This is a genomic window from Pseudomonas sp. TNT2022 ID1044 (assembly GCF_028656895.1).
Classification (GTDB): domain Bacteria; phylum Pseudomonadota; class Gammaproteobacteria; order Pseudomonadales; family Pseudomonadaceae; genus Aquipseudomonas; species Aquipseudomonas reinekei.
This window is the reverse complement of the sequence record NZ_JAMDHB010000025.1, coordinates 56586-286122: the sequence shown is the minus strand read 5'-3', so window position 1 is coordinate 286122 and position 229537 is coordinate 56586. Positions and strand designations below refer to the sequence as shown.

Here is a 229537-nt window from a genome sequence, read left to right as displayed (position 1 = left end):
GGTCGACACCGCCCAGGCACAGCAGGTTTTCCGTATCCAGCAAGGCAGCTGGGGCCTCGTTGCGATCCAGCAGTGCAACCCGGGCGCCACGCGCCAGTAGAAATTTGCCAAGTGCGCTGCCGAGGGCACCAAACCCGCCGGTGACGACTACCCTCTTGTCCAATAGTGATTGGGACATCGCGAAATCCTCTTGTTGTTGTTTTACGGCGAGAACGGTCGATTCGCGCCTTTGTCGGGATGAATATATGACACTTTTAGAAAATATGTACAAATGATACCGTATGACTTCAAGTCAAACACTCACCTGCGGACCGCTGATGCCTAGAAAACTGCCTGCACTCAACGCCGACAACCGCGCCTTCTGGCAAGGCGGTCAACAGGGCGAACTGCTCGTTCATCGCTGCGCGGCCTGCAACCGGTATTTCCACCCGCCCGCCCCGCTTTGTCCGCATTGCGCAAGCTTTGACGTGGCGCCGCAAGCGGTGTCCGGCAAGGGCAAAGTGCTGAGTTACACCATCAACTTCCAACCGTGGCCCCCCGACTTGGAGGTGCCCTATGTGGTGGCAATCATCGAGCTGGTCGAACAACCCGGCTTGCAGTTCGTGAGCAACGTGGTGGGCATGCCGGTCACGGATGTGCAGATCGACATGCCGGTACGGGTCAGCTTCCTCAATGTCGAGGATGTGTGGTTGCCTCTGTTCGAGAAGGATCAGTGATGTTCGATCATCGTTATGAGAAAGACGTAGCCATCACCGGCATCGGCCAATCGGAAGTCGGGCGACCCTCTCACAAGTCAGCGATGCGCCTGACCCTGGATGCCTGCCTAGAAGCCATTGCGGACGCCGGCCTGCAACGCAGCGACATTGACGGCGTGGCCTGCTGGCCGGGCGACAACAACAATGGCGACCCGTTTTCACCGGTCGGCCCCAGTGCGCTGAAGAGCGCCCTTGGGCTCAACGTCAACTGGTTCGGTGGCGGTTATGAAGGGCCCGGCCCGCTCACCGGTGTGATCAACGGGGCCATGGCGATTGCGGCGGGCCTGTGCAAGCACGTACTGGTGTTCCGCACCATCACCGAAGCGTCGGCGCGCATGGTCAACAAACAGGCCGGCGCACTGACCAACAAAACCCAGGGTCGCGACAGCAGCTACGCCTGGCAGTGGTTTACCCCGTTCAATGTGCAATCGGGCATCAATCTGATGGCGTTGTACGCTCAGCGTCACTTCCATGAGTACGGCACCCGACCGGAGCAACTGGCGCAAATAGCCCTTACTTGTCGCCAGAACGCCATGCGCAATCCCAAGGCGCTGTACCGCACGCCGATGAGCATGGACGACTACATGGCATCGCGGATGATTTCAACGCCTCTGCGCATGTTCGACTGCGACGTGCATTGCGATGCGTCCACCGCCATCATCCTGTCCCGTCGCGATATCGCCCAGGACCTGCCGAACAAACCGATCCGCATCGAGGCCATGGGCGCAGCGTTGAACCAGCCCTGGTCGTGGGATCAGATCTCCCTGACCAAAATGGCCGCCTTCGATGTCGGAGAGATGATGTGGGCACGCACCGACTACACCCCGCAGGATGTTGAATCTGCGCAGTTGTATGACGGATTTTCGATCTTGACCCTGATCTGGCTTGAAGCCCTGGGCCTGTGCCCCACCGGGGAAAGTGGTGCGTTCGTCGAGGGTGGCACGCGCATCGCACTGGAGGGCAGCTTGCCCATCAATACCAATGGCGGGCAGCTGTCTGGCGGACGCACCCACGGCCTGGGTTACGTGCATGAAGCCTGCCTGCAACTGTGGGGCCGTGCCGAAGGCCGGCAAACCCGCGAACACCGCGTCAGTACGGTGGCAGCCGGCGGCGGCCCGCTGGGGGGCAGCCTGCTACTGGTTCGCGAGTAACGGCGCGTCTCAGTAGAGTACGCCGGCCACTTCGCTACAGAACTCGATCAGCGCCTTGCCCAGTTCGGCAAGGCCCTCTTCGTCCCGTTGCCCACGGAACATCACCGCTGATACGGTAAAATCGATGCTGTTGGTCGGCGAGAAGACCGGCGCCGCAATGGCCAGAATCCCCCCCGAAAAATGTCCGTCGTCCATTGCCCAACCGCGCTCGGCGGCTTCTCTCACTTCTTCGCGATAGACCTCCAGCGACAGCGGCTGTGCCCAGCGAATCGTCTCGAAACTGCTCTGTACTTCCGGATCGTCGAGGTCGATCTGCGTAGCGAACAACCGGCCGCTGGCGCCCATCAGAATCGGCAGGCGCTGACCCTCGGCCATGTCGATGCGCACATCGGTCGGGCTGGCAGCGGAGCTGACAATGACGATGCGGTCAGGGCTCATTTTTCGCCACAGGGTGATGGTCACCCGCTGGCGCGCAGCCAGGTTCTGCAACAGCGGTTTGGCCATCTGTACGCGATGACCCTGGGTAACCAATTGTTCGACCAGACGCGCCAGGCCCAGGCCCACGGTGTAACGCTTGGAAAGAGCACTGAAATCGACCACCTCCTCTTGCACCAGCGTGCGCAGGATGTTGAAGCAGGTGCTGGGGTTGATTTTCAGTTGCCGGGCGATGTCCACTGAACGTTCCGGCGTACCCACCTGACTGAGATAGCGCAAGATGCGTATGGCGTTGGAAACAGGCTTGACGAGGGTTGCGCCGGCTGATTTGCTGCTGTCGTTGACGTCAGTGAGTTCCATGCCCGATCCAGTAACTTTAGAGTGGCGCCATTCTAGCCTGAGAATGATTGGCGCCGTAAAAGTTTTATCTGGGAATTACTTGATCACTTCAGCCAGTTAGTTTCACTGGCGGTTGGTAGATCAAACGGCGGGTTTGCAGATCTTCGCGACGATAACGCTCGATGAGACGCTCTTGGGCATGGTCAGCCTGGGTCACGCGAACCTGTTGGCGCAAGTATTCCAGCCAGGACTCGACAATAAATCGCTCGCTATAGAGTTGCGGGTCCGCCATGTCGCGGTACAAACGCCAGTTTTGCGCGCCGTTGCGCCGTCGCGCCTTGCCCACCGCGTATACGGCGGCCACAAATTCATCGCGGTCTGGCGCCGCCACCTGATACACAATCTCCACGGATACCGGTCCATCGGAATGGGACACCGAACTGGCCAGCTGGAGTGTGTCGGTCAACTGAACCTCGGCAAAGTCTGCTTCCTGGCCCAGCTCCACATGGCCATTGCGGGTCAGCGCGATACCGACCAGCAACAACAGTGTCGAGAGCAGCAAGCTCTGGGTCAACCCCAGGTATTCGGCCAATGCCCCCCATATCGCACCTCCGGCTGCCATCGCGCCCATCAGGATCAACACATAGACCGAAGCGACCCGTGCGCGCACCCAGTTGGCGGCATAGGTTTGCACCACCGTTGAAATGGTCGCGTTGACCGCCATCCAGCCGAACCCGGCCAGCAGCATCATCGCGCAGACCGCATAGCGGTTGTTGGATAGCGCGGCAGTGAGAGTGGCGAGGGCAAAGGAGATGGCGCCGCAAACCAGCAGATGACGCATGCCCAATACGCGATACAGCCGCGGCAAGCTGAGCGCAGCCAACACTGCACCGGCGCCAAGAAATGCCATGAGCAAGCCATAACCACCGGCGTCCATTCCCAATTCCTGCTTGGCCACAAGTGGCATCAAGGCCCACAAAGCGCTGGCACTCATGGTGAACACCAGAACCTGCTTCATGGCGCTGAACAGGACCGCTGAATGCCGGATGTAGCGCAGGCCACTGCGCATGCCGCCGGTCATGGTTTCCGGTGGCAAGCCCACGGTGGGCGGGTTGGGCGCGATACGAAAGAGGAAGAGCAGGACCGCGAACATACACAGCGCGATTAACAGAAATACCGAGGTCGTGTTCCAGTACGCAATCAGTGCACCCGCCAGCGCGGGGCCCAAAGCGCGGGTGGCATTGATGGAAATTCCGTTCAAGGACACTGCGGCCGGCACTTGGTCGCGGGGCAGTACACCGACCATGGTCACCATCCACGCCGACATGCCCAGCGCACTGCCGGTACCGAGCACAAAGGTAAACGCCAGCAAGCCCCAGGTTTCCAGGTGCGCGCTGTACGCCAGCCCACACAACACCAGTGCGGCGAACAGCATCATGCACTGGGTAATGATCAGCCAACTGCGACGGTCCACCCGATCGGCAATCACCCCACCGGGAAAGGCAAACAGGAACACCGGCAGAGTCACGGCGGTTTGCACCAGAGAGACCATGGCTGCCGAGGTCGTCAATGTGGTCATGATCCACGCCGCGGCTACCGTCTGCATCCAGATAGCCATGTTGACCACTGCGGCTGCCAGCCATAAGCCGCGGAACGCTTCGTTGCGAAACGGCGCCCACGCCGACCCCTCGCTCATCATCACTCCTCAGCGGCTACGCCAGTCAAAATCAGGGAATTATTTGTCCAGCGGCTGACCCAGTCGCCCCATCGCCCGCGAAGGGCTGAGCTGCCGCGGCTGAGCGATAGAATTGCGCAGTTGGCCGATGCCTTCGATTTCAGCCTCGACCCGATCACCCGGCTGCAGGAAACGCCCGCTTTCCAGCCCTACACCGTGGGTTGAGCCAGTGAACACCAGATCGCCAGGACGCAGACTGATGCGTGCATCCAGATAATTGAGCAACTCGTCCAGGGGAAAAATCATCTGCCGCGTATTGTCCTGCTGGCGCACTTCGTCGTTTACGCTCAGGCGCATATCCAGTGTCGGTTGCCCCGTAATGCCCAGCTCGTCGGCGGTGACAATCCAAGGCCCCACTGGCGTGGTGCGGTCCATGGCTTTCTGGGTCAACAGGTCAAGACGACCTATCTGCTTGCCGGCATCCCGCGCGCTGATGTCATTGCCCACGGTGTACCCCAGCAGGCAAGCGCTGGCATGGGGTTCATCCAGCAAAGGGCGGCCCACCACGGCGACCAGTTCCACCTCGTAATCAAGCTGGGTGGTCAGCGGCGAATAATCGATCGGGTCATAGGCACCGATCAGCGCGGACTCAGGTTTCATGTAGGCCAGCGGGTGCGCCGGCGCCTCACTGCCCAGACGCTTGAGGTGGCTGAGGTAATTGAGGCCCACACCAAAAACCCGACTGCCCGGTTCCAGCGGCGCAAGCAAGCGCGCAGCCGAAAACGGCAACCATTCGCCACTCAGGTCCAGGGCGTCTGGCGCAAGATCCGCCCCAAGCCCGGCCCAGTGGGTGAACGGCGCATCAATACGCCGCAGGCGGTCAGTTTGCGCATCCAGCAACGCCCAGAACGACTGCCCGGCCACCTCGACCCGTGCCAGGCGCATATCAGCGCTTGGCCAGGTACGTCGGCAGGTACTCGGCGTCGAGCACTTCTTCCGGTGTCTTGACGCTGGCACCGAGAATTGGCCCGACCATTTCGTGGCCCCACAGGCTGAGCTTTTCCGGATTCAGCTCGTAGGGATCGCCTTGCCATGGCTCGATTTCAGCAATGGTCTCGAAGGCGAACCCGGACGGATTGAAATGGTAGAACGACAAGTGTGGGTCCTGTGCGTGTTGGCCGAGGGTCATCATCATCGGCAGTTCACGCTGACGCACGATGTCGTAGGTCTCACCGACATCACGCACGTTGCGCACAAACAGCCCGACATGTTGCACGCCCATGCGGCCTGGCCCGTGGCCATACGCGATGTCATGACTGGTGTGATGGTTGAGTTTGGAGCGGAAGAAACCGGTTCGCCCTTTGCCGGCACCGGCGCCATACCAGCTGAAACCCATGACGTTAAGCAGGAAGTCTTCCAGTTCCGGCGTGTAGTCCGGGGTGATCAGCACCACATGACCGGCGCCTCGTTCGTCGGCAAGGAAACCACTGTGCGGACGTCCCGGCTGGAACGAGCGCGGCAGCCATTTTTGCCCGTAAAACAATTCGTGCTGATACCCCACCGGGTCACGAAAACGCACTAATTCACGCACGCCACGCTTTTCGCACAGTTGCGCATCACCGCGGGTGAAGTCGACATTGGCGGCCGCGAGCTTTTTGATACCGTCCTCGAACGCCATGCGCCCCACCGCTTCCCACCCGATGTAGACAATGCGGTCCACCTTGCCTGGATGAAAAGCGAAGCGGTGGCGGCGATCGTCGATCTTGAAGTACAGCGAATCGGGGTCACTCTCGGGGTTCTTGCCGATGCCAAAACCCATCACCTGCGGGCCATACTCACGCCACGCTTCGAGATTGGGGGTCTCAAAGCCCATGTAACCGATACCGATGATGTCCACGTTATTCACCTTGTTATTGTTCGAGATGAAAGGATGCCGGTAGCCCCTGCCGGGGCGCCGCGCGTGCTAGATCGCGAGTAACCCGCCATCGATGACGAAGTCCGAACCGGTAATGAATGAAGCTTCATCCGAGGCGACAAAGACCGCCATCGCCACCACTTCCTCGGGTTCACCGGGGCGATCCATCAATACGCCATCCAGCAACATGGCACGCATCTTGGGGTCTTCCAGAAACGGCCGAGTGCCAGGCGTCGCGACAAATCCCGGGCTCAAACTGACCGCACGGATACCGAACGGCGCTCCTTCTACCGCCAACTGGCGAGTGAAGGACACTACAGCGCCCTTGGCGGCTGAATGCGCGGAAATCCCGGCAACTTTCGAGCCACCCCAGGCGGCGGTGGACGATACGTTGATGATCACCCCGCGCTGTTCGGCCAAGTGGTGCCAGGCATATTTGGTCGTATAGAACAGCAGGTCGATTTCATTGCGCATGGTGTACTGCCAATCTTCGATCGACAGTTCGCTGACCAGCCCGAAACGTGCGGCGGAAGCGTTGTTGTAGAGAATGTCGATGCGCCCGTGTTCAGCCACGGCAGCATCGATCCAGGCCTTGGCCTGTTCGTGATCGCCCAAGTCCACGGGTGCCGAGCCGTACAGGGTAAAGCCCTCGGCCTGCATCAACGCTGCAGTCTCCTCGTGACCTTCGGCGTTGAAATCGCAACCCACCACAATTGCCCCTTCGCGGGCAAAACGCAGCGCTGCAGCCCTGCCCTGGCCGCCGCCTGTTCCGGTTATCAGCGCGACTTTGTTTGGTAATCGACCCATTAGCACATCCTCACCTCAGTGGTAATCACGTTGCGTCTGACGCTCACGCCATCAAACAGCGTCGTCATCCGGGGTGATGGGCTCAAGCCAGATGGCCTCCGCGGGGCAGGCGGCCGCACCCTCACGAGCCTCCTCCTCCAACTCCGGCGGCACACGGGCGTCGTCGAGGTACACCATGCCATCGGCATCAAGCTTGTACAGGCTGGGGCAAATCGCAGCACACAAACCATAACCACAGCAGCGGCTTCGGTCGGCCACCGCTTTGAATTGCGCTTTTTCTGAACTCATTTTTTTCTCCTTTATCAGGTTCAGCTTCTGTAAATTATGAACACTTATTTATTTTATGTGCAATTAATTTTTAACGCGGATATGCTGAGACTCATCCGCTGTCGCTAGTCACTGCCTTGGCATCAAAACGGGTGAATCGCAGCAGGATGTTGAACACGGCTGGCTTCAGAGTGATTCAACAGTGGGTGCAACGTATGAAAATCGTTTGTCCGTTAGTCAGATAGCTACGCTGGACAAAGCCGAATTTCTGATTTTATTCTGATTAAAAAACCAGATTCTGTTCAAAGAATCTGCTGGCGGTGGTCCACATCACCACTTGTAGCAGTGCTTGGCTCAACAAAACCTATAAGGAAGCCAACTTCATGCACCCGTCTAGAAACGAAGCGGCAATCGATCTACGCGAATTCCGCCAAAGCTGGAAAATCCTGATTTTGTCGGTCGCCGGAGTGGCGATCAGCATCAACGCTGCCCTGCTCTATGGCTTCGGCACACTGGTGGTGCCACTCGGCGATGCCTTTGGCTGGAGCAAAAGTGAACTGCAAGCCTGCATTACCTTTTTGTTTGGCGGCGCGGTGGTGTCATTGCAGTTGGTGGGCTGGTTTAACCTGCGCTACGGCATGAAGCGCGTGACGGTTATTTCCCTACTGCTGTTGTCACTCGGCTACCTGGCGACCACGCAACTGACCCAATCGATCTGGTCGATGTACATCGCCTTTGCCTTGCTGCCCATCGTTGGCATGGGCGCGCTGGCGGTGACCTGGACCCAACTGATAAGCCTTTGGTTCGACAGCAATCGCGGCCTGGCGCTGGCCATTGGTTTGTCGGGGACCGGCGTCACCGCGGCCACCATTCCTCGCCTGATGGCGTGGGGTATTGAGCAATGGGACTGGCGCGCGGCCTTCGTGATTCTCGCGCTGCTCAACCTGTTGGTGCTGCTGCCGCTCATTCTGCTGTGGTTCAAGCTACCCACTGTTGCAGGTCAGCGTGACGACTGTCATGCGCTGGAGCAATTGCCCGGCATGTCTTTTCGTGAAGGTATGGGCTCGCTGAAATTCTGGACCTGCAACCTGGCGCTCAGCTTGGTGATTTCTTCGATTGTCGGCATGGTCACCAGCACCGTGCCCATGCTGCAAGCCCGAGGTCTGTCCGCCGGGGACGCGGCCACCATCTTCAGCTGCTTTGGTATTTCGCTGATCTTCGGCCGCATGCTTATCGGCTATCTGCTCGATCGTCTGTGGCCGCCGATTGTGTCTGCGATCAGCTTGGTGCTGCCTGCCGTCGGTTGTTTCATCTACCTGAGCCCGACCACCGAATTTGCCCCGCTGATGCTGGCGGCGGTGCTGGTTGGTTTCGGCGCCGGGGCGGAGTTCGATATTGCCGCGTTCCTGATTGCCCGCTACTTCGGCTTGCGCGAATACGGCCGCCTGTTCGGCGTGCATCAAGGCCTGAATACCGTGGCCTCGGCGCTGGCGCCGCTGCTCTTCGCGTACATGCTGGCGCGCACTGGTTCGTATAACGCGATGCTGGTTTACAGCGCCGCCTGCTGCATCATCGGTCCGCTGTTGCTACTGACCCTGGGCCGCGTGCCGCGCTTCAATGCGCAAACCATTCCCAGCCAATCCTGAGCCCCCCAACAAGAATCGGAGCAGAACATGCCCACATTGACGTTTATTGAACACAACGGCACCGCCCATCAGGTCAAAGGCGACATCGGCCAATCGGTGATGCAAGCCGCGACCTTCGCCTCGGTGCCGGGTATTTCTGCCGACTGCGGTGGTGCCTGCAGTTGCGCCACCTGCCACACCTATGTCGACGAGGCCTGGCTGGGCAAGGTGCAAGCGGCGGAAGGCATGGAGAACGACATGCTCGAGTACGCTTTCGAACGCCGTGACAGCAGTCGCTTGAGCTGCCAAATGATCATCAGCGAAGACATGGACGGGATGGTTCTGCACCTGCCGTCATCGCAATTCTGAATGCGCTTGAAGGAGCTCCCATGACCCTCGCCTCAGTCGTTATCGTCGGTGCTGGCCAGGCCGGATTTCAGGTCGCTGCCTCTCTGCGTCAGGAAGGCTATGACGGGCGCATCACCCTGATCGGCGATGAGCCAGGCCTGCCCTACCAGCGCCCGCCATTGTCCAAGGCCTATCTGCTTGGCAAGATCCAGGCGACCAATCTGCTGTTTCGTCCTGCTGATTTCTACACCACCCAGCGCATTGAACTACTGCATGACCAGGCGACCGCGATCGACCGCTTGAACCGACGCGTGGTGTTGGCCTCGGGTGCTGCCGTCAGTTACGACCACTTGGTGCTGGCGACGGGAGCCCACAACCGCCCCCTGCCGGTTCCCGGCGCAGAGCTGCCGCAAGTGTTCGGTATCAAAACCAAAGCCGATGCCGACTCGCTGGCGCCGCTGGCTAAAGAAGCGCGCAACGTGGTGGTGATTGGTGCCGGGTTTATCGGCCTCGAGTTCGCGGCAGTGGCCGCTGCCCTAGGGGCTAACGTGCACGTAGTGGAGCTGGGCGAGCGTCCCATGGCCCGCGCCGTTTCGCGGGAGATGTCCGAGCTGTTTCGCCAGGCACATGAAGCCTGGGGTGTGCATTTTGACTTTCGCCAAGGCTTGAGCCGCATCGACGGCGACAACGGCAATGTGTGCGCGGTGCAAACAGGTGATGGACGTGCGCTCCCAGCTGACCTGGTGGTGTTTGGTATCGGTGTGATCCCCAATGCACAACTGGCGACTGAAGCCGGTCTGGACATCGAGAACGGCATCAAGGTGGATGCCAGTCTTCTGACCTCTGACCCACAAATTTCCGCAGTGGGGGATGTCGCCAGCTTCCCGTGCCTCCAAAACAATGAGTTGCACACCCGCCTCGAGTCGGTGCAGAACGCCGTCGACCAGGCCCGCGCCGTGGCCGCACGATTGATGGGCAAACCGGCGCCCTATAGCGCCCTCCCCTGGTTCTGGACTGATCAAGGCAACTTGAAGCTGCAGATTGCCGGTCTCTCCCATGGCTATGACAGTACCGTCGTGCTCGGTTCAGTCGAAGAACATCAAGCGTCAGTGCTGTGCTTTCGCGATGACCGTCTGGTGGCCGTGGAATCCTGCAATCGCATGGGCGATCACATGGCGGCGCGCAAGATTCTCGCCCGCGCCCCCAAGCTGACGGCGGTCGAGGCCGCCGCTGACGGATTCGACCTGAAAGCCTGGGAAGCGGCCAACCGCGACTGAGCGCCGCGCTGATCTTTCACGCACGCTGCCGCGCCCGCCTCAGAGCTGACGCGGCATTTTTTTGCACAACGACTGGAGCGATGCAATGAACAAAGTCTGGTTTATTACCGGTGCGGCCCGAGGTTTGGGTGCCGCTATTGCCAAGGCAGCATTGGCAGACGGTGACCGCGTGGTGGTCAGCGCCCGGCGTATCGAAGCGCTGGAAACTGTCTTCGCCGAGTACGGCGAACATGTGCTGGCCGTGGCCCTGGATGTGACCAACGAAGCCCAGGCACTGGCTGCCGTAGAAACAGCCGTTGCGCGTTTCGGCCACATCGATGTTCTGGTCAACAACGCCGGTTATGGACAACTGGCGCCGTTTGAAGACAATTTCGCCAGCGACGCCGACCAGCAATTCGCGACCAACGTGTTTGGTGTGTTCAACGTCTGCCGCGCTGTGCTGCCCGTCATGCGCCAGCAACGCAACGGCCGGGTATTCAACGTGTCTTCAATGGGTGGCGTGGTCGGGATGGGCGGTGCGGCGCTGTACTGCGCGTCTAAATTTGCTGTGGAAGGTTTCTCCGAATCCCTGGCCCAGGAAGTGGCGCAGTTCGGGATCAAAGTCACGCTGGTGGAGCCCGGGGTTTTCCGTACGGACTTCCTCGATTCCAGCTCAGCAGTCTTCGGTACACGCGGGTTGGAGGATTACGCTGCATTCACCGCCAAGGTCAAAGGCGCTTCGGCCACCTACAACCATCAGCAAACCGGCAACCCGGCGAAACTGGGCGATGCGCTGGTGCACCTGGCCAACAGCGAACATCCACCGTTGCGTTACCTGGCGGGCTCCGACGCTTATCAGCAGGTCAGCGACAAGCTCAACAGGATGCTCGCGGAAATCGAGCAATGGCAGCAGCTGTCCTGCTCCACCGACGGCGTTTAGTCCTGGGTGCGCACAACCTTGCTGACAAGGCTGTGCACAACGATTACTGGTTGATGAAGTAACGCACGGACAACTTTCCATCTTCGAACCGATACAACTCGATCGTTTCGATGCCACCGTCCTGCTCGCGAAAGGCGTTCAGGTGATGGCACGCCGCTTCATTGCCATTGACGATGCACTGGCGCACTTCGACGCGAATCTTCGGTTGCTGCTGCGCCCACATGCCTTCCAGCACCTGCCATGCATCAGCCTGCGGCTTGCCGACGTATTCGATACTCAAGCCGTTGGGCGAGACGCTGCGGTAGTGAGCGAAAAAGCCGTCTTTATCGCCTCGGTTCCAGCAGTTGATCTGCCCGTGCAGAAAGTGCTTGATGGTGTGTTTGTCCATGCTCATTTCACGTTCATCCTCAAGTGGGTTCAGACATGTGGTCGTAGCTGGAGGTTTTGCTGACGGGCGAGGAATTTTGGCTCCATCCTCAACCATAGCAGAATGGTCGGGCCGATAATGGCGCAGCAGAAACAGCACACCAGCACAGCGGAATAGCTGCCGTACAGGTCATAGAGATGGCCGAACAGCATGGGTACCAGACCGGAGACAATGGTGATCAGGCACAGGTGCAGACCAAATATCCGCGCGTAGTCCTTCAAGCCGAAATAGCGCGCCATCAGGAATGCCGCCAGATCGAACTCAGCTCCGGCACTGGCGCCGATGCACAGGGTCGCCAGCACCAGCAGCGGTGTGTTCTGCGCACCGCCAAAAAGAAAGATCGCGCAGCCCAATGCGGGTAGCGCCAGGCTCACGGCGGCCACCACCGAAGGTGAATAGCGGTCCAACAGATAACCCACCAACAAACGCCCGCCGATGATGGAAATACCAAAGGTGCTGAAGATCTGGCTGGCTTGCTGCGCACTCAGGCCCTTGCTTTGCAGCATCGGCACCATGTTGGTGACCATGCCGACGGTCAACGACACCGACAATATCAACGCGACGTTAAAGCCCCAGTACATCCCTGAGCGCAATGCTTGTTTGAAGGACATGCCGGACAGCTCCGGAAGTTCCTTTTGCGTCGTCGTGTCAGGACCGGCGAGTAGTGCCGGCATACGCAGCCACATCAATGACAAGGGCAGCGTAAACAGCAACGGCATCGCCCCCAATGCAATAAACCCGGCTTGCCAACCGTAGGCGGCAATCAGCCGCGACAACAAGGGTGGCAGAATCATCGCCATCAGCCCGGTGCCACAGAGAATCACGGCCAGCGCCAGTCCACGGTTACGCTCGAACCAAAAGTTGACCAGTTGCGTCCACGTGATCGCAATGGTCCCGGCACAGATAATCGGCATGCTGAAAAACGCCAGGTACAACCAGCCGATTGAACCCTGAATCCGCGTGATCGCAAAGTAACCGACGATCTGCAGCACAATCGAAACAATCGCCACCCGGCGCAGGCCGAAACGACGGTACAGCCATCCGACCAGTTGCGTGGAAATCGCCACCCCGGCGAATAGAAAGGTAATGGAGGCCTGCAAGTCGCCACGGCTCCAGCCGAACGCCTGCTCCAGCGGAATCACCAGTGTGCCGAAGGCGTACAGCAACGCAGCGGTAATGCTGGTGCAGATGCCAAACAGGCCTAGGACAACCACGCGCCAGCCGCGCTTGAACTCGGAAAAATCACTGCCAGCGTTTGCTGTGGTGCTGCTACTGCGTGTATCCGATGTCATGACCTGACTCCCATCGCGCACGTGCGACTTGATTAATGGCCCTTGAGGATTTCTTCGACTTTGGGCAGCGCGATCATGGTGGCACCGCCATCCACCAGCAGCGAAGTGCCGGTGATATAGGAAGCCTCGTTGGAGGTCAGAAACAGCACGGCGTTGGCAATGTCGGCCGACTCGCCCAAACGCCCTACCGGGAAATGTGCAGCGAGTTTATGCGGCAGTTCATTGCCAAGGGTTTCGAGCATGTGGTCAGTACCGATCAGTCCAGGCTCGACGACGTTGACCAGTATGTTCATGGCGCCGAATTCCACCGCCAGGCCACGGGCGAAGGCATTCATGAAGGCTTTGCTGGAACCATAGGCAATCAGTCGAGGGGTGTATTTACGGTTGGCTTCGCCGGACGAGATGAAAATCAGCCGGCCTTTGTCGACCGCTTTGGACAGGTATGGCGCGCTGTCCTTGGCCAGCCAGAACAGCGACTGAATATTGCTGCGAACGATGTGATCAAAGGTGTCATCGGCCATTTCGGCGATCAGCCCGTGGCTGGTGTCGGCGGCGCAATGCACCACGATATCCAGGCCACCAAAATGCTCTAAACCACCTTGCACCATTGACTTGATCGCCTCGCGGTCGGCGATGTCGCCACCGACCAGACAGGCTTGCGCGCCCAGGGCCTTGATCTGTGCGATCGTTTCTTCACCGTATCGAGCGGTGCGTGCCGACACCACCACCTTGGCGCCCTCTCGGGCATAGGCCAGGGCAATGGCGCGACCCATGCCTCGACCGGCACCGGTGACCAGCACGACTTTGTCACGGAATTTCATGGTGATTCCTTATTGTTGTTATTAGTGGAGGCCCATTGTGGGAGCGAGCCTGCTCGCGATGTTCGTGAACGATAACGCGCCAAGTCTGAAGCCCCGCGGTGAGTTCAGGTTTTTTCGCGAGCAGGCTCGCTCCCAAAGGGGTTTACAGGTCCTTGCCTGGAACGTTCCGGGCCGAGCCGTTACGCCGGTCCGATTCGCCCCAGCCCAGCCAGTGAGACGGCTCGCGGGTATCGCCCACCCGGCGCCAACGGCCTTCCTGCTGCGCTGTGATCGGGAAGCCGCCGACGAAGTCGATCATCTCGCCCTTCTCGTCCGGCAGGAACTCCCACGCTTCCTCGCCTTCAAGCACAATTTTCGCGGACTTGAGGAAGTAGCTGCCGTCCTTGTGCTCGGTGTGTCCTTCGATATCGGTGGTCACCCGCACTTCGCCTTTTTCATTGTTGAAAATGGCGTAACCCAAGTGGTCGTGACCGACCATGAAAGAACCGGTATCCCAGGTGCCGTCTTTATAAACGGTGACGAAGGACCACCAGATCACATGCTTGTTGTTGTTCACCACCAGGTCTTTCTTGAAGTGAATGGCGCCGCCTTCGGCCATGTAGAACTGGTCCAGCGCCATGGCGCCTTTCACCGGAAGCCCCTCGCAGACACCGGCGATGTCCCACAACTGAGAAACATAGAAGGTGCCCCATTCCACGCCTGGCAGGTACCACTGCAAACCTGGGCCAAGCAGTCGGCCTTCGAGGTGAAACAGGCCTTCTTCCTTCCAGGTCAGGCGTTCGCTGCTGGCCGTTATTTCCCAAGCGTTACCGGCTTCACCCGGTTGGCTGGCCCAACGTGCGACATCGCCTTCCAGGCTGTGCACCGGCAGCGGTGTCAGTGCCTGACGGGCCATTTTTTCTTGATCCATGCGCAGGTTGACGTTATCGACATGGTTGTTCAGGTAGAAGAACTTGGTCGGATTCGGCGTGCCATTGGGCGCCATCAGCGAGCGGACGAAGGAATAGATATTGCCTTGCTCATCGCGCACAGATCCGAACGGCGAACTTTTGCTCAGGTGCAGGCCGAAGAAGCCGCGTTCGGCTGACATCGAAGCCCCGGTGACCTTGTGCGGCCCAACCAGTTGTTGAAAGCCGAAATCACCGCGTTCTGGAATGGTTTTAAACGTTCTCATAATGCCCTCTGTTGTTTTTGTTGAGGCAGGGAAACGGGATTGCTGCGTGGCTCAGTCCCAGATCACCGGGAGCGTGGACACGCCACGCAACTGCGCGCCGCCGATTTGCGGGACGGGTTGGCTCGGGTCGAGGCGCAAGTTAGGGAGGAGGTCGAGGATTGCGTTGACCGCGCAGTTGATCTCCACTTTGGCGACGAACTGACCGATGCACATGTGCGGGCCGAAGCCAAAACCAAAGGAGGGTTTTGGCTTGCGATCAATGTCGAATACCTCAGGGTTTTCAAACGCATCTTCGTCACGGTTGGCGGACACCACCATGCACTGGACGAACGACCCCTTGGGAATTGTCACACCGTGAAATTCCACTTCCCGGGCGGTTTCGCGCACCTTGAAAGTGGCCACTGGTTCAAAGCGCGTGGTTTCGTCCATCAGCTTGCCGATCAATGAGCGGTCGGCCTTGACGCGTTCCAGCAAGCCGGGCGTGGTCAGGAGCAAAGTCATTACCGAGCCAAACATGCGCGTAGTGGTTTCGCCCGCGGCTGGCAACAGCGAGCGAGTGAAGGTGATCACCTCGTGGTCATCCAGCGTGCGCCCTTCGTATTCCGCGCGCAGCAAACGCCCGACCACATCATCCCCCTGGCTGCCCTCGGCACGACGTTGCACGACAACTTCGGCCAGTGCGTCGTACAGCCCTTTTACGGCGATGCCGGCCTGACGTCGCGCTTCAACCATCTTGCTCGGGTCAATCTGGTTGCCGCCGACAATGGCCAAGGCCCACGCAGCGTATTGCTTGTACTTGGAGGGCTCATCCGAGGGGAAGCCCATCAGGGCGTACATGACGCGAATCGGCAGCTCGAGGCCGAACTTCATCAAGTCGGCCTTCTTCGCCGGCAACATCGGCCGGATGTAATCCTCACGGATGACCTGGTCGATCTGTGGGCGCCACTTGTTCACGGTCTCCGGCATGAACGCCGGTTGCAACAAGGCACGCACTTTGCGGTGCTCGTCACCGTCCATGGCAAGAATGATCAAACCATCGAAAAACGCTCCAAGACCTTCGGCAATAAAACCGCTGGTATAGGTCGCACCGTCGCGCAGAACAGTCATTACATCCTGGTATTTGAACAAGGCGAAGGTCGGGCGAGTGCCCTGCTGGGTGCCGGCATTGGTCGGCACGCCAAACTGGGTGATGAAGTCGCCTTCATAGATGGGCGATTTCAACCGTTGCTCGCGGCACACCGCGTGAATATCCAGGTCGGTGCCGCGATACATTTCCGACACGGCGGAGTATGCGGTTGCCAGGTCCAGTGCTGCGCTTTCGTTGCTCATCAGGAGCTCCTGTCTTGTTTTTATTCTTCTTGCACACCAAGATTGTCCGGCTGCCGACCCATGGTATGTGGTTGTGTCTGCGCCGGTAGTCCGATTCGTTTGACTCGGGGTCAAACGAAGGCCCCCGGGGAAATGCTTCAAGGTGTGAATAACCTGGCCAAAACTGGCATGAGGAGGACGAGGTGGCGGTAAAGGCAGGCGAAGGTGGCGAACAGGGCAAACGCAATACGATGAATCGCCTGCTCGCGGCAGCGCGCGTGGAGTTCGCCAGAAAAGGCCTGGCCGGTGCGCGCGTGGAAGAAATTGCCCGGGAAGCCGGCGTCACCAAGCAGCTGGTCTACCACTACTACAACTCCAAGGAAGGTCTGTTTGTAGCAGTACTGGATGAGTCTTCGGACAACATCATGTCCGAGCTGGTCAACCTCAATGTCGAAGAACTTTCACCGCCAGTGGCGATGCGCGCCGTGCTCAACCATTTTTTTGACCAGTACCGTCTGGACCCCTTCCTCGGCAGCCTGGCGCTGGAAGGCATTCGCTACCATGACACCCACGAAACACCTCGCAACCATTTTCTGGAAATGGCGCCGAAGCTGATCGCCAAGCTCGACGCGATTCTGTTGCGGGGGGCGGCCAGTGGTGATTTTCGCGCAGGCATCAATCCGCGCCTGTTGTTGGCCAGCGCTTCGCTGGTGACTACTGGCTGGTTCACCAACCGCTATTCGATGTCGGCGCTTGCCGGACTGGATACGGACTCGGAGCAAGGCATGGCGACTTGGCGGCAGTATTCGGCGGATTTTGTGCTGGCGAGTATTTCGCTGGGTGCAGAAAAACACGTCGACGGCGTTTAAGCACCGTTCACACACTCTCGCCCAATGAGCTTTCCCTGTGGTAGCGAGCCTGCTCGCGAAGGCGGAGGGTCTGCCCACATTTATGTCGACTGACACTCCCTCTTCGCGAGCAGGCTCGCTCCCACAGTGGGTTCTCTGTGGGGCTTGGAATCAGCGACCCGCTTTAGTCAGCCTTTTTACGCAAATACTTGCTCACCCGCTTGGCCGCCAACCGCCCGGCCATGCCGTTTACCCCACCGCCCGGATGAATGCCGGCACTCCCTAAATACAGTCCCGCCACCGGCAAGGTATCGCCGCCCAATCCATACGCCGGGCGCATGGTGCTCGAGCGCATCGAGGTGGTGTCGATATGCACCACGCAGCCATTCACCGTGTTCAAGCGCGCAGTAAAATCCGGAGCCGCCTCGATGTGTCGACCAATCACCTGCCCCTCGATCCCATCGATGTAGTCATACAGCTGTTCCTGCACCTGGTCGGCCACCCGCTCACGCAGCGCGTCCCAACCTTCATTGGGATTGACCGGCATTACCGGCGGATAGATGTACAACACATCTTGCCCGGCTGGCGCTTGTGACGGGTCGGCCGCACTCGGCGCGGCCACGGTGATATAGGGCAACTTCGGTACCTCACCACGGGCGCAGGCGGCGAAGTTTTCCAGCACGGCTTCTTCGGTGCCGATCAGCATGACGGTTTTACGCAAATCCACGCCGTCGCCGCGAATGGCAGCAAAACGCGGCAAAGAAATCTGCCCACGCAGGGCAACATCCACCTTCAATGGTCCCGACCCCTTGCCGTTAGCAGGTGCCATGGCGATACGGGTCAGCAGGTGTTGAGGGATTTCACCACGAGTAACCATGTCCAACGCCGGCTTGGGGTGGCAGCCGGCAATGACCGCACGTGCGGTGAACTGACGACCATCAACCAGTTTCACGCCTTTGACCAGACCGTCCCTGGCAACGATTTCACTGACGCTGGCCGACACCAGCACTTGCCCGCCCAGCTCTTCCAGTCGAGTCTGCATGGCATTGCTCAACTGCTGCATGCCACCCAATACCCGGCCCACGCCAAAACGATGGAGGAAACCGAGCAAGGCGTAATAGATGCCACCGCCATCGGCGCTGATGTCCCCCGCCAGGCCAGTGAGTGCGCACATTGCGGAAATGGTCACCGGATGCTCGAAGCGCTCACGTGCCGCCTGCAACGCGGAGCCTGTCATCAGCGCCATCAGCTCGGGTTTCAGCGCTTTGTGTTTGATGGCGGTGCCAAGCATTTTCAGTTTCACGCCGAGGTTTGTTTTGGCCGGGTCGACACGCATCATCGGCAGCGCGATATCGAGGAACATGTCGATGACTTTCATGAACTGCAGAAACGCCTCGGCATCCTTGCTGCTGAACCGGCGGATCTCGGCGGCGGTTTTTTCGCGATCGCGCCAGAAGATCAGAGATTGGCCATCCGGATGCAGGTACACATACCCCGGCGCAAGCTCTATCGATTTGAAACCGTGTCGATCAAGTCCCAGCTCCGCTGGCACATGGGAATGCACGCGCATCGACATCATGTCCAGGGCGCAGGGATGAACCAGATGCTGCGGCGCTTCAGGTATCAAGTAACCCGAGGAGGCCATCCCGCCGACCTTATCCAATGCCTCCAGAACCAGCACCTTCTTGCCTTCCAGGCCCAGGTAGCAGCCGGCCGAAAGGCCATTGGTGCCACCGCCGACGATGATCACATCAAAATCCGTAGTGCTCGCATTTTGGTTCTGGTTCATCAATTAATTCCAAGTCGAGTTCAACCACAGCGGCGCGCGGCGGCTATGGCGGCAAAGATCAGCCGCGGCGCACCGCACGGGATGCGCCGGGCAAGGGTTACATGCCGGTGCGGCCCATCTGCGCAAACAGCGCGCGCATCGCCACCAGGGAGGGGGTGTGGCTGCTGAAACCACCATCAGCGACCAGCGTGGTGCCCGTGACAAATGAGGATTCGTCACTGGCCAGGAACGCCACCACATCGGCAATCTGCCGGGGCGTGCCCAGCTCGGCGGTGCAGTGGTTGTCGCGCAGGATGTCGAGCAAGGGTTCAGGCATGGCGTGTTCCGAAGGTGCCAGGCCGATCTGCACGGCGTTGCCGCGAATGCCTTGTTTGCCGTATTGCGAGGCGACCATGCGCGGCAACATCATCAGCCCCGCCTTGGAGGTGGCGTAGCCGGTCAGGGACATATCGCCCTGCATGCCCAGACCCGAGGTGGCAAAGATAATCGAGCCCTTGCCGTTCTCCAGCATGACCGGAATCACATGCTTGGTGCACAGCACCGCGCCACGCAGGTTGACGGCGATGGCGCGGTCCCAGGCCTGCATGTCGAGGTTGACGAAATCGCGGTCTAGCTGACGTTGCTCGGCGTTCAGGATCGCCGCGTTGTTGTGCAGAATGTCGATACGGCCAAAATGCTGTTTAACCTGAGCAACCATCGCCCGCACGGAGTCTTCCGAGGACACGTCGGTGGCGATCGCCAAGGCTTGATGCCCCTCGGCGAGGAGTGATTGGGCCACAGCTGTGGCCCCCTCGAAATTGATATCGACCACCGCAATACTTGCACCATGCGACGCCAGCACCCGTGCGCACTCAGCGCCCAGGCCACCACCGGAGCCGGTAATAATGGCCACTCGTCCCGCCAGTTTTCCTGTGCTCATGCTCTGTTCCTTATTGTTTTGGGTCGCGCTTTACTCGCCGGTAAACCGCGGTTCGCGCCGTTCACTGAACGCCTGGGCCGCCTCGCGGGCATCCTTGGTCGGGGCCAGCAAGGCAAACAGATCAAGCTCCAGGTCCAGGCCACGTTTGAGGTCCATGTCGAGCGCTGCCCGGGCCGCCTGTTTGACAAACGCCGATGCGGTGGGTGGTTTGCTGGCGATGCGCTGAGCAAAGGCCCGTACTTCGTCCAGCAGGCTGGCGTTGTCGCTGGCCAGGCGGCTGACCAGACCAATGCGCTGCGCTTGTTCGGCGCCCAACCGGTCTCCAGTAAGCAACATGTCCAACGCCTGGCCCGGTGCAACCACTCGGGAAAGCCGTTGCGTACCACCGCCGCCGGGAATCAGCCCCAGGCCGGTTTCCGGCAGGGCGAACACGGCATCGGGCGCGGCGAAGCGGATGTCACACGCCAGCACCAGTTCCAACCCACCGCCCATGCAATAACCATGAATAGCAGCGATCACCGGTTTGCTGATGCCGTCCAGGGCTTCGATCCAGCGCACCTGTTCCATGCGCTGCCGAACTTGCAGGCTCGATTCCGGGCCACGGCGCTCCTTGATATCAGCACCCGCACAAAAGCCTCGCTCACCTTCCCCGCGAATCACGATCACGCGAATGTCCGGGTCTTGCTGCAACAGCGCCAGTGCTTGCGGAACGCCCTGACGAATATCGTCGTTGATGGCGTTGATCTGCCGGGGCCGGGTCAGTATCACCCAACCCACCATGGCATCACGCTCAAGGCGCACCGCATCGTTGATCAGCATGGGAGGCTGCGGTTTTTGCGCTGTGCTCATACAGGGCACTCCTCGAACTCGAAGACCTGGCCATTGAGTTCTTGTGGGTCGATCTTGATCAACGCACGGCCGCCGACGGCCTCTGAGGATTCGATCCACTGGAACCGCGTGCCGCGTGACCGCAGATCCTCAGCCTTGGCAGCCAGATCGTTGACACCGATGCGGATGTAGTACGGACCCGGCCCCCAGTTATTGACGTAGTGGCCGGCGTCGGTGTTCCAGTAGGTCGCCTCGAGGACATCGAGGGTGGCACTATTCGGCACGGTGAAACCCATACGCGCACGGCGGTAACCTTCGCTGCCGATGCTCTCGACCGGCCCGCTCGGTTCCCAGTCGAGGTTGGTCGAGACCTTACGCAGGGTTTCATCGAGGTCGCGTACCAGGAAGCCACGGGCGGTGACGCGGACCATGTCGCCGGGCTTGAGATCGCGCGGCTGCATCGGTGGCAACTGATAGGTTTCCGGCGGCATCTGCAAAGGCTCGGTCGGCATGATCTCAATGCACAAACCGCCATCCACCGTGGGTTGGTAATACGGTTGCTCGGGAGTAGCACCCAGCCATAAACGATCGAAGGGCATTTCCGGGGTGCGCTGCGCCATGCGAAACGGCAAGCGACGACGCATCAGTTTGTCGACCAGCGCGTCGAACTTGTCCCCGTGCAGGGCCAGCACGATGGAGTGCGTGAGCATCGGCCGATGATGCCCCTGGAAATCCTTCAGGCTTTCCAGAAAGTCATGGAACAACGGATCACCGGGGTTCGGCCGGTCCAGGTGCCATTGGGGTTCGATGCGAGTGGGCGACACCGCCAGGGATTTGTGCACCCGCAGGAAATGCGCAATGTACGGGTGATTATCGAACGCCTGGCGCCAGCGTTCGTGTTTGTAGATGCCGAGCTTGTCGACCAACATTTCCGTCATGCCGTCCGGGTCCGGAACCATCATGTCGGCACTCATCAATAACTCGAACATTGTTCTCTCCTTGCAGTTGCCAGCCAGGTCTGTGCCCGGCTATTAGTCAGCGGACGCGCCGGGGTAAGGCGAGCTCAGTCAATTGGGGTGCAGGTGCGCCGGCCGCGGGTTTGCGCGGCTCCTGCTGGGCGCGCGCGTCCTCCAGATCGAGGGTCACGCCGGCCTTGGAGTTGCCTTTTGGGTTGAGCAGGTAATGCGAGAGGGCCGGGATCAGCACCAGCGCACCGAGCATGTTCCACAGGAACATGAAGGTCAGCAGGATGCCCATGTCCGCCTGAAACTTGATCGGCGACCAGGCCCAGGTAATCACTCCGGCGGCCATGGTCAGGCCAACGAGTGCAACGACACGACCGGTGAAGTCCAGCGAGCGGCGATACGCAACCGCCAAGCTGCCACCGCGCTCCTGTACCGCCAGTTGCACACTGAGCAGATACAACGCGTAGTCGACACCCACACCTACCCCCACGGCGATGACCGGCAAGGTCGCCACTTTCAGGCCGATGCCCAACCAGACCATCAGCGCCTTGCAGATGATCGTGGTCATCAGCAAAGGAATCAGCGCCACCAACGTTGCGCGCCAACTACGGAAGGTCAACAGGCAGAGCAAGGCCGTAGCGCCATACACCGCCAGGTACATGGTGATGATGCCCTTCTCTACCTCGATGTTGGTGGCGGCTTCGATGCCGGCATTACCTGCGGCCAAGAGGAATTCCACGGGCTGTTCAGCGCCAGCGGGACTGTTGTTTTCCTTGGCGAATTCTTCAGAGACCTTCAATACCCGGCTCAGGGTGTCCGCTTTGTGATCGGCCAGGTAGGCGATCAATGGCGTGACCGAGCACTGCTGGTTGGTGATCCCCGGTGCCGATATCATCGCTGCATCCACCGCCGAATTGGTGATCGCCTGGTCACGGCTGATGCTCAGCCATTTCGGGCTGCCTTCAGCCATGCCGGAGCTGATCATGCGCACGGTTTCGGCCAGCGACTGGGTCGTCTGTACGCCTGGCGTCTGGCGCAGGCGCCAGGCCAGTTTGTCCATGCTTTGCAGCGACTGGTACAGACGGCAGCTGTCTTCGTTGGTCTTCATGATGACCACGAACTGGTCACTGGAAAGTCCGTAGTGGCTGGTAATGTAGGCGTTATCGCGGTTATAGCGCGAATCCGCACGCAACTCCGGTGCACCGGGATCCAGATCACCGACCTTGAGGTGCATCATCACAACGCTGCCAATCAGCGTCACCACCAACGATACGGCAATCACCGCCGTGGCCATCGGCCGTTCGGTGAAGCGATCCAGACCGCTCCACAGACGCCCGAGAAAACCCCGGTTTTCTGCGCCGGCCTGATCTTTGGCGATGGCGATACGCGCGGCTTTCTTACTGACGCCCAGGTACGACAACGCCACCGGAATCAGCAGCAGCTTGGTGAAAATCAGCACGGCGACGCCAATGCTGGTGGTCAGTGCCAGGTCGCGAATCACCGGAATATCAATGATCACCAGCACGGCAAAACCAACGATATTGGTCAGGAGCGCAGTCAAGCCAGTGAGAAACAAGCGGCGGAAGGTATAGCGCGCAGCGATGTATTTATGGGTGCCACGGCCAATGTCCTGAAGAATGCCGTTCATTTTTTGCGTGCCATGGGAGATCCCGATGGCAAAAATCAGGAACGGCACCAGGATGGAGTAAGGGTCCAGCTCGTAGCCGAGGAGTTGCATCAAACCCAGCAACCACACCACCCCCGCCACTGCCACGCTCACCAGCAGCAACGTACTGCGCAGGCAGCGGGTATAGAAATAGACGAACAACCCGGCGATCAGTACCGATGCGCCAAAGAACAGCATGACCGAATACAGGCCGTCGATCAGGTCTCCCACCAGCTTGCTGAAACCCACAATGTGGATGCCCACCTTGTCACTTTCCAGCGAGCGAATCTGCGCTTCTAGTTGCTTGGAAAAATCACCGTAATCCAGGGGTTGTCCGGTCTGCGGATTGGTATCGAGCAGCGGCGCGACAATCATGCTCGACTGGCCGTCGTTCGCCACCAGGTTGCCAATGATCCCGGAGCGCATAATGTTGCGGCGCAAGGCCGTGATCGACTTGTCACTGCCGTCGTAATCCGATGGCATGACCGCACCGCCATCAATGCCCTCCTCTGTCACTTCTTTCCAGCGAACGATGGGCATCCACAGCGATTTCATCCAGGAGCGGTCGATTCCCGGAATCAGGTACAGGGTGTCGTTGACCTTTTGCAGCGCCAGCAGATAGTCGGCGTCGTAGATATCACCGGATTTGTTTTCAACCACTACGCGAATGCTGTTACCCAGGCCCGGTAGCTGGTTTTTATAGGCCAGGTAATTCTTGATGTACGGGCTGGAGCTGGGAATCATTTTCTCGAAACTGGCATTCACCTGAAGCCGTGTAGCAAAGAAGCCCAACACCACAGTGGCGAGCAAGCAGGCAACGACGACCACCATGCGATGACGGAAAATGACCCGTTCAAACCAGCCACCGGAGTTTTTGTCAAAGTCCTCCAGGTTGGCAATCACTGGCATCCCGCTGTTGAATTTTTGCTCGACCATTTTTTCTTTCTCGTAGGGGAATCGTGCCGGGGGCTTTAGTTGGCCTGGGCGATATCGATGACCTTGGCGCCAATGAAGCGCGTGACAAGCAGGCTCCCAGCCTGTTTGGTGGCACTGGCTGCATACACCTCGCCTACCCGCCCGTCTGCCAGCGGGGTGACCTGCAAACTCTGCCGGTCAACACTGACCAGTTGCCCACCCTGGCTCACGACGATCAATGCATCACCCTGCTCGACAATGCTGACCAAGCTGCTATTGAGATTGGTTGCCACAGGCTGCCATTGCTGGCCGTCATCACGGCTGGCAAACAGGTTGCCGCGCAGCCCGTACGCCAGCAGCAGCCCGTCGAAGGCGCGGACGCCGAAGTAAGTGCCGGTGTAGGGCGTATCGATTTTCACGAAACGTTGTTGCTGACCATCCAGACGCAGCAGCAAACCCTGCTCGCCGCCGATGTAAAAAGTGCCCGCATGTTCCGCCAGGCCATACAGGTGCATGCGCCGATCATTGTCACTACGCTCGATCCATGGCTGCCAGTTCTGGCCGTCATCCGTGCTGTGCAACAACATGCCAAACGCACCCACGGCAAATCCGTTGCCGTGCTCATCGAACATCACATCGAGAAGGGGTGCGGCCAACACGTCCGGCGTCGCCGAGGTACTGGCGGCCATCGCCACTTCCTTAAGCATCTGGGCGGCGACTTCATCGTCTTGTTCAGCGCGAGGGCCGTAGTAAGCGTTAAGCAAGGTCAACAGGCGACGCCCGTCGAGTTGCACTTGCCAGCTTTGACCGCCATCGGTGGTGTGCATGACCACCGCATCGTGCCCGACGATCCAGCCATTACGCTCGTCGCGAAACCGCACTTGCACAAGATCGCTGGACACCGGGCTATCGACCTGTTGCCAGGTGCGGCCCTCATCGATGGAGCGCTGGATCAAACCGTGAAGGCCGACGCCAATCATCGCGTCGCCCGCTGTGGCGACCGACAACAAGGGTGCGGGCAGGTGTTCATCGACCCGCTGCGCCGGCACGTCGAGCGAGTCTGCCGACGACGCGACGGCGCTGTAGGCAGGCGTTGTCAGCAATGAGCTCGCGCCGACCGTCAACGCGACAGCCAGAAGCAGGCGCGAAGTGCAGAGAAGAAAAGAAGCAGGGCAAGGGCTAGTCATTATTTTTATTCCTTAACCATCCCGCGTGGCAAATACACCTGTTCTGCCTGCCCGGCTTGATGCGCAAACCGGCAGGCAGGACAGGTGAAATCACATCAGCGCTGGGTGACCCGAGCCACAATGGCTTCAGGATTCATGTCACGCTCGGAGAGTGGTTTGTCGATGAACTTGTAGCCGCCTTTCAAACCATCGTTGAGCAACGCGTACATGCCTTTGTTGAAGTCATACACGACGTTTTTCACGTTGTAGGGAATGTTTTTGTCGTAGAGCTGGACGCCGCTGAGGAAGATCGAGCGATACAGCGCGCCGCTCTTGTCCCACGCGTCATACAGGCCGACGCCGAAGGTATCTTCATCCAGGTAGTAAGTGCGTTTGCTGTAGACGTGTCGCATACCCGGTTTCAACGTCGCTTCCACGACCCACACCCGATGCAGCTCCCAACGCTCATTCGCCGGGTTGGCGTGATGCGGCATGAACTGGTCTTCCTGCTTGCCGACGCCGAAGTAGAATTTGTAGGCGTTGTACGGGATGTACATTTCCTTGCGACCGACCAGCTTGTAGTCAAAACGGTCCTGGCTCCCGGAGAACATTTGCAGTTCGTCGAACAGCGTCACGCCACCCTGGCTGGCAACGGGTGTATCAAAGGCAAATTCCGGTGCCAGTTTCACCCGGCGCTGACCTGGGGAATAACTGAACGAACGACGGGCCTTTGCCAATGGATCGAGGAAGTCAGTGAGCACCACCACTTCACCGGAGCGCCGCGCCGGATAGTCATTGCGCGAGAACACTCTTGCGTACATCAGCGGATCGCGATCCGCTTGAGTCACCTGGTAGTACGGGGTTTCTTCGAATGTCGCCTGTTCGGCGGTCTTGGTGATCGAGCCGTTTGCGTCGACTACCCAGCTATTGGACGAAGACGTGGTCGAGTAACCGGTGCCGATCTTGTAGCGCACCTGCTGGTTCCACATCACTTCGTTGCCGGTCTTCGGAATCGGGAACGGCAGGCCGCCACGGCAAGATGGATCAACGGCCAGACCGTCTTTCTGGATCGCGCAGCTGCTGGCGTTACGCACGGTGGCATCGAGTACCGCTTTGGGATAGGCAGTCGTGCGATGGCTTGGGTAAATGTCGATGTAGTAAGTGGGGTATTTCTTGATCAGGGTTTTCTGCCCCTCACTGAGCTTGTCCGCATACTTGTCGACGTTTTTGGCGTCAATGCGAAACAGTGGCTTTTCATCTTTGAACGGATCAACCCAAAATCCGCTGTCGGGCTTGAAACCCGCTGGAGCAGTGGTAAGGCCGCCCTCGTAAGCGGGGATCGTGCCATCGGCGTTACCGGCCTGAATCGCTCCAAACTGCGTCAGGCTCTTACCCAGGTCCGAGGCGTCGCCAGCAGCGGCGGCTGTGAGGCTACAGGTCGCAAAACTCATCAGGACGGCAGTTAATGCAAGTGGACGTTTCATGAACACGTTCTCCGATTCTTGTTTGATTTATCAGAAGGAGGTCTTGAAGGTAAAAGCCAGCCAGCCGCGGTCTTCACCGCCTACGTTACCGTTACCGGCGACGGTGCCATTGGCCAGGTTCTTCGGTTGGGCCGCTGTGTCGGCATAACGCAGGCCGAATTCATACAGCTGGGCATAAGTGAGTTTGACGCCGACGGAGTAAGCCAGCGCGCCTTCGCTGCCGCCACCGGCTGTTGGTGCGTTGCCATGCAGGCCGTAGTTGACGGTGAGAGGCACATCCATGTCCCAGGATGGGAAGATCGAAATGTACTGCGGAGTGTAGTTGACCGCGACTGCATAATAATCTTTCGAGGAGCAGCCATCCGACTCGCTGCCGGACCCGGCGATACCTGGCGTTCTGGCATTGGTACAAGCGGCTTTTCCGACACCTTTATAGAGCTCTTCGTGTTCAGTCACGCGATCCAGGTGGCTGTAGGCAAACTCACCAACGAGGGTCGCGTTGTTCGAAATGAAGTTACGCGGCACGCCGTAAACAGCGTTGGCAATAAAGTGAATGGTGTCGCCGCGCGGGCCTTCGTCGTCCAGCGCGCTGACGCCGGTGGCATTCAAGGCACCGTTCATGCGGTAGGACAGTTCAGAGCCGACCGCAACCGTGTTGAAAACCCGGGCAAAACTGACGCCTGCCAGCTTCACGCCACGCGGGTAAACAACCCGGTACGAACCCAGCGCTGCCTTGACCTGCGGGGCCAGCCAAGGCTGGTAGTCGTCGAACTGGCGATAGTAGGCGCCGAATGTCGATTCGACTTCTTCAACATTGAGTTTGGCCATCACGCCCCAGTTTTTGCCATCGCGACCGAAGCGCGAATCCTGACGCTGAAACGTCGCTCCGTTAGGCGCTACCGGCAGTTGGTCCGGCCCTTCGAACAATGGGTCGGCCGCGCCGAAATAAGTACCACCATAAGGAATGCGCGTGGGCTCCCATTCGTAGAAGTATTGACCGGCAACCGATAGGTGATCAGTGACCTGGGCCTTGGCCGAAATCTGCCCCACCGGCAGGAACACTTCCTTGGTTTCAATACCCGGGCTGGTCGAGGCTTTCACACCATCGCTGGGTGCCTGGGAGTAGGACACGGCGTGCGCCCCGAACAACAGGCTTTCACCCCAATAGTTGGTATGACGACCGACTTTCACGTTGACCGGTGTATCGCCTATGTTGAAGTTGCGCCAGACGAAGGCATCGAGAATCTCTCCCGACGGGCCGTTCATGTAGCGCTTCACTTCATCGCTGTAACGATTGTTGTGATAGCTGGTGGCGTAGCCGGGTACGTTACTTTTCACATCGTGATCGTTATAGGCCTGGTCGAACCAGCCTGCACCACTGAGGCGTCCACCCCACTCGTTGAGGTAGGAAAAATCGAGTTCGCTCAACACATCGAGACGATTTGTAACAATGTCACCTTTATCGAACTTGCCGTCGGACTCGTCGAAGTTCGGCGTGTTCATGATGCGACTGTCCTGACTGTCAGTCCGCATGCCCAGGTTGTAGCGGACCGTGTTGTCCCAACGCAGGCGATAATCAGGGTTCGGCAGATCGAAAGAGAGCGCCATGACGCCTTGAGAGCCGCCAACCATCATCAGCGTAAGCGCACCTTGAGCCAGTACCAGCCGACTCTGCTTGGTCTTATGATTCATACACACTACCTTTTATTGTTATTTTCAGTCGCTATGTGCGTTCAAACGGTCGCTTCAGCGATATGCGCTACCCCACAATATCGTTGAATGTCTCGCCTGGACAGTCCGCTGAAGAGGTCTGGCACGCTTCCAGAAACACTTTCCTCCTCAGTTGAAAGTCACCGTAACGGATCACAAAATAAAATTCCACATAAAGATTTCGATTCTATATATAGAATTTTACACCCGCTAAGGTGAAGAATCGTTTCAACAAAGGCGTTCCGCCGGTAAATACTGCACACAAAACAGATAAACGTTCAAATAAACTTTGACGCTTTTGTGCTTTGGGCTTTCAATAGCCCCTGCCACTCCCACAGAACGCCTGACGTCGCGCAGGTAAAATGGCAGTGAACCGGCAGAAGAAAAACAAGAGGAGCCACCATGAATATTGATTTGAGGGCCAAGCGCGTGATCATCACAGGCGCTTCCCGAGGCATTGGTCTGGCCATCGCCCGGGCATTCGCAGCTGAAGGGGCACGGGTAGCGATATGCGCACGCAGCGAGGCAGACGTCCGCGAAGTCGGCACGCAACTCGCGGAACATGCCCAGGCGGTGATTGCCCGGGCTGTCGACGTGACGGACAGTGAGGGGGTCAAGGCGTTTGTTGCTGAAGTTGCACACGCGTGGGGCGGGATCGATGTATTGGTGAACAACGCCGGTCAAGGCCGTGGCGGCAACCTCGACACCCTAACCCCGGAAGTCATCCTCGAACATGCCAACATTCTGCAAATGGGGCATTTCCGCTTCGTCCAGGCGGTGGTGCCGTTCATGCGTGAACAGCGCTGGGGGCGGATCATCGAAATCAACGCCCTGGCCGGGGTGATTCCAACGCCCGACGGCATCCCTTCGGTGATTAACCGCGCATCTTGCATCGCCCTCTCCCGCTCGCTGGGCATGTCGCTGCCCAAGGACAATATCCTGGTCAACAGCCTGAACATGGGTTGGATCGATACCGGCCAGTGGGACCGTCATTACAAGGAAATGGGACCTGGCGTCAGTCGCGAGGAGTTCGACGCCATGGTGATGAAAGTGGTACCGCTCGGGCGTTATGGCAAACCAGAAGACGTTGCCGGTATGGCACTGTTTCTCGCCAGCGAATATGCCAGCTTCATCAGCGCCGCCTCGATCGACATTGCCGGTGGCATGGGTGGGCAGATTGCCTACTTCCCAACCCTTAAGCGCGATTTTGCCGCGACGATCGCCGCACGTAACGCTGCCAGCGAATAACGCGATTACACATCGACAACCGCTCCGGTGCGCACTGCGCACCCTCAACGTTGGCGCACCCGTGATGAACTTGCTGTTCCCTGTTCTTGCCACACTGATCTGGGCCGCCAGTACCGTGGTCAATCGCCTGTCGGTTGGGGTGATTGACCCCGCCGCCATTTCCTTTTACCGCTGGCTGGTCGCGTTGCTGGTGTTGTCACCGGTGTTGTTGCCCAGGGTCTGGCGTTTGCGGCAGCAGATTCGGCCGCACCTGTCCAAGCTGTGGTTGCTGGGCTTGCTCGGCATGTCGCTGTACCAGTCGCTGGCGTATTTCGCTGCGCACACTGTCAGCGCCACTTCCATGGGCCTGATCCTGGCGACCATGCCCCTGCTCACGGTGCTGCTCGCCTTTCCCCTGCTCAATACCCGACCGACCGTGACGTTATTGATCGGCGCTCTGGTGTCGTTTGCCGGGCTGACGTGGTTGCTGGCCGCAGGCGACCTGCCCTCGCTCTGGGCACACGGGGTTGGCCGAGGAGAATTGATGATGTTGCTAGCCTCGCTGTCGTACGCGTTGTACTGCGTGCTGGTCAAGCGCTGGCAGATTCCCCTGCCGACCTGGGAAAGCCTTTACGTGCAAATAATCTGCGGCACCCTGCTGTTGCTGCCGCCTTTTTTGCTAGCCCCTTCGATAGCCCTGACAACCGCTAATGTCCCGCTGGTATTGTTCGCGGGTCTGTTTGCCTCGGCGCTGGCGCCCGGCTTATGGATGAGAGGCCTGCAAACTCTGGGGCCGGAAAAAACCGCCGTGCTGATGAACCTGGTCCCGTTATTTACCGCGGTGTTGGCGATTGTGTTGCTGGGGGAAACATTGCACCTGTACCACGCGGTCGGCGGCGGATTGATCTTGCTGGGGATTGGATTGGCGCAATGGAAACCTGCGCGGGCCATGACCGAAGTCGTGACCTAGGCGACCAGCAAGGTATCTCGCAATCGCTGCAAACGCTCGGTGCTCAAACCACTGAAGCGTTGCAGATAGCAATCCACCCCACCGTACTCGGCCTCGATCACCGCATAAGCAGCATTCAAGTACTCGGGCCGGGCATCCAATACAGCGTCGATCGCTGATTCGCTTACCGGCTGGCCCACCATGCGACTCACCGTATTACTCATCGCCTCCTGACGTTCTGCATCCAGCTGGCTGAAACGTCGTGCCGAACGCAAGTAGTCAGCCATGATGTGTTCAGGCGCCACGCCTAGGGCGTGCAACAGCAGCATGACCGCCACGCCGGTGCGGTCCTTGCCTGCCGCGCAGTGAATCAGCACCGAAGCATTCTCTCCAGACAACCGCTCAAACAATGCTGACAGCCGGGGCGCCAACATTCCCGGTAGTTGCCGGTAAACCTCCAGCACCATGCACCGTGCCCCCTCCTCTGCCGGATTGTCGGCCAGCATCGCGGCAATCTGTGGATCGGCACGCAGATCGCCGATGACCTCCAGATGCAATAGGTGCATACCCGAATCAGGCAGACGGCTCGGGTAGTGCCCACGCTCGCCCGCGCTGCGTAAGTCGCAGACGGTCTTTAGCTTAATACGCTGTAACGTCTGCCAGTCTTCAGCGGTCAGGCGATGCAATTGGTCTGCCCGTAACAGAGTATGGCCGCCAATGCGGCGACCACACCGGGTGGGCATGCCTTTCAAACTGCGAAAGTTATCCGCGCCTTGCAGCAGCAAGTGTTCCGGGTTACTCATGCTCAATTCTCCAACAAGTGCTGATAGGCCTCTGTCAATGGCCGCGCGCCCTGCCCCAGTATCGGCGTCCGGCGTGGCTTACGACCGTGAGTCAGCAAGTGCAGGGTATCGAAATCTTCAGCAGCGGCGAAAAAACGTTCCACCATCGGCAGCCCTGCCTGCCCCCATTCATCCATATTCGACATCCAGGTCTGCATCCCCCAAACCGGCCAACGCCGCAATTGTTCCCACGCCGCGTTCTGGTCGAGCACGCCTTCGGCACCGAGGCTGGTCAGTTTTTCGCGGTACACGCAGAGTAACCGCTGCGCATCGGCGCGGCGCTCTGCCACGGTCAATGCTCCCAGCATGAAGTAGGCGACATCGCGCCATGGCCGGCCATACCGGGCGAGTTGCCAATCCAGCCAGATACGTTGACCGTCACTGCGTAAAAAACTGTTGCCCTGGTGCGAGTCGCCATGGATCAGACAACTGGGAGAACTCTGCTCCCCTTCGAAGGCAGCCAATTCGTCGAAGGCATGGCTGAACAACTCCGGTGTCTCGTACATCCATTTCGGCAACAGACGCTGATATTCCGGTTTGCGCAGATTGACCTTGATGTAGTTGTACATGCGCAGCAGGCCGTCGCTGTCCACCGGGTTGGCCATCGACACCGGCAGCCAGCCCTGGCCCCGTAGCTGCGGACTGTTCCAGGTGGCAGCATGCAACGTCGCCAGTGATTCCAGCCCCCCTGCGACGCCGTCCACGCCCAGGTGATCGGTGCTATGGCCAAATTTCCCGGCAGCCAGGCCAAGGTCTTCCATCATCACCACGCCTCGACCGCCGCCATCGGCGTCCCAGTCGGTGAGATAGGTGTCTGGCAGTGGCGCATCGGACCAGCCGTGCGCTAAATGATAAAAGCGCGCTTCCAGCTCACAGATATCGCCGCTCTCGAAACCCTCGGACCAATTCGACTTCAGGCACACGTGCGCAGGAATCCCCGCGCGCTGACCGACCTCATTCAACTCAAGCCTGACGCGGAATTTGGTGGTGTGACCGTTTCGAACTTCCACTGCCGTCAACGCCAGCACCTCGACGCCCGGATAACGCGGCTGCAATAGCTGAGTTAGCCAGGATGCGGTGATTTCACTCAGGTGCCGTGGCAACCGTCCGCTGCGCTGCGGGTAAGGCTTCCCCAGCGAGCTGTCCGTCACGGTGTCAGCACCCGACCAGCGTTGGCCGGCACCTTCAGCTTGAGCAGTTCAATCGCGTTACCGCTGCGAATCCTCTCGCGGTCTTCAGCAGACAAGCCGATGCCTTCGGTCAGATCGCCATGGTCATAGGCGCCACCAAAGTTGGTGCCGTACAACAGACGCTCTGCACCGACCACCTCGGCGACACCGCGGCGCAAGCCCGGCGCATGAACGTCAAGGTCGAAGTAAAAGTTCTGCAGGTAATCCATCAACGGTCGCTGATTGCGCGAGTCCGGTGCCATGGCCCGGTTCAATTCGCTCAGGCGCCCCAACTGGAAAACCGCCATGCCACCGGCATGGGTGATGTAGGTTTTCAAGGTCGGGAAAACATCCAGCGCGCCACCGCAGATCAGGTACCAGAAGAACAGTGTTTCATCGACGCAGTCACCGACGATGGACGTGGTTTCGAACTTGTCGTCCGTGTGTTTTTCACCCCAGTAAATCGATTGGTTGAAGCCGTGCACCATGATCGGTACATCCAGCTGGGTGAGCTTTTCCCAGACGGGGAACAGGCGTTCGTCGTGAGCCTCCAGCCCATTGAAGTTGGCCCCGCCGACGCACACACCCTTGGCGCCCAACTGAGTCACCGCGCGTTCAATTTCCTTGGCCGCATTCAGCGGATCCGCGAGGTTGGCGTGGCACCAGAAATCGAAGTGGTCGGGATCAGCCCGACAAAATGCCGACAACTCGTCGTTGCAGATGCGCGCGTATTCGTTAGCAAAATCACCCGCCCAATACATAAAGCAGTGAGACGGCGTCGACATCACCAGTTTGTCGACACCCCGCTCGGCCATCAGCTTGCGACGGCTGGCGTGGCTCATGCGCGCGAGGATATTGGCCTGCGCTTCGGCATCCGTCGCAGCTTTGGCCGGTTGCTTGGTACCGAGGGAAAAATGCCCCACGGTCAGCCCCTGCACTTTCATGAATGGCCCCCAGAACTCGTGGCGGTTCAGCATGCCCTCAGTCAGCAAGTGGGCGTGGACATCAATCAGCATGGCGTTCTCCTTGTTGTAATTAGCCAGCAGACCGAACGACCCGCTCGCAGGGCATTCGGATCAATTTAAGGGATAACTGCACCTCCAATAATATAAACACATTTCTAATATGTGTTCATTTAAATATGAGTCCCAGGGCTACCTTTTTATAAAATCCGCACAAACAAAAGCAGCCCTCTCAGGCCGCAAATGCGTGTCCAACCGATGAAATCAGCGTTGGGTTTCCTGGGAAACAATCGATTCAGGCTTCATGTCACGCTCCGATAACGGTGTGTCGTGCACCCGATATCCGCCCTTGAGGCCATCGTTGAGCAAAGACCACATGCCTTTGTTGAAGTCATAGCTGACGTTTTTTACCGTGTACGGCAGGTTTTTGTCGTACAGCTGCACGCCACTCTGGAACAGCGCGCGATACAGCACCCCGCCCTGGTCCCAGGCGTCATACAGGCCGGCACCAAAAGTGTCTTCGTCGAGGTAGTAGGTGCGCTTGCTGTAGACGTGGCGTTTGCCCGATTTCAGAGTCGCTTCCACCACCCACACCCGGTGCAGTTCCCAGCGCTCGCAAGCCGGGTTGGCATGATGCGGCTTGAACTGTTCTTCCTGGCCGCAACTGAAGTAGAACTTGTAGGCGTTATACGGAATGTACATCTCCTTGCGGCCCACCAGTTTGTAATCGAAACGGTCCTGGCTACCGGAGAACATCTGCAATTCGTCGAACAGGTTCACACCGCCCTGGTTGGGCACCGGCGTGTCGTAGGCGAACTCCGGCGCCAACTTGATGCGGCGCATGCCTGGGGTGTAGCTCCAGGCACGCCGTGGCTGGCTTTGCGGGTCGAGGTAGTCAGCGAGGATGATCAGTTGCCCGGCGCTGCGGGCCGGATAACTGTCCAGTGCCCAGGCGCGGTAGTACAACTGCGGATCGCGATCGGCCTGTTGAGTCTGGTAGTACGGCGCCTCCTCCATGGTCGCGGACTCGGCGGTCTTGGTCACCGAACCCTGAGAATCCACTACCCAACTGTTGGACGAAGCCGTGGTGGTGTAACCCGTACCCTTGTAGCGCAGTTGTTGATTCCAGATGACTTCATTGCCGTTTTGCGGCAGCGGGAACGGCAGCCCGCCTCGGCATGCCGGATCGACCGCGAGGTTGTCCTTGGTCGTGCGGCAGTTACTGGCGTTGCGCACAGAGGCATCGAGCAACGCTTGCGGGTACGCCGCGGTGCGGTGGGTGGGGTAAATATCCAGGTAGTAGTCGGGGAACTTACTCAGCAGCATTTTTTGCCCGCCGCTCAAGCGGTCGGCGTACTGCTCCATGTTTTTCGAGTTGATCCGCAGCAGCGGTTTTTCATCCTTGAAGGGGTCGGCCCAGAATCCGCTGTCCGGCTTGAAGCCTGGCGGGCTCTGCGTCAGGCCGCCGGTATAGGGAGGAATGCTGCCATCGGCATTGCCCGCGATAATCGCGCCGAACGGCGTCAGGGTTTTACCGATTTGCGCAACCTGGTCGGCCGGTGCCGCGCCCAGGCTGCAGGTGGCGATGCTCAACAGCGCCACTGCCAATGCAAATTGTCCTTTCATAAACAGGTACTCCGCTTCTTGGCTTTTTTAGATGGAGGTTTTAAAGGTGAAGGCCAGCCAGCCACGGTCGGTTCCGCCCACGGCGCCGTTGCCACCGACGGTGTCACCGGGAATGTTCTTCGATTGGGCGTCGGTGTCGGAGTAACGCAAGCCAAATTCGTAACGCTGGGCATACGTCAGCTGCACGCCGGCAGACCAGGTCAGCGCGCCTTCGTTACCACCGCCGGCGCTGGCGGCGTTGCCCGACAGGCCATAATTGACGGTCAGCGGCACGGTCATGTCCCAAGACGGAAATACCGACAGGTATTGCGGTGTGTAATTGACCGCGATGGCCGCGTAATCTCGGGTCGAACAGCCGTCGCGTTTGTCCCCTGAACCGGGCGTGCCGACTCGTGGGTCGACACAGTTGCTGCTGTTCTCACCCAGGTAAAGTTCTTCGTGCTCGGTTACTTTGCGCAGGTGGCTGTAGGCGAACTCGCCGATCAGCGTGGCGTTGTTGGCGATAAAGTTACGCGGCACTCCATACACGGCGTTGGCGACGAAGTGGAACGTATCGCCACGCGGACCTTCGTTGTCGGAAGGATCGACGCCGACCGCGTTCAACGCACCGCCCTTGCGATACGAAATCTCGCTTCCGATCGACACCGTGTCGAGCACAGTCGACAAACTCAAGCCGACCAGTTTGACGCTGCGTGGGTACACCAGACGGTAGCTGCCGGTAGCGGCCGAGACTTCTGGCGCCAGCCAGGGTTGGTAGTCATCGAACTGGCGGTAATACGCGCCCAACGTCGATTGAATTGCTTCAACGTCGTACTTGGCCATCAGACCCCAGTTGGCGGAGTCGCGACCGTATTTCGATTTCTCCCGGTTAAAGGAAAAACCCGGGGCTACCGGCAAGCGGTCCGGGCCTTCGAAAAACGGGTCCGCCGCGCCGAAGTAGGTGCCGCCGTACGGGATACGGGTGTAATCCCATTCGTAGAAATACTGCGCGGCCAGGGTCAGGTTGTCGGTGGCCTGGGCCTTGACGGAAATCTGCCCGATGGGCAAGAACACTTCCTTGGTTTCGATACCGGGACTGGTCACCGCCTTGGCCCCATCAAGTGGCGCTTGCGAATAGGAAATCGCATGGGCGCCGAATAGCAATCCCTCGCCCCAGTAATTGGTATGGCGGCCGATCTTGACGTTCACCGAAGCATCGCCCAGGCGCAGGTTCTTCCAGACAAAGGCATCGAGAATTTCCCCCGAGGGGCCTTCGACGTAGCGCTTCACTTCAGAACTGTAATGATCGTTGTCGTAGCTGGTCTGGAACCCGGCGACATGACTGCGCACATCGTTGTCGTGGTACGCCTGGTCATACCAGCCGGCAGCGCTGAGCCGTGCCCCCCAGTCCTTTCGGTAGGCAAAGTCGAGTTCGGTGAGCAAGTCTATACGGTTGGTAACGATGTCGCCCTTGTCGAATTTTCCATCGGATTCATCGTAGTTGGGGTTGTTCATGATGCGCCGGTCCTGGTCCTCCATGCGCATCCCCAGGTTGTAGCGCAGGGTGTTGTCCCAACGCAGGTGAAAGTCCGGGTTGGACAGTTCGATCGGCGCCGCCAAAACAGCACCACCGTAACCCAACGCCATTTCCCCGACCGCCAGCAGTACCATCGCCCGCTGGGCTCGCATGCACCCCTGTTTACTCATCTTTTTCATGCAGACCACCTTTTGTTTTTATTGTCAGTCGTTTTGGCCGAGCCCCGGTCGCAGGGCGTCATGGCTAGCGCCCGATGGGGTAGATGATGGATTTTTCCTGGGTGAACTCTTTGAGCCAGTTCGGCCCGAATTCGCGGCCCAGACCTGAACGTTTGAAGCCGCCGATAGGTGCATACGGCAGGCTGCCGCTGCCGCCGTTGAGGTATACGCTGCCCGCACGGATGCGTCTGGCCAGGGCGTAGGCGGTGGCGGCATCGGCCGAGGCCACGGCAGCGTTGAGGCCAAAGCGCGAATCGTTGGCGATGGACACGGCTTCGTCATCACTGCCGAAACCGATCACCACCCCCACCGGCCCAAAGATTTCCTCCTGGGCGATGAGCATGTGGTTGCGCACGTCATCGAACAAGGTGAGTTCGCTGAAAAAGCCTTGCCGCAGGTGCGCAGGTCGCCCACCGCCACACACCAGCGTGGCCCCCGCATCGCGGCCACTGGCAATAAAGTGCTCGACCTTGGCGCGCTGCGACTCCCGAATCAGCGGGCCCATCATCACGCTGGGATCTGCCGGGTTACCGACTTTCCACTGCCCGGCAATGGTTTTGGCGCACTGCACGAATTGCTCGCGTACCGAGTGGTGCACCACGAAGCGCGTGAGCAACGCACAGCCCTGCCCTGCGTTGACCGCCAGCCCGGCGACAGCCCCCAGCGCTGTGGCCTGAATATCGGCATCGGCCCGTACGATCAACGCCGATTTGCCGCCCAATTCCAGATGCACGTGCTTCAGGGTCGGCGCCGCTTGACTCATGATGCTCACGCCCACCGCTTCCGAACCGGTGAACGAGACCATGTCCACCCGTGGGTCGCTGCTCAACAGGCTGCCCACCTCAATGCCACCGGTGACGATGTTGAGCACGCCCCTGGGCAAACCGATCTCTTCAGCGATCTGACCGAATAACAACGCCGAGTACGGGGTAAATGGCGAAGGCTTGAGCACCAGGGTGTTGCCGACCAGCAAGGCCGGAAACACCTTGGCCAGGTTCAGCAAAAACGGAAAGTTGTAGCCGGTGATGCCGGCTACCACGCCGATGGCCTCACGCTCCACCGTGCCGCTACCGAGAATCATCGGCCCGGTTGGGTTGAACGGATTGGGATTGGCCTGCACCGGAATCTGCAGGCTGTCGCTGTGCAGAGACTGCTCGATCGCGGTCAGCACATGGCCCAGCGGCATATCCACCTGCATGGCGAAAGTCACGCCTTGGGAACAGCCGACTTCAGCGATAATCAGCGCGGCAATCTGCTCCCGTTTGGCCACCAAAGCGGCGTGCATCCGCCGCATGTACCCGGCCCGTTCGGCCATGCTCAACCACGGCCAAGGGCCGTTATCAAATGCGTTGCGTGCGGCGGCAATGGCCGCATCGGCGCTATGCAGATCACCGGTCGGTGCATGACCGATGACCGCTTCGGTGGCCGGATTGAGCACCGGTTCGCGCGGACCGTCGACCCCCACCCACGCACCATCGATGTACAGCTTGTCCAGCCGGGTAAAGGGAACACTCATGGTGTTGGATCTCCTGAGACTTTGCCGGTGATAATTTCTGCAGCGCGCATGGCAATGGCCATGGCTGGGGCGTTGGTGTTGCCAGAAACCAGACACGGCATCACCGAGGTGTCGACCACACGCAGGCCCTCGACGCCACGCACTCGCAGTTCGGGGTCAAGCACCGACGCGCTGTCGGCACCCATGCGACAGGTCCCGGAAACGTGGTAGGCGGTCTGGCCGAAGCGGCGGAACGCGGCAAGAATTTGCGCGTCGCTTTCTACCTTCGGCCCCGGTGTCAGCTCGCCAACAATGAAAGGCTTGAGCACCGGCTGCGCAGCCAGTCGGCGGAACCAGCGAAACAAGGCAATTGCGGAGGTGCGATCGATCTCTGCGCTCAAATAATTGGCGTTGATCCGGGGTGGAACCGTGGCGTCCGCCGATTGAATGCGCACCTCACCCTGGCTCTGCGGACGCAGGAAATAGCCACCGATGGTCAGGCCGGGCTGCTTGTCGATTTCGACCTTGTTGCCGTCGCCGTCCATGGAATAGAGGCTGACGCCGATTTGCGCGTCCGGACGATCCAGCTCCGGACGCGTCTTGATGAAACCACCGGCCTCGTGGGCGGCATGGGTCATCGGTCCCTTTTTGCGCAAAAAGTATTGGGCCACTGCACCGAGTAACCCAATCCCATGGAAGCAGTGATTGAAGCTGCCACGGGTGACCCGGTACTGCATGGCCATGTACACGTGCTCACGCAGGTTGCGCCCGACCTCGGGGGCGTCGTGCAGCACACTGATACCCAGCGAGTTCAACAATTTGGCCGGGCCGATGCCAGACAGTTGCAAGAGCTTCGGCGATTCAATGGCACCGGCGCACAACAACACCTCGCGCCGCACGTCGAAGCGTCCCTTGCCGGCATTGTTGTTGACCAGCACGGCACAGGCACGGTGATTGCTGAACTCGATGCGTTGCACATCCGTGCCGGTCATAACCGTCAAGTTCGGGCGTGTACGCACCGGGTCGAGAAAGGCTTTAGCTGCGCTGAATCGCTGGCCTTTCCAAGTGGTTTGCGGCTGATAGCCAAAGCCACCCTGGGTGACCGAGTCGATATGATTAGTGTCTTCAGTACGCGCCACACCCAGCTCACCGGCCGCGCTGATGACGGCATCGCACAGGGCGTGGCCCGACGGGTGCACGGTAACTTTGAGCGGGCCACCGACTCCGCGCCATTGGCTCTTGCCCAACTGGTGGTCTTCGAGGGCGACAAACTGCCGGCCCATGTCTTTCCAGCCCCAGCCGGCGCAGCCTTGCGCTTCCCAATGATCATAATCAGCGGGTGCTCCGCGCACATAGACCATGCCGTTGACAGAACTGGAGCCGCCAATTGTTTTGCCCTTGAGCCATTGCTCGTCGGTCATACCCTCGCCGCGTGCGGCCTTGTAGCTCCACACATGCGGATTGCCGGGGCTGAGCAGTTTGCCAATGCCACGGGGCATGGCGATCAACGGGCTGGTGTGATCCGGTCCGCTCTCGATCAGCAGCACCGAAATGGTCGAGTCGGCAGACAAGCGATTGGCCAGGACGCAGCCGGATGACCCCGCACCGATAATGATGTAGTCATAGGTTTTGCTCATTGTGGTTCTTCTTTCGCTGGTTGCTGTAAGCCTTCCATCTCCAGGGCGGCACTCACCGGTGTTCGTCGGATGTATCGCGAACCTCGATGACCCGATCCGGGCAGGCACGGGCACCGCGTTTTGCCAGCCGCTCTTGCCCAATCGGCACACTGAAGCCGCTGCTGGCGATGTAGCCGTTGTCATCGAGTGGATAGAGCGCGGGCGCGACGTTGTTGCAGCGGGCATGACCTACGCAGCAGGATTGGTTGATAGGCGTTTTCGCCGTGGGCGGTGAGCTCTGCCCATAGATCGAAATCGCGGACAAGGTGCTTGGGAATGTGCGCAGGAACAGGTGCAGGCGTTTCAGGAGCGTTATTCATTATTGTTCTCCAGGTCTCTATCGGACTGGAGAAACGGTAAGGCCGCAGGCGCAAAGCCACAACGAACAGAAGCGCAAATCTGTACGGCACAGACGGAATTCATTAACACTTTCGCAGAATATGTTCTAAAACTAAACCTGCTGGTGCAAAACATCCTCTGTCATTGTGTTCTGATCACCGCCGGGAAGCTCTTGTACCCGCCGTCATGAAACCAATAAAAAGCGCTGCCGAGGTTCAGAATGTCTCACCTAGCTTCCGTGCAAACAGCCGATAAAAATCACGCCAGTCAACGCCACGTCTTGCGTTCCCAACGCACCCGGGAATTGCTGCTGGACCACATGTATCGCCTGGCGCTGGAAAAGGGCTACGAAGGAATTACGGTCCAGCAATTACTGGACAGTACAGGGGTCGCGCGCTCCACCTTCTACGCGCACTTTCGCGACAAGGAGGACCTGATCGTCGCCGGGTACGAAGCCATTGGCGTTCCCTCGACCAAGGTCACCGAAGTCGATGGCGACCGCCGTGTCCTGCTGGATGTTTCGGCCTGGCTGTTCAGCGCCACCGAACGTCATGCGGCACTGACGACGGCGTTCTTCAGCGGCCCGGGACAGAACGTGATTCTCGCGCACCTGGAAAATATCTTGATCATCCAGGTCCGGGAACACTACCGGAAACAGGGCCTGTACCAAATCGATCAACTGCGTGGCGAGGCCGCCGTGCGCTGTTTCGTCGGTGCCTTGGTGGGGCTGTGGTTGTGGTGGGTGCGCCACGACTATCCGAACCCGGCGCGGGAAATGACCGAAACCTTCGACAGCTTGATGAACAACGGCACCTGGCCGCCTGACAACAGCGTGCGCCCGTAGCGGGATCAAGAGGTGCAGGCCATGATCAGAAACTGCCGGAATGCCTGGGCCGGCGCCGACAAACAGTTATCCGACAGCCAGATCAGCCCCAGTTCCATGGGTGGAATCACGTCCACCAACGGGCGGATTTCAATCTTTTTGCCTTCCAGGGACCAGGCCCGGTAGAGCATGTCCGAGAGAATGGTCACACCGAAACCATGCCCCACCAGCCCGCGCAACGCCTCCATGGAAGAGGTGCGAAAAGCCACCTTGGGTGCCAGTCCGCGGGATTCCCAATAGCGCATGGTGGAGGTCTCCCCCTCATCGACCGTGGCCAGGATGTAGGCATGCTCGGCGACGTCTTCGAGATTGATCGATGTGGCAGACATCAATGGGTGCTGACTTGCCAGCCAGAGTTGGCGGCGCGAACGAATCAGCACATGGTGAGCAAAACCGTGCAAGTTCGGCGTGTTGGAGACAATCGCCAAGCCCAAGTCGAGGTCGCCATTGCTCAGGGCTGCTTCAATGCTCTGGCGGTCCATGTCGATCAGGTCGATCTCTACCTGAGGGTAGCTACGTTTGAAGCGTGCCAGCAGCGCTGGCAGAAAGTAGCCGAGCACCGTGTAGGAGGCACCCACACGCACGGTTCCTTGCATGGCGTGGCCGAGAAACAGCGGTTCACTGAGAGCGTCCTGCAGCGTGTCGAGAATGTGCCGCGCATGCTGGGAAAACTTGTTGCCTTCAGCGGTCAGCGCCACGCCATGGGGCAAGCGGTCGAACAGGCTAACGCCCATGGACTGTTCCAGATGCAACACCGCTGCAGTAATCGCCGACTGCGATACATGCGCCTTCAGCGCCGCCTGGGAAAACTGGCCGGCGTCGGCGGCGGCAACGAAATAGCGCAATTGGCGCATCGAAATATCTTTGCCTTTTGTCATCTGATTTTCTGATACCTGCCGCCTGAATATATGAAACAGCTCGGTCCACGTGCTGGTTACACTCGAGACCGGGTAGCTGCCCTGACGTATCGTTATCCTTCGAATTTCAGCGCCAATAATAAAAATGGCTGAAGGTTGAAAAATGAACGCGATCCACTACAGCGAGTACGACTGTGAAGCGTCGGGCAATTTCCTGACTGAAGCTTCATTGGCCAGGCAAGGCTTCGACATCCGGGTTGAACATGCGCAATGGTCCAACACCGGCACAGCCTTGATCGAAACCGGCGACAGTTGCCTGTTACGCCTGATGCTGCCTGCCAGTTCGCAGATCAAGCCTAACTGCGGCGGTTTTTCCAGCCACGGCGTGCCTCAATTCCAACCCCTGGGCAAGCTGTTGTTCATTCCCCATGGCACCGAATTCCACCTGCGCCACGATGCCGGAGAGCAAAAGGCCCTGGTGTGTCTGTTCGACCCCTGCTCACTAGGCGTCCTGGGCAGCTATCGCTGGAACTGGCAGGACAACGTCAGCGCAGCCATGCTCAACCTGCAAAGCGGTTACCTGCACGCCTCGTTGCAACGGCTGGCCGAAGAAGTCGCCAACCCCGGCTTTGCCAGCGAACTGCACACCGAGTGCCTGCTCACCAGCATTGCCCTGGACCTGCGCCGCGAATTTATCGATACGCCCGACGAGGCAATCAGTGCCTCACTCAACGCTGAAAAACTCAGCCCTCGTCAACTCAACATCCTGCGTGAACTGCTCGACAGCGTCAGTGACGAAGGCCGCTCTCTGGGCCACTTGGCGCGGGCCTGCGAGCTGCCATTGCGGACCCTGTCCAGTCGCTGCAAAAACACCACCGGCATGACCTTGCGCCAGTACGCCGCGCATACCCGACTGCAAAAAGCCGTGGCGCTGTTGGCTGACCCACGGTTGCTGATCAAACAGGTGGCCTACCAGGCCGGCTTCAACAACGCCGCCGCTTTCAGTGCGGCCTTCCGTAAAGAACTCGGCGTTACACCCGAGGAATTTCGCCATCAGCGCCAGCGTTAGAAGGCACCCTGACAGGGGCGCCTTCTAACGCTCGCGGCTTCAACGACGAATCGTGGCGGTGATTTTGGCGTGTGGCCCATTGACCTGCGCGGCCCAGGCTTCAGCCGCCTGATCAAGGGTAAAATCCAGGTAATCCACCTGAATCTGCTGCTCTTTGGCGATTTTCAGCAGACGCAGCCAGATCTGTTCACGGTCTGCGGGCGGGCGCTGGCCAGTGCCGATGCACGACAGATTGCGAAACAACAGATCGGCAATATCCAGATTGAGCTGACGCCCAGCCCCCGTGCCAATAGTCATGATCCGCGCTCCCCAATTGGTGGCTTTCAGGGACGTCAACATCGGTTGACCGCACACGAGGTCGAGCACCACATCAAATCCGCCATCGGCCGCATCCTTGAGCGCACCGACATCATCGCTGCCACCCAAAGTCACCACTTCATCGGCAAGCCCTCGCGATTTCAACCGGCCCAGTGCTTCAGCGGACCGGGCAGCACCGACCACCTTGCCCGCACCGAGACCGCGCGCCAGTTGCAGGGCGATCTGGCCGAGAGTGCCGGTGGCGCCCAGGATCAGCACCTTTTCACCCTTCTGAATCGCGGCTTTTTCCAGGGGCACGATGGCGCCGGTCGCAGCGATGCCCATGCTGATCGCGGTTTTATCGTCCACGTCGTCCGGCACATTCCATACTTCGGCTTGCGGCACCAGGGTGCGCTCTGCCCAGGCACCAAACGGCAACACCGAGCGCTCGCCGAAATACACCCGACGGCCATCCGGCGCACGGCCGACGCCTTCGCCGCGAATGACACAGGGATATTCAACACCCAGACGGTAGGCGCCGAGTACATCCCAGCCCCCAAGGCCAGCGGTATCGACATCGATCAGCACCGAGCCGTCTTGCGGCTGCGGATCACGAAACTCGCCCACTACCGGCGGCGCATTGCGCTCGGAAATGATTGCTGCACGCATGGCATTCTCCTTGTCTGTTTTATTGTCAGGCTGCACTTTAGGCAATAATTGAACATTATTCTGTTATTTGTCTATATTTACTTCGGTAGCTTCTCTAACTGGCCACTGATGGCTCGGACTGATATCGCGGGTACCCACCCAACGTCAGGAGTAGCAAGGGGCCGACGACAAAGCAGATAAAACTGAACAGCAGCATGGCCGAGTAGCCACCGGTGAGCTTGAACAACCCGGCGAACAGTAACGGAGAAATCGCCGCACCTGCGGTAATCAAGCCCAGGTGAGCGCCAAACAAGCGGCCGTAGTCGCGCATGCCGAAGTAACGGGCAATCAGGAAGGCCGCGATATCGAACTCGGCACCGGCACCCACGCCGACCAGCAACGTGGCGAGGGTGTACATCGCAATACTGGAATCCCCATAGGCAAAAATGCCGCAGGCAAATGCCGGCATCAGCAGCGCCACAGAGGCAACACCGGGCGCCCACAACCGGTCAATCAGGTAGCCCACCAATAGTCGGCCAAGGATCAGCGACACGCCGAAGCTGGCGAAAATCTGACTGGCCTGCAGGGCGCTGAGGCCACGGTCCTGCAGCAACGGCACAATGTTGGTGACCATGCCCACCACGCACGACACCACCAACGTCATCGACAGGTTGCACACCCAGAACCGCCATGAGCGCAGCGCCTCGCGCAGCAGTAGCCCGCCGGTTTGTTCACTAGTGGCGTGGAGTTGCGTCGAGTTTTGGCTGACATCGGTGGTAGGCAACAACCAGCGTAAAGCCAAGGGCAACGCCAGCAGTACCGGCAATACGCCCAGCGCGAGGAAACCCGCCTGCCAATTCCAGCGGCTGATCGCCCAGGCGGTGATCAACGGCAGCATGATGGCAGCCAGTCCGGAGCCACTGAGAATGATCGCCAAGGCCAGGCCACGGTTTTCCTCGAACCACAAGTTCACCAGGTGCGACCAGGTCACCTGCAACGTCCCCAACCCGGCCAACGGCACCAGGAAAAATCCGAGGTAAAGCGTCCATATCGAGCCATTGATACAGGTCAGGGTGAAAACGCTCAGGGACAACGCCAGCAGTGACAGCAATGTGACCCGGCGTAAGCCGTAGCGCGAGTTGAGCCAGCCGGCCAATTGCGACGCGACGATGGTGCCCAGCGACAATGCGGTGATCGCCGCCTGCAACTCCGCCCTGCCCCAGCCCATGGCCTGCTCCAGCGGAATCACCATAGAACTGAAGCTGTACAGCAGCAACGAACTGGAACTGGTGGCAACGCCGACCAACGCCAGAATCAGCACTCGCCAGCCGCGTTTGAATTCCGCGTTATCAAAGCCTTTCATGGTGGGTGACCTCAGTCATTGCCGATAAACAAAGCCGCTTCCGCGCTCTTGCTCAGCACCTGGGCACGGCGTACCGGGCCAGGTGCGTTCACGACCTCGACAAGGGTGTCTTCGGGGTGAATCAGCGTCGGACCATTACCCAGTTGTTCAAGCGCCAGAAGCGCCAAGTCCTCTGCTTTGGGCAAGGTCATGGTCAGGGCGTCGGCAATGTTCATTTTGACCATGGCAGCGCGCATGGTGGGTGTATCGACAGTGCCGATGAGCAGGTTGAGCACATCGACGCCACGGTCTTTCCACTCGGCCCATAGCGATTCACCGAGGTTCAGGGCAAAGCCCTTGGTCGCGGTGTACATCGCCAGTTTGCGTATGCCCCCCAACGCTGCCTGTGAACCCACCAACAGCAAGCCGCCCTGCCCGCGCTCCAGCATCGCGGCACCAAAGGCATGGCTGCATTGCATCACGGTCAAGCAATTGAGGCGCAGCAAGGCGCCCCAGTCCTCGGTCGAGGTATCGAGAAAGCGCGTGATGTAAGGGTCGCCGCCCGCGTTGTAGATAAACAGACCGATTTGGCGTTCACCGACAGATGCGAGCAAGCGCTCACAGGCATCGGGCTGAGAAAGATCCTGGATCACCACCAGCACCTCGATGGCGTAACGTTGCTCCAATTCGCTTTTCAGTTGCGCCAGGGCGTCCTCACGGCGCGCCACCAGCACGCAGTTGAGGCCACGCTCGGCGAGGGCGTGGGCAAACGCCGCGCCCACGCCATGGGAGGCTCCGGCAATCACCGACCACGGGCCATACCGATGCTGGAACGCATTATCAGGAACAAACATAAACACTCCGAAAACGAAGGCCCGGTGACCAGCCACCGGGCGAGAAAGGTTTCACCCTGTCAGGCGACGGGTGGCAGGTCGATGTGGCTGGCGGAGGCGCCAATGGCGGTGCTGCCGTAAACCAGGACGCGCCGCTCGATGTGCGCCATGAACAGGCGCAGCAAGGGTTCGTCGTATTCGGGCCCGGCGCTTTTTACGAAGGCTTCCAGCGCTGCGTCAATCTCGCTGTAGTCACTGAAGGTGCGGTCCAGCAGGACTTGCGCCTCCTGCTGCTCCAACTCACGCAAGTGCAATTCCATGGCATCGCCACGGCCCAGGTACTCCACCAGTTTGCTCACGGCGCGCAGCTTGGTTTTCTGGAAGTCACTGCCGACCTCCACCTGCGCCAAGGCATCGGCGAGCATGGTCAGCAACTGTGCATTCGGGCCGCCGCTGACTATCTCCAGTGTTGGCGTTTGCAGCGGCACCCCCATGGCTTCGGCCAGCGCGTGCACCACCACCCGGCGCAGGGCGATGTCGAACTCGGTGTAGGTGTCGTGGGGGTCGCCCGGTTGTGGCGTGGCCACCGATGCCGAGAACTGCATGGTGCTGACGGTGGCAAACAGCGCGGTGTGGTAACGCACGACATCGGGGTCCGCCGGCTCGCCGGTCACTTGCTGATAGTAGCGATACAGGTCCGCGAAACTGTCTCCGAGCGGCTCGTAATTGTCGCGCATCCGCGCCGACGCCAGGTCAGCCAACGGATCACCAATCATGGCGAATTCAAAATCGTAGAGGCCCTTCACCTGTCCGTTCTCGAACAGGTATTGCCCAGAATCGTACTGCACGAAAGCAGGCCGGGTACGGTGCTGCGGCACATTGCGGCGCAACCAGCCGAGGGCGAATTCGGCCAGCGGCTGAGGCCTGGTTTTATTGCGCGCATACAGCGGGTAATAAGCTTCCAGACCTGCAAGGGTAATGCCCTCGGCACTGGTCGGCAGATGAATGCCCTGTTCAATGAAGGGTTGCAACGGCAGTTGGTGCATGCGCGCCATGGCGTCGACCCACTGACGTGCGACGGCATGGCGCTCGGTATCAGTGTTCGCCGTGCTGACATCACGACTCCCCGGCACCAACTCCATCAAGATGGCTTGCGGGTCTTCGCAGAAGCCGTAGATACGCGGCACCGGTACGCCCTGCTGACCAAGCAAGGTGAGAATATCCGCCTCCCGACGCAGCTCCGGGAATGGGCTGACATCACCACCTCGCTCGCCACGAATATGCAATTGGAGGGTTTCGCCATCGCGTTGCAGTTCAAGGTTCCACGCCGGACGCCAGCGCAGCAGACGTTGCATCGCCGTGATGTTCCCACCCAGCAGCCCCTCGACAAAGTTGCGCAGCTTTTCTTCGACCGGATCAACAGTCGCATTTATTGTTGTTGGCATACGGGGTCTTCCTGAGGCGCTGATGTCCAGCGCCGCTCTCAATGGGTGCTGGTGCTACCAGCGTTCGGCCCGCCTACCTGCTCCAGCGGCACGCCCTTTTTCTTCGCCAGATCGGCAGTGTCCAGGTACTCGCGCCACGCACAGATCAGGCCGTGTTCGTCCAGCTCATACACCGCCACCATTGAGTGCGGCATGGGTACGCCATTGCTGACGCAGTAATCGTCGCGTTCGGTCATCACCACGCGCTCCGAAGAGACGATGTGACGCGTGGTACAGCGGTTGTGCGTGACATAACTCATCTGCCGCTCGATTTCGCGGCGTAACGCATCTCGCCCACGGATCACCGGGCCACCGGGCACCCACAGTTGCCAGACGGCGTCGTCTGCGAAGGTGGCCATGATGCGTTCGAGGTCCGGCCGGCTGCCATCGCCGCCGTCGCCCCAGGCGGCGAGCATGTCGAGGATGAAGCGTTCCTGTTCGAGTGCCATAAAACGGGCTCCAGTGCAGTGAATGGATGGGGATCAGATCGAGGCCTGGGGCAACAGGAAATTGCGCACCACCGGCACCATCGGCGTGCCGCAACTCATGCCGCCGTCCACGCGCATCAGCGTGCCGTTGACGTAGGCGGCGTCATCGCTGGCGAGGAAAGCGGCCATGGCCGCGATGTCCTCCGGCTCGCCCAGTTGCGGCACGTTTTGCAGGTCGAGAAAGGCCGCCTTCATCGCTTCGTTGGCCCAGCTTTCCATGGCCGGCGTGCGAATCACCCCCGGCAAAATCCCGTTACAGCGAATGCCGCGTTTACCAAAGGTGGCGGCAATGCTTTGCACGTACCAGTTGAGTGCGGCCTTGGAGGCGCCGTAGCTGAACTGAGAAATTTCGCCGGCAATCGAGCTGGTGGACGAGGTGAACAGAATCGAACCGCTGCCCTGGGCGAGCATGTGCGGCAATGCGTACTTGCACGCCAACACACCGCCCAGCACATTGACCCGCATGCAGTTGTGGAACAGCTCGGTGTTGAAGTTGATGAAGTCGATATCGCGGGTGGTGGCCGGGTTTCTGTACACGGCGTTATTGAACAACACATCGATACGCCCGAAGGTCTCGACGGTCTGCTCAACCATCTGCCGCAGAGCGTTTTCATCGCCGACATCCACTTGCATGGCCAGTGCCCTGGTGCCGATTTCAGTCGCCACGGCCTCCGCCGATTCGGCGAAAAGGTCGGTGACCACCACCGTGGCGCCCTCCCGGGCAAAACGCAGGGCCGAGGCGCGGCCGATGCCACTGCCGGCGCCGGTGATCACGCAGACCTTACCGTCTAAACGTTGCACAATCTCGCTCATAAAAGGGTCTCGGGACGGATAAAAAAATCGGCGCCTGTGACAAGCGCCGAAAAGGAGCATGCGGTCAGCGGGTCTGGCCACCGGCGATGGTCTGCGGATTCGCTTCACGCTCAGCGCCCGGTTCCTGCCGGTAGCGCGTCGGGCCGTTGCCGAACATGCCGTATTGGTCACGGGTGAAGTCGTACAACGAGTAGGAATCCTGTTGCGGATTATTGGGAATGCCGTACGCCTCGATGTTGTATTGCGAGCCGGTACGGAACAGCGCGCCGCTGTCGTCCCAGGCGTCGTAGACCGCAGCGCCGAAGGTGTCTTCGTCGATGTAGTAGCGACGTTTTTTCTGCGCATGGCGTACGCCGTCCTTGCGCGTCGCTTCCACCACCCAGACACGGTGCAGCTCCCAGCGCTCACACGCGGGGTTGATGTGTTTTGGCATGAGTTTCTTGTCCATGTCGCAACCCCATTTCAGCGTGTAGTTGCTGTAGGGGATGAACATTTCCTTCTTGCCCACCAGCTTCCAGTCAAAGCGGTCCATCTTTCCGGAAAACAGGAAGATTTCGTCGTAGAACGCCACCCCGCCGAACGCCGAGTTGGGGGTGTCGTAGTTGAATTCCGGGGCCTTGCGGACGCGGCGCTGGCCGGTGCTGTAGCTCCAGGCGTAGCGGGAGTCGGCGACCGGGTCGAGATAATCCCAATACCCGGATGCCTGCCCGGCCGTACGGGCCGGCGCGACGATGCGCGACCAGATGCGCTGGGCGATTTTTGGATCACGCCCAGGAACATCCATCTGGTAGAAAGGTTTTTCGCCGGTGGACCGGTTGGTGTTGGTCAGCGTCGCGTGGCCCTCGTTGACCACATAGGCACTGTGGTTCCAGTCCCAGCCATTCACGCCCTGATAGTTGAGGATGTAGTTCCACATCAACTCCCGGCCATCTCGCGGCAGCGGGAATGGCAGACCGCCCCGGCAGCCTTCGCTGATCGACAGGCCGTCGTTCTCGGTTTTGCAGTCCTTGCGGTTGGCGTTGCGCTGGGTGGCTGCCAGGAAATTCGCCGGAAAGGTCGCCGTCCTGTGGGTGGGGTACACCTCAAGATAATAAGTGTCGGGGTTCTGCTTGAGCAGTTGCAGCTGCCCGGCTGCCAATTGGTCGGCGTACTGGTCGGCGTTGGCCGCCGTAATGCGAAAGCGGGGTTTTTCATTGGCAAACGGGTTGGGCCAGTTGCCGTCGCCGGGCACCAGCCCTGCGGGCACTTTCAGGCCACCGTCGTAGGCCGGAATAGTACCTGCCGCGTTGCCCGCAACAATCGCACCAAAGGTCGTCAGCTTGCCGCCCAGGTCGGCGGTGGTAGCGCCCTCATCGGCCACGGCCGCCCCCGCCAAAGCAATGGCCACAAGGCCCATCGCGTATGCATTAACCGTCATAACGTTCTCCATTCAGATGGGTGATCGCCGAGTCCGGTGATCACTGCATTGCAGTTCAGGCGCGGTTCAGAACGCTGTGCTGAGGGTGAGCGACACCCAGTTGCGGTCGGTCAGGCCTACGTCGCCGGTGCCCCCGACCACGGTTTTTCCGACGCCGGCGACGTCTGCATATTTACGTTCGCTGCCGTAGCCGATGTACGACAGGGTCACGTCGACGCGCTCGTCGTAGGTGCCTTTGACGCCGGCCTTCCAGGTGTATTTCCCTTCGTTGCCACCGCCCGTGGCGGCATTGCCGTTGACGCCATAATCCACACTCATGGGCGTGGAAATATTCCAGCCGGGAAACACCCCAAGCCATTGCGGCGCAAAGCTAACGGCCAGGCCGACATAGTTCTTGGTGGCGCAGCCGTAATGCTTGTCCTGCCCCGTCGGGCAGCCGCCATAGCCTTCACCTTTGAACAGTTCTTCGTGCTTGGTCACCCGTTGCACATGACTGAACGCCATTTCGGTGATCAGGCTGCCGGTGTCGAAGTAATCGGTGCGCGGCAGCAACCACAGGCCATTGACCACCATGTGCCAGGTGTCACCGCGAGCGCCCTGATTATCGGTGGTGCTGATGTTGCTGGAGACCAGCGAGGTGTTCTGGCGATACGACAGATCGACGCCGAGGGAGCCGCCGCCCAGTACCGGGCCCGCGGAGTAACCCAGGCCATAGAGCTTGACGTTCTCGGCGTACACGTAACGGGCAAAGCTCGGCGCCACTTGCAGGCCCCACGGGTTGTAGTCATCGAACTCGCGATAGAACGCGCTGACCTCCGAATGCAGGAAGTCGAAGCTGTAGGTGCCCATCACGCCCCAGTTGCCCCTGTCCTTGGGTTTGACCGGGTCAATCAAAGGCCGCGAAACACCACTGAACAACGGCAAACGGTCCGGTCCTTCCAGGGCCACGTCGGCGGAGGCCAGATACGTGCCGCCTTCAGGGGCGCGCGTGGTGTCCCATTCGAAGAAATATTGCGCCGCCAGCGATAACTTGTCGGTCACCTGAGCCTGGGTTGAAATCTGCGTCAGCGGCAGGAAGATTTCGCGGGTTTCGGTACCGGGGTTGCTCACCGCCTTGCGCCCATCCAGCGGTGCTTGCGAGTAGGACACCGCATGCCCGGCAATCAGCAGGCCGTTGCCCCAGTACACAGTGTGGCGGCCGGCACGTACGCTGACCGGAATCTCGCCGAGATCGAAACGGGTAAACGCAAAGGCGTCCAGTAACTCGCCGCTAGGGCCACGGTGATAGCGTTTGGTGAAGCTGGAGTATTTACCATTGGTGTAGCTCGGCGTGCTGGTACCGGGAAACGCACCGGGGTAGTAAACATTCCCCGGGCTGGTTTCGACGTCGGTGTTTTCGTAAGCCTGGTCGTACCAGCCCGCGCCGCTGATGCGAAAGCCGTTGTACTGCTTGTACGCGACCTCCATTTCGCTCATCACATCAACCCGATTGGTCACCACATCGCCGCGATCAAACTTGGCATCGGACTCGTCGTAGCTGGCGTTGTTGGCCAATGCGCTGTCGCGCCCTTCGGCCCTGATCCCAAGGTTGTAACGCACGGTGTTGTCCCAGCGCGCGGTCCAGTCCGGATTACCGGTATCAAACTCGGCGGCCTGCACAGCGCCAACGGTCAAGGCACACCCGGTCACGCTGAACCAGACAGCTAGGCTTAACCGCTTTAGCTTTGCGTCGATCATCAACACTCCCTTTACTTTTTTATTGTTGTTGGCAGCCGAAGCGTTGGGCCGTCTGGACCGCGCCTATGAGCGCTGATCCGTGGGCTTTCGGTATGGACTGAAGTAGACGGGACGCGGAGGTATGAGACAACGATTGGGAGTATTGCTGAAATGCATTTCGGTATTGGTCAAATACTCCCGACCTATACTCAAAGGTCCTGAATCGTACTTTTTGAGTACAGGAGGTGACCATGAAATCGGGAACCCAGGCAGCGGCATTCGTAGCCGCTGCGATGATCGTCGGCTGTACGACTTCATCAAGCCAGACAGTGACCGTTCCGTTGAACGCTACACCGCGCAACGGCGGTCAGATCGCCAATACAACGCTGGCCGCTCAGGGCAATGAGACAGCGTTTTCCTTCGTCGTCAGTGGAGTTCCAGGCGGCACCCTTCGGCCCTTGAATCTCTACACGTTTATCAACAAAGGCAGCTGCGAGCGGCCCGGGCCTGTCGCCTATGCAATGAATGACCGGATCAACACCAATCGCATTTCTGCAACGCGCGGCTGGACCTACTCACGAAGTGCGCCAGTGGCGCTATCAGAGCTGCTTTCCGGTGAATACTACTTAGTGCTAAGGACCACACCAGCCGATGGCAACGTGGATATTTTCTGTGGCGATATCAAGCCCGAAACAAGGTGAAAGTGACACCAGACCGCCAACAGGCTTTATCCACAACGGCGTAAAGAACATTGTGCATGCAGGTATTTGAATAACCGATACCTACGCCCTGTTTTTGTGATTTTACGATGGCAAAACCGCTCCCTAGACTCCAGCCAATAACTAGGCAACGCCGCTCTCCTGGCGCCGCCATGACAATAAAGCCTGGAGGATGAACATGTGTGCGCCCCCGTCTCTGGATGACAAATACGTCAAGCACAGCGGCAACGTTTTGCTCACCGGCATTCAGGCGCTGGTGCGTCTGCCGCTGATGCAGCGCCAACGCGATCTGGCCAATGGTCTGAACACCGCCGGGTTTATTTCCGGTTACCGTGGCTCGCCGCTGGGTGGTTTCGACCAGGCATTGTGGAAGGCGCGCGACTATCTCAAGGAGCACCACACGGTGTTCCATCCAGGCATGAACGAAGACCTTGCCGCCACCTCGATCTGGGGCACGCAACAGGTCAATCTCTTCGAAGGTGCCACTTACGACGGCGTGTTCGGCATGTGGTACGGCAAGGGGCCGGGCGTCGATCGCTGCGGCGATGTGTTCCGTCACGCCAATGCCGCCGGCACCTCGAAATTTGGCGGTGTGCTGGCCATTGCCGGCGATGACCATGGCGCGCGCTCCTCTTCGCTGCCACACCAGACCGAGCACATTTTCAAAGCGGTGATGATGCCGGTGCTGGCGCCATCCGGTGTGCAGGAATACCTCGACTACGGCATGCACGGTTGGGCCATGTCGCGCTATTCCGGCTGCTGGGTCGCCCTCAAAGCGGTGGCTGATACGGTCGAGAGCGCGGCCGTCGTCGACATCGACATTCATCGCGTACAGCCGATCATTCCCGATATTGCGCTGCCCGAAGGTGGCTTGAATATTCGCTGGCCAGACCCGCCCCTGGCGCAGGAACAGCGGCTGCTGGAACACAAATTGTATGCCGCCCTCGCCTACGCCCGTGCCAATCGCCTTGACCGCATCGTGATGGATTCGCCGAAAGCGCGCATCGGCATCATCACGTCCGGCAAATCGTACCTCGACGTTTGCCAGGCACTGAAAATCCTCGGCATCGACGAAACACTCGCCCAGCAAATCGGCCTACGCGTGTACAAGGTCGGCATGGTTTGGCCGCTGGAAGCGGAAGGCGTGCGGCAGTTTGCCGAGGGTCTGGAAGAAATCGTGGTGGTGGAGGAAAAACGCCACATGATCGAATACCAGCTCAAGGAAGAACTCTACAACTGGCGCGAGGACGTACGCCCGCGCATCGTCGGCAAGTTTGACGACAAGGGTGAGTGGAGCCTGCCGCACACGGGCTGGTTGCTGCCAGCCATCAACGACCTGACCCCGGCGATGATCGCCCGGGCGCTGGCCAAACGCATTTTGCGCCTGCATCAAAACGGCCCGCTGCAAGTGCGCCTGGCGGTGCTGGATGCGCAGTTGGCCAGTAAAGACCAATTCAGCAACCTGATGGAACGCGTGCCCCACTACTGTTCCGGTTGCCCGCACAACACCTCGACCAAAGTCCCGCAGGGCAGTCGAGCATTGGCCGGCATCGGCTGCCATTACATGGCCGCCTGGATCTACCCGCAGACCCAGACGTTCAGTCAGATGGGCGGCGAAGGCGTGGCGTGGATCGGCCAGGCACCGTTCACCACCACTCAACATGTCTTCGCCAACCTCGGTGACGGTACCTATTTCCACTCCGGCATTCTCGCGATTCGGGCCGCCATCGCGGCCAAGGTGCAGATCACTTACAAGATTCTCTACAACGACGCCGTGGCCATGACTGGCGGACAACCGGTGGACGGGACGCTCAGCGTCTCGCAAATCAGCCGTCAATTGGCTGCCGAAGGCGTGCAACGTGTCGTGGTGGTCAGCGACGATGTCGAGAAATACCAGCACATCCATGACCTGGCCGACGGAGTGCCAGTGCTGCGTCGCGACAAGATGGACGAAGTGCAGGAACAACTGCGCCAGTTCCAGGGTGTCTCCGCAATCATTTACGACCAGACCTGCGCTGCGGAAAAACGTCGGCGCCGTAAACGCGGCAAGTTCCCGGATCCGGCACGCCGGGTCGTGATCAACGAAGCGGTGTGTGAAGGCTGTGGCGATTGCAGCAGCAAATCCAACTGCATGTCGGTGGTGGCGGTGGAAACCGAGTACGGCCGCAAGCGGGAAATCGACCAGTCCTCCTGCAACAAGGACTTCACTTGCCTCAACGGCTTTTGCCCAAGCTTTGTCACGGTCGAAGGCGGTTCCTTGCGCAAACCCAAAGCGCTTGCAGCCAAAGCCGATGAATTGTGGGAACTGCCGACGCCGCCAACCGTTACACTGGATGAGCCTTACAGCATTCTGGTGACCGGTGTGGGTGGCACCGGCGTGGTGACCATCGGCGCTTTGCTGGGAATGGCAGCATTTATCGAAGGAAAAGGCACGCTCAACCTGGACATGGCCGGCATGGCGCAAAAAGGTGGCGCGGTGTGGTCGCACATTCGCATTGCCGCGCGCCAGGATCAGTTGTTCGCACCCCGTATTGCCGAAGGTGAAGCGGCCCTGCTGTTAGGTTGCGACCTGGTGGTCAGTGCCAACACCGAAACCTTGTCCAAGCTGCGCCAAGGCGTTACCCATGCCCTGATCAACAGCGAAGAAACCATCACCAGCGCATTCGTGCGGACCTTCGCCCAACAGGCGGAAAGCGGAGATTTGCTGAAGCACCCGGACCCGAAATTCCATACCCAAACCATGTCGGCACAAATCGCCGATGCGGTTGGCCATGCCCAGGCTGACTTTGTCGACGCGAGCAAAATCGCCACGGCCCTGATGGGCGATTCGATTGCCACCAACACCTTCATGCTCGGTTACGCGTATCAGAAAGGCTGGCTGCCAGTAGGCGAAGCGGCACTGCTGCAAGCCATCGAACTGAATGGCACCGCGGTACCGTTCAACCTTGCCGCGTTTACCTGGGGCCGGCGCAGCGCCGAAGACTTGTCACGGGTCTTGCGCAAACTGGAAGCTGGCAACGTGCAGAACGCAGACCGCCTGTTGTCGCAAAGCCTTGAAGAAACCATGGAACGACGCGTGGAGTTTCTCACGGTGTACCAGAACAAGGCCTATGCCCAACGTTACCGACAACGGGTCGAGCAATTCATGAAGGCGGAAACGGTGCTGCTCGGGCAACCGGGCAAGCTGTCGGCAAGCGTCGCCCGTTATTACTTCAAAGTGCTGGCGATCAAGGATGAGTACGAAGTTGCACGCCTATTTACCGACGGCCAGTTCCTGGAAAAAATCCAGGCGGGCTTCGAGGGCGACTACCGCCTGCGCTTCCACCTGGCGCCACCGTTGCTGAATGACAACGGCAGCGGCCGAGAGCCGAAAAAGCGCAGCTTCGGCCCGTGGATGCTGCAAGGCTTCAAGCTGCTGGCGAGGCTCAAGTTCTTGCGCAACACCTGGCTCGATCCGTTCGGCCGCACCCACGAGCGCAAGGTGGAGCGCAACTGGCTGGCCAGTTACGAAAGCGTCCTCGACGAAGTGCTGGCGGGCTTGACTGCCGCCAAACTGAGCCTGGCTCAGGAGCTGGCGGAGTTGCCAGACAGCGTTCGCGGTTATGGTCCGGTTAAAGAGCGTTTCCTCGGCCACGCCGAACAGCGCCAGGCGCAATTGCTTGGGCAATGGCGGAATGGTCCGAGTGCCTCGTTTCATGATGCCAGCCAGGTCACCGGCAAAATCGCCGTGACTCAACTGTAAGCAGCAACCCGGGCGGCATACAGTGAGCCCGGAAAGTTGGCTAAACAATAAGGTCGACCAATGAACGAAGAACTGGCGAAAAACTACCGGGAAATTCTCCAGGGCGTGGGCGAAGATCCGCAGCGAGAGGGCTTGCTGGATACGCCAGAACGCGCGGCCAAGGCCATGCATTACCTCTGCCATGGCTATCGGCAAACGCTGGAAGAAATCGTCAACGGTGCACTGTTTGAATCGGACAACGATGAGATGGTCATCGTCCGTGACATCGAACTGTACTCACTCTGCGAACACCACCTGTTGCCGTTTATCGGCAAAGCCCACGTTGCTTACATGCCCACCGGAAAAGTGCTTGGCCTGTCGAAGGTGGCGCGGATTGTCGACATGTTTGCCCGCCGCTTGCAGATTCAGGAAAACCTCACCCGGCAAATTGCCGAAGCCATTGCCCAAGTCACCCGTGCTGCTGGCGTGGCCGTGGTGATCGAGGCGAAACACATGTGCATGATGATGCGCGGCGTGGAGAAGCAGAACTCGACCATGACCACCTCGGTAATGCTCGGCACCTTCCGCGAGTCGTACAACACCCGTCAGGAATTTTTGCAGTTGATCCGTAGCCGCTAAGCGCTGTGCCTGATTCATCCCAGGCACGCGGCCAGCCACTCAACTGAGCATCAACATACCGCCGTCAATCATCAGCGTCTGCCCGGTGACAAACCGCGAACCGTCTCCGGCAAGAAATACCAGCACAGGCGCCAGATCCCGTGCCGGTTCGCCCAGTTGTCCGCCGATGGGCACTTGCCCGGCCATGTACGCATCGTGCTGCTGCAACTGTTCGGCGCTCATGCTCGCGCGAGTCGCCTCGTACATCGGCGTCCACATAGCCGGGGCGATGGCGTTGACGGTAATGCCCAATGGGCCCCACTCACGCGCCACCGTGCGCGTCCACGCCAGCACGGCCCCCTTGCTTGCGGCGTAATGGGCTTTGCCGGGCTGTCCGATGACGCCTGCAGCAGAGGCGAAGTTGATGATCCGCCCACCGCTGCTTTTAAGCAGTTCATAGGCTGCGCGATTGGTCAGGAATGTGCCCCGGGTATTCACCGCAAACACTTTTTCCCACTCGTCCAGCGTGATGCTATCGGCACTGGCATTCGGTGCGATGCCTGCGGCATGTACCAGCACATCCAGCCCGTTGAGCTGTTCGTTGGCCAAGGCGAAAGCGGCATCCACGGATTGGCTGTCAACAATATCGCAGACTCGTGTATGCGCCCACCCGCCACCGTCACCCATCATCGACGCACCTTCGCTCAGGTCCAGGCTGATGACATGGGCCCCCTCCTCCACAAACGCCTTGACCACTGCCGCGCCGATCCCCCTGGCGCCTCCCGTGACGATGATGCGTTTACCGGCCAGTTGCATGACTTGTTCCTCTGATTATCAGGCGGTTTGATCGATGCGCTGCAACGCCGTAGCGAACAGCCGCAGAGCCGAGGCATGGTGTTTTTTACCCGTGATCATGGAAGACTTGCCGGCACACGCACGGGCGTAACTGACTTCGAGAAAGATGCCGAGCTTGAAGCCGGCCAATACCAGGTACCAGTTAAAGTCCGCCAACGAGCGCGAGCTGCCGGCGCGGTAATGGGCGACCAGTTCGTCGCTGCTGCAAAAGCCTTCCCAGGGGTGAACTTCGATGGTGCCGGCACCATGACCCTCGGCACCGGGCCAGGTGACCACCAACCAGGCGAGGTCGAGCAGCGGATCGCCGATGGTCGCCAGTTCCCAATCGACAACGGCGGCCAGTTCCGCGCTGTTGTGGCGAAACATGACGTTGGACAGGTGAAAGTCGCCATGCTGGATGCCGGCCTGGAACTGCGTCGGGTGATGCTCGCTCAACCAAGTGGCCAACTGGGCAAGTCCCGGCAGACCGCTCGCGCCCGGCCAACCGGGGTAGTCTTTGACGCTGTCCAGTTGCGCCAGCCATCGTGAGACCTGGCGTTGATGAAAACCTTCGGGCCGCCCAAAATCCCCCAGGCCCACCGCCTGATAGTCGATTTCTCCCAGACGCAATAACGCGTCCACCATGGCCAGCCCCATACGTCGGCGCATTGCTGGCTGCTGCGCGTGCGGCGTCGGCAAACCTGCCGCGCAGTTGGGATTGAAGCCCTGTACTGGCTCCATCAAATAAAAACTGGCGCCCAGAACGTCTTGGTCGGCGCAGTCGGCTATCAGGCCGGCATGGGGCACCGGCGATCCGGCCAACGCTTTGAGCAACCGTGCTTCACGGGCAATGGTTTTACTGCCGACTTCGCGCAACTCCCTGGAAGGCCGACGCAATACGAATTCGCGCGTGCCACGCCGAAAGCGCAGCAACAGATTCTGAGTGCCTCCGGTTAATCGCAGTGGGGCCTGGATGGAGCCACTTTCCAGACCCTTTGAATCCATCCATAGAGCCAGGCGCTCGAGTTCGACAAGATCCTGCCAGTCGTTCATGCGTCACGCTCGCCAAGGCTGGCCAGGGCGTCGGCGTATTTTTCCCGGGCTCGGGCCGCCGCGGTGGGCCGGTGGTAATCGGGGAACAGTTCGTCGCAGGGTTGGTAGTCACGCAGCAGCTGTTTGGCCACCGTAATTTTGTGCACTTCGGTGGGCCCGTCGGCCAGTCCCATCTGGAAGGAGCGGACGATGTAGCCGGTAAACGGCATTTCTTCGCTGACCCCCAGCGAGCCATGCACATGCAGGGCGCGCGCGGCGATGTCATGTAGCACCTTGGGCATGATGGCTTTCACTGCGGCGATGTCTTTGCGCACCCGTTTGTAGTCCTGATAATGGTCGATGCGCCACGCCGTGCGCATCACCAGCAAACGAAATTGCTCCAGCTCGATCCACGAATCGGCAATTTTCTCCTGGACCATCTGCTTGTCCGCCAGACGACTGCCTTGGGTACTGCGCGACAACGACCGTTCACACAGCGCATCAAGGGCTTTTTGCGCCTGACCGATGACGCGCATGGCGTGGTGCACACGGCCCCCACCCAAACGTACCTGGGCGACGACAAATGCCTGGCCGGGCGCGCCTAGCATATCGGCCGCGGGCACTCGCACTTTGTCGAATGACAGGTAAGCATGGGTCGCAGCCGGGTCATCGGCGATACCGACGTTGCGGATAATGCTTACCCCCGGAGCATCGGCGGCAACAATAAACATCGACATGCCTTCATACACCGACACGCTTTTGTCGGTCACCGCCATCACGATATAGAACGCGGCGTAGCGCGCATTGGAGGCGAACCATTTTTCGCCGCTCAACAGCCAGTCATCACCCTCACGCACCGCCTCGGTGGTGAACACCGCAGGATCGGCGCCGCCTTGCGGTTCGGTCATGGCGAAGCAGGAGACGATATCGCCATCGAGCAACGGTTGCAGGTAGCGCTGTTTCTGCGTTGGGGTGCCGTAATGAGCAAGGATTTCACCGTTGCCAGAGTCCGGTGCCTGACAGCCAAACACAATCGGGCCGAACAGCGAACGCCCGAGAATTTCATTGATCAACGCGAGCCGCACCTGGCCATAACCTGCCCCGCCCAGTTCCGGCCCCAAGTGACACGCCCACAACTTGCGCGCCTTCACCCGTGCTTGCAGCGGTTTGACCAATTTTATAAACAACGGGTCATGGATATTCCACGGGCTGCCCAGCACGTTGTCGAGGGGCTCGACTTCCTCACGCACGAACTGATCGATCCAATCCAGTTCCACTTGAATCTCGGGGTCGGTCTGAAAGTCCCAGGCCATGGTGTTTCTCCTAGCAAATAGCAATCAGGCCAGCAGCATGCCGCCGTCGACCAACAGGGTTTGACCGAGCACATAGCTGGCCAGCGGCGAGGCGAGAAACAGGGCCACATTAGCCATGTCCTGAGGCGTGCCGAGGCGCCCTTGAGGAATGGCGCGCAGCGCACCTTCCAGGCGTTTCGGGTTGCTGGTGGTCACCCGTGTCAGCTTGGTTTCCACCAGCCCCGGGGCAATGCCATTCACCCGGATACCATCACGAGCCCAGGCTTCGGCCAAGGTGCGAGTCAGCCCGAAAGCGCCGGTTTTCGAGGCGTTGTAGGCAGGGTTGCCACGGGTAGAATGGAACGCTGCTGCCGAACTGACCGTGATCATCGACCCCTTGGCCTGCATCAGCAGCGGATGAAATTTCTGTGCACAGACCATCAGGCTGGTGAGGTTGACGTCGAGCACGTGCTTGAAGCCTTCAGTGAGGAATTCCTGCCGGTCGTAAAGCACCGTGCCTTGCGCCTGTACCAACACGTCCAGACGGGTGAATGGCACGCTGACGGCCTCGATCAATGACGCATCCGCGACGTCAACCTGGGTGTAGTGCAAACCTTCAAGATTAGAATCCGCCGAATTTTGATAGGCCGCCGCCGAGGCTCGCGTGCCCCAGACATGCACCTCGGCGCCCCGCTGGCGAAAGTTCTGCGCAATGCCATTGCCGATGCCACTGGAACCGCCGATGACCAGCACGGTTTTACCGCTGAAATCCAACTCGTCCATGGGTAATCCTTGTGCTTGTCGATGAATGCTGCCGGGCACCAGGCCCACGATTACAGTGCCACCAGACCAACCGACGCCAATCGTTCGAGTTCGCAGCCGGTAAAGCCGAGGCCTTCCAGAACTTGCCGGGTATGTTGGCCGAGGGCGGGGGGCGGTCGCTGCAGCGATAACGGCAAGTTGCCGAAATCCCAGAACGCGCCGATCTGTTGCAGGTCGCCGTAAACAGCATGCGAGTAATGAGCGTGCAGACCCGCGGCGGCGTGTTCGGGGCTGTCGAGAAAGGCATCCATCTGCGCTTCCAGCACTGCCTGTGCAGGAACCTGCGCAGCGACCAATGAGGCGAGCGCCTCTTGTCGGGTATGATCGGCAAACCAGGCTTCGGGCTGATCATCCACCAGCGTCTCGAAACGTTGCACCTCATCCGGTTGCAGCGCTGCCACCACCAGCCAGGAATCGCTACACCGATACAAACGATGGGCATCACTCAGACCGGTCTGTTGCGCGTCCAAATGATCGATTGGTGTGAGACTGCCGTCTTCCAGCACCACCGCTTCGCTCATCGACAGCATCGTGGCGCCCAGCAATGACGAACTGACCATTTGCCCGACGCCACTGCGATTGCGCTCATACAACCCCAGGAGCAAGGCGTAGAGTGAGGACAGACCGGCAAAAAAATCACCCACGCCGAAGCGCAGCCACATGGGCGCCTGGCCCTCACCGCCCTGCTCGACTTCCCAACCGCAAGAGGCCTGCATCAGTTGGTCAAAGCCCGGCCAATCCGCGCGCGGGCCGGTCGGTCCGTAGGCACTGACATGGCAATACACCAACCGAGGGTTCAGCGCTTTCAGGCTTTCGTAATCAACCTTGAGTTTGCGTGCCGCCGGCAGACGCATGTTGTGATGCACCACATCGGCCCAACGGGCCAACGCTTCTACGGCCGGTTCGGTTTGCTGATCGCCCAGTTGCAGTGCCACGCCCAACTTTCCACGCTGGGTACCGCTGAAAATCCGCTCCAGGCGGCGCATGGCATCGCCTTTGGGCGCTTCGATTTTGATCACGTCCGCACCCAGGTCCGCCAGCAACATGCAGGCAAACGGCCCGGCAAGATAGGCGCCCAGATCCAGCACTTTCAGACCGTGCAGCGGCGGTAAGGGCGCCGGGCTCGATCCCGGCACTTGCGAAGGGATCACAGCATCGGCGCCTGGCAGTCCGGCGTTCCCCTCACCTGCCACGGGTGCACGACCGCCAACTCGTGCGGGTGGCTGCACCTGCCAGGCCGGGCCTGGTTGCAGGGTCCTGCCTAATTGCACGTCGTCGACTTTAACCACATAGCCATTCAGGCGTGCTTGCTCGTCGAAGTAGATATCGCCGAACGCAGCGGCAACTTGCGCAGCCACATCGTGCTGCCAGAAATGTTCGACCCAGTCCTGCGCCGGTCGTGTAGCAATAATTGCCTTGTTGGCGCCGAAGTTAGGCGCCACATGACTGGGTGGCCACAGCGCATTCAAGCGAGCCACTTCGGCTTCCCCCAACTCACTGAGCGCCGCGGCCATCCACGGTGATTTATCCGGCGAATAGTGCACATGCAACCAGCGGCCATCCGCGCACTGGTGCAATGGAATTGGAATGTGCTTATCCAGGCCTTTGGCGAAGGCCGGGGTTGGCTTTTGCGCGCGGTTCCAATGCATGGTCATGGGTACCAGGGCTGCCTGGGCCAGGCTTGTATGCGCAATGCCACCGAAGCCATCACGGTCGCGCGCCAGCAACCGCGCCATGACTGCGACCACACACAGCCAGCTGGCCAGCCAATTGGCAAACGGCATGCGGATGAAGGCCGGGCCGGGACGATGCGCGGGTTGCTCGTCCAACAGACCCAGGCGCGCCAGGATCAATGTTTCCCGAGGCAGGGCATTCGCCAGCGCATGCCGTTGTGGCCAGCCGCTGACCGCCGAGATTACCAATCGAGGGAAGTCTGCGCAGAGCTGCGCGTCAGCCAGGCCATGCGCGCGTGCTACCTCAGGCGTGAAGTCGTGCAGCAGCACATCGGCATCCGCCAGCAGGGATTGCAACTGCTGGCGATCTGCGGCGTTTTCCAGACTGAGGATGACACTCCGTTTGCCACGGTTAAGCACGGCAAACAGCGCCTGTTTCTCTCTGGCGGGGTTGGCAGGTGGCTCGATCATCACCACTTCCGCACCCGCTTCGCGCAGTTGCAAGCCAGCGGCGGAACCGGCAATGCCGGAACACAGACTGATGACGCGAATACCTTCGAGGATTGCCTGGCTCATTCAGCACCTGCCTTGTTCTGCGCTTAGCGTTTTGCAGCAGAGCTGCAGAACGAATCCATGGCGTTACCCTAAGCGATCGAAGATAAATTCCATAGATAGATTAGTATTCCGAATATAGAATCATAAGCATGAATATGAACAACAAGAGCAAATTCGTCTAAATATCACTAAAAAGCCAATCAGGGGCGTTGCGATGATCCTGCGCATGGGCCACTTCACCATCGTCTCCGACCAACTGGAGGCGACACGAGATTTCTATATTGGAATACTGGGGTTGGTTGAGGGGCCGCGCCCGCCTTTCCCGGTTCCCGGATTCTGGCTGTACGCCGAGGATCAGCCCGTTCTGCATGTGGTGGGCGTATCACAAATGCCGGAGCCGCGACGTGGCGTGCTCGACCATATGGCCTTTCACGCCCGGGGCTTGCGGAGGACGTGGGCGCAGCTGGATGAACAGGGGGTGCGCTTCAAGGTGATCCGTGCTCCCGGCGCCGAGCGCACGTGGCAGCTGTTCATGCAGGACCCCAATGGAGTTGAAGTGGAGTTGGATTTCGACGCCAGCGAAGTGCCGCCCGCCAACTGGAAGGAACGCCGGGTCAGCTAAATCAATCCGGCGTAACTGCCGCCATCGATCTGCAGGTTTTGCCCGGTGATGTAGCCAGCCTGTGCCGAACAGAGGAATGCGCAGGCGGCGGCCAATTCGCTCGGCTGGCCAAATCGTCGTGCGGCTATCGGCTTGAGCATTTCCACTCGTGCCTCTTCAACACTGAGCTGACGATGCTTGGCCAACTGTTTGGTCATGAAGCGCAGGCGATCGGTTTCAATACGTTCCGGCAGCAGATTGTTGATGGTCACATTGTCCCGCGCCACCTCGACCGACAGCGCTTTGCAAAACGCAGTCAGCCCCGCACGCGCCGCCGTGGACAAACCCAATGGCAACCGGGGCGACTTAACCATCGCCGAGGTGATATTGACGATACGGCCGAAACCTCGCGCACGCATACCACCGATCACCGCCTGAATCAGCAGGATACCCGAGAGCATGTTGGCCTCAATGGCGGCTAGCCAGGCCACGTGATCCCAATCTTCCAGACGACCCGGCGCAGGGCCGCCGTTGTTGGTCACCAGAATGTCGACAACCGGGCACGCGGCCAACAATGTCGCCCGCCCGGCAGAGGTGGAAAGATCCGCCACCACCGTGCGGGGCAGCCGGCCAGTGTCGAGAAAAATGTCCTGCGCGGTTTGCGCTAGGGCATCGGCATCGCGGCCGTTGATCAGGACCTCGCAACCCTCTTGCGCCAATGCCAGCGCACAGGCTTTGCCAAGCCCTCGTGAGGACGCACATACCACCGCCATGCGCCCGCCAATGCCCAGATCCATAGCCGTACTCCTTGTGTGATGCCGTCAATCGTTCATGCCCAACAAGGCACTGATATCGCGCCCGGGTTCAGCGTCGCTGCCGTAGACGAATTGGCCGGTGCGCTGGCGCTCGACCAATTGCTCCATCTGGTAGCGATAACGAGTTCCCGGGGTATCGAAACGTGAATGCAGGTCACGTCGCTCATCGGTCTCGAAATAGCGCTGATTCTGTGGACGCACCACCGAGTTGTCCTGGGGCTGGATGATGTAGTTAATGCGCGGCATCACGTAGCGAAACGGTGACGGCGCTGCGGTGGTATTGAACGTGACGTCACAGCGCGAGCGATGCTTGCCCACCGGCAAGAACGGTTGCAGGTTAGGCACGTCATAACCGGGACGAAATCGCGGGTAGGAGATGCATACATTACTGCGCAAATGGATGTGCAACACCGCGCGAAAATCCTGGTATTTGGCGCGCACTCCGCCCACCCAACGCATGATCGGTGCCACTGATTTTTGTGCGACGGTACGAGTGCGGGTCACCGTTTCAGAGGTCCATTGCACCTCGACCTCATCCGACTCACTGATCCCGTCGCCGATGGTATTGGCGTGCAGGAAATCGGCGTGGGTCAGGTCAATCAGGTTTTCGACCGAGAGCGCCGAAGTTGCATCAAACCGCACGGTACGCTGGGTGTAGCCGGGAAGGCTGCCGTCTCGCGGTAGAAACGGGATGTGCGGCAGCAACAGCGCATCGGCAGCCTCCGGATTGCCGTACCAGACCCAGATATAGCCGTAGCGTTCCACCAGCGGATAAAACCCGCTGCCGCCGGTGAATTCCGTCAGCACGCGCGTATTTTCACGCAGGCGATAGGGATGAAATTCGGCAGCTATCGGCCGCCCGTTCTCCCGCCACAGGTAATAGGGCTGGGCATGAATGATCCGGCGGATTGGCTGTGCACTGAGGTCACGACTGTGGGATACCGGAAACCAAGTGTCACGCAGGTCGTAGTTGACCGGTGTCCAGTCACCCCGCACTTTGCGCGACGAAGGTTCGGTAGAGGAAGGCACGGCATGCATGGTGATTTCTCCGGTGCTTAGACGACGGCGCTAGCTGCAATCAAATACGGCTGGCGCAAGGCTCGCAGGTCGCGGGACGGGGCTTGCAACAGGGCCGCGACGGCTACGCCGTCAATCAGGTTTTTCACCTGGAACGGTGCCTGTTTGCGTGCGCGGGCAAAACGCCAACGCAACGGTGCATGAGCCGGCACCTGCTCATGCACAAAACCTCGCCAGCACAAGCTCGTGGTGCCACGTCGGTTAGCCCCGGTTGCGATCATCAGGGTAATCAGCGACAACTCTTCTTCGTTGAGCAAATCCACCCGAATACTGCCGCCGCTCAGGGGTACAGCAGTGCGCACAATCAAGGGGTAATCCACTACAAACTGCGACGGCAGAAATTGTGTGGACCATACCGCGCCGCGCTCCAACACTACGCGCCCCTGCTCGCTGCGCAGATCGCCAAGGAAGAAATCGGTGAGCCGCACATGGGTAAAGCCGAGCAAGCATTCCGGACCGTCGAGCATCGCCGCCAGATACTGATCGTGACTCATGTTGACGATGGTGGAACCGGTAAATTCGCGACCGCTTGGTCGGTAATCGTTGCTGGGCAGCTCCCCTTGCGGTGCGCCCTCCCCCAACCACACATGGACGAAACCATTGGCTTCGCTCACTTGGAAAGCCCGTGCGGCATAACGCGGCGGCACGCGCTCATCAGAGTGCAGGTTGGGAATTTTTGTACAACCGCCACTGGCACCATCAAAGGTCCAGCCGTGGTAACCACATTGCAAACCAGACTCGACCACTCGTCCCAGCGCCAACGGTACACGCCGATGTGGACAACGGTCTTCCAGAGCAAACGCCTGCCCGGCTGCGTTGCGGAACAGGACCAGTTCCTCGCCACCAAAGGCCACGGCCAATGGCTTTTGATCATTCACAGCCTCGGAAAGCGCCATGGCCCACCAGCCAGGGGTTGTCATCGGTTCGCCTCATTGTTGTTGTGTTTTTTGGGCATTTGTTTGTCATGCAAGCAACGCTAACGGTAGCGCCACAACGCTGTGATGGCAACCATAAAATCAACAGTTAAATGTTTTATGTTCATCATCTAAGAACCATATTAACAGCCCAGAAAACGCTCAAAAAACGCTACAAACAGATGAATATGGAGCCAGATAAATCAATTAACCCACAGTAATATGAACATTATTTAATTTTATGCTTATTTTTTCTTGAAAAGGTTCGGCAGAGAACCTATAAGCCTGATCACCATGAGCATGCTCATTTACTTCAGGTGCGCTGACGATGACCCAATCCACCCTCGGTTTTGTCCTCCATGACGTTGCCCGCTTGATGCGTAAACGCTTCGAACAATGGGCCCGCGCAGCCGGACTCACGCGCTCTCAATGGCAAGTTCTGGCGAAACTGTCCACGCATGAGGGCATTCACCAGAAGGGCCTGGCCGACTTGCTGGAAATCGAGTCAGTCACGCTGGTGCGCTTGCTGGACAAAATGCAGGAGCGCGGTTTGATCGAACGTCGCAACCACCCCACCGACCGCCGTTTTTCCTTGTTATTTCTCACCCCGCAAGCCCACCCGCTGCTGCAATTCATGCGCACCATTGGCGAGCAGACCCGAGTGGAAACCATGGCCGATTTTTCCTCTCAGGAGCACGATCAATTGCTGCAGTACCTCGAACGCATGCGTGAACATTTGCTGACGGCTTGCTGTCAGCCGGTGGATGAGTTCACTGACTTCGAGGCGGGCGAGGTGACCCATGGCTGAGTCCACAGTGCAGCGCCATGCGGTACGGGCAGAAACCCGACCACTCGACCCACTGGCGAAACCCGAAGCACAGACGCCTGAAACTCCAGCCCTTGATTGTCGTGGGCCAGAAACCTCCGGCGCGGCACGGCAACGCTGGCGCGTCGGCCTGTTTTTGCTGGCGCCGATCATCGTCGTGGCCTGTGGCGCCTGGTATGTGTTGGGTGGCCAAGTGGTCAGTACCGACAACGCCTACGTTCAGGCCGAACGGGTGGGCGTTTCGACCGATGTGGCCGGGATCGTAGCGGCCATTGAGGTCAGCGACAACCAAGTCGTGAGCAAGGGCCAAGTGTTGTTTCGCTTGAAGCCAGAACCCTTTGAAATCGCCTTGGCCAGTGCCCGCTCGCAACTGGAAAGCGCGCGTAACCAGATCCTTTACCTCAAGGCCAGCTACAACCAGTCACTGGCCGAAATCGCCCAGGCTGAAGCACGCCTGCCCTACTACCAGACCAATCTTCAACGCCTGGAAAAGCTGGTAAGTGTTGCCGCCGTATCAAAAACAATCTACGACGATGCCCGTCAGGACCTCGACAATACCCGTCAACAGGTTGCGGTAGCCAAGGCCCAGGCTGCGACGGCTCTGGCCCAACTGGGTGGAAGGCTGGACAGGCCTCTGGAGCAACACCCCGCCTACCTGCAAGCACAATCGGCACTGAATGAGGCCGAACGTAACCTGCGCAACTCCGTGGTGACCGCTGCGTTCGACGGCGTAGCCACCAACGTTGACTCGTTACAAGTGGGCGCTTACCTGCAACCACCGCAATCGGGCTTCAGCCTGGTATCCAGCGAACACTTATGGGTCGCCACCTCGCCAAAAGAAACCGAACTGACCCATGCTCATCCCGGCCAAGGTGCAACCATCGAAGTAGACACCTACCCCGGAGTCACGTGGCATGGCACCGTCGAAAGCATCAGCCCGGCGTCAAGCTCCAGCTTCTCGCTACTGCCGGCGCAGAACACAACCGGCAACTGGGTGAAGGTCGTGCAGCGTATTCCGGTGCGGATCCGGATTGACGACGCGGCGGGAAAACCTGCGTTGCGCCACGGCATGAGTGCCGTGGTAGAGATCGACACCGGCACCGCCCGCGGCCTGCCGAAACCATTGGCCGACTTGCTCGCCCGCCATCATGAGTGAAGTGACCGGGCCCCTGCCGCCTTCGCCGCTGCGCGTATTGATCACACTTTGCGTGGTGCTGGCAGTGGTGATGCAAGCCCTGGACACCACCATCGCCAACGTCGCCTTGCCCTATATGCAAGGCAGCGTGTCGGCCAGTGCCGATCAGATTAACTGGGTGCTTACCTCCTACATCGTCGCCACCGCCATCATGACCCCGCCTTCGGCATTCCTGGCCAGACGTTTTGGTCGCAAGCGCGTCTTGCTGTGGTCGATCTTTGGTTTTGTACTGGCGTCAGTGCTCTGTGGCGTCGCCCGTTCCCTGGAGGAAATCATCCTGTTTCGTCTGCTGCAGGGGCTGGCCGGTGCGGCGTTAGTGCCGCTGTCGCAAGGCATACTGCTGGACATATACCCGCTCAAAGACCGAGGCGCGGCAGTGGCCTTGTTCGGAGTATCGGTCATGGTCGGTCCCGTGCTGGGTCCGATGCTCGGCGGCTGGCTGACGGAACATCTCAGCTGGCGTTGGGTGTTCTTCATCAACTTGCCTATCGGGTTTCTCGCCTTTATAGGCATGATGCGTTTCATCCAGGAAACCCCGGCCGACAAAACCGCACGCCTGGACTGGCTGGGCTTTGGCTCTCTCAGCGTGGCTATCCTGTCGTTTCAATTGTTTCTCGACCGCGGGGAACAACTCGGCTGGTTCGACTCAGGGGAAATAATCCTGGAGGCGCTGGTGGCCGCCATCGCTTCGTACATTTTCATCGTCCACACGTTTACCCACGACAAGCCCTTTATCAGCTTGAAACTGTTCAAGGACCGCAATTACTCGGTGTCTGTCGTGTTTATCTTCATCATCGGCATTACGTATCTGGCGTCACTGGCACTGATGACACCCTACCTGCAAACCTTGATGGGCTACCCGGTGCTCACCGCCGGACTGGTGATGGGTCCGCGGGGCCTGGGTACGATGCTCAGCATGTTCCTGGCCGGGAAAATCATGGGCAAGATGGATATCCGCTGGATCTTGTTTTGCGGCCTGGCGCTGTCTGCCTGGTCGATGTACATGATGACCGGCTGGACCCCGGCAGTGTCCATCGACACCATCATTTACGTCGGCTTTATCCAGGGCGCGAGCCTCGGCCTGTTGTTCGTTCCCCTGACCACAATTGCCTTCACCACCTTGCCCCCACAATTGCGCGGCGAAGCCACCGGCCTCTACAACCTTTCACGCAATGTTGGCTCCAGCGTCGGCATCCCGATAGTGACGGTACTGCTGGCGCAAAACACCCAAATCAACCATGCCGAAATCGGTGCCTATGTGACACCGTTCAACCACCTGCTCAATGCCTGGCCCGCCAGCAGCCATCTCAATCCAGCAAGCGCCGCCGGCCGCGCAGCGCTCGACAGCATGGTCACCGTACAGGCCAGTTGGGTCGCTTATCTGGATGACTTCAAGCTCTTGATGCTGTTGTCCATCGCTATCATGCCGCTGTTGCTGATCTTCAGAACGCCGAAACTTCAAGCCAGCAAACCCTCATAATCGCCGTCAGACTTCGAACCGAAAACGTCCCACCGCCAGATTCAGCTCATCGGACAGCTCGCGCAAAGACACCACGGCGCCGGACACCTGATGGGTGATTGCATCGCCCTCGCCGGCCATCCGCGCAATGTGCTCGACGTTGGCGACGATGCCCCGCCCGCCTTCGCTTTGCACGCTCACCGCATCGGCAATTCTGTCCACCCCGCGCGTTGAGTCGCCGACCAGTTCCGTCGCCTGTTGCAGGGTACTTTCCAATTCACTCAGCAACCGGCCGCTGTCGTCCAATGCCACCGTACCGGCGCGCAGGGCTTCGTCAACAACCCCGGACTGACTCTCCAATTTCACCGTCAACTGGTTGATCGAGTTTGCTGCCAGCGCAGAGCGTTGCGCCAAGTTGCGCACCTCGTCGGCGACCACGCTGAAGCCGCGCCCGCTCTCGCCGGCCCGCGCCGCCTCGATCGCTGCGTTGAGCGCCAACATGCTGGTCTGCGCGGAGAGGTCCTTGACCTGGCCGATGCTGGCGGTGATCGCCGTAGTACTCTCGACGAAATCGCCCACCGAGCCGCGGATGGCGGAGAATGCATGGCGCACGCTGTCGATTTTCTCGAGCAGTCGCGCCAGCGCCAAATGCCCGTCCTGCGCACCGCGCAAGCTGGCTTCGGCGCAACTGCGCAGGCTCTCGGCATGACTGGAGATGGCCGCAATCCCGTCGCTCATTTGCTCAATGGTCGTCGACACCGCGCCCACCGCACCGGCCTGTGCCGTAGAGCTTTGCGCCACACGCGCCGAAGCGCCCACTAACTCCTCCGCGGAAAAGCCGACCGATGCCGCGACGCCAGCCACCTTGCGCATGGCCTGCTGGAAGCTATCAATGAGTTCGTTGAATGCCAGCGCGGTGTGACCAACCTCATCTCGCCCCATGACCCGCACCCGCCGGGTCAGATCACCATCGCGCATGTCGATCGACGCTTGCTCTATTTCCCGGATGGGCCGAATGATCTGCGCACGCAACAGTAGACTGACAAACACCGCCAGTACGCTGCCACCCAGCAAGACCACGACGAGCATCCGTGAAACTTGCCGTTGGGTGGCGCCCGCCGCGGCGAATGCTCCGGAGGTCAGCTCCGCCTGCAGGCCCAACAGGCGGTTGAACTGACCTTGTAGACCATTGTTATCAGCGCGTACCCGCCCCAACAGCGATGCCGCCTGGATCTGATCATTCAAGGCCGTGCGTTTGAAATCGGCAAGGCCCTCGCCGACCACGGCAGCCTGCTCCTGTACGGCTTGGTAGAGCGCTTTCTCCTCGTCGCCCAAGCGAGTTTCAAGGGCGACCTTGTCCAGCCCAGCGCGCATGTCGTCGACACTGGCCTGCATATCTTCCAGATAGGACTCAAGGTCCTCCGCGGACGCTTGCCCATTGGACTCGAGGATGCGCGCGCCAGCGGCATAGGCGCCGACCATCGCTGCCTGCGATGCCGCCGCGGTTTCAAGCACTTGGCGGTACTGCTGAAAACGTAATTGGTCGATCTCCTCGATCACCGCTTGTTGCTTGGCCAGCCCGCTGTAGGCCAGCACCGAAACGACCAGTAGAGCGAGCACAAATAAACCGGGAAGCACAAGGAGCTTGGCGCCGATTGAGAAGCCTTTCAAGAATGACATCGTGGGTACCATTTTTGTTTTTATAGGGCATGAATGGGCAGGCGACTAATCCTGCTTGATTCTTTATACAGTATTTGATTCTGTTGTAAGAATTTTTAATCAATGATTCCCCGCCAAGGTTTCTTGGTATTTTTTTTATGAAATTGAGAACGCCAGTCCCGCTAACCGGTGTCGGGAATTTCGTACTGGTAACGACAGGTAGGCGATGAATAATCTATACCCGCTCTAATCGCCCGTTGCAGTTGTTCACCAGTGGATGTCCGCAATGAATTCAGAAGCCCACTTGCAGCGCCAGTAGTCACCAAGCGTTTTCGGCTGTACCACTTCATCAGACTACGGAATGTCCATACCTCTGGTTACCAGCTGCCGGAAACCGGGCTAGTCACCTACGCTATGCTTGATCGTGTGAACACCGCGCTCCAAGCCATACGCGGCTGGACTTTCTCGCCGTCGCAATGACAGTCTTGATTTCCGGTGAGTACTCCGTCGTCGTGCGAAGTGCGGCGGATATCAGGCTGAAGTCGTCTATGCGTTCGCATGATTTGTATGCACCCGGGCATCCCATCTTGCGCAGCCAAACCGATTACCATTTGTGCGGCAGCAACTCCGCAATCTCACTCACCCGCTGCGTTGGCAGGCACGTGAGGACTTCCTTCAAATGCGCATACAGATCATGTCCGTTGAATCGCGCCGATTGGATCAAACTCATGTTCGCGCCCCCCCGTTTGCCGCTGCGTAGTAGTCTTGCAAAGACCCGGTTCTTGACGCCCCAGCGCTAACGGCCGGAGTTGGTTTCTGCCCAAGCAGTTAGCGAACATTCACGCCACGCCCGCTAGCGGAATTCGCGCTATGGGCTATCGTATGTGCCAGCATATTGGAATCACGATCTGAAGTGCAGGTTGATTTCGAGCCATTAAGGATGGGCTGCGGTGTTTTCAAAAGCTGATGGCTTGGTACAGCTGCCGCTTAATCATCTCTTGGGCGAGCAGCTACAAACGGAAGGTTTACGGAATGTCTAGATGTACAGCACCGGTACATGGTCATCGTTCGGCAAGCGCAAGAGCAGCGTGTCCAGCATGTGGCAGCGGATATAGCGGGTACGGATCGCGATCGTATTCATCCTCGTCCTACGCACCATCCTATTCGTCCCCGTCACATGGCGGGGGTGGTCGCAGTAGCGGCGGTTCATCCAGCAGCGCAAAGCCGCGCTGGTCGAAACCCGGATCCTCTGTGGGCTACACTTCCGCCGAGGTACGAACGCTCACACCGGTACGCGAAAATGTCGAGAGGCGTGCGACAGTACCAGATCTACGTGACGTCTTTCTTTGTCACGCCTGGGACGACCGGAAAGGGTCCGCGAAGGAGCTGCATGATGTACTCGAATCGCTCGGTGTTTCCGTTTGGTTCAGCGAGAAAGATGTCCTTCTAGGCTCTTCCTTACTGCGTGAAATTGATAAGGGATTGGCGAAGTCTCGAGTAGGAATTGTGCTGGTGACCCCTGCTTTGCTGCGTCGCCTAGCAGCCGAGGGTATCGCCGACAAAGAGCTTTCCGCTCTCCTCGCAAGGGATCTGCTGGTTCCAATCATTCACGACACCACATACGAATCGCTGCGCGAAGTCAGTCCTCTACTCGGTTCGAGAAGCGGCCTGAGCACTGCTGAAGATACGTTTGCAGATATCGCGGCCAAGCTTGCCGAGTTGGTCGCGCCGTAGCTTCACTGTCCATGCGTACGGCTTTACTTACAGACCCGTTATCAACCGAAGGAGTTGAACACATGAGTATTAAACCCGGCCCCAAACCGATCGCTGAATCCACCGGCAAAAAGGACCAGCGCCGTCGTGTTACTGAAGAAAACAAACCCAAACATCCTGATCTGGAAGTACATAAACACAAAAAAGGCGACTGACCTTAAAAGCAGTGAGAGTGGGGTGAGTCACGAAGGTTAGGTCCCTTCTGGCCGTTTCCCCTCTATCGCGCCCGACTGAAAACGATCCTTAGCGGCCCGTCGTGGGTATCTAAATTTCCCCCTCGTTACGGCTTCGAACTTGGGCCTTCTAGTCGCGAGCCCGGCAATTTATAGCACTAGCTTGAGGCTTGGAGGCGCCTACAAAACTCTTGGTTATTAACTACTCAATAAATGCCTATGTGCGGGCAAAGATTGTTTGTCATTGATGATCAGGTAAACACGTTCTCCGAGTGATACGGAACCTGAAGTTCGGCAATGACTGGCACAGTGATGGCCAGAAAGCCTGAACTATGATCCAATCCGGCCAAGGGGTCTCGCTCAATTAGGGAAGTGATATGGCTACCACTGTAATCTCGGCTTTCAATGAATTTCTGAAGGAAACGGTTAATCTAGACCCAGAGGATACTAAGGCAGCGCGCCAAGATAGGGACAACCTACGTACACGCATTCAAGGGCTTCAGACGTCAGTCGACTATTTCCCTGCGCTCTACACTGAAGCCGACATAAACTATGGGTCGTTTTCCCGCCGCACGAAAAAAAGACCACTAGACGACGTGGACATGTTTTTTTGCTTGATGGCTCAGGGCGCGACTTACAACGATTACGACCCCAATAACATTACGCTGACGCTTTCGAATACAGCTAGCAATCTTTATCATTACACAAACGATGATAATGAAACTATAAGCTCGATCAAAATACTCAACAAATTCAAAAGGAGCTTGGAAAACATTTATCAGTACCGAAACGCAGAGGTCAATAGAAGGCAAGAGGTTATCCTCTTAAATCTGATAAACAAAGACTGGTCCTTTGATATTGCACCTTGTTTTAGAACCGTAGAGCAGTATGGTACAAACTTCTATCTAATTCCAAATGGAACAGGAAACTGGAAGAAAGCTGACCCACGAATTGATAAAGACAGAACGATTGCTATCAACCAGCAAAATGGTGGGAACGTACTTGACGTCATTAGAATTGTAAAATACTGGAATGGCCGTGCGACTATGCCCTCAATGGGCTCCTACCTGTTAGAAAATATTATTCTCAATTACTATAAGTATCGTACAGATTGCTCTCGCTTTGTAGATCTTTCCCTAGCTGATATTTTCAGTCATATCTCTTCAACTGTGTACCAAGTAGTTCCTGACCCTAAAGGGTTTCAAGGTGATTTAAACACTCTAACGTTCGAGCAAAGGATTAGCATAAGCGCGAGAGCTAACCAAGACTATCTGAAAGCACTGGAAGCACGCCGATTCGAGCAAGATAAATATGAGGAATCCTCAATCAAAAAATGGCGCGAAGTATTTGGCTTAGAGTTTCCGGCGTATGGATAAGGTGATGAACATTAGAGCACAGCAAAATGAGCACTCCTACATTCAGAAGCTTGCCTCGTTCCGGCGCTTATATTCAATAGCTAAAAAATATAATAATGGATATGTAATGCTTAACATCGTTATGATGACGGCATTGACGTTTCTATCCATCGGACTAAATAGTGAAGTGCTTGCCAAGCAATTCAACTTTGCGCAAGTGGACTATTCTAGATGGCTAGCAGTTGCTTCAATAGTTGTTCTTACAATCGACAAACTCATAATAGGTGATCGAATAGACTCTAATAGGGAAAAAGCGGCAAAAATTCAGGAGCTTTTTGATAGAGGCTTATTCAAACTGGACTGGAATTCTACGCTAGCTGGGTCTCCCCCTCGGATTGAAGATATCGTCAGACACGGCGAATGGTACTTAAAAAAATACAAAAATGCTAAGCTTCTTGATTGGTATTCTATAAAGTCTGACGTCGTTCCACATTATCTTCAAGTTTTAATCTGTCAGAACTCCTCACTGTATTGGGACGCTAACCTCAGAGAAAAAATTAACTACGTGGTCATAATTGGAGGCGTAGCTATTCTGGCGGTCGCGCTTGCCCTTTGTCTGCACTTCGATCTTTCAACATCGGCAATACTTACTAATCTTACAGCATTACTTGGGCCAGTTCTTGACTATGGCTATAACACATTGAAGGAAAACAAATCCTCTGTTGAGCAGGCGCAGCGGCTATTAGACTGTATTGAACAAGCCATCGCTAATGCAGAAACAAATCCAAGTGAGGAAGCTATGCGTCGTTCGGTAGATTCCATTCAAGATCAATTGTTCGTTAAGCGTAAGTCGGACTGGTTGATACCAGATTTTTTCTATAAAGTTTTACGTAATTCAGACGAAGCCGTTATGCGCCAGTCTACTCAACAACTTGAGGAAAGATTCACTGTTCGTTGATAGCTGCCGTTTAAAGAGTAGGTTGGTGCCACCTGCTTCATATTTTTAACGATGTTGGAGAACCGGCGTTGGCAAATTGCTCCGTACAACATCCATCATTCGCTTCGGAAAAGCTGCGTTCGACGCCGAACGATGCCTGTCGCGAAGGGCCGCTCCTGGTCCAGAGCGTGTAAAAACGCTTCGCCAAAATTGAAGTATGCGTGTCTACGTTAAATCTGGAATTTATCGGCACGTCAGCAGGCGTGGACTTTGCGTAGAAGCGCGATTTTCAGTCCGGTTTTGAGTACCTGTCATGCTGAAAAACGTTTTCACAATGCCTCGGCCGATGGCAACTCTTTGCGCGAGGCCGCCATCGGCATAAGCAGCCTAAAGCGAATCAGTTCTTACTCGATCAAACGCGCTTCAATGTTCAGAGATGGGCTGAAAGAGATAGAAAAACCACCTAATATCCCAAAATCGGTAAACATATCAAAACCTAGCACTGGGAAACTTTGGCTAATAGCATCCGAAATATACATAGTTCGAGAAACAAACCTGGTTGCGATGCAGATCTGGGCGTGTCCGCCAATTGTTGATAACGAAGAATCTTTAATTATCTGCTGTAACGCAACAATTGGCGTTCTGTTTTTCCAATACAACTCTTCAGCGCAAGCTATATTTTTACGCTCAATCTCCTTTAGGACATCATCCTTCTTATCTCCCAAAATCACGTACCCTCCACCAGCAACATTCTTTTCTTCAAAGCTGATTTTCGCCGGCTGCTCAGGGGAGTTTTTTAGAACAAATATTTTCGTATCATTATATTTTTTGCAGAAACCGAAAATTACTATTTCACAGCGAGCATTATTTGGGTGATAAGACCCCATAGCCACAATATGTTTTTGCGCTATTTTTTGCGTTAATCTAGCAATCTCCTCGATACTTGGCATCCGTTCTGCAAGCGACCTAGATATGTCACCGCTTTCGTCGTAATAATTCATTTCTGTCAGATTATCCAAGCAAAGCGCCAAGATATCTTTTACGCTAGTCCCGATAAGTGTACTACCCGCAAATCCATAACAAACACTCATGACCCGATGAGAACGCTCTCTAGTTACCGTGTTTTCACCCTGATAGATGTTCACAGGCAGAACAAACAATTTTTGCAAATTATCCGTCATTGGCCCTGCGTCACTTGAGACCCTAGAGTCTGCAACAGCCCAGAGACCTGGATACCAATCTTCGCTTTTGTTGTTCCAACATATGATTGAAGTCATAAATTCTCGTATCCCTTCTTCGATTTGGCATCCTGTCGTCGCCGTCGTGCCTCGAAGAGGGAGCCTATCCCGGCATCCGCGTCACTGACAATCATGATCGTAGAGTCGATCACGTGGCCTTACAGGATCAACCGAATGAATCGAACCCTGTTTCGTAGCCTCCCTCCGAACGACAGCTATTGGCCGCTTGCTGCCTGTCGTGTCGTGTCGTGTCGTGTCGAGTCGAGTTCCAATGCCCCCCACGATGATAACTTCTAGACCTTAGTCGGTCGCCTACCCCCAATTAATTCTGCGCACGAAAAACACCATTGAGGATGCCTTTGGGGCATTTTGTTGGGTTTAGCTCGTGCAACCTGAACCCAACTCCATACACCCCTGGCCCAAAGATTAGTTGACCTTCAAGCCTAGGTATCAGTTCTGCAGCTTTCAGGATCCGTTGCCCGCTTAAAGGTCCAAGGCCCGCATCGCAGACATGGGAGAGGCTCGACTTTTTCTCGATAGGCTAATGAGTCATTTCTGCAAGGACCCATTCTCCTCACAACAAAGTCTTCTTAAGTCATTTTTTTCAAATTCACCGCTTATTTGAAGCTGGAAGACTAGCATCCCATGTGCGATCTGTGCTTAGGCGGAATACACATCGACAACCGCTAAGTAAGAAACCGGGGCAAACTCCAGAGGACCAAATGAGCCGCGAAAATGGATAAAACGCCCAAGCGCCAAAGCTCAGTTCTCGGAGAGCGGAAAAGGTTGTCGAGCGCGTTGAGTCAGCACAGCAGTTCATGCTGTTTATTGCGGACGACTTGCAAAAAAATTGCTATCCCGAGACGGGAAACGTCGCATTCGAAAAAAAGGCTATCAGATCGCTATAGGCTCTTATTTTAGAATGTAAACGATGAGCAGCTAAAACAGCCCATCGTTTACAGTTTAGAAGCACGAAATCTTGAAAATCAGATAATAAACGGGAGCCGAATCGATAAACCCAACACAATCAGCACCTTGAATGGTTCACTGATGTGCTAATGGCTCGATTACACAGCTGACAAGTAGGCAGAAGAGGGCAACGGATCTGGTGGCCATCAGTGCTCAGCTCTCAATCGGTCAATCGTGCAAAAGCGGCGATGTTAACACGCTCGCCGGGATCTTCAGATACACCGAGTCGCACCCTTCGCGAGCAGGCTCGCGAAGGGTGCGACTCCGTAATCAGGACTGCTTGAACCCGCGTACTTCATCCACGCCACGGTTGGCCAGTTGGTCAGCGCGTTCGTTGCCGTGATGGCCGATGTGTCCGCGCACCCACTTCCAGGTGACGTTGTGGCGATTGACCTGTTCGTCGAGCAGCTTCCACAGGTCAGCGTTTTTCACGGGCTCTTTCGCGGCGGTTTTCCAGCCGCGTTTTTTCCAGTTGGCCATCCATTCGTTGATGCCTTTCATGACGTACTGGGAGTCGGTCACCAGCAGCACATCACATGAACGCTTGAGTTCTTCCAGGCCACGAATCGCACCCATCAACTCCATACGGTTGTTGGTGGTGTTGGCTTCGCCACCCCAGAGTTCCTTTTCCACGCCCTTGCACACCAGCAACGCGCCCCAGCCGCCAGGGCCAGGGTTGCCTTTACAAGCGCCATCGGTGAAAAGTTCTACGCTATCGCTCATGCAATCTATCCAGAAAATACGATGGCTCGCCGATCCGGGACCGACAACGCCCGAGACCGGGACAACCCGGTCGGAAAATGAAATGGGGTATTACGGCTCGATATTGCGACGGTTGACCTTGGCCATCGGCAACGGAATCAGCTTGCCCATCGGTTCGCGACGTTCCTGACGGAGCGGTCGCAGGCCTACAACGATCTTGCGCGCGACCAATAAATAGAAGCCGCCGCCGGACAATTGCCAGTCACCGGCCTTGCGCTCCCAGCCGGCCAGACGGGTCTGCCAGGCAGGGGAAGCCAGCGGCGGACGATAGCACCCGAAGCGGCGTTTCTCCAGCGCGAAACCCAGCAGGTTCAACCAGTCGGCCACCCGTGACGGCGAAATGCAGCGAGCCTTGCCCAACCCGTCATGGGCAAACACATGGCGCAAACCCCAACTGCTCCAGGGGTTGATGCCGATGATCAACAGATGCCCACCAGGCCGCACACTGCTCGCAGCTTCGCGCAGCAGCCCGTGGGGCGACAGGCAGAAATCCAGCCCATGCTGCAACACCACCACATCGGCGGCATGTTCGCTGAGAGGCCAGGCCTGCTCCTCGCACACGATCTCGACACCCGGCAACGGCGCGCCCAAGCGCACATTGCGCTGCACTTGCGGCGCTGATGGCGGCGTCTGGGCCGACGGGCCGTAATGCACCAGGTAGCCGCCGAAGAAGCGCCCGAGCTCGTCTTCAAGCATGCGCCGTTCTTCGTCCAGCAAAAATTGCCCGAGGGGTCCGGACAGCCAGTCGCGGGCCGTGCTGATCAACGCCAGCCAGTCAGGATCAGCCTGAGCGAACGCTTTATCGGTCATTGCATTCTCCAACGCGCCAGGAAGTTCTAAGATGCGCCATTGTTTCCAGCTTGGCGAATCCGACGATGATACAGATCACTGCCCTGCCCGCCTTCACCGACAACTACATCTGGTTGTTACAAGACCCCGCCACGCGCAACTGCGCGGTAGTCGATCCAGGGGATGCCGCCCCGGTGCAAGCCTGGCTTGCGGCCAACCCTGGCTGGGCCCTGACTGATATTCTGATCACTCACCATCATCATGACCATGTCGGCGGCGTCGAGCAGTTGAAGAAAGCGACGGACGCGAAGGTCTACGGGCCGGCCAGCGAAAACATTCCGGCGCGGGACGTAGCGCTCAAGGACAATGACCGCGTTACCGTGCTCTGCCATGACTTTGATGTCATCGCCGTTCCCGGCCATACCCTGGGCCATATTGCCTATTATCACAGCGGCCTGCTGTTTTGCGGCGACACCCTGTTCGCTGCCGGTTGCGGTCGTTTGTTCGAGGGCACGCCACAACAAATGCATACCTCGCTGTCGCGCCTCGCGGCCCTTCCCGAGGATACCCGCGTCTACTGTACCCATGAATACACCCTGAGCAATCTGCGCTTCGCCGCCGCCGTCGAACCGAGTAATCCGGACACCCTCGAACGCCTCGCCACCGTCACCCGACAACGGGAAGCGGGGGTGATCACTCTGCCCTCCACGGTGGCACTGGAAAAGCGCACAAATCCGTTTTTACGTACCGGCGTAACATCCGTTAAAGAAAAAGCGGACGAACGGACCGGCACCGATAACTCTCGGCCCGACATGGTTTTTGCGGCTCTCAGGGCCTGGAAAGACACGTTCTAAAGAGCTTGCACGATGGTCCAAAAACGCTGAATGGTTGACCGCAGGGGGTGCACTTTCTAGAATCGCCCGACATTTTTGCCCGGAACTTACTTCCAGCCAATGTCGTCATCCATACGTAAGTCCATCAATTCAGACGCATTGACCCGCTTGGCTCAAGCTATAGCGGTGGCTGTGTCCGCCACCCTGGCGGGCTGCTCCAGCCACGCTCCGCAACCTGAAGCGACGCATACACCCAACATTGCTGCCCGCGCCAAACAGAAGCCCATCTGGCTCAGCGAAAAGCCGACCCCGCAGATCCCGCAGGACGTCTGGGAGCGCATGCGCCAGGGCTTCCAGTTGCAGGACAACCTGGGCGTGAACCCGCGCATCGAGCAACAGCGCCTGTGGTTTGCCAGCAATCCTTCTTTCCTCGAAAACGCCGGCGAACGCGGCAGCCTCTACATTCATTACATTGTCGAACGCCTCGAAGAACGCAACATGCCGCTGGAACTGGCGCTGCTGCCGGTAATTGAAAGCGCCTACAACCCGATGGCCTATTCCCGGGCCCATGCGGTTGGCTTGTGGCAGTTCATTCCGTCCACCGGCCGTTACTTCAACCTGCGCCAGACCCGTTTCTATGATGGCCGCCGCGATATCACCGCGTCGACCACCGCCGCGATGGATTACCTGACCCGCCTGCACGACATGTTCAACGGTGACTGGCTGTTGGCACTGGCTGCCTACAACGCCGGTGAAGGAACGGTCAGTCGTGCCATCGAGCGCAACGAAAAGCTTGGCCTTCCGACCGACTACTGGAACCTGCCGCTGCCGGCCGAGACCCAGGCCTATGTGCCCAAGTTGCTGGCCCTGTCGCAGGTAGTGATGGCGCCGGAAGCCTACGGGGTGAACCTCAACCCGATCGCCAACGAACCGTACTTCCAGGTCGTCGAAATCAACCAGCGCATGGACCTTTCCAAGGTCGCCGCGGTGGCCAACATCGACGAAGACGAGTTGTTCCAGCTCAACCCGGCCTTCAAGCAACGCACCACCATCGACGGTCCCCAGCATTTGCTGGTGCCGACGTCCAAGGCGCAGTTGTTGACCACCAGCCTGCAAACCATGCGTCCGGAAGAGCTGATCAGCAAGAAGCCGCGCAAGCCGGTTTTCGATGGCGCGGACAGCACGGCAGTGGCCAGTGCCAAACGCAGTTATCGGGTCAAGCGCGGCGACAACCTGGGTTCCATTGCCAAGGCCAACAACGTCAACGTCAAGGATCTCCAGCGCTGGAACAAGCTGTCCGGCAAGAACCTCAAGCCCGGCCAGATCCTGGTCATGCAAGACACCAGCAAACGCCGCTCGGGGCGCGTCAATACCGTGGTTGCCGCCAACTCCAAGACCAGCGCCAAGAAGCAAAAGACCCAATACAAGGTCAAACGAGGCGACTCGCTGTACATCGTCGCCAAGCGTTTTAACGTTGAAATGCAGCACCTCAAGCGCTGGAACCCACGCGTCGGCCAGGCGCTCAAGCCTGGACAGATGTTGACCGTGTCCAATCCGCATTAAAAACGAGCCCCTGATTCCAGGGGCTTTTTTATTCTCGAACCTGTAGGTGCCGGTTTGCTGGTGATGGGGGCGACGCGTTTCGCCAGACCACACGCGTCATCGTCAACGACCATCGCCAGCAAGCCGGCTCCTACGGAAAATCGCAAATACCGACCCGCTGGCATTACCCATCAATTCCCCGTCTTTTTCCTGTCCATACAAGCTGTTACTGTACGGGCCACAAAGCCCAAGCCGCCTGGATCGGATTTCTTATTTGAAGCGTCCCCTGCTCACGCTCCTGATCAGCCTGGCCTTGAGCTCCACCGCAAGCGCGACGATCAGCGAAAGCCATGGTTACGCGCAGTTCGGCACGCTCAAGTATCCGGCCAGATTTACCCACTTCGACTGGGTCAACCCGCAAGCGCCCAAGGGCGGTACGTTGCGGGTAATGGCGTTTGGCACGTTTGATACGCTCAATCCTTACACCTTCAAGGGCACCAGCCCGGTCGCCACGCCGAACTTCCTGCAGTACGGCATCAACGAGCTGAACGAGCCGCTGATGGTAGGCACCGGGCAATACGCGCCGTCCGGCGACGAGCCCACCTCGAGCTATGGCCTGATCGCCCAATCGGTCGAATACAGCGAGGACCGCAGCTGGGTGGTTTTCAACTTGCGCCCGCAAGCACGCTTCCACGATGGCACGCCGATCACCGCCTACGACGTGGCGTTCTCCTACCGCTTGCTGCTCAAGGAAGGCCATCCGCAGTACCGAACCAATCTTCAAGAAGTGTTGCGGGTCGACATTCTCAACCCGCAGCGCATCCGCTTCGTGTTCAAGCGCGCCGGCAATCCGTTGCTGATCCTGCGCCTTGGCGAGTTACCGGTGCTGCCACAGCATTACTGGAAAGACCGCGACTTCAAAGCCACAACCTTCGAACCGCCGCTGGGTAGCGGGCCGTATCGCATCACTTCGGTGACGCCGGGGCGGCAGATCGTTTTCGAGCGGGTCAAGGATTATTGGGGCAAGGACCTGCCGGTCAACCGCGGCAAGTACAACGTCGACCGCATGGAAGTCGAGTTCTATCGGGACAGCGACGTAGCGTTCGAAGCGTTCAAGGCTGGCGAATTCGACATCTACATCGAGCACCAGGCCAAGAACTGGGCCACCGGTTACAACTTTACAGCGATCCGCCGTGGCGAGGTGATCAAGGCGCAAATACCGCACCAGATCCCGACCCAGACCCAGGGCCTGTTCATGAACAGCCGTCGCCCGACCTTTGCCGAGGCTTCGGTTCGAGAGGCGCTGGGAATGATGTTCGACTTCGAGTGGACCAACCGTACGCTGTTCAGCGACGCTTACAAACGCGCCAAGAGTTACTACCCCAATAGCGAATTCTCTGCCACCGGCCTGCCGGTCGGCCATGAATGGCTACTACTCAAGCCGTACCGCGAGCAACTGCCCGCCCGTTTGCTGACTGAACCGTTCAGCCTGCCGCAAACACAGGGTCGGGGCATCCCCCGGGAAACCCTGCGCAAAGCCCTGAACCTGCTCGCCGAGGCTGGCTGGAAGCTCAATGGCCAACGCCTGCAGAACGCGTCCGGGCAGCCGTTGCGTCTGGAGATCCTGCTGGTCAATCCGAACCTGGAACGCATCCTCCAGCCCTACGTCGAGAACCTCGCCAGCATCGGCATCGACGCCAGGCTGCGCACGGTAGACCGCGCCCAGTACAAACAGCGCCTCGACCAGTTCGACTTCGACATGATCCTGATGACCCTCAGCCAGACCCTCAGCCCGGGCCTGGAGCAGTGGCAGTACTTCCACTCCAGCCAGGTCGCGGTCAAGGGCAGCAAGAATTACGCGGGTATCGCCAATCCGGTGGTCGACCACCTGCTCGACCAACTGCTCGCGGCCAAGACCCGCGACGAGCAGGTCGCCGCCGGCAAGGCCCTCGACCGGGTGCTGCTGTGGCAGCACTACATCATTCCCAACTGGTACCTCAATTATCACCGCCTGGCGTACCGCAACCGGTTTGCCTTCGTCACCACGCCGCCCTACACCCTGGGCCTGAGCGCGTGGTGGCTGAAATCTTCGGAGAAAGATCGATGAAACCCATCAGCGCCCTGCTCTTGCAGGCCAGCGCCCTGCTGTTCGCCGGGTTGGCCAGCGCCGCCCCGCAACACGCCCTGACCCTGTACAACGAACCGCCGAAGTACCCGGCGGATTTCAAACACTTCGACTACGTCAATCCGGATGCCCCCAAGGGCGGCATATTCCGTCAGGCCGGGTTCGGTGGTTTTGACAGCCTCAACCCGTTCATCAGCAAAGGCATGTCGGCCAACGACATCGACCTGATCTACGACACCCTGGCCAGACAGAGCCTTGACGAGCCTTTCACCGAATACGGCCTGATCGCGGCCAAGATCGAAAAAGCCCCGAACAACGACTGGGTGCGTTTCTACCTGCGGCCCGAAGCGCGCTTCCATGACGGCCATCCGGTGCGCGCCGAAGACGTGGTGTTCAGCTTCCAGACGTTGATCAAGGACGGCGCACCGATGTACCGCGGCTATTACAACGACGTCGCCGACGTGGTTGCCGAAGACCCGCTGACGGTGCTGTTCAAGTTCAAGCACAGCAACAACCGCGAACTGCCGTTGATCCTTGGCCAGTTGCCGGTGCTGCCCAAGCATTGGTGGGCCAACCGCGATTTCAAAAAGGGCAACCTCGAAGCGCCGCTGGGCAGCGGGCCGTACAAAGTCAGTGAAGTGAAGGCCGGGCGCTCGGTGCGCTATGAACGGGTCAAGGATTACTGGGGCAAGGACCTGCCGGTGAATCGCGGTTTCTACAATTTCGATGTCATGACCACCGACTATTACCGTGACAACACCGTGGCCCTCGAAGCGCTCAAGGCCGGGCAGTTCGATTACTGGCTGGAAATGACCGCGAAGAACTGGGCCAACGCCTACAACATTCCGGCCGTCACCGAAGGTCGCTTGATCAAGGAACAGATCCCCAACGGCAACCCCACCGGCATGCAGGGCTTCGTCTTCAACTTGCGCCGGCCGATATTCCAGGACGTGCGCGTGCGCCAGGCCCTGACGCTGCTGCTGGATTTTGAATGGACCAACAAGCAGTTGTTCAACGGCGCCTACGCGCGCACTCGCAGTTATTTCGAGAACTCCGAAATGGCCGCCACCGGCCTGCCGGACGCCGATCAACTGGCGATCCTCGACCCGTTCCGCGGCAAGATTCCCGAGCAGGTGTTCAGCGAAGCCTTCCAGAACCCGGTCACCGACGGCAGCGGCATGATCCGCACCCAGCAACGCAAGGCTTATCAACTGCTGCAAGAGGCTGGCTGGCGCATTGTCGATGACAAAATGGTCGACGCCACCGGCAAACCAGTGAGCATCGAATTCCTGCTGGCGCAGACCGAGTTCGAACGGGTGTTGCTGCCGTTCAAACGCAACCTCAGCGACCTCGGCATCGAACTGGTGATTCGCCGGGTCGACGTCTCGCAGTACGTCAACCGTGTGCGCTCGCGGGACTTCGACATGATCGTCGGCAGCTTCCCGCAGTCCAACTCGCCGGGCAACGAACAGCGTGAGTTCTGGATGACCGCAGCCGCCGACAAACCCGGCAGCCGCAATTCCATGGGCCTCAAAGACCCGGCTGTGGACCAGTTGGTCGAACAACTGATCAACGCCGATTCGCGTGTCAGCCTGGTCGCCCACGCCCGTGCACTGGACCGCGTGCTGCAATGGGGCTATTACGTGATTCCCAACTGGCACATCAAAACCTGGCGCGTGGCCTACTGGAACCACATCGGCCACCCCAAGGTCTCGCCTAAATACGACATCGGCATCAACACCTGGTGGATCAAGCCCGATGCGAAACCGGCCATAGAGATCGAAACCAAATTGCAAGCCGACCCTGCGGGCACGGAGTAATCAGATGCTGGCGTATATTTTTCGGCGACTGCTGCTGATCATTCCAACCTTGTTCGGCATTTTGCTGATCAACTTCGTGATCATCCAGGCCGCCCCCGGCGGGCCGGTGGAACAGATGATCGCCAAGCTCGAAGGCTTCGAAGGCGCCACCAGCCGGATTGCCGGCGGCGGTGCCGAAGTGTCGGTGGCCGGCTCCACCTATCGCGGCGCCCAAGGCCTGGACCCGGCGCTGATCAAGGAAATCGAGCACATGTACGGCTTCGACAAGTCGGCGCCGGAACGTTTGTGGATCATGATCAAGAACTACGCGTCGCTGGATTTTGGCGACAGTTTTTTCCGCGATGCCAAGGTCATCGACCTGATCAAGGAAAAGCTGCCGGTGTCGATCTCGCTCGGGCTGTGGAGCACGCTGATCATGTACCTGGTGTCGATCCCGCTGGGGATCGCCAAGGCCACGCGACACGGCAGCCACTTCGATGTCTGGACCAGTTCGGCGATCATCGTCGGCTATGCAATTCCGGCGTTCCTGTTCGCCATCCTGCTGATCGTGGTATTCGCCGGTGGCAGTTATCTGGACTGGTTTCCCTTGCGCGGGCTGACGTCCAACAACTTCGATGAGCTGAGCACGGGGGGCAAGATCCTCGACTACTTCTGGCACTTGGCGCTGCCCGTGACGGCGCTGGTGATCGGCAACTTCGCGACCATGACCCTGCTGACCAAAAACAGCTTCCTCGACGAGATCAACAAGCAGTACGTGGTGACCGCCAAGGCCAAGGGCCTGACTAATCATCGCGTGCTCTACGGCCACGTGTTCCGCAACGCGATGCTGCTGGTGATCGCCGGTTTCCCGTCGGCGTTCATCGGGATCTTTTTCACCGGCTCGCTGCTGGTCGAAGTGATCTTCTCCCTCGACGGCCTTGGCCTGATGAGTTTCGAAGCCGCGATCAACCGTGATTACCCGGTGGTGTTCGGCACGCTGTTCATCTTTACCCTGCTGGGGTTGGTGGTGAAGCTGATCGGAGACCTGACCTACACCTTTGTCGATCCGCGCATCGACTTCGAAAGCCGGGAGCATTGAGATGAACCTGTCCCCTCTCAATCGCCGCCGCTTCGAACTGTTCAAGGCCAACAAACGCGGCTGGTGGTCGCTGTGGCTGTTCCTGATCCTGTTCGGTGCCAGCCTCGGCGCCGAGCTGATCGCCAACGACAAACCGCTTGTGGTGCACTATGACGATGGCTGGTACTTCCCCGCGCTCAAGCGCTACCCGGAAACCACCTTCGGCGGCGAATTCCCGCTGGAAGCCAACTACAAGAGCCCGTACATCCGCGAACTGCTCAAGGCCAAGGACGCCTGGGTGCTGTGGGCGCCGATCCCGTTCAGCTACCAGAGCATCAACTACGACCTGAAGGTTCCGGCCCCGGCACCGCCCTCGGCGGACAATCTGCTGGGCACCGACGACCAGGGCCGCGATGTGCTCGCGCGGGTGATCTACGGCTTCCGCGTCTCGGTGCTGTTCGCCTTGACGCTAACCTTGCTCAGCTCGCTGATCGGCGTGATCGCGGGCGCGTTGCAGGGCTTTTATGGCGGCTGGGTCGATCTGGCGGGGCAGCGCTTCCTGGAGATCTGGTCCGGGTTGCCGGTGCTGTACTTGCTGATCATCCTCGCCAGTTTCGTCCAGCCAAATTTCTGGTGGCTGTTGGGGATCATGCTGCTGTTTTCCTGGATGAGCCTGGTGGACGTGGTGCGCGCCGAGTTCCTGCGTGGGCGTAACCTGGAATACGTGCGTGCGGCCCGGGCGCTGGGCATGCAGAATGGCGCGATCATGTTTCGCCACATCCTGCCCAACGCCATGGTCTCGACCATGACTTTCATGCCGTTCATCCTGACCGGCGCCATCGGTACGCTGACAGCCCTGGATTTCCTCGGCTTCGGCTTGCCGGCCGGCAGCCCGTCGCTGGGTGAGCTGGTGGCCCAGGGCAAATCCAACCTGCAGGCGCCGTGGCTGGGCATGAGCGCGTTTGCGGTGCTGGCCTTGATGTTGAGTTTGCTGGTGTTTATCGGCGAGTCCGCTCGCGATGCCTTCGACCCGAGGAAGTGAAATGAATCAGGACAATCTGATCGAAGTGCGCGACCTCGCCGTCGAATTCGTTGTCGGTGACCACAGTCAGCGCGTGGTTGAAGGCGTCAGTTTCGATATCAAGCGCGGTGAAACCCTGGCGTTGGTGGGCGAAAGCGGTTCCGGCAAATCGGTGACTGCGCACTCGATCCTGCGCCTGCTGCCCTACCCGCTGGCCCGACATCCCTCCGGCACCATTGAGTATGCCGGCCAGAACTTGCTGGACCTGAAGGAAAAGACCATCCGCCACATCCGCGGCAACCGGATTGCGATGATCTTCCAGGAGCCGATGACCTCGCTCAACCCGCTGCACTCGATCGAGAAGCAGATCAACGAGGTGCTGGGCATCCACAAGGGCCTGACCGGCAAGATCGCGACCCGGCGCACCCTGGAGCTGCTGGAAATGGTCGGCATTCCCGAGCCGCAAAAGCGCCTCAAAGCCCTGCCCCACGAATTATCCGGCGGCCAGCGTCAGCGCGTGATGATCGCCATGGCCCTGGCCAATGAGCCGGAGCTGTTGATCGCCGACGAACCAACCACCGCCCTGGACGTGACCGTTCAGCTGAAAATCCTCGAATTGCTCAAGGAGTTGCAGGCGCGTCTGGGCATGGCTTTGCTGCTGATCAGCCATGATTTGAACCTGGTGAAAAGAATTGCGCATCGCGTATGTGTCATGCAGCGCGGTTGCATCGTCGAACAGGCATCGTGCGAAGAGTTGTTCCGCGCGCCGCAGCATCCGTACACTCGGATCCTGCTGGCAGCGGAACCCAGCGGCACACCGGCGACCAATGAAATCGGCCCGCCGATGCTGACGGTCGAGGACCTGAAAGTCTGGTTCCCGATCAAGAAAGGCCTGCTCAAGCGCACGGTGGATTACGTCAAAGCGGTGGACGGCATCAATTTCAGCCTGCCCCAGGGCCAGACCCTGGGGATTGTGGGGGAAAGCGGTTCCGGTAAATCGACGTTGGGGCTGGCGATCTTGCGGTTGATTGGCAGTACCGGCGCCATCCGTTTTGAAGGCAAGCAGCTAGACTGCCTGACGCAGCAACAAGTCAGGCCGCTGCGTCGAGAGATGCAGGTGGTGTTTCAGGACCCGTTTGGCAGCCTGAGTCCACGGATGTGCGTGAGCCAGATCGTTGGCGAAGGCCTGCGGATCCATAAGATCGGCACCGAGGCGGAACAGGAACAAGCGATCATTGCGGCACTCAAGGAGGTAGGTCTGGACCCGGAAACCCGGAACCGCTACCCCCACGAATTTTCCGGTGGGCAGCGGCAGAGAATCGCCATTGCCCGGGCGTTAGTGCTAAAACCGGCGTTGATTCTGCTGGACGAGCCGACCTCGGCCCTCGACCGCACCGTGCAACGCCAAGTGGTGGAGCTTTTGCGTTCACTGCAAAGCAAGTACAACCTGACGTATCTGTTTATCAGCCATGACCTGGCTGTGGTGAAAGCGCTGAGCCACCAGCTGATGGTGGTCAAGCATGGCCAAGTGGTCGAACAGGGAGACGCGCAAAGCATTTTTGCCGCCCCCCAACATCCGTATACACAGCAGTTGCTGGAGGCCGCTTTCCTGGCACCAGCCACTGCGCAATAACCTGAAAAGAGGAGCAACACATGGGTTTTCTCGCCGGTAAGCGCGTACTGATCGTCGGTGTCGCCAGCAAGCTGTCCATCGCATCCGGCATCGCTGCCGCCATGCATCGCGAGGGCGCTGAGCTTGCCTTCACTTATCAGAACGACAAACTCAAGGGTCGTGTCGAAGAGTTCGCACAAGGCTGGGGTTCGAGCCCTGAGCTGTGCTTCCCGTGCGACGTGGCCAGCGATGCAGAAATCGCCAAGGTCTTCGAAGAACTGAGCAAGAAGTGGGATGGCCTGGACTGCATCGTGCACTCCGTGGGCTTCGCACCGGGCGACCAACTGGACGGCGACTTCACCGAAGCCACCACCCGTGAAGGTTTCCGCATTGCTCACGACATCAGCGCCTACAGCTTCGTGGCCCTGGCCAAAGCCGGTCGCGAAATGATGAAAGGCCGCAACGGCAGCCTGCTGACCCTGTCTTACCTGGGCGCCGAGCGCACCATGCCGAACTACAACGTCATGGGCATGGCCAAGGCGTCCCTGGAAGCTGGCGTTCGTTACCTGGCCGGCTCCCTGGGCCCGGACGGTACTCGCGTCAACTGCGTATCGGCTGGCCCGATCCGCACCCTCGCCGCTTCCGGCATCAAGAACTTCCGCAAGATGCTGGCCGCCAACGAAGCGCAAACCCCGCTGCGTCGCAACGTCACCATCGACGAAGTCGGCAACGCCGGCGCCTTCCTGTGCTCGGACCTGGCGTCCGGCATCAGCGGTGAAATCATGTACGTGGACGGTGGCTTCAACACCACGGCCATGGGCAACATCGAAGAGTAATCTTTGGTTAGCCGAAAAAAAGGACCCGCCTGTTATGGCGGGTTTTTTTTTATGCCTTGGATTCAGCAGGCAACCACAGGGGTTGGTGTTGTGACAGGCAGCTCGCAAACAACTGCTGGATCGGCTGCTTGCGCTGGCTGTAACGTTGCAACAGGACAATCTCCCGGTAAAACGTCAACTCGCCCAAACCAATCACCCGCACCTTCGCCCCATGCTCCAGCCACAACCCGGCTTCGGGCAGCAATGACACGCCCAAACCGCACTCGACCATTTTCACGATGGCCTCAAGTTCATCCAGCTCCAGGGCGACGTGCACGTCAATCTGCTGCTCCCTTAGAAACCGCGTGACCAATCGGCCGCCGAACGAGTTGCGGTCGTAACGTACGTGGGGATGTTCGGCGAGTAACGTCAGCGGGTCGTCGCCTTCGAGGCCCGCCGGCACGATCAGCACGAAGGGCTCGCGGCGGATCACGTGTGCCGATAACTCCTTGGGCAGTTCAAACGGCGGCTTGATCAGGATCGCCAGGTCCACTTCGCCGGTGTCCACCTGGCTCAATAGATTGAGCGAAACGCCGGGCACCAGTTTCGGCTCCAGCAAGGGTGCCTGCTGACGCAAGCGTAACAGCGCCTGAGGCAGCAACCCGGTTTGCGCAGTCGCTACGGCACCGATCTTCAACTCACCACGGTATTCGCTGACGTCATCGCTGACCGCCATACGGTTGAAGGTCTCGAGAATCTCCCGCGCCATCGGCAGCGCACGCTGGCCCGCCGCATTGAGCAAAGCCTGGCGCCCGGTGCGATCGAACAGCTGGATCCCGAGGGCCTGCTCCAGGTTGCGCATCTGCGCGCTGACCGCCGACTGGGTCAGGCCAATGTGCATACCGGCCGCTGCGAACGTGCCGTGGCGCGTCACCGCAATGAAGGTTTTCAGTTCTCGCAGCATGATCACCCCCGATTGATCGAAATAATTTGAGCTCGGCGCAAAAACTATCGTCTTTCAATCAAATTACACAAGGCTAAACTCGATCTGACTTCACATGATCGAGGCTAATCCGATGCAACTCTCCCCTTTTCATTTGGCCATTCCCGTTTACGACCTCGCCACCGCGCGGCATTTTTATGGTTCGGTGTTTGGCCTCGAAGAAGGCCGCTCCAGTGATCACTGGGTCGATTTCAATTTTTTCGGTCATCAACTGGTGATTCACCTGGCGCCGAAGAACGCCTCGCAGGAAGCTGCCCATACCAATGCTGTCGACGGTCACAACGTGCCGGTGCCGCATTTCGGTGTGGTGCTGGGGATGGCGGAGTGGGAGGCATTGGCAGAGCGGCTGCAATCGCTGGAGACACGCTTCGTGATTGAGCCGGGGATTCGTTTTCAGGGATTGGTGGGGGAACAGGCGACGATGTTTTTGTTCGATCCGTGCGGGAATGCGCTGGAGTTCAAGGCGTTCAAGGATATTGGGCAGTTGTTTGCCAAGTAGGTGGTGACTGTAAGGACCTCATCGCGGGCAAGCTCGCTCCCACAGGGAATTGTGAGCGCCGCTGATCAAATGTGGGAGCGAGCCTGCTCGCGAAAGGGCCAGCCAATTCAGCACAAATCTAGCGGCCCAACATCGCTTGCGCCTCAGCCAAAAGCGCTTCAACCAAACCATGCGCGGCAGGGTCGTATTCGATCTGTCCAATGCTGAACCTGATGTCATAGCCACGATGCAACGTGGCATTGCGCTCATCGAGCATTTCCTCGAACCGCGCCTTGATCGCCGTAAGATCGACACTGCCGGAGCCCGTCAATAAAGCGACAAAAGTCGCGCCTTCCAGCCGGCCGATCACATCGCTTTCCCTGAAGCCAATACGCAGCACATCCGCAAAGGTTTTCAGGGCATCGTCGCCCTCGGCTCGCCCGAATAAGTAGTTGATACGCTTGAAATCATCGAGGTTGAAGAACAGCAGCGTCGCTGGCCGTTCCAGGTGTGCGCAGGCATCCAGTCCCATTTGAGCCAACGCCAGAAAACCATGGCGATTGGAGAGCAGGGTCAACTCATCCATGCTTGCCATCTGCACGCCCGTCAACTCCTGCTCAGCTTTGCGGGCCAGGTCGCGCAACAACTCGCGCTCCTGTGCGGGCGTGCGCAAAGGGTCGGCGCAGAGGCTTTTCTTGTGCAGCTTGCCGGAAATCAGCATCACATACTCCATTAGCGGGTATGTTCTTTAGAGCACCCGAAAGCGGGTTTGACTCCCTGTTTTCAGGCCATTGGTCAGCTCCCTGCCACCGGGCAAGGGCCACCGGCATCGGCCCATAGCTTGAATTGCGTGACAAAAACATCATGCGCGACCGGCACCGGTGCGCGATTGCCACCCGGATTCCAGCCCCACAGCACCAGTTTGTCTTCGCTGACATGCTTGATCAGGGCTGCGAAATCACGGTCGCCGTTGGCTTTGCGGTCCTTGATCATGCTGCACAGCTGATCGGGTGGCAGGCCAATCCAGGCCATTTTGTGGGCCGCTGGCGGCAGGCTCCAGTGCGGCGCGCCCGGTGGCGCCTTGGGGCCGTAGCTGGCCGGAGGATTGGCTTCGGCGTGGCAGCTGGCGCAGGGCAAACCGGCCGCCCCTTTGCCGTCCATCCCGCGCACCACGTTCATCGCGTGGGGCGTTCCGGCATCGAACTGCAACGGCGAATCGCCAGGAATGTGGCAGTTCTGGCAACGGGGGCTCTGGAAGACTTGTCGCACCGTGTCGAATGCTTTCAGGGCGTCTTTGTCATCGGCAAATAGCTCCGTTGTGTAGACAAACAGGCAGAACAGGGTCAGCGAACCCAGCAACCAATGATGTCGTTTCATTTCACACCCCCGACAATCGCAGTGGCAGCTCCCGCAGCCGCTGGCCGGTCAAGGCGAACACCGCATTGGCCACCGCCGGTGCCGTGGGTGGTACGCCGGCTTCGCCGATGCCACCGGGTTTGTCACTGCTGGGCACGATGTGCACTTCAACCACCGGCATCTCATTGAGCCGCAGCACTTGATAGTCGTGGTAGTTGGATTGCACCACCTGGCCATCCTTGAACGTCAGGTGACTGTGCAAGGTAAAGCCCAGGCCGAACGCGATGCAGGACTCCATCTGTGCGGCGATGCTCTGCGGGTTGACCGCGATCCCGCAATCCACCGCGCACACCACGCGATGCACGCGGATCGCCAGATTGTCCTGGGACACCTCCGCCACCTGCGCCACGTAACTGCCGAATGATTCATGCACCGCCACGCCCAGGGCATGGCCGTCTGGCAGTGGAGCCTTCCAGTTGGCTTTTTCCACGGCCAGGTTCAAGACGCCCAGGTGTCGCGGATGCTCTTTAAGCAGTGTTCGTCGGTATTCCACCGGATCCTTGCCCGCCGCACTGGCCAACTCGTCGATCAACGACTCCATGACGAAAGCCGTATGACTGTGCCCCACCGAGCGCAACCACAACACACTGATGCCGGTCTGCGGCGAGTGAAGATCAACCTGATGGTTGGCCATTCCCGCCAGGTAGGGACTGTCCGCCACGCCTTCGACCGAGGTTTTATCGATGCCGTCCTTGACCATGGTCGCTTCGAGTGAAGTGCCGGCCATGATCGACTGTCCGACCATCACATGCTGCCACGCCACCGGCATTCCATCGGTACCCAGGCCGACCTGCGCCTGATGCAGGAAGGCCGAGCGGTAGTAACCGCCCCGGATATCATCCTCCCGCGCCCACACGGTTTTGACCGGACCGCCGGCCGCTTTGGCCACGTACACCGCTTCAGCGACAAAGTCCGAGGTCGGGTTGGCCCGCCGACCGAAACCGCCACCGAGGAATTCGGTATGGATCTCGACCTGCTCGGGTTTGAGACCGGTGATTTTCCCGGCGATCATCTGGTCCAGGGTCTGGAATTGCGTCCCGGTCCAGATCTCGCATTTGTCCGGGGTGATGCTCACGGTGCAGTTGAGCGGCTCCATCGGCGCGTGGGCCAGGTAAGGCACACTGTATTCGACATCGAGCTTCTTCGTCGCCTTGGCCAGTGCAGCCTTGGTGTCCCCTGCCTTGCTGGCCGGTAAGCCGGGGGTGGCGGCGAGCTTGCGAAAGCGCTCCAACAGTTTTTGGCTGTCGAGCCCGGCATTCGGCCCCAGGTCCCACTCGACGTGCAGGGCATCGCGACCCAGCTTCGCCGCCCAGTAATGATCGGCGATCACCGCCACACCCGTGGGCACCTGCACCACTTTGTGCACGCCGGGGATCGCCAACGCTTCAGCACCTTCGAAGGAGGTGACCTTGCCGCCGAATACCGGCGAACGGGCGACCATGGCGGTCATCAAGCCGTCGAACTGCACGTCCATGCCGAACTTCGCCCGACCGGTGATTTTCTCCGGCGTGTCGAGGCGTTTGGTGGGCTTGCCAATGAGCTTCCAGTCCTTGGCTTCCTTGAGCTTGATCGACGCCGGGTCGGGTACGGGCAGCTTGCCGGCGTCATCGGCCAGCTCGCCGTAGGTGGCGCGCTGGTCGCCGGCAATGACAACGCCGGACTCGGTACGAATCTGCGAAGGCGGTACGTTGAAACGCTTGGCTGCCGCCTCGATCAACATCAACCGCGCCGCCCCGCCCGCCTGGCGATAACGGTCGAACTCCATCCAGGTCGAGGTCGACCCCCCGGTGATCTGCATCCCGCCGAACCCGGCCATGCCGTAATCGGCAGCCGAGGCTGGCGAATGCTCGACTTTGATTGTCGACCAGTCGGCGTCCAGTTCTTCAGCGATCAACATGGTCAGGCCTGTCCAGATGCCCTGGCCCATTTCCGAATGGCCGAGCAATACCGTGACGGTGTTGTCATTGCCGATACGCAGGAACGCATTGGGTGCAAAGACGTTGCCCTGATTTTCCGCCGCCCCGGCAAAACGATGGCCACCCGGGATGACAAACGCCACCACCAGCCCACCACCCAACATAGCCGTGCCCTTGAGGAAACCGCGACGCGATAACGGATTGAGATTGTTCATGGCCACCTCAACCCAGCTCGGCGGCGCGTTTGACCGCTGCACGAATTCTTGGGTAAGTGCCGCAACGGCAGATATTGCCCGACAGCGCTTGATCAATGTCGGTATCCGTTGGCTTGGGGATCTTCGCCAACAATGCCGCGGCCGCCATGATCTGGCCTGACTGGCAGTAACCGCATTGCACCACATCAAGCTCGGCCCAGGCTTGCTGCACCGGGTGCGAACCGTCGAGGGAAAGCCCTTCGATGGTGAGGATTTTTTGCCCATGGGCCACCGCCGTGGCCGGCGTAATGCAGGAACGCAGCGGCGTGCCATCGACGTGCACGGTGCAGGCTCCGCACTGGGCCATGCCACAGCCGAACTTGGTCCCGGTCAGGTGCGCAACATCGCGCAAGACCCAAAGCAGCGGCATGTCGGCGGGGACATCCAGCTCCTGGTCCTTGCCATTGATATTCAGGGTCAACATTGCGAAGGTCCTCAGACTCACGGTGTTCTGAAGGGGGCGTCGCTGTGGTGAACGGGTACCTACGCGCGCCTTGGGTTATCCATACAGCTAAGCGCAAATTGACTTGATGACCGGGACGTATCGACCACCGGTCACTCAGGAAGAGCAAAACAGACAACCCGACTTAAACCCGAGGCCTGAGCAAAATCTCCGTAAAGCAAAGCAGAAACAACCCAAACGCCAAACACCACAACAGCGCCGACGCACCAAGCGCCAGCCCGGAAACCGGCACCAGCAGAACCCGCGACACCCCGGCCAGCAGAATCAACCCAAACCCCAAGACCATCGCCCTGGAAGGCTGCAACATCCGCCCGGTATGCCCCAGACTCACCCGCGCGATCATCGCCAGGATCAACCCACCCACGCCCCCCACCGCCAGCGAATGAGTGGCCAGACTCTGCTGCGGCATCAACCCCAGATGCCACAACCCCATGGCAAAAATCGCCGCCACCAACCAGCCATAAGACAAATACAACGACCACAACAGCGGCACCTGCCACAGACCTTGGTCATGCCAACGCCACAGCCGAAACACATGCAGAACCCCCATCAACCCAAACACTGCCGCCATCCAGCGCCTAGGCACATCCTGCAAGCCGAGCGCGAATGTCAGCACCACAAACAACCCACTCACCAGCAACACCCGGGTTGGCCAGGGATTGGCTGCCGGTAAAGCCGGCCGATTCAAGCCGCGCTGAATAAAGAACGGAATCACTCGCCCGCCCATCACACTCATCAACGCACCGACCAACCACAACGCCGCCAGCACACCACGCCGTTGCAGGCCGACATCATCGATCCAGAGGCCCCACAGCGTCATCGCCTGACATCCGGCCAGCAGTGTGATCATCAACAAAACCGGGTCATTCTCACGCTTGCCGGCAGCCACCAGATCGCGGCCCAGCACCCACGCAAGCAGTGGCAAAAACGGCAGTTGCAACCACAGCAACACAACCGGTGAAATCGGCAGAAGCCAGGCAAGCCGCGCCAATAGCCAGACCAGCACCAGCCCGATCAACTGCCAGCCTTTGAGCCCCGGACGCCCCGTCCAATTCGGCACCGCCGTCAACAGGAACCCGGCGATGATTGCCACGGCGAAGCCGAACGGCATTTCATGTCGATGCCAGGCAAGCATGCCGCCCAGCGGGTTCGCGCCGGGCAATCGGCCGTACAGCCACAAGGCCCAGATCGCCACCGCCAGCGCGGCGAACGCAGCTCCCGCCAAAAAGAACGGACGAAAGCCAAGACTGAAAACGGGAGCAGCAGCCAGGTTGCGCATCAGGCCAACGCCCGGCCCAGAGGCTTACTCAACCGGTGCTGGGACAGCAGGCGCATGACATAGCCGATTTTCAGCAGGGTCGGCCCTACGATGGTCATGGCATGCAACGACACCAGCGCCAGGATCGACAGATACCCCTCGTAGAGGTATGCGCCGTAGATACCTGCCAGCAGCATCGCCAGGCCGACAACGAGCACTCGGCTGGACAGTTGCAGAACGTTCTGAGGATTGCTGTAGAAATGGAACATTTTCCGTACTCCTGTAGCCGTTCAGTTGTACTGGAGACGTATCAAGTCCCGTGCCAGATATTCAGCCGTTGATAATCAATCACTTAAGGAGTAGCAGTCATAACGACTCCATACGCAAATAGTCGTTACGACTCCATTAGCGGTCATATCGACTACATCCAACAACATTTACTTGCACACTTGTCGATCTACGGCGCCACCCGCCAGGCCGAGGCTGGCTACGCTGATAGTCCAGCATGCAAAAACCTGCCAAGGAGACCCGCCATGCTCCACGTTCAAAAACTCACGCCCTGCCTGTGGTTCGATGGCCAGGCGGAAGAGGCTGCGAAGTACTACTGCGCGATCTTCGACCACTCCAAAATCACTGCCATCACCCACTACGGCAAGGCTGGCCAAGAGGTTCATGGTCACGCGGAAGGTTCGGTGCTGACGGTCAGCTTCGAACTCGACGGACAGACGTTCACCGGCCTCAATGGCGGCCCGAACTTCAAGTTCAACGAGGCGATTTCGTTCCAGGTCAATTGCCAGACCCAGGAAGAGGTCGACCATTTCTGGGGCCGGCTGTCTGCCGGCGGGCCGGTCGAGGCGCAGCAATGTGGCTGGCTCAAGGACAAGTACGGTGTTTCATGGCAGATCGTCCCGGTGGCGATGATGGACATGCTCAAAGATCCCGACACGAGCAAATCCCAGCGCGCCATGGCGGCAATGATGGAGATGAAAAAACTCGATATCGCCGAGTTGCAGCGAGCCTTTAACGGTGAGAGCTAATACACTCCGGGGCGAAGCTGCCAAGGACTGACCATGAAACCCTCCAAGCCCCAGGACACCGACAAGGCCCCGCGTTTCTGGCGCGATGACGCCCTGCCCTTCATCGAAGCGCGCGCCATCGCCGATGGCCGCGAGGTCTGCTACACCCGGCATTCCCACGAGCACTTTTCCATCGGTGCGATCACCGCCGGGCGCAGCACCTATGTCCACGAGCAGGCGCACTTCGAGGTCAGCGCCGGCACTGTGGTGTTGATGAACCCCGCCGATGTCCATGCCTGCAATCCGATCAACGACGAGCCCTGGTCGTACTTGATGCTCTATGTCGACACAGCGTGGCTGACCGGGTTGCAGCACCAGCTGGGGTTCAGCGATGACCTGGCGTTCCGCCGTTTTGCCATCACCCATACCGCTGACCCTGAGCTGTTCGCGGGGCTAAAAGGTTTGTATGAAGTGCTGGTCGATCCGCAGCAGGACATATTGCGCAAGCACAGCGTAGCGTTTGAGTTTTTCACTGACGTGCAACTACGACTGAATCCCGTCGAGCAGCCACTGCGCGAAGCGAATTTCAAACTGGAACGCGCCGCCGAATTCATCCGCGAACATTGCACACAGATGCTCAGGCTCGAAGATATTTGCGAAGCGGCGCAGTTGTCGCCGTCCTACCTGATCCGCGCGTTCAAGCAGCATTACGGCATGACGCCCCACGCCTTTCTGGTCAACCGGCGCATCCAGTTCGCCCGCGAGCAACTGCGCCACGGCAAGCTGATCGCCGACGTGGCGCTGGAAGCGGGCTTTGCCGATCAGGCGCATTTTCAACGGGCTTTCAAACAGCATCTGGCAGCGACACCAGGACAGTATCGCGGCTAGACCGGGCTCCTACAGGGTCATGGGAAAATCAGATAAACCGCACTCACCGCCAGCAACAACGCCATCACCCGGTTGAACCAGCGCATGCCAGCCGGGTTGTTCAGGTAGCCGCGCAAGAATGTCCCGGCATAGGCCCAGCAGCCGACCGACAGATAGCAAATCACCAGATAGATCGCCGCAAACTGCCACACCAGCCGCGCCTCGCCATCGGCGACAAATGCACCCATGCCCGCTACACAGGCCAGCCAGGCTTTCGGGTTGAGCCATTGCATCACCGCGCCGTAGAGCATCGATGGCGCACGGCCCGGGTCTTTCGCTTCCAGTTGCCCATTGTCGGCGGCCAGTTTGAACGCCATGTACAACAGGAACGCCACGCCGGCCCACTGCACCACCTGGGTCATCGCGGGCCATAGCAGCAACATCTCGTGCAGCCCCAACCCCATCAATACCAGCAACAACACAAACCCCAACGTCGCTCCGGCCACATGCCGCTGGCTGGCCTTGAAGCCGAAACGCGCCCCGGAACTCAAGGCGACGATATTCACCGGCCCCGGGGTGATCGACGCGGCCAACGCAAACGCCGCCATGGACATGATCAAACTCATCGCACACCTACTCTTCTCAATTGAACCAGGCCCCAAGGTAAAGAGACCGGCGGTGGGTGTATTGAAGAAAACTGCCCTGCGCTACGAGTAATACCCCACCACCCTTTTCACTTTCAGCAACGCCTGGCGCAGTGAGTCCATGTCCACCGAGCCCAGCGCCAGGCGGATGGCGTGTGGTACATGCGGGGTGATCGCAAAAGGTTCGGCGGGCGACACCGACACGTGCTCGCGCATCAACGCCATGGCGATCTGGTCGGCGCGAGCGTCTTCGGCCAATGGCAACCAGATGAAATACGAAGACGGATGAGTGACCGTCTCCAGTCCCGTCAGCACTTCGCGCGCCAAGGTTTGTCGGGCCTGCGCATCCGCACGTTTTTGCGCTTCCAGTTGGTAGACGGTGCCGTCATCGAGCCAGGCGGTGGCGATCGCCGTCATCACCCCCGGCGTGTTCCAGGTGGTCGCCATCACCGTGCGCTCGAATCCCGCGACCCAATGCAGAGGCGCCGCGACAAAACCGACGCGAAACCCGGTGGCGATGTTCTTGGATAAACCGGAAACGTACACCGTCCTTTCCGGCGCCATCTCAACCACGGGTGGCGGCGGGTTCTCGGCAAGAAAGGCATAGGCGGCGTCCTCGATGATCATCAGGTCATGCTGACGCGCAATCGCCACCAAGCGCTCGCGCTGCGCGGTGTCCATCACCCAACCCAGCGGGTTATGCAAAGTGGGCATCGAGTACACGGCCCGCACCGGGCGGCTGCGGCACAGCTTGTCCAAGGCCGATAAATCCGGCCCGTTGGCCGTGACAGGTATGGGCAGCACCTCCAGGTGCAGCGTTTCGGCCAATGTCTTGAACCCCGGATAAGTCAACGCGTCAGCCGCAATCACGTCGCCGGGCTTGAGCAGCGTCATCATCACCACGGCCAGGCCATGCTGGGCGCCGCTGACGATCAACACCTGTTCGGCCGTTACGTTCAGGCCGCGCTCGCCCAGGTGGCGGGCCACCGAAGCCCGCTCGTGCAGCCGCCCGGCGTGGGGCTGATAACGCAACAGCGACTCCAGGTCGCCGGACAATGCAAGCTGACGCAGCGCTTGGCGCAACAGGTCAGCCTGACCCGGCAATGACGGGTAGTTGAAGTTCAGGTCGATCATCCCCGCCGCCACCACGGACTGGGAAATGCCCTGGCCTGGCGGCAGCGACGTCTCCCGGACAAATGTCCCGCGCCCGGTTTCACCACTGACCAGGCCCATGCCCTCCAGTTCGGCATACACCCGGCTGGCCGTGACCAGCGCCAGGCCTTGCTCGGTGGCGAGCTGGCGGTGGGTTGGCAACCGCGTACCCGGTGGCAAACGCCCCGAGCGAATGTCGGCGGCGAAAGTATCAACCAGGGTTTTATAGCGCGATCGAGGCATGTCGGGATGTTTCCATGACAATTTTTTGATTGTATCGATAACCCAACCCTACCATGGCTTTCGGGCAACCAGACAATAAGCGAGAGCCAAATGGAACGGACTTCAAACCTGCAAAACCGGACGCTGGAGAGTAACGCCGGAGGCTGGATCAATGGACTGATCGGCGTGGTGATTTTCAGCGGCTCACTGCCAGCGACGCGGGTGGCGGTGCTGGAATTCGATCCGGTATTCCTCACCGTGGCTCGCGCCACCCTCGCGGCGATTCTGGCGCTGTGCCTGCTACTTTTGTTCAAGGAAAAACGCCCTGCACCTAATCAGCTTGTGCCACTGATCATCGTGGCGCTGGGCGTGGTGGTGGGTTTTCCGCTGTTGACCGCGCTGGCCCTGCAATATGTGACGTCGGCGCATTCCATCGTGTTCGTCGGCCTGTTGCCGCTGGCTACCGCCGCGTTCGGCGTGTTGCGCGGTGGCGAACGCCCGCGGCCGGTGTTCTGGTTCTTCTCGGTGCTGGGCAGTTTGCTGGTGGTGGGTTTCGCTGTGTCCCAGGGCCTGAGCGCCTCCCCCCAAGGCGACATCCTGATGCTACTGGCGATTCTCGCCTGTGGCCTGGGATATGCCGAAGGCGCGAAGTTGTCCCGCACCCTGGGCGGCTGGCAAGTGATTTCCTGGGCGCTGGTGCTGGCATTGCCGGTGATGGCGGCGCTGACCTGGTGGCGGATGCCGGCTTCGTTTAGCGGGATCAGCGCGCCGGCCTGGTTCAGCCTGGCTTACGTCTCGCTGTTCAGCATGCTGATCGGCTTTGTGTTCTGGTATCGCGGCCTCGCCCAAGGCGGAATTGCCGCTGTCGGGCAACTGCAACTGTTGCAGCCGTTCTTCGGTTTGGCACTGGCGGCCACCTTGCTGCATGAGCACGTCAGCATCGGCATGCTCGGCGTGACGGTCGCTGTGATCCTGTGTGTCGCCGGGGCCAGGAAATTCGCCAAATGAGGCTCAAGGCAGGGTGTCTACCTGGTGCGTCGTCACCGCCGGATCGCGACGGGGTCAAGCCCGCGCAAGGAGAGTGCTGAAGCGCTGTCGAAACGGGTCAATCAACGGTCGATCTGAGCCCGTGGCGTCTGTGCGGAATTCTCTGTCGATTTTCCGGTGGAGACGTTCCGCCACCGGCCTTAAGCTCAACCCATGAACCTACACAGCACGCTACTTCCGCCCCATGCCGAGATGGTCCGCGCCATGCTCGACCGTGACACCGCCTACGAGGGGGTGTTCTTTACTGCGGTCAAGACCACCGGAATTTTCTGCCGCCCCAGTTGCACGGCGCGCAAGCCGAAACCGGAGAACGTCGAGTTCTTCGCCCACGCCGATGAATGCCTGTCGGCGGGCTACCGCGCCTGCTTGCGGTGCAAGCCACTGGACGCCGCCGCCATTGCGCCGGACTGGGTGCAGACGCTGCTCAAATCGGTAGACGCCGACCCCGAACAGCGCTGGACCGATGCCCAACTGCTGGCCGAAGGTATCGAGCCATTGAAGTTGCGCCGCTGGTTCAAACAGCATTTCGGCATGACCTTCCATGCCTGGCTGCGCACCCGACGCCTGGGCATGGCATTGGGCGGAATCAAACAGGGCGATTCCATCGACAGCGCGGCGTTCGACTCCGGCTACGAATCCCTGAGCGGCTTTCGCGATGCCTTTCAAAAGTCCTTTCACATCACCCCGGGACGCGTCGCCAACAGCGAGCCACTGCTGTTCACCCGCCTGACCACGCCACTGGGGCCGATGATCGCCATGGCCGAACGCCGTGGCCTGGTGCTGCTGGAGTTTCTCGACCGTCCGGCGCTGACTCGGGAAGTCGAAGAATTGCAGAACCGCTATGGCTACGCCGTGGCACCCGGACACAACCTGCATCTGCAGCAAATCGAACAGGAGCTGGCGCTGTATTTCAGCGGCCAACTGAAACACTTCGAAGTGGCGCTGCACCTGCCCGGTAGCGAATTCGCCCGGCAGGTATGGGCTGAACTGGCAACCATCCCGTACGGCCAGACCACCACTTACGGCACCCTCGCAGCCAGGCTGGGCAAGCCCGGAGCCAGTCGTGCGGTGGGCCTGGCCAACGGGCAGAACCGTCTTTCGATTGTCGTGCCTTGCCATCGGGTGATCGGTGCGGACGGCTCGCTGACGGGCTATGGTGGAGGACAGCCGCGCAAGGCGTTTCTGCTCAGGCTGGAGAGCGCCGCGAGTCAGATCACCCGGCAACTGGCCTTCTGATCGCACGCTGCCTTCGTCAGCCCGCAAGGATGTTTGATGCCCGAGCCCTATTTACCCGCCACCCGGTTCCTCGCGTCCATCGACGACGACTGGCAACGCCATGTCGCCGCAGTCGGCCCGTGCCTGCATCAACCCCACGCTGCGCGCGATCCCTATGAGTCGCTGGTGCGGGCGATTGCCTACCAGCAACTGCACGCCAAGGCGGGTGATGCGATTGTCGGCCGGATGCTCGCGTTGTTTCCCGGGCAGTCATTCCCCCGACCTGAACAACTGGTTGCCACCGATTTTGACCGGATGCGCAGCTGCGGCTTTTCCGCCAGCAAGATCGCGACCATCCAGGGCATTGCCCAGGCCGCACTGGGTGGCGTGGTGCCGGATTACGCCACGGCGCAGGCGATGGACGATGAAGCGTTGATCGAACGCCTGATCACCCTGCGTGGCGTGGGTCGCTGGACGGTTGAAATGCTGTTGATCTACAGCCTGGAGCGCCCGGACATCCTGCCCGCTGACGACTTTGGGGTCCGAGAGGGTTACCGCCGGCTCAAGGGTCTGGAGGTGCAGCCGACGCGAAAACAGATGATCGAGATCGGCTTGGCGTGGAGCCCTTACCGGACGGTGGCTGCGTGGTATTTGTGGCGAGTGGCGGGCAGGTAGGCCGCGTTATCGTTATTCGCCAGCAAGCTCGCTCCCACAGGGGATTGCGTTCCTGATGCAGGAGCGGGCCAGAATGAGAGTGAACGCTGACGTTATGCGGCTGCCGGCACACCACTATGAAACCGGAACTCTACATCCGCCGACTCGATCAGTTCCTGCTCAGCCGCGCGAACCCTGTCGATCACCTGGGCGATATCCTTGGCGTCCCCATACTGGTAAGCCAGCTTCAGATACCCCTGGAAGTGCCGGGCTTCGCTTTTCAGCAGGCCGAAATAAAACTTGCCCAGTTCCTCGTCCAGGTGCGGCACCAACGCCTCGAAACGCTCGCAGCTACGGGCTTCGATGAACGCGCCGACCACCAGCGTATCGACCAGTTTCACCGGCTCGTGACTGCGCACCACTTTGCGCAAGCCCGACGCGTAACGCCCGGCGGACAGCTGGCGCAGTTCGATCTTGCGCCGCTTCATCAAGCGCATGACCTGTTCGTGATGCACCAGTTCTTCACGGGCCAGCCGCGACATCATGTTGATTAAATCGACGTGGGAGTGATATTTGGCTATCAGGCTCAGCGCGGTGCTGGCAGCCTTGAATTCGCAATTCTTGTGGTCGATCAGCAAGGTTTCCTGATCGGCCAGCGCGGCCTGGATCCAGCCGTCAGGGGTGCGACAGCCAAGGAACTCGTGAATTTCGGGAAGGATCATGTGGCCCACGGAATAAAGGTTCAAAACGAAGGGCGCCGATTATACCGGCCTGTCGGCAGACCACCAGCTACCAACCGTTGATATGCATCAAGTCGCCGAATGGCGGGCAAGAACTATAGTTGTGCAACGCCATGCTTTAACTTCTTCAGGAGATCCCGATCATGCAAGCCATTCGCAGCATTCTGGTGGTCATCGAGCCCGAGCACTCGGAAAGCCTGGCGCTCAAACGAGCCAAGTTGATTGCCGGGGTGACCCAGGCGCATTTGCACCTGCTGGTGTGCGATCCCAAGCACGACCACAGCGGCATGCTGGGCGTGCTCAAGGCTGCGTTGGTGGCGGACGGCTACAGCGTCACCACCGAACAGGCCTGGAATCAGAGCCTTCACGACACCATCATCGACGTGCAGCAGGCGGAAGGTTGTGGCCTGGTGATCAAACAGCACTTCCCTGACAGCCCGCTTAAAAAAGCGCTGCTCACCCCCGCAGACTGGAAACTGCTGCGCCACTGCCCTACCCCGGTGTTGTTGGTGAAGACTTCCGGTTCCTGGAAAGACAAAGTGATTCTGGCGGCCATTGACGTCGGCAACATGGAAAGTGAGCACCGCCATTTGCACGCCACCATCATTGATTACGGCTATGACATCGCCAGCCTGGCCAAAGCGCATCTGCACGTGATCAGTGCTCATCCGTCACCCATGCTGTCGGCGGCCGACCCGACGTTGCAGCTCAGCGAAACCATCGAGGCGCGCTATCGCGAACAGTGCAAGGCGTTTCAGGCGGAGTTCGACATCGACAACGAACACTTGCACATCGCCGAGGGCCCGGCGGATGTATTGATTCCGTTCATGGTGCACAAACTGCAGGCGGCCGTGACGGTCATTGGCACCGTGGCGCGTACCGGTTTATCGGGGACATTGATCGGTAATACTGCGGAAGTGGTGCTTGATGCGGTGGAAAGCGATGTGCTGGTGCTCAAGCCTCAGGAGGTCGAGGATCACTTGGAGGAGTTGGCAGTCAAGCATTGAAAAGGGACAGCCTTTGTGGCGAGGGAGCTTGCTCCCGTTGGGTTGCGAAGCCCCCTTGCGTGCTGACAGATACACGTTGCCAGCTCGTTTTGCGACGGCGGCGACGCCCGGGCGGGAACAAGCGCCCTCGCCACAGAACCGGGGTTCAGCCGCCAAACGCATCCTTGAGGAAACCCGGCGCAATGTAGCGCTGGTAATGCGCCTCGGAGAGCAGGAAAAACTCGCGGTCGATCGCGTCGCGCAATTCCGGCAGGTTCCAGTCGCGGAATTCGGGCAGCAGCACCATCCCGTAGGCTTCCAGGTTGTTGATCACCCGCGCACCCCGCGCGATCAACTGGTAGGCCCAGCAATATTCCGACTGATGGGGCACAAAGCGGATCTTGCGTTGTTCCAGCTGCGTGCGGAGCAGCGCCGGGTCGAAAATCTCCACCTTGGCCGCCATTACCTGGGACAAAAGCTGCTCAAGACGCAGCCACACCGCGCGCTTTTCTTCCTCGTTGTAACCGTTCCAGTGAATCACTTCATGGTGGAACCGCTTGCAGCCACGGCACACCAGGTCACCGTAAACAGTGGAGCAAAGGCCGACGCACGGCGTCTTGATGGTCTGATTGGGCATAGGTAGGCAAAACGCGAAAAAGCAAAACAGGCCGGCATGTTAGCCCTTTGTCCGATAATCATCACCCCTCAAAATCAAAGGGTCAGGGTCAATGGACCTCTGCCGGGCGTCACCACCAAAGTCCAATAAACCCCGACTTACCTTTAATTTTTTTTTGCCGTAGAATCAGCCTGCCTTTTTAGGCGCCAATGTCCGTTAGAAGCTGTTTTCAAAGCGTCACGAGCACAGTCGTTCCTTCAGAGCGGTGTTGGCGAGGGGTTTTTCCAGCGGGGAAAAGCCCAACGCCAACCCTCATCAGCTCCCGTTCTGCAGGCGTAAAACTTTGAAAGCAGCTTCTGTAAGGAATTGTCGGTAATTCTGGCTAAGTGGCCCACAACGCCATGCAGCGCATGAGTACGGCAATTTCGGGATGAGCGTCCCGGACACCCATTTGGGACCACTGATGAGGGTAATAACTGTGCTTGAAGCCTACCGCAAACATATCGAAGAGCGTGCAGCACTGGGTATCGTTCCCCAGCCGCTTAACGCCGAACAAACTGCAGGCCTGGTCGAGCTGCTGAAAAATCCCCCGGCTGGCGAAGAAGCATTCCTCGTTGACCTGATCACCAATCGTGTTCCGCCTGGCGTGGACGAAGCAGCCTATGTAAAGGCCGGTTTCCTGTCTGCCATCGCCAAGGGCGAAGCCAAGTCCCCACTGATCGACAAGAAGCGCGCTGTTGAACTGCTCGGTACCATGCAGGGCGGCTACAACATCGTGACACTGGTGAACCTGCTGGACGACGCCGAACTGGCGCCAGTAGCTGCCGAAGAACTCAAGCACACCCTGCTGATGTTCGATGCCTTCCACGACGTCGCTGAAAAAGCCAAGAACGGTAACGTTCACGCTCAAGGCGTGTTGCAGTCCTGGGCTGACGGCGAGTGGTTCAAGAACCGCCCTACCCTGGCCGACAAGATCAGCCTGCGCGTATTCAAGGTCACTGGCGAAACCAACACCGACGACCTGTCCCCTGCTCCTGATGCCTGGTCCCGCCCGGACATCCCGCTGCACGCCCTGGCCATGCTGAAAATGGCTCGCGACGGCATCGTGCCTGACGCACAAGGCGTCACCGGTCCGATGAAGCAGATCGAAGAAATGCGCAACGGCGGTTTCCCTATCGCCTACGTCGGTGACGTAGTTGGTACCGGTTCTTCGCGTAAATCGGCCACCAACTCGGTTCTGTGGTTCTTCGGCGACGACGTTCCTTACGTGCCGAACAAGCGTGCCGGCGGTTTCTGCTTCGGCAGCAAAATCGCTCCGATCTTCTACAACACCATGGAAGATGCCGGCGCACTGCCAATTGAATTCGACGTATCCAACATGCACATGGGCGACGTGATCGACCTGTACCCGCATGCTGGCAAAGTCTGCAAGCACGGCACCGACGAAGTCCTGACCACCTTCGAAATGAAGACGCCGGTCCTGTTGGACGAAGTTCGCGCCGGCGGCCGTATTCCGCTGATCATCGGCCGCGGCCTGACCGAGAAGGCTCGCGCCGAACTGGGTCTGCCAGCGTTCGACCTGTTCAAGAAGCCTGAAGCCCCGGCTGAAAGCACCAAGGGTTTCACCCTGGCACAGAAAATGGTCGGCAAGGCTTGCGGTCTGGCAGAAGGCCAAGGCGTACGTCCTGGCACCTACTGCGAACCGAAGATGACCACCGTAGGTTCTCAGGACACCACCGGTCCAATGACCCGTGACGAACTGAAAGACCTGGCGTGCCTGGGCTTCTCCGCTGATCTGGTGATGCAGTCCTTCTGCCACACCGCGGCCTATCCAAAGCCGATCGACGTGACCACCCACCACACCCTGCCTGACTTCATCATGACCCGCGGCGGCGTTTCCCTGCGTCCGGGCGACGGCATCATCCACTCGTGGCTGAACCGCATGCTGCTGCCGGACACCGTGGGTACTGGTGGTGACTCCCACACCCGTTTCCCGATGGGCATCTCGTTCCCGGCCGGTTCCGGTCTGGTGGCGTTCGCCGCTGCCACCGGCGTCATGCCGCTGGACATGCCGGAATCGATCCTGGTGCGCTTCAAAGGCAAAATGAAACCTGGCATCACCCTGCGTGACCTGGTTCATGCCATTCCTTACTTCGCCATCCAGAACGGTCTGCTGACTGTCGAGAAGAAGGGCAAGAAAAACGCCTTCTCCGGCCGCATCCTGGAAATCGAAGGCCTGGAAGGCCTGACGCTGGAACAAGCTTTCGAGCTGTCCGACGCCTCGGCCGAACGTTCGGCTGCCGGTTGCACCATCAAGCTGTCGAAAGAGTCGATCACTGAGTACCTGCAGTCCAACATCACCCTGTTGCGCTGGATGATCGGCGAAGGCTACGGCGATGCACGTACCCTGGAACGTCGTGCCCAAGCGATGGAAGCCTGGGTCGCCAACCCTGAGCTGATGGAAGCCGATGCCGACGCCGAATACGCTGAAATCATCGAAATCGATCTGGCCGACATCAACGAGCCTGTGCTCTGTGCGCCGAACGATCCGGACGACGCTCGCCTGCTCTCCAGCGTCGCTGGCGAGAAGATCGACGAAGTGTTCATCGGTTCGTGCATGACCAACATCGGTCACTTCCGCGCTGCTGGTAAACTGCTGGAACAGGTCAAGGGTCAGCTGCCAACTCGTCTGTGGCTGTCGCCGCCGACCAAGATGGACGCTCACCAACTGACCGAAGAAGGCTACTACGGCATCTACGGCAAGGCTGGCGCGCGCATGGAAATGCCAGGCTGCTCGCTGTGCATGGGTAACCAGGCACGTGTAGAGCCGAACTCGACTGTTGTGTCGACTTCGACCCGTAACTTCCCGAACCGTCTGGGTGACGGCGCGAACGTCTACCTGGCTTCGGCCGAGCTGGCGTCCGTGGCCTCAATCATGGGTCGCCTGCCGACCGTCGAGGAGTACATGGAATACGCTGGCAAGATCGACAGCATGGCGGCTGATGTTTACCGCTACCTGTCTTTCGACCAGATCGCCGAGTTCCGTGAAGCTGCAGCGAACGCCAACATCCCGGTCGTTCAAGCCTAACGTTACAACGCAATAAAAAACGCCGCCCATCGTGAGATGAGCGGCGTTTTTTTATGCCGTGAGTTTTAGCACTGAAAGCTTTTTGTGGATCATGCGCTCAACGAATAGATCAACGCTGTAATCGCCACCAGGCCTACCGCCGTCACGAAGACGTTGGAAGCCTGACCACGATAACGCGCCATGGCCGGTACCTTGCGGATCGCGTACATCGGCATCAGGAACAGGATTGCCGCGATCACCGGGCCGCCCAGGGTTTCGATCATGCCGAGGATGCTCGGGTTGAGCGTGGCTACGATCCAGCACACTACCAGCATGAACGCGGCAGTCATGCGGTCCAGGGCCTTGGCGGACGGACGCATGCCGCTCTTGACGATCAGGCCCTTGAGACCTTCGCTGGCACCGATGTAGTGGCCCAGGAACGACTTGGAAATGGCCACGAAAGCAATCAACGGCGCGGCGAAGGCGATGGTCGGGTTGCTGAAGTGGTTGGCCAGGTACGACAGGATCGACAGGTTCTGCGCCTTGGCTTCAGCCAGTTGCGCTGGCGACAGGGTCAGCACGCAACTGAAGACGAAGAACAGCACCATCACCACCATCAACAGATGGGCGCGGGACAGGATCTGCGAGCTGCGTTCCTCGGCGTGTTCGCCATAACGACGCTTCTGGTCGACCGCAAACGCCGAGATGATCGGCGAGTGGTTGAACGAGAACACCATCACAGGAATGGCCAGCCACAAGGTGTGCAGCAGCGCCGACGGCGCAGGCACCTGGCTGGCGGTGGCGAGAATGCCGCCGTTCCAGTGTGGAATCAGGTACACCGCGAGAAACAGCAGCGCGACGATGAACGGGTAAACCATCAGGCTCATGGCCTTGACGATCATTTGCTCGCCGCAACGCACCACGGCCAGCAGGCCGAGGATCAGCACCAGCGACAACACGGCGCGCGGTGGCGGCGTGATGTGCAATTGATGCTCAAGGAAACTGCCCACGGTGTTGGTCAGTGCCACGCTGTAGATCAGCAGGATCGGGAAGATCGCGAAGAAGTACAACAGGGTGATCAGCGCGCCGGCCTTGATGCCGAAATGCTCTTCCACCACGTCGGTGATGTCGGCGCCTTCGCGACCGGACAGCACGAACCGGGTCAGGCCGCGGTGTGCGTAGAACGTCATCGGGAACGCCAGCAGCGCCAGGACCAGCAACGGCCAGAAGCCGCCCAGACCTGCGTTGATCGGCAAAAACAGGGTACCTGCACCAATCGCCGTGCCAAACAGGCCCAGCATCCAGGTGGTGTCTTGGCGATTCCAGCTGGAAAGCGTCGCTGGTGTCGTTTCTACATAGCGTTTGTTGACGCTATTGGCCTGATCATTCATCCGGTGGGATCTCCACATTCCGGTCACTTGCCACCCGGCCAAAACGCGTCGGAATACCCGACAGGCAGCGCTCTGGCCGAAACAGGGGCGCGATTGTCCGGGATTAGTGAACAGAAGCAAAGACTTAGGTGAGGAACGGTGGTACCAACTCGAGTTTATGAGGCGCTGATGTCCCTGTGGGAGCGGGCTTGCTCGCGATGACTGCGGCGTATCCAGCCCTTGATAACCTGACACACCGCTATCGCGAGCTCGCGCCTTGTGACGTGCAATGCCTGTGGTCGCTTTTCATCAGCCAGCCCTTGTTAAAGGTTTGCCGTCATGTATTTTGAATACACCTGTATTTGTTCTGGAGTCTGCCCATGCCGCTGGTTCGCGTCGACATCAAAAAACAGCAGGATCCCACCTACGCCAAACGTATCGGGCAGTTGATCTATGCCGCTCTGCGCAGCGCCATCGACGTGCCGGAAAACGATAACTTCCAGATCCTCAACGAACATGATGAACAGCACTTCATTTTTGACCCGCAGTACTTGGGCATCCAGCGCACCGATAACCTGGTGATTATTCAGATCACGCTGAGTGAAGGACGAACGCTGGAGAAGAAGAAACTGCTCTACAAAACCATCGTCGATGGCCTTAATGCGCAACTGGCCGTGCGTGCGGAAGATGTTTTCATTAATCTGGTGGAAGTGAAGAAAGAGAACTGGTCGTTCGGCAATGGCATTGCCCAGTACGCCCTCTGACATTCAAACCTGATAACTGTGAGTGCCTGATGCCCCGAGTTTCCCGCAAGCAAGCCGACCTCAATCGCGAAATCATCGTCGAGGCCGCCACGCGGCTGTTTCGCGAGCGCGGCCTGCATGGCATCAGCGTGGTTGATGTGATGGCTGCGGCCGGCCTGACCCATGGCGGGTTCTATGGCCACTTCGAATCCAAGGAAGCGCTGGCCAGGGAGGCCAGCGAACGGGCATTCAATCAGGTGGGAACACGCTGGCGGGAACGCGCCGCCTCGGGCGAGGACAAAGCTTCGTCACGTCGCGCCTTGATTGAACCGTACCTGTCCGCTCACAGCCGGGATAATCCCGGGGACAGCTGCCCGGTGGTGGCCTTCGCCGGCGACATGTGCCATGAAAGTGCGGATAGCGGCTTGCGCGAGCCGTTCATGGACGGCCTGAACAGACTGCTCGACTCCTTCAGTCAACTGATGGAGTCGAGTGATCCCGGCGAAAATCGCCAGCAGGCACTGGTGCAGTATTCGATGATGGTCGGCGCCCTCACACTCGCCCGCGCCACCCGTGGCGAAGCCTTATCGGATGAAATCCTCGAAACGGTGTGCCGTTATCTGACCGCAGCAAAACCCGACGCCCCTTCTCCCGTCTGAATTGCCAAGAGAAAACCCTCGCAGGCCTCGCCAGCTCCTACACTCAGGAGCGCGGCGGCAAGGACGTTCAGCATTGGCCATTGCCAAAAAGCCTCGCCGCCAGCAATCTCAAGTGACGTTCGAGCCCGATTTTGCGATGCACACAGGAGCCAAGCATGCCCGCAACCGTTCTGGTACTGGTGGAAACCATTAATGATTACCTGCCCATCCTCGAACACCAGGGGTTTCACCTGATCCTGGCCCCGACCCCGGCCGAACGCGCTGCCGCGATTGCCCGACACGGTGGCCAGATCGACGCGGTGCTGACCCGCGGCCCACTGGGGCTATATGCCGATGAAATTGCCGCCCTGCCCGTCCTCAAGATCATTTGCGTGATCGGTGCCGGCTATGAACACGTCGACCTGCACGCCGCGGCCGACCGTCACATCACCGTGACCAACGGTGCCGGCGTCAACGCCTCTTCGGTGGCTGACCACGCCATGGCGCTGCTGTTGTCGCTGGTGCGCGATATTCCCCGCTGCGATGCGGCCGTACGCCGGGGTGAATGGCCAAAGATCATGCGCCCGTCGCTGGCCGGCAAACGCCTGGGCATTCTCGGCCTTGGTGCGGTCGGCATGGCCATTGCCAAACGCGCCAATGCCGGTTTTGACATGAGCGTGTGCTATCACAATCGCCAGCATCGCAGCGACTTGCCTTACACCTTCTGCTCGACGCCCACCGAACTGGCGCGCGCCTCGGATTTTCTGATCGTCGCCACGCCAGGCGGGATCGGCACCAAACACCTGATCAACCGACAAGTGCTCGACGCGCTTGGGCCGAAGGGTTTCATCGTCAACATCGCCCGGGCCAGCGTGATCGTCACGGCTGACCTGGTGACGGCACTGGAGCAGCGTCGGATCGCCGGCGCCGCACTGGATGTCTTCGATCACGAACCTCAGGTGCCGGATGCGCTGAAATGCCTGAACAACGTGATCCTCACGCCCCACGTTGCCGGGCTTTCGCCAGAAGCGACCCAAGGTACGGTAGAACTGGTGGGCAAAAATCTGGTGGCGTATTTCTCCGGGCAACCGGTGCTGACGCCCATCGAGTTACCCCTGCCGACCGTCATCCAGCAGGTTAATTGAAGCACTCGCAGGCACATTCAAATCATCAACCCCGCTGCGTGCGGCGGGCGTTGTGCCAGATTAGGCCCTGAGCAAGCTCGCTCAGGGGGAGCGTGTGTGATCTGAAATTTCAGCGCCGCTTGAGGATCTGGTCCATCACCCAATCGGTTTTCAGCGCCTCCCCGGCCACCGCCGGATGCTGCGCGTCACCGCGGATATGCGCATTCATACCCAGCACATGGTGCCATTGAATATGGGCGTGATGCTCGATGTTCAAACTGAGTTGTTCGTCTGCCTGCAGCTCAACCGGATGCTCATCGAACACTGAAAAACTGATCCGGCCCTTGCTGCCAATCACCTCGACCCGGTCTTCGCGGCGGTCGGCAACAAAATTCCAGCACCCCATGCCCATCGCGCCCGAAGCGAATCGCCAACTGGCGCTGACGGCGTCTTCGGCGGCATACAAACCGGCTTGCCGCCCGGTAAACCCGGCGACGTCAACGATGTCGCCCAGCAAGTACTGGAACAGATCAAAACCATGACTGGCCAGATCGGCGAAATAACCACCGCCGGCAATTGCCGGGTCGGTTCGCCAATTGCCGATGCCCTGCAGATCCGTTGCCGAGGGCGCCTTGGTGAGTGTCCAGGTCAGGTGCCGGACTTCGCCGATTCGGCCTTGCTCCAGCCACTGTCGCACTTGCTGAAAGCGCGGCAGCGAACGTCGATAGTAAGAAACGAATAGATGCAGCCCGGCATCGACAAAGGCCTGGTGCATCTCGCGGCTTTGCCCGGCGTTCAGCGACATCGGCTTTTCGACGCAGCAATGCTTGCCGGCAGCAGCCACTTTCAGCGCATAGGCGTGGTGACTGTCGGGCGGCGTGGCGATGTACACCGCGTCCACTTCCGGATCGTTGATCAGGGCATCGACATCGGTGTAGACCCGCTCGATCCCGTGGCGCGCCGCATAATCGCTGACCGCCTCCAGGCGCCGCCCCATCACGGCCACCAGCGCCGAGCCAGGTGCCTTGTAGAAGGCTGGCCCGCTTTTGAGCTCGGCGACGCTGCCGCAACCGATCATGCCCCAACGCACCACGTTCATAATCACTCCCTGAGGGTTAGCCGATGTTCAATGCACGCAAGTTCAGTCGACCGTCTTGCAATGGCGGGCACCAGTAGTAACCGCCGGTGATCGGGCGACTGATGCGGTAGAGACCGTCAGTGATGCCGTCCTCCAGACCGCTCATGCGGCGCAACTGGACTTCGAAGGCATCGAGGGAAAAACCGAAAGCAAGAAACATCAGGCCGGCGCGTTCGTCTTCGATCCATGGCATCGAACGACGGACCACGAACGCCTCAGGCGCAAAGCTTTCCTGGGCGGTGCGTTTGACGTGGGCGGAGATCGGCGCGTCATCGATTTCTTCGTTGTCGCTCAGACGGCGCCCCATGATGTCGTCCGTTTCATGGGACGGCATGGCGTGAAAACGCTTGAGGTCATGCTGCCATTGCTGGATCGCGGCGAAACTGCCGCCCACCGTACCGTCAGCGCCGTCGCTGACCAACGCGGCAGCCAGAGCGGCTTCGTCGCGAGGGTTTTCGGTGCCGTCTTCATAGCCGGTCAGGTCGTGGCCGTCGCGGTGACGGAAGCCTTCAGTCACCTGCACCAGGCGCAGGGCCGGTGCCAGCGCGGCTTCAAAGGCTTTGCTGCGATTGAGCAATTCGCCACGATCCGTTCCGTGCAACCAGCACCACAGCGCCTGTTGTGTCGACGGGTTGTCGACGCCCACGCCGGTCAACGCCGGGAACACGCGCAAGCCTTTGATGTTGCCCTCCAGCGCCTTGACCAGGGACTCACCGAAACCGACCACCGCCGATTTGCCGTCCACCAGTTGCAGCAGTTTATCCAGCGCCGCCGGCAGTTCAGCGGCGGACTCCAGGGCGAAGAACATATGACGGGCGTGAGGCGGAACTGGGGTGGCGAGAATGCCCGGCTGGTAATGACTCATATGAACTCCTTGATAAAGAGCGCGAAGTTTAACCGCAGCACCGACCGTTGTGTGCTCCGAGGCCAAAAGTCGCATTTCAAGATCCGGGCAAACCGGTCTACGCTTGAGGCACAAGATCCAGATCCCCGCCCCTCTATTCTGCCCGTCGCCACTCGAATGACTTAAAAAACCGGGTCATCAGGGCGTATAACCTTTGAAGCGATTTCCGAACGGCAAGCCATCAGCGTACGGCTGACATCTCACACGGGGTAGCGACATGAGCACAGCAGATCTCCTTGGCAACCTGTTTCCCGAGGCTGGCAACATTCCGGAAAAATACCGTCTCGACGGTCCGACCGAGCAGCGCGAATACCTGGTCGATGGCGTCCTCAAAACCTGGCCGGGCCCCCTCGCCCAGGTCCGCAGCCCGGTGTACCTGAGCGGCGCCAATGGCGACGAACAAGTGATCCTCGGCAGCACGCCACTGCTTGATGCCGAAACCGCTCTGACCGCCCTCGACGCCGCCGTCCGCGCCTATGATCGCGGCCAGGGCTTGTGGCCGACGATGCGCGTGGCTGAACGTATCCAGCACGTCGAAAGCTTTCTCGCGCGTATGCGGGAGCAACGCGACGCGGTGGTCAAATTGCTGATGTGGGAAATCGGCAAGAACCTCAAGGATTCGGAAAAAGAGTTCGACCGCACCTGCGATTACATCGTCGACACCGTCAACGCACTCAAGGAACTCGACCGCCGCTCCAGCCGTTTCGAGCTGGAGCAAGACACCCTCGGCCAGATCCGCCGCGTCCCGCTCGGTGTGGCGTTGTGCATGGGACCTTACAACTATCCGTTGAATGAAACCTTCACCACGCTGATCCCGGCGCTGATCATGGGCAACACCGTGGTGTTCAAACCGGCGAAGCTCGGTGTGCTGCTGATTCGGCCATTGCTCGAAGCCTTCCGCGACAGCTTCCCGGCCGGGGTGATCAACGTGATCTACGGCAGCGGCCGGGAAACCGTCAGTGCGCTGATGGCCAGCGGCAAGATAGACATCTTCGCCTTCATCGGTACCAACAAAGCCGCCAGCGACCTGAAAAAACTCCACCCCAAACCCCACCGCTTGCGTGCCGCCTTGGGGCTCGATGCAAAAAACCCCGGCATCGTCCTGCCAGAGGTGGACCTGGACAACGCGGTCAACGAAGCGGTCACCGGGTCGCTGTCGTTCAACGGCCAGCGCTGCACCGCGCTGAAAATCCTGTTTGTCCACGAAGACGTGGTCGACTCATTCATCGAGAAATTCAACGCCAAACTTGCCACCCTCAAACCCGGCATGCCATGGGAAAGCGGCGTAGCCCTGACGCCGCTACCGGAGTCGAGCAAGGTCGACTACCTGCACTCGCTGGTGGCCGATGCCGTCAGCAAAGGCGCCAAAGTGGTCAATCCCAATGGCGGCGAAGCCCGGGCGTCGTTCTTCTACCCCGCCGTGCTGTACCCGGTGACCCCGCAGATGCGCGTTTACCAGGAAGAACAGTTCGGCCCGGTGGTGCCCATCGTGCCGTACCGTCATCTGGACACGGTGATCGATTACGTCCTGGAATCGGACTTCGGCCAGCAATTGAGTATCTTCGGCACCAACCCGGTAGCCGTCGGCCGCCTGGTCGACACCTTCGCCAACCAGGTCGGGCGCATCAACCTCAACGCCCAGTGCCAACGCGGCCCGGACACCTACCCGTTCAACGGACGCAAGAACTCCGCCGAAGGCACCTTGTCGGTCCACGATGCGTTGCGGGTGTTTTCGATCCGCACGCTGGTGGCGACCAAATTCCAGGAGACCAACAAAGACCTGATCAGCGAGATCATCAGTGGGCGCAGTTCGAGCTTTTTGACCACTGACTACATCTTCTGAGGAGCGCGAAACTGAGCACATCGACCTCACTTCGCCTGCCACCCCTGTTGCGCCGCTTATTGCGTCCACTGCTGGACCCGTACCGACGCTATCGCCATGCCCGGATGATCCACGCGGTACGTGTGTCGCTCGGGCTATTGGCGTCAATCCTGCTGACCACCGGCATCAACCTGCCCCACGGTGAGTGGGCGTCGGTGACGATGCTCGTGGTAATCGGCGGCTTGCAGCACCATGGCAACATTGGCAAAAAAGCCGCCGAACGTGCCGTCGGGACATTGATCGGTGCGGCGGTCGGTCTTGTTTTGGTGGTGCAACAATCCTGGCTCGGCATGCCGTGGCTGACTTACTTCGCGATGGCGGTGGTTTGCGGATTTTTCTCGTACCACGCGATTGGCAAGGGCGGATACACCGCACTGCTGGCCGGCATTACCGTGTTCATTGTCGCGGGGCATGGTGACAATCCCGTCTCTGACGGACTGTGGCGTGGGGTCGACATCCTGATCGGCATTGCGCTGGCCCTGGCGTTCTCCTTCGCCCTGCCGCTCTATGCGGTCTATTCCTGGCGTTACAACCTGGCTGATGCCCTGCGCGATTGCGCAACGATCTATGGGCGCATCATCAATGGCCAACCCGTCACTGACGACGAACATCTGAAACTGATGGGGCGCCTGAATACAGTGATGGTGCAACAGCGTTCACTGATGCCATCGGTATCAAAGGAGGTCAAGATTTCGATGAACGAACTCGATGCCATTCAGCGTCATTTGCGCTTGTGCGTCAGCACCCTGGAGATTCTTGGCAATATCCGCCCCGGCGCGGACGACCCCAAAGCCCTGACGCCAATGCAAGCGGCGTTATCCGCCGAACACAGGCAGATCCGCGTGCAATTGATTGGCATGGCTCGGGCACTGAAGTCCGGCGTGATCCACCGGCTGAGTCGGCCCATGGAGTTGCCGATCGTCAGCCTCGATGCGCCGGTCTACAAGCCCCTGGATGGTTACCGTTTATTGACGCAGCAACTGGCTGCCAACATTGGCGAGATGCGCCAGCGACTGGCGAAAACCGCGCCGCGCTGGAACATCTGATTTATTGCGTTACCGTGCGTCGAAACTTCAGGCACCAACCCTGCTGCATACCCGCAGCGGCGAGCAGTATCGCGGCGACTCCGACCCATTGCAGCAACTCCAGACGGTGGCCAAAGGCGAACCAGTCGACGAAGATCGCCGCGATCGGATAGATGAATGACAACGCGCCGGTCAATGCGGTCGGCAGCTTCTGGATCGCGCCATACAACAGCACGTACATCACGCCCGTGTGCACGATGCCCAGCGTAATCAGGCTGGCCCACGCACTCGGCGATTGTGGCAAAGCCGAAAAGTGGGCAAACGGCGCGAGTAACAGCACGCCGGTGCTGACCTGAATCAGCGCGATCAGATGCGGTGGCGTGCCCGTCAAGCGCTTGATGATCAACGCGGCAATCGCGTAAAGAAAGGCTGCACCCAACGCCAGCGCAATGCCCAGCAGGTATTCGTTGCCAATCTCGCCCTGCCCTCCATGGGCACTGACAATCGCCAGCATCCCGAGAAACGACACACCCAGCCACGCCATTTTTGTCAGGGTGATTTTCTCGTTGAGGAACATCGCCGCAAGACCTACCAGCATGAACGGCTGAACGTTATAAACGGCGGTGCCGATGGCAATCGAGGCGCGAGAATAGGAGGCGAACAACAGCACCCAGTTGCCGACAATTGCCCCACCACTGAGCACGGCCAGCAGGAAGGTGGTGCGGGTCAGAATCCCGGGACGCAGGAAGCCAAACGCTGCACATATCAGCAGCAAAGTGCCGGCCCCGAACACGCAGCGCCAGAACACCACATCCAGTACCGGTTGCCCTGAAACCAGCACGAACCAGCCGATGGTTCCGGAGATCAGCATGGCGGCGGTCATTTCGAACGAGCCGTGACGTATTGATTTGTCCATCTTCAAACTCCCTTGTTGATGGGCAAATTATGCCGATCAGCCGAGGCGCCTCTCCAGCGCAAAAATAAGGATAAACTCGGTATCTGCCTTTTATGCGAAGGCATTTTCGACAATCTGCCTAATAGAGGTTTCGTCATGACTGATGACATCGATCAGGTTCTGATCACGGCACTGATGGAAGACTCGCGACGCTCGCTCAAGGCCCTGGCGCAAATCAGCGGTTTGTCTTCACCCAGCGTTGCCGAGCGCCTGCGGCGCCTCGAAGAGCGTGGTGTGCTCAAGGGTTACACCGTGGAAATCGACCCGAAATATTTCGGTTACCAATTCCAGGCCATCGTGCGCATACGCCCGCTACCAGGCCAGCTGCAGGAGGTGGAACGGCAAATCATCGCCATACCCGAGTTCACCGAGTGCGACAAAGTCATCGGCGACGACTGCTTCATCGCGCGCCTGCACGTACGCTCGATGGAACAACTGGACACCCTGCTCGATCGCCTCAACACCTACGCGGAAACCAACACCGCCATCGTCAAGAAAACCCCGGTCAAGCGCCGGTTGCCGCCGATGGCCTAGGTGATAATTGATCTTGATTGATGCAAACTGACGGTCGATTCGACAAAGGACTGGCGGTATGAAAATTCAGGCAACGCTATTGGCGGCTTTGATGCTCACGGGATGCGGCACGGTCCAGACGGTGGTGCGCGGTGATGAGGTGGCGGCGAAAAGTCTCAAGGAGCAAAAGAGTTACTGTGGCGCCATTCCGCGGATCTACAGCGGTGTCACCTACGACTTTTGTGCATTGAACGCCCCGCTGCAAAATGGACGGGATGCCGACAAGCATGACAGTGCTCCGGCCATCGTACTGCTGGACGTGGTCGTTTCCGGCGCGCTCGACACCCTGCTGCTGCCCTATACCATTTACCGTCAGCAGGCCGATGGCAGCATTATCATCAACGAGTAATCCTGAATTGCAGCCAATAAAAAACCCGCCGAAGCGGGTTTTTTTGTCAGTGCCGATGATCAGTCATCGCGGCTCATGATGCCGAACAGCTGCAACAAGCTGACGAACAGGTTGTAGATCGATACATACAGGCTGATGGTCGCCATGATGTAGTTACGCTCGCCGCCATGGATGATGGCGCTGGTCTGGAACAGGATGCAGACCGAGGAGAACAGCACGAAACCTGCGCTGATCGCCAGTTGCAGGCCACTGATCTGGAAGAAGAAGCTCGCCAGCGTTGCACCCAGCAGCACGAAGAAGCCTGCAGTGATGAAACCGCCGAGGAAGCTCATGTCCTTGCGGGTGATCAGTACGTAAGCCGACAAGCCGCCGAACACCAGTGCCGTCATCGCGAATGCCGAGCTGACGACTTCAGCGCCGCCCTGCATGCCCAGGTAACGGTTGAGGATCGGGCCGAGCAGGAAACCCATGAAACCGGTCAGGGCAAATGCCGACACCAGGCCCCAGGCGGAGTCACGGAGTTTGTTGGTGAGGAAGAAAAGACCGTAGAAGCCGATCAGCACCACGAAAATATTCGGGTAGCCAACACGCATCTGCTGGGCAACGAAAGCCATTACACCGCTGAATGCGAGGGTCAGGGCGAGCAAGCCGTATGTGTTGCGCAGGACGCGGCTAACCTCTAGCTGCTCAGCCTGCACGCTGTTATTAACTGCGTAATCCTGTTCGCGCATGGCGACACTCCTGTTGGTTTGAAACGTTCAGTCGCAAAGATCATAACAGACGCCCTGTAACAAGCTATGCAGAGAGTTTGACAGTGTGTTTCATTCAGGTATTATGGCGCCCGCAACGCAAACGGAGGTGTGGCCGAGTGGTTTAAGGCAACGGTCTTGAAAACCGTCGACTGTAACAGGTCCATGAGTTCGAATCCCATCGCCTCCGCCATATTTGTACCGACAAAGCCCTGATTTTTCAGGGCTTTGTCGTTTCTGGCGTTTGGAGAAGATGTTGACTCACGCCATGTGTTCCATAACTATTTTTGAAGTGTTCCATAACTAGCGTCCAATCCCCCTCTTCCGGCGTCCTACCGACCGTTAAAAAACCTTCATCTAACACGGTGCTACGCTGACCTCATAACTGAGTATCCAGTCGTGCCGAACTCAGACCTGCTCCCTTCCCTGCTCTACAAAATCAACGAGAATCAGCTCGCCCTAAAAGCCGCCATCATGGAGCTCACGCTTTGGCTGAGAAACGCGGAGCGACCGAGGTCGGCGGAAATGTGCGCGGCGCGCTGGAAGCGATCAATCGGAACGAGGAATTCATCAAGATGACGCTCGCGGTGATGATGACGCCGGAGTGAAGGGGCCTTCCCCGTGCGAACCAGAAGGCGCATCTTCGACCTTTCAATTGCCACTACCGATCCAGCAAGAAATCACAGCGGTGGTTATTGCTGGTTCAAGGATATGACCTTTAGCCGCCATGCAAGCGATAATTTCAAATGGCTTAAACCCGTGCTTTCCCTGGCAATCCCCAAGCTCGTGAGCCAGAGTTCCACCTCCGCTGGCTAGTAGGCAGGCCACAAAGTTGAATGTATTAGGGTCGAATTTTGTTAGCGATATATTCGATATTGTCTTAGTTAAGGTCAAAGACCCGCAAAGTCGCTCCTCATGTTCGACCGTGAATTCGATTACAACCGAGTCATCAGTTGCGGTTCCCGTAACCGCCAGCTTAAATTTCTGATCTTCGTAGCCTGTGCCGCCCGTAAAATTCGTTGCCCAGATCTCCATGCGCACCTCCACGTTTAAACTACGGTTTCAGTTACTCCGAAAAGATAGTCGAGATCATTCGCCAGAGAGACCCTCTCGTCGCCTCAGTTCATTCCAGCCCGGTTCAAGACCAGCTTTCACCTAGAGCCCCCTCCTACCTGACTCCATTGATTTCCTTTATGTACGCCTGGCACGCAGCCAACGCGATCAGTCCTCGGTCGCCTTCATCGGTGATGGCGACAATTCGTTGAGCATGCGCTGGGTCAAGTTCGGCTCGAAGGGCTCCATGATCCACGCCGCCGGCGCCGGCGGTGGCAGGCACTGAACAGCCACCGGCTGACCCCTGGGCGAGGAAGACTGACAGCCGCAGATCAGAAGTGGCAAGGCGATCGCGCAGGCGAGCCTGGGCTTTTTGGGCATTGGTCTAAGTCTCATGGTGGGATTGGTCGCTGGCCGCCTGGCGCTGCTAGAGCGCCAGGTGCTTGTCCTGAACGGCCTTCTGCGCAGCGGCGCCGACCATGGCCAACTGATTGAGGGTGTCGGTGTGCAACCGCGACTGTTCGGCAAGCTGGGCGCTGTATCGCCAGCCCTGAACCGTCCAAGCACTTATGGCCCCGAGCATCACCAGCGCCAGTGCATCGGCAACCTTCCACGCCAGGGGGCTCAAGGCACATCCTTAAAGAAGACGTGCCCGCCCAGCTTCAGTGTTTGTTTCGCCTTCGCTGCCCACGCCGGCGGCGTCTTCATGGCAATCGCGTAATAGTGCCTGGCACCGCCGGTGGGATCGGGCACCTTGCCGTCGATCACTTGGTCGGCCACGACTCGACACTGCGCTAGCTCCCAGAACGGGATCTGCTTCAAGCCAATCAAGAACTGATAGTTGTTCGCCTGACGGGTTGATTGGCGAGGACGGTGGTGTTGAGTCGAAATGCCCATTCAATGAGACCGTCCATGTCCGCACCTGACTCGAAGGCATGCCCGAGGAACACAAGCCGCAGGTGCAGGGCTGCATGTTCGTCACAGGCCGGGAATGGTGGGATTTTCTGTCGTTCGATCCGCGCCAGGATGAAGACTGCCGCCTGTACATCGAGACCATGAAGCGCGATGAAGAATACATCGCAATGCTTCACCAAGAGCTGGTCCAGTTCAACCTGGAGCTTGGTCGGATGGTTGATGAAGTCGCGGACAAAGCGCGGGCGCAAGCCCATCGCTTAGGAGCTTGATCATGATCAGCAACCTCAAATATGACATCGAGTTTCGGCGCGAGAAGACTCAGGAGCTTTCCCGCCAAGTCGAACAGCACATTGCTGCCGGCGGCCGACTCTCCAGGTCGGAGCCTGCGCACATCAATCCACCGCTTGCCGAGCGCTCGACGAAGATTGATCCCGAGACCGTCCTCAAGCGCAAACCCAAGCGCTTGAATTTGGCTGAGCGCAAGGCGCTTCGCAAATTGGCGGACTCACTATGAAAGTGCGCAAGCCCAACAACATGCGCGCCCGGATCGAGCGTTCGTGTCGGGCGCTGCTCAGCACCAACCACGTTGCAGTGGTGAACATCGATCCCAGTGGCCGTCAGGGCATGATCAACTGGAAGAACTGCAAGAACATCCCGCCCGGCCAGCGCATCGCGGATGCAGTGTGCGATTTTGCCCACCGCTGGACGATCTACCTCAGCGTCCAGTGCCGCGATCAGCGGGGACACCGCTACACCAAATCGGTCGAGGTCGCTCCCCAGGGCAACTACCTGGCCGCGCACCTCGAAGACTTGATCGAGGAAACCTACAAGGACCTGGTCGCGGAGAGCAATCCGAACCACCGGGTCGCGTCGGGCTGGATCGCCATTCCTGCCAGCAACATCGAAGAGGTTGATCATGGCAAAGAGTGGGCGGGAACGATCAGCAAAAGCCGCGGAGAAACGAGTCGAGTACGACGAGAAGGAGTTGCGGCACAGGGTCAGGCTCGGTACCCGGCAGAAACTTGATGGACTTATGGCCTGGAACGGCATAACGGAAATGAGCGAGGAGGTGCTTAACCTGATTTTGAACGCTCATGCGCTCGGTCCGACGTTGTCATTTCAAGCGATAGACAGTCCGCGCCACAAAGTACAGATAAGCGAAAACGTGGCGCGGATGTTTCGGAATGAAAGCATCGCGGAGATGCCTGCAATCAATTGCCTCGGCTGAGCTGCAGGTTTTGGCTCGTACATTCAGTGGTGCTAACAGTCCCCATGAAAGCATTCATCTTCACAGCGCACTTCTCAATGTTCAGACCATTACGCCCATCACTTGAGATGTTGGTGACATATGGTCCAGCGGTTGTGCAACCAACCAAAACAGCGAGCAGGCAAAGGGCAAAAATATTGAGTTTCATATGAGTCCTTTCGATTAGTGAGCTGAGCCAATTGGTTCGCCAAAACCGGCGTTGATATTGAACCTCAAGAGTAGACCAGCCGCAGAAACCCGCACTTTTCCTCTATCGCATCAGGTCGCGGAGGGTGGCACCTAGATGCATCACACCTGCGCCGACGACAGACATGGCTGGATCTACCGGCCCACGGAAATGAAAAGGCAGGCCATGGCCAAAGACAATGTGCAGATTCAGCGGGACTAGTGCGCCAAGGAGAAAGCCCTGTTGGACCGGAGCCGAGAAGCGCACGCTGATTGTGTCGAAAGCGCTCGCTGATGCACTTCAAGCGCTGGGCGCGCGCCACGACTTCGAGGAGTGGCAGGAGACGGTGTCGGCCCTGCTCATCAACCTTGCTGCCGCACCAGTCGAAGACTCAGGTCGGTTCGTCACCATGTCGCGACCTGAATTCGTTATCTCGGACAAACAGTCGCGACAGCTTGGGCGATTCGCGAAAATCGGCGTTGATGTTACAAATAACTAGACAAACCCGGTTCCACGGACTGGAGACCCCAACGTTTGTCCGTCCCAGATAGGATGGTGCAAATCTGGTCCGGAAGCCCCTAGATTCGTTATGTCATGGCAAATTTGGTAACGACTACCGTCAGCAGATACAAGTATCAGGCCGAGCAGCTGATAACAGTTTTTGTTGTAGTCATAGTCTTCACCAAAATGAAAATTCATCGCGTGGTTGATCTCGATAATTTTTATATCGCCCGGCTCAATGAGAAAGCCTTCAACATTATCGGAGGGAATAATCGTGAAGCTTTCACTACTCCGAAAATACCCACGAGGGTCTGGTCCCTGTAACAATTCAACGTCTTTCACATAGAGTGTCTGTTTGCCGGTGTTGCTGAGGCTGTATTTCAAATGCCGCATCAAGGGAGATACTTCTTCCCATAAGAAGAAACCAGCTGCATCCTTCTCATTCGTCGATCTGGCGCGGCGAGGTGTGAACGTACGCTCAAGCAATATCAGCATCGCACCCGACGGCTTATGAACATGCGCGAAATAAAAACTAGCGAACGCGACTATGAACGCCGCAGCCGATAATCCGAGCGTCAGCCAGTCCTTTCCAGTCATTTAGCATTCCTTATGAAACGTTATTTTTTACGAGGATGCCGGGCTATCAGGTAACGGCTGGCGCATTACCTGGACCATCTTCTGCTGCCATTTAGCAGCGTCTTCATCGCTCACGGAAATCTTTTTTGTGAGCTCATTCAGGTTAGCCTGAACGTGCTGAACAGACGGGTGTCGATCTGCGGAAAGCCCGCTACCAGACAGCAGCACATATTCGTTTTCAATAATCACTCTGGTGATGTCCTGCAATTGGGCAAGAACCTTCTCGGCTCCTTGCCTGGCTTCCTGCGCAGCGCGAACGTCTCGTTTTATTGATGCTTCCCACAGCTTCACCTCAGTAACACTGTCTCCCAAGATAAGCATGACCGAGACCAGCAGCCACATGGTCGATACAGCAGCAAATACTGGCACATCGATTCCCTTCGCAAATAAAGCGATAGGCAGAGCGACAACTGCTGCCGCAAGCAGCGCAAAGCCGCAGCGCCCAGCAAGACCTATCTCTTTCTGCAGATCCGGCTCCATGCCGGGCCGAACACAAATACCCCACTTCTACGAATCACGCCAGCCGGCGAGGCAGGCGTCTGCATGGAAATCACCTGTGACCGTACCATTCATCCGTTGCCACGGTGCTATAAAATGAATTACTACTCTTTATCAACCTCCGTAACAGATGCCTTCAATGTGTTGTTCAACCAATTAACGCCTTCCACAGTCATCTGATATTTCACGCCATTCTTGTCAAATTTCCATGTAGCACCTGGTCCCACATTCTGCAACTCTATAGTTTCTGATCCTGGTATATACAACGTCCCCCTGGCAGTATTATCAATACTAATATTAGATATACCTATTACTGCATTAGTCTTGGGATCTACAAAAGTCTCGCCTTTCATGAATGATTTTGAAAACTCATAATACTTTGGCTTTACCAGCGGCTGATCGCTACCCTCATGATGTTCGCTCACTTTGTTAAGAGCCGCTGAAGCCAAGCTACCCTCGAGCTCTTTTATTCTTTTCTCCATAGCTGGAACCGTCTTGGGATCACTTGTTAGCCACGTCAAATATCTGTCATTCTCAGACTTCAAATTTGCTAAATCTGATTCAAGAATAGATATCTTTGCATTGAACTGTTCAGCTCTTGACTCTGCACTTTCCGCCTTTGCCTTATACAAATTAACTTTGTTCTCATCTATAACAAATGATGACACCAACCATGTTGCAGTAGCAACGACAATCGTATGGCTAATAATCGAAAAGGCAGGATGTTCTTGAAACCAGCTAGGCATTTTTCACCGCACATGAAGTAAATGTCTGAGAAAGCTATCCCAGTTCATATCGTAACGCTACTACAGAGACTAAAAGCCATGCCTACAGCAATCGATTTGTTCGCTGGTCTCGGCGGATGGTCTACTGATGCCCGCAATGCCGGCATCGATGTTATTTGGGCGGCCAACCATTGGCCGGTCGCCGTCGAGTGGCACAGCGCCAACCCCCCCGAAGCGATCCACATTTGCCAGGACCTGCACCAGGCGGATTGGTCGAAGGTTCCGGCCCACGACATCATGCTGGCTTCACAGTGCCGCCAAGGACATCCGAAGACTCGCGGCAAGAAGTCCGGCAATGCCCAGCACGACGCATCCCGGTCCACGGCCTGGGCCGTTGTGTCTGCTGCTGAGTACCACAAGCCGGAAGTAGTGCTGGTCGAGAACGTCGAAGAATTCACTGATTGGTCGCTTTACACGGCTTGGTCGCAGACCATGGCCGCGCTGGGATACATGATCGTGCCGCACGTAGTCGACTGCGCTGATCTCGCGATGCCTCAGCACCGAGTACGTCTGTTCCTGGTCTGCACCCGCAGCAAATCACCGCTGATACGAGAGTTGCACCGGCGCCACCACGTTCCGGCCGCCAGCTTCCTCCAGTTCGACGCTGGGCGCTGGTCACCAATCGAGAAGCCAGGGCGCGCGCAGCCCACCCTCGACCGAGTGCGCAATGGCCGAGAGCGCTTCGGCGATCAGTTCATCATGCCCTACTACGGTAAGGGCTTTGGCCTAACTGGACGAGATATCAACCGCCCAATCGGCACCATCACTACGCTCTACCGCTGGTGCGCGGCGATGAGATGCGGATGCTCAGTGCAAACGAAGCGCTTGCCGCAATGTCGTTCCCCACCGACACGCTGCGCCCCGACAACCACCGAATGACAATGCACATGGCGGGTAACGCTGTTCCGCCGCTCGCCGGACAGCGGATCATCGAAGCATTGATGCAAGCTGCCTAGCCGGCAAAGAACCCGCTTTTTGGCTTTTTATGATCAGCCCCATCCAAGTTCCATAGTTCATCGTCCGTCCCCAGCACGTGCTTGATACGAGGATGATTGTGGCAAAGCGTAGCCACTCTTTCCGGCGTTAGGTTTACAGCCTTTGCAATTGCGCGCGTCGATCGATATTTATAATCATCGAACCGCTCAAACTCACTAACTAACCAGCTATGGATCCTCTTTGAGTCCCTGAAGTTATCCAAATTTTGCTTACCCATTTGCACCGCGATTACCAGCCCACCACCTATTGCTCCGGCGACAACCTCGCTCCAGTCCGACATCCTCGTCACCCCACTTTCTGATCGGTTTTGTTCGGAACGATCCTGCTACGAACTGGCATCTTTATCCAAATAAATCCGCAATTAATTGCGACCAACCGCTCATCAAATACCGCCCGGGCATGCCCCGGCATAGGACGACCCATGCCCACAGAAAACATCCGCGCGGTCGTGACCGAGTACCTAATCGGGATGATCGCCGCCGTTACAGCCACGACGCCGCCGGCGAACGAGCCAATGCCGGCTTTCATTCAGGGGCCGATTGACCGAGCCGTTGACCGGATCAATGCAGTGGTTTCGCCTGGTGTGACACTCAAATCTACCCGCGCCAAACGCGTTTACGTGGCCGGGCCCCATGACTGGCCTGAAGGACTTCAACTACCCAGCCCTCAACGCTGCCAGCGACCAGCTTCGCGCTCTGGGCTACCAGGTGGAGAACCCAGCCGATCACGGCATCGTCCCCGGCGCCGAGTCGGCCGACTATATGGCCTACGACCTAACGCGTCTGGGCCTGTGCGGCGTGATCGCCCTTCTACCTGGTTGGGAAAGATCAGAGGGCGCAAAGCTCGAAGTTCAAATCGCCCACCGCCTCGGCATGACGGTTGTTAATACCCATGATTTGATAGCTACCGAGGCAGGCGGTTGAGCGAAGCACTCAATTATTTTGAATCTAAGTCCGCTTGTATACGGGCCGCAACGGTTGGCGCCCAGTTTTGACCCGTGATTTGATAAGTCGCACGTTTCTTACTAACGACTCGAATCGAATAACTCTCTGCTGATGGTGAGACCGGCGTAATAAATAGCCCTATAACCTCTCCCCAAGTGGCCATACCCGCGGGCGCTTCAGATTTAATCACCCCCGCACCTTTATTCATTTCAACGATTGCTAGATTGGTGCTCATAGCCGTTACCGAAGACTTCCATATCTCATTGTAGGATTTATTGGGCACGTCAATTGTGATGCCAGTATCAGTTGGCTGAAGGCCATCGATTGTGGAACAACCAGAAACTCCAAGGAACACAGCACTACAAGCTAAAGCCTTAACAAAGACATTCATCACGATAAATTCCTTTTTGATGCAATCGATAGATGAGCAAATCGAGTAAACCAAAGCAATCTTAGCTTTGCAGAATTCTGGAAATCAGCAACCCCCTCTTCAAAGTCAGCCGCTATAGCGGCAAGGACGAAGTCATGCCTGAAGAAAATGTTTTGATCCAGCCGCTGCCGGTCGAACGCGGCACCGACGGCTGGTGGTCCCACCCCGACTACCTCCCTGAGTTCGACGACGAAGTAACCGAGGCGCAATTTCAGGAATGGTGTCTGCGCCAGCAGATGGAAACCAAAGTCTCCCACATGGAAATCGACGTTCCCGTCGAAGTGTTCGAAGCCTACATGGATGAAGGCAGTTGCGATTGCTCAGCCAGGGATGTCCAACACCCGGCCGAATCAGATTGGTTCATCCTCTCGATCCACGACACCGAGGATGGTCCGGTCTGCATCTGGGGCCGCCGGGCAGTGCCGGTGCCGAAACTCCTTGGTGCGAAGGTGATGCCATGAGCCGGAGTGGATATTGCGACGATGGCGACAACAACTGGGGCCTGATCTGCTGGCGAGGCGCTGTGAATTCGGCGCTAAGGGGAAGACGTGGTCAGGCCATCCTGAGAGAACTGGCAGAAGCGATGGACGCCATGCCAGTGAAGCGTTTGGTAACCGAAGAGCTCCAGGCAGAAGGCGAATTCTGCACGCTTGGGGTCGTTGGCAATGCGCGCAGTCTGGATATGTCTGTGATTGATCCAGGACTCGCAGGCTGTCGCGGACAAGTTTGGGCTGGCCGAGGCGATAGTCTGGGAAATCGTTTGGGAGAATGACGAACACCCGGGCGCATACGGCCACAAACCGGATGGTAGCACCGGCTGGCGACGCGAAACGCCGGAAGAGCGTTGGGTGCGCATGCGTAAATGGGTCGACTCAAACATCAAGCAGGTGACGCCATGAGCCTTCGCCAGCAGATAACCACCTACATGAGCGGCACGGGCGGCTCCTGGGATAACTGGTTCTACACCTGGTGGTTCCGGTTCCACGTCAAGCCATTCACCACCAAGCAAATTCGCCGTGAGCTGGAGTTGATGAAGTGCGAGGGCTTGGTCGAGTCGGATCACAGCCAGAGCAACAACACGAAATGGCGGCTCACCAAGTACAAGCCTGAAGAGGTGACACCATGATCGCAGCGCCGCTCTTCGTGCTCCGGCTCATCTACAAGGGGCCGTGCTGTTGGGGTTCACCCCGCCAGTCACCTCAGGGGAGAAAGTGTGTACGCAACTGGCGAAGTTAACCAATAAACCGTAGCTCACCCGCTCAGCTCGCTTGGCACCCCTCGTCTGATTTCCACGATCCGTTTGCAGGCTGCGCATGAACATCAGGCTCGCTTATTTCCCTTAGTCCAGCCAGCAACCATCAGTGCTAGACCAGGAATCCAAAGACCGGGCGCAGTAATCGCAACGCCGCAGATTGCCAGAGATAGCCCGGTTAAAAACAACGGATTTCGAAACGCCTTTTCCATAGCGACAACTCCTTTAAGAAACTATTTCATTAAAGCACAAAGCCTGCCGGTGAACGGCGGGAGGACTCGCTATGCGTAAAGTAAATCGCGTGGTCGAGGATCCGGCTGCCAGATATGGCTTCCGCTGGGATCCGTCCACATATGAAGAGGCCGAACGGTTGACCGGCTTCCGCCTGGATCGACGAGTCAATTATCTGATCAAGCGCGACGGCCACGTCGAGCAGATACAGACGTGCACCATCGACTGCAGCGGATGAAAGACGCGATGGACCTTATCTCACCGGTCAGCGACCGGCAGATATCCTGGTGATGCGAAAGGATGATGCAGAAGGGGATATTTGGGGGTGCAGCAGAACAAGACGCACAAAAAGCTGCGTATTCAGATGACCACTGACGGTAAGGCGAATAGCCTGGGCCGGCTGATCGCCGAAATAACCGACCGCAACGCCCGGCATGTCTCGAACTACCTGATTGTGAGCCAGCACGGTAAACGGATGACCGCTACGATGCTGCGTAAGCGCTGGGACATCGCGCGCGAGAAAGCGAAGTTGGCGGCGTTCGAGATCGGCGACGACCTGCTGGCGGCGAAGATTGGCGGGTTTCAGTTCCGGGACATCCGGCCGAAAGCTGCGTCTGAAATCATTGATGTCGGCGAGGCAAGTTTGCTGCTGGGCCACACCAAAGGCGACATCACCGAGCGGGTTTACCGTCGGATCGGTGCTATCGCCAAACCATCAAAATAGCCTGAAAATCCGTTCCATAACTCGAAGCAGGCCCCTTGTAGAATGCGGTCTGTAGAGGTGCTGAAAAATGAAAGTAATGGAACGGAAAATCGCTACAAGCAGCAGCCCGTTTACTTCGATATAGCGATCTTGAAAACCGTCGACTGTAACAGGTCCATGAGTTCGAATCCCATCGCCTCCGCCATCTTTATACGACAAAGCCCTGATTATTCAGGGCTTTGTCGTTTCTGGCATTCAGAAAACCGGCTCCTCTCTCTACGGATCGTTTCCGTATCCTTTTGGTCATTTCCGCAACCCTGCCCTTCTGACACCGTTACGTTCGCGCCAATCAAATCACACTAAGCAGAGCGCGTTGGTTGCATTGACTGCGGACATTAAGCGCGTTTTCCCAAAAGCGGACATTGAGCACTGCGTATTTGCCTAAGGCTTATCGCGTGAGTAGAATGCGATTAATTATCAATTATGTATTTGCCGGGATTCCGATGCGCAGCGACGAAACACTAGGTACTGAAGATCTAGGGCTGCTCTATCGCACCCACCACTCGTGGTTACACGGCTGGCTTATCCGACGCATTGGGTGTCGCGATAACGCAGCAGATTTGGCGCAGGACACCTTCGTACGTCTGCTCAAATCCCGTCAGTCCAGCCCCTTGCGCGAACCTCGCGCCTATCTGAGCAGTATCGCCCGCGGACTGATGATTGATCAGTATCGTCGTCGCGAACTCGAACGTGCCTACCTGGAAAGCATCACGTTGCTGCCTCCACACGAGGTGCCCTCGGAAGAAAGCCGGCTGATGATTCTTGATGCGCTCGAACGCATAGACCGTATGCTCGGCATGCTTAAACCGAGAGTTCGCCAGGCGTTTTTATTCGCCCGACTCGACGGTCTAACGTGCGCGCAAATAGCCGAAAAGCTGGGAGTTTCCCGCGCGACGGTGGAACGCGACCTGGCCACGGCCCTGCAACACTGCTATCGCTTGCGTTATGTCGAAGCGTGAGCCGCAGGCGCTCAATCCGGCCATTGTCGAGCAGGCGATCCAATGGCTGGTGCGCCTTCGCTTCAATCAAGCCGATGAACAAACACAGCGCACTTTTGAGCACTGGCTGCAGCAGCGCCCAGAGCATGTGTTGGCGTGGCAGCGTGTGGAAACGCTTGGGGATGAATTCGCAGGCGTGCCAGCTCAACTGGCCCGACAAACCCTTAATGGCACCCATCATGGAATGCGGCGGCGGGAAAGCCTGAAGCTACTGGGCATATTGGCTACTGTTAGCACGGCAGCCTGGCTCGGCCGTGACTACACACCCGTACCAGCCATGCTTGCTCAGCAGCGCAGCAGCACCGGCGAGCAACGACGCTTCCAACTCGATGATGGCAGCCTTATCCAGCTCAATAGCGATAGCGCCGTCGACAGCGATTTCGACGCCCAGCGACGCCTGATCATCCTGCGACGTGGTGAAATCATCGTGAATGTCGGCGCGGATCAACACTCGCCTCAAGCGCGACCGTTCTGGGTGCAATCACGTGACGGGATCATGCGCGCTCAGAGTTCCCGCTTTCTGGCACGCGAGCTTGACGATGGCACTCTGGTCGCGGCTCAGGAAGGATCCGTCACGGTGTTCCCCGGCTCCAGTCAAACGCCTGCGAGCCGCACTGTCCAGGCAGGAAATCAGCTGCTGTTCACATCAAGTGGCGCCCGAATGTTCAGGGACAACGGCCTTGATCTATGGAGCTGGGGTGACGGGGTGATCAGTGCGCGCAATATGCGCCTCAATGATTTCATCGTGGAGTTGTCGCGTTATCGCCCCGGGGTATTGCGCTGCGCCGAAGAGGTCGCTGATCGTCGCGTTTCCGGCACCTTCCAGCTCGCCGACAACGATCAGGTCCTGGCTTTGATCGCCCAGTCACTGCACCTGCACATTGATTACCGAACCCGATATTGGGTGACCGTGACCGCTGCCACCTGAATCCATCAGAATTTTTGTACTACCTGAAATATAATGAGGTGGTTTCTCATTCTCGTTCGACCTCTAAGGAAGGCCGGAATACAGGCCAATCTGCCGATGTCCTTTCTTGGAGCGAGTAAATGAGTTCGTCCCCTGTTTCACAGCGCCATCCATTAAATCGTGCCTTGCACGGTGCGATTTTGGGTTTGATCGTAAGCAGCTACGCATTGCCAACGCTGGCGCAAACGTCGAGCGCTGAGCACAGCAATCAAGTCAAGCAGTGGAACATCGCTGCCGGCCCACTGGCGCCGGCGCTTGACCGCTTTGCGCGCGAGGCTGGCATCAGTATTTCGTTCGACGCGTCGAGTGTAGTGAACCGCGCCACTGCTGGCGTGAATGGCACGCTCGATACGTCGGCAGCGCTGTCATCGTTGCTGCAGGGGAGCGAATTGCAGATCGAACAGCAAGGCCTGAATGCTTACCTGCTGGTCCCTCAAGCAAAGCCCGCCGGCCCGCTGGAGCTCGACGCAACGGACGTCGAGGACTACCGCCTTGCACCCCTCATCATCAATGCCAAGGTCAGGGTCAGTGCCGACGACGACGCCAACTCGGTGGTCGCCAAGGAGCTCTGGGTTGGCGGCAAGGTGGCCACCAGCATTCTCAATACACCGGCATCGGTATCAGTTGTTACCAACAAGGAAATGGAGCAACGCAGCGTCAGCACCACGGAAGAGGCGCTGCAATACACGCCGGGCGTGGTCAGCGACTTCTATGGTACGGATGACCGCAACGACTATTTCCAGATCCGGGGCTTCCAGGCCACCACCTACCGTGACGGCTTGACCCTAAGTTCGATGCGCGGCGTACGCGAAGATCCATTCGCTTATGAGCGCATCGAGATTCTGCGTGGCGCCAACTCCACGCTGTTTGGCCCCGCAGACCCGGGCGGTTCGGTGAATTTCGTGACCAAACAGCCGCGCTTCGAGCAGTTTGGCCAAGGTTATGTGACCTACGGTTCGTTTGACCATGTCGAGACAGGCATCGATGTGGGGGATGCGCTGAACGACGAGAAAACCTTGGCAGGCCGCTTTACTGCCAAAGGCCAAAACAGCGACCGCGAATACGACCACTCGCAGGACGACAACCAGTTGTTTATGGGTGGCGTCACCTGGGCACCGACGGATTACACGTCGGCGACGATGATTCTGGACTACCTGAAAACCGAAAGTTCGCCCAACAGTGGCGGTTATCCGCTGGATAAGGAGTACGACCGCAGCAAGTTTTATGGTGAGCCCAGCTACAACTTCCACGATGTCGAGCGCACCAGCCTCAGCGGCAACGTCACCCATGACTTCGACAACGGCTTCGTACTGCGCAGCAATCTGCGTTACAGCAAATTGACCGATGATTTTGGCTACGTTTACCTCAGCGACAGCGCCGCACGTGTCGGTACCACCGTTGACCGCTATCAGTTTGGAACGGACACCGAAGCCGACCAGTTCAACGGCAATCTGATGCTGCAATACGATGCCCGCTTCGAGAACATCGACAGCAGCAGTCTGGTGGGCGTGGAGTACCTCGATTCGACCACCAAGGAAAGCTCGGTCTACGCCCTGACGACCCCGATTGATATTGCAAATCCCGTGTTTACTGGCGTGTCACGCTCAATCACGCCGTATGCCGTCAACAAGCGAGACGCGACCACCAAGGCCGTATTCCTTCAGCAGAACCTGTCGTTCTACGAGCGCTTCATCGTCACCGCAGGTATGCGCAACGACTCGATGGACCTTACCAGTAAAGGTTTGCAATCCACTGAGAAAGACAACTTCTCCGAAACCTCCTACCGAGGTGCGTTGACCTATATCGTCAACGATGAGGTGTCCACCTATGTGAGCATGGTGGAATCCGTCTCGCCGCCGCAGGTTGGCGTAACACCGCAGACGGGCAGGCAGTACGAAGTGGGCGTTAAGTATGCGCCGATGGGGATGGACGCACTGTTCTCCGCTGCCGTTTATGACCTGACCCAGGAAAACGTCACCATCGCCGTGGTGCTGCCGAGCGGCATCATTGAGCAACAGACCGTGGGCGAATCGCGGGCGCGTGGCCTCGACCTGGAAGCCAAGGCGCAGGTGACGCAGAACCTCAGCCTGATCGGTGGCTATTCCTATATGGAGTCCGAGGTACTGCGCGGTTCGTTGTACGACGGCAGCTCCCTGAAGGGTAATGAGTTCACCACGGCCCCCAAGCATTCCGCTTCGCTCTGGAGTTATTACGACGTGCCCGGCACTGATGTCAGCGTTGGCTTGGGTGCGCGCTACGTCGGCTCTTATTACTTCGACGCAGCCAACTCCGGCAAAAGCGATGGCACCACGCTGTTCGACGCCGCCTTCAACTACGAGATCGCCAAGGGCACCGACCTTGCGGTGAACGTCAGCAACCTGCTGGATGAGCAGCACGTGGTCGGTTCCGGCACAGCGAACTTCTACAACCCGGGTCGCGAGATTACCGCCAAAGTGAGTTACAACTGGTAAGCAGGCGTATCAGCCTGCCGTTCAAGTATCTGGTGTCGTCGGAGGTCAAAAACAGTGCCGCACTGGCGATTTCTGCAGGTTGTGCCATGTAGCCCAATGGCGTGACGAAGAGCAGGTGCAGTCTCCCCTCTCGCCAGCTACCTTTCATTGAACAACAGCACGACCTGCTCAAGGCTGCTACATGGCTTGAGTGCCAACCCATGGGTCTCACGGCTTGCAAATCGTGCTGATTGATAATTGTCAGAAACGCCAACGTCTGCCGGCACTAGTGTTGTGACGAGAGCGTGACCGGGCGTCAGTCCGAACCACTCTGACAGAGCAAAGAATGGATGGCAGCATGAGCGTTGTCAGGTAGTTGGTCAGAATGCCCCTCGCCATTTTCGTCGGGAGCCTGAGTCAGGTTCCCGGTGCGTTCGATGGCTGAGCGGTGACGCGTTGCGCAAATCGAGGGGTTTCCGATGACCGATTCAAGCAAGAAAATGAGCCTCATGGGGCTCACCACACTGGTGACGGTAAACATGATGGGCTCAGGCATCATTATGTTGCCGACGAGCATGGCCCAGCTCGGGGCCGTTTCTTTGTTGTCATGGATCGTCACCGCTGTCGGCTCCATGGCCATTGCGTACTGCTTTTCCCAATGTGGCATCTACTGTCTGCGCTCAGGTGGGTTATCCGCCTACACCGAAGAAGCGCACGCAAAATCAGGATTTTTCCTGTGCTCGTATCTGTATTTCCTGTCGCTGGCCATCGCCAACGTGGCGGTGGCCATCTCCGCAGTGGGATACATGACATCGTTCATGCCTTGGCTGGGAAGCGGCGCCATTCCCTTGTTCATCGGAACGGTCGGCTTGCTCTGGTTAACCACCGTGGCTAATTTTGGCGGCCCTGGCATCACGGGCAGGATTGGCGCGGTGACTGTTTGGGGGGTGATCATCCCGGTAGCAGGCTTGAGCATCATCGGTTGGTTCTGGTTCAAACCCGATCTGATAATGGCCGCCTGGAACCCGAATGACCTGCCGATATCAGAAGCGATCAGCAAAGCAATTCCTCTGACCCTCTGGGCCTTTCTCGGCATGGAGTCAGCTGCCCAGGCCTCTGATGCGGTGGAAAACCCCAAGCGCACCGTGCCGCTGGCGTGCCTGTTCGGCACACTGGGGGCAGCCGCGGTCTATGTGCTATCGACGACGGTCATTCAGGGCATCATTCCCAATGCCGAACTGGCCAACTCTTCAGCCCCTTTCGCGCTCGTTTATGCGCATATGTTCAACCCCACGGTCGGCAACATCATCATGGCGCTCGCGGTGATGGCCTGTGTGGGCTCACTGTTGGGCTGGCAGTTCACTCTGGCGCAAACCGCCAAGATGACGGCTGATCAGGGCATGTTCCCAAAACTGTTCAGCAAGGTCAGCGCACGCAATGCCCCCATCGTCGGGATGCTGGTCTGTGGCGTGCTGCAGACCTTGATGGCGCTGTCGACCATTTCGCCCAACGCGAGTGCGCAGTTCGGAAAACTCGTCAGCCTCGCAGCCGTGACCAACCTGATCCCCTATGTGACGGCGGCTACCGGGCTGCTGGTCATGATGTACAAAGCCAAAGTCAGCGCAGGCGTATACACGCGCAACACCCTGGTGTTAGTGGTTGCGGTGGCCTATTCCTTGTACGCGCTGTACGCCTGCGGCAAAGACGCCGTGTTCGGCGGTGTCCTTGTCCTGGTGTTCGGCTACTTGCTCTACGGGCTCCTCGCTAAACGTTTTGTCGACACCCCTGCGCCCGCTTTCCTCCGGGTCGATAACCCTTGATCGCAATCTTCAGGACAGCACAGACATCTGAATTCGAGGAAACCCGCGCATGAACGTGAAACTGACAAAAGCCAACAACCTGCTGCTGCTCGTCTGCCTGGTTGCGCTGCTACCGGTAATGGCCCATGGCAATACGCTTGAGCGCATACGTACGAGTCATACTTTTACCCTCGGCTACTTGCCTGACTTCGCGCCTTTCAGTGATCAGTCGGCCGATAAAGCCAGCGGTTATGCCATCGATCTGTGTCTGAAGATCGCCGAGAAGGTCAAGACCGACCTGAATTTGCCCGAGCTGAAAATTCAGTACCAGCCTGTCTCCATGAGCGACGAGATGACTGCCGTCAGTTCGGGGAAAATCGACATTCTCTGTACGCCCACCCCGCCCACACTGGCGCGGCGCAAGAAGGTCAGCTACTCGGTGCCGATCTACACCGCCGGTCTCTCGGCAGTGGTGCGCCAGGATTCATCCGAAGCCTTGCTCAATGTGCTCAATGGCAAGGTGGCTCATACCGGGCCAACGTGGCGAGCCACCGTGAACCGTGGTCTATCCAATCAGACGTACGCCGCCATCGCCGGCGGTATAACCGAGACGTGGATACATGAGCAGATGCGATTGCTGGGAGTTGTGGCGACTCTGGTGACAGTAGAGAACGCAGAGGCAGGTCTTAAGCTGGTTGCCGATGGCAAAGCCGATGCGTTCTTCGCTGAGCGCATGATGCTCAAGCATCTGCTGAGCAGGAATTACTCTGCTGCAAACCTGGTGGTGCTGGAGCGGATTTTTGAGTACGCACCGACTGCAATGGCCGTGGATCGAGAGGATGAAGATTTCCGTCTGCTGGTCGACACCGCGCTCAGCGAAATGTATCGCTCCGGCGAGATTGAACAGGCATTCGACAAATATCTGGGCGGGGCCAGCGATGCGGCCAAAAAACTATTCAAGGTCTATGCAATACCGTAATGACAAGCTGGAATTATCGGGCTTTACCGAAAACCATGCACAAAATCAAAAACGCCGCTCAAAGAGCGGCGTTTTTGTGTATGGAGCCAGAAACCAGACTCACCCGTCTGCAGGGAGTCTCAAGCGTTTCAGTTCCAGGGACGGTCTCCATTCTCGTCCTTGATGCGGGTCGGCAGGCCCATGACGTCCAGCGCCTTGAGGAACGGCTCAGCCGGCAGTTCTTCGACGTTGGCCATACGCTGCACATCCCACTCGCCACGGGCAACCAGCAGAGCTGCGGCAACAGGTGGTACGCCAGCGGTATAGGAAATGCCCTGGCTGTCGGTTTCGGCAAAGGCTTCTTCGTGGTCAGCCACGTTGTAGATGAACACTTCGCGCGGCTGGCCATCCTTGGTGCCCTTGACCAGGTCACCGATGCAAGTCTTGCCGGTGTAGCCAGGCGCCAGCGAGCTCGGATCAGGCAGCACGGCCTTGACCACTTTCAGCGGCACAACGTCCAGGCCTTCGGCGGTCTTGACCGGTTTCTCGGACAGCAGGCCGAGGTTATTGAGTACCGTGAACACGTTGATGTAGTGCTCGCCGAAGCTCATCCAGAAACGCACGTTCGGCACGTCGAGGTTCTTCGACAGGGAGTGCACTTCGTCGTGACCGGTCAGGTACAGGTTCTGCGAACCGACGACCGGCAAGTCGTCGGTGCGTTTGACTTCGAACATGGTGTTGCTGGTCCACTGGCTGTTCTGCCAGCTCCACACCTGCCCGGTGAATTCGCGGAAGTTGATTTCCGGATCGAAATTGGTGGCGAAATATTTGCCATGGGAGCCGGCATTGACGTCGAGAATATCGATCGAATCAATGCGGTCGAAATACTGTTGTTGCGCCAGTGCGGCATAGGCGTTGACCACGCCCGGGTCGAAACCCACACCGAGAATGGCGGTGATGTTCTTCTCTTGGCACTCTGCGAGGTGATTCCACTCGTAGTTGCCATACCAAGGCGGCGTCTCGCAGACTTTGCCCGGTTCTTCGTGAATCGCGGTGTCCAGGTAAGCGACGCCGGTATCGATGCAGGCACGCAGCACCGACATGTTCAGGAACGCGGAACCCACGTTGATAACGATCTGTGATCCGGTTTCGCGGATCAGCGCCTTGGTTGCTTCCACATCCAGGGCGTTGAGCGAGTAGGCCTGGATATCGGCGGGCACTTTGAGACTGCCCTTGGCCTTGACGCTTTCGATGATGGCCTGGCATTTGGAGATGTTGCGCGACGCGATAGCAATACGACCGAGTTCATCGTTGTGCTGCGCGCACTTGTGGGCCACCACCTTGGCGACACCTCCTGCACCAATGATAAGAACGTTCTTTTTCAATTGCTTGATCTCTCCTTTAATTGTCCGCTTACGAAAGGCTGGACAGGTAGTCTTCATAACCAAATTCGCGAACCACTTCGACTGTACCGTCGAGTTGTTTCACTACGATGGACGGCATTTTCAGGCCGTTGAACCAGTTCTTCTTGACCATGGTGTAACCCGCGGTGTCGATGAACGACAGTCGATCGCCGATAGCCAGCGGGCGATCAAACTGATACTCGCCGAAGATGTCGCCGGCAAGGCAAGACTTGCCGCACACCATGTAGGTGTGATCACCCTCGCTCGGCGCCAGCTTGGCGTTGAGGCGATAGATCAGCAGGTCAAGCAGGTGCGCTTCGATGGAGCTGTCCACCACCGCCAGGTGCTTGCCGTTGTACAGGGTGTCGAGCACGGTCACTTCCAGCGAGGCACTGTTGGTGATCGCCGCTTCGCCCGGCTCCAGGTAAACCTGCACGCCGTACTTCTGCGAAAACGCCTTGAGTCGCGCGCAGAACTCATCCAGCGCGTAGCCCTCACCGGTGAAGTGAATGCCGCCACCCAGGCTGACCCAGCTGACCTTGTGCAGCAGCGGGCCGAAGCGCTCTTCGATGGTGGTGAGCATCTGGTCGAACAGGCCGAAGTCGCCGTTCTCGCAGTTGTTGTGGAACATAAAACCGGAGATCTGGTCGATAACGCCTTCGATCTTCGCCGGATCCCACTCGCCCAGACGGCTGAACGGGCGCGCCGGATCGGCCAGCAGGTAATCGGAGCTGCTCACCTGCGGGTTAACGCGCAGGCCGCGGGTCTTGCCTTCCGATCGCTCGGCAAAGCGCTGCAGCTGGCTGATGGAGTTGAAGATGATCTTATCGCAGTTATCGAGCATCTCCTCGATCTCGTCGTCGGCCCAGGCCACGCTGTAGGCGTGGGCTTCGCCAACGAACTTTTCGCGACCGAGCTTGAGCTCGTACAGCGACGACGACGTGGTGCCGTCCATGTATTGCTGCATCAGGTCGAACACCGACCAGGTGGCGAAGCACTTGAGTGCCAGCAAGGCCTTGGCGCCGGATTGCTCGCGCACATAGGCAATCTTCTGCATGTTGACCAGAAGCTTTTGTTTATCGATGAGGTAGTACGGTGTCTTGATCATTTCGAGGCCTCCGGCAAGGCCAGCCAAAAAAGGATGCGCATTGTGCCCGCACTGGCCGCAGATCGAAAGAGCAGCGCGCAAAAGCAGCGTTATTTGGGCAACGCTGCGACGGAGGTCGTTTGGTCAAGCACGGCGGTGAAACCCTTCATCCCCAACCATGGGCCTCTTCAATAAAGTGCAATACCGCGCTTGAACGTTCATCAATACGGGAAATGAGTGACAGTTCACTGACCATTTCCGGTTGGGCCAACGGCACAATGCGAATCCCCGGCATGGTCAGTCGCGTCATCGCTTCAGGGACGATACTCAGCCCGATCCCGGCGGCCACCAGCCCGGGGATACTCATCAGTGACGGTACATACATAATATTTTCCGGGTGCAGCTGGTTTTGCCGGCACGCCTGGAGTGTGTGGGATGTCAGGCCGATGCCGGCAGTGTCCTGAAGAAAAACGAACTTTTCGTGCCGCAGCATCGCCAGGTCGCCGGTGAAACTTTGCGCGAGCTCATGGTTGTCGGGAATCAGCAAAACAAGCCTCGACTGACTGAAATGATGGGTGCGCAAACGATCTGGCAAGTGGTCTTTGAACACCCTGGCAAACGCCAGGTCCAGCTTATGGTCGAGCAGCATGTCGAACTGCATGCGAATGCCGGCGTCCACCAGCGACACTTTGACCTCCGGGAATGTACTGAAGTAATGGCGCAGCAATTGCGGCAGGTTGGCTTCGAACAGCGCTGAGTGGTAGCCGATGTTGATCTCGCCCACTTCACCTCGCCGGGCGCGGCGTGCGGCCGCGGTAGCCAGTTCACTGGACTCTATGGACTGCCGCGCATGGGGCAGAAAGGCTTCGCCGGCAGCTGTCAGCGCCACGCCCCGGTTTTCCCGACGGAATAGCGCCAGTCCCAGCTCTGACTCCAGGGTGCGCATCAATTGACTCAGTGCCGGCTGCGCGATGCCCAACTGTTCGGCCGCCCGACTGAAGTGTTGCAGATCGGCGGCCACGACGAAGGCTTTAAGGTGACGCAATTCCATCAGGCTTCCCATAAGGCTGGCTTATTGATTTGTCGTTATTTCGATAATTATTCTGCAAGCAGGATCGGTTAACGTCTACACACTTCGACACATCCCGCGAATTGCCGTTGTTTGAGCGGGATCGTGCAGGTAACCCATAACCATAAAAACAATGACGAGCACCTCTATGAGCACGATCAATAACGAGACTCATGACTTGCGAATGCCTCGCAAAGCAGTGACCGCCGCAACCATTGGCACCGCCCTGGAATGGTTCGACTTCACGCTGTACGGCGCAATATCCGCGACCATTCTGCCCAAGCTGTTTTTCCCGGCGATGGAACCAACCGCAGGCCTGCTCGCCTCGCTGGCAACCTTCGGTGTCGGCCTGGCCGCACGCCCATTGGGTGCGATTACCTGTGGCTACCTGGGTGACAAACTCGGCCGCCGCAACCTGATGCTCGCCACCGTGACCATGATGGGTCTGGCGTCGGTGCTGATGGGCCTGTTGCCAACTTATGGTCAAATCGGCGTCTGGGCACCGATCCTTCTGGTGCTGCTGCGGGTCATTCAGGGCTTCGCGTTGGGCGGCGAGTCCACCGGCGCTCAACTGATGGCGCTGGAACACGCCTCCCCCGATCGCCGCGGACGTTATTCCGGCATGCTCGGCCTGTGCTCACCGCTCAGTCAGATATTGGCCAACGGAGTGTTAATGGGCCTGGCAGCAACGCTCTCAAGCGAGCAATTCGAAAGCTATGGCTGGCGAATCCCCTTCCTGATGAGCTTCGTACTGGTGGTGGTCGCGATCTTCATCCGCTTGAAAGTCGATGAAACGCCGGCCTTCGTCGCCTTGAAAAAGAACCCGGTCAAACAGGAAAAGAGCCCGCTGAAATCCGCCGTGGGCAGCCACTACAAAACCATCCTGCGCCTGATGCTGTTCTTTTGCTCGCCCGCAGCGCTGTTCTATCTGATCGTGATTTTCTCCCTCAGCTACCTCACCAAGCACTTGGGCTTCAGCCAGTCGACAGGCTTCATGTCGCTGATGGTGGCCAACATGTGCGCGATTTTCGGTGCGCTGGCCGGTGGTTATCTGTCCGATCGTTGGGGCCGTAAAAAGACCCTGGCATTTGGTTCGTGCATGACCTTGCTGATCCTGTTCGTCTACTTCCCGATCCTCAATACGCTGAACGTCCCCGCCATCATGGCAATCATGGGGTTGTTCCTCGGGTTCACCCAGTTTCAGAGCGGCATCCAGCCGGTGGCTTTTGCCGAAGCGTTCCCGACCCAGGTTCGTTATTCAGGTTCCGCACTGGCCTACACCGGCGCCAACCTGGTGATCGGCGGCCCGATGCCGATGATCGCGGTCTACCTGATGAGCCAGTCGAACAACTCGCCGTGGCCCCTGGTGACGCTGTGTGCGGTGATCAACCTGATCTCGCTGGCGATGATCGTCATCGGTCCGGAAACCCGCGGCATCGACCTCAACGCCGTTGCCGAAGACGACACCGTCGACGCGCGCACCACCGCCCTTCTTTCCAAATAACGCAGCAGGACGTCCATGAACCGCACTGTCTTCATCCTCAACGGCCCTAACCTCAATCTGCTGGGTCGTCGTGAGCCACACATTTACGGCCACACCACGCTCGAACAGATCCGGCAAAGCAGTGAAAGGCTGGCCGAGGAACTTGACCTGGTATGCGACTTTCGCCAGACCAACCACGAAGGCGTGATGGTCGACTGGATTCAAGAGGCCTTCGAGCAAGGCGCAGCAGTGATCATCAACCCGGCCGGTCTTTCGTTCCATTCGATTCCGGTACTGGATGCGCTGAAGTTGCTCGACGCGCCGCTGATTGAACTGCACCTGTCGAACATCCATGCACGGGATGAACTGCACCGCCACTCGATCATGTCTGGCGTGGTCAACGCGGTGATCTGCGGCATGGGCGCCGACGGTTATCCGCTCGCAATCCGGGCTATCGATGACTTGCTGCGTCGTCAGGCAGTCAACAACTAACCCCCCCTTCCCCAGACGCTTACCCGCGGTCCCTCGGCAAGTGATTGCCAGGGCCGCTTGCGCCTGAAATTCAGTCGCCCGCAGCAAAAAAACTCCTGAAAAAAATAATAATTCATAGAGAGACAACCTCCATGCGCCACACCTGCTTTCGCCGTAACGTGCCCGCCCATTACTCATTGATCGGCCTGACCCTGGCACTCAGTGCCGGCTCGGCGGCTGTCGTTCATGCTGATGAAAACAGCGGTTTTATCGAAGGTTCGACGGCCACGCTCAATCTGCGCAACGCCTACATCAATCGCAACTTCGTCAATCCCGCCTACCCGAACAGCGCCACACCGCAGAACAAAGCCGAGGAATGGACACAAAACTTTATCCTCGATGCGCGCTCCGGCTACACGCCCGGTCCAGTAGGGTTTGGCGTTGATGTGTTGGGCCTTTACTCGCAGAAACTCGACGGCGGCAAAGGCACCGCCGGTACGCAACTGTTGCCGGTCCATGATGATGGGCGCCCCGCTGACAACTTCGGACGCTTGGGCGTTGCCGCCAAGGCCAAGGTTTCAAAAACGGTGGTGAAGGTTGGCGAATGGGTCAGTACGCTGCCGATCCTGCGTTCCGATGATGGTCGTTCGTTGCCGCAGACCTTTCGTGGCGCGCAGATCACCTCCCAGGAAATCGGTGGGCTGACGTTGTACGGCGGTCAAATCAGGCAGAACAGCCCGCGCAATGACGCCAGCATGGAAGACATGTCCATGAACGGCAAAGCGGCGTTCACGTCCGATCGATTCAACTTCGGTGGCGGTGAATACACCTTCAACGGCAAGCGCACGACGGTCGGGCTGTGGTACGACGAACTCAAGGACATCTATCAGCAACAGTACTTCAGCCTGAGCCACAGCCAACCTGTGGGTGACTGGACATTCGGTGCAAACTTGGGCTTTTTCACCGGCAAGGAAGATGGCGCCCATCTGGCCGGCGACATGGACAACAAGACCGCCTTCGGCTTGTTCTCGGCAAAACTGGGCGGGAACACCTTTTATGTCGGCCTGCAGAAGCTCACCGGCGATACCGCTTGGATGCGGGTCAACGGCGCCAGTGGCGGCACCTTGGCGAACGACAGTTACAACTCCAGTTTCGATAACGCCCAGGAGCGGTCGTGGCAGGTACGTCACGATTTCAACTTCGTCACCGTCGGCGTTCCTGGCCTGACCCTGATGAATCGCTACTTGAGTGGTGACAACGTCCACACCGGCGCTATCACGGACGGCAAGGAATGGGGGCGCGAATCGGAACTGGCTTATGTCGTTCAATCGGGCGCCTTGAAAAACCTGTCCGTCAAATGGCGCAACTCCAGTATGCGCAGAGACTTCAACAAGAACGAATTCGATGAAAACCGACTCTTCGTCAGCTATCCGATTTCCTTGTTGTAAGGCGGTTCCTCGCAGGACAACAGAAGGTTCCGTCCCGCCGATACAGCGCTGTGGATTATCGGTGTGCGTGAAGGCGGCAGAACAGGCTGACCATGTCGCACAGCACCGGCCTCGTGCCGGTGTTGTGCTTTTCCTCCACACGTTTATTGCAACCAAACGCCCTGCGCACCGGTCGACATCGAAAAGCCGGCTATTGGGTGCAGGCGTTATGGAGGCCTTCAAATGATTGGAGTCGTTGTCCCGGTGCACAATGAAGAGCGGCTTTTGAACCAATGCATCGAATCACTGCTGGAGGCGGCCTTTCACCAGGGCCTTGACGATGAAGAGGTAAAAATCCTGATCGTGCTGGACGACTGCACAGACACTTCCCTGGAAATCGCCCGGTCCTATGGGGTGATGACATTGACCTGCACCCACCGCAACGTCGGAAAGGCCCGGGCGCACGGTGCCGAGCATCTGTTGGGGGTGGACGCACGATGGCTGGCGTTCACCGACGCCGATACGGTGGTTCCCAGTACCTGGCTCGCCGATCAAATTCGCTTCAATGTGGATGCCGTGTGTGGGCTGGTCGAGGTGAGCGACTGGTCGGAACATCCGCATGGGGTGCGGGAGCGTTACCACGCCCATTACCGCACCCTCGACGGCCACCGCCACATCCATGGGGCGAATTTTGGCGTTTCTTCGGCGGCTTACCGCAGGGCGGGCGGATTCAAGGCCTTGGCAGCCCACGAAGATGTGCAACTGGTTAACGATCTGGAGCGCAGCGGAGCGAACATTCTGTGGACCGCCAGCAACCGGGTGACCACCAGCGCGCGCAAAAACGGCCGTTGTCGCGGAGGTTTTGCCGACTATCTGCAGTCGTTGGCCCAGTAGCTATTGGCAGGTTTCAGCGAGATCGATCGAGGTGGGTTGTCGGCTCCAGTACTCAAGCAGAAAATCCTTGTCCTCATGGCGCACCAGACGGTGCAAATGCAGGTTTTCCGCCAGCGCGGCGTGAACCTCATGGCCATCCTGCGAGCATCCCTCAATGGGATGCAGCCAATGACAGGCCAGCACGCCGCCTGCAGGGCCGAGGCTCAGCAACGTGTTCTCGATCACCTGCTGCCACGCCTTGGCATCCAGGAAGTAACCGACTTCACTCAGGACGATCAGATCAAACGTGCCCTGCGGCCAATCTTCGGGAATGTGTGCCTGCTCGACACGGACATGGGGCAAGTGACGCAATCGCCCACGCGCGAGCGTTACTGCCTTTTCGATGATGTCCTGGCACAGCAGCGATTCACTGCGCTCGGCCAGTAGCGCACTGAACTCGCCGTTAGCGCAGGCGGGTTCATAAACCCGCTGATATCGCTGGCGCGGCAGACTTGCCAGCATCAATTCACGTTTGCGCTTTTCGTACCAGCGGGTGCGGAAAGACCAGGGGTCATCACTGGCGTTGAACATCTGCTGAAAATAGTCAGGCGATACGCTCATATAAACACCAGTTCAAAGGGCTGCAACAGTCGTTCGAGGGTTTCTCGATCCAGCACCGCCGGGGCCCTGTCGTCGCGGCTGATCTGCGAGACGTGGGCGTTGATCGCCTGGCGCTTTTGCGCCAATACGGCTGCATCGAGCATCAACTTGCGGGCCCGCGCCCAGGGAATTCTCGGATCTTGCGGTCGTGCCCAGTGCCAGGCCCAGACCGGGACTTCGATCAAGCAGGCATGGCGCTGTGATGCCGCGAAAGCCGCGGCCCTACCGGTTGCTTCGTGATCGCAATGCCCGTCCGATCGCCAGGTGCTCACCACTCGATCACCAGGCTGTATCAATGCCAGCAGCCGCTCGACCAACTGCGGCTCATGCCCCGGCACAGCGCTGTCCGGCAGCCCCAAGCGCTGCCAGTTCAAGGCATTGGCATCGAGCCCCAATCGGTCGAGGGCGCGGGTGCTTTCCAGCGGGCGCTGTTCACGCAACCGTGAAACTGGCCACTCCCGGGAACCAGGATGACTCGCTTCGCCATCGGTCACCGCGACCATCACCACGTCGGCCTCCCTGCCCTTCATCCCGGCCAGAATGCCAGAGCAGCCGAGGACTTCATCGTCAGGGTGCGGCGCGACGACAACCACACGCCGCCCCTCGGGGATCAGTTGTTGATGGGTGATGGTTTGCACATCCGCCAGCGCCGGGCAGGCCTGCCATTCGGCCAGCGGGGTGCCCTTCCCCCGGATAAGGTTTTCAGCCTCGGGCGTTTCATCGCTCACAGCAGCCACCCATCATCCGGTTGCGCAGCGATCAGTTCGCCCAGTGCCGCGAGATCTTTCTGCCCATGACTTTGCCGGACGAACACCGGCAAATCCGCAGCGAGCCTGGCAAAGTGAGCATCGCGACAGAACGGCGTAGCGCCCAGCGCACGCCCCACCTGCGCAAGCACCTCATTAACCGTGGTTTCCATTTGGGCGCGTAATCGCCGGACAGGTATTTGCGCCGAGGCCCGGGGTTTGGCATCGATCCACATCGCCGTGGCCCGCAAGCACGCCGCGGCGCTGCACAGCGCTGCATCGACGGCGCCAAGGTGCGCGGCGGCATGCGCGTCGTGATGGGGCTGGCGACAATGTTCGCGAAGGTAACCGGCCAGCGCACACGCCGCGCCGTACCAACAGGCGGCAATCCCTCCCCCGCCCTGCCAAAAACCCGGTCGATCCACATACTGGCCGGGCATCCCGACACAACGTCCCAACGCACCTTTGAACGCCACATCAACGCTGGCCGTGCTGCCCATGCCGACTGCCTGCCACGCATCGGCCATTCTGCTGATGGTGGATTGCCGCAAATCCACGGCGACCAGTTGCGGTCGATGCTGTTCATCCCAGGTCGTGAGCAACGCCCCATCAAGCATTGGCGCGCCGGAACACCAGGCTTTGCGCCCGTGCAAATACACGCGGTCGCCCTGACGATCCATGATGTTGACCCGAGCGAAATGCGGCTCGGCAGCCCAAGTACCCCAAAGGCCCTTGGGCAGCGGTTGATCGGGTTCAAGCTCCGCCATGATGGCCATGGCATCGGTATGGCCTTCGAACAGTTTGACCAACGCCAGATCGCATGCGGCCACGGCTGCCAGCGTCCGCCATCGCTCCAGCGTCAGGCCTTGGCCGGGCATCGGCAGGGAAGCGAACCCGCTGTCGATGAGTTCCTGCATCACCTGTGGCAACGCAGTGTCCGGTGAACTCACGGGTCGGGCTGCGAACCTGGTCAGCAGATTTTGTAAGTTTGCGGCGTTGCTCATCGCCGGCGCTCCCTGGTGGACGGCTGGATACGGGGGTTGCCGAGCAACTGGCGAAAGGCAGGATGTGAATGCGCGCCGAAGTGCTCTTGATGTTCAGAGGCAGGCGGCTTGCAGGAGTTCACTGAACCTGCGGGAAGTCTCGCCGAGCACAGATTTCAGAGCGGCTGAGCAGCCAGACTCAGTCTGCAACCAGTAAGGCTTGATGCATTTCAATGGACGGTGTTGCGCCGCTCCGAAGCCGGACAACGGGGTGAAGGGCTGGGCCTTGGGCTGTACATCGCCGCGCAAATCGCTACGGCCCATAACGGAACCTTGACTGTGTCCTCGACAATCAACGCGGGAACATGTTTTGTCGCGAGGTTTCCGGCACGGTTCAAATGGTTGTGAGGACAATCGCCTGCACCCGGGTCGGGCTGATTTCGACTACTCGCTGATATCAGCCACGATCAGCAGTTCATCAGGCGTCTCACGTCTCAACCAGGTTCTCTTGTTTTTCCAGCCACTCGATCATCAACTCGCCCCAAGCGATGTCCGCTTGCATTGCACCTTTGGCCTGGACCGAATTACGGGTGCGCAAGCCTTCCAGCACTTCAAAGTGCTTGTGTTTGGCACTCGCCAGTTCTCTCTTCGGCACTTCGGCGTGGAACCGGCTCAGCAGCGGCCCCATGATGACCCACATGTTCTCGAGGGTTTTAGAGACCACAGGCATGCGCGCCGCTGAGATCAATCCGAAGTGGAACTCCCGGTTCAACAACGCGGCTTGTTTGTAATCGACGGGAACCGCCTTCTGGAATGCGTCCTGAATGGCTTCAAGCTTTTCCAGTTCCGGCTGGGTGATTCGCTGAGCCGCGACACTGGCAGCCTCGCCTTCCAGAAGATGGCGGATCAACTGGATTTCCCGCAGCTGACTGACCGTCAGCTCAGGGACATAGATTGATGTCGCAGCCTTCATGTCCAGCGCATGGTCGCTGACCAGACGAAAAATCGCCTCGCGTACAGGTGTAATCGATACCCCGAACTCTTCGGCGAGGGTGCTGATGCGCAAGCGATCACCTGGCTGGTACTGCCCGTCCATCAACGCGGTGCGAATAATTGAATACACCCGTTCGCTCAAGTTGCCTTTATCAATGGGCTTATGCACGGTCACTGTTACTCGATCTCCAGGTCGATGATGGTATGCCGGCCCAGCGGAGAAACTGCGCTGCAAGCCCAAAGCATAGATAACGCATCATACATCATCAATTTTTCACTGCCAGAGGGTCTTCCTTGCCAGGCGTCTCGTAAATGCGGTTGACGAAGATGCGCATCGAGGATATATCATGCATCACAACAAAATTACAAAGGAACAACACTATGCCTATCAGCGGTAAAACCCGGGTCGTGGTCCATCTCACCTACCCGGCCAAACATCTGCGCACTCCCGAGTTTTTCAACCCGCTGCTGGAACGCCTGGGCTATGACGGTGTTCTCGTGCCCTGGGAAGTTTCGCCAGCCAACCTGGCTACGGCGTGGGAAGGTTTGCGCGGGATTGAAAACCTGGCGGGGGTGATCGTCACCGTGCCGCACAAGCTGGAAGTGGCGAAATTGTGTGATGAACTCCAAGGGACTGCCAGCCTGCTGAACGTGTGTAATGTCGCCAAACGCTTGCCTGACGGACGCTTCAGCGGGCGCATGTTCGATGGTGACGGCTTCGTTGTCGGCCTGAAAAAACAGGGCCATGCCCTGCACGACAAACGCGTGTTGCTGCTCGGTGCAGGCGGCGCTGCCACTGGAATCGCCCACGCCTTGCTGGCCGAGGAGATTCAGGAACTGGTAATCAGCAATCGCACACCTGCCAAGGCCGAAGAGCTGGTCGCCGAGTTGCGGCAGCTGTTCCCTGCGCGAAGAATCAACGCCGGCCCTGCCGATGCCAGCGGCTTCAATGTGGTGATCAACGGCACCGCATTGGGCCTTAAAGCCGATGATCCCTTGCCGCTGCCCATCGAGACGCTGGCGCCCGGCACGGTGGTCGGTGACGTGGTGATGAACCCGGATATCACGCCGCTGCTCAGCGCTGCCGCCGAGCGTGGCTGCGTCATTCATAAAGGTGCCCACATGATCACCGGCCAGATCGACTTGCTGGCCGAGTTTCTGTTTGCGCAATGCGGCGCCTGAAAGACCTGCAAACAACCCATGAGGAAAAACCATGAAAAAGACCGCAATCGTTACCGGCGGAGGCTCGGGCATTGGCCTGGCCGCGGCGCAACGACTGCTCGCTGACGGCTACGAGGTCTTCACCCTCGGCCTCGGTGAGCCCGAGCAACGGATGCAAGGAATTCATTACCAGGAACTGGACGTCACCAACGACGATGCGGTGAACGACTTCTTCGGCCGGTTTGATCGTGTCGATGCAATCGTCAACGCCGCGGGGATCATCGATCACAATCGTGAGTGGGAGCTTGAAGGCTTCAGTCGGGTCATGGACGTCAACCTGACAGCCGTGCTGCGCATCACCAACGCCGCCCTGCCCGGCCTGAAAGCCGCTCGCGGGGCGGTGGTGAATTTCGCTTCGATGTGGGGGATTTTCGGCTCCAGCAAGACCCCGGCGTACGCATCGAGCAAAGCCGCCATTTCCGAATTGACACGCTGCATGGCCGTGGCCTGGGCCACTGATGGTGTGCGTGCCAATGCCGTGGCGCCGGGCTGGATCCTGACCAATCTGTCACGGCGGGCATTTGAAGACCCGGTGCGCTCGCAAGGCATCATGACGCGCATTCCAATGAAGACCTGGGGCGCACCGGAGGACGTGGCCAACGTCATCGCATTCCTGGTTTCGGACGACGCACGGTACGTGACCGGTACGACGTTGCCGGTAGACGGCGGGTATTCGATCGCCTGACGACAACTCGTCGATTGAGTGCTTGACCGTCAAAAAACATGATATATCATGCATCAAAACAAGATCGAGACGAGACAGCCTGCAGTCGTCCTCGAACAACAATAAGCAGTGAGGTGTTCAATGAACCTGGTTTTTGGCTCACCCGGACGTTACGTCCAAGGCCCTGAAGTACTGACTCAGGCAGGTACCTATCTGGCCAATTGCGGACACAAGGCCGTGGTAGTCATCGACAGTTACGTGCTGGGTTTGATCAGGACCCGACTCGATCACAGCTGTGCACAGGCAGACATCGAGTTGCATTACGTCACCTTCGATGGCGAGATCACCGCCGAGGGCATTGCGGGCCTGAGGATGGCCGCATCGAAAGTCGACTTCGACATGATCCTGGCCGTCGGCGGCGGCAAATGCATCGACGCAGGCAAAGCCCTCGCCCACACCACGGGTCGTGTGCTGATCACCATGCCGACCGTGGCGTCCAACGATGCACCCACCTCGAAAAACTACGTGGTCTACGACGCGCACCATCAGCTGAGCGAAGTCGGACACTTGATCGTCAGTCCCCGATACGTGCTCGTGGATACGGGACTGATCGTCCAGGCACCGCGCCACTTCCTGCTGGCCGGCATCGCCGATGCCCTGACCAAAAAGTTCGAAGCCGAGCAGTGCTACAAATCCGGTGGCGTGAACATGTTCGGCGCACGCCCGGCCCTTTCGGGACTGGTACTGGCGCGTGAGTGCTATCAAATCATTCGTCGATACGCCGAACCAGCACTGGCCCAGGCCGGGACTGGCGAGGTGACGGTTGCCTTCGATCACCTGATCGAAGCGGTGCTGTTGATGAGCGGCTTGGGGTTCGAAAGCGGCGGCCTGTCCATCGCTCATGCGATGACCCGCGGTCTGTCGAAAATCCCCGGGGCGCAACAGCAGGTCCACGGCTGGCAAGTGGCGTATGGCTTGCTGGTGCAACTGGTACTGGAGGACCGCGACGCCGAAATGATGGGCGACATGTTGAGCTTCTATCAACGCATTGGTCTGCCGCGCAACCTGGCCGAACTGGGTGTTCAGCACATCGACGATTCAGTGCTGATGCAGATCGCCGATCCCACGCTCAAAGCGCCCCACGCCCGCAACTTCGCGTCGCACTCGGGAGACCCGCTGACCTGCGCCGAGTTGATCAGTGCCATGCAGGCGCTCGAAGGCCTGACTCATTGAAACACCCTTGAACACACAACCACCCCGTTGAAGTTCAACACCCGCCACTGAGATTACTTCAACAAATTCATGCCTGTGATTGGAGGTAGAGATGTCTACACCCCGCAAAACACTCGAGCAGTGGAAAGCCAGCAACTTTGTGCCTTCCACCGAGACTGTCAAAAAACTCAAGGATCGGGCGAAGTTCGTTCGTCTTGAAACGATTCGCTTGATTGAAATTGCCAAGACCGGCCACTACACCTCGGTGTTTTCCGCCGCCGAACTGTTCTCGGCGCTGTACTACGACGTGATGACGATTCGTCCCGATGAACCGAAATGGCCGGGGCGTGACCGTTTCCTGATGGGCAAGGGGCACGCCGCCGTAGGGCAGTTCCCGATTCTTGCAGACCTTGGTGTCTTCCCCAAGGAATGGCTCGATGAATACACCCGCCTGGGCAGCCCTTTGGGCGATCACCCTGACATGCGCAAAGTACCCGGCATCGACTTCTCTTCAGGCTCCATCGGCCATGCCCTCTCCGGTGGCCTGGGCATGTGCCTGGCCCAACGCTTCACCGGTGAAGTCTATGACGTGTTCGTCATGCTCGGAGACGGTGAAATGCAGGAAGGCCAAGTCTGGGAAGCGGCCATGAGTGCGGCACACCACGACGCCAGGCACCTGATCGCAATCGTTGACCGCAACGGCTTCCAGCTCGACGGCTCAGTGGACGACGTGATCGGTATCGAACCGCTGGACGAAAAGTGGCGGGCATTCGGCTGGGAAGTGCATGTAATCGACGGCCACAACATCGCCGAGGTGACCGAAACCCTGAGGCGGGTAAAGGCCGATGGACGCCGTCAGAAACCGGTCTGCATCATCGCCAAGACCGTCAAGGGCAAGGGGGTTTCCTACATGGAAACCGAGCCTGGCTGGCACCTCGGTTACCTCGACCCGGAAGACGCCAAACGCGCAGTCGCTGAAATTGAAGCCATGGAGATCTGAACATGAACGCCCCTCTTTCCCCCAATTCCTGGCAGTACCGTGGCCTCAATGCGATGAACCCGGGCCTTTCATACCTTTCCGACGCGCTGATTGAACTGACCGAGGCCGGCTACCCGGTGATGGCAGGTTCGGCTGACCTGCAGTACTCCAACGGCTTGAACAAATTCGCCAGCCGCTACCCCGAGCGTTACCTGCAATTTGGTATCTCGGAGCAAAACATGGTGACGGCGGCGGCCGGTTTGGCGACCTGTGGCGTGATGCCGTTCGTGGCAACCTTCGCCTCGTTCCTCGGCCTGCTGTGCTGTGAACAGATTCGCATGGACGTCGCCTACTCGGCACAACCGGTGCGTCTGATCGGTCACCACACCGGCATCTCATTGGGCTTCTATGGCACCTCGCACCACGCCACCGAAGACATCGCCACCATGCGTTCGATCGCCGATCTGGCGGTGGTCTCGCCAGCGGACGGTGCGCAGTTGGTGGCGGCTATCAAAGCCTCGGCCACCTACGACAAACCGGTGTATTTCCGCATCGGCCGGGGTCGTGATCCGATCGTTTACGAGGACGGTGTGGTCTTCGAATTCGGTAAGGCTCACGAGCACTTCGAAGGCGAAGAACTGACCATCATTGCCTGCGGTATCACCGTGCATCCGGCGCTGGCGGCGGCTCGCAAAATGAATGCCGAAGGCCGTTCGGTGGGTGTGATCGACATGGCGTCGATCAAGCCGATCGACCGCGATGCCATCCTGCGCGCCGCGGCCCGCAGCAAACGCATGATGACCGTCGAAGAACATAACGTGCTCGGTGGTCTGGGCGCTGCCGTGGCCGAGGTCCTGGCCGACGAAGGTGTCGGTGTGAAGCTCAAGCGTCACGGTATCTACGACGAATACAGCCTGATCGCACCGCCGACGCACTTGTACCAACACTACAAGCTCGACGCCGCCGGGATCGAGGAAGTGGCGCTGGCGCACCTCAACGCCTGATCCATGCACCCGTAGGAGCCGGTAGGCTGGCGATGGTCTCACCGCAACGCATTTGACACACCGCGCGGTGTGCGGATCGCCAGCAAGCCGGCTCCTACAAATTGAGTTTTCAGGGATATCTGGTTTTTTCAGGGAGCCTCGCAGCCCATCGTCACCCACCACATACTGTGGTTAATGAAACATCTCGGAGCCAACAATGAATAACATCACCGAGACCATGTCCGACTACTCGAGCGGACAGGCCAAAACAACTGGTACATCGCTGCGCAGAAAGTCTTTGATGGCCACTGGCGTCGGCAACTTGCTGGAGTGGTTCGACTGGACGATCTACACCGTCGCCTCGGTCTACATCGCCGCAGCACTCTTCGATAAAAGTAACGCCACCTCTGCCCTGCTCAACACCCTCGCGGTATTTGCCGCCGGTTTTCTGTTGCGGCCTATTGGCGGAATCTTTTTTGGCATCCTGGCCGACAGGCTGGGCAGACGCACCGTGCTGCTCAGCACCATGCTGCTGATGGCCGGTGCCAGTCTGCTGATTGCCTTTATTCCTTCCTATGACGCCGTTGGCAGCTGGGCCTCGGCGCTTTTGTTGCTGGCCCGCCTGGTACAGGGTTTTGCCCATGGCGGCGAAACCACCACGTCCTATGCCTACATCGCCGAAATCGCACCGCCCAAACGCCGGGGACTGTGGTCGAGTACGGTGTTTCTGGCGGTGGGTTGCGGATCCTTGCTGGCAACGTTCTACATGGCGCTGCTGACTTCATTGTTGTCGGTCAGCGAAATGCAGGAATGGGGCTGGCGCATTCCGTTCGCCACGGGAGGCCTGCTGGCAGTGGTCGCCTTGTGGTTGCGCCGCAACATGATGGAAAGCGAACACAGCCCCAGTGCCGGCAACGAATCGACCGAACCGGCCTGGAGTCGCGGCACCATCATTCAACATGGTATCCGCCTGTTCCTCTATGAAGCCGGCGCCACGTTGACCTACTACACTTGGGTCACCTCCGCCTCCATCTACGCGATCAGCGTCAAAGGCATGGACCCGCGCAGTGCATTCACCATGAGCTGCATTGCGCAGGTCATTTACCTGGTGTTCCTGCCGATTTCAGGGTGGATTTCGGATCAATGGGGCCGGAAGATTTCCGCGCTGATTTCCCTGCTCGGGATTGCCGCTACGCTGTTCCCGTTGTGGGGATTGATCTCCAGCGAACCCTGGACCTTGATGGTCGCGCAAACCGCAGGCCTGTTGCTGGTAGGGTTCATTACCGGCTGCAAACCGGCATCCATTTCCGAGCAGATCCCGACCCGCTATCGCACCCGGATGTTCGGCGTGTGTATCTCCCTGGGCGTGGCAGTATTCGGCGGCACCGCCTCTTACCTGACGACCTGGCTGTACTCGGAAAACATAGGCTGGATGTTCAACATCTACCTGATCGTCGTCGCCATCATCGCCAGCGCCGTAGTGCTGATGTGGAAAAACAACCACGGCGTGCCGATCGACAAAATCTGAAGTGCATGTACCTGTGGGAGCTATCCCTGCTGGCGATGGCGGTGTGCCAGGCGACGAGGGTGTTGAATCTGCCCCCTCATCGCCAGCAGGCTGGCTGGCTCCCACAGGGTGCCAACGGCGGGATTACCCGCCCAACGCATTCACCAGCACTGCCTGATTCTGCCACTGCGCGGTCTTGACTCGGGACAGCGCACTCTGCGCCGCCAGTTGCACACGTTGTGCCTGCAGAACGTCCAGAAACGGTGTTTCTCCCGCTCGCCAGGCGCGTTGAATCTGCTCGGCTGCAGAACTGGCCTGACTCGCAGCACTCGCCAGCCAGGTCTGCCGCTCAGCATTTCGCTGAGCAGCCGCCAACGCTGATTCCACCTCGGAAACCGCCGTCAACACCGTGCGTCGATAGCTCAACAATGCCTGCCGCGCCTCGGCATCCCGCAGATCAACCACATTGCGCCGTCGACCTCCGTCGAACACCGGCACGCTGGAATTCACACCGGCCAGCCAGAACGTCGAGCTGGCCAGATTGGCGGCGCTCACACCGTCAATCAACGAGCCCAATGCCGCCGACAGACTCAAGCGCGGCAACAAGTCCGCCTTGGCCACGCCGACCCGCGCATACGCCGCAATCAAACGCGCTTCCGCCGCACGAATATCGGGGCGTCGACGCAGTAGATCCGCCGGTGTACCGGCGTCCAGCAACGACACGCTCGAGACCTTCGCCGGGCTGTCCTTGAACTGCTGATACAACGTCTCGGCCGGCTGGGCCAGCAGCACCGACAAGCGATGCAGCGAGCGTTGCCAGTCCAGTTGCAACGCCGGCACCTGGGCGGCGGTGGAGTCCGATTGCGAACGGGCGCGCAGCACGTCCGCTTCCGGACTATCACCGGCGGCATACAACTGCTCGGTCAGCTGCAAGGTCTCAGCCTGGCTGGCCGCGCTTTGCTTGACGATCGCCAAACGCTCCTCCAGGCCGCGCGCCTCGGCGTATGCCTGAACCACTTCCGAGATCAGCGCCACCCGCACGCCCCGCGCCTCTTCCTCGGTGGCGTTAAGGTCGGCGTCGGCGGCTCGCACGCCTTCGCGAATACGCCCGAACAGATCGATTTCCCACGCCGCACTCAAGCCGATCGAGGCCGGCTCGGTGATCAGCGAATCGCTGAACCCGGCCTGATCAGCGGAAATCCGCTGGCGCGCGGCACTGGCGCCCAAATCAACCTGCGGCCTGCCCGAGGCGCCGGCAATGTTGCGCAGTGCGCGCCCGGCATCGATCCGCGCCAAGGCCATCTGCAAATCAAGGTTTCCCCCCACCGCGCGCGCCACCAGACGGTCGAGCAGCGGGTCCTGATACAGCGTCCACCATTGATCAGTCACGCTGGCAGGTTGCGCCGCTTGAGCATTGACGAAACGCTCGACCGGCACCTCTGACTTGGGTGGCATCACGGGCGATGCACACGCAGTCAACAGCGCGCAGCCCAGCGCCAGGCCTGAAGCACGAGGAGAGTTATTCATGAGCCACGCCCTGTTCAGAATGGATGGTTTGAGCAAGTGCCTGACGCTCGCCACCGGCCAGGCGGCGGATCAGCACATAGAAGACCGGCGTAAACAACAGACCGAACAACGTGACACCGATCATCCCGAAGAACACCGCCGCACCCACGGCCTGGCGCATTTCGGAACCCGCACCCTCGGACATCACCAACGGCAACACACCCAGGACAAAAGCCAGCGAGGTCATCAGGATCGGGCGTAAGCGCAGACGACAGGCTTCAACTACCGCTTCGACGATGCCCTGCCCTTCCTTCTCCTGCTGCCGTGCAACTTCGACGATCAAAATCGCGTTCTTCGCCGCCAGCCCCACCAGCACGATGAAACCGATCTGGGTGAGAATATTGATATCCAGGCCCATCATGCGCACGCCCCCGGCGGCGGCCAGCAGACACATCGGCACGATCAGCAGAATCGCCAGAGGCAGGCTCCAGCTGCCGTACTGCGCCGCCAGTACCAGGTAGACAAAAATCACACAGAGCGGGAAAACCAACAGTCCCATGTTGCCGGCGGTGGTTTGCTGATAACTGAGGTCGGTCCATTGATAGGTAATACCGGCTGGCAGGGTCTCCTGTGCCAGCCGTTCCATGGTCCTGATGCCGAATTCAGAGCCCAGCCCCGGCAGGGTATCGCCGTTGATTTCAGCGGTCGGGAACAGGTTGTAACGCGGGAATCGCTCCACGCCCAACGCCTCATGCAAACGGGTGACGCTGGCAATCGGCACCATCTGCCCGGCATCGTTGCGCACCTTGACCCTGGCGAGATCTTCCGGGGTGACGCGGTAAGGCAAGTCGGCTTGCGCGGTCACACGATAAGTACGACCGACGAGGTTGAAGTCGTTGATATAGGACGAACCAAAGTACGTCTCGATCGCCTGGTTGATCTGGCTGCTGGGCACGCCCAGCATTTCGGCGCGCTCGCGGTCCAGTTCGACGAACACCTGGGGGGTCCTGGCCGAGAACGGTGAGTAGACACCGGTCATGCCCTGGGTGGCATTCGCGGCCGCAATCAGGTCATCCGTGGCTTTGGCCAAGCCTTCGGTGCCGAGCCCCGCGGTGTCCTGCAAGCGCATGGAGAAACCGCCGGTGCTGCCCAACCCTTGAACCGGTGGTGGCGTGGCGACAATCACCGTCGCACCGCTGACCACTTTCAAACGCTCTCGCAAATCCTCGGCTATTTTGTCCGACGTCAGGCCGTGCAACTTGCGTTCGGACCACGGCTGGAACACGGGCGCCAGCCCGGCCGAGTTCGATGAACTGGTACCGGTGACCATCGAGAACCCGGAGAACGTCGGCACCCGGTCCACACCTGGGACCAGCAGGGCAATCGCTTCGATCTGTTGCGAGATTTCGTTGGTTCGCTCCAGCGACGCACCATCTGGCAATTGAACGATGACCACCAGGTACCCGCGATCCTGAATCGGGATAAAGCCCTTGGGAGTCGATACCAAAAGGTAGGCCGTGGCAGCAATCAGCACGGCGTAGATCGCCAGCATCAACGGTGTCCTGACGACCAGACCGCGCACGCTGCGGGCATAGTTCGAAGAGAGTTTCAGGAAGCCGCTGTTGAACCCATCCGCCGCTCGCTTGAGCAAACCGGACAGGCCGCGTTTCGCAGGCTGATGGGCCTGCGGTTCATGGCGACGCAGAATCATCGCCGCCAGCGCCGGCGACAGCGTTACCGAGTTGAACAGCGAGATAGCCGTCGCCACCGCGATGGTAATGCCGAACTGGCGGAAAAACTCTCCGGAGATCCCCGGAATGAACGCCGTCGGAATGAACACCGCACATAGCACCAGGGTAATCGCAATCAGCGCGCCGCCGATTTCCTGCATGGTGACGATGGTCGCTTCCAGCGGGCTCTTGCCATCGGCCAAATGCCGCTCGACGTTTTCCACCACCACAATGGCGTTGTCGACCACGATCCCCACCGCCAGCACCAGGCCGAACAGTGTCAGGTTGTTGATCGAGTAACCGAGCATCGCCATCACCGCGAAGGTGCCAACCAACGACACAGGAATCGCCAGGATCGGAATGATCGAAGGCCGCCAGCCTTGCAGGAACACCATAATCACCAGCACCACGAGAATCACCGCCTCGTAGATGGTCTTGCCCAGCTCACCGATGCTGTCGGCGATAAACGCTGTCGGGTTGTAGCCGATGCTGTATTCGATGCCTTCGGGGAAGTCCTTGCCGATTTTCTCCATGGTCTCTTCGACCACCTTCATTGTCGCCAGGGCATTGGCGCCCGGACGTTGCAGCACTTGCAGGCCAATGGCCGGGTTGCGCAGGTAATAGGTGTTGTTGACGTAAGCCAACCCGGCGATCTCCGTGCGCGCCACATCCTTGAGACGCACCAGGCGCCCGGAAGTCCCGGACTTGAGCACGATGTTGTCGAAGTCGGCTGGCTCCTTAAGACGGCCTTCGAAAATCAGGTTGGGCTGGAAGGCCTGGGACGCCACCGGCGGCTGAGCAATCACCCCACCAGCCACTTGTGTATTCTGCGCACGCACGGCGGCGATGATGTCAGCGGGAGTCAGGTTGAAGGCCGCCACACGCTCGGGGTCGAGCCAGATACGCATCGAATATTCTCGCGCACCCAGTGGGTTGATATCGCCTACACCGTCGATGCGCTTGAGCACATCGGCGACACTACGGATAGCGAAGTTCGAGACGTAGAGTTGGTCGTAGGTGCCCTTGGGCGAGGAGATGAAGATCGTCGACAATTGCGTCGGCGACGACTTGCGCACCGTCACGCCACTGCGCTGCACAGGCTCCGGCAGACGCGGCGTGGCCAATGCCACACGGTTCTGCACCAATACCTGGGCCTTGTCGACATCGGTGCCGCTTTTGAAGGTCACGGTCAGGTTCAGGCTGCCATCGGACGTCGCCTGGCTGTACATGTAGAGCATGTCTTCAACACCGTTGACCTCCTGCTCGATGGGAATCGCCAGGGTCTCGGCCACGGTCTGCGCCGAAGCGCCGGGATAGGTCGCGGTCACCACCACGGTGGGCGGTGCGATCTCCGGGTACTCGGACGTCGGCAACACTAGATAAGCCAGGCCACCGATGATCATCAAGACGATTGAAAGCACAATCGCCAGCACCGGTTGTTCGATGGATGTGCGTCCCAGGCTCATAGCGGCGCTCCCTGGGCTTCAGGGGTTTTCGCGGCCTGAGCCAACACACGATCCTGGGCCGTCGCGGTATCGCCAGCCCGAACGCGTTGCAGACCATCGACGATCACCCGATCCTGTGCCTGCAAACCGCTGGAGATCTCCCGCAAACCGTCATGCAATTTACCGAGGGTGACGGGCCGGATTTCGACCTTGTTCTGCGGGTTGAGTACATAGACAACTTTGCGAGTCGCATCGACGCTGATCGCGGTGTCCGGCAGCAACAGTGCCGGGTAAGCCGCCTGGCTGGAGAACTGCACCCGGCCAAATTGCCCGGGGCTGAGCTGCAGATCTTTATTACTGACCCGGGCCCGCTGGCGCAATGTGCCCGTGGACGAGTCGAGCCGGTTGTCGATGAAGTCCATGCGCCCGCTCATGCTCGGCTCGGCTTCACCCGGCAAGGCGATGCGCACTTGGCTCTGATTGGCGCTGGCATTGGCCTGTCGACGGTATTTGAGGTAGCTCTGCTCATCGATATCGAAGTAAATGTCGATCGGGTCCAGCGATACGATGGTGGTCAGCAACGTCGCGCTGCTGTTGCCGCCGTTGACCAGGTTGCCTTCACTGATCAGCTTGCGGCTGATGCGCCCGCTCATGGGAGCGGTGATCCGGGTGAATTCCAGATCAAGCTTGGCGTTGCTCAATGCACCTTCCGCGCTCAACACCTCGGCCTGCGCCGCTTGGCGCGCTTGCAGGCGTTGGTCATAGAGGCTGCGGGCAATGGTTTTGGACTCGATCAACACGTTGGCCCGGGCAAATTCTTGCTCGGCGAGGGCCAGTTGCGAACGTACTTGGGCCAGCTTGCCCTGGGCCTGGACCACGGCGGCCTGGAACGAGCGCGAATCGATCACGAACAGCAAATCGCCCTTCTTGACGATGGCACCGTCCTGAAACGCGACCTTCTCCAGATAACCGCTGACCCGCGAACGAACGTCCACTGAATCGGTAGCTTCGAAGCGCCCGGTAAAACTGTCCCAATCGGTGATCACCGATTTGACGGGCTTACTGACCGTGACACTGGGAGCAACCGGGGCATGGCTGGCCTGATCCGGACCGCAACCGGTCAGGGCGGCGGCCAGCGCCAGGCTTAACGCCGACACCGCCAAGCCTTTTCCAAGTGCCGATTTTGGTGGGAACGACGTTCTCGCTTTCCCCGTTGTAGACGAATTCACTTTTGCATTCTCCACAGTCGGCCGTTGAACGAACTGAACGCCATTCAATAGCCATCGAATTATCTGAATTAAAATTTCAGCGAGTAAAAGTTAAGTTTCGACCTGCGCTTGAGTTAACTTTTAGCGGAGTGTTCGCTCTGCGCCTTATTACGCTCAACAAAGGCGCCGGACTCTTCAGCATGAACCGTCAGGGACGCAGAGAGCGCGGTCAGGGTAGCGAGCAGTGCAACGGTCTTTTTCAGGAAAGTCATTTCAGGTGTTCTCGGTAATATTTGAATGGAAAGGATTTTCCGTGAACACCCGGTGAAGATATATCGTCGAAATGCGAAAAGAATATTGACCAAAAGACAAGAGCCAGCGCTCTGCAATAAGGCATCCGGGCATTCAATCGCCCACGTGCAAATAACCTGTGAAATGTATTCACCGATCTGTTGTTAAATTTGGGAAATGCAGTGCAAAGTTTTGTTAAAAGAGGACTGGAATCTTTGAATCAATAAAAAAGGAGATGGCCTGGCGACCATCTCCTCGGACACTCAGCGATCAATACCGCCCAGGCAGAGGTATTTGATTTCGAGATAGTCTTCGATGCCGTACTTGGAGCCTTCGCGCCCCAGCCCCGACGATTTCACACCGCCAAATGGCGCCACTTCGGTCGAGATCAGCCCTTCATTGATTCCGACGATGCCGCACTCCAGCGCTTCAGCGACGCGCATGATCCGGCCGATATCGCGGCTGTAGAAATACGAAGCCAGGCCAAACTCCGTGTCGTTGGCCATCTCAATGGCTTGTGCCTCGGTGGTGAAGCGGAACAACGGCGCCACCGGGCCAAAGGTTTCCTCGCGGAACACTTTTGCTTCCCTCGGGACATTAAGCAGGATGGTCGGCCGATAGAAACTGCCACCCAACGGATGCCGTTCGCCACCGGTCAGCACCGAGGCGCCGCGCTCAACCGCATCGGCGACATGCTCTTCGGCCTTGCGCACCGCGTTGTCATCGATCAGTGGGCCGATCGTCACGCCGTCCTCAAACCCGCTGCCGATCTTCAACGCTTCAACGGCGGTTTTGAGTTTGGCGGCGAAAGCGTCGTAGATGCCGTCCTGCACCAACAGGCGGTTGGCACACACGCAGGTCTGCCCGGCGTTGCGATATTTGGAGGCCAGGGCCCCCTGCACCGCAGCATCGAGATCGGCATCGTCAAACACGATAAAGGGCGCGTTACCGCCCAGTTCCATGCTGGTCTTTTTGATCGTCGGTGCGCATTGCGCCAACAGCGTGGCACCGACCTCAGTGCTGCCGGTGAAGGACAGTTTGCGCACGTCCGGGTTGGAGGTCAGCTCGCCACCGATTTCACTGCCCGGCCCGGTGATCACGTTGCACACACCCGCTGGCAGACCGGCACGCTCGGCCAACACGGCAATGGCAATCGCCGAGAAAGGCGTCTGGCTCGCCGGTCGCAGCACACCCGTGCATCCCGCCGCCCAACCCGGCCCGGCTTTACGGGTGATCATCGCCGCCGGGAAGTTCCACGGTGTGATCGCGGCAAATACGCCGATGGGCTCTTTCTGAACGATGATGCGACTGCTGGGCGAATGGGAGGCGATGGTGTCGCCGTAAACCCGCTTGCCCTCCTCCGCAAACCATTCGATGAACGAGGCCGCGTAGGTAATCTCGCCACGACTTTCGGTCAATGGTTTGCCTTGTTCAGCGGTCATTATGCGCGCGAGGTCTTCGCGATGGGTGATCATCAATTCAAACAAATGGCGCAGTTTTGCCGCACGCTCTTTGGCCGTTAGCGCCCGCCATGCAGGTTGCGCGCGCTTGGCGGCAGCAATGGCCCGTGCAGTGTCGCTTGCACCCAGTGACGGTATCCGTCCCAGCACTTTGCCATTGGCCGGGTTGGTGACGGCGATGCTGCGGCCCTCACCGACTTCCAGCCACTGGCCGTCGATGTAGTTCGCTTCGCGGAACAGGGTTGGGTCGTTGAGTGTGGAAAGGAAATTTGTATCGGCCATGCTGTCGCTCCTCAAAATTCAATAACCTGACGCACCGCGCTGCCATCATGCAGGCGGTCGAAACCTTCGTTGATGTCGTCCAGCTTGAGCCTGCCGCTCAACAGCCGATCCACCGGCAGGCGACCGTCACGGTAGAGTTCGATGAAACGCGGGATATCGCGCAGCGGCACACAGGTGCCGATGTAGCTGCCCTTGAGCGTGCGTTCCTCGCCCACCAACTGCACGACGTTGACCGGCAGCACCGAACCGGGTGGTGGAAGGCCGGCAGTCACGGTCATGCCACCGCGCCTGGTCATCTTCATCGCGTTCTCCAGAGCCCGGATCGAACCGGCCATTTCGAACACGTAGTCAGCACCGCCACCGGTCAGCGCCAGCACCTGATCGACGGCTTCCGGGTCACCGCCGTTGACCACCGCGGTGGCGCCGACTTCCTTGGCCAGGGCGAGTTTTTCCGCTGACAGATCCACCGCAATGATTTTGCTGGCACCCGCCGCCCGCGCGCCCAGCACCGACGCAAGGCCCACGCCGCCCAAACCGATCACCACGGCGGTCGAGCCCACGCGCAATTGCGCGGTGTTGACCACTGCCCCCACACCGGTCAACACCGCGCAGCCAAACAACGCCGCTTCGACAAAGGGCAATTCACGGTCGATCTTGACCACGGAATTGCGCGACACCACGGCGTAATCGGCGAACGCCGAAACACCAAGATGGTGATGGACGTGACCGGCAGACGAGCTCAAACGCACCGAGCCGTTGATCAGTGTCCCGGCAGCGTTGGCTTTCGCCCCGGGCTCACAGAGCGCCGGACGTCCCTCGGCGCACGGCAGGCAGTGACCGCAACTGGGCATGAACACCATGACCACGTGATCCCCCGGCTCCAGGTCGCTGACCCCGTCACCCAAGGCCTCCACCACACCGGCCGCCTCGTGACCGAGTGCCATGGGCAAAGGCCGGGGCCGGTCGCCATTGATCACTGATAAATCGGAATGGCACAGACCGGCGGCGCGGATCCGTACCAGGACTTCACCCGGCCCCGGCGGCGCCAGTTCGATGGTTTCGATGGTGATCGGCTTGCTCTGGGCATAGGGCGGGGACACCTTCATGTGTCTCAGGACCGCAGCTCTGACTTGCATCTTTTTTGTCTCCGACGCAGCTGGACTCGATAGTGAGTACTCATCACTATGCCGCACGCCGTTCGCGCCAGAAATGCATCGCCGGGCGTAGCTGTTTGGAATTGAATTCGCAGAAGCTCGTCATCCCGACAGACATGCGGGCGAATCGAATTGTTATTTGAATTCTCAAATGTTGTGCACGGCCACTGCGTTCTCTGCCGCTTACCCAGTGCTTATTCTGAAACCACGAACAACATCACAGCGTCGATTGAAGGACGCCTGAATGAGGGTTTCAAAATGACCGAAGCAAGCACCCGGAAAAAACTGGTCGAGGCCGCTCCCCACGCCTCGTTCAATCTCGACGAGATCGTCAAGACCTTCCCCGAAACCGCCGAAACGCTACTGGTCGACACCCGACTGACCGATGAAGACGAAGCCAGTGCCCGCGTCTTTCGCGTGTATCACCCGACCCCGGCGCATTACCACGCCACCTGTGACGAATACCTGATTGTGTTGTCGGGGCGCGCAACGTTTTTCATGGGCGACCGCGAAGAGTTCGAGGTGGGCCCGGGTGAAATGCTGTTCTTCAAGAAGTTCACTGTTCACGGCATGCCGAAGATCCTCGAACACCCACTGTTCATGGTGTCGGTCGACACACCACGCCGTGATCCGAGCGACATCATTTTTGTCGACCCAAGCAGCGGCACTGCCGAATCGTTCGTGCAGGCCAAGCCATGAACAACCAGCCTCTGGAGATTTTCGCCACCTTCCCGGTGGAGCGCCCGGGCAACCCGACGGTCATGCCGGACGGGCGTGTACTGGTGTCGGTATCCGCCATCATCGCGCCCGACATTTCGGTGCGGGCAGTAGCGGCGAACGGCGAGCACTCGGCTTATCCCAATGAGACCTGGGCGGGTAAACCCGGTGACGATGGACGCGGCATGTCAGCCGTGATCGGAATCCGCACCGACCCCGAAGGCATCGTCTGGATTCTCGACATGGGCAAGGCGCAGCAACAGCAGCCGCGGCTGATCGCCTGGAATGACCGCGAGCAATGTTTGCACCGGCTGATCGTGCTGCCGCAGAACGTCTTGCACCCCAGTTCCTTCACCCAGGATTTCGTCATTGATTGGCGGCGCCAGCGTATCTACATCGCCGACATGACGATGAACCCCAGCGGTGCCAGTGACTATCCGGCGATTGTCGTGGTCGACCTGCAGACCGGTCTTTCGTGGCGCTCGCTGGAGTGCTATCCGGGATTGATGCCGGGGGATGTGCCGCTGATGGTGGCAGGTAAACCGCTGGCTTTGCGCACACCCGAAGGTGAAGTCATTCCATACCGCTACGGCCTCAATCCGATTGCCATCGACCCCTTGGGCCGCTGGGTGTATTTCGGTTCGATGTCGGCGCGCAAGGTCTATCGAATCAGCACCGGAAACCTCGCCCAATCGACCGACGTTTCAACGTTGAGCGAAGCTGTGGAGTACTGGTGCGAGAAGCCACATTGCGACGGCTTCGATGTCGATGCCGAGGGCAACGTCTACGTGACCGACATCGCCAATAACGCCATCGGGCTGGCGTCGCCGGCCGGCTATCGAATCCTGGCCCAGGATGATGGGTTGCTTGGCTGGCCGGATGGTGTGGAGCTCGATGCCCAAGGCCAATGGTTGTACATCACGGCCAACCAGTTGCACCGTCACCCGTTACTCAACGCGGGCGAGGACGACAGTCAGCCGCCGTTTCACGTGTTGCGCCTGCGAGTGGATGCACCGATGGGATTGAGCGAAACACCATGAGTCCCAGCCGTATAGCGTTCACGGTTATTGCACTATTGCTTTCGGTCAGCGCCATTGCCCTGTCGCTCATCGGCAGCGTGTTTGCTGACGGAATCTGGCTCTATGCCGTGGTGGCCATCGTCGTCATAACGCTCACGCGAACCGTGCCAGGCACTTGGCCCGGCTGCCTGTTCGACGCGTCGAACGCGTCGCGGATCGCCCTGACCCAGCGCCTGCAGATGCAACTGGCGGCGCTGGTGTGTCTGCTGTCAGCCCAAGTCTTGAGTGGGAAAGCGTCCGCCACTCTCTCGGAGGCCGGCGTTTTGCTGTTCATTCACACCCTCGTGTTGGCGCGCTTGTCCCGGCGCGTCCGGTCGCTGACATGACCGGATTGATTTCCCTGCTGGTCCGAACCGCCTGTTTATGGCGGATTGCATCAGTCATTCAAATGAACAACTCCCCCCAAAAGAGGTGTAAACATGAGCGAAGTCCACATCTGGATTGCTATCAATCGTCCCCTCGATCAGGTCTGGTCGCTGCTCGGCGGTTTTGACTCGTTACCCCGCTGGCTCGATGTAATCGCCAGCAGCACCCTGAGTGAAGGGGGACGCCTGCGTCACCTGAAAACCTCCGACGGTGCGACCATTGTCGAGCGATTGATCACGTTTGACGAAGATGAAAAGCACTACAGCTATGCCTTGCTCGAAGGCCCCTCGCCGGTCCTTGATTACGTCGGAAGAATGTCCGCGCAATCCGATGGCAAAGGCGGCACGCTTGCATCCTGGTCAAGTACTTTCCTGGTGGATCAGGGCGCTGATGAAGCGCAGGTCATCGAGCGTTTGGAGAACCTCTATCGCACAGGCCTGGAGAGCCTCAAGGTCATCGTTGAATCCGCCGACTGAACCACGCAGCAGGTTCAGCCGCGATTCATGAAGGCTTGCAGACGCGGAACCATGAAGTCGAGGAACGTCCGGATACGCTGGGGCACATGCTGCCCACCCTGATACAGCGCATGGACTTCCTCGCAATCATGACCGCTGTGCGCAAGCACCTCGACCAGGCGCCCCGCAGCCAGGTCTTCATCAATGTGAAAGTCCGCCAGCCTGGCAATCCCGACACCGGCAATGACCAGGCGCCGAACCGTCTCGCCATTGTTGGCTTGCAGGTTGCCCTGGACGATCCGGTCAACGATACGACCACTCTGGTGCATGGGCCAGACCGGAGTGGAGCGACGGAAATTGAAGCTCAAGCAGTTATGTTCGCAGAGGTCTTCCAGGGTTTGGGGAACCCCATACTTCTCCAGGTATCCAGGCGCAGCAACGATCTTGCGCCGGGCGATCCCGATCTTCCTCGCACGCAGTGTCGAGTCATTCAACACGCCGACGCGGAAGGCAATGTCGGTTCGATCCAGGTACATGTCGACGATGTCATCGCACAGAGACAGGTTGATCTGAATATTCGGATGAGCCTCCCAGAACGCCGGCAGATTGGGCTCGATTGCCAAGGTACCAAACGCTACCGACGCGTTGATGCGCACGGTTCCACGGGCTTTCTTCGCGCCTTGGGCCAGTACCCGTTCGACGTCATCGAGTTCCGCCAACAGAGCATGACTGCGCTCATAGTAAACGCGCCCTTCGTCCGTCAATGACAGCTTGCGGGTCGAGCGTTCCAGCAGGCGCACACCCAGTCGAAGTTCCAGGCGAACAATCAGTTTGCTGACGGTTGAAGGCGTCATCAGCATCTGGCGTGCGGCTTGCGAAAAACTGCCGGCATCCACCACCCGCACAAACACCGACATTTCACCCGCTCTGTTATCCACGTCCTGCTCCTCTGAATGACTCGTGAAAAAATATCACAAGCGCCTCACCAGAATTCAAAGGAATAAGGGGACAACGTTCATTTGTCTTTTGAATAAAATTCACATTGTTCGAGCAATATTCTCCCGGTGTCACGCGTCGGGCTGATCCGCTACCTCGCGGATCAGGAAGTCAATCAGCGCCCGGGACGCCGCCGATAGCTGGCGATGAGGCGGGAAGATGACCGAAAACGGTCGGGACCGCCTGCCCGACTGTTCGAGCAGCGGCACCAGGCGTCCGCTTTCAATCCGATCCCGAACTATGAAGTCGTAGGTCTGGCAAATACCCATGCCGTGCTCGGCCAACGACACGGTGCCCAAGACGTCGTCAGACACTTGAACACTCGCCTCGGGTATCCACTCCCGATCGATTCCCTGCTCCCGGAACAGCCAAGGTCCGATACGGCCGCTGCTGGGCATCACAAAGGGCAGACAGGCATGAGCTTGCAGTTCGTCGACACTGCGCGGTGTACCGGCATGCCGCAGGTAATCCGGCGCCGCGACCACGCGCAACGCCGCATCCTCGAGTTTGCGTCCAATCAGGCCGCTGTCAGGAAGTTGCCCCAGGCGAATGGCCAGGTCATACCCCTCGGCCACCAGGTCGACATTTCGATTGATGATGCTCAATTCGATGCGGACCTGCGGGTACTGCAGATTGAAGCGGCAGAGCAACGCCGGCAGCCGGTAATGCCCGTAAGTCGTCGGCACGCTGAGTCGTACACGACCGGTCAATTCGCCTTCCTGGCCACGGATCGCCCGCTCGGCATCATCGATCAGCGAGAACGCCGTTCGGGATTGTTCGAGGTAAAGCAGTCCCGCCTCGGTCAGGCTCAGACGGCGCGTCGTACGCCTTAGCAACTGAACGCCAAGGCGAGTTTCCAGGCGCGTAATCGCCCGGCTGACCACGGACGGGGTGGTCGCCAGAACGACGGCCCCAGCGCTCAAGGAACCTTTCTCCACGACGGTGACGAAGACTTCCACGTCCGCAAGATAATCGAATCGACGACTCACCTTTACCCCCAAAGAACAAGTGCTTTACCTTGGAGCAAGTTTATCGCCCATGGAGGCATGAATATAGTGACATCAACGGTCAGGCGACTGCTGATCGAACATTCCCTCCATTGTCCGGAAATCCCATGCGCCCCATTCGACTCGCCCTTGCAATGACCATCTGCACCGCAGCTTTCAACGCCCAGGCCAGCAACGTCCTGATCGTGCTGTCCGACTCAGACCACCTCGACCTCAAGGACAATAAAGTCTTTGCGACCGGTTTCTACCTGAACGAATTGATGCAACCGGTGAAACTACTGCTCGATGCCGGGCATTCAGTGACCTTCGCAACGCCGACGGGCAAGGCGCCAACGCTGGACAAATCTTCCAACGACAAGATGTATTTCAACAATGACAACACCGCACTGCAGGAACACCGGGCGCTGCTGGAAAAGCTCAAAATCACCTCGGTGGGTGAGTCGCCGGTCATCAGCCTGTCGCGGGTCGAGCAGATTGGTTACGAGCATTTCGATGCGGTCTACGTACCCGGCGGCCACGCTCCGATGCAGGATCTGCTGCACAGCGCCGAGCTGGGCAAACTGCTGAACAACTTCCATGCAAACAACAAGACCACCGCCCTCGTCTGCCATGGCCCGATCGCCCTGCTGTCGACCCTGGCCGACCCAACGGCCTTCACCCGCAAGCTCGAAACCGGCAGCAAAGCCACGACACCAGGCTGGACTTACGCCGGCTACAAATTCACCGTCATCAGCAATCAGGAAGAGGAGCTGGCCAAGGGGCTATTGAACGGAGGAGCAATGAAGTTCTATCCACAAACGGCCCTTGAAATCGCCGGAGGCATGTACAGCAGCAACACCTCCCCATGGACCGCTCATGTCGTCGTCGACCGCGAACTGGTGACCGGGCAAAACCCGGCTTCAGCGCTGGATGTGGGTAAGGTGATTCTTGAGCGGCTCGGGACTCAGAGCCAGCCAAAGGGCTGATGGAACCAGTCACCCATCACCAGCCCCACCCATGACGAAGCGCTGGCAAGGAAGCCGGCGCTCGCCTTTGAAACTCAGCTCACAATATCGACCGTATGGTCCCGCCTTCCACCCGCATCGCCATGCCATTGAGTGCCGGTGATGCGGCCAGATGCAAGACACTGCAGGCCACTTCCTCTGGCTCGATCATGCGTCGGATCAGTGAAGTCGGTTCGGTCTCGTCAAAATAATCGTGTACCACTTGCTGCGTCGAGATGCCTTTTTCTTCGGCGATTTCCCGGTGGTAACGCTTCACCGCCTCGGTGTAGGTCGGCCCCGGCAGTATCGAATTGACGCGCACCGCAGTGCCTTTGGTCAATTCCGCCAACGCCCTGGAAACGCCCAGCAGACAAGTTTTCATCGCGCCGTAGTGAACCATCCACGGCTGCGGCTTGACTGCGGACTCACTGCTGATAAACACAATTGAACCCTCTCCGCGATCAAGCATGGCCCTCATCACCAGGCGGGTCATGCGCACACCACTCATGACATTGACGTTGAAGTAATGAAACCACTGGGCGTCATCGGTTTCGAAAAAATCCCGGACCTCGAATATGCCGACATTATTGATCAGAAAATCGATTGGTCCCGTCTCAAGGGCCAGGGCCACCAGGCGCTCTGCGGCGCCGTCTTCGGTCAAGTCGGCAACCATGCCGCGGCTACGATCACCCAGTTCCTGAAGGGCCGTGCTGACCTCCTCCGCCTGCAGTCCGCTGATCACGACGCGGGCGCCCTCAAGGATGAAGCGTTGGGCAATGGCCTTGCCGATGCCTGTGGCGCCGCCAGTGATCAGCGCGGTCTTTCCAGTCAGTTGGTAATCCATGAGTGCACCTTCTTTTGTCATTGTGCGCGCAATCATGCCCCACACTTTGACCGAAGATTTTCAAGGATTGCTGAAGACTGATTTCGCAAATGACTTAAAGCGCATCAAGGACGGTCAGACACGAGTTGCGGCCCGAGTTTGTCCAGCAGGAAGTCGATAAACACACGCACGCGATGGGGCAACTGCTGGCCCGGACCGATGAACACGGCATGAATCGCTTCGGTTTCTCCGCTGTCGTGATCCTGCAAAACCGGCATCAGGCGGCCCGACTCGAGATCGTCGCGAATATGGAAGTTCGCCAGTCGGGCGATCCCCAGGCCTGCCAGTGCCGAGCGACGCATGCTCTCGCCGTCGCTGAGCAGGACATTCCCCTTGGGCTCGAGCTCGATGCGTTCGCCGTCGGTGCCGCGGAACACCCAGGCCTGGGAATGCCGGTGAAAACCGAAGCTGAGGCGGTTGTGCCGATGCAGTTCGTCGAGGTTTTTCGGCGCACCGCATCGCGCGATGTAAGCCGGGGAAGCCACGGTGATCATACGGCTCTCACCCAGGCGTCGTTGTACCAGGCTCGACTCCTTCAGTGGGCCGGTACGGATCGCGATGTCGGCGCGGCGCTCCAGCAGATCGACGACCGTGTCCGTGAGCTCCACGTTGAGAGTGATGTCCGGATAGGCCGCGAAAAAATCAGGCAGCAGCGGTAACAGGCAATGCAGACCAAACGGCAGATTGGCATTGACCTGTATCAGCCCGCTGGGTTTGGTGACGTTGCCGATATCCCGTTCGGCGGAGTCGATCATTTCGAGTATGCGCAGGCATTCGCTGTTGAATCGCTCGCCTTCGGCGGTGAGTTCCAGGCGTCGGGTCGAACGATGCAGCAGGCGTGCACCCAGGCGCGTCTCCAGGCGCGCAATCAATTTGCTGACGGCCGAAGGCGACATGTCGAGCTGTCGTGCGGCTTCAGAAAAGGTCCCGGCATTGACCACTCGGGTAAAGACTTCCATCTCTCCGGAGCGGTTGACATCTTTGATATTTAGCATGAACTGAATTCACAGATACTTGTCGTTCAGGCAGTCTAGCTCATATGCAGCGCTGATCGTATGGTGAAGCGTTCCAGAACCTGGAATACCTGTTCTTTGCTCCGGTGAAGGTCAGGAATCACACAAGAATACGAGGACAAGACATTGAAGATTTTCGTTACCGGCGTGACCGGATACATCGGCGGCTCCGTGGCCAAATACCTGGTAGATGCAGGCCATGAAGTCAGTGGCCTGGTGCGTAACCCGGAACAGCGCAGTGCCCTGCAGACCCTGGGCATCAACCCGGTACTCGGCACCCTGGATGACGCTTACATTCTCACCGAACAGGCGCGCTGGGCCGACGCAGTGGTCAACGCCGCGAACTCGGACCACTTGGCCTCGGTGGAAACGTTCATCAAGGCGTTGAGCGGCAGCGGGAAAGTGCTGTTGCACACGTCGGGTTCGAGCGTAGTCGGTGATGACGCTCGCGGTGCTTACGAGCGCGCTGACATCTTCACCGATGAGACACCGTTCACGCCGATGGACATCCGCAAGGACCGGGTCGAAATCAATCAAATCGTGCGCCGCGCGGGCGTCGAACAGGGCATCCGCAGCATCGTGTTCTGCCCGACCATGATTTACGGCGAGACTTTGGGTGTACCGTCGAAAAGCGATCAACTACCGAAGCTATTCGCCCAATCGCGCAAGTATGGCGCCGGTGCGTACATGGGTGCCGGCGTGCATCGCTGGTCCAACGTGCACATCGAAGACCTGGCTGAACTGTATCGCCTGGCCATCGAAAAGGCGCCTTCAGCGTCACTGTTCTTTGCTGAAAACGGCGAAGCATCATTCATCGAAATCGCCACTTCCATCAGCAAGTCACTGGGTTTTGGTGGAGAGATTCGTAGCTGGCCGGCGGATGAGGCGATTGCACTGCTGGGTGATTGGGCGCGCTTCGCCATCGGTTCCAACAGCCGTGTTCGCGCAGTGAATGCCCGGGTGTTGCTGGGGTGGAAGCCCAAGCGGGAGTCGATTCTGGAGTGGATCGAAAACAGCGGCGTGCAGTGGTGATATTCGTTCTGTGGCGTGAGACGCGCGCTGCAGCAACGCCCACCTAAAATACCGCCCCTCGCCATGGTTGGGGGCGGTACGTCGCGCTGACTTCTTTCCCAGAGACTGTAAGAAAACAGCCAATAAAAAAACGTGCGACCAGAGCTCTCGTCAATGAAAGCCCTCATCGCACGCCAGGCTTAGTAAGCCAAAAAGGGGAAACCGTCGTTGCGTTGCCGAATAGCTAAACCTGTGGGAGCCAGCCTGCTGGCGATAGCCTGTGCATGACCAACATCATCAGCGTCTGACACCGCGCTATCGCGAGCAAGATTGCTCCTGCATCGGGCTTAACCCAACACCTCCAGCGCCACGCTTTCGATACCCGCCGCGTCCAGTCGGTAATGACGATAGAGGTGCGTCGGCGGCGCAATCAGGCTGTATTCGTCATAGATGCCGTGACGGCGTACTTTGACGCCGATGCCCTCTTCCGCGATGACTTCGCACACGGCGCCGCCCAGTCCGCCGATGATGTTGTGTTCCTCCACGGTCAGAATGGCCCGGCTGTTGCGCGCGGCGGTCAGTACTGCTTCGCGGTCCAGTGGTTTGATGGTGGTCATGTCGATCACGCCCACCGAGCGCCCGGCGGCATTCAAGGCGCGGGCCGCTTCGAGTGCCGGGTGAACCGTGGAACCGGTGGCGATGATGGTCAGTTCATCACCGGTCAGGTGCACGGTTGCCTTGCCGAAGACAAAGTCAGGCACGGTTTCATACACCACCGGATCACGCCCGCGCTGGATGCGGAAGTAGATCGGTTGCGGGTAGTTGGCTGACGCAAGAATCGCCGCCTTGAGCTGATTGCCATCGGCCGGTGCGACCACCGTGATATCGGCAATCGAACGCATGATCGCCAGGTCTTCCGTGGCGTGGTGCGAGGTGCCGTAGAAGCCCAGGGAGATCCCGGCGTGGTGGCCGATCAAACGCACTGGCAACGCCGAGTACGCCACGTCCATACGGATTTGCTCGCAGCACAACAATGGCAGAAAAGAAGCGAAAGTCGCCACGAACGGTTTCATGCCCACCGCCGCCATACCAGCCGCGGCAGATACCATGTTCTGTTCGGAAATACCGAACTGCACGAAGCGCTCGGGATGCAATGCAGCGAATTTCGACAGGCCGTTGGAGTACTGCAGGTCGGCGGTGCCGGCAACGATCGGCTCGCCTCGCTCGACCAGTTCGATCAAGGCGTCCGACAAGGCATTCAAGCTCGGTGTCTGGCTGTTCAGTTCCCGGTACTGCCAGGAGTTGTTCGACAGAGGTGCAGTATTCATGGGTTAAATCACCTTGCTTTTGATTTCGTCGATAGCACGTTGCGCATCTTCGGGATCGAGATAGCCCAAGTGCCAGCCCGGCTCGGTTTCCATATAGGAAACGCCCTTGCCCTTGACGGTATTGGCGATGATGCACACCGGCTGCGTGCGGGTCGTGTCGGCCTTGAGGCGACGCAAAAGACTGGTGACGGCGGCCAGATCATGGCCATCCACCACGTGGGTTTCCCAACCGAACGCAATCCACTTGTCCGCCAGCGGCTCGATGCCGATGACATCGTCGACGTTACCGTCGAGCTGATAGCCATTGCGGTCGATGATTGCCACCAGGTTCTGGACTTTATGGTGAGCCGCACCCAATGCCGCCTCCCAGACCTGGCCTTCCTGCATCTCACCGTCGCCGAGCATCACGTAAGTGGTGAACGACTTGCCGAGCATCCGCCCGGCCAGGGCCATGCCCAGGCCTCCGGACAATGCGTGCCCGATGGAGCCGGAGGAGAAATCCACGCCAGGGACCTTGCGCATGTCCGGATGGTCGCCCAGCGGATTACCGAGGCGCGTGTAGTTGTCGAGGATTTCCCTGGCGAAGAAGCCCCACTCCACCAGCACCGGAAACAATCCGACGGCCGCATGGCCCTTGCCCATCATGAAACGGTCGCGGTCGGGCCATTTTGGCTCGGCGAATCGCAGGTCCATCACGTCGTAGTACAACGCGGCAAACAATTCGGCGGCCGAAAACACCGAAGTGTAGTGGCCGACCTTGGCGATCTCGATCAACCGGATGGTTTCCAGGCGAATGAACTGGGCTTTTTCCCGCAGCCGAGCCAACTCCTTTTCAGTCAGTTCAAACGCGCGATCCGCGCTTTCGCGCAAGTCTGTCAAATCAGTCATATGTCGTGTCCAGGCGCATTACCAAAGTTTCGGCCACATCCGCGATGTGGCCGCACACAAGCCCAACGCAATCGGGCGATTACTGCGCTTTCAGTCGTGGGGTCATATAGTCGTTGAGGCGCGGCATGACCTGCTGCGCGGTCAGTTGCATCGAGCGCCGCCACAGCGCTTCGTCGTCCCACTCGTGGAATGTGGTCATCAAGGTGCCGAACGGCCCGGTCTGCTCACTGAACGCAACCAGTTGCTCGGTGACGGAATTCACGTCGCCGTAAATCACCATTTCCTTGATGCAGTGATCGACCGTCACTTCCTCGTCGGTCATGTCGGGACGAGTCTTGAAGATCTTGGTGTAATGGTTGGTGGCCAGGTTATCGATCATGTAGTCGAAGTAGCGCCGCAACGTGCAGCTCTCCTGTGCCAGATAGTCTTCAGCCTGGGCCTGCGAGTCGGCAACGAACACCGAGCGGGCCACGCGCCAGTTGTTGGCGTCGGCCTTGATTCCGGCACTTTCCGCGCCCTGGCAGTAAGCCTGCCAATGGGACGCCACGGTGGCCGTCGGGTTGAAGTTGGCGGACATCAGGTCCCAATCCTTGGCGCCCGCGAGTTTTGCGGTGCCGGAGAACGGGCTCATGGCCGTGGTGGCGACCCGTGGAAATGGTTTCTGGAATGGCGTCGGCATGTAGCCGATTTCCAGTTCGTGATGCACCGCATCCTTGAGGCTCACCTGATAGTGTGGCGAAGAAAAATCATACGGCGCGCCCGAGTGCCAGATTGCCCGGATCATCTCGTAGCACTCCACCATCATCTGCCCACGGTCCTTGCCGTTGCTGCCGTACACCTCGAAGTCCGAAGCCAGCCCACCCGGGCCGATGCCCATAATGAAGCGCCCCTTGGACATGTGGTCGAACATCGCCGCATCGGCGGCGATACGCGCCGGGAAATGGTGCGGAAGGTTCAGCACACCGGTGCACAGTTTCATGCGCTGGGTCAGCGGAATCAGGGTGGAAAGAAATTGCAGCGCGTTGGTAATTGGCTCGGTGCGCTGTGACGTATGTTCACCGACCCAGAGCTCATCAAAACCGACGCTGTCGGCATGGACGGCACAAGCGATATCCTGATCGTACATCTCGTGATAGTCCCAGCCCTTGTGGTGAAGTGGCTGCATGAACATGGCGAGTTTCATGTCGTTCTCCTGCTGTTTTCAATGACCGGTGCGCCGGGAATGGTTTTTCGCGACACACCGTTTTCATGACCGGCGCTCGTTTCGCAGGCGTGCCAATGCCCGCGCTGCAAGTCGCAACGATCATGGAATGGGTTAAATATCCGTAGCGAGTGACGCGTTGTTCAGCGCGTGCAATTCACCTTCGTACGTCTTGTCTGGGGTTCAACTTCCGTGCAGCAACCACCCGCCGTCCACCAGCAAATCGATGCCTGTCACATAGGACGACAGCGGCGAAACCAGGAACAGCACTGCATCGGCGATCTCCCAGGGCTCCGCCGCCCGACCGAGGGCGATGTTGCCCAGCACGTTGTTCTGCCGATGCTGCTCAAGCAGTTCCGGCTCCAGGTTGCCCGGCGTTGCGGTCAGGCCGGGCGATATCGAATTGACCCGAATATTGAAGGCGCTCAAGTCCTTCGCCAGGCTTCGGGTCATGGCCAGTACCGCACCCTTGGAAGCATCGTAAGTGCAGTGATTGGCCATGGGCCGGTGGCCGCAGATCGATGACAGATTGACGATCGCCCCGGCGCTGTTCAGTCGACGCATCTGCCGCTGTGCCGCCTGCGCTCCCAGGAACACCGCGCGCGTGTTAATCCCGTGGAGCCCGTCCCAGAAATCCGCATCGACCTCATCAATTGCCTTGAGCGGGTAGATACCGGCGTTGTTGATCCAGATATCCAGGCCACCGAACTGCTCGACCGCGGTGTCCGCCAGCCTCTGAATGTCGTTCGGACGGCTGACGTCGGTGGCTTGGAAGGCCACGGCATAACCGGCTTCGACCAGTTCACCACTGCACTGCGGCGCAAGGCTGCCGATCAGCACATTGGCCCCCGCTTCGGCCAGCCGCCGACTGATGGCGAAACCGATGCCGCTGCTGCCACCAGTGACGACGGCGGTTTTGCCGCGCAAATCCAGCAGCTCGGCAATGGGCCGATACGGCTGGGTCTGGTACGGGTCAGACATGTTTGAACCTCCTCGATGAGTGCCCGTCATCACGCGGTGGCCAGGGTCATGATGCTGTCGGGGGCGATCTGCGGCCGATGCAGAATGCCTTGGGAGCAGCCTCGCGCCATGACCATTACCCGATGGGAAAGACCGATCACTTCCTCCAGATCGGAACTGACAACAATCACCGACACCCCGGTTTTCGACAGATCGATGATCAATTCGTAAATGGCCGCGCGTGCGCCCATGTCGATGCCTCGAGTCGGCTCATCAAGAATGATGACTTTGGGATTGCGCGCGATCCATTTGGCGATCACCACTTTCTGCTGGTTGCCGCCGGACAACTTGTCGAGCATCTGCCCAGCCACGCCCTTGATCCCCAGCGTCGCAATGCGCTCGCGGGCAAACGCTGCCACCCTGCGGTTGGCCATGACACCGCAAGAGCTGAGGCTGTCCAGATTGCAGTAGGCGAGGTTCTCGGCAATCGTCTGGGTCAGCACGACACCCTCGGACTTGCGGTCCTCGGGGATCAACACGACACCGGCATGGATCGCCGCCAGCACGTTGTTGCCCGGCAGCGGCCGATCACTCATCACGACCTTGCCCTGACTCAGCGCACTCAGCCCCGCTATCGCCTGCACCAGTTCGGTACGACCGGCGCCAACGATGCCGGCAATCCCGAAAATCTCCCCGGCCTTCACCGAAAATGACACATCGTGAAAGCGCCCCGCCTTGTCCGACAGATGCTCAACGCTCAGGACCACCGTGTCCTGTGGCACCGGTAATTCCGGAAACAGCCGGTCGATCGGACGCCCGACCATCTGCGACACCAGCACACTGACATCGGTCTTCCCGCTGTCGTGACGCGCGATCAAGTGGCCATCGCGCATGACCACAACCTTGTCGGCAATCCGCGCGATCTCGTCCATGCGGTGACTGATGTAGATGAAGGACACACCCTCTTTCTTCAGTTCCTCTATCTGCTTGAACAACAGATCAGTTTCGTCCTTGCCCAGGGCCGCTGTCGGTTCGTCGAGAATCAACAGCCGTGAATTGAGGGTCAGGGCCCGGGCGATTTCCACCAGTTGCTGGGCGGCGATTTTCAGTTGCCGCACCGGGGTATCCGGCGAGATATCCAGCCCCAGGCGCCGTAGTTGTTTCTCCGTTTCGAGGAACATTTTCTTGCGATCAATGATGCCGTCGCGAGTCGGCAGATGACCGAGGAACACGTTCTCCGACACACTCAAGTCAGGCAGCAGGTGGATTTCCTGATGGATCATGTTAATCCCCAGGGCCATGGCGGCCCCCGGCCCGGTTGGTGCGTAGGGTTCGCCGGCGAGGAACATCGTGCCTTTGGACGGGGTCAGCGAACCGGCGACGATGGAGGAAAAAGTCGACTTGCCTGCACCGTTCTCACCGAGCAACGCGACCACTTCTCCATAGCCGATATCCAGGCTGATATCCTCCAGCACCCTGACCGAGTTGAACGACTTTCCGATGTTGCTCGCCCGGAACAGCGGCTCCTGAGCGGTACTGATCGCATTCATGACTTGCCCTCCCTTTACCGATCTCAAGGATGCTTCTCAAGGAAGGTGGCGACGTTCTCGCGGGTGGTGACGAAGGCTGGCAACAACTGAGTCCTGGTCACCTCTTTGCCTTGCTGCAGATCGACGGCGGTGCGCAATGCGCTTCGGCCCATTTCCACGGCTTGCTGCGTGATGGTCATGTCCAGTTTGCCGTCGCGAATCGCTTCGAGGGCGGAGGGCAAACCGTCATAGCCGAATACCCAGACCTTGTGACCGATGTTCGCCACCTTGACTGCCTGCGCCGCGCCGAGTGCCGGCGCATCGGAGCGACCTATGAACACGTTGATCTTCGGGTTCTTTTGCAGCATGTCCTGGGCGACCTTGAAGCCATTGTCCTGCAGCCAGTCCGTCGGTTTGCGGTCAACGATCTTCATGGCCGGCGCCTCGGCGAGCACCGCGTCCAGGCCCTTGGCCCGGGCCACTTCGGTGGAGTCGCCGAGGGTGCCTTGCAACAGGCCGATTTCAGCCTTGCCGCCCGTCAACTGGATCATTTGCCGGGCCAGCTCGCCGGCGGCGGCCAGGTTGTCGGTGGAAATGTAGGCGTCGCACTCGACGTTTTTCGGGAAGTTGTCGATGCAGATCACCGGCACACCCTGCTGCCGCGCCAGGCGCACCGGTACCGCCGAAGCAGCGCTACCGGTGGCGGTGTACAGCAGAACATCGATGCCTTTGCTCAACATGTCCTGAATCTGGCTGACCTGACGCGCCGGATCAGCCTGCGCATCGGCCACCAGTACATTCTTGACGCCGAGGGTCTTGGCCTGCTCCATGACACCATCACGGACCATCAGGTAGAACACCCATTGCAGGCTCGGGATCGACATCCCTACGGTGATGTCTTGCGCAGGTTTGCTTTGCGCGTAAGCGCCAGCCGACATCAGGCAGCCCAGCAGTGGCAAGCCGAAAAAACGTAGCGAAAAAGCGGACAGGCTCATGTCTTTATCCTTCTTATTGTTTATGGAGGCGGCGGATTTCGATTAACACCCGGGATCAATCCGTCTTGCGCTTGAGCAAATCGAGCATGACCGCGAATGCGATCACCGCGCCGATGACCACTTGCTGGACGAAGGGTGAGATGCCGGCCAGGTTCAAGCCGTTGCGCAAGACGCCGATGATCAACACACCGATGATCGTGCCGACCACACTCCCCGCGCCCCCCTTGAGGCTGCCACCGCCAATCACCACCGCGGCGATCACGTCCAGCTCATATCCGACACCCGCGCCAGCGCCGGCGGTGTCCAGGCGGGAGGTCATGATGATGCCGCCCAGGGCCGCGCAGATGCCGGAGATGATGTACACCGCACTGGTGTAGCCCTTGACCCGGATACCGGCGAGCTTGGCCACTTTGCTGCTGCCGCCGATGGCGTACAGGCTACGGCCGGGCACGGTGAATTTGAGGACGAACCAGAACACCAGCGCCAGCACGGCGAAGCAGCTGACGGTCAGCGACAGCACGCCGCCGTAGCGAATGACCGACAGGTTACTGAACCATTCGGGAAAGCCACTGACCTGCGCACCGTCCGTGACCATGTAGGCCAGGCCGCGGGCGATGGACATCATTGCCAAGGTCGCAATGAAGGATGGAAGGCCGGCCCTGACCACCAATAATGCCGTGGTCGAGCCACAGGCTGCACCGACCGCGATGGCACCAAGCATGGCCACCCACATCGGCAAACCAAGCACCTGTTCGAGCCAGCTCATGACCATGATCGCTACCGCCAGCACGGCCCCCACGGAGAGGTCGATGCCGCCGATGAGGATGACCAGCGTCATGCCCAGCGCCATGATGCCGAGCACCGTCACCTGATCGAGCACATTGAGCAAGTTACTCAAAGTCAAAAAACTATCGGTAAAGAAGGTCAATACTGCACATAGCAACAACAGCCCAACGGTAGGGCCGGCCACACTCGTATCCAGGCCGACCCACTTTGGAATCGACCCTGGCACTCTTGTTTTTGCCAACAACTGATTGTTCATACCCACATCCACTTCTTATGTAATTGTTATAAGATCGAGCAGCACGCGATAACTACGGATTAACAACCCAACTCCCGATAACGCCCTCCCATATATAACAGTGGCTCGTTCAACGGCTGCGTAATGACATCGATGACATTGCCGATGATGACCGTGTGCGTACCGTGCTCGATCTCTTGTACGACTTCGCAAAAGATCGCTGCCTGGGCGTCGGCCAAGTAACGAATGCCGTGAACGCCGGTGCGCCAGTCACCCTCGACAAAGCGTCGTTCGCGCAGGTCGGGCTGACTGAAGATCTTGCAGATCGGCTCGTGCTGGCTTTGCAGCATGTTCACGCAGAACAGCCCGGAACGTTTGATGATCGGTGAGGCGCTGGCCGTGCGGTTGACGCAAATCAGCGCCGAAGCAGGGTCCATGGACACCGAGGAAAAAGCAGTCGCCGCCAGGCCGTGGGGCTGACCATCATCGTCCATTGTGGTGATCAGGGTTATGGAAGAGGCAAAGCGGCCCATTGCCGATTTGAACTGACCCGCCAGGTCTATCGAAGGGGCGGCCTCTTGATATTGAACACGCATGACATAAACCCTCTTGTTTGATGTGACTCACAGGCACTGGCTTTCATTATTAACAATCACCCCAACTTTTCTATTCGATTTTAGAAAATTGACTCTTCACTGAATCTGAAAGATGAATCAAACAACAAACACATTTGAATTATCTTCACAGGCGCCCGCAAACCCCTGTTCCAAAGGGGTTTGACGTCAATTAAATGATTTACCAGCCTCTTTGATTAGATGGTTTTTGCTGAACAATTGGCGAATACTTTGCAAACAATAAAAAACAACTTCCACGAGGCGAAACCATCATGGTCGATCGATTACAGGACATGCGACTGTTTCGTCTTGTGGTGCAGACGGGATCGCTCTCAACGGCTGGTCGGCAGATGGGTTTGTCACCCGCTGCCATGAGTGGTCGGCTCAAGGCTATGGAAGAGTTCTATGGTTTACGGCTGCTCAAGCGCAACACGCGCAGCTTGAGCCCCACCGCCGAGGGGCAGTTGCTGTTTGAAAACGCCTTGAAGATCCTCGAAGAAGTCGACGCCCTCGACAACATCATCAAAAACGGCCACAGCGATTTGCTGGGCACCATCGGCGTGACCTGCCCGACTGACCTGGGGCGCCAGTGGATCAGCCCGCTTGTCGACAGCTTTACCAGCGAAAACCCCCATGTGCGCATCCGCCTGTTTTTCACTGACCGGATACTGGACTTCGTTGAATCCGGTTCTGATATTGCGATCCGCTTCGGTGACCTCCCGGACAGCTCACTGATCGCCCGCTCCCTCGGTGTCGACCGGCAAGTGGTGTGCTGTTCTGCGCAATACATCGAGCAGCACGGTGCGCCGCTTTGCCCCGAAGACCTGCTGCAACACAACTGTCTGGTGCAACTGCGTGCAGATTTCACCCTGGATCGGTGGAAGTTCATGAACAAGGGCGTGTCGACCACGATACAGGTCAAGGGCAATCGACTGGCCAATGACGGTTTCACCTTGCGTCAGTGGGCGCTGCAAGGGTTGGGGATCGTTTGGAAATCAGCCTGGGAAGTGGCGGACGATATCGATGCCAAACGGCTGATCCCGCTGCTGGAAGATTATCAATGCCCAACCACCGGGTTTCACCTGCTCACCGAAGGCGGCAAGAAGCTGCCTTTGCGTGTCAAAACCTTCGTCGATTTTGCGGTGCAATACTTCAAAAAACTCGACATGCCTTCGCGGTACACCCTGCCGCCATAGTAGCGCCGGCATTCATGGCCAACGCTATCGCATTCAGGCGAGCGGGACCGAATGCAACTCGTCGAACACGGGTTTGAGGCGGGTCAACATTCGCTCATACGCATTGCGCATGCCCGCATAGAACCGGTGTTTCGACACGTCCGGAAAGGTCACCGCCTCGACCGGTCTTTGCCAATCGATGGCCGTCTGTTTCAGGTCGGGGAAAATGTCGGCCCCCTGCCCGACCAACAATGCCGCCCCCAGCACACCGTATTCGGCGGCAGGCAATCGGCTGAAAGGCATTCCCAGCACGTCGGCTTTGATCTGATTGAACAACGGGCTGTTGGCCCCACCGCCCAAACTCAACACGCCGCCTTCGTCTATCTCGACCTTCATATCCCTCATGCACTGCAGGAAATAGGCATATTCATAGGCGATCGCTTCCATCATCGCTCGATACTGGTCGGTGCGGTCGTGCGTCCAGTCGAGGCCGACAAAGGCGCCGGCCAACGAAGCATCGAACGGCGCATGCCGTCCGCCCATGTGAGGCAAAAACAACAGTTTGTTGCGCTCGGACAACGGCGCACGCGCCTGAATTTCCAGGCGTCGGCATTCGCTTTCTTCGAGGGCAAACTTGTTGAAACTGATGCCTGCGCCACCCACGTACGCCACCGAGTAAAACAGTTCAGGCAGGCAATGCCGGAAGGTTGTGACCGTCTTGTGTTGGCTGTCGACGGCATAGTGATCCTGCAAGGTGGCGAGCACCGACCCGGTGCCGGAGATGTCGAACAGTTTGCCGGGGTTGAAAATCCCGGTGCCAAGCATCGTGGCGGCGATGTCCCCGCATCCGGCAAAGATCGGCGTGCCGGCGAGTAATCCGCAAAAATTTGCGGCACTGGCAGAGACTGATCCAATCCGATCTGACGGCGAAACCAGCTTGGGCAGCCGATCGGCATCAAGCTTGAATTGGTCGATCAGAGAGGTGTTCCAGCGCACCGCGCGACTATCGGCAAAGCTGTTGAAACCCAGGTAGGTGTAATCCATGAACGCATCGTCGCTGTGCAGCTGCGCCATGCGCCCTGCCACGTAGGCAGCCGGCATGATGATCTTGGAAATACTGCGATAGATCTGCGGTTGTTGCTCGTGCCAGTACAACCATTTCGCTGCATGGTTGGCACCCGCCGGCCCACCTGCTTGCTCGATGATCTGCTGCTCGTACGCTTTGAGTCGTGGAACCTGGCTGGCACAGCGCATATCCAGCCAGGAATCGTAGGGCGCGACCGCCTCCCAACCTTTACCGATGGGCGAGATCCCGGCCATTTGTCCGCATATCGCAACGCCGCCAATTTCCGAGACATTGATATCGTGCCGGCTCAGCACATCCTTGAGGGTCAGGAGGACCGACAGATACATCTGCTCGGGGTCTTGTTCGAATACTTGGCGGGACGGATTCAAACCAGGGGTGGGTCGACTCGCTGCACCCCGGCTGAGACCGTTTTCGTCCAGCACAACGACTCGGGTACTTGAGGTGCCCATATCCACCCCGATCATCAATGCACGACTCTTCAAAGGGACTACTCGCACAAAACGGTGAGGGTTATGGACAGAGAATACTGCCATCACGCAACCGGGGGCAGTGCCTTTTTATTGCTTTGCTTCCGAGCGATTGGCTACCCCTCAGCGCCCTACGTCCCCCCACCCCGTCAAGTCCACCGGATGACTCTGCAGATAGCTGTCGACCGCATCGTCGATCGTTGGAAAAAACGCCGCCTCCCCCAGCAACGTGTACAACCCGAACCGCTTGAGCTTGTCCTTGACCGGGTCTTTCATTTCGGCCACGCACAACTTGATGCCCGCTGCGCGCAGGGTTTCGTCCAGTTCGGCGAGCATGTCGGCCGAGGTCACATCGACACTGGTGATCGGTTCTGCGGCGATGACCAGCCAGCGCACCGGCGTCGGCGAGGCCGCCAGGGCGTCGATCACCCGGTCATGGAACAGTTCGGCGTTGGCGAAAAACAAGGAGGCATCCCAGCGAAACAGCACCAGACCGGGAATCAGGCGCGCGTCGGGATAGCGCTGGGTATCGTGAAAGCCCTTGACCCCTTGCGCCTGCCCCAGCACGGCGGAATACGGACGCCAGCCATCCCACAGAAATTCAATGACTGCGATCAGGATGGCCAGACCAATACCTTCGATTGCGCCAAACACCGCCACGCCGACAGTGCAGACGATCGACAACCAGAACTCCCAGCGCTGTATGCGATAGATGCGTCGCAGGTCAGTGATTTCGATCAGGCCAATGGCCGATGCGATGACCACCGCAGCCAGGGCGCTGTTGGGCAAGTCGCGCAGCAGGTCGGGAGCCAGCACCAACAACAGCGCAACGGCCAACGCGCCGACCACACCGGTCATTTGGGTTTTCGCGCCGGCGGCTTCGGCCACGGGCGTGCGCGATGAACTGCTGCTGATGGCAAACCCCTGGAATAAACCGGCGGCGAGGTTGGCGACACCCAGGCCAACCATTTCCTGGTTCGGGTCGACGTAGGTCCGGGTCCGCGCCGCGTAGACGCGGGACAGCACGCTGGTGTCAGCGAAGGAAACCAGCGCCACGGCGAACCCGCCGATCAGCACGGGGACGATATCGGCGCGGGTGATCCAGGGGATGGCGAAACCCGGCAGGCCTTGTGGGAGAGAGCCGAGCACCGATACCCCGGCGTTTGCCGCCAGGTCCAGTACGGCCACGGCGACCGTTGCGGCAACCACGGCAATCAAGATGCCCGGCACGCGTTTATGACCTTTTAGCAGCAGGATAATCACCAGTGTGGCAGCACCGACCGCAAAGGTGATCCAGTTGGTTTTGCCGTCCATGATCGCGGTCGCGATCTCCCACAGGTTTCTCAACGGGCCTTCGGATTCGATTTTGAAGCCGAAGAGTTTGGGTATCTGGCTGATAAGGACCGTCAGGGCGATCCCGTTCATGTAGCCGTAGCGGATCGGTTTGGACAGAAGCTCGGTCACGAACCCCAAACGGGCAATGCCGGCCAGCACGCACACCACCCCCGAGACGAGCGCCATCGCCGCCGCCAGCGCGATGGCGCGTTGCGGATCACCTCCGGACAGCGGCAAGACAACGGCAAGGATAACCGCCGCCAGTGACGAGTCGGGACCCAGCACCAGAATCCGGCTGGGACCGAACAGCGCATAGGCCAGCAGCGGAACGATGGTCGCGTACAAGCCATAAATACCCGGCACCCCCGAGGCTACAGCGTAGGCGATGCCGACGGGCACCAGCATCGTGGTCAACACCAGGCCGGCGACCAGGTCGTGGCGCAACCATGACAGGTGATAACCACGCAGCGTACGCAGCCCGGGAAACCAGCGACTCCAGCCCGACTGATCGCGCGCCGCGTCCCTACGTGCGATCCGGCCCGGTTCCGGGTCGGAAGGCGAAGCATCCGAATGGCTCATAGGACAGTGGCCCCTTTCTGTGAGTCGCAGGTTCGCTGACGGTAACGGTCAGAATTTCTCGGGGATGCGCTTGAGCGGGTAATCGGGTTCCCGATAGCCGCCGGGCTTCTGCCGTTTGGGCAGCGCCACCTTGTCGCGGGGCACGTCCTTGTAGGGGATGCGACTGAGCAAATCGCTGATGATGTTGAGCCGCGCACGACGCTTGTCGTTGGAGTTGGCCACGAGCCACGGCGCGTGATCGGAGTCGGTCGCTGCGAACATGTCGTCACGGGCTCGCGAGTAGTCAAACCAGCGGCTATATGACTTGAGGTCCATGGGCGTCAGTTTCCAGATTTTGCGCCCGTCCTTGATTCGCGCTTCGAGGCGGCGGGTCTGTTCTTCGGGGCTGACTTCGAGCCAATACTTGAGCAGGATGACGCCGGAGTCGACGATGGCGCGCTCCACATGAGGGACTGACTTGAGGAAGGTGTCCACCTGCTCTTGCGTGCAGAAGTTCATCACGCGCTCGACGCCCGCGCGGTTGTACCAACTGCGATCGAAGATCACCACTTCGCCCGCCGCCGGCAGGTGTGGCAAATAACGCTGGACATACATTTGGCTTTTTTCACGCTCGGTCGGCGCAGGCAACGCCACCACGCGAAAGACCCGGGGGCTTACCCGTTCGGTGATGGCCTTGATCGTCCCGCCCTTGCCCGCGCCGTCGCGCCCTTCGAACACGATGCAGACCTTGATGCCGTGTTCTTTTACCCACTCCTGAAGCTTGACCATCTCGACATGCAACCGGCGCAGCTGTTCCAGATAGTCCTTGTTCTTCAACTTCAGGGCTTCTGTGGAACCCTTAGCCGCTTTTTTCTTATCCTTTGCCATGACCAAGACCTCAAAAATGCCGGTGACTGTCGTTAAGCAGCCCGCTGCTGCAGACTCGACTCGCACACTAACCGCGTGAGTCTAGTCCAAGGTCGAACGCTCGACATGGCAAGTCAGGAGAGAAATCCCGGCCTCTTCACCCGCCCGTTGCCTGACGATATTGGCGCGGGGTAAAACCGGTCAGCGCCTTGAACTGGCGGGTGAAAGCACTGTGGTCGGTGTAGCCGCACTGCAACGCGACATCGGTGATCGGCATATCGCTGTGGAGCAGACGATGCGCGTGTTCCAGGCGCACTTTCTGGATCATCTGGCGCGGCGTCAGGTGAAACACGCGCTTGCAGTACCGTTCCAGCTGCGCCACCGAAATGCCGGCGATACGCGTCAGCTCACCGAGGCTGACGCGACGGTGAAAATGGGTGCGGATGTGTTCGTCCACCGCTGCCAGGCGCTGGTACGCCGGATGGGTGTCGCTGGCCGATTGCAGATCAACCGAAATGCCCACCAGGCCCATGATTTCACCCTTGCGGTTGTACAGCGGCCGTTTGTGCGTGAGGCACCAACCGGGCTCGCGACTGCCATACAGATGCAGCTCCAGCTGGTCTTCCAGGACAAAACCCTGCTCCAGCACCCGTCGATCCTGTTCGGTATAGCCAGGCCCCAATTGCTCGGGAAAAACCTCGGCGCTGGTTCTGCCCAGCAACGGTTGCAACTGCTTGAGGCCGCAGCGCTGCACCAGCGTTTGATTGGCCATGACGTAACGTGCCTGAACATCCTTGATGAAGATCGCGGCGTTGGGGATGACGTCCAGCATCGGTAGCACAAGCGCCACGCCTGCCAGCAATTGCTCCAGGGTTTCAGGGCGATGCTGCTCGTTGGCCTGGCACAGGATCGCAAAGGCATTCTGCGTCATGAGTCGCTCTCCCACGGTTCGGATCGACGAGAGTCCGGCAGCTTGCCCCAAGGCCGGAGCGCTGTCGAGACGAGATCCGCGCCACGGACCAGCCCCGGGCATTGTGCCGATTTCGTCATCGCGACTTGCACAAACCATCAATCGCGCCGGCCTCGGCGAGTTCAATCTGTATCCGCGCAGTGCAGAACACGTTGCCGCTTGCGCCAAGGGCTATTACTGCCAGGGCGCTGATCCGGTCACCCGATGCCCCTCTCATTGGACGGTATATGAAACAGGTACACATCGTCGATTCCCACACCGGCGGCGAACCCACTCGCCTGGTGATCAAAGGCTTTCCGCAGTTGGCGGGCAGCACCATGGCCGAGAAGCGCGATGCCTTGCGCGACCAGCATGACCAATGGCGGCGCGCGTGCCTGCTGGAACCCCGTGGCAACGACGTGCTGGTCGGTGCGCTGTACTGCGAACCGGTTTCCCCGGATGCCGCGTGCGGTGTGATTTTCTTTAACAACACCGGCTACCTTGGCATGTGCGGCCACGGCACCATTGGCCTGGTCAACTCATTGCAGCACCTGGGGCTGATCGGCCCTGGCGAGCACAAGATCGATACGCCGGTCGGCCCGGTCAACGCCACGTTGCATGCGGACGGCAACGTCACGCTGCGCAACGTCCCGGCTTACCGCTTCCGCCAGCAGGTGCCCGTGGACGTGCCTGGCCATGGCCGTGTCGTTGGTGATATCGCCTGGGGCGGCAACTGGTTTTTCCTGGTGTCCGACCACGGCAAAACGTTGCAGATGGACAACGTCGAAGCCCTGGCCGAATACACCTGGGCGATGCTCAAGGCGCTCGAAGCGCAAGGCATCCATGGCGAAGACGGCGCGCTGATCGACCATGTCGAACTGTTCGCCGACGACGATCAGGCCGACAGCCGCAACTTCGTCATGTGCCCGGGCAAAGCCTACGACCGTTCGCCCTGCGGCACCGGCACCAGCGCCAAACTCGCCTGCCTGGCGGCCGATGGAAAACTCGCCGCCGGTGAGCGCTGGGTCCAGGCCAGCATCACCGGCAGCCGGTTTGTCGGCAGCTATGCATGGGAAGGCGAACGCGTGCGCCCATCCATCACCGGCCGCGCCTACATGACCGCTGACGCCACGCTGCTGATCGACGAACAGGATCCCTTTGCGTGGGGCATTTGAGCCCCGCGCCGGATGCCGTCCTCGCGGCGCCTGCACCCTCAACAGATCTGAATGAACGCTTCAAGGAGATACAACAATGAGCGACAACATTTTCACTGGCTGCATGCCTGCACTGATGACCCCCTGCACTGCTGAGCGCAAACCGGACTTCGACGCACTGGTGGCCAAGGGTCGCGAGCTGATCGACATCGGCATGAGCGCCGTCGTGTACTGCGGTTCCATGGGTGACTGGCCGTTGCTGACCGAAGCCGAGCGTCAGGAAGGCGTGGCACGACTGGTGGCCGCCGGCATCCCGACCATCGTCGGCACCGGGGCGGTCAACAGCCGCGAAGCAGTGTCCCACGCGGCTCACGCCGCCAAAGTCGGCGCCCATGGCCTGATGGTCATTCCGCGCGTGCTGTCCCGTGGCGCGTCGGCAACCGCGCAAAAAGCGCACTTTGCGGCAATTCTCAAGGCGGCCCCGGGGTTGCCGGCCGTGATCTACAACAGCCCTTACTACGGCTTCGCGACCCGTGCGGACCTGTTCTTCGAACTGCGTCGCGAATACCCGAACCTGATTGGCTTCAAGGAATTCGGGGGTGCCGCCGACCTGCGCTACGCCGCTGAACACATCACCTCCCAGGACGACGACGTGACCTTGATGGTCGGTGTCGACACCCAAGTGGTGCACGGCTTCGTCAACTGCAACGCCACCGGCGCAATTACCGGTATCGGCAATGCGCTGCCGCGCGAGGTGCTGCAACTGGTGGCCCTGAGCAAACAAGCCGCCAAAGGCGACGCCAAGGCCCGCCGTCAGGCCCGGGAACTGGAAGCGGCCCTGGCGGTGCTGTCGTCCTTCGACGAAGGCTGCGACCTGGTGCTCTATTACAAACACCTGATGGTGCTCAACGGCGACAAGGAATACGCCCTGCACTTCAACCAAACTGACGTCCTCAGCGATGCCCAGCGTCGTTACGCCGAGATCCAGTACGCATTGTTCCGCCAGTGGTACGAGCACTGGTCGGCCGAGCAGAACGTCGAGGCCTAGGACATGCCCAACGATTCCACTGCCAACAATCGCCACGACATCACCGTCATCGGCGCGGGAATCATCGGCGTCGCCTGCGCGCTGCAACTGGCGCGTCAGGGGCTGCGGGTGACGGTCGTCGACCAGCAGGAGCCCGGTCATGGCGCCTCGTTCGGCAATGCCGGGCATCTGGCAACCGAGCAGGTGTTTCCCATCGCTGACTTGTCGATCCTGAAACGCTTGCCTGCCATGCTGATGGACCCGATGGGGCCGTTGCGCCTGGACTGGAAATACACGCCGCGCGCCCTGCCGTGGTTTGCCCGGCTACTGTTGAACCTGCGTCCGGCGCCATTCCAGCGCACGGTGGCCGGCATACGCGCGCTCAATGAAAGCAGCCTCGGCGCGTGGCAACGGCTGTTGCAGACGATCGTCCGTCCCGACCTGCTCAAGGAAGACGGTTCGTTGCTGGTGTTCGAGCGCACCGACTCACAACCGGCGATTGAAGCGCTACAGGCGCGCATGCGCCAGCAACAGGTGCCGGTCGAGCGCTGGCAGGCCGACGCCGTGCGCGATGCCGCACCGCAACTGAGCGAACACCTTCAGGGTGGATTGTTCTTTGAGCGCACGGGGCATTTCCTCGACCCTTATCGCGTGGTCTGCGAACTGGTCCACGCAGCTAAAGCCAGTGGTGTGCAATTTCTCAAGCGCCGGGTGCAGGGCGGACATCTGGCTGCAGGGGGGGTGTCGCTGATCACCGATCAGGGAGAGCTGAGCAGCCACCGGGTCCTGATCGCCTGCGGCGCTCATTCAGCGCAGCTCACACAGGCGCTGACCGGTAAAAAAGTGCCGCTGGACACCGAGCGCGGTTATCACCTGATGCTGCCCCACGAGCGTGAGCGGTTGCCGTTCGCCGTCACCTCGCTGGAGCGCAAGTTCATCATGACGCCGATGACAGACGGGCTGCGGCTGGCGGGAACCGTCGAGTTCGCCGGCCTCGACAGCCCGCCGAACATGGCGCGTGCATGGCAGTTGCACCGTCTGAGCAAAGGCCTGTTCCGTCGTGACCTCAACGCTGACGCGGCGACGCCGTGGATGGGGTTTCGCCCGTCCCTGCCGGACTCGCTGCCGATCATCGACAGCGCGTGCGACGGCAAGGTACTGCTCGCCTTCGGGCACCAGCATCTGGGGTTGACGCAGGCGGCGGTCACCGCGGAACTGATCGCCCAATTGGCCTCACCGGCGAGCATTTTCCAGCGCCATGGATTACCGACGATTGCGGCTTACAGGCTGGATCGATTTTGAGCCAACGCCGGAGAACGCCGCTTCACTGCAACGGCGAAAACTTCGCCGGCAGATAAATCGTCGAGCACATGTCCTGCAGTTGCGGGCCGGAGTTTTCCGGTGGCCAGACGCCGTCGGCGACGGCTTGGGTGCGCACTTGCAGGCGCTGTTCAAGGGTCGTCCAGGGCCAGATGTGCAAGTAGCGCGGCAGCGAGCCGTCGGTGGCGTAAAAGGCCGCATACACCGGTGAATACGGTTCGGCGGTGCGTGCTTCGATGGCTTTGCGCCAACCGTCGAGGGTCGGTTGCAGGCCGCTGCTGATCAGGTCGTACACTCGCAGCTCGTAGAACGGGCCGTGCTGACCGGCACTCAGGGGCTCAAGGAAGGGAAACAGGCTGTAGTTTTCAATGCGCAAATCGGTGATGTACGCACCGATGCCAAACACGTCGCCCGCCAGCAGAAACCGCTCGCGCTCCGTTTGCCTGAGGTTTTCGTCGGCATAACCGCGCAGCACGGCGATCTGGTTCAGCTTGCCCAGCTCCGAAGCCCAGCACCCCATCAGCGTGCCGCCCACCTCTGGCTGTGCCAACGCTAACTCGATACGCGCCAGCGCGTCCGCCACCGTGCGTACGCGCACCGTAAAAGTGATCAATTCAAAAAAACGCATAACCCACTCCGGCAATTGTCAGCCATCGACGGCTTCCCATTGCGCCAGCCTATGTCAGCGCCCGGATCCGGGATATTGAGGCAACCCCCCTTGATCACGGGATTTGCCGCAGTACGCTAGGTAATACCCTTATCAAAAGGAGGGTGCAGAGTGAGGCGCCCTCCTCTCGTCGCACGTCCAGCCGGTAAAGCATGTATCGAGCAAACTGGATACGGGGTCTGCTACGCTTTTTTATCCTTGAATGGAGTCAGCCAATGATGGCGAAAGACTGTTTCGCGGCGCACACGCGGGGTGAGAGATGAAAAGCAAAGTGCTGGGTGCCGCCCTGACCCTCATCGTTGTGGGCGCCGGAATCTATGGGCTGAATCGCTGGGAGCACGTCGAAAACCAGCGCCAGGCAGCGGTGTGCCTGGCAAACCAGGAGCATCTCAAAGACCTGAAAACCCAGGCGCGGGCCATGACCGCCGGTCTGTCGGTCGAAGGCTATGCCGAGGCTGAAAAAGCCGAGGCCGGCAAACTGGTTCAAGCGCTGGATACCGCCCGCAATGAAGCAGAGGTCAATGCGGTGATCGACGAACATTCGGCCGTCATCGAAGCGCAGATCGTTGCCGAAGATGCGGAAGTAAAATCCAAAGGCGACCAACCGTTCCTGGGTCAAGAACTGAAAAAACAGCGCATCACCACCGACATCAAACAGGAACTCAATCGGGCCGAGAAAGCGGTCGCCGACGCCTGTAACTAGTCGCTGATAACCGCTGGTCAGCCGCTCAGCACCTTCCCGTCTCCCGCTATTCCAACGTTGTACATCCCCCCTATAGAAGACTCGAATCATGAATCGTAAAGCCGCTGTGTTCCTGCTTGCGAGCCTGATGTCGACCGGCTCGCTTTTCGCCTTCGCCGCTGACAAAACCAGCTCCGGCTCCGCTGTTCCTCCTGCTGCCCTGCCGGGCGTCAACCATGCCCAAGGCGCTGAATCCAACGCGGACAAGGCCGACAAAAAGGGCGAAGAGGCATCGGGCTCCAACTCCGGGGCCGACACAAGCGCCGCCGAAAAAGATGCCGCGACGTCGAGCGGCTCACCAGACGAAGTCAAAGAGCCAAAGCAGTAACAGCGAGGTCTGCCGACACCGCTTCTCCTCACAAAGCGGTGTTCCCCCGGAGCACCGCGCAGCCAACAATTTTACCCGTGCCAGCCCCGTCACTCACCGGGCTCAGTGGTTTCCCCTGTCAGCTCAGACGCAGTTTCCACCAATAGCTGGCGCAACCACTGGTGCGCCGGGTCTTGCCGATAACGCACATGCCAGGCGATCTCGACGGGAAAGCTGCCGAGGTCGACAGGCGACGGCACGATTTTGAGCCGCGGGTCTTTGGCGATCTGCCGGCAAATCAGTCGAGGCAGCGTCGCGCAGTAATCGGTCACCGCGATGATTTCCGGCACCGCGAGGAAATGCGTCACGGAAATCGCCAGATCACGCCGCAATCCCTGTCGCTCAAGTGCCTGGAAAAGGCCGACGCGCATCCGTCCCGGCGGCAGCACGTTGACATGCCGCAACTGCTCGTATTGCTCGCGCGACAGGCTGTCGGCGATATCGGGATGGTCGGCGCGCACGACGCAGGCCAGGCCATCGTCCATCAAATGCTGAACGATCAAATTGTCCGGCGGATCGATGATGCGCCCCAGCGCCATGTCGGTCGTTCCCGAGATCACCCCCGTCTCCGTCAGATCATTGCCGTAGGGCGTCAGGGACACTTTGACCCCGGGCGCCTGCTGCCGAAGTTTGGCAATGATGCGCGGCATCAGAACAATCTCGACAAAGCTGTTCGGCGCGATGTTGAACTGCCGGGTGGACGTGGCGGGATCGAAATGCTGTCGGCCGATGATCACTTCATCGAGCCTGGCCAGGGTTTCCAGGATCACCGGGGCGATCTCTTCAGCGAACTGCGTGGGTTTGATGCCATAGCGCTCACGGATGAACAGAGGATCGCGCAGTGTGTCCCGCAGCCGATTCAGTGCGTTCGACAACGCAGGCTGGGTAATGCCGAGGCGGACGGCAGCGCGGGTAACACTGCGCTCCTCCATCAGCGCCATGAACACCGGCAGAAGATTGAGATCGTATCGCATGACTCATAACGCTCTGTGAATATCTAAAATCAGATAAGTAAATTTCTCGAATATCTGGGCGTGGGGCAAAGTTAGCCCATCCAAAGGGATCCGCCAAATCCATTGCAGCCTGTTCAACTCGAGGAATTCATCATGAGCATCAAACACGTCCTGTTCATCCTGACCAACACCGCCGAAATCGGCCCGAACCAGCGTCGCACCGGGTACTTCTTCCCTGAGGTCGCTCACCCTTATGAGGTGTTCGCCGAAGCAGGCGTGGCGGTGGAATACGCGTCGCCACTGGGCGGCACGCCGCCGGAAGACGGTTACGACGAAAGCGATCCGGCGCAACGGGCATTCCGCAACAGCGCGGCGATCCGGCGCATGGCCAACAGCCGCAAGCTGTCGCAAGTGGATGTCCTGGACTACGACGCGATCTTCTTCCCTGGCGGCCTGGGCCCGATGGTGGATATCGCCAACGATCCTGACGTCAAGCGTGCGGTGGAGAGGGCCTGGAACGGCGGCAAAATTGTCGCGGCCGTCTGCCATGGCCCGGCGGCCTTCCTCGGCGCGAAACTGGAGGACGGCACTCCGCTGATTCGCGGCCGCAAGCTGACCTCGTTCTCCAACGAAGAAGAAGCCGGCTACGCACAGGCAGACGTGCCGTTCAATCTGGAAGACGCGTTGCGTGCCGAAGGTGCCGAGTATTCGTCGGCCGCGGCGTGGCAGGAAAAAGTCGTGGTCGACGGGCGCTTGCTGACCGGGCAAAACCCCGCCTCCAGCGCCCTGTTGGCAAAAGCCATCGTTGAAGCGTTGCGCTGAGCATGCCCTGACGCGAGCCTTGCCGGATCTCTGCGGCAGGGCTCGCATCCGCAACTTGCGGCCTGTCGCAGTCACCCACTGAAACCCGCTTTGCACTGTTCATGATTTCACTGAGGAATTAACCATGTCCGCCTACGTCATTTTCATCCGCGAAGAAACCAAAGACGCCGCGCAAATGCAGGCGTATGCGCAGAAAGCCCCCGCCGCCCGTGCGGGCCACGACATCACCCGCGTTGCCTTCTACGGTCAGCTCGAAGTGCTCGAAGGTCCCTCGGCGGAAGGCGTTGCGATCCTGCGTTTCCCCGACATGGCCGCAGCACGCGCGTGGTATGCAAGCCCGGCCTATCAAGCGGCGCGTTTGCATCGTCTGAAGGGCGCCGAATACCGCATGCTGTTGGTTGAAGGCAGCGACGTTGTACCGGCATGACTGAAGACGATGGTCGGTGACAAGACTGGCTTGCCCGCCCCAACCCGTTCTGGTTCAACGAAAAAAGCAAATTTGCCATGTGCTCCCTTCGTTCATTCTTACGTCGCAGTGTTCACTGCCCGTGTCTAAATGTCTGGAGTTCGTTCGATGCCCTCGCCCAAATCCTTCCCTGCTGCGCTACTGGGGCTGGCCCTCGTTTGCCCGACCGTGGTCGAGGCCCAGGGGATTGAGCTGGGGCAAGTGTTGATCGGGGCTGAGGATCAAAGTGGCGAAGATCTGTCGATCGAACAGGCCACGGCGCGGCTTGCGCAAGTGCCTGGCGGTAGCAACGTGGTCGACATGCGCCGGCCTCTGCAGGGCCGCGTGGCCAGCAATCAGGATGTGCTGGCTTACCAACCGGGGATTTATGCGCAGTCGGCGGGCAACGAAGGGGTGAAGATTTCGATCCGCGGCTCGGGGATCAACCGTGCTCCCGGCGCCCACGCCTCGGGGTTGTACGCCATGCTCGACGGTCTGCCGCTGACCGGCCCCGGCGGCACGCCCTATGAGTTGCTGGAACCCTTGTGGCTCGATCATGTGGAAGTACTGCGCGGAGCCAACGGTTTCGACAGGGGCGCACTGGCGCTGGGTGGCGCCATCGATTACATCAGCCACACCGGCTACGACGCACCGAAATTGCAAGTGCGCTACGCGACCGGCAGCCATGGCTATCAGCAACGCCAGGTCAGCTCCGGGCAAGTCCTGGGCGACTTCGATTACTACGTGTCGATGACCGATGCAAATGCCGATGGCTATCAGGACCACACCGCCAGCGACAGCCAGGGGGTGATTGCCAACTTCGGTTATCGCTTCAACCCGAACCTGGAAACCCGCTTCTACCTGCGCTACCGCCAGACCGATAACGACCTCGCCGGTCGGGTAACCAAGGACTCCATCGAACACGATCCACGGGCAGCCAACCCCGCCTACGTGTCGCGCGATGACCGCCGTGAGCAGCCCGGCAGCACGTTTATCGGCAACAAGACCACCTACTACATCGATGACGATTCGAGCATCCAGACCGGCCTTGTCTACCACGACTACCCGATGGATTTACGCGAAGGTCCGAACCGCTTGAAGGTCGCGTACACCGATGTCAGCGGCACGTTCGATTACAAGCGTCGCGATACCCTCTGGGGCCTGCAAAGCCAAAGCACAACGGGCCTGCGCGTGACCAAGCACCTGCCCAACGCCGGCGCCAGCGAGCAGGTGCGCATTCCCACCGGCAACACCGCCGGTTACGCGCCGGGCACGCACATTCGCGACTTCACCTATCAGGGTTCGGACACCGTGCTGCACGTGGGCAATGATCTGGAGATCGCCGACGACCTGTGGCTGACCACCGGCCTCGCCGCCCTCTATACCCGCCGAGAAAGCGCGGTGACCTACCCCGAAACGGGCGGCAAGACCAGCCTGAGCGATTGGGACTACGCCCCGCGCGTGGGGCTGCGCTATCAACTGACGCCCGACTTGCAGCTGTTCGGCAACCTCAGCCGCTCGGTGGAAGCGCCGCACCCCTGGTCGCTGATCTACAGCTCCAACGTGCGATTCCCCGCAGACACTGGCCCGGCCACGGGTGCCCAGCGCGATCCGATCGAACTGAAAAACCAGACCGCGACCACCCTGGAGCTCGGCGGTCGCGGCGACAGCGCAATGGGCCAATGGAGCCTGGCCTGGTATTACGCCCAAGTGCACAACGAATTGCTCTCGGTGTTGCCGGATGCCAACGCCACCACGCCCTACGAACTCAACGCCAGCCCGACCGTGCATCAGGGTGTGGAAGCCAGCCTGTTGAGCACCCTGTGGTCGCCGGACCGCGGTGGCCAATTGAGCCTGCGCCAGAGCTACACCTTCAGTGATTTCCATTACCGCGACGACGAGCGCTTCGGCGACAACCGCCTGCCGGGCCTGCCGATGCACTACTACCAGGGCGAACTGCGCTACGACTGGCCACAGGGTTTCTTCGCGGCGTTCAACACGCAGTGGGTATCGAAGGTTGCAGTCGACTACGCCAACAGCTACTACGCCGATCCCTACGCGATATTCGGTGCGACGCTGGGTTACAACGCGCCCAAGGGCGACTGGCAGACGTGGCTGGACATGCGCAACCTGACAGACAAGCACTACGCCGCCACCGTCACCCCGGGCTACGACGACAAAGGGCTCGACGCGGCGCGATCCACGCCCGGTGAAGGCATGGCGATGTACCTCGGGGTGTCGTGGAGCCTGCTTTGAGTCAGTGCGAGTCGCCCCCCATCACCTCGTCCAGTGCCTGCTCGAGGGTGCTGACCGTACGCTCGATGTTGTGCAGCTTTTCGAGTCCGAACAGACCGATGCGGAACGTCTGGAAGTCGGCCGGCTCGTCGCATTGCAACGGCACTCCGGCGGCGATCTGCAGGCCGTGGCTGGCAAATTTCTTGCCGTTCTTGATGTCGGCATCATCGGTGTAGCTCACCACGACGCCAGGGGCCTGAAAACCGGCTGCGGCCACGCTTTTGATGCCTTTGCCGGTCAACATGGCGCGCACCCGATCGCCCAGTGCCTGCTGCTCGGCGCGGACCTTGTCGAAACCGTAGGCTTGCGTCTCTTTCATCACTTCGTTAAATCGCGCGAGGGAATCGCTGGGCATGGTCGCGTGGTAGGCATGCCCGCCCTGTTCGTAGGCCTGCATGATCTGCAGCCACTTTTTCAGGTCGCAGGCGAAGCTGCTGCTCTGCGTCTGTTCGATGCGCTGGAGGGCCAACGAACTGAGCATCACCAGGGCGCAGCAAGGTGAGGCGCTCCAGCCTTTCTGTGGTGCGCTGATCAGCACGTCGACTGCGCATTTCTGCATATCCACCCACAGCGTGCCTGAAGCGATGCAGTCCAGCACGAACAGGCCCCCCACCGCATGCACCGCGTCGCCGACGGCCCGCAGGTACTCGTCAGGCAGGATAATCCCTGATGAGGTTTCAACATGGGGCGCAAAGACAATCTGCGGCTTGTGCGCCGCAATGGCTGCCAGCACTTCGTCCAGAGGGGCTGGGGCGTACGCAGCCTGGCGACCCGTGTCGACCGGTCGGGCTTTGAGCACAGTCGTAGCCGCCGGGATGTTGCCCATGTCGAGGATCTGGCTCCAGCGATAGCTGAACCAGCCGTTGCGTATCACCAGGCATTGTTGGCCGGAGGCAAACTGACGCGCCACCGCTTCCATGCCGAAGGTGCCACTGCCCGGCACCACCGCAACAGCCTGGGCGTTGTAGACCTGTTTCAGGGTGCTGGAAATGTTCTTCATCACGCCTTGAAATGACTGCGACATGTGGTTGAGCGAGCGGTCGGTGTAGACCACTGAGTACTCGACCAGACCCTCGGGATCGATACTCGGATATAGCTTTGACATGGTTGACTCCTTCGGCAGAGATGTCCGTGTCATCGACCCTGCCCGAAGCCTTGGCAAATGACAAGATGGCTTGTTGGCGACAGTCACGGGTATGACGCGATGGTGGGCTTCAAAATCAACTTTTAGAGGCCGTGCGCTCGGGTGTTGAGGTCGGAGGCGAACGATCAACCCGCAACGCATCAACGACCAGCGAAAACGCCTGGGAGGGTTGTCGGCGGCTGGGGTAATACAGATGAAAGCCGCCGAAGGGTTCACACCAGTCCTCCAGTACCCGAACGAGCCGTCCTTCGGTTAGATGCGGGGCAAACTCGTCCTCGGGCAGATAGGCGATGCCCAGCCCACCCACCGCAGCATCGGCGATATGGGTGGTGGAATTGAATACCAGCTGGCCGTCTACACGCACTTTAAGCTTCTTGCCCAGGCGTTCGAATTCCCATGCATCCACGCCGTCATAGGTGGGAAAACGGATATCGATACAGCGATGCGCTGCCAGATCGCGAGGGTGTTGCGGGGCGGGGTTTTTCGCGAAGTAGCCTGGCGCAGCAACGACGGCCATTCGTATCGGCGGGCCAATGGGCACGGCGATCATGTCCTGGGCCACCGTGTCGCTGAAGCGCACGCCGGCATCGAAGCGGTCGGCGACGATATCGCGAAACCCATAGTTGATATCGAATTCCAGCTTGATGTCCGGGTACATCTGCAACAGCGGCGTCAACTTGGGCAGCAGCGTTGTCTTGATGATGTTGTCACCGCAGGTAATGCGTACCGTGCCGGCCGGTTTATCCCGCAGCTCGGTCAACGCTTCCACTTCGGCCTCGATTTCGTCGAAGCGACGACCCACCGCTGCCAGCAATCGCTCGCCCGCCGCCGTCAGCGACACGCTGCGCGTGGTGCGAGTCAGCAAGCGAATTTTCAAACGATCTTCCAGTGCGGAAACCACCTGGCTCACAGCCGATTGCGTCACCCCAAGTTGTACCGCCGCGCGGGTAAAGCTGCCCAGCCGCGCCACGGTCACGAAAGCCAGCAGATCATTGAAATTGGGTTTGGCCATAGCGGGAACGCTCGAACGATTGATTAGGTAGGGTTATAGCCGCATTAAGCATTCATTAGCTAATCAAAATCTCTTTATTGCGTGACACTTACGCCATCCAAGCCTCTCGGCATGAAACAGAGCAAGCCTCGCGCTAACTGCCTGCGTCGCCTTCAGCTTTCCGTCATTAGGACACCCCATGAAAAGACTTCTCGTAATGCTCGGGTTGCTCATCAGTTCATTCACCGCCTTAGGAGCCGATATGTCCAACGGTGCAGATAATTTCTTTAAAAGTGACAAGGTGACCGTGCAAAAGGTCAGCTTCAAGAATCAGTACCAGCTCAATGTCGTGGGCAATCTGTTCATGCCAAAAGGGCTGGACAGCGGCACACGCAACCCGGCCATTATCGTTGGCCACCCCATGGGCGCGGTAAAGGAGCAAAGCTCCAACCTCTATGCGCAAAAACTGGCGGAACAAGGCTTCGTTACCCTGGCGCTGGATTTGTCGTTCTGGGGCGAAAGCGAAGGCCAACCCCGTAACGCGGTACTGCCAGACATGTACGCCGAGGACTTCAGCGCCGCCGTGGATTACCTCGGCACGCGGCCGTTTATCGACCGCCAGCGCATTGGCGTGCTGGGGATTTGTGGCAGCGGCAGCTTTGTCATCAGTGCCGCCAAGATCGACCCGCGCATGAAAGCCATCGCCACGGTCAGCATGTATGACATGGGCGCCGCCAACCGCAACGGGCTCAAGCACTCGCAAACCCTTGAGGAGCGCAAGCGACTCATCGCGGCCGCGGCCGAGCAGCGTTATACGGAATTTACCGGTGGCAATATCGAATACACCGGCGGCACGGTGCTGGAGCTCAATGCCGACACTCATCCTATCCAGCGCGAGTTCTTTGACTTCTACCGCACCCCGCGTGGCGAATTCACCCCGGCCGGCTCAACGCCGCAACAGACCACCCGCCCGACGCTGAGCAGTAATACCAAGTTCATGAATTTCTACCCATTCGCAGATATCGAGAGCATTTCGCCGCGCCCGATGTTGTTTATTGCAGGTGAGAACGCCCACTCCCGCGAGTTCAGCGAAGAGGCGTTTCGCCTGGCAGGCGAACCTAAAGAGTTGGTCATTGTGCCCAACGCAGGTCATGTCGATCTGTATGACCGTGTCGACCTGATTCCTTTCGCCAAGCTGACCCAGTTCTTTCAGGCCCACCTGAAATGAGCGCTGACGTCCACTTGCAAGCCACCGCCCTCAGCGAGACAAGTACGCGTACCGGTCATTGGGGAGGCGTTTATGCGATGACGCTCTGCGTATTTGCGCTGATCGCCTCGGAGTTCATGCCGGTCAGCCTGCTGACACCCTTGGCAAACGACCTGCAGGTCAGCCAAGGCCTGGCGGGACAGGGGCTTGCCATCTCTGGAGCATTTGCGGTGTTGGCCAGCCTGTCGATCAGTTGGGTCGCCGGCGCCTTGAACAGAAAGACTCTGCTGCTAGCCCTGACCAGTTTGATGGCCGTATCGGGCGCCATTGTGGCGCTCGCCCCGAACTACTTGATCTACATGGCTGGGCGAGCCCTGATCGGCGTTGTGATTGGCGGATTTTGGTCTATGTCGGCGGCCACTGCGATGCGCCTCGTGCCTGCCGCAGACGTGCCCAAGGCGCTCGCTGTTTTCAACGGTGGCAACGCCCTGGCGACTGTGGTGGCAGCGCCATTGGGCAGTTATTTGGGCTCGGTTGTGGGTTGGCGCGGTGCGTTTTTGTGCCTGGTTCCCGTGGCGCTGATTGCGCTGGTTTGGCAGTGGATAAGCCTGCCAAGCATGGCAACGCAGAAGCGTTCGTCGGGTGCTGGCAATGTTTTCAAACTCCTGTCGAATCGCAAGGTGGCGCTGGGCATGGCCGCCGCAGGCTTGTTTTTTATGGGCCAATTTACGCTGTTCACCTACCTGCGCCCGTTTCTGGAAACGGTCACCCAGGTCAACGTGCCGATGCTTTCTCTGCTGCTATTGGTGATTGGCGTCGCTGGCTTTTGCGGCACAACGCTGATCGGTGTAGTCCTCAAGCGCGGCCTCTACGGCACCCTGAAAACCATCTCGCTGCTGATGGCGGTTATTGCGCTAGCGCTGATTCCGGCTGGCACCTGGCTTATCGCTGTAGCGGTATTGCTCGGACTATGGGGCTTTGTGGCGACGGCAGCGCCAGTGGGCTGGTGGAGCTGGATTGCGCACGCCTTGCCGAATCACGCCGAAGCAGGCGGCGGCCTGATGGTGGCGATTGTTCAATTGTCTATCGCACTGGGCTCTACCGTCGGCGGCGTACTGTTTGACGCTCTCGGCTACCAGAGCACATTTATCGCCAGCGCCGCGATGCTGATGCTCGCCGCCTTGCTGATCTTTCTAACCTCGCGTTCGCCGGTGCCGCACACCAGCTGAACGCCGCTATTCGAAGGAGCAATGCGATGGTTAGCGCTCATTCCCCGGGATGGAAAAGCCTCTGGTTGGCGGCCTGGATGCCATTTGCCCTACCGGCTGTCCCCCTCGCCGCTGCGACTGATGTGACGTTTTCGGCGGACGGGTTACGTGCTCACGTATCGAGTGCCAGTACCACACACAATTCGGAGACAACGACAGTGACGGAACAAATCCTGACTGCAAAACAACTGGCTGTCGCCTCTATCGGCGCCACCATGGCCACCGGCGATATGCCCCGTTTGCGCGATGCGCTCATTCGCGGTCTCGATGCCGGCCTGACGATCAGCGAGTGCAAGGAAATCCTCGTTCAGCTCTATGCGTATGCCGGTTTCCCGCGCAGCCTCAATGCACTTTCGCAACTGATGAGTTTGTTGCAAGAGCGCGAAGCACGCAGCGTTCACGACGAGCCGGGACGCGAACCGGGCCCCGTGCCGTCGGGGCACGCTTTGCTCGAACTGGGCACCGACAATCAAACCCGTCTGGTGGGTGCGCCGGTCTCAGGGCCGCTGTTTGAGTTCGCCCCTGCCATTGACCAGTTTCTGAAGGTTCACTTGTTCGGCGATATCTTCGCCCGAGACAATCTCGATTGGGCTGCTCGTGAGCTGGCCACTGTTGGGGCACTTGCCGCGATGCCAGGGTTAGCGCCGCAGTTGGAGTCGCACCTGAAGATCAGCATGAATGTTGGCCTCACGGCGCAGCAGTTGAACCAAGTGGCTAGCGAACTCAGAAAGCGTGGTGACCAAGAGGCGGCGGAACGCATTGTTTTGGCCCTGGATAAAATCGGAGGCTGACGATGCCACCGATGACGACGGGAAATTGATGCGTTCAGCTGGAACGGCTAACGAAATTCGTGGATTGCGAGTCAGGCTCTCCTTTTGATAAAGCCTGCCCCCGTAATCCTCGCGTAGGTATAGTTGTTCCATCGACGGCGGATCACAGCCCAGATAAATTCAGGCATTCCCGGACAGCCATTCATGGATCGAAAGAACGCTTTCTCAGCAACGGACTGGGTTCTGCGAAATGCCGAACCCGGGCGAATAGAACGAATCGAAGCATGGTTCGGGGGGCATGGATACGACCCGCATCGCCATGACACCTACTCCATCGGCCGGACACTGTCAGGCGTACAGAGCTTCCATTACAAGGGCGCTTTGCGCCACGGTATACCGGGGAATACGCTGGTACTGCATCCAGACGAGCTACATGACGGCATGGCCGGGACCGAGGCGGGCTTCCGTTACCGCATGGCCTATGTCGACCCCGCCATGATTCAGCAAGTACTTGGCGGAGAGTCACTGCCCTATGTTGCCGGTGGTCTGTCCAATGATTCGCGCCTGTATCACGCCAGCCAACCTTTCGTGCAGGCAATGGATCATCCGCTCGACTCCCTGGAGGAGCAGGACGCATTGTTTGACCTTGCAATGGCGCTGCGAGCGGTCGCAGGCAAACCGCGCGGGCGTAAAAACCCGGACTACCAGGCAGCCAAGCGGGCAAGAGAGTTCATCATGGCCAATCTTCATGTGGGGATTACCCTGGAGATGCTCGAACACGCCTGCGGGCGTGAACGCTGGAGCCTGTCGCGTGACTTCAGAGCGTTATTCGGCACCAGCCCCTATCGCTTTGTAACGTTGCGCCGTCTGGACTTGTTCCGTGCGCTGATTCTTGATCGCTTCACGCTCGTAGACGCAGCACTGGCAGCGGGCTTCCACGACCAGAGCCATATGAACCGACATTTCACCGCCTGTTTCGGCGTGCCGCCCATGCGCTGGCTGGAGCGTATTCGAGCCCAGCGTCAACTTGCAGGATCGTACAAGCCCGAGCCCAAGTCTCTCCGTTAGGGTAATGACTCACTTTTAACGGAGACCCACCATGCCAGATTTTCTCAAAGAACCAGGCGCGCACGCCGTCAACCTCGCCCACAAGGCTTCGCTCATCGATCAGCCATGGAGCCCACGGGTGGTTGCCGAGATGAACGACTACCAGTTCAAGGTCGTACGCATTGAGGGCGAGTTCATTTGGCACTCGCACCCGGAAACCGACGAAGCTTTTTTTGTGTTGGAGGGAACGCTGCGTATTGATCTGCCCCATGGCAGCGTATATGTCGCCCCAGGCGAGCTGTACGTGGTGCCACGAGGCGTAGAGCACAGAACCGCCGCAGAGGGCGAAGCCAGGCTGATGATGATCGAACCTCGCGCAATACTGAATACCGGCCATGAAGGTGGCGAGCGCACGGCAAATAACGACGTCTGGATCTAGACCAGCGCCGCCCATACCGGTTGGACGGCGCTGACTGTTCAGATTTCCAGTCCGGCCACAGGCCATTTACCACCCGAAGCGGTCAGTCCTCCCAGCATCAGAGAGGTTAGGCGCGGTGGTCTGGCGCTGGCAGTCAATGGCAAACATGCGGCACGAGGGCTGGCGACTAGGCCAGCCCCTGCTCTTTCAGGCGTCTGTACAGCGTTCGTTCGCTAATCCCCATGTGCGTGGCCAACTCACTGCGGGTACCTTTGAAAGTAGCCAGTGCCTGTGCCAGCGAGCTGCCGTCGAACGGGGTTGAAGCACAGGCCCGAGCAGATGTCGCCACCGATGCCTGTGGCAAATGGATGGAGCGGATCACACCATCGTCAGCGAACAGACTGGCTCTCTCCAGAACATTGCGTAGTTCACGGATATTGCCGGGCCAGTGATACCCCTGTAATTGCGCCAGAGCTTCAGTTTCTATTGTCAGCGGTCGCTTGCCCGTAACGGCACGCTGTAGAAATGAATTGACCAGCAACCCAATGTCTTCAACCCGGTCGCGCAAGGGTGGTAAATGAATTGGAAAGGCGCTGATGCGGTAGTACAGGTCCTGCCTGAACTCACCTTCCACCATCATTTTTTCCAATGGTTTGTGGGTCGCAGCAATTAACCTGAAGTTAGCGTGAAAGGTCTCGACACTCCCTACCCGGCGATAGGTACCCGATTCAATCAGGCGCAAAAGCTTCACCTGCATTGCCAGTGGTACATCGCCAATCTCATCCAGAAACAACGTGCCGCCCTGAGCCGTTTCGACCAAGCCAGGCTTGCGCGTGGTGGCACCGGTGAATGCTCCTTTTTCATGGCCGAACAGTTCGCTCTCAAATAACGTTTCGGTCAATCCAGAGCAATCAACGACGACAAAAGGTCCAGCGGCCCGCTCGCTGGTTTCATGTACAGCGCGGGCGAACAGTTCTTTGCCCGTACCGGACTCGCCTAGCAGCAGCACCGGCAGCATTGAGGGAGCCACCCGCTGCAGCTCCGACAGGGCACGATTAAAGGCGGGTGAACGGCCGACCAACCCTTCGTTGCTGGGTCGTGCTGATGCACTGCGGACCAGGGTGAGACGCTCTACGTAAGCAGTAATAACACCCTGCTGGTCCAGAATCGGGCGCAATTCGACGTCGACATGCTCAGGACCGCGAGGCGTATGGTGAATGTGCAAAACACGATCCGGTCCGCGCATTTCCTGCGCCTTTTTCATCGGGCAGTTCTCACCCGCCTGATCACAAGGGACGTCGTAATGGTGTGAGATTTGATAGCACTTATGGCCGATAAAAGGTTTGTCAGCGCTGCCAAACTGCCGTTGATAGGCCGTGTTGGCAGCCAGGATGTTGTAGTCCGGATCGAGCACGATCATCGGCTGGGGTTCGTGTTCAAGAAACGAAACAAGTGACTGCACTTGATCCGAGTGCGGGAGCGATCGGGCTTGGGTGGGCAGGATAGTCTTCATCGTGGCTCCTGGAAGTCCATCCATCCTGCGATGGCACTGCCAACACTGTCAATACGGACTGCCAATGGCAGTGAATCCAGGCAAATGTAGAAAACCCCCAACCGATCCATAAAATTAAACTCCATAAAATCAAACAGTTAAGACGGTTTTTCTATGGAGCTCGGCCTGGCAGACTTATTGCTATGTCAGTCCTTAGTGTGAGCGGCTTGGTAAAAGCCCCCTGAGGAGACAGTCATGAGCGCAAAACTTCACGTCGAAGGATTCTTCGATTCTGCTACCAATACCGTCAGCTATCTTGTGCTGGATAAGGGCACCCACCACTGCGCTTTAATCGACAGCGTACTTGATTACGACCCTAAGTCCGGCCACACCGCCGCAACGTCTGCCGACAAGTTGATTGCGAGGGTGAACGAGCTCAATGCGAGGGTCACCTGGATTCTCGAGACCCACGTTCACGCGGACCACCTCACGGCAGCACCCTACCTGAAAGAAAAGCTCGGTGGAAAAATAGGGATAGGCAGCCACATTACGACGGTGCAGGAGGTGTTCGGCAAGCTGTTCAACACCGCTGGCGATATGGCCCGCGACGGGAGTCAGTTCGATCACCTGTTTGTCAATGACGAGCCGTTTGCCATTGGCTCGCTGCAATGCCACGCGCTCCATACACCCGGCCATACACCCGCCTGTATGACTTATGTCATCAGTGATGGCACCGAAACGGCGGCATTCGTCGGCGACACCTTGTTTATGCCTGACTACGGTACTGCACGCTGTGACTTTCCCGGTGGCAATGCTCGCACGTTGTTCCAGTCCATCAACAAGGTGCTGAGCCTGCCGGCCAATACGTTGCTCTACATGTGCCACGACTATCAGCCGGGCGGGCGCGAGATGCAATTCGTCAGTACCGTGGCCGAGCAGCGCGTCCACAACGGTCACGTCCGTAACGGCATCAGCGAGGAGGCGTTTGTGGCGATGCGCACAAAGCGTGATGCGTCGTTGGAAATGCCGACACTGATCCTGCCATCGGTTCAGGTCAACATGCGCGCCGGGCATTTGCCTGAGCCTGAAGCGAACGGGACGCGCTACCTGAAAATCCCGCTCAACGTCGCCTGATGTGCCTTCCCCAAAATACGCATAAGAACAACCCCCTAACGGAGTCACTTATGGACATTCGTCACCTTGCGCCTGGACTGTCAGTATCAGAACAGATTCTTCCCAACCAATTGGCTGAACTGAAAGAGGCCGGTTTTCGCAGCATCGTCTGTAACCGTCCCGATGGCGAAGGCAGTGATCAGCCCTTGTTTGCCGAAATCAAACGAGCGGCCGAAGCAGTCGGCATTGAAGCGCACTACCTTCCCGCTGAATCAGGCAAAGTCACCGACGAGCAAGGTATCGCCTTCGGCAAACTCCTTGAAACACTGCCAAAACCGGTGCTTGCCTATTGCCGTTCCGGCATGCGTTCGACCACGATGTGGGCACTCTCACAAGCGGGCAAACAATCCCTGCCAAACATCGTCGAGGCGGCCAAAAAAGCCGGGGTCGATATGAAAGGCGTCATTCGCCGGATTGCGAATCAGGGACGCACGCCGGTCGAAGTGGCTGAGGCGCAGCATGCCGTGGTCATCATCGGCGGCGGTGCGGCAGGTATCGCAACTGCATCCAGTTTATTGGCGCGAGAGCCTGGACTCGACGTCGCCATCATCGACCCGGCCGATGTGCACTACTACCAGCCTGGCTGGACCCTTGTCGGTTGTGGAGTCTTCGATGCGCCCCGGACCGCCCGCACGATGGGAACGACCATCCCCCGCGGTGTGCATTGGATCAAGTCGGCGGTCGCCGCTTTCGAACCCGAGAGAAATGCCGTCATTCTTGATGGATGCAGAGTCGTCAAATACGAGCAACTGATCGTGTGCCCTGGCCTGAAACTCAATTGGCATGCAATCGAAGGCTTGTCGGACACCCTGGGCCGCAACGGCGTGACGTCAAACTACCTGTATCACCTTGCCCCTTACACGTGGGAACGGGTGCAGCAACTGCGTGATGGACGGGCGATTTTCACGCAACCGCCCATGCCGATCAAATGCGCCGGGGCGCCGCAAAAAGCCATGTACCTGTCTGCCGATCATTGGAAGCGTACCGGTGTCCTGGACAACGTCAAGATCGAGTTTTGCAGCGCCGGCGCAGTGCTGTTCGGAGTGCCCGACTATGTGCCAGCCCTGATGGAATACGTCACGGCCTATGGCATCGACCTGAATTTCGGCAACACACTCACCAGCGTGAACGGACCCGCACGGACTGCAACGTTCAACTGCGTTAATCCGGATGGCAGCTCCCGGCTTGTAAAGCGTGACTTTGATCTCCTTCATGTGGTGCCACCGCAAATTGCGCCGGATTTCGTTCGGGTCAGCCCTCTCGCTGACGCGGCTGGCTGGATCGATGTCGACCCTGCCACTTTGCGCCATAAAACCTGGGTGAATATTCACGCACTGGGCGACGCCACCAACTCCAGCAATGCCAAAACCGCAGCAGCCGCACGCAAGCAGGCGCCCGTCGTTGCTCATAATGTGCTGGCGGCAATGGGTAAAGCGAAAGGCAGTGCCCATTACGACGGTTACGGTTCATGCCCGCTGACGGTTGAGCGCGGCAAGATCGTACTGGCTGAATTCACCTATGGCGGCAAGGTCGCCCCCAGTTTTCCATCCTGGCTGATTGACGGTACCCGGCCATCGAGGCTGGCATGGCTGCTCAAAGAGCGGATTCTTCCACCGCTGTATTGGAAGGGAATGCTCAAGGGCCACGAGTGGATGGCGAAACCCGAGATGGCTGACGTATGAAACCAGGCCTGAAAGCAAGGGGACCGAGATGATCATCGTCTTACTGCTCGGGCTTACTGTCGGGGTCATTCTGGCGCTGACCGGTGCCGGAGGGGGCATACTGGCTGTTCCGTTACTGGTGTTTGGAGCGGGACTGAGCATGGCCGAGGCAGGGCCAATTGGTTTAATGGCTGTCGGTCTGGCCGCGACCCTGGGTGCCGTGATGGGACTCAAAAATGGCACCGTCCGCTATAAAGCTGCGCTTCTGATTGCAGGGGCGGGGATCGTCTGTTCTCCACTTGGCCTTTGGCTGGCGCAGCGCACGCCCAACCGTCCGTTGACGATCATGTTTGCCTTGTTGCTGATGTACGTTGCATGGCGGGTCTATCAACGATCGCTCCCTCCCTCTACGAAGTCGAAGCCCGCCGTCGCATCCAAACCACCGCCTTGCCTATTGGACGTGAACCGGGGAAAGCTGAACTGGACGGGGCCGTGTGCCTGGGCACTCACCTTCTCTGGCATTGTCGCGGGAGGGCTTTCCGGCTTGCTCGGCGTGGGCGGTGGCTTTGTGATGGTACCGGCGCTCCAGCGATACACCAATTTGACAGCGCAGTCGGTGCTTGCGACGTCTCTTGCCGTTATTGCACTGGTTTCAATTTCCGGCGTTGCGGCAAGCTCCGCAGCCGGGCACTTGCAGTGGGCAGTGGCCATTCCGTTTTCCATTGGAGCATTGGTTGGAATGGCATGCGGGCAACTGATCGCGGCACGACTGGCGGGTCCACACTTACAAAGAGGCTTCGCCGCGGTTTCCGCGGTGGTGGCGGTGGCCTTGCTGGTGAAATCCATCTAGTTACATTTTTGCTGCGGAGAAGCTTCATGAATATCGACTGGCTCAACTTCACGCCCTGGTCATCCCTTGCCGGCGGCGCATTGATTGGCCTGGCGGCCAGTCTGTTCGTCGTCGCCAACGGGCGTATCGCAGGCATCAGCGGCCTGATCGGCAGTCTTTTACAGCGTGGGAGTGAGGGGGTGAGTGAGAAAGCACTGTTCCTCTTGGGCCTGCTTATCGCGCCACTGCTATGGGGCATCTTCGCCACGCTGCCACAGATTGAGTTCAAAAGTAGCGGGTTCGCACTGATCGTCGCCGGTGTATTGGTGGGCATCGGCACCCGTTACGGATCAGGTTGCACCAGTGGTCATGGGGTATGCGGCATCTCGCGCCTTTCGCCGCGATCGATGGTTGCCACGGCGTGTTTCATGTTCAGTGGTTTCGTCACGGTATTTGTCTTGCGTCATCTGCTGGGGGGTTGAATATGACCAAACTGACTGCGTTCATTGCTGGCCTGCTGTTCGGCTTGGGTCTGCTTCTGGCAGGCATGGCCAACCCCGGCAAAGTACTCGCTTTCCTGGATTTAACCGGGGCCTGGGACCCTTCCCTGGCGCTGGTCATGGTCGGCGCAATTGGCATAGCCGCTGGCCCGCTGACCTGGGCCCGCCGACAATCCAGTTCGCTGCTGGGAAAGCCAATGCAGCTACCGATCAAACGTGAGATGGACCCGCGCTTGATTGGCGGGAGCCTGTTGTTCGGCATCGGCTGGGGAATAGCGGGTATCTGTCCGGGCCCCGCAGTCGCAATCCTGCTGACAGGACACTGGCAAGTGATCGTGTTCATGTTGGCCATGCTGACCGGCATGTTGCTGTTTACTGCGCTGGAGAGCCGCCGCCATTGAAAGGAAGATCGCCATGAAATCATCCAGCTGTCGTGCCATCGGCCCATCGACAGCACGGAGGTTGATATGGGAAATGGCCGCGGCGGTGAGATGGTTTGTCAGTCCTCGTTTAGCTGAGTCAATATCTCCAGAAAACAGGAGTGACGAGTACCAGCACAGTCAGGATTTCCAATCTTCCCAGCAGCATTCCAACGGTGAGCAGCCATTTGGCCGCATCCGGTAATGATGAGAAGTTACCGGCCGGCCCAATGATTGTGCCAAGCCCCGGCCCGACGTTACACACCGCCGTGGCGGCACCGCTCAACGCGGTTGTCCAGTCAAGCCCAATGAGCGCCAGGCCCAAAGCGATGGCGGCAATCGTGACGGTGAAGAAAAACGAGAAGGTCAAAAGCGAGCGCACGATCTCCTCGTCGATGGGATGGCCGTTGTACTTCTTCTGAATCACGGCTCGAGGATGGATCAACTGCTTCAAGCTGCTCACCAGCAGAGCGGCAGCCACCTGAAAACGGAAGATTTTAAGACCGCCCGCCGTAGACCCGGAACAACCACCGACGAAGGTCAGATAGAAAAACAGCAAGACAGCGAAGCTGCCCCACAAGGTGTAGTCGCCAACGGCAACTCCGGTGGTCGTGACGACCGAGGTGACATTGACCGCCACGATACGAAACGCATCCCACCATCGGTAATCGCTGTGAAAACACAGCCAGGTCCCCACAGCCAGCCATGTGACGAGCAAGAACCCAATGAATCCGCGGACTTGATGGTCCTTGATCAGCGCGCGCCGATTGCCCCGCAATGTCGCGACGTACAAGGTGAACGGCAGGCTGCCGAAAATCATGATGACGACTGCCACCCAGTGAATCGCGGGTTGCGTCCAATGCCCAAGGGAGGAGTCCGACGTTGAGAACCCTCCGGTAGAGATCAGCGACATTGCATGGTTGACCGCTTCAAATGGCGTCATTCCGGCGAGCCAGAGCGCCAGCGTTCCAACCCCGGTAAGCCCCAGATAGAGCAAAAGAATGTACTTGGCGGCCACATGGGACCGCGGTGTCACTTTCTCCGACCAATCTGACGACTCTGTCTGGAACAGACGCATGCCGCCTACCCGCAACAGTGGAAGGATCGCCACAGCCATGCCGATAAAACCTATGCCGCCCAACCAATGCAGCATGGAGCGCCATATCAACAAGCCGGGAGATGAGGTATCCAGACCGGTGAGTACGGTAGAGCCCGTGGTTGTGATGCCAGACATCGTTTCGAAGAATGCGTCGGTGTAGCTGATATGGCTGATGAACACCATTGGCAACGCTGCGAAAGTGCACACGACTATCCAGCTTGCGGTCGTCAGCAAGTACATGTCCCTGGGACGAAGCTGGCCAACATCGGGGCGCCCCCGCACGATCAATAGAAGGCCACAGACGAAGGTAATCAAACTCGACCAGAGAAAGGCCGACAGATCGTCGTTACGCTCATAAGCCATCAGCGTGATCATGGGAATAGCCATGCTTGTAGCCAGCGTGATCAGAAAAATACCCAGGATGAAGCCGATAAGCCGAATGGCTGCGAAGGACATGACAATTAGGTTCCAGATTAGCGCCGCGCAGTATTGGATACCAAAGCTGATGACCTCGTAAATTTTTCGTAAAAATTTTTTCGGCAAACCCAAGGGCGATGTGGCAACGCGGGACCTGCATGACGACGCCGAGCGCCTTGCGCCCCCAATGTCATTGGGGGCGCAAGGTCGCCTCAGCCTGAAGCAGGGCGGATCCCGACCCTGTTCAATTACTGCTGGGTGCCAGGCAGCAGTTCAAAGGTAGGGGTAAACGGGGTGATGGCGGCCATCAACTGTTCGAAGGGTTTGTGATCGCCTTCAAAGGTGGCTTTGCCCGCCGCGACCAGTTGCGCGAAGCTGGTTTTCCTTGCCATCACGCCTTCAAGATCCGAGCGGTTGAGCGTGAGGGTCAGGTCAGCCTTCTTCGCTTGCTGCCCCTTGATGGTGGTCAGCGTTGAATTGCTCAACTCAACCACAAACTGCTCACCGTTGTCGGGTGTCTTGAGATTCAAAACCAAGTGTTGATCCGCGACTTTACTGCCATCCAGGGCAATGCCGAGGTATTCCAGCCACAACTCGGTGCTCATGGCGCGGATCATGTCCGGCCCGGTGGGTTTTGGCGGCACGCCCTTGGGCATGCCATGGCGTAGTTCATATGCCGCCGTGAGAAAGCTGTTGCGCACGCCGGCACTTTCCTTCTGATACCCAACCTGCTCGTAGACGTCCGCGAGCAGATCCTTGGCCTGGGTGTTCTGGGGTTCGGCGTACACCAGTTTATTGAGAATTTCATAGGCTTCGCGGTATTTGCCCTGATCGAACAAGGACTTTCCCTTGGTCATGATCTTGTCCGCGCCGCCCATCATTTCCACGTACAACGGTGCCGAATCTTTCGGCGACAACGGCATCAGTGTCGCCGGGTTGGCATCCCAGTAACCCAGGTAACGATTGATCACCGCACGGCTGTTGTGCTCTTCGGAGCCGTGGTAGCTATGGGTCGCCCAGTTGTTTTTCAGGCTTTCGGGCAACTTGTAGACGTTTTGAATCTCGTTGATCGTGACGCCCTGGTTAGCGGCGTGCAGTACGGCGTTATTCAGATTGGCATAGGCATCGCGTTGCGCGCGCATGACGTCCTGGACTCGCTCATTACCCCAGCGTGGCCAGCTGTGGGAGGCAAACATGACATCGGCCTGCTGTCCGTAGCGATACAAGGCGTTGTTGATGTTCTTCGACCAGACCAGCGGGTCTCGCACCAGGGCGCCGCGCAAGGTGTAAATGTTGTGGATGGTGCCGATGATGTTTTCGGCCGCCCAGAAAGCCTTGAATTGCGGAAACCAGGTGTTCATCTCCGCGGGGGCTTCGGTGCCGGGAGTGCTCTGGAACTCCATTTCCACACCGTCGATGGTCAGGGTTTCGAAGTCTTTCGCGATGTAGCGATTGGGTTCGATCAGGCCCATGTTGCCAAGGGAGGCATTTTTTCCGATGGCCATGTCGACATGGCCATAGGGGCTGTGCGGCAACATCAAACCGTATTGGAAGAAGGCGCGTCGGGTCATGGCGTTGCCGGCGTAGACGTTTTCAGCCACCGCATGTTCCATGAAACCGGTGGGTGCTATGAGCGGGATCTTGCCGCTGCGCACATCGGCTTCGTCGACCAGACCGCGGACGCCTCCGAAATGGTCGGCGTGGGAGTGAGAGATCACTATCGCCACGACCGGGCGCTTGCCGAGTTTTTCATTGATGAAATCCAGGGCAGCCTTGGCGGTCTCCCTCGACATCAGGGTGTCGAACACAATCCAGCCCGTATCGCCCTTGATGAAGGTGATGTTGGCCAGGTCAAACCCACGCACTTGGTAAACTTTTTCCGGAACGACCTCATACAGACCAAAGGCCATGTTGAGTACCGCCTGGCGCTGCAACGACGGATTGATGCTGTCGAAGTCCTTCCCGCCCTGCAGGAAGTCATAGCTCCCCATATTCCAGGCGACATTCCCCGCCTCGGCCATGATCTTGTTGTAGGACGGTGCAGCGATGAAGCCTTTCCTGGCTTCTTCAAAATCGCGTTTGTCGGCGAACGGAAGTGACTTGCGTACGGCATTTTGCGCGTCGATCGTGTAGGACGAAGGCGCTTTGCCCTTGCTGTCGAAGTGCGCGCTTTGTGTCGGGGCCGGATCAGAACTTGCGCCGTTTGCATCGGCAGCAAAGAGCACAGGGCTGACGCTGCTCCCAAGGGTGATTGCCAATGCCAGATGAAGGGTCTTGTTGTGCATGAGGGTTCCTGCGCCAGAGGGCCATGAGCGTCAATGCGGAAATTTGCGCTCGATTGTATTTATTGGTTACGCGTCAACTTGACCCGCATGGCCATGAATAGCATATTCATTTCATTCCGAAAAATTCCGTTTTCTCAGCTTTCGATAACATAAAGGTTATGACATGACGCCGCGTCGCTTACGTCAGTTTCTGGCATTGATCGAACATGCCCACTTTGGTCGAGCGGCCAAAGCGTTGGGGGTTTCCCAGCCGGCGCTGAGCAAAAGCATCCAGTTGCTGGAGAGTGAACTGGGGGTCACGCTGTTTGATCGACGCACCGACGGCGTCGTACTGACGGCGTTTGGTGAGTTGCTGCGGGAAAAAAGCCAGCGCCTGTTGGTGGCCGAAGAGGATTTGCGGCGCGACATCACCCTGTTGGCGGGAGGCGATATCGGCGCACTGAAAGTGGCCTTGGGTCCCTATCCGAGTGTCACCAGCGGATACGCCAGCATCGCGCGTTTGCATGCCCGGCATCCGCAGATCAAAGTCACTGCCCACGTCGCCGGCTGGCGCGAAGTCGCACATCAGGTCGCCACCGGTGCAGTGGACCTGGGCATCGCCGAAATCAGCACCTTGCAAGGCCGGGAAGCGTTCACCTGTGAACTGCTGGGTGAGCATGTGGGCCGCCTGTTTTGTCGCCCCGGCCATCCGCTGCTAGCGCAAAAACCTTCACCAACGTTGGCGCAAACACTCGATTACCCGTGGGTGGCCTCGCGCATTCCGCTGCGACTGGCGACCCATTTGCTTCCGGCTACGTTGGGTTGTGCCGGGGCCTACGATCCCTTGACGGGTGACTTTGTCCCGGCGATCGAAATAGACGTGCCCATGCAAATCGTCAAATTCGTCGAGAACAGCAATGCCCTGGCGCTGGGCAATCTTTCGACGTTTGAGCAGGAAATCAGCGCAGGGACCATTGTGCCGTTGCCCGCCCATGAACCGGCCCTGCGTACCCGTTATGGCTTCATCTACCTGAAAGAGCGCTCGCTGCCACCCGCAGTAGAGATTTTCATGCGGGAGGTGCGAGCTGTGGAGGCAGAAATTTGTCAGCGCGAGCGCATCCTGGCCCGGATGGGCGGTGAGTGAAATGGGCTATTCACTTATGACCAGAACCCGATATGCGGTTGGCTAGCCTCGGCTTCAAGCATCGGTCCCGATACGCTGACCTTGCGCTGGCCCCTGGCAAATACTTCGCGGCACGGCAAAGCAAACGTCGGATTCTCGGGGTGATCCCCCGTCAGCCCCAATAACGAATGCTCCGACAAGGCATAAACCACTCGCCCGATCCCGGTCCAATACACCGCGCCGGCACACATGCAGCAGGGTTCGGCACTGGTGTACAGCGTGCAGTGCTCCAGCTCCTGTGCAGACAAAATTTTGGCAGCGGCAGCCGCCGCGACCAGTTCGGCGTGCTGCGTGGGATCACCCTGCGGCGGCATCGAATTGTTGCCCGCTTCGACTATCACCTTGCCGTTGCGGTCAGCCACCAACGCCGCGAACGGATGACGGCCGCGCTCTTTTGATGCCTGCGACAAGGCGATGGTCTGGCGCAGCAACGCCAGATCCAGATCGCTGACGCCGGCCGGAATAAGCTGAGTGAATTGATTCATGGGGTAACTCCTGGGCAGTGGAAAAACAAAAGATCAATCGACTGATTCAGCCGCTGAGACGCCGACGCGGTCGGTCGACTTTTTTTCATTGTTGAGCAGTACGTTGAGCAGAATGGCGGTGATTGCACCGAGAAAAATGCCGCTGTCCAGCACCAGTTTCAGCGTAGGGCCGACGTGTTCGAACAACGCCGGAAAAGACATCGGCAACACGCCGACACTGACCGAGACCGCAACGATGATGCCGTTGCGGGTGCCGTCGAACTGCACGCGCGACAGTTCCTGAATGCCTGCCACCGTGGTCATGCCGAACATCACGATCGCGCAGCCACCCAGCACCGGCGTGGGCACCGCCGCGATCAATGCACCCAGTTTTGGAAACAACCCCATCAGCACCATGATTGCCCCGGCAGCGGCCACAACGAATCGGCTCTTGACGTTGGAGAGTGCTATCAAACCGGTGTTCTGAGTGAAGGCGTTATAGGGGAAACTGTTGAACAAACCACCGAGCATGGTCGACAGGCCATCAGCGCGGAACGCATTGCCGAGGGTTTCCTGGGTGGTCGGCTTGCCGGTCAATTTGCCGATGGCCAGGCAATTGCCAGTGGTCTCGGCCATGATCACCAACATTGCCAGGGTCATGATCAGAATCGGCACCAGCGAAAATTCCGGCGCGCCGAACGCCAACGGCGCACTCAGTTCAAACCACGCCGCTTCGCTCACTCGACTGAAATGGGTCATGCCACAGGCTGCGGCAATCAGGCTACCGACGAACAAACCGATGAGTACGCTGAGGTTGCCGATGAAGCCTTTGAATTTGGCGTAGATCACTAGCGTGACACTGACCGTGGCCAGGCCCAGCAGCAGATTGGCCGGGCTGCCGAAATCTGCCGCGTCGGGGTTGCCGCCGCCCAGCCAGATCGCGGCGGCCGGCATCAGCGAGATACCGATGATGGTGATCAGACTGCCAATCACCACGGGCGGAAAGAATCGCAACAGACGGCTGAATACCGGTGCCAACGCAATAGTTATAAAACCTGCGGCAATCACCGCCCCGAATATCTGACTGAGCCCGAACTCCTTGCCGATCATGATCATCGGCGCAAGGGCAATGAACGAGCAGCCTTGAATCAGCGGCAGGCGCGCACCAAATTTCCAGAACCCGAGCGTCTGGATCAGCGTCGCCACGCCGGACGTCAGCAGGTTGGCGTTGATCAGCAAGATGATCTGCGCCGAGGTCAACCCCATGGCACTGCCCAGAATCAGTGGCACTGCCACCGCCCCTGCGTACATCACCAGCACATGCTGCAAGCCGAAAGTGAACAGCTGCCGCAGGGGCAAAACCTCGTCCACCGGATGAATGCGTTGTGTATTCATGTCACAAGCTCCTGAAGGTGCGGCGTATGGTGTGGTCGCAGACATTCTCAGGGGCATCCCCCCGGATCGATTGACGCAGGGCCATATTCGAGCGCTTTTAGCGATGAAACAAATTAGCAACCATCGCTTTTTTCGATGGCGTACAAGCGGCACACTCAAGCACTCTTCTTGATGCTTAAACCGCCCCGTTCGACCAGGAGTAAACCGATTGCGCTTCTCACTCGATCAACTGCAGATGTTCGCCCAAGTGGTCAAAAGCGGTTCGTTCTCCGCCGCTGGTCGTAAGCTGGGCAAGACGCAATCGACCATCAGCGCAGCGATTGCCAATCTCGAAACCGACTTGGGCGTTGATCTGTTCGACCGCACCAACCGCAGCCCTGCCCTCACCGCCAGCGGCCACAAACTGCTGATCCAGGCCGAAGCCGTGCTCGAGCGCTGCATGACCTTCGAGGCACACGCCCAATGCCTGTCGGAAAACGTCGAACCCAGCCTGACCTTGGCTATTGAAACGCCCTACGGGCCGATCATGCCGGTGCTCAAGGCCTTCGAGCAGGCGTTTCCCTTCGTCGACCTGATCATCCGCCATCCGGTGCACGGTGACGTCAGTGAACTGGTGAGCAGTGGAGAGGCGGAGCTTGGCGTGGCGTTTTCACAACCGGGCTATCCGAAGGAACTCGCGTTCCAGCAACTGGGCAAATTGATCATGCTGCACGTCTGCCATCCCGATCATCCATTGGCACATCTCGACACCGTTACGTTCGAGGACCTGCACGTGCATCGACGCCTCGCATTCAGCGCGCACGCCAACAAACTACCCAGCAGCGAATACCTGCGCTCGACCCAACTGTGGCAAGCGGAGAACTACCTGGCATTGCTGGAAATGGTCCGCGCTGCGCTCGGTTGGGCCACCCTGCCCCGTCAACTCATCCAGCGCGAGTTGGCCCGGGGCGAACTGGTGGAACTACCCCTCTCGGCCTACCCGCACACCGACTGGCAGATTGGCGTCGACCTCTTGTGGGCGCGCCAGCGACCATTGGGCCAGGCTGGCCGCTGGCTGAAAGAGAAACTGCAGGGCAACAAAGTGTTTGAACTGGATCGCAATGGACAGATCACCACGTTGTGACCAATCTGAAACGGCTGCAGGCTGAAAAAGCTCACCTAAAGTACACAAAAACGCCCTCTCACCCCTTGGCAATCTCCGGCGCCAACAACCACTCCGCGCTGTCATTCCAGACGTCCATATGCGTGATCTTGCCGTCACGCACTTCGAAGCGGTCCAGATAGCGGTTGCCGGAGAAGCGGCGGCCGTCCGGCCATTCGCCGAACAGTGTGCCGTTGGAATACACCACGGTGTGGTCGCCCCGGTCCATCCAGTCGAAATTTCCCAAGGCCTTCTTGACCCAGGCGTAGCGTGAGCCGTTGAACGCGGTGATGGTTTGCGGATCGGGCATGGCGCGGCCACCGGTGAAGGTGATCTTTACATCGTCGCTCATGAACGTGGCTGCCCGGACCGGATCCGGAGCCATGGAGGCCTCAAGAAAATTGCTAACAATCTGTACATCTTTGTTGATTTCCGACATCGCTAAAACTCCTGACTTAAGGAATGACCAGTGACTGAAAACGCCTTTGCATGGTGCAAGCCGCCTTCTTTTGGAGCGAAAAGCGGCGTAATAGCCAGCAAAAGCGCTTGTTTTGGAGGCTGTTGTGACTGGCATCCTACTTGCTAGCAATAATTATGCAACTGCTAGCAATCAGGAGATTCAACTATGGCCATCCGGCTTCCAAACCTGCAACGTCTGCTGTTTCCCGTGGCTGCAGCAGTCACGCTCAACCTGGCAATGTCCGGTGCCGCGCAAGCGGCCGAACCGCCGATCAAGGTCGGCCTGGTCGCCGCCCTTTCGGGTCAGTCGGCCAAATCCGGCGAGGCGCTGACCCGGGGCCTGACCATGGCCATCAACGAGGTCAATGCCAGCGGCGGCGTGCTCGGGCGTCAGCTGGAACTGGTGCGTCGTGACGACGAAAGCAACCCGTCCAAGGGCATACTCGCCGCTCGCGAACTGGTCCAGCGAGAAAAAGTCACCGTGCTCTTTGGTGGTCTTGATACGCCGGTTTCCCTGGCCATCGTGCCGCTGGTCAATCAGATGAAAATACCGTTCATGGGCATCTGGGCGGCCGGTACGAAAATCACCGAGAACGGCGCAGCCGATAACTATGTGTTCCGGGTTTCCGCCGTCGATGAACTGGTGGATGAAGCGCTGGTGAAATACGGCGTCGACCACGGCATGAAGAAGCCGGGGATGATCCTCATCAACAATCCATGGGGCGAGTCCAACGAGGCTGGCTTCAAACGCGCCCTGGAAAAACGCGGCATGGCCAACGCCGGTGTCGAGCGTATCCAGGACAGCGATCTCGACGTGGTGCCACAGCTGACCCGCTTGAAAAACGCCGGTGCGGACACCCTGCTGCTGGTCGGTAACGTCAGCCCCTCGGCACAGGTGGTCAAGTCACTGGATCGCATGGGTTGGGACGTGCCGGTGGTCTCCCACTGGGGACCGGCCGGTGGTCGCTTTGGCGAGCTGGCCGGGCCCAATGCATCTCGCGTGCATTTCATTCAGACCTACGTGTTCACCGAGAACAACAGCGCCAAGGGCGATGCCCTGCTGGCCGCGCTGAAAGCGGCTTACCCGCAAATCAAGACGCTGGCTGACGTTACGCCGGCAGTGGGCATTGCCAATGCCTACGACGCGCTGCACCTCACCGCGCTGGCCATCGAAAAAGCCGGCAGCACCGACGGCAAGGCTGTGCGCGACGGGTTTTACGCCATCAACGAATACGACGGCTTGATCAAGCAGTACAAGCAACCGTTCACCGCATCCAGGCATGACGCGCTGGGGCCTGACGACTACCTGTTCACCCACGTCGTCAACGACCAAATCGTGCCGCTCAAGCCTGAGGAGTAAGCCCATGTTCACCGCCGCCATCGTCACCGGCCTCGGCCTGGGCAGCATGTACGCGTTGCTGGCCTTGGGTTTCCACCTGACCTACGTCGTCTCGCGCACCGTCAACTTTGCCCAGGGCAGCGCCATGATGGTCGGCGCGGTGCTGGGCTACACCTTCTGCATCACGTGGGGCTGGTCGCTGTGGCTGGCCCTGCCGCTGACGCTGATGCTCTGTGCGCTGTACGGTCTGGTGATCGAGCGCTGGCTGGTACGGCCCTTCCACAGTCGCGGTTCTCAGGCCTGGCTGATGGCGACGGTAGCGGGCGGCATTCTGGTGGATAACCTGGCGCTGTTTACCTTCGGCAAGGAGCCACGCCAGTTTGAAAGCAGCATGGTCAACCTGAACTTCGAGTTGTTCGGCAGCAACGTCGCTGCGCTGCAATTGCTGATTCCGCTGGCAGGCGCCGGCATTGCCCTGGCGCTGTATCTGGTGCGGCGTTACACCCGGTTGGGCAAGGTGCTGGAAGCCTGCGTGCAGAATCCCCGCGCGGCGATGCTGATGGGGATCAACGTCAATCGCGTGGTCGCCATCGCCTTTGCCGTGTCCACGGTATTCGCCGGCGTGGCGGGTTTGTTGATTGCGCCGCTGTTCAGCGTCAACGCGGAAATGGGCATGTTGTTTGGCCTGAAGGCGTTTGCGGTGGCCATTCTCGGCGGCATCACCAGCGCTGGCGGCGTGTTCACGGCGGGGCTGCTGTTCGGCCTGACGGAAGCATTGATCACCTTGTATTTCGGCTCCGCATTCACCCAGATCTTCACGTTTGCGCTGGTCATTGTCGCGCTGGCGATTCGTCCCAACGGTCTGTTCGGCAGCCAGGCATTGGTAAAAGTATGAAAAATCTCAACACCCTGGCCGCACCGGTCTTCATTGCCCTGCTCGCTATCGTCTGCGGCGTTATTGCGTTCACGCTCGACAGCTACTCATTGCTGGTTTTCACCCTCTGCGCCCTGGCGGCGGTGGTCGGTGTGGGCCTCAATATTCTGATCGGCCTGAGTGGGCAGATTTCTTTCGGGCATATCGCCTTCTACGCCATCGGTGCCTATGTGTCGGCGTTGCTGACCCTGGCGGGCTGGCCGTTGTGGCTGGTCCTGCCACTGGCCGGTGTGGTGGCCGGACTGGTCGGCGCACTGTTGGCGATTCCCGCACTTCGGGTCAGCGGACCGTATCTGGCGATGATCACCATCGCCTTCAGCTTCGTGGTGCATCACGGCCTGATCGAATGGCGGGACGTGACGGGCGGCTCCAACGGCTTGATGGGTATTGCGTTGCCGGAATTCGCCGGCCTTGATCCAGCGACTTTCCTCGCCCTGTTGGCCGGTGCGCTGATGATTGGCGCCCTGCTGTTCTATCAGCGCTTGAGCCACAGCAGCTGGGGCAAGGCCATGCGCGCGGTGAAAGCCTCGGAAATTGCCGCCCGCTCACTGGGTTTCAACCCGGTCATCAGCAAAACCCTGGCGTTTGCCCTGTCGGCGGCATTGACCGGACTGGCGGGCAGTTTGCTCGCACCCTTGCTGATGTTCATCAATCCTGAATCCTTCCCGTTCTCCCAGTCCATTCTGTTTGTGCTGGCGGTGATTGTCGGCGGCAGCGGGATGCTGTTCGGGCCGCTGGTGGGTGCACTGCTGATTGTGCTGGTGCCGGAACTGCTGTCGGACTTTGCCGAATACCGCTTGCTGATCTTCTCGGTGCTGCTGCTGTTGGTGCTGTGGATTGCGCCCAACGGGCTGCTCGGCGCCCTCGCCCGACGCTGGATCAAACCGACCCGCTTGTTGCCACCCACGCAGATCGATCAGCAGCGCATCGCCGCGCACTTGCGCAGCCGTGGCCCGTCTTCAGGTTTGCGGGTCACTGACATTGGCATTCGCTTCGGCGGCGTGCAGGCTGCGCAACACGTCAGCCTGCATGCACCTGCCGGCAGCATCACCAGCATCATCGGCCCGAACGGTGCGGGTAAAACCACCGTTCTGAATATGATCAGCGGGTTTTATGTTCCGGACAGCGGCCAGATCGAATTGCAACAGCCGCTGGCCGGCCTGCCTGCCTGGAAAAGCGCCCGGGCCGGTATCGCTCGCACTTATCAGACCACCCTGCTGTTCGGCGAAATGTCGGTGATGGACAACCTGCTGGTAGCGATGCAGAAAGGTCGCCTGGGCCTGCCGTTCAGTCTTTCCACTGGCGAGCAGCGAAGCCTGGCGCTGGACCTGCTGGCACTGGTGGGCTACCGCGGCGAAGTGAATATTGCCGCCGAGGACTTGCCCCATGTGGATCGCCGCCTGGTGGAAATCGCCCGCGCACTGGCCACCGCGCCTGCGGTGTTGTTGCTGGATGAACCGGCAGCGGGACTCAGTCGGCGCGACACTGATCATCTGGCCCTGCTGCTGCGCAAACTGGCGGACTTTGGCCTCTCGGTGATTCTGGTCGAGCATGACATGGAGCTGGTGATGTCGGTGTCCGCGCACCTGCTGGTGCTCGACGCCGGCAAGCCGATCGCGTCAGGTCCTCCGGCTGAAATCCGTCGCAATCCGCAAGTGATCGCCGCGTACCTGGGCGGCACCGATTATCAGGCCACACCACGGGAACAGGCCTGGGATGGCAGCCGCGATGCGCGCCTGTTCGTCAAGGATCTGGTCATCGACTACGGCGCATCGGCGGTGGTCGACAAGGTCAATCTGCTGGTCAATCCCGGCGAGCTGGTGGCGATTCTCGGCGCCAACGGCGCGGGCAAATCGAGCATCCTGCAATGCCTGGCAGGCCTGCATCGTGCCAGCGGCGGCAGCATCCTGCTGGACAACGAAAACATCGAGCAGGCCAACGCCAGCACCATCGCGGCAAAAGGCCTGGCGCTGGTGCCGGAAGGCCGTCAGGTATTCCCTTATCTGAGTGTGCGCGACAACCTGTTGCTCGGTGGCTATTCACGCCGCGATGCCTTCGATGCCGACGCTGAAATCGAGGCCATCCTCAAGCGCTTCCCGCGTCTTCGCGACCGCATCGACAACCCGGCCGGGCTGCTGTCCGGTGGTGAACAGCAAATGGTCGCGGTGGGTCGCGGCCTGATGGCCAAGCCAAAGGTTCTGTTGCTGGATGAGCCCTCGCTGGGCTTGTCGCCCGCCATGATCGGCGAGTTGTACGACGCACTGGCCGCACTGCGCGACGAAGGCGTGACCATCCTGTTGGTGGATCAAATGGCCAACCTCGCCCTGCAAGTGGCGGATCGCGCTTATGTGCTGGAAACCGGGACCATTGTCAAAGCCGCCAGCGCCGCAGCGTTGCGCGACGACAAAGAGCTGGCTGCCGCTTACCTCGGTGAAGGGGCCGTCGCATGAGCGCCCTGAAAATCATCAATGCCCGGGTGGGTGATGCTCACCGTCATAGCGAACTGCTGGTCGAGGACGGCTATTTCGTCGCAACCTTCAGCAAGGACGCCAGCGATTGGCAAACCCTCGACCTGCACGGCCAACTGATCATGCCGGGCCTGATCGAAACCCACCTGCATCTGGACAAGGCCTGCATCATGCAACGCTGCCATCTGCATGAAGGCACGCTGGCCGAAGCGGTGGCGCAAACGCGCGCAGCGAAAGCCGAGTTCAGCGAAGACGATGTCTATCAGCGCGGTGCCCAGGTGCTGGACAAGGCGATTGTGCAAGGCACCACGCACATTCGTACCCATGTCGAGCTGGACCCGCAGATCGGCCTGACCGGGTTCAATGCCATTCGCCGCTTGCAAGCTGACTATGCCTGGGCCATCAGCCTGGAGATCTGCGTGTTCCCCCAAGAGGGCCTGCTGAACAATCCGGGGACTGAAGCGCTGTTGTGCCAGGCACTGGAAAGCGGCGCCACCGTCCTCGGCGGCTGCCCCTACATGGACAGCGACCCGAACGGGCAGATCCAGCGCCTGTTCGAACTGGCGGTGCGCTACGACTGCGATCTGGACCTGCATCTGGATTTCGACCTGAACCCGGAAGGCATGACCGTCATCGAAGTCGCACGCTGTACGCAGTTGCATGGCTGGGGTGGACGCGTGACCATCGGCCACGCGACCAAACTGTCGGCCTTGCCCAAGGAGCCACTGACAGCGCTTGGCCTGCATCTCGCCAAAGTGGGCGTACAGGTGACATGCCTGCCCAGCACCGATCTGTTCCTGACGGGCCGCGAGGCGTTTCACAACAAACCCAGGGGACTGGCGCCACTGGCGCATCTGCAGGCTTGCGGCGTGACCTGTTCGGTGTCGACCAACAACATCGGCAACCCGTTTACGCCGTATGGCGATGCGTCGTTGATCCGTCAGGCCAACCTGTACGCCAACGTCAGTCAGATGGGCACGGTGGCGCAACTGCGGCAATGCCTGGCCTGGGTATCAAGCGAGTCGGCACGGCTGTTGAGGTTGGCGGATTACGGCCTGATGCCGGGCTGTCGCGCTGACTTCATTGTGTTCGACGCGCCCTCGCCTGCCGCGGTCATCGCCGAAATATGCGCGCCCGTCATGGGGTACAAGGGTGGGAGGCAAACGTTCAATCGGTCGGCGGCAACGTTGATGAAACCGAGTCATTAACCCCCCAGGGCTAATCAATCAGCGCCTGCTTGAGGTTGAATTCCTCAGGCGCACTTTCTTCCAGGGCCAACTGCCCTTCCAGTTCGTCCAGGTGTTCGAGCATCACCGCCACGGCTTTTTCGGTATCGCCATTTTCCAGCGCGGTGATGATCTCCTGATGTTCATCCGAAGCACAGGATGGCACGTCATTGCGTTGATACAGCGCGACGATCAACGAACTGCGCACCATCAGGTTGGCGAGGATGTCGCTCAGCACGGCATTGCCGCTGATCTCGCCGAGCAGCAGGTGAAATTCGCTCAGCTCGCGGACGATGGCACGTCGATCCGTGTCGTTGGTGGCTTTGCGCTCGTTGTTCATATGTTTGGCGATGCGCTGGCGCTGTTTGCGCATCACCGCCGGCGTGATGGCCTCGACAATCGCCCGCTCAATGGCGCGACGAGCGTTGAAAATATCTCGCGCTTCCCTCGCGGTCGGCTGGGCAACCATGGCGCCGCGATTGGCTTCGATGGTCACCACTTTTTGCATCGCCAGACGCTGCAACGCCACCTGCACATGATTGCGGTTGGCTTGCAGGGTTTCGACGATATGGGCCTCTACCAATCGAGTGCCAGGCGGCAGGCGATGCTGGGCGATAGCCTTGAACAACGCATCGACGATACGTTGCACCTCAAGCTGTTTGGCGGTGACAGTGCTCAAGCCCATCCTTTCCTCTGTTGTCCAGAAAGCCTCAGGCCAATACACAAGGCTGCGGATGGCGGGCAATCGGCGGCATTATCCGCCAGCGGCACCCACCCGGCAAATGCCCGGTTCAACGATCAGTGTGCCTGACCGAGACCCGTGCCCTCGCCCCGTGGATCATGCATGGCGCTGCGTCGGTCATCGGCATCGATGGCGATGATCCCGGCGTGGCCGGTCATGGGGCTGCGCACAGGGATGATTTCCACCTCATGCCCCAGCATCCCGAGGCCTTCAATCGTCGCGGCCCCCATGTCGCCTTCCAGCTTGAGGTTGTCAGTGCTGTCAAAGAAACTGCGACCCAACAGAAAGCGCGGGGTGCACAGCGCCTGATCAATGGGCTGCTGGTAGTCGATCAGTTGGGTCGCCAGGACCATCTGAGTCTGCGGTTGACCATCGCCCCCTTGCGTGCCGAAGAACCAGCGTCGGCCATCGTCAGCCAGGTAGCAGGACGGGTTGAGCGTGTGCGCCGGACGCTTGCCCGGGGCCCAGCCGTTGACGTGCCCGGGGTTGGCGTTGAACCCGGCAGCGCGGTTCTGCCACAGCACGCCGGTGTCACCAAGAATGCAGCCCGAGCCGAAGTCGTGAAACAGGCTCTGGATCAGACAGGCCGTACGGCCCTGGGCATCGGTTGCGGCCATCCACACGGTATCGGCGGGACGCCCCGGCTCGCTCCACGGAGCCGCGCGCTGGTCGTCAATGGCATCGGCGTAGGCCTGAATCTGCACGCTGTCGAGACTGGCAGCAAAATCCCAGGGCTGGCTCATCGGATCGCACAACTGCGCATTGCGCCGCAGCAGGCCTTGTTTGATCGCTTCGACCAGATAGTGATAGTAGAGCGCGCTGCCGTTGCCGACTTGCGCCAGCGGCTTGTGTTGCAGTGCGGCCATGGCCTGCAAGGTGTACAAACCCTGGCACGGCGGCGCGACATTGTAGAGTCGGCCTGCGCGGTATCGGACCGAAATCGGTGCGACTTCAGGGGCGCGGGTTGCGGCCAGATCGGCAGTCGTCAAGCCACAACCGAGGCGATCAAACGCGGCCCCGAAAGCCTCGGCCAGTTCACCGTGGTAGAAATCCTCGACGCCGTGTTTCGCCAGATGCCGAAGGGTGTTGGCCAACTCGGGCTGGCGCAGGGTATCGCCCTCGCGTAGCCAGCGCCCGTCGGTTTTGCACAGGCGATGCAGGTCCGGCAATTGCTCGATCAGCGGCTGACGCAGGGTTTGCCAGAACAGTTGCGATTGCGAAACCACGGCACCTGCATCCGCCACGCTGGCGGCATCTGCCAACAGATCCGCCCAGCCCAGCCGGGAGCCCCATTCCTGGCGGCTAATGTCCGCAGCGGTTTTCCAGCTCGCCATCGCGCCCGCCGTGCTGGCCACCGACGCCGGACCGCGCACGGTGATGCTTGCGCCCTCGGGCAGACGCTGCCCGGCCTGGCCGATCCCCACGATGGTGCGCACCTTGCTGTCGTGGATCATCCATAGGGCATCGCCGCCCAGACCGGTCATGTGCGGAAAAACCGCAGCGAGCATGGCACTGGCCGCCAGCATCGCATCAATGGCAGTGCCACCCGCGTCGAGAATGCGCATGCCGGCGGCGCTGGCATCGGCATGGGGCGTACAGATCACAGCACGACGGGAGGTAGCGATCATGGTTCAAAGGCTCTCTTTTGCTAGCTATCAGTAGTTTGATTGTTAGCAAAAGCAAGATGTATGCCTTCTGTGTCCTGCGGGAAAAGGGCTGGCGCCCTGGCCTCACCCCGGCCTCAGGGTTTCGCTGTTCCCAGCAATTGGGCGCGCAGTTCAGGGTTGCGTGTTCGCGGGTCTAGCCAGATCGCAAAAAAAGCGTTGGCGAACGCAATATCCCTCACCACATGTTGCAGTTTCTCGCCGACGTAAAAACGTGCGCCCTCTCCAGGTTTATAGACTCCGGTGATGCGGTCACCTGCGCGCACATCGACAAACGCCTGCTGCATTTCCCACTCCCAGCGCGTCAACAACG

At 59.0% G+C, this 229537-nt stretch carries 216 protein-coding genes, 1 tRNA gene and 8 pseudogenes (2 of these 225 only partly in view); 106 read left to right on the top strand and 119 right to left on the bottom strand.

What is annotated here, in order from left to right; genetic code table 11:
- Positions 1–178, bottom strand: partial view of an SDR family NAD(P)-dependent oxidoreductase gene (locus M5G20_RS26635; RefSeq protein ID WP_273921642.1) — the 5' portion only. The gene continues 524 nt to the left of window position 1, outside the view; the window shows 178 of its 702 coding nt (coding positions 1–178); the start codon lies at positions 176–178; the stop codon falls past the left edge of the window.
- Between the two features lie 139 nt (positions 179–317).
- On the opposite strand from M5G20_RS26635, the gene M5G20_RS26630 reads away from it, so the two are divergent.
- Together M5G20_RS26630 and M5G20_RS26625 are read left to right on the top strand one after the other, a co-directional pair.
- Positions 318–716 carry a Zn-ribbon domain-containing OB-fold protein gene (locus tag M5G20_RS26630; RefSeq protein ID WP_273921641.1) on the top strand — a complete coding sequence of 133 codons (399 nt, stop codon included), beginning with the start codon at positions 318–320 and terminating at the stop codon, positions 714–716.
- Positions 716–1906 carry a thiolase family protein gene (locus M5G20_RS26625; RefSeq protein WP_273921640.1) on the top strand — a complete coding sequence of 397 codons (1191 nt, stop codon included), beginning with the start codon at positions 716–718 and terminating at the stop codon, positions 1904–1906. Before M5G20_RS26630 ends, M5G20_RS26625 begins: the two co-directional genes overlap by 1 nt.
- Positions 1907–1915: 9 nt before the next feature.
- Here the strand turns inward: M5G20_RS26625 and M5G20_RS26620 are convergent, their stop codons facing one another.
- From M5G20_RS26620 to M5G20_RS26595, 6 genes are all read right to left on the bottom strand, one after another.
- On the bottom strand, positions 1916–2701 hold the full coding sequence (locus M5G20_RS26620) for an IclR family transcriptional regulator (protein WP_020300792.1): 786 nt from the start codon (positions 2699–2701) through the stop codon (positions 1916–1918).
- A gap of 88 nt (positions 2702–2789) precedes the next feature.
- Positions 2790–4376, bottom strand: a complete 1587-nt coding sequence (locus M5G20_RS26615; RefSeq protein ID WP_273921639.1) for an MFS transporter — start codon at positions 4374–4376, stop codon at positions 2790–2792.
- A gap of 39 nt (positions 4377–4415) precedes the next feature.
- Complete coding sequence (locus tag M5G20_RS26610; RefSeq protein ID WP_273921638.1) at positions 4416–5300, bottom strand: fumarylacetoacetate hydrolase family protein; 885 nt, start codon at positions 5298–5300, stop codon at positions 4416–4418.
- A 1-nt stretch (position 5301) separates the two neighbouring features.
- A complete protein-coding gene (locus M5G20_RS26605; RefSeq protein WP_273921637.1) occupies positions 5302–6252 on the bottom strand; it encodes a VOC family protein in 951 nt (316 codons plus the stop codon).
- Between the two features lie 66 nt (positions 6253–6318).
- Positions 6319–7077: an SDR family NAD(P)-dependent oxidoreductase gene (locus M5G20_RS26600; protein ID WP_020300796.1), complete on the bottom strand. Its 759-nt coding sequence runs from the start codon at positions 7075–7077 to the stop codon at positions 6319–6321.
- A 51-nt stretch (positions 7078–7128) separates the two neighbouring features.
- A complete protein-coding gene (locus M5G20_RS26595; RefSeq protein ID WP_273921636.1) occupies positions 7129–7365 on the bottom strand; it encodes a ferredoxin in 237 nt (78 codons plus the stop codon).
- Between the two features lie 362 nt (positions 7366–7727).
- Here M5G20_RS26595 and M5G20_RS26590 point away from each other — a divergent pair, with 362 nt between their 5' ends.
- From M5G20_RS26590 to M5G20_RS26575, 4 genes are all read left to right on the top strand, one after another.
- Positions 7728–8990, top strand: a complete 1263-nt coding sequence (locus M5G20_RS26590; RefSeq protein WP_273921635.1) for an MFS transporter — start codon at positions 7728–7730, stop codon at positions 8988–8990.
- A gap of 27 nt (positions 8991–9017) precedes the next feature.
- On the top strand, positions 9018–9338 hold the full coding sequence (locus M5G20_RS26585; RefSeq protein ID WP_020300799.1) for a 2Fe-2S iron-sulfur cluster-binding protein: 321 nt from the start codon (positions 9018–9020) through the stop codon (positions 9336–9338).
- A gap of 20 nt (positions 9339–9358) precedes the next feature.
- Positions 9359–10594, top strand: coding sequence for an NAD(P)/FAD-dependent oxidoreductase (locus M5G20_RS26580; protein WP_273921634.1), 1236 nt, complete (start codon positions 9359–9361; stop codon positions 10592–10594).
- 85 nt (positions 10595–10679) lie between these two features.
- On the top strand, positions 10680–11513 hold the full coding sequence (locus M5G20_RS26575) for an oxidoreductase (RefSeq protein WP_273921633.1): 834 nt from the start codon (positions 10680–10682) through the stop codon (positions 11511–11513).
- 43 nt (positions 11514–11556) lie between these two features.
- Here M5G20_RS26575 and M5G20_RS26570 read toward each other — a convergent pair whose 3' ends face one another.
- The 5 genes from M5G20_RS26570 to M5G20_RS26550 form a co-directional block, all read right to left on the bottom strand.
- Entirely contained in the window at positions 11557–11907 is a 351-nt protein-coding gene (locus M5G20_RS26570; RefSeq protein ID WP_273921632.1) for a nuclear transport factor 2 family protein, read from the bottom strand.
- A gap of 23 nt (positions 11908–11930) precedes the next feature.
- Positions 11931–13232, bottom strand: a complete 1302-nt coding sequence (locus M5G20_RS26565) for an MFS transporter (RefSeq protein WP_273921631.1) — start codon at positions 13230–13232, stop codon at positions 11931–11933.
- A gap of 32 nt (positions 13233–13264) precedes the next feature.
- Positions 13265–14053, bottom strand: coding sequence for an SDR family NAD(P)-dependent oxidoreductase (locus tag M5G20_RS26560; RefSeq protein WP_273921630.1), 789 nt, complete (start codon positions 14051–14053; stop codon positions 13265–13267).
- A 142-nt stretch (positions 14054–14195) separates the two neighbouring features.
- Positions 14196–15227 carry a hypothetical protein gene (locus M5G20_RS26555; protein WP_273921629.1) on the bottom strand — a complete coding sequence of 344 codons (1032 nt, stop codon included), beginning with the start codon at positions 15225–15227 and terminating at the stop codon, positions 14196–14198.
- A gap of 51 nt (positions 15228–15278) precedes the next feature.
- Positions 15279–16556, bottom strand: coding sequence for a cytochrome P450 (locus M5G20_RS26550; RefSeq protein ID WP_273921628.1), 1278 nt, complete (start codon positions 16554–16556; stop codon positions 15279–15281).
- 182 nt (positions 16557–16738) lie between these two features.
- Here M5G20_RS26550 and M5G20_RS26545 point away from each other — a divergent pair, with 182 nt between their 5' ends.
- Entirely contained in the window at positions 16739–17404 is a 666-nt protein-coding gene (locus tag M5G20_RS26545) for a TetR/AcrR family transcriptional regulator (protein ID WP_273921627.1), read from the top strand.
- 163 nt (positions 17405–17567) lie between these two features.
- Here M5G20_RS26545 and M5G20_RS26540 read toward each other — a convergent pair whose 3' ends face one another.
- The 8 genes from M5G20_RS26540 to M5G20_RS26505 form a co-directional block, all read right to left on the bottom strand.
- Entirely contained in the window at positions 17568–19172 is a 1605-nt protein-coding gene (locus tag M5G20_RS26540; protein ID WP_273921626.1) for a phytoene desaturase family protein, read from the bottom strand.
- A gap of 97 nt (positions 19173–19269) precedes the next feature.
- Positions 19270–20091 (bottom strand): SDR family NAD(P)-dependent oxidoreductase, encoded by an 822-nt coding sequence (locus tag M5G20_RS26535; RefSeq protein ID WP_273921625.1) that lies wholly within the window; start codon positions 20089–20091, stop codon positions 19270–19272.
- Positions 20092–20121: 30 nt separating this feature from the next.
- Positions 20122–20940 carry an enoyl-CoA hydratase/isomerase family protein gene (locus M5G20_RS26530; RefSeq protein ID WP_273921624.1) on the bottom strand — a complete coding sequence of 273 codons (819 nt, stop codon included), beginning with the start codon at positions 20938–20940 and terminating at the stop codon, positions 20122–20124.
- Positions 20937–21908, bottom strand: coding sequence for a lactoylglutathione lyase (locus tag M5G20_RS26525; RefSeq protein WP_273921623.1), 972 nt, complete (start codon positions 21906–21908; stop codon positions 20937–20939). Before M5G20_RS26525 ends, M5G20_RS26530 begins: the two co-directional genes overlap by 4 nt.
- Before the next feature lie 46 nt (positions 21909–21954).
- Complete coding sequence (locus tag M5G20_RS26520; protein ID WP_273921622.1) at positions 21955–24486, bottom strand: efflux RND transporter permease subunit; 2532 nt, start codon at positions 24484–24486, stop codon at positions 21955–21957.
- Between the two features lie 35 nt (positions 24487–24521).
- Entirely contained in the window at positions 24522–25652 is a 1131-nt protein-coding gene (locus tag M5G20_RS26515) for a YCF48-related protein (RefSeq protein WP_273921621.1), read from the bottom strand.
- Between the two features lie 95 nt (positions 25653–25747).
- A complete protein-coding gene (locus tag M5G20_RS26510) occupies positions 25748–27115 on the bottom strand; it encodes a DUF1329 domain-containing protein (RefSeq protein WP_273921620.1) in 1368 nt (455 codons plus the stop codon).
- A gap of 30 nt (positions 27116–27145) precedes the next feature.
- Positions 27146–28807 carry a DUF1302 domain-containing protein gene (locus M5G20_RS26505; protein ID WP_273921619.1) on the bottom strand — a complete coding sequence of 554 codons (1662 nt, stop codon included), beginning with the start codon at positions 28805–28807 and terminating at the stop codon, positions 27146–27148.
- A gap of 420 nt (positions 28808–29227) precedes the next feature.
- Between M5G20_RS26505 and M5G20_RS26500 the strand changes: the two genes are divergently transcribed.
- The gene (locus M5G20_RS26500; protein ID WP_273921618.1) at positions 29228–30073 is read left to right on the top strand and encodes an SDR family oxidoreductase; all 846 of its coding nucleotides are present in this window, start codon (positions 29228–29230) and stop codon (positions 30071–30073) included.
- Positions 30074–30137: 64 nt separating this feature from the next.
- On the top strand, positions 30138–31022 hold the full coding sequence (locus M5G20_RS26495) for a DMT family transporter (RefSeq protein WP_273921616.1): 885 nt from the start codon (positions 30138–30140) through the stop codon (positions 31020–31022).
- Here M5G20_RS26495 and M5G20_RS26490 read toward each other — a convergent pair.
- The 8 genes from M5G20_RS26490 to M5G20_RS26455 form a co-directional block, all read right to left on the bottom strand.
- A complete protein-coding gene (locus M5G20_RS26490) occupies positions 31019–31804 on the bottom strand; it encodes a tyrosine-protein phosphatase (RefSeq protein ID WP_273921615.1) in 786 nt (261 codons plus the stop codon). The two genes, M5G20_RS26495 and M5G20_RS26490, sit on opposite strands and share 4 nt — an antisense overlap.
- A 2-nt stretch (positions 31805–31806) precedes the next feature.
- Entirely contained in the window at positions 31807–32994 is a 1188-nt protein-coding gene (locus M5G20_RS26485; protein WP_273921614.1) for a phosphotransferase, read from the bottom strand.
- Complete coding sequence (locus tag M5G20_RS26480; RefSeq protein ID WP_083376108.1) at positions 32991–34028, bottom strand: amidohydrolase family protein; 1038 nt, start codon at positions 34026–34028, stop codon at positions 32991–32993. The genes M5G20_RS26485 and M5G20_RS26480 overlap by 4 nt, the downstream gene beginning before the upstream one ends.
- A 210-nt stretch (positions 34029–34238) precedes the next feature.
- Positions 34239–35600: a DUF1329 domain-containing protein gene (locus M5G20_RS26475; RefSeq protein ID WP_273921613.1), complete on the bottom strand. Its 1362-nt coding sequence runs from the start codon at positions 35598–35600 to the stop codon at positions 34239–34241.
- 27 nt (positions 35601–35627) lie between these two features.
- On the bottom strand, positions 35628–37295 hold the full coding sequence (locus tag M5G20_RS26470) for a DUF1302 domain-containing protein (protein WP_273921612.1): 1668 nt from the start codon (positions 37293–37295) through the stop codon (positions 35628–35630).
- 64 nt (positions 37296–37359) lie between these two features.
- A complete protein-coding gene (locus M5G20_RS26465) occupies positions 37360–38850 on the bottom strand; it encodes an aldehyde dehydrogenase family protein (RefSeq protein WP_273921611.1) in 1491 nt (496 codons plus the stop codon).
- On the bottom strand, positions 38847–40466 hold the full coding sequence (locus M5G20_RS26460) for a GMC family oxidoreductase (protein WP_273921610.1): 1620 nt from the start codon (positions 40464–40466) through the stop codon (positions 38847–38849). Before M5G20_RS26460 ends, M5G20_RS26465 begins: the two co-directional genes overlap by 4 nt.
- Positions 40467–40518: 52 nt before the next feature.
- Positions 40519–40770 carry a ferredoxin gene (locus tag M5G20_RS26455; protein ID WP_273921609.1) on the bottom strand — a complete coding sequence of 84 codons (252 nt, stop codon included), beginning with the start codon at positions 40768–40770 and terminating at the stop codon, positions 40519–40521.
- A 294-nt stretch (positions 40771–41064) separates the two neighbouring features.
- On the opposite strand from M5G20_RS26455, the gene M5G20_RS26450 reads away from it, so the two are divergent.
- Entirely contained in the window at positions 41065–41688 is a 624-nt protein-coding gene (locus M5G20_RS26450) for a TetR/AcrR family transcriptional regulator (protein WP_273921608.1), read from the top strand.
- Positions 41689–41693: 5 nt separating this feature from the next.
- Here the strand turns inward: M5G20_RS26450 and M5G20_RS26445 are convergent, their stop codons facing one another.
- Positions 41694–42605, bottom strand: a complete 912-nt coding sequence (locus M5G20_RS26445; protein ID WP_273921607.1) for a LysR family transcriptional regulator — start codon at positions 42603–42605, stop codon at positions 41694–41696.
- Positions 42606–42747: 142 nt separating this feature from the next.
- Here M5G20_RS26445 and M5G20_RS26440 point away from each other — a divergent pair, with 142 nt between their 5' ends.
- Positions 42748–43653 carry a helix-turn-helix domain-containing protein gene (locus M5G20_RS26440; protein ID WP_273921606.1) on the top strand — a complete coding sequence of 302 codons (906 nt, stop codon included), beginning with the start codon at positions 42748–42750 and terminating at the stop codon, positions 43651–43653.
- Between the two features lie 39 nt (positions 43654–43692).
- Here the strand turns inward: M5G20_RS26440 and M5G20_RS26435 are convergent, their stop codons facing one another.
- The 8 genes from M5G20_RS26435 to M5G20_RS26400 all read right to left on the bottom strand — a co-directional run bounded on the left by M5G20_RS26435 (position 43693) and on the right by M5G20_RS26400 (position 52712).
- Positions 43693–44619 (bottom strand): quinone oxidoreductase family protein, encoded by a 927-nt coding sequence (locus M5G20_RS26435; protein WP_273921605.1) that lies wholly within the window; start codon positions 44617–44619, stop codon positions 43693–43695.
- Positions 44620–44713: 94 nt separating this feature from the next.
- Positions 44714–45961: an MFS transporter gene (locus M5G20_RS26430; RefSeq protein ID WP_273921604.1), complete on the bottom strand. Its 1248-nt coding sequence runs from the start codon at positions 45959–45961 to the stop codon at positions 44714–44716.
- An 11-nt stretch (positions 45962–45972) separates the two neighbouring features.
- Positions 45973–46794, bottom strand: a complete 822-nt coding sequence (locus M5G20_RS26425; RefSeq protein ID WP_273921603.1) for an SDR family NAD(P)-dependent oxidoreductase — start codon at positions 46792–46794, stop codon at positions 45973–45975.
- A gap of 59 nt (positions 46795–46853) precedes the next feature.
- Positions 46854–48218: a phosphotransferase family protein gene (locus M5G20_RS26420; protein ID WP_273921602.1), complete on the bottom strand. Its 1365-nt coding sequence runs from the start codon at positions 48216–48218 to the stop codon at positions 46854–46856.
- Positions 48219–48256: 38 nt separating this feature from the next.
- The gene (locus M5G20_RS26415) at positions 48257–48706 is read right to left on the bottom strand and encodes a nuclear transport factor 2 family protein (RefSeq protein WP_273921601.1); all 450 of its coding nucleotides are present in this window, start codon (positions 48704–48706) and stop codon (positions 48257–48259) included.
- A 33-nt stretch (positions 48707–48739) separates the two neighbouring features.
- Positions 48740–49558 (bottom strand): SDR family NAD(P)-dependent oxidoreductase, encoded by an 819-nt coding sequence (locus M5G20_RS26410; protein ID WP_273921600.1) that lies wholly within the window; start codon positions 49556–49558, stop codon positions 48740–48742.
- Positions 49559–49622: 64 nt separating this feature from the next.
- A complete protein-coding gene (locus M5G20_RS26405) occupies positions 49623–50975 on the bottom strand; it encodes a DUF1329 domain-containing protein (RefSeq protein ID WP_273921599.1) in 1353 nt (450 codons plus the stop codon).
- A gap of 66 nt (positions 50976–51041) precedes the next feature.
- Positions 51042–52712 (bottom strand): DUF1302 domain-containing protein, encoded by a 1671-nt coding sequence (locus M5G20_RS26400; protein WP_273921598.1) that lies wholly within the window; start codon positions 52710–52712, stop codon positions 51042–51044.
- A gap of 230 nt (positions 52713–52942) precedes the next feature.
- Between M5G20_RS26400 and M5G20_RS26395 the strand changes: the two genes are divergently transcribed.
- The 3 genes from M5G20_RS26395 to folE all read left to right on the top strand — a co-directional run bounded on the left by M5G20_RS26395 (position 52943) and on the right by folE (position 57770).
- Positions 52943–53392 carry a hypothetical protein gene (locus tag M5G20_RS26395; protein WP_273921597.1) on the top strand — a complete coding sequence of 150 codons (450 nt, stop codon included), beginning with the start codon at positions 52943–52945 and terminating at the stop codon, positions 53390–53392.
- 196 nt (positions 53393–53588) lie between these two features.
- A complete protein-coding gene (locus M5G20_RS26390; protein ID WP_273921596.1) occupies positions 53589–57152 on the top strand; it encodes an indolepyruvate ferredoxin oxidoreductase family protein in 3564 nt (1187 codons plus the stop codon).
- A 60-nt stretch (positions 57153–57212) separates the two neighbouring features.
- On the top strand, positions 57213–57770 hold the full coding sequence (folE, locus tag M5G20_RS26385; RefSeq protein ID WP_273921595.1) for a GTP cyclohydrolase I FolE: 558 nt from the start codon (positions 57213–57215) through the stop codon (positions 57768–57770).
- 39 nt (positions 57771–57809) lie between these two features.
- On the opposite strand, the gene M5G20_RS26380 is transcribed toward folE, so the two are convergent.
- Genes M5G20_RS26380 through M5G20_RS26360 form a run of 5 tightly spaced genes read right to left on the bottom strand, consistent with a single transcriptional unit; the run spans position 57810 to position 63978 of the window.
- Positions 57810–58565, bottom strand: coding sequence for an SDR family NAD(P)-dependent oxidoreductase (locus tag M5G20_RS26380; RefSeq protein ID WP_273921594.1), 756 nt, complete (start codon positions 58563–58565; stop codon positions 57810–57812).
- Between the two features lie 18 nt (positions 58566–58583).
- Positions 58584–59636: a phosphotransferase family protein gene (locus M5G20_RS26375; RefSeq protein WP_273921593.1), complete on the bottom strand. Its 1053-nt coding sequence runs from the start codon at positions 59634–59636 to the stop codon at positions 58584–58586.
- On the bottom strand, positions 59633–60928 hold the full coding sequence (locus tag M5G20_RS26370) for an acyl-CoA dehydrogenase family protein (RefSeq protein WP_273921592.1): 1296 nt from the start codon (positions 60926–60928) through the stop codon (positions 59633–59635). Before M5G20_RS26370 ends, M5G20_RS26375 begins: the two co-directional genes overlap by 4 nt.
- A gap of 24 nt (positions 60929–60952) precedes the next feature.
- Positions 60953–61690 carry an SDR family NAD(P)-dependent oxidoreductase gene (locus tag M5G20_RS26365; protein ID WP_083376085.1) on the bottom strand — a complete coding sequence of 246 codons (738 nt, stop codon included), beginning with the start codon at positions 61688–61690 and terminating at the stop codon, positions 60953–60955.
- Positions 61691–61740: 50 nt separating this feature from the next.
- Positions 61741–63978, bottom strand: coding sequence for a CoA transferase (locus M5G20_RS26360; protein ID WP_273921591.1), 2238 nt, complete (start codon positions 63976–63978; stop codon positions 61741–61743).
- A gap of 193 nt (positions 63979–64171) precedes the next feature.
- On the opposite strand from M5G20_RS26360, the gene M5G20_RS26355 reads away from it, so the two are divergent.
- Positions 64172–64579, top strand: a complete 408-nt coding sequence (locus M5G20_RS26355; RefSeq protein ID WP_273921590.1) for a VOC family protein — start codon at positions 64172–64174, stop codon at positions 64577–64579.
- Here the strand turns inward: M5G20_RS26355 and M5G20_RS26350 are convergent.
- From M5G20_RS26350 to M5G20_RS26340, 3 genes are read right to left on the bottom strand one after another with little or no spacing between them, the layout of a single operon-like run.
- The gene (locus tag M5G20_RS26350; RefSeq protein ID WP_273921589.1) at positions 64576–65355 is read right to left on the bottom strand and encodes an SDR family oxidoreductase; all 780 of its coding nucleotides are present in this window, start codon (positions 65353–65355) and stop codon (positions 64576–64578) included. The two genes, M5G20_RS26355 and M5G20_RS26350, sit on opposite strands and share 4 nt — an antisense overlap.
- A 24-nt stretch (positions 65356–65379) precedes the next feature.
- Positions 65380–66411 carry an oxygenase gene (locus M5G20_RS26345; RefSeq protein WP_273921588.1) on the bottom strand — a complete coding sequence of 344 codons (1032 nt, stop codon included), beginning with the start codon at positions 66409–66411 and terminating at the stop codon, positions 65380–65382.
- 17 nt (positions 66412–66428) lie between these two features.
- Positions 66429–67370 (bottom strand): Rieske 2Fe-2S domain-containing protein, encoded by a 942-nt coding sequence (locus M5G20_RS26340; RefSeq protein ID WP_273921587.1) that lies wholly within the window; start codon positions 67368–67370, stop codon positions 66429–66431.
- A 322-nt stretch (positions 67371–67692) separates the two neighbouring features.
- Here M5G20_RS26340 and M5G20_RS26335 point away from each other — a divergent pair, with 322 nt between their 5' ends.
- From M5G20_RS26335 to M5G20_RS26325, 3 genes are read left to right on the top strand one after another with little or no spacing between them, the layout of a single operon-like run.
- Positions 67693–68172 carry a MarR family winged helix-turn-helix transcriptional regulator gene (locus M5G20_RS26335; protein ID WP_273921586.1) on the top strand — a complete coding sequence of 160 codons (480 nt, stop codon included), beginning with the start codon at positions 67693–67695 and terminating at the stop codon, positions 68170–68172.
- On the top strand, positions 68165–69346 hold the full coding sequence (locus M5G20_RS26330; RefSeq protein WP_273921585.1) for an HlyD family secretion protein: 1182 nt from the start codon (positions 68165–68167) through the stop codon (positions 69344–69346). The genes M5G20_RS26335 and M5G20_RS26330 overlap by 8 nt, the downstream gene beginning before the upstream one ends.
- Complete coding sequence (locus tag M5G20_RS26325; RefSeq protein ID WP_273921584.1) at positions 69339–70865, top strand: DHA2 family efflux MFS transporter permease subunit; 1527 nt, start codon at positions 69339–69341, stop codon at positions 70863–70865. The genes M5G20_RS26330 and M5G20_RS26325 overlap by 8 nt, the downstream gene beginning before the upstream one ends.
- Positions 70866–70871: 6 nt before the next feature.
- Here M5G20_RS26325 and M5G20_RS30390 read toward each other — a convergent pair whose 3' ends face one another.
- From M5G20_RS30390 to M5G20_RS26315, 3 genes and pseudogenes are all read right to left on the bottom strand, one after another.
- Entirely contained in the window at positions 70872–71717 is an 846-nt protein-coding gene (locus tag M5G20_RS30390) for a methyl-accepting chemotaxis protein (protein ID WP_411740525.1), read from the bottom strand.
- Positions 71718–71735: 18 nt separating this feature from the next.
- Positions 71736–71933, bottom strand: a pseudogene (locus M5G20_RS30385) (HAMP domain-containing protein); the annotation flags it as partial.
- Between the two features lie 1174 nt (positions 71934–73107).
- Positions 73108–73318, bottom strand: a pseudogene (locus M5G20_RS26315) (transposase domain-containing protein); the annotation flags it as partial.
- Positions 73319–73754: 436 nt separating this feature from the next.
- Here M5G20_RS26315 and M5G20_RS26310 point away from each other — a divergent pair.
- The 4 genes from M5G20_RS26310 to M5G20_RS26295 all read left to right on the top strand — a co-directional run bounded on the left by M5G20_RS26310 (position 73755) and on the right by M5G20_RS26295 (position 76762).
- Entirely contained in the window at positions 73755–74237 is a 483-nt protein-coding gene (locus M5G20_RS26310; RefSeq protein WP_273921582.1) for a toll/interleukin-1 receptor domain-containing protein, read from the top strand.
- Between the two features lie 62 nt (positions 74238–74299).
- The gene (locus M5G20_RS26305) at positions 74300–74431 is read left to right on the top strand and encodes a hypothetical protein (protein ID WP_017337405.1); all 132 of its coding nucleotides are present in this window, start codon (positions 74300–74302) and stop codon (positions 74429–74431) included.
- 395 nt (positions 74432–74826) lie between these two features.
- Positions 74827–75825 carry a nucleotidyltransferase gene (locus tag M5G20_RS26300; RefSeq protein WP_273921581.1) on the top strand — a complete coding sequence of 333 codons (999 nt, stop codon included), beginning with the start codon at positions 74827–74829 and terminating at the stop codon, positions 75823–75825.
- 4 nt (positions 75826–75829) lie between these two features.
- Positions 75830–76762, top strand: coding sequence for an S-4TM family putative pore-forming effector (locus tag M5G20_RS26295; RefSeq protein ID WP_273921580.1), 933 nt, complete (start codon positions 75830–75832; stop codon positions 76760–76762).
- A 383-nt stretch (positions 76763–77145) separates the two neighbouring features.
- Here M5G20_RS26295 and M5G20_RS26290 read toward each other — a convergent pair whose 3' ends face one another.
- The 3 genes from M5G20_RS26290 to M5G20_RS26280 all read right to left on the bottom strand — a co-directional run bounded on the left by M5G20_RS26290 (position 77146) and on the right by M5G20_RS26280 (position 80520).
- Positions 77146–78018, bottom strand: coding sequence for a hypothetical protein (locus M5G20_RS26290; protein WP_273921579.1), 873 nt, complete (start codon positions 78016–78018; stop codon positions 77146–77148).
- Between the two features lie 1200 nt (positions 78019–79218).
- The gene (rnhA, locus tag M5G20_RS26285; RefSeq protein ID WP_273921578.1) at positions 79219–79671 is read right to left on the bottom strand and encodes a ribonuclease HI; all 453 of its coding nucleotides are present in this window, start codon (positions 79669–79671) and stop codon (positions 79219–79221) included.
- 90 nt (positions 79672–79761) lie between these two features.
- Positions 79762–80520, bottom strand: a complete 759-nt coding sequence (locus M5G20_RS26280) for a class I SAM-dependent methyltransferase (protein ID WP_212627334.1) — start codon at positions 80518–80520, stop codon at positions 79762–79764.
- A 65-nt stretch (positions 80521–80585) separates the two neighbouring features.
- Here M5G20_RS26280 and gloB point away from each other — a divergent pair, with 65 nt between their 5' ends.
- From gloB to fabI, 8 genes are all read left to right on the top strand, one after another.
- The gene (gene gloB, locus M5G20_RS26275) at positions 80586–81353 is read left to right on the top strand and encodes a hydroxyacylglutathione hydrolase (protein ID WP_273921577.1); all 768 of its coding nucleotides are present in this window, start codon (positions 80586–80588) and stop codon (positions 81351–81353) included.
- A gap of 99 nt (positions 81354–81452) precedes the next feature.
- Positions 81453–82895 carry a transglycosylase SLT domain-containing protein gene (locus M5G20_RS26270; protein WP_273921576.1) on the top strand — a complete coding sequence of 481 codons (1443 nt, stop codon included), beginning with the start codon at positions 81453–81455 and terminating at the stop codon, positions 82893–82895.
- Between the two features lie 265 nt (positions 82896–83160).
- Positions 83161–84981: an extracellular solute-binding protein gene (locus tag M5G20_RS26265; RefSeq protein ID WP_443218329.1), complete on the top strand. Its 1821-nt coding sequence runs from the start codon at positions 83161–83163 to the stop codon at positions 84979–84981.
- Positions 84978–86819, top strand: coding sequence for an extracellular solute-binding protein (locus M5G20_RS26260; RefSeq protein ID WP_273921573.1), 1842 nt, complete (start codon positions 84978–84980; stop codon positions 86817–86819). The genes M5G20_RS26265 and M5G20_RS26260 overlap by 4 nt, the downstream gene beginning before the upstream one ends.
- A gap of 4 nt (positions 86820–86823) precedes the next feature.
- Positions 86824–87897: a microcin C ABC transporter permease YejB gene (locus M5G20_RS26255; RefSeq protein WP_273921572.1), complete on the top strand. Its 1074-nt coding sequence runs from the start codon at positions 86824–86826 to the stop codon at positions 87895–87897.
- Between the two features lies 1 nt (position 87898).
- Positions 87899–88918 carry an ABC transporter permease gene (locus M5G20_RS26250; RefSeq protein WP_150734370.1) on the top strand — a complete coding sequence of 340 codons (1020 nt, stop codon included), beginning with the start codon at positions 87899–87901 and terminating at the stop codon, positions 88916–88918.
- A gap of 1 nt (position 88919) precedes the next feature.
- Complete coding sequence (locus tag M5G20_RS26245) at positions 88920–90530, top strand: ABC transporter ATP-binding protein (protein WP_150734371.1); 1611 nt, start codon at positions 88920–88922, stop codon at positions 90528–90530.
- 20 nt (positions 90531–90550) lie between these two features.
- Entirely contained in the window at positions 90551–91345 is a 795-nt protein-coding gene (gene fabI, locus M5G20_RS26240) for an enoyl-ACP reductase FabI (protein ID WP_034146538.1), read from the top strand.
- 49 nt (positions 91346–91394) lie between these two features.
- Here the strand turns inward: fabI and M5G20_RS26235 are convergent, their stop codons facing one another.
- Complete coding sequence (locus tag M5G20_RS26235; protein ID WP_273921571.1) at positions 91395–92288, bottom strand: LysR family transcriptional regulator; 894 nt, start codon at positions 92286–92288, stop codon at positions 91395–91397.
- A 112-nt stretch (positions 92289–92400) separates the two neighbouring features.
- Here M5G20_RS26235 and M5G20_RS26230 point away from each other — a divergent pair, with 112 nt between their 5' ends.
- Positions 92401–92826, top strand: a complete 426-nt coding sequence (locus M5G20_RS26230; RefSeq protein ID WP_273921570.1) for a VOC family protein — start codon at positions 92401–92403, stop codon at positions 92824–92826.
- 118 nt (positions 92827–92944) lie between these two features.
- Here the strand turns inward: M5G20_RS26230 and M5G20_RS26225 are convergent, their stop codons facing one another.
- From M5G20_RS26225 to M5G20_RS26200, 6 genes are all read right to left on the bottom strand, one after another.
- Entirely contained in the window at positions 92945–93526 is a 582-nt protein-coding gene (locus M5G20_RS26225) for a GGDEF domain-containing protein (protein WP_273921569.1), read from the bottom strand.
- A 74-nt stretch (positions 93527–93600) separates the two neighbouring features.
- Positions 93601–94182: a hypothetical protein gene (locus M5G20_RS26220; RefSeq protein ID WP_273921568.1), complete on the bottom strand. Its 582-nt coding sequence runs from the start codon at positions 94180–94182 to the stop codon at positions 93601–93603.
- A gap of 1 nt (position 94183) precedes the next feature.
- On the bottom strand, positions 94184–96352 hold the full coding sequence (locus tag M5G20_RS26215) for a xanthine dehydrogenase family protein molybdopterin-binding subunit (protein ID WP_273921566.1): 2169 nt from the start codon (positions 96350–96352) through the stop codon (positions 94184–94186).
- 7 nt (positions 96353–96359) lie between these two features.
- On the bottom strand, positions 96360–96815 hold the full coding sequence (locus M5G20_RS26210; RefSeq protein ID WP_273921565.1) for a (2Fe-2S)-binding protein: 456 nt from the start codon (positions 96813–96815) through the stop codon (positions 96360–96362).
- Positions 96816–96978: 163 nt separating this feature from the next.
- On the bottom strand, positions 96979–98133 hold the full coding sequence (locus M5G20_RS26205) for an NnrS family protein (RefSeq protein ID WP_273921564.1): 1155 nt from the start codon (positions 98131–98133) through the stop codon (positions 96979–96981).
- A complete protein-coding gene (locus tag M5G20_RS26200; protein ID WP_273921562.1) occupies positions 98133–98381 on the bottom strand; it encodes a transmembrane sensor/regulator PpyR in 249 nt (82 codons plus the stop codon). Before M5G20_RS26200 ends, M5G20_RS26205 begins: the two co-directional genes overlap by 1 nt.
- Positions 98382–98645: 264 nt before the next feature.
- Between M5G20_RS26200 and M5G20_RS26195 the strand changes: the two genes are divergently transcribed.
- Positions 98646–99149 carry a VOC family protein gene (locus tag M5G20_RS26195; RefSeq protein ID WP_273921560.1) on the top strand — a complete coding sequence of 168 codons (504 nt, stop codon included), beginning with the start codon at positions 98646–98648 and terminating at the stop codon, positions 99147–99149.
- 33 nt (positions 99150–99182) lie between these two features.
- On the top strand, positions 99183–100016 hold the full coding sequence (locus tag M5G20_RS26190) for an AraC family transcriptional regulator (RefSeq protein WP_273921559.1): 834 nt from the start codon (positions 99183–99185) through the stop codon (positions 100014–100016).
- Positions 100017–100033: 17 nt separating this feature from the next.
- Here the strand turns inward: M5G20_RS26190 and M5G20_RS26185 are convergent, their stop codons facing one another.
- A complete protein-coding gene (locus M5G20_RS26185; protein WP_273921557.1) occupies positions 100034–100621 on the bottom strand; it encodes a LysE family translocator in 588 nt (195 codons plus the stop codon).
- A gap of 81 nt (positions 100622–100702) precedes the next feature.
- Positions 100703–102034, bottom strand: coding sequence for an aminotransferase-like domain-containing protein (locus M5G20_RS26180; RefSeq protein WP_273921556.1), 1332 nt, complete (start codon positions 102032–102034; stop codon positions 100703–100705).
- Between the two features lie 90 nt (positions 102035–102124).
- Between M5G20_RS26180 and M5G20_RS26175 the strand changes: the two genes are divergently transcribed.
- From M5G20_RS26175 to M5G20_RS26165, 4 genes and pseudogenes are all read left to right on the top strand, one after another.
- Positions 102125–103021, top strand: a complete 897-nt coding sequence (locus M5G20_RS26175) for a DMT family transporter (RefSeq protein WP_273921555.1) — start codon at positions 102125–102127, stop codon at positions 103019–103021.
- 18 nt (positions 103022–103039) lie between these two features.
- Positions 103040–103138: pseudogene (locus M5G20_RS30380) on the top strand (arsenical resistance protein ArsH); the annotation flags it as partial.
- 75 nt (positions 103139–103213) lie between these two features.
- The gene (locus M5G20_RS26170; protein WP_273921554.1) at positions 103214–104296 is read left to right on the top strand and encodes a bifunctional transcriptional activator/DNA repair enzyme AdaA; all 1083 of its coding nucleotides are present in this window, start codon (positions 103214–103216) and stop codon (positions 104294–104296) included.
- Between the two features lie 36 nt (positions 104297–104332).
- On the top strand, positions 104333–104950 hold the full coding sequence (locus tag M5G20_RS26165; protein ID WP_273921553.1) for a DNA-3-methyladenine glycosylase family protein: 618 nt from the start codon (positions 104333–104335) through the stop codon (positions 104948–104950).
- Between the two features lie 92 nt (positions 104951–105042).
- Here M5G20_RS26165 and M5G20_RS26160 read toward each other — a convergent pair whose 3' ends face one another.
- Positions 105043–105651, bottom strand: a complete 609-nt coding sequence (locus M5G20_RS26160) for a tRNA-(ms[2]io[6]A)-hydroxylase (protein WP_273921552.1) — start codon at positions 105649–105651, stop codon at positions 105043–105045.
- A gap of 161 nt (positions 105652–105812) precedes the next feature.
- Here M5G20_RS26160 and M5G20_RS26155 point away from each other — a divergent pair, with 161 nt between their 5' ends.
- Positions 105813–106676: a universal stress protein gene (locus M5G20_RS26155; protein ID WP_273921550.1), complete on the top strand. Its 864-nt coding sequence runs from the start codon at positions 105813–105815 to the stop codon at positions 106674–106676.
- Between the two features lie 145 nt (positions 106677–106821).
- Here M5G20_RS26155 and M5G20_RS26150 read toward each other — a convergent pair whose 3' ends face one another.
- On the bottom strand, positions 106822–107292 hold the full coding sequence (locus M5G20_RS26150) for a DUF1289 domain-containing protein (RefSeq protein WP_056854460.1): 471 nt from the start codon (positions 107290–107292) through the stop codon (positions 106822–106824).
- Positions 107293–107749: 457 nt separating this feature from the next.
- On the opposite strand from M5G20_RS26150, the gene acnB reads away from it, so the two are divergent.
- On the top strand, positions 107750–110359 hold the full coding sequence (gene acnB / locus M5G20_RS26145; protein ID WP_273921672.1) for a bifunctional aconitate hydratase 2/2-methylisocitrate dehydratase: 2610 nt from the start codon (positions 107750–107752) through the stop codon (positions 110357–110359).
- 89 nt (positions 110360–110448) lie between these two features.
- On the opposite strand, the gene M5G20_RS26140 is transcribed toward acnB, so the two are convergent.
- Entirely contained in the window at positions 110449–111729 is a 1281-nt protein-coding gene (locus tag M5G20_RS26140) for a serine/threonine transporter (protein ID WP_273921549.1), read from the bottom strand.
- Positions 111730–112088: 359 nt separating this feature from the next.
- On the opposite strand from M5G20_RS26140, the gene M5G20_RS26135 reads away from it, so the two are divergent.
- From M5G20_RS26135 to M5G20_RS26125, 3 genes are all read left to right on the top strand, one after another.
- Complete coding sequence (locus M5G20_RS26135) at positions 112089–112472, top strand: tautomerase family protein (protein WP_150734395.1); 384 nt, start codon at positions 112089–112091, stop codon at positions 112470–112472.
- Positions 112473–112501: 29 nt separating this feature from the next.
- Positions 112502–113110: a TetR/AcrR family transcriptional regulator gene (locus tag M5G20_RS26130; RefSeq protein ID WP_273921548.1), complete on the top strand. Its 609-nt coding sequence runs from the start codon at positions 112502–112504 to the stop codon at positions 113108–113110.
- Positions 113111–113265: 155 nt separating this feature from the next.
- Positions 113266–114234: a 2-hydroxyacid dehydrogenase gene (locus M5G20_RS26125; RefSeq protein ID WP_273921547.1), complete on the top strand. Its 969-nt coding sequence runs from the start codon at positions 113266–113268 to the stop codon at positions 114232–114234.
- Positions 114235–114343: 109 nt separating this feature from the next.
- On the opposite strand, the gene M5G20_RS26120 is transcribed toward M5G20_RS26125, so the two are convergent.
- Together M5G20_RS26120 and M5G20_RS26115 are read right to left on the bottom strand one after the other, a co-directional pair.
- Positions 114344–115312, bottom strand: coding sequence for a Gfo/Idh/MocA family protein (locus tag M5G20_RS26120; RefSeq protein WP_273921546.1), 969 nt, complete (start codon positions 115310–115312; stop codon positions 114344–114346).
- 16 nt (positions 115313–115328) lie between these two features.
- Positions 115329–116216, bottom strand: a complete 888-nt coding sequence (locus tag M5G20_RS26115) for a Dyp-type peroxidase (protein WP_273921545.1) — start codon at positions 116214–116216, stop codon at positions 115329–115331.
- Positions 116217–116472: 256 nt separating this feature from the next.
- On the opposite strand from M5G20_RS26115, the gene M5G20_RS26110 reads away from it, so the two are divergent.
- Both M5G20_RS26110 and M5G20_RS26105 read left to right on the top strand, forming a co-directional pair.
- A complete protein-coding gene (locus M5G20_RS26110) occupies positions 116473–118098 on the top strand; it encodes an NADP-dependent glyceraldehyde-3-phosphate dehydrogenase (RefSeq protein ID WP_273921543.1) in 1626 nt (541 codons plus the stop codon).
- 44 nt (positions 118099–118142) lie between these two features.
- On the top strand, positions 118143–119183 hold the full coding sequence (locus M5G20_RS26105; RefSeq protein WP_273921671.1) for an FUSC family protein: 1041 nt from the start codon (positions 118143–118145) through the stop codon (positions 119181–119183).
- Between the two features lies 1 nt (position 119184).
- On the opposite strand, the gene M5G20_RS26100 is transcribed toward M5G20_RS26105, so the two are convergent.
- Positions 119185–120078 (bottom strand): DMT family transporter, encoded by an 894-nt coding sequence (locus M5G20_RS26100; protein ID WP_273921541.1) that lies wholly within the window; start codon positions 120076–120078, stop codon positions 119185–119187.
- 135 nt (positions 120079–120213) lie between these two features.
- Between M5G20_RS26100 and M5G20_RS26095 the strand changes: the two genes are divergently transcribed.
- Positions 120214–120651 (top strand): Lrp/AsnC family transcriptional regulator, encoded by a 438-nt coding sequence (locus tag M5G20_RS26095; protein WP_150734403.1) that lies wholly within the window; start codon positions 120214–120216, stop codon positions 120649–120651.
- Between the two features lie 58 nt (positions 120652–120709).
- Positions 120710–121039 (top strand): YceK/YidQ family lipoprotein, encoded by a 330-nt coding sequence (locus M5G20_RS26090; RefSeq protein WP_273921540.1) that lies wholly within the window; start codon positions 120710–120712, stop codon positions 121037–121039.
- Positions 121040–121098: 59 nt separating this feature from the next.
- Here M5G20_RS26090 and M5G20_RS26085 read toward each other — a convergent pair whose 3' ends face one another.
- Positions 121099–121770: a Bax inhibitor-1/YccA family protein gene (locus M5G20_RS26085; protein ID WP_008006561.1), complete on the bottom strand. Its 672-nt coding sequence runs from the start codon at positions 121768–121770 to the stop codon at positions 121099–121101.
- A gap of 123 nt (positions 121771–121893) precedes the next feature.
- Between M5G20_RS26085 and M5G20_RS26080 the strand changes: the two genes are divergently transcribed.
- A tRNA-Ser gene (locus M5G20_RS26080) sits at positions 121894–121981 on the top strand.
- Positions 121982–122187: 206 nt separating this feature from the next.
- Positions 122188–122396, top strand: a pseudogene (locus tag M5G20_RS26075) (hypothetical protein).
- 43 nt (positions 122397–122439) lie between these two features.
- Here M5G20_RS26075 and M5G20_RS26070 read toward each other — a convergent pair.
- From M5G20_RS26070 to M5G20_RS26060, 3 genes and pseudogenes are all read right to left on the bottom strand, one after another.
- Positions 122440–122823 (bottom strand): hypothetical protein, encoded by a 384-nt coding sequence (locus M5G20_RS26070; RefSeq protein WP_273921539.1) that lies wholly within the window; start codon positions 122821–122823, stop codon positions 122440–122442.
- Positions 122824–122956: 133 nt separating this feature from the next.
- A pseudogene (locus M5G20_RS26065) lies at positions 122957–123424 on the bottom strand (lysis protein).
- Between the two features lie 41 nt (positions 123425–123465).
- Positions 123466–123684: pseudogene (locus tag M5G20_RS26060) on the bottom strand (cell wall hydrolase); the annotation flags it as partial.
- Positions 123685–123776: 92 nt separating this feature from the next.
- Between M5G20_RS26060 and M5G20_RS26055 the strand changes: the two are divergent.
- From M5G20_RS26055 to M5G20_RS30375, 4 genes are read left to right on the top strand one after another with little or no spacing between them, the layout of a single operon-like run.
- Positions 123777–124025, top strand: coding sequence for a hypothetical protein (locus tag M5G20_RS26055; RefSeq protein WP_273921538.1), 249 nt, complete (start codon positions 123777–123779; stop codon positions 124023–124025).
- 2 nt (positions 124026–124027) lie between these two features.
- Positions 124028–124270, top strand: coding sequence for a hypothetical protein (locus M5G20_RS26050; protein WP_273921537.1), 243 nt, complete (start codon positions 124028–124030; stop codon positions 124268–124270).
- A complete protein-coding gene (locus M5G20_RS26045; RefSeq protein WP_273921536.1) occupies positions 124267–124782 on the top strand; it encodes a hypothetical protein in 516 nt (171 codons plus the stop codon). Before M5G20_RS26050 ends, M5G20_RS26045 begins: the two co-directional genes overlap by 4 nt.
- A 7-nt stretch (positions 124783–124789) precedes the next feature.
- Positions 124790–124984 (top strand): hypothetical protein, encoded by a 195-nt coding sequence (locus tag M5G20_RS30375; protein ID WP_443218328.1) that lies wholly within the window; start codon positions 124790–124792, stop codon positions 124982–124984.
- 700 nt (positions 124985–125684) lie between these two features.
- Here M5G20_RS30375 and M5G20_RS26035 read toward each other — a convergent pair.
- The 3 genes from M5G20_RS26035 to M5G20_RS26025 form a co-directional block, all read right to left on the bottom strand.
- Positions 125685–126287 carry a hypothetical protein gene (locus tag M5G20_RS26035; protein WP_273921534.1) on the bottom strand — a complete coding sequence of 201 codons (603 nt, stop codon included), beginning with the start codon at positions 126285–126287 and terminating at the stop codon, positions 125685–125687.
- A 27-nt stretch (positions 126288–126314) separates the two neighbouring features.
- Positions 126315–126806 (bottom strand): hypothetical protein, encoded by a 492-nt coding sequence (locus M5G20_RS26030; protein ID WP_273921533.1) that lies wholly within the window; start codon positions 126804–126806, stop codon positions 126315–126317.
- A gap of 122 nt (positions 126807–126928) precedes the next feature.
- Positions 126929–127570: a hypothetical protein gene (locus M5G20_RS26025; RefSeq protein ID WP_273921532.1), complete on the bottom strand. Its 642-nt coding sequence runs from the start codon at positions 127568–127570 to the stop codon at positions 126929–126931.
- 78 nt (positions 127571–127648) lie between these two features.
- Here M5G20_RS26025 and M5G20_RS26020 point away from each other — a divergent pair.
- Positions 127649–128565 (top strand): annotated as a pseudogene (locus tag M5G20_RS26020) (DNA cytosine methyltransferase).
- Here the strand turns inward: M5G20_RS26020 and M5G20_RS26015 are convergent.
- Both M5G20_RS26015 and M5G20_RS26010 read right to left on the bottom strand, forming a co-directional pair.
- A complete protein-coding gene (locus tag M5G20_RS26015) occupies positions 128562–128885 on the bottom strand; it encodes a hypothetical protein (protein WP_273921531.1) in 324 nt (107 codons plus the stop codon). The pseudogene M5G20_RS26020 and the gene M5G20_RS26015 overlap by 4 nt on opposite strands.
- A gap of 5 nt (positions 128886–128890) precedes the next feature.
- Entirely contained in the window at positions 128891–129133 is a 243-nt protein-coding gene (locus M5G20_RS26010) for a hypothetical protein (protein WP_273921530.1), read from the bottom strand.
- 104 nt (positions 129134–129237) lie between these two features.
- On the opposite strand from M5G20_RS26010, the gene M5G20_RS26005 reads away from it, so the two are divergent.
- The gene (locus tag M5G20_RS26005; RefSeq protein ID WP_273921529.1) at positions 129238–129528 is read left to right on the top strand and encodes a DUF4406 domain-containing protein; all 291 of its coding nucleotides are present in this window, start codon (positions 129238–129240) and stop codon (positions 129526–129528) included.
- A gap of 13 nt (positions 129529–129541) precedes the next feature.
- On the opposite strand, the gene M5G20_RS26000 is transcribed toward M5G20_RS26005, so the two are convergent.
- Positions 129542–129940 carry a hypothetical protein gene (locus M5G20_RS26000; RefSeq protein WP_273921528.1) on the bottom strand — a complete coding sequence of 133 codons (399 nt, stop codon included), beginning with the start codon at positions 129938–129940 and terminating at the stop codon, positions 129542–129544.
- A 134-nt stretch (positions 129941–130074) separates the two neighbouring features.
- Here M5G20_RS26000 and M5G20_RS25995 point away from each other — a divergent pair, with 134 nt between their 5' ends.
- The 3 genes from M5G20_RS25995 (at position 130075) to M5G20_RS25985 (ending at position 131105) form a co-directional block, all read left to right on the top strand.
- Positions 130075–130440 carry a hypothetical protein gene (locus M5G20_RS25995; protein WP_273921527.1) on the top strand — a complete coding sequence of 122 codons (366 nt, stop codon included), beginning with the start codon at positions 130075–130077 and terminating at the stop codon, positions 130438–130440.
- Between the two features lie 231 nt (positions 130441–130671).
- On the top strand, positions 130672–130878 hold the full coding sequence (locus M5G20_RS25990; protein WP_273921526.1) for a hypothetical protein: 207 nt from the start codon (positions 130672–130674) through the stop codon (positions 130876–130878).
- A complete protein-coding gene (locus tag M5G20_RS25985) occupies positions 130875–131105 on the top strand; it encodes a hypothetical protein (protein WP_273921525.1) in 231 nt (76 codons plus the stop codon). Before M5G20_RS25990 ends, M5G20_RS25985 begins: the two co-directional genes overlap by 4 nt.
- Positions 131106–131299: 194 nt before the next feature.
- On the opposite strand, the gene M5G20_RS25980 is transcribed toward M5G20_RS25985, so the two are convergent.
- Positions 131300–131443, bottom strand: coding sequence for a hypothetical protein (locus M5G20_RS25980; RefSeq protein ID WP_273921524.1), 144 nt, complete (start codon positions 131441–131443; stop codon positions 131300–131302).
- A gap of 71 nt (positions 131444–131514) precedes the next feature.
- On the opposite strand from M5G20_RS25980, the gene M5G20_RS25975 reads away from it, so the two are divergent.
- The 7 genes from M5G20_RS25975 to M5G20_RS25945 all read left to right on the top strand — a co-directional run bounded on the left by M5G20_RS25975 (position 131515) and on the right by M5G20_RS25945 (position 139418).
- Entirely contained in the window at positions 131515–131700 is a 186-nt protein-coding gene (locus tag M5G20_RS25975; RefSeq protein ID WP_273921523.1) for a hypothetical protein, read from the top strand.
- Positions 131701–131787: 87 nt separating this feature from the next.
- Positions 131788–132186: a hypothetical protein gene (locus M5G20_RS25970; RefSeq protein WP_443218327.1), complete on the top strand. Its 399-nt coding sequence runs from the start codon at positions 131788–131790 to the stop codon at positions 132184–132186.
- A gap of 482 nt (positions 132187–132668) precedes the next feature.
- Complete coding sequence (locus tag M5G20_RS25965; RefSeq protein ID WP_273921670.1) at positions 132669–133184, top strand: sigma-70 family RNA polymerase sigma factor; 516 nt, start codon at positions 132669–132671, stop codon at positions 133182–133184.
- Positions 133171–134151, top strand: coding sequence for a FecR domain-containing protein (locus tag M5G20_RS25960; protein ID WP_273921522.1), 981 nt, complete (start codon positions 133171–133173; stop codon positions 134149–134151). The genes M5G20_RS25965 and M5G20_RS25960 overlap by 14 nt, the downstream gene beginning before the upstream one ends.
- A 119-nt stretch (positions 134152–134270) precedes the next feature.
- Positions 134271–136661, top strand: coding sequence for a TonB-dependent siderophore receptor (locus M5G20_RS25955; RefSeq protein ID WP_273921521.1), 2391 nt, complete (start codon positions 134271–134273; stop codon positions 136659–136661).
- A 458-nt stretch (positions 136662–137119) separates the two neighbouring features.
- Entirely contained in the window at positions 137120–138460 is a 1341-nt protein-coding gene (gene potE, locus M5G20_RS25950; RefSeq protein ID WP_273921520.1) for a putrescine-ornithine antiporter, read from the top strand.
- Between the two features lie 49 nt (positions 138461–138509).
- Positions 138510–139418, top strand: coding sequence for an amino acid ABC transporter substrate-binding protein (locus M5G20_RS25945; protein ID WP_273921519.1), 909 nt, complete (start codon positions 138510–138512; stop codon positions 139416–139418).
- A 128-nt stretch (positions 139419–139546) separates the two neighbouring features.
- Here M5G20_RS25945 and M5G20_RS25940 read toward each other — a convergent pair whose 3' ends face one another.
- The 3 genes from M5G20_RS25940 to M5G20_RS25930 all read right to left on the bottom strand — a co-directional run bounded on the left by M5G20_RS25940 (position 139547) and on the right by M5G20_RS25930 (position 142938).
- Positions 139547–140782, bottom strand: a complete 1236-nt coding sequence (locus M5G20_RS25940; RefSeq protein WP_273921518.1) for a saccharopine dehydrogenase family protein — start codon at positions 140780–140782, stop codon at positions 139547–139549.
- 28 nt (positions 140783–140810) lie between these two features.
- The gene (locus M5G20_RS25935; protein WP_273921517.1) at positions 140811–141908 is read right to left on the bottom strand and encodes a carboxynorspermidine decarboxylase; all 1098 of its coding nucleotides are present in this window, start codon (positions 141906–141908) and stop codon (positions 140811–140813) included.
- A 145-nt stretch (positions 141909–142053) separates the two neighbouring features.
- A complete protein-coding gene (locus M5G20_RS25930; protein WP_150734469.1) occupies positions 142054–142938 on the bottom strand; it encodes a LysR family transcriptional regulator in 885 nt (294 codons plus the stop codon).
- Positions 142939–143104: 166 nt separating this feature from the next.
- Between M5G20_RS25930 and M5G20_RS25925 the strand changes: the two genes are divergently transcribed.
- The 4 genes from M5G20_RS25925 (at position 143105) to M5G20_RS25910 (ending at position 147231) form a co-directional block, all read left to right on the top strand.
- A complete protein-coding gene (locus tag M5G20_RS25925) occupies positions 143105–144460 on the top strand; it encodes an MFS transporter (RefSeq protein ID WP_273921516.1) in 1356 nt (451 codons plus the stop codon).
- A 15-nt stretch (positions 144461–144475) separates the two neighbouring features.
- Entirely contained in the window at positions 144476–144931 is a 456-nt protein-coding gene (locus M5G20_RS25920) for a type II 3-dehydroquinate dehydratase (RefSeq protein ID WP_273921515.1), read from the top strand.
- 131 nt (positions 144932–145062) lie between these two features.
- On the top strand, positions 145063–146358 hold the full coding sequence (locus M5G20_RS25915) for an OprD family porin (RefSeq protein WP_273921514.1): 1296 nt from the start codon (positions 145063–145065) through the stop codon (positions 146356–146358).
- 222 nt (positions 146359–146580) lie between these two features.
- A complete protein-coding gene (locus M5G20_RS25910; RefSeq protein ID WP_273921513.1) occupies positions 146581–147231 on the top strand; it encodes a glycosyltransferase in 651 nt (216 codons plus the stop codon).
- Here M5G20_RS25910 and M5G20_RS25905 read toward each other — a convergent pair whose 3' ends face one another.
- From M5G20_RS25905 to M5G20_RS25895, 3 genes are read right to left on the bottom strand one after another with little or no spacing between them, the layout of a single operon-like run.
- Positions 147232–147831: an SAM-dependent methyltransferase gene (locus tag M5G20_RS25905; RefSeq protein WP_273921512.1), complete on the bottom strand. Its 600-nt coding sequence runs from the start codon at positions 147829–147831 to the stop codon at positions 147232–147234.
- A complete protein-coding gene (locus M5G20_RS25900) occupies positions 147828–148598 on the bottom strand; it encodes a PIG-L deacetylase family protein (protein ID WP_273921511.1) in 771 nt (256 codons plus the stop codon). The genes M5G20_RS25905 and M5G20_RS25900 overlap by 4 nt, the downstream gene beginning before the upstream one ends.
- Positions 148595–149620, bottom strand: coding sequence for an acyl-CoA dehydrogenase (locus tag M5G20_RS25895; protein WP_273921510.1), 1026 nt, complete (start codon positions 149618–149620; stop codon positions 148595–148597). Before M5G20_RS25895 ends, M5G20_RS25900 begins: the two co-directional genes overlap by 4 nt.
- A 228-nt stretch (positions 149621–149848) precedes the next feature.
- Between M5G20_RS25895 and M5G20_RS25890 the strand changes: the two are divergent.
- Positions 149849–150007: pseudogene (locus tag M5G20_RS25890) on the top strand (sensor histidine kinase); the annotation flags it as partial.
- Positions 150008–150086: 79 nt separating this feature from the next.
- Here the strand turns inward: M5G20_RS25890 and M5G20_RS25885 are convergent.
- Positions 150087–150761 (bottom strand): GntR family transcriptional regulator, encoded by a 675-nt coding sequence (locus M5G20_RS25885; RefSeq protein WP_273921509.1) that lies wholly within the window; start codon positions 150759–150761, stop codon positions 150087–150089.
- A 212-nt stretch (positions 150762–150973) separates the two neighbouring features.
- Between M5G20_RS25885 and M5G20_RS25880 the strand changes: the two genes are divergently transcribed.
- The 6 genes from M5G20_RS25880 to M5G20_RS25855 all read left to right on the top strand — a co-directional run bounded on the left by M5G20_RS25880 (position 150974) and on the right by M5G20_RS25855 (position 157179).
- Positions 150974–151774: a shikimate dehydrogenase family protein gene (locus tag M5G20_RS25880; protein ID WP_273921508.1), complete on the top strand. Its 801-nt coding sequence runs from the start codon at positions 150974–150976 to the stop codon at positions 151772–151774.
- 31 nt (positions 151775–151805) lie between these two features.
- A complete protein-coding gene (locus M5G20_RS25875; protein WP_273921507.1) occupies positions 151806–152498 on the top strand; it encodes an SDR family NAD(P)-dependent oxidoreductase in 693 nt (230 codons plus the stop codon).
- Between the two features lie 120 nt (positions 152499–152618).
- Positions 152619–153710: a glycerol dehydrogenase gene (locus tag M5G20_RS25870; RefSeq protein WP_273921506.1), complete on the top strand. Its 1092-nt coding sequence runs from the start codon at positions 152619–152621 to the stop codon at positions 153708–153710.
- Positions 153711–153801: 91 nt separating this feature from the next.
- On the top strand, positions 153802–154689 hold the full coding sequence (locus tag M5G20_RS25865) for a transketolase (protein ID WP_273921505.1): 888 nt from the start codon (positions 153802–153804) through the stop codon (positions 154687–154689).
- A gap of 2 nt (positions 154690–154691) precedes the next feature.
- Positions 154692–155672 carry a transketolase family protein gene (locus tag M5G20_RS25860; RefSeq protein WP_273921504.1) on the top strand — a complete coding sequence of 327 codons (981 nt, stop codon included), beginning with the start codon at positions 154692–154694 and terminating at the stop codon, positions 155670–155672.
- 196 nt (positions 155673–155868) lie between these two features.
- Complete coding sequence (locus M5G20_RS25855; RefSeq protein WP_273921503.1) at positions 155869–157179, top strand: MFS transporter; 1311 nt, start codon at positions 155869–155871, stop codon at positions 157177–157179.
- A 123-nt stretch (positions 157180–157302) separates the two neighbouring features.
- Here the strand turns inward: M5G20_RS25855 and M5G20_RS25850 are convergent, their stop codons facing one another.
- The 6 genes from M5G20_RS25850 to M5G20_RS25825 form a co-directional block, all read right to left on the bottom strand.
- Complete coding sequence (locus M5G20_RS25850; RefSeq protein WP_273921502.1) at positions 157303–158685, bottom strand: efflux transporter outer membrane subunit; 1383 nt, start codon at positions 158683–158685, stop codon at positions 157303–157305.
- On the bottom strand, positions 158678–161860 hold the full coding sequence (locus tag M5G20_RS25845; RefSeq protein ID WP_273921501.1) for an efflux RND transporter permease subunit: 3183 nt from the start codon (positions 161858–161860) through the stop codon (positions 158678–158680). The genes M5G20_RS25850 and M5G20_RS25845 overlap by 8 nt, the downstream gene beginning before the upstream one ends.
- Positions 161857–163002: an efflux RND transporter periplasmic adaptor subunit gene (locus M5G20_RS25840; RefSeq protein WP_337994306.1), complete on the bottom strand. Its 1146-nt coding sequence runs from the start codon at positions 163000–163002 to the stop codon at positions 161857–161859. Before M5G20_RS25840 ends, M5G20_RS25845 begins: the two co-directional genes overlap by 4 nt.
- A gap of 179 nt (positions 163003–163181) precedes the next feature.
- Positions 163182–163319 carry a hypothetical protein gene (locus M5G20_RS25835; protein ID WP_273921499.1) on the bottom strand — a complete coding sequence of 46 codons (138 nt, stop codon included), beginning with the start codon at positions 163317–163319 and terminating at the stop codon, positions 163182–163184.
- Positions 163320–163601: 282 nt separating this feature from the next.
- Positions 163602–165080: an NADP-dependent succinate-semialdehyde dehydrogenase gene (gabD, locus tag M5G20_RS25830; RefSeq protein ID WP_273921498.1), complete on the bottom strand. Its 1479-nt coding sequence runs from the start codon at positions 165078–165080 to the stop codon at positions 163602–163604.
- An 11-nt stretch (positions 165081–165091) separates the two neighbouring features.
- Entirely contained in the window at positions 165092–166186 is a 1095-nt protein-coding gene (locus tag M5G20_RS25825; protein ID WP_273921497.1) for a zinc-dependent alcohol dehydrogenase family protein, read from the bottom strand.
- Between the two features lie 306 nt (positions 166187–166492).
- Between M5G20_RS25825 and M5G20_RS25820 the strand changes: the two genes are divergently transcribed.
- The 4 genes from M5G20_RS25820 to M5G20_RS25805 all read left to right on the top strand — a co-directional run bounded on the left by M5G20_RS25820 (position 166493) and on the right by M5G20_RS25805 (position 168872).
- A complete protein-coding gene (locus M5G20_RS25820) occupies positions 166493–166933 on the top strand; it encodes a cupin domain-containing protein (RefSeq protein ID WP_150770816.1) in 441 nt (146 codons plus the stop codon).
- A complete protein-coding gene (locus M5G20_RS25815; protein WP_273921496.1) occupies positions 166930–167991 on the top strand; it encodes an L-dopachrome tautomerase-related protein in 1062 nt (353 codons plus the stop codon). Before M5G20_RS25820 ends, M5G20_RS25815 begins: the two co-directional genes overlap by 4 nt.
- Positions 167988–168356 carry a hypothetical protein gene (locus M5G20_RS25810; protein ID WP_273921495.1) on the top strand — a complete coding sequence of 123 codons (369 nt, stop codon included), beginning with the start codon at positions 167988–167990 and terminating at the stop codon, positions 168354–168356. The genes M5G20_RS25815 and M5G20_RS25810 overlap by 4 nt, the downstream gene beginning before the upstream one ends.
- Before the next feature lie 93 nt (positions 168357–168449).
- The gene (locus M5G20_RS25805) at positions 168450–168872 is read left to right on the top strand and encodes an SRPBCC family protein (protein WP_273921494.1); all 423 of its coding nucleotides are present in this window, start codon (positions 168450–168452) and stop codon (positions 168870–168872) included.
- 14 nt (positions 168873–168886) lie between these two features.
- Here M5G20_RS25805 and M5G20_RS25800 read toward each other — a convergent pair whose 3' ends face one another.
- Together M5G20_RS25800 and M5G20_RS25795 are read right to left on the bottom strand one after the other, a co-directional pair.
- Positions 168887–169789 (bottom strand): LysR family transcriptional regulator, encoded by a 903-nt coding sequence (locus M5G20_RS25800; protein ID WP_273921493.1) that lies wholly within the window; start codon positions 169787–169789, stop codon positions 168887–168889.
- Between the two features lie 129 nt (positions 169790–169918).
- Positions 169919–170836: a LysR family transcriptional regulator gene (locus M5G20_RS25795; RefSeq protein ID WP_273921492.1), complete on the bottom strand. Its 918-nt coding sequence runs from the start codon at positions 170834–170836 to the stop codon at positions 169919–169921.
- 125 nt (positions 170837–170961) lie between these two features.
- Between M5G20_RS25795 and M5G20_RS25790 the strand changes: the two genes are divergently transcribed.
- Positions 170962–171819 carry a type 1 glutamine amidotransferase domain-containing protein gene (locus M5G20_RS25790; protein WP_273921491.1) on the top strand — a complete coding sequence of 286 codons (858 nt, stop codon included), beginning with the start codon at positions 170962–170964 and terminating at the stop codon, positions 171817–171819.
- Between the two features lie 79 nt (positions 171820–171898).
- On the opposite strand, the gene M5G20_RS25785 is transcribed toward M5G20_RS25790, so the two are convergent.
- Positions 171899–172681 carry an SDR family NAD(P)-dependent oxidoreductase gene (locus tag M5G20_RS25785; protein ID WP_273921490.1) on the bottom strand — a complete coding sequence of 261 codons (783 nt, stop codon included), beginning with the start codon at positions 172679–172681 and terminating at the stop codon, positions 171899–171901.
- A gap of 104 nt (positions 172682–172785) precedes the next feature.
- Positions 172786–173715, bottom strand: coding sequence for a LysR family transcriptional regulator (locus tag M5G20_RS25780; protein WP_273921489.1), 930 nt, complete (start codon positions 173713–173715; stop codon positions 172786–172788).
- Positions 173716–173859: 144 nt separating this feature from the next.
- Between M5G20_RS25780 and M5G20_RS25775 the strand changes: the two genes are divergently transcribed.
- Positions 173860–174765, top strand: coding sequence for an NAD-dependent epimerase/dehydratase family protein (locus M5G20_RS25775; protein WP_273921488.1), 906 nt, complete (start codon positions 173860–173862; stop codon positions 174763–174765).
- Between the two features lie 326 nt (positions 174766–175091).
- On the opposite strand, the gene M5G20_RS25770 is transcribed toward M5G20_RS25775, so the two are convergent.
- The 8 genes from M5G20_RS25770 to M5G20_RS25735 form a co-directional block, all read right to left on the bottom strand.
- Positions 175092–176072, bottom strand: coding sequence for a transketolase family protein (locus M5G20_RS25770; protein ID WP_273921487.1), 981 nt, complete (start codon positions 176070–176072; stop codon positions 175092–175094).
- A 3-nt stretch (positions 176073–176075) separates the two neighbouring features.
- Positions 176076–176960: a transketolase gene (locus tag M5G20_RS25765; RefSeq protein ID WP_273921486.1), complete on the bottom strand. Its 885-nt coding sequence runs from the start codon at positions 176958–176960 to the stop codon at positions 176076–176078.
- Between the two features lie 79 nt (positions 176961–177039).
- Positions 177040–178143 (bottom strand): LLM class flavin-dependent oxidoreductase, encoded by a 1104-nt coding sequence (locus tag M5G20_RS25760; RefSeq protein ID WP_273921485.1) that lies wholly within the window; start codon positions 178141–178143, stop codon positions 177040–177042.
- A 201-nt stretch (positions 178144–178344) separates the two neighbouring features.
- A complete protein-coding gene (locus M5G20_RS25755) occupies positions 178345–179142 on the bottom strand; it encodes an SDR family NAD(P)-dependent oxidoreductase (protein ID WP_273921484.1) in 798 nt (265 codons plus the stop codon).
- 29 nt (positions 179143–179171) lie between these two features.
- Complete coding sequence (locus M5G20_RS25750; RefSeq protein WP_273921483.1) at positions 179172–180671, bottom strand: sugar ABC transporter ATP-binding protein; 1500 nt, start codon at positions 180669–180671, stop codon at positions 179172–179174.
- Positions 180672–180694: 23 nt separating this feature from the next.
- Complete coding sequence (locus M5G20_RS25745; protein WP_273921482.1) at positions 180695–181645, bottom strand: sugar ABC transporter substrate-binding protein; 951 nt, start codon at positions 181643–181645, stop codon at positions 180695–180697.
- A gap of 55 nt (positions 181646–181700) precedes the next feature.
- Positions 181701–182549, bottom strand: coding sequence for an ABC transporter permease (locus M5G20_RS25740; protein WP_273921481.1), 849 nt, complete (start codon positions 182547–182549; stop codon positions 181701–181703).
- 197 nt (positions 182550–182746) lie between these two features.
- Positions 182747–183262, bottom strand: coding sequence for a flavin reductase family protein (locus M5G20_RS25735; protein WP_273921480.1), 516 nt, complete (start codon positions 183260–183262; stop codon positions 182747–182749).
- 290 nt (positions 183263–183552) lie between these two features.
- Between M5G20_RS25735 and M5G20_RS25730 the strand changes: the two genes are divergently transcribed.
- Complete coding sequence (locus M5G20_RS25730) at positions 183553–184476, top strand: LysR family transcriptional regulator (RefSeq protein ID WP_273921479.1); 924 nt, start codon at positions 183553–183555, stop codon at positions 184474–184476.
- Positions 184477–184509: 33 nt separating this feature from the next.
- Here M5G20_RS25730 and M5G20_RS25725 read toward each other — a convergent pair whose 3' ends face one another.
- From M5G20_RS25725 to M5G20_RS25710, 4 genes are all read right to left on the bottom strand, one after another.
- Positions 184510–186006: a xylulokinase gene (locus M5G20_RS25725; protein WP_273921478.1), complete on the bottom strand. Its 1497-nt coding sequence runs from the start codon at positions 186004–186006 to the stop codon at positions 184510–184512.
- 126 nt (positions 186007–186132) lie between these two features.
- Entirely contained in the window at positions 186133–187923 is a 1791-nt protein-coding gene (locus tag M5G20_RS25720; RefSeq protein WP_273921477.1) for a SulP family inorganic anion transporter, read from the bottom strand.
- Positions 187924–187971: 48 nt separating this feature from the next.
- On the bottom strand, positions 187972–188790 hold the full coding sequence (ppk2, locus tag M5G20_RS25715; RefSeq protein WP_273921476.1) for a polyphosphate kinase 2: 819 nt from the start codon (positions 188788–188790) through the stop codon (positions 187972–187974).
- A gap of 136 nt (positions 188791–188926) precedes the next feature.
- On the bottom strand, positions 188927–189700 hold the full coding sequence (locus tag M5G20_RS25710; protein ID WP_273921475.1) for an AraC family transcriptional regulator: 774 nt from the start codon (positions 189698–189700) through the stop codon (positions 188927–188929).
- Between the two features lie 266 nt (positions 189701–189966).
- On the opposite strand from M5G20_RS25710, the gene M5G20_RS25705 reads away from it, so the two are divergent.
- The 3 genes from M5G20_RS25705 (at position 189967) to M5G20_RS25695 (ending at position 193201) form a co-directional block, all read left to right on the top strand.
- Positions 189967–190893 carry a 4-hydroxyproline epimerase gene (locus M5G20_RS25705; protein WP_273921474.1) on the top strand — a complete coding sequence of 309 codons (927 nt, stop codon included), beginning with the start codon at positions 189967–189969 and terminating at the stop codon, positions 190891–190893.
- 76 nt (positions 190894–190969) lie between these two features.
- A complete protein-coding gene (locus tag M5G20_RS25700) occupies positions 190970–191920 on the top strand; it encodes a dihydrodipicolinate synthase family protein (RefSeq protein WP_273921473.1) in 951 nt (316 codons plus the stop codon).
- Positions 191921–191923: 3 nt separating this feature from the next.
- On the top strand, positions 191924–193201 hold the full coding sequence (locus tag M5G20_RS25695; RefSeq protein WP_273921472.1) for an FAD-dependent oxidoreductase: 1278 nt from the start codon (positions 191924–191926) through the stop codon (positions 193199–193201).
- 22 nt (positions 193202–193223) lie between these two features.
- On the opposite strand, the gene M5G20_RS25690 is transcribed toward M5G20_RS25695, so the two are convergent.
- On the bottom strand, positions 193224–193847 hold the full coding sequence (locus tag M5G20_RS25690; protein ID WP_273921471.1) for an NIPSNAP family protein: 624 nt from the start codon (positions 193845–193847) through the stop codon (positions 193224–193226).
- A 298-nt stretch (positions 193848–194145) separates the two neighbouring features.
- On the opposite strand from M5G20_RS25690, the gene M5G20_RS25685 reads away from it, so the two are divergent.
- Both M5G20_RS25685 and M5G20_RS25680 read left to right on the top strand, forming a co-directional pair.
- Entirely contained in the window at positions 194146–194589 is a 444-nt protein-coding gene (locus M5G20_RS25685; protein WP_273921470.1) for a hypothetical protein, read from the top strand.
- Positions 194590–194677: 88 nt separating this feature from the next.
- The gene (locus tag M5G20_RS25680; RefSeq protein ID WP_273921469.1) at positions 194678–194956 is read left to right on the top strand and encodes a hypothetical protein; all 279 of its coding nucleotides are present in this window, start codon (positions 194678–194680) and stop codon (positions 194954–194956) included.
- Between the two features lie 89 nt (positions 194957–195045).
- On the opposite strand, the gene M5G20_RS25675 is transcribed toward M5G20_RS25680, so the two are convergent.
- Positions 195046–195969, bottom strand: coding sequence for a LysR substrate-binding domain-containing protein (locus M5G20_RS25675; protein ID WP_273921468.1), 924 nt, complete (start codon positions 195967–195969; stop codon positions 195046–195048).
- A gap of 132 nt (positions 195970–196101) precedes the next feature.
- On the opposite strand from M5G20_RS25675, the gene M5G20_RS25670 reads away from it, so the two are divergent.
- From M5G20_RS25670 to M5G20_RS25660, 3 genes are all read left to right on the top strand, one after another.
- Complete coding sequence (locus M5G20_RS25670; RefSeq protein ID WP_273921467.1) at positions 196102–196770, top strand: type 1 glutamine amidotransferase domain-containing protein; 669 nt, start codon at positions 196102–196104, stop codon at positions 196768–196770.
- Positions 196771–196894: 124 nt separating this feature from the next.
- On the top strand, positions 196895–197197 hold the full coding sequence (locus M5G20_RS25665) for a DUF1330 domain-containing protein (RefSeq protein WP_273921466.1): 303 nt from the start codon (positions 196895–196897) through the stop codon (positions 197195–197197).
- Positions 197198–197344: 147 nt separating this feature from the next.
- On the top strand, positions 197345–199471 hold the full coding sequence (locus M5G20_RS25660) for a TonB-dependent receptor family protein (RefSeq protein WP_273921465.1): 2127 nt from the start codon (positions 197345–197347) through the stop codon (positions 199469–199471).
- A 1-nt stretch (position 199472) separates the two neighbouring features.
- On the opposite strand, the gene M5G20_RS25655 is transcribed toward M5G20_RS25660, so the two are convergent.
- Together M5G20_RS25655 and M5G20_RS25650 are read right to left on the bottom strand one after the other, a co-directional pair.
- Entirely contained in the window at positions 199473–200615 is a 1143-nt protein-coding gene (locus tag M5G20_RS25655; protein WP_273921464.1) for an aminotransferase class V-fold PLP-dependent enzyme, read from the bottom strand.
- A gap of 115 nt (positions 200616–200730) precedes the next feature.
- A complete protein-coding gene (locus M5G20_RS25650) occupies positions 200731–201666 on the bottom strand; it encodes a LysR family transcriptional regulator (RefSeq protein WP_273921463.1) in 936 nt (311 codons plus the stop codon).
- Positions 201667–201844: 178 nt separating this feature from the next.
- Here M5G20_RS25650 and M5G20_RS25645 point away from each other — a divergent pair, with 178 nt between their 5' ends.
- The 5 genes from M5G20_RS25645 to M5G20_RS25625 all read left to right on the top strand — a co-directional run bounded on the left by M5G20_RS25645 (position 201845) and on the right by M5G20_RS25625 (position 206376).
- Positions 201845–202873, top strand: coding sequence for an alpha/beta hydrolase (locus M5G20_RS25645; protein WP_273921462.1), 1029 nt, complete (start codon positions 201845–201847; stop codon positions 202871–202873).
- Positions 202870–204081, top strand: coding sequence for an MFS transporter (locus M5G20_RS25640; protein ID WP_273921461.1), 1212 nt, complete (start codon positions 202870–202872; stop codon positions 204079–204081). Before M5G20_RS25645 ends, M5G20_RS25640 begins: the two co-directional genes overlap by 4 nt.
- A 197-nt stretch (positions 204082–204278) precedes the next feature.
- The gene (locus M5G20_RS25635; RefSeq protein ID WP_337994305.1) at positions 204279–204911 is read left to right on the top strand and encodes a carboxymuconolactone decarboxylase family protein; all 633 of its coding nucleotides are present in this window, start codon (positions 204279–204281) and stop codon (positions 204909–204911) included.
- 183 nt (positions 204912–205094) lie between these two features.
- Complete coding sequence (locus M5G20_RS25630) at positions 205095–205958, top strand: AraC family transcriptional regulator (protein WP_273921460.1); 864 nt, start codon at positions 205095–205097, stop codon at positions 205956–205958.
- Between the two features lie 31 nt (positions 205959–205989).
- Positions 205990–206376: a cupin domain-containing protein gene (locus tag M5G20_RS25625; protein ID WP_273921458.1), complete on the top strand. Its 387-nt coding sequence runs from the start codon at positions 205990–205992 to the stop codon at positions 206374–206376.
- A 166-nt stretch (positions 206377–206542) separates the two neighbouring features.
- Here M5G20_RS25625 and M5G20_RS25620 read toward each other — a convergent pair whose 3' ends face one another.
- Positions 206543–207868 carry a sigma-54 interaction domain-containing protein gene (locus M5G20_RS25620; protein ID WP_273921457.1) on the bottom strand — a complete coding sequence of 442 codons (1326 nt, stop codon included), beginning with the start codon at positions 207866–207868 and terminating at the stop codon, positions 206543–206545.
- Between the two features lie 234 nt (positions 207869–208102).
- Between M5G20_RS25620 and M5G20_RS25615 the strand changes: the two genes are divergently transcribed.
- From M5G20_RS25615 to M5G20_RS25595, 5 genes are read left to right on the top strand one after another with little or no spacing between them, the layout of a single operon-like run.
- Entirely contained in the window at positions 208103–208981 is an 879-nt protein-coding gene (locus M5G20_RS25615; RefSeq protein ID WP_273921456.1) for an MBL fold metallo-hydrolase, read from the top strand.
- Positions 208982–209031: 50 nt separating this feature from the next.
- Positions 209032–210702 carry a bifunctional protein tyrosine phosphatase family protein/NAD(P)/FAD-dependent oxidoreductase gene (locus M5G20_RS25610; protein ID WP_273921455.1) on the top strand — a complete coding sequence of 557 codons (1671 nt, stop codon included), beginning with the start codon at positions 209032–209034 and terminating at the stop codon, positions 210700–210702.
- Positions 210703–210730: 28 nt separating this feature from the next.
- Entirely contained in the window at positions 210731–211531 is an 801-nt protein-coding gene (locus M5G20_RS25605) for a sulfite exporter TauE/SafE family protein (RefSeq protein WP_273921454.1), read from the top strand.
- Positions 211532–211557: 26 nt separating this feature from the next.
- Positions 211558–211992: a YeeE/YedE family protein gene (locus tag M5G20_RS25600; protein ID WP_273921453.1), complete on the top strand. Its 435-nt coding sequence runs from the start codon at positions 211558–211560 to the stop codon at positions 211990–211992.
- Between the two features lie 2 nt (positions 211993–211994).
- On the top strand, positions 211995–212411 hold the full coding sequence (locus M5G20_RS25595; RefSeq protein ID WP_273921452.1) for a DUF6691 family protein: 417 nt from the start codon (positions 211995–211997) through the stop codon (positions 212409–212411).
- A gap of 118 nt (positions 212412–212529) precedes the next feature.
- On the opposite strand, the gene M5G20_RS25590 is transcribed toward M5G20_RS25595, so the two are convergent.
- Together M5G20_RS25590 and M5G20_RS25585 are read right to left on the bottom strand one after the other, a co-directional pair.
- Positions 212530–213984: a TrkH family potassium uptake protein gene (locus M5G20_RS25590; RefSeq protein ID WP_273921451.1), complete on the bottom strand. Its 1455-nt coding sequence runs from the start codon at positions 213982–213984 to the stop codon at positions 212530–212532.
- A 209-nt stretch (positions 213985–214193) separates the two neighbouring features.
- Positions 214194–216230: an alkyl/aryl-sulfatase gene (locus tag M5G20_RS25585; RefSeq protein ID WP_273921450.1), complete on the bottom strand. Its 2037-nt coding sequence runs from the start codon at positions 216228–216230 to the stop codon at positions 214194–214196.
- Between the two features lie 163 nt (positions 216231–216393).
- On the opposite strand from M5G20_RS25585, the gene M5G20_RS25580 reads away from it, so the two are divergent.
- Entirely contained in the window at positions 216394–217353 is a 960-nt protein-coding gene (locus M5G20_RS25580) for a LysR family transcriptional regulator (protein ID WP_273921449.1), read from the top strand.
- Positions 217354–217367: 14 nt separating this feature from the next.
- Here the strand turns inward: M5G20_RS25580 and M5G20_RS25575 are convergent, their stop codons facing one another.
- On the bottom strand, positions 217368–217877 hold the full coding sequence (locus M5G20_RS25575) for a nucleoside deaminase (RefSeq protein WP_273921448.1): 510 nt from the start codon (positions 217875–217877) through the stop codon (positions 217368–217370).
- Between the two features lie 33 nt (positions 217878–217910).
- Entirely contained in the window at positions 217911–219251 is a 1341-nt protein-coding gene (locus M5G20_RS25570) for a nucleobase:cation symporter-2 family protein (RefSeq protein ID WP_273921447.1), read from the bottom strand.
- 208 nt (positions 219252–219459) lie between these two features.
- Between M5G20_RS25570 and M5G20_RS25565 the strand changes: the two genes are divergently transcribed.
- Positions 219460–220374: a LysR family transcriptional regulator gene (locus M5G20_RS25565; protein ID WP_273921446.1), complete on the top strand. Its 915-nt coding sequence runs from the start codon at positions 219460–219462 to the stop codon at positions 220372–220374.
- A 58-nt stretch (positions 220375–220432) separates the two neighbouring features.
- Here M5G20_RS25565 and M5G20_RS25560 read toward each other — a convergent pair whose 3' ends face one another.
- Complete coding sequence (locus tag M5G20_RS25560) at positions 220433–220831, bottom strand: nuclear transport factor 2 family protein (RefSeq protein ID WP_273921445.1); 399 nt, start codon at positions 220829–220831, stop codon at positions 220433–220435.
- Between the two features lie 186 nt (positions 220832–221017).
- On the opposite strand from M5G20_RS25560, the gene M5G20_RS25555 reads away from it, so the two are divergent.
- From M5G20_RS25555 to M5G20_RS25540, 4 genes are read left to right on the top strand one after another with little or no spacing between them, the layout of a single operon-like run.
- A complete protein-coding gene (locus tag M5G20_RS25555; protein ID WP_273921444.1) occupies positions 221018–222211 on the top strand; it encodes an ABC transporter substrate-binding protein in 1194 nt (397 codons plus the stop codon).
- A 4-nt stretch (positions 222212–222215) separates the two neighbouring features.
- Positions 222216–223085, top strand: coding sequence for a branched-chain amino acid ABC transporter permease (locus M5G20_RS25550; RefSeq protein WP_273921443.1), 870 nt, complete (start codon positions 222216–222218; stop codon positions 223083–223085).
- The gene (locus M5G20_RS25545) at positions 223082–225574 is read left to right on the top strand and encodes a branched-chain amino acid ABC transporter ATP-binding protein/permease (RefSeq protein ID WP_273921440.1); all 2493 of its coding nucleotides are present in this window, start codon (positions 223082–223084) and stop codon (positions 225572–225574) included. Before M5G20_RS25550 ends, M5G20_RS25545 begins: the two co-directional genes overlap by 4 nt.
- Positions 225571–226800, top strand: a complete 1230-nt coding sequence (locus tag M5G20_RS25540; RefSeq protein ID WP_273921439.1) for an amidohydrolase family protein — start codon at positions 225571–225573, stop codon at positions 226798–226800. The genes M5G20_RS25545 and M5G20_RS25540 overlap by 4 nt, the downstream gene beginning before the upstream one ends.
- A gap of 10 nt (positions 226801–226810) precedes the next feature.
- Here M5G20_RS25540 and M5G20_RS25535 read toward each other — a convergent pair whose 3' ends face one another.
- The 3 genes from M5G20_RS25535 to M5G20_RS25525 form a co-directional block, all read right to left on the bottom strand.
- Positions 226811–227503 (bottom strand): GntR family transcriptional regulator, encoded by a 693-nt coding sequence (locus tag M5G20_RS25535; RefSeq protein ID WP_273921438.1) that lies wholly within the window; start codon positions 227501–227503, stop codon positions 226811–226813.
- A 113-nt stretch (positions 227504–227616) separates the two neighbouring features.
- A complete protein-coding gene (locus M5G20_RS25530; protein WP_273921437.1) occupies positions 227617–229188 on the bottom strand; it encodes a gamma-glutamyltransferase family protein in 1572 nt (523 codons plus the stop codon).
- A gap of 113 nt (positions 229189–229301) precedes the next feature.
- Positions 229302–229537, bottom strand: partial view of a chalcone isomerase family protein gene (locus tag M5G20_RS25525; protein ID WP_273921668.1) — the 3' portion only. 265 nt of this gene lie beyond the right edge of the window; only the last 236 of its 501 coding nucleotides appear in the window; its start codon lies beyond the right edge, outside the window; it ends in the stop codon at positions 229302–229304.

Coding starts and splice junctions, on each gene's coding strand:
- M5G20_RS26370 (WP_273921592.1), bottom strand. CDS start 60,928: ATGGCCTGGGACTTTCAGACCGACCCCGAGATTCAAGTGGAACTGGAT.
- M5G20_RS26620 (WP_020300792.1), bottom strand. CDS start 2,701: ATGGAACTCACTGACGTCAACGACAGCAGCAAATCAGCCGGCGCAACC.
- M5G20_RS26190 (WP_273921559.1), top strand. CDS start 99,183: ATGAAACCCTCCAAGCCCCAGGACACCGACAAGGCCCCGCGTTTCTGG.
- M5G20_RS25910 (WP_273921513.1), top strand. CDS start 146,581: ATGATTGGAGTCGTTGTCCCGGTGCACAATGAAGAGCGGCTTTTGAAC.
- rnhA (WP_273921578.1), bottom strand. CDS start 79,671: ATGAGCGATAGCGTAGAACTTTTCACCGATGGCGCTTGTAAAGGCAAC.
- M5G20_RS26610 (WP_273921638.1), bottom strand. CDS start 5,300: ATGCGCCTGGCACGGGTCGAGGTGGCCGGGCAGTCGTTCTGGGCGTTG.
- M5G20_RS25835 (WP_273921499.1), bottom strand. CDS start 163,319: ATGACTTTCCTGAAAAAGACCGTTGCACTGCTCGCTACCCTGACCGCG.
- M5G20_RS26420 (WP_273921602.1), bottom strand. CDS start 48,218: ATGCCAACAACAATAAATGCGACTGTTGATCCGGTCGAAGAAAAGCTG.
- M5G20_RS26170 (WP_273921554.1), top strand. CDS start 103,214: ATGAACCTACACAGCACGCTACTTCCGCCCCATGCCGAGATGGTCCGC.
- M5G20_RS26100 (WP_273921541.1), bottom strand. CDS start 120,078: ATGGACAAATCAATACGTCACGGCTCGTTCGAAATGACCGCCGCCATG.
- M5G20_RS25945 (WP_273921519.1), top strand. CDS start 138,510: ATGAACGTGAAACTGACAAAAGCCAACAACCTGCTGCTGCTCGTCTGC.
- M5G20_RS26535 (WP_273921625.1), bottom strand. CDS start 20,091: ATGAGCACAGGAAAACTGGCGGGACGAGTGGCCATTATTACCGGCTCC.
- M5G20_RS25720 (WP_273921477.1), bottom strand. CDS start 187,923: ATGAGCCATTCGGATGCTTCGCCTTCCGACCCGGAACCGGGCCGGATC.
- M5G20_RS26180 (WP_273921556.1), bottom strand. CDS start 102,034: ATGCCTCGATCGCGCTATAAAACCCTGGTTGATACTTTCGCCGCCGAC.
- M5G20_RS25725 (WP_273921478.1), bottom strand. CDS start 186,006: ATGATCGGGGTGGATATGGGCACCTCAAGTACCCGAGTCGTTGTGCTG.
- M5G20_RS25650 (WP_273921463.1), bottom strand. CDS start 201,666: ATGGCCAAACCCAATTTCAATGATCTGCTGGCTTTCGTGACCGTGGCG.
- M5G20_RS25745 (WP_273921482.1), bottom strand. CDS start 181,645: ATGAGCCTGTCCGCTTTTTCGCTACGTTTTTTCGGCTTGCCACTGCTG.
- M5G20_RS25645 (WP_273921462.1), top strand. CDS start 201,845: ATGAAAAGACTTCTCGTAATGCTCGGGTTGCTCATCAGTTCATTCACC.
- M5G20_RS26460 (WP_273921610.1), bottom strand. CDS start 40,466: ATGAGCAAAACCTATGACTACATCATTATCGGTGCGGGGTCATCCGGC.
- folE (WP_273921595.1), top strand. CDS start 57,213: ATGAACGAAGAACTGGCGAAAAACTACCGGGAAATTCTCCAGGGCGTG.
- M5G20_RS25925 (WP_273921516.1), top strand. CDS start 143,105: ATGAGCACGATCAATAACGAGACTCATGACTTGCGAATGCCTCGCAAA.
- M5G20_RS25815 (WP_273921496.1), top strand. CDS start 166,930: ATGAACAACCAGCCTCTGGAGATTTTCGCCACCTTCCCGGTGGAGCGC.
- M5G20_RS26085 (WP_008006561.1), bottom strand. CDS start 121,770: ATGCGCGAACAGGATTACGCAGTTAATAACAGCGTGCAGGCTGAGCAG.
- M5G20_RS25550 (WP_273921443.1), top strand. CDS start 222,216: ATGTTCACCGCCGCCATCGTCACCGGCCTCGGCCTGGGCAGCATGTAC.
- M5G20_RS25580 (WP_273921449.1), top strand. CDS start 216,394: ATGACGCCGCGTCGCTTACGTCAGTTTCTGGCATTGATCGAACATGCC.
- M5G20_RS26325 (WP_273921584.1), top strand. CDS start 69,339: ATGAGTGAAGTGACCGGGCCCCTGCCGCCTTCGCCGCTGCGCGTATTG.
- fabI (WP_034146538.1), top strand. CDS start 90,551: ATGGGTTTTCTCGCCGGTAAGCGCGTACTGATCGTCGGTGTCGCCAGC.
- M5G20_RS25985 (WP_273921525.1), top strand. CDS start 130,875: ATGAGCCTTCGCCAGCAGATAACCACCTACATGAGCGGCACGGGCGGC.
- M5G20_RS26215 (WP_273921566.1), bottom strand. CDS start 96,352: ATGAACAATCTCAATCCGTTATCGCGTCGCGGTTTCCTCAAGGGCACG.
- M5G20_RS26205 (WP_273921564.1), bottom strand. CDS start 98,133: ATGCGCAACCTGGCTGCTGCTCCCGTTTTCAGTCTTGGCTTTCGTCCG.
- M5G20_RS26175 (WP_273921555.1), top strand. CDS start 102,125: ATGGAACGGACTTCAAACCTGCAAAACCGGACGCTGGAGAGTAACGCC.
- M5G20_RS26195 (WP_273921560.1), top strand. CDS start 98,646: ATGCTCCACGTTCAAAAACTCACGCCCTGCCTGTGGTTCGATGGCCAG.
- M5G20_RS26335 (WP_273921586.1), top strand. CDS start 67,693: ATGACCCAATCCACCCTCGGTTTTGTCCTCCATGACGTTGCCCGCTTG.
- M5G20_RS26530 (WP_273921624.1), bottom strand. CDS start 20,940: ATGAGCACAGCGCAAAAACCGCAGCCTCCCATGCTGATCAACGATGCG.
- M5G20_RS26495 (WP_273921616.1), top strand. CDS start 30,138: ATGAACTTGCTGTTCCCTGTTCTTGCCACACTGATCTGGGCCGCCAGT.
- M5G20_RS25735 (WP_273921480.1), bottom strand. CDS start 183,262: ATGCGTGTTCAATATCAAGAGGCCGCCCCTTCGATAGACCTGGCGGGT.
- M5G20_RS25590 (WP_273921451.1), bottom strand. CDS start 213,984: ATGTCCTTCGCAGCCATTCGGCTTATCGGCTTCATCCTGGGTATTTTT.
- M5G20_RS26010 (WP_273921530.1), bottom strand. CDS start 129,133: ATGAAAGCCGGCATTGGCTCGTTCGCCGGCGGCGTCGTGGCTGTAACG.
- M5G20_RS26345 (WP_273921588.1), bottom strand. CDS start 66,411: ATGCATGCCGTGCCTTCCTCTACCGAACCTTCGTCGCGCAAAGTGCGG.
- M5G20_RS25595 (WP_273921452.1), top strand. CDS start 211,995: ATGACCAAACTGACTGCGTTCATTGCTGGCCTGCTGTTCGGCTTGGGT.
- M5G20_RS26030 (WP_273921533.1), bottom strand. CDS start 126,806: ATGGAGCCGGATCTGCAGAAAGAGATAGGTCTTGCTGGGCGCTGCGGC.
- M5G20_RS26585 (WP_020300799.1), top strand. CDS start 9,018: ATGCCCACATTGACGTTTATTGAACACAACGGCACCGCCCATCAGGTC.
- M5G20_RS26330 (WP_273921585.1), top strand. CDS start 68,165: ATGGCTGAGTCCACAGTGCAGCGCCATGCGGTACGGGCAGAAACCCGA.
- M5G20_RS25805 (WP_273921494.1), top strand. CDS start 168,450: ATGAGCGAAGTCCACATCTGGATTGCTATCAATCGTCCCCTCGATCAG.
- M5G20_RS26185 (WP_273921557.1), bottom strand. CDS start 100,621: ATGAGTTTGATCATGTCCATGGCGGCGTTTGCGTTGGCCGCGTCGATC.
- M5G20_RS25785 (WP_273921490.1), bottom strand. CDS start 172,681: ATGGATTACCAACTGACTGGAAAGACCGCGCTGATCACTGGCGGCGCC.
- M5G20_RS25960 (WP_273921522.1), top strand. CDS start 133,171: ATGTCGAAGCGTGAGCCGCAGGCGCTCAATCCGGCCATTGTCGAGCAG.
- M5G20_RS25920 (WP_273921515.1), top strand. CDS start 144,476: ATGAACCGCACTGTCTTCATCCTCAACGGCCCTAACCTCAATCTGCTG.
- M5G20_RS26255 (WP_273921572.1), top strand. CDS start 86,824: ATGCTGGCGTATATTTTTCGGCGACTGCTGCTGATCATTCCAACCTTG.
- M5G20_RS26270 (WP_273921576.1), top strand. CDS start 81,453: ATGTCGTCATCCATACGTAAGTCCATCAATTCAGACGCATTGACCCGC.
- M5G20_RS25845 (WP_273921501.1), bottom strand. CDS start 161,860: ATGAGCCTGGGACGCACATCCATCGAACAACCGGTGCTGGCGATTGTG.
- M5G20_RS25770 (WP_273921487.1), bottom strand. CDS start 176,072: ATGAATACTGCACCTCTGTCGAACAACTCCTGGCAGTACCGGGAACTG.
- M5G20_RS26550 (WP_273921628.1), bottom strand. CDS start 16,556: ATGAGCAACGAAAGCGCAGCACTGGACCTGGCAACCGCATACTCCGCC.
- M5G20_RS26375 (WP_273921593.1), bottom strand. CDS start 59,636: ATGAACGACTGGCAGGATCTTGTCGAACTCGAGCGCCTGGCTCTATGG.
- M5G20_RS26525 (WP_273921623.1), bottom strand. CDS start 21,908: ATGTTCGAGTTATTGATGAGTGCCGACATGATGGTTCCGGACCCGGAC.
- M5G20_RS26210 (WP_273921565.1), bottom strand. CDS start 96,815: ATGTTGACCCTGAATATCAATGGCAAGGACCAGGAGCTGGATGTCCCC.
- M5G20_RS25930 (WP_150734469.1), bottom strand. CDS start 142,938: ATGGAATTGCGTCACCTTAAAGCCTTCGTCGTGGCCGCCGATCTGCAA.
- M5G20_RS25560 (WP_273921445.1), bottom strand. CDS start 220,831: ATGTCGGAAATCAACAAAGATGTACAGATTGTTAGCAATTTTCTTGAG.
- M5G20_RS26230 (WP_273921570.1), top strand. CDS start 92,401: ATGCAACTCTCCCCTTTTCATTTGGCCATTCCCGTTTACGACCTCGCC.
- M5G20_RS26025 (WP_273921532.1), bottom strand. CDS start 127,570: ATGCCTAGCTGGTTTCAAGAACATCCTGCCTTTTCGATTATTAGCCAT.
- M5G20_RS26305 (WP_017337405.1), top strand. CDS start 74,300: ATGAGTATTAAACCCGGCCCCAAACCGATCGCTGAATCCACCGGCAAA.
- M5G20_RS25860 (WP_273921504.1), top strand. CDS start 154,692: ATGAACGCCCCTCTTTCCCCCAATTCCTGGCAGTACCGTGGCCTCAAT.
- M5G20_RS26260 (WP_273921573.1), top strand. CDS start 84,978: ATGAAACCCATCAGCGCCCTGCTCTTGCAGGCCAGCGCCCTGCTGTTC.
- gloB (WP_273921577.1), top strand. CDS start 80,586: ATGATACAGATCACTGCCCTGCCCGCCTTCACCGACAACTACATCTGG.
- M5G20_RS26150 (WP_056854460.1), bottom strand. CDS start 107,292: ATGCCCAATCAGACCATCAAGACGCCGTGCGTCGGCCTTTGCTCCACT.
- M5G20_RS25870 (WP_273921506.1), top strand. CDS start 152,619: ATGAACCTGGTTTTTGGCTCACCCGGACGTTACGTCCAAGGCCCTGAA.
- M5G20_RS26015 (WP_273921531.1), bottom strand. CDS start 128,885: ATGTCGGACTGGAGCGAGGTTGTCGCCGGAGCAATAGGTGGTGGGCTG.
- M5G20_RS25690 (WP_273921471.1), bottom strand. CDS start 193,847: ATGCGTTTTTTTGAATTGATCACTTTTACGGTGCGCGTACGCACGGTG.
- M5G20_RS26350 (WP_273921589.1), bottom strand. CDS start 65,355: ATGGATCTGGGCATTGGCGGGCGCATGGCGGTGGTATGTGCGTCCTCA.
- M5G20_RS25620 (WP_273921457.1), bottom strand. CDS start 207,868: ATGAAGACTATCCTGCCCACCCAAGCCCGATCGCTCCCGCACTCGGAT.
- M5G20_RS26140 (WP_273921549.1), bottom strand. CDS start 111,729: ATGAATGATCAGGCCAATAGCGTCAACAAACGCTATGTAGAAACGACA.
- M5G20_RS25760 (WP_273921485.1), bottom strand. CDS start 178,143: ATGAAACTCGCCATGTTCATGCAGCCACTTCACCACAAGGGCTGGGAC.
- M5G20_RS26070 (WP_273921539.1), bottom strand. CDS start 122,823: ATGGAGATCTGGGCAACGAATTTTACGGGCGGCACAGGCTACGAAGAT.
- M5G20_RS26595 (WP_273921636.1), bottom strand. CDS start 7,365: ATGAGTTCAGAAAAAGCGCAATTCAAAGCGGTGGCCGACCGAAGCCGC.
- M5G20_RS25810 (WP_273921495.1), top strand. CDS start 167,988: ATGAGTCCCAGCCGTATAGCGTTCACGGTTATTGCACTATTGCTTTCG.
- M5G20_RS25935 (WP_273921517.1), bottom strand. CDS start 141,908: ATGATCAAGACACCGTACTACCTCATCGATAAACAAAAGCTTCTGGTC.
- M5G20_RS26365 (WP_083376085.1), bottom strand. CDS start 61,690: ATGGACGAGTTGGATTTCAGCGGTAAAACCGTGCTGGTCATCGGCGGT.
- M5G20_RS25905 (WP_273921512.1), bottom strand. CDS start 147,831: ATGAGCGTATCGCCTGACTATTTTCAGCAGATGTTCAACGCCAGTGAT.
- M5G20_RS25850 (WP_273921502.1), bottom strand. CDS start 158,685: ATGAATAACTCTCCTCGTGCTTCAGGCCTGGCGCTGGGCTGCGCGCTG.
- M5G20_RS25755 (WP_273921484.1), bottom strand. CDS start 179,142: ATGTCTGACCCGTACCAGACCCAGCCGTATCGGCCCATTGCCGAGCTG.
- M5G20_RS26340 (WP_273921587.1), bottom strand. CDS start 67,370: ATGACAACCCCTGGCTGGTGGGCCATGGCGCTTTCCGAGGCTGTGAAT.
- M5G20_RS26135 (WP_150734395.1), top strand. CDS start 112,089: ATGCCGCTGGTTCGCGTCGACATCAAAAAACAGCAGGATCCCACCTAC.
- M5G20_RS26575 (WP_273921633.1), top strand. CDS start 10,680: ATGAACAAAGTCTGGTTTATTACCGGTGCGGCCCGAGGTTTGGGTGCC.
- M5G20_RS26300 (WP_273921581.1), top strand. CDS start 74,827: ATGGCTACCACTGTAATCTCGGCTTTCAATGAATTTCTGAAGGAAACG.
- M5G20_RS25765 (WP_273921486.1), bottom strand. CDS start 176,960: ATGACTGATTTGACAGACTTGCGCGAAAGCGCGGATCGCGCGTTTGAA.
- M5G20_RS26355 (WP_273921590.1), top strand. CDS start 64,172: ATGATCCTGCGCATGGGCCACTTCACCATCGTCTCCGACCAACTGGAG.
- M5G20_RS26400 (WP_273921598.1), bottom strand. CDS start 52,712: ATGATCGACGCAAAGCTAAAGCGGTTAAGCCTAGCTGTCTGGTTCAGC.
- M5G20_RS25700 (WP_273921473.1), top strand. CDS start 190,970: ATGAGCGACAACATTTTCACTGGCTGCATGCCTGCACTGATGACCCCC.
- M5G20_RS26390 (WP_273921596.1), top strand. CDS start 53,589: ATGTGTGCGCCCCCGTCTCTGGATGACAAATACGTCAAGCACAGCGGC.
- M5G20_RS26425 (WP_273921603.1), bottom strand. CDS start 46,794: ATGTTTGTTCCTGATAATGCGTTCCAGCATCGGTATGGCCCGTGGTCG.
- M5G20_RS26440 (WP_273921606.1), top strand. CDS start 42,748: ATGAACGCGATCCACTACAGCGAGTACGACTGTGAAGCGTCGGGCAAT.
- M5G20_RS25880 (WP_273921508.1), top strand. CDS start 150,974: ATGCCTATCAGCGGTAAAACCCGGGTCGTGGTCCATCTCACCTACCCG.
- M5G20_RS25915 (WP_273921514.1), top strand. CDS start 145,063: ATGCGCCACACCTGCTTTCGCCGTAACGTGCCCGCCCATTACTCATTG.
- M5G20_RS26465 (WP_273921611.1), bottom strand. CDS start 38,850: ATGAGTGTTCCCTTTACCCGGCTGGACAAGCTGTACATCGATGGTGCG.
- M5G20_RS25605 (WP_273921454.1), top strand. CDS start 210,731: ATGATCATCGTCTTACTGCTCGGGCTTACTGTCGGGGTCATTCTGGCG.
- M5G20_RS26560 (WP_273921630.1), bottom strand. CDS start 14,053: ATGAAATTCCGTGACAAAGTCGTGCTGGTCACCGGTGCCGGTCGAGGC.
- M5G20_RS25555 (WP_273921444.1), top strand. CDS start 221,018: ATGGCCATCCGGCTTCCAAACCTGCAACGTCTGCTGTTTCCCGTGGCT.
- M5G20_RS26225 (WP_273921569.1), bottom strand. CDS start 93,526: ATGCTGATTTCCGGCAAGCTGCACAAGAAAAGCCTCTGCGCCGACCCT.
- M5G20_RS26615 (WP_273921639.1), bottom strand. CDS start 4,376: ATGAGCGAGGGGTCGGCGTGGGCGCCGTTTCGCAACGAAGCGTTCCGC.
- M5G20_RS25655 (WP_273921464.1), bottom strand. CDS start 200,615: ATGTCAAAGCTATATCCGAGTATCGATCCCGAGGGTCTGGTCGAGTAC.
- M5G20_RS26540 (WP_273921626.1), bottom strand. CDS start 19,172: ATGAACCAGAACCAAAATGCGAGCACTACGGATTTTGATGTGATCATC.
- M5G20_RS26600 (WP_020300796.1), bottom strand. CDS start 7,077: ATGGGTCGATTACCAAACAAAGTCGCGCTGATAACCGGAACAGGCGGC.
- M5G20_RS26110 (WP_273921543.1), top strand. CDS start 116,473: ATGAGCACAGCAGATCTCCTTGGCAACCTGTTTCCCGAGGCTGGCAAC.
- M5G20_RS26155 (WP_273921550.1), top strand. CDS start 105,813: ATGCAAGCCATTCGCAGCATTCTGGTGGTCATCGAGCCCGAGCACTCG.
- M5G20_RS26095 (WP_150734403.1), top strand. CDS start 120,214: ATGACTGATGACATCGATCAGGTTCTGATCACGGCACTGATGGAAGAC.
- M5G20_RS25875 (WP_273921507.1), top strand. CDS start 151,806: ATGAAAAAGACCGCAATCGTTACCGGCGGAGGCTCGGGCATTGGCCTG.
- M5G20_RS25610 (WP_273921455.1), top strand. CDS start 209,032: ATGGACATTCGTCACCTTGCGCCTGGACTGTCAGTATCAGAACAGATT.
- M5G20_RS26630 (WP_273921641.1), top strand. CDS start 318: ATGCCTAGAAAACTGCCTGCACTCAACGCCGACAACCGCGCCTTCTGG.
- M5G20_RS25575 (WP_273921448.1), bottom strand. CDS start 217,877: ATGAATCAATTCACTCAGCTTATTCCGGCCGGCGTCAGCGATCTGGAT.
- M5G20_RS26125 (WP_273921547.1), top strand. CDS start 113,266: ATGCCCGCAACCGTTCTGGTACTGGTGGAAACCATTAATGATTACCTG.
- M5G20_RS26290 (WP_273921579.1), bottom strand. CDS start 78,018: ATGACTTCAATCATATGTTGGAACAACAAAAGCGAAGATTGGTATCCA.
- M5G20_RS25980 (WP_273921524.1), bottom strand. CDS start 131,443: ATGGAAAAGGCGTTTCGAAATCCGTTGTTTTTAACCGGGCTATCTCTG.
- M5G20_RS26115 (WP_273921545.1), bottom strand. CDS start 116,216: ATGAGTCATTACCAGCCGGGCATTCTCGCCACCCCAGTTCCGCCTCAC.
- M5G20_RS26035 (WP_273921534.1), bottom strand. CDS start 126,287: ATGACTGGAAAGGACTGGCTGACGCTCGGATTATCGGCTGCGGCGTTC.
- M5G20_RS25615 (WP_273921456.1), top strand. CDS start 208,103: ATGAGCGCAAAACTTCACGTCGAAGGATTCTTCGATTCTGCTACCAAT.
- M5G20_RS26625 (WP_273921640.1), top strand. CDS start 716: ATGTTCGATCATCGTTATGAGAAAGACGTAGCCATCACCGGCATCGGC.
- M5G20_RS25895 (WP_273921510.1), bottom strand. CDS start 149,620: ATGAGCAACGCCGCAAACTTACAAAATCTGCTGACCAGGTTCGCAGCC.
- gabD (WP_273921498.1), bottom strand. CDS start 165,080: ATGGCCGATACAAATTTCCTTTCCACACTCAACGACCCAACCCTGTTC.
- M5G20_RS25600 (WP_273921453.1), top strand. CDS start 211,558: ATGAATATCGACTGGCTCAACTTCACGCCCTGGTCATCCCTTGCCGGC.
- M5G20_RS26445 (WP_273921607.1), bottom strand. CDS start 42,605: ATGACAAAAGGCAAAGATATTTCGATGCGCCAATTGCGCTATTTCGTT.
- M5G20_RS25825 (WP_273921497.1), bottom strand. CDS start 166,186: ATGAAGGTGTCCCCGCCCTATGCCCAGAGCAAGCCGATCACCATCGAA.
- M5G20_RS26520 (WP_273921622.1), bottom strand. CDS start 24,486: ATGGTCGAGCAAAAATTCAACAGCGGGATGCCAGTGATTGCCAACCTG.
- M5G20_RS26475 (WP_273921613.1), bottom strand. CDS start 35,600: ATGAAAGGACAATTTGCATTGGCAGTGGCGCTGTTGAGCATCGCCACC.
- M5G20_RS25585 (WP_273921450.1), bottom strand. CDS start 216,230: ATGCACAACAAGACCCTTCATCTGGCATTGGCAATCACCCTTGGGAGC.
- M5G20_RS26235 (WP_273921571.1), bottom strand. CDS start 92,288: ATGCTGCGAGAACTGAAAACCTTCATTGCGGTGACGCGCCACGGCACG.
- M5G20_RS26360 (WP_273921591.1), bottom strand. CDS start 63,978: ATGAGCCAGGCAATCCTCGAAGGTATTCGCGTCATCAGTCTGTGTTCC.
- potE (WP_273921520.1), top strand. CDS start 137,120: ATGACCGATTCAAGCAAGAAAATGAGCCTCATGGGGCTCACCACACTG.
- M5G20_RS25670 (WP_273921467.1), top strand. CDS start 196,102: ATGAGCATCAAACACGTCCTGTTCATCCTGACCAACACCGCCGAAATC.
- M5G20_RS26490 (WP_273921615.1), bottom strand. CDS start 31,804: ATGAGTAACCCGGAACACTTGCTGCTGCAAGGCGCGGATAACTTTCGC.
- M5G20_RS26480 (WP_083376108.1), bottom strand. CDS start 34,028: ATGCTGATTGATGTCCACGCCCACTTGCTGACTGAGGGCATGCTGAAC.
- M5G20_RS26245 (WP_150734371.1), top strand. CDS start 88,920: ATGAATCAGGACAATCTGATCGAAGTGCGCGACCTCGCCGTCGAATTC.
- M5G20_RS26160 (WP_273921552.1), bottom strand. CDS start 105,651: ATGATCCTTCCCGAAATTCACGAGTTCCTTGGCTGTCGCACCCCTGAC.
- M5G20_RS25535 (WP_273921438.1), bottom strand. CDS start 227,503: ATGGGCTTGAGCACTGTCACCGCCAAACAGCTTGAGGTGCAACGTATC.
- M5G20_RS25780 (WP_273921489.1), bottom strand. CDS start 173,715: ATGCTAAATATCAAAGATGTCAACCGCTCCGGAGAGATGGAAGTCTTT.
- M5G20_RS25630 (WP_273921460.1), top strand. CDS start 205,095: ATGGATCGAAAGAACGCTTTCTCAGCAACGGACTGGGTTCTGCGAAAT.
- M5G20_RS25695 (WP_273921472.1), top strand. CDS start 191,924: ATGCCCAACGATTCCACTGCCAACAATCGCCACGACATCACCGTCATC.
- M5G20_RS26045 (WP_273921536.1), top strand. CDS start 124,267: ATGAAAGTGCGCAAGCCCAACAACATGCGCGCCCGGATCGAGCGTTCG.
- M5G20_RS26405 (WP_273921599.1), bottom strand. CDS start 50,975: ATGACGGTTAATGCATACGCGATGGGCCTTGTGGCCATTGCTTTGGCG.
- ppk2 (WP_273921476.1), bottom strand. CDS start 188,790: ATGGCAAAGGATAAGAAAAAAGCGGCTAAGGGTTCCACAGAAGCCCTG.
- M5G20_RS26570 (WP_273921632.1), bottom strand. CDS start 11,907: ATGAGCATGGACAAACACACCATCAAGCACTTTCTGCACGGGCAGATC.
- M5G20_RS30375 (WP_443218328.1), top strand. CDS start 124,790: ATGGCCTGGAACGGCATAACGGAAATGAGCGAGGAGGTGCTTAACCTG.
- M5G20_RS26220 (WP_273921568.1), bottom strand. CDS start 94,182: ATGAAACGACATCATTGGTTGCTGGGTTCGCTGACCCTGTTCTGCCTG.
- M5G20_RS25865 (WP_273921505.1), top strand. CDS start 153,802: ATGTCTACACCCCGCAAAACACTCGAGCAGTGGAAAGCCAGCAACTTT.
- M5G20_RS25955 (WP_273921521.1), top strand. CDS start 134,271: ATGAGTTCGTCCCCTGTTTCACAGCGCCATCCATTAAATCGTGCCTTG.
- M5G20_RS25640 (WP_273921461.1), top strand. CDS start 202,870: ATGAGCGCTGACGTCCACTTGCAAGCCACCGCCCTCAGCGAGACAAGT.
- M5G20_RS26410 (WP_273921600.1), bottom strand. CDS start 49,558: ATGAGCGAGATTGTGCAACGTTTAGACGGTAAGGTCTGCGTGATCACC.
- M5G20_RS26450 (WP_273921608.1), top strand. CDS start 41,065: ATGTCTCACCTAGCTTCCGTGCAAACAGCCGATAAAAATCACGCCAGT.
- M5G20_RS30390 (WP_411740525.1), bottom strand. CDS start 71,717: ATGCGCAAGGTGGCTGGCGTCGCGGCATCGGTCGGCTTTTCCGCGGAG.
- M5G20_RS26055 (WP_273921538.1), top strand. CDS start 123,777: ATGCCCGAGGAACACAAGCCGCAGGTGCAGGGCTGCATGTTCGTCACA.
- M5G20_RS26090 (WP_273921540.1), top strand. CDS start 120,710: ATGAAAATTCAGGCAACGCTATTGGCGGCTTTGATGCTCACGGGATGC.
- M5G20_RS26380 (WP_273921594.1), bottom strand. CDS start 58,565: ATGCAACTGGCCGGTAAACGCATCATCGTCACGGGAGGCGCCAGGGGG.
- M5G20_RS25790 (WP_273921491.1), top strand. CDS start 170,962: ATGCGCCCCATTCGACTCGCCCTTGCAATGACCATCTGCACCGCAGCT.
- M5G20_RS26050 (WP_273921537.1), top strand. CDS start 124,028: ATGATCAGCAACCTCAAATATGACATCGAGTTTCGGCGCGAGAAGACT.
- M5G20_RS25660 (WP_273921465.1), top strand. CDS start 197,345: ATGCCCTCGCCCAAATCCTTCCCTGCTGCGCTACTGGGGCTGGCCCTC.
- M5G20_RS26130 (WP_273921548.1), top strand. CDS start 112,502: ATGCCCCGAGTTTCCCGCAAGCAAGCCGACCTCAATCGCGAAATCATC.
- M5G20_RS25675 (WP_273921468.1), bottom strand. CDS start 195,969: ATGCGATACGATCTCAATCTTCTGCCGGTGTTCATGGCGCTGATGGAG.
- M5G20_RS25685 (WP_273921470.1), top strand. CDS start 194,146: ATGAAAAGCAAAGTGCTGGGTGCCGCCCTGACCCTCATCGTTGTGGGC.
- M5G20_RS26505 (WP_273921619.1), bottom strand. CDS start 28,807: ATGAATCATAAGACCAAGCAGAGTCGGCTGGTACTGGCTCAAGGTGCG.
- M5G20_RS26515 (WP_273921621.1), bottom strand. CDS start 25,652: ATGACTAGCCCTTGCCCTGCTTCTTTTCTTCTCTGCACTTCGCGCCTG.
- M5G20_RS25705 (WP_273921474.1), top strand. CDS start 189,967: ATGAAACAGGTACACATCGTCGATTCCCACACCGGCGGCGAACCCACT.
- M5G20_RS26165 (WP_273921553.1), top strand. CDS start 104,333: ATGCCCGAGCCCTATTTACCCGCCACCCGGTTCCTCGCGTCCATCGAC.
- M5G20_RS26280 (WP_212627334.1), bottom strand. CDS start 80,520: ATGACCGATAAAGCGTTCGCTCAGGCTGATCCTGACTGGCTGGCGTTG.
- M5G20_RS25530 (WP_273921437.1), bottom strand. CDS start 229,188: ATGATCGCTACCTCCCGTCGTGCTGTGATCTGTACGCCCCATGCCGAT.
- M5G20_RS26120 (WP_273921546.1), bottom strand. CDS start 115,312: ATGAACGTGGTGCGTTGGGGCATGATCGGTTGCGGCAGCGTCGCCGAG.
- M5G20_RS25665 (WP_273921466.1), top strand. CDS start 196,895: ATGTCCGCCTACGTCATTTTCATCCGCGAAGAAACCAAAGACGCCGCG.
- M5G20_RS25680 (WP_273921469.1), top strand. CDS start 194,678: ATGAATCGTAAAGCCGCTGTGTTCCTGCTTGCGAGCCTGATGTCGACC.
- M5G20_RS25855 (WP_273921503.1), top strand. CDS start 155,869: ATGAATAACATCACCGAGACCATGTCCGACTACTCGAGCGGACAGGCC.
- M5G20_RS25570 (WP_273921447.1), bottom strand. CDS start 219,251: ATGAATACACAACGCATTCATCCGGTGGACGAGGTTTTGCCCCTGCGG.
- M5G20_RS26580 (WP_273921634.1), top strand. CDS start 9,359: ATGACCCTCGCCTCAGTCGTTATCGTCGGTGCTGGCCAGGCCGGATTT.
- M5G20_RS25820 (WP_150770816.1), top strand. CDS start 166,493: ATGACCGAAGCAAGCACCCGGAAAAAACTGGTCGAGGCCGCTCCCCAC.
- M5G20_RS26415 (WP_273921601.1), bottom strand. CDS start 48,706: ATGGCACTCGAACAGGAACGCTTCATCCTCGACATGCTCGCCGCCTGG.
- M5G20_RS26590 (WP_273921635.1), top strand. CDS start 7,728: ATGCACCCGTCTAGAAACGAAGCGGCAATCGATCTACGCGAATTCCGC.
- M5G20_RS26295 (WP_273921580.1), top strand. CDS start 75,830: ATGAACATTAGAGCACAGCAAAATGAGCACTCCTACATTCAGAAGCTT.
- M5G20_RS25545 (WP_273921440.1), top strand. CDS start 223,082: ATGAAAAATCTCAACACCCTGGCCGCACCGGTCTTCATTGCCCTGCTC.
- M5G20_RS25730 (WP_273921479.1), top strand. CDS start 183,553: ATGGTCGATCGATTACAGGACATGCGACTGTTTCGTCTTGTGGTGCAG.
- M5G20_RS26250 (WP_150734370.1), top strand. CDS start 87,899: ATGAACCTGTCCCCTCTCAATCGCCGCCGCTTCGAACTGTTCAAGGCC.
- M5G20_RS26200 (WP_273921562.1), bottom strand. CDS start 98,381: ATGTTCCATTTCTACAGCAATCCTCAGAACGTTCTGCAACTGTCCAGC.
- M5G20_RS25965 (WP_273921670.1), top strand. CDS start 132,669: ATGCGCAGCGACGAAACACTAGGTACTGAAGATCTAGGGCTGCTCTAT.
- M5G20_RS26430 (WP_273921604.1), bottom strand. CDS start 45,961: ATGAAAGGCTTTGATAACGCGGAATTCAAACGCGGCTGGCGAGTGCTG.
- M5G20_RS25540 (WP_273921439.1), top strand. CDS start 225,571: ATGAGCGCCCTGAAAATCATCAATGCCCGGGTGGGTGATGCTCACCGT.
- M5G20_RS26005 (WP_273921529.1), top strand. CDS start 129,238: ATGACTGGCCTGAAGGACTTCAACTACCCAGCCCTCAACGCTGCCAGC.
- M5G20_RS26555 (WP_273921629.1), bottom strand. CDS start 15,227: ATGAGAACGTTTAAAACCATTCCAGAACGCGGTGATTTCGGCTTTCAA.
- M5G20_RS25625 (WP_273921458.1), top strand. CDS start 205,990: ATGCCAGATTTTCTCAAAGAACCAGGCGCGCACGCCGTCAACCTCGCC.
- M5G20_RS26470 (WP_273921612.1), bottom strand. CDS start 37,295: ATGAAAAAGATGAGTAAACAGGGGTGCATGCGAGCCCAGCGGGCGATG.
- M5G20_RS25975 (WP_273921523.1), top strand. CDS start 131,515: ATGCGTAAAGTAAATCGCGTGGTCGAGGATCCGGCTGCCAGATATGGC.
- M5G20_RS25750 (WP_273921483.1), bottom strand. CDS start 180,671: ATGAATGCGATCAGTACCGCTCAGGAGCCGCTGTTCCGGGCGAGCAAC.
- M5G20_RS25995 (WP_273921527.1), top strand. CDS start 130,075: ATGCCTGAAGAAAATGTTTTGATCCAGCCGCTGCCGGTCGAACGCGGC.
- M5G20_RS26510 (WP_273921620.1), bottom strand. CDS start 27,115: ATGAAACGTCCACTTGCATTAACTGCCGTCCTGATGAGTTTTGCGACC.
- M5G20_RS26565 (WP_273921631.1), bottom strand. CDS start 13,232: ATGACATCGGATACACGCAGTAGCAGCACCACAGCAAACGCTGGCAGT.
- M5G20_RS26500 (WP_273921618.1), top strand. CDS start 29,228: ATGAATATTGATTTGAGGGCCAAGCGCGTGATCATCACAGGCGCTTCC.
- M5G20_RS26435 (WP_273921605.1), bottom strand. CDS start 44,619: ATGCGTGCAGCAATCATTTCCGAGCGCAATGCGCCGCCGGTAGTGGGC.
- M5G20_RS26000 (WP_273921528.1), bottom strand. CDS start 129,940: ATGAATGTCTTTGTTAAGGCTTTAGCTTGTAGTGCTGTGTTCCTTGGA.
- M5G20_RS26395 (WP_273921597.1), top strand. CDS start 52,943: ATGAAATCGGGAACCCAGGCAGCGGCATTCGTAGCCGCTGCGATGATC.
- M5G20_RS25710 (WP_273921475.1), bottom strand. CDS start 189,700: ATGACGCAGAATGCCTTTGCGATCCTGTGCCAGGCCAACGAGCAGCAT.